The organism is Sphingobacterium sp. Lzh-3 (assembly GCF_046764375.1).
Taxonomy (GTDB): Bacteria; Bacteroidota; Bacteroidia; order Sphingobacteriales; family Sphingobacteriaceae; genus Sphingobacterium.
Map to the genome: position 1 here is coordinate 230,686 of NZ_CP177226.1, position 230,686 is coordinate 461,371.

A 230,686-nucleotide genomic window follows, 5' to 3' on the forward strand; every position below is an offset into this window, starting at 1 on the left:
ATGATGTTGAATTGGGCTTGCAGCTTTCGGAAATTTATCGCTTAATGAAATTTTATATGGAGGCCCATCAGGTGGAGGGGGCAACTCATATATTATTAGAAGATGAAGTGAAAGCACTGGAGCAGTACCTGTCCATACAGGAGAAAGTAGAACCGAATCCTTTTTACATAAATCTTTCCTGCTCCGGTAACCTGATGCGATTTAGTATTGCACCAACAGTATTGCAGACGCTCGCTGGTAACTTATTTAAGCATGCGGACTTGTGGGATAAAGACCACCCAGCTAAAATCTTAGTCCTTGTCAGCCATACTGGTTATCGGATCACGGTTCAAAATAGAAAGCGAAGCGGTCCTCAAATCCTACCAAGTCACGATGTGGGACTTCGGAATGTGAGAACACGCATGGAATACCTCTTTGGAACGGACTTTTCGATGGAAGAAAATCAGGACGATGAGCATTATGAACTCACGTTATGCGTGCAGCGCTACAAATAATTAAAGGAACAAAAAATGACGGAAAATATGAATAGAATATGGATTGGGATCATCATCGATGACCAAAAGTCGCATATCGACCATCTGCTTGAGATGGTCGAAGAGATTGGCTATGTGCAGATTGCCAAAACATTTAATGATCCGCAGGATGCCAAAATTTTTCTGCGTGCCAACAAAGTGGATTTTATGATTCTTGATGTCGAACTAGGGAAGACCAACGCTTTTGATTTTTTAAGAACCTTGCCCAGCTCAAATCTAAAAACAATTCTCTATACAGCACATCGCCAGTACGAGGATCCGGGATATGATTTCGGTGTCGTTGATGTGCTGCTCAAAGAGGTGTCTAAGAGTCGTTTCTATGCCGCACTGCGCCGCGTGGATGAAGCGCTCGCTAAATTGATCCCACTCTCTGATCACGATTCACTGGAAAATTATACCTATTATTTTATGATCAAAGGGCCGGTGCGTTATCAGCGTACCGAGGTCCGGATGAAAGAACTCGTGTATGTCGAAAGTGCCAATGGTCAGGTTAAATTTCACATGATCGGGGGTAAAACACTGAGCTGCAGTAGTACCATGCGGGAAGTACTGGCGGGACTGCCGGTTAAGTGGTTTAAGCAATGCCATCAGAGTATTGTAATTAATATCAATTTTTTTTACAGCTATGGAGTCGGCGGTGTCTTGATGACTGAAGGGACGAAAAAAACACTTCCTGTAGGTGATAAGAAACTGTATGCAGACTTCTTTAGCTTCATTAACTCCAATATCCTTGGTGGCTAAGCGTATTTGTCATTATAAACAATTAAAAATATGAGAAAAGATTCGTTTAACAATATCGGCCGTAAGACAGATGCGCATCTCTTGCAGGCTTTACATATTCTCTTTACAGAAATACAAGTATTAAAAAGAGCAATACAGAATAGCTTTCAGACAGCGGATTCCACTGTCGAACTTCGTGATACAGCATTTGTCAAAGACACCGTAGGCGTATCGGACCGTACGTTGCTGCGGTATCAAAACTTAGGCCTCATTCGGGTACATCAGCGCGATAAAGGGGGTAAGAAGTACTTTAAACTTGACGATGTGTTGCGGCTCAAACGTTACCTGAATGGTTGATATTTAAACTGCGGCGAAGTTCTTGGCCATCCTGCCGGGATTCGCTTCTGCTCTTGTTTCCTTCTGCCGTAGGCTTTCTTCGTACCTGCCATGCCCTTCGCTCACCAATATTCCTAGTTAACTCCTAGTTGAGACCTTGTGTTTACCTAGCAAACTAGGTCTCAACTAGGGGATTCATCGGTATTTGATAAGTCAATCCCCACTGGAGGCCATAAGCAATCCGGTAGCAGATCATTGTAGGGTTTTCTACTTATCGATTGGCGGCCTTCGGACAATTGATAGGTCATCAGCGGACAAGCGTCGGACAATCTTTTTTGTATTGTATTTTTCTGTTAATGAATGTTTTATGTTTGTTCTGTCAAGCGAAAATACCGGTATAAAAAATCTTGGCGATTTATTTTTTAATCCTTAAAATTTTTAAAAATGGGAACAATTGTAAATGGAGCAAATGGTGGCTTCAGTGGTAAGGCCGGCTCGGTGATCGGTGCCAGCTGGAAGAGTATCAATTATATCAGAGGGCTAGCTAAAAAAAGCAATAAGCCGTATACGGAAGCACAACTGATCGTACAGACGCGATTTAAGACGTTGATGCGTTTTCTGCTGCCGATCAATAATTTTCTAAAAATCGGTTTTGGCCAGAAAAAAGCAGATCGTCTTACCCCGCTCAACTATGCTTTTCAGCTCAATCAGGATCTGGCTATTCAGGGTGTCTATCCGGATCTGAGCTTGGACTATAGCAAGATCAGAATTGCGGACGGGCTCTACGGTGGTGGCGGAACGGTAGAAGCTGGTTTTAATGCGGATGAGATCACCGTGGCTTGGTCGACGGGCAATAACGATGTCTACGAAACACAGGGAGACGATCTCTTTTATGTGATCTGTTACCATCCGGCAAAGGATGAATTCATGACTTCGCCAACTTTGCCGAAAAGGCAAGATGGGGTGGTCACATTTGGAGTACCTGGGCACCTGTTGGGTGATGCTGTACATATCTGGTATTTTATGTCCGACCGGACAAAGACCAAAATCAGCAGAAGCAGTTATCTCGGTGAAATAATGCTCGCCTAAGATGTAGAAAATCACCAAGGGCAGGCCTGCCCTTGGTACATTTTGATATCGAGAAAAGGATATTATTCATTAATACAATTTCAGATGAAAAAAAGAAAAAGAAGTAAAACAATAGGTATGCTGCTGACGCAGCAAAAGTTTTATCTGGCCAGCCAATATCTCTTGCCACTGGCATCGATTATTAAGGAGGGATTTGCACAGTATGTACGCCGGGAAAAAGCAAAACATCTTTCTGCACGCAATCTGGCGATGGCGCATGCGGTCAAATATGCGGTCAAAGGTAAATACCCGAAGCAATATATTGATCCTGCGCTCATTCTGCTTTCCGATGGTTCCGTACAGGGGATAAGCGTAGAGAACATGGCGCTGGATGATAATGGATTGTGGCTGGACTTTGACGGTGGTGAGATTACGGCCATGAACCACGATGACGAGCTGCTGTTGGTGGCTTATGATCCGATTGCCGGGGTTGCTATCCGCAATGAGGGTTTGGTTACGCGCTCGAGTTCAGGCTTAAGACTCGAACTGCCTGATTACATGCAAAATGTCCGACTTGATGTCTTTATCTTGGTGCGCGACCGGAATCGAAACCGCTATTCGCGCAGTCAATATGCGGGAAACGTATAACAATTTTCTATCATTAAATTATATCACTATGAACAGTGTAGAAATAAAAGGACCATGGTATGGTCTAACACAAAAACTGCCAATCGAGCCCAAGTACTTGCTCGGTATTGTCAGCATATTATTGGTCATTATTTTCCTATTTGTTGGAAGTATCTTGCAGTTTTTCGACCCGGCATCAGCTGCGCTTGATCTGGGGGTACTGTCCCTGTTGTATTTTGGGCTAATGGCCGGAATGGTCTTTATCTGTTGCTGCACCTGGTTGCTGGAATACCTCTGGAGACCCTTCAAGTATTATAGACAGGATATTTATTATCACTTTAATCAATTAAACTCATGGCAACAATCCATTCTTTATTTCTCGGTCTTCTTTCTATTGCTCTTTGCATTTCTCCTGCTACTGGAAATGCTGTTTTAGACGGAAGGTGTAACAATGATTATGCTCGTGTGCGTAATACTGATCTGCTGAGACGGCAGATTGATGAAATCGCAGCAAATGAAATTGGCGTAAGGGAGACAGGGGGTGAAAATAAGGGCCCGGAGATTTCGAAGTACCTTGCTTATGTCGGCCTAGGTGATGGCTATGAATGGTGTGCCGCATTTGCCAGCTGGTGTTATGGTCAGGCTGGTCTTTCCATACCGCGCAGTTCATGGAGCCCCGCGCTCTTTCCCAAAGCGCGTCGCTATAGCAAAGCGCAGTTATTGGAAGGAGATGTGCGGCAAGCCGATTTGTTTGCGATCTATAGCTGCCAATTAAAACGGATCCATCATGTAGGCCTAGTTAAAGTTATAAAGGGATCCATGTTGATTTCGGTAGAAGGCAATAGCCATGACCGGGTAGAATCGCGGCGGCGGCCCCTTAAAACCATTTATGCCATTGCAAATTGGATCGATTGAGGAGGGCACTGTCATGAATAAATATCTAATTTCGGTTGTTGGAAACCTCCTGTTTTTCCTCTTCATCATCAGTACTGCTGTAGTCGTCAGTTGTAGCGTTTTCCGTGGAAAGCAGCAGCTGGAAGAAAATTCTACGCAGCGTTATAGTCAATATGAACATTGGGATCAGGCCTATCATCAGAAACAGCAGGATAGTTTATCTTCTTATTGGTATTTTAGTACGGATAGTCCATTGTGGTTTCACCCGGATAATGGAATATGGGCCAAGGGCGGAAGACTTTTCGCAGAGCAGTCGAACATAAAGCGAAAGGAAGAGAATTTGCAGCTTCAGCAGGCCAATAGAAAGGAGGCAAGCGCTTCGGATTCGCGTGTGGAGCGGGAAAATAAAGTCGTATCAACTGAGATCTTTGCTATAGGGGTCGTTATGCTAGCTGGTTTAGGTTATTGGATCTGGTGGCGGCGGAGGAAGTAGGTTTTTAAGGTGTGTCGTAGCTGAAAAAAGCCCTGCTCTTTCTGGGAGCAGGGCTTTTTATGTAGCAGATGTAGGTCAGTTATATTAATTTGCTGTTAAAGCAACTGCATTGAGTTGTCTGGAAGTCCCATCTGGGCCCACGGCAACAATATTGTCGAAGATAACGCGTGTGCCTGGTACAATACCATTAAGGGCTGAAGACATGGCCGAACTCAGCTGGCCTCCAGAAGTCGATAACACAATGGCATCCGCGCGTGGCTTAGCAATAATCATGGTAAATTTGGTGACCCTGAAGGTTGCATCAAAGTCAAAGTTATCCAGTTTTGCAAAAAGAGCATTCTGCGCTTTAAGTGCTACCGTAGCCATTGAACCACCTGTTTTACCGGCAAACTTGGCAATAGGATCCGGAATCCGTTTCACACGGAATTCTGTCGAACTCAGGGTCTGTGTTTTTCCAGGTGCTACCTCTGCGGATACTGAAATATGTGCTGTGCCTGGTGAACTTACCTTCACATTATATTTACCGCCACCAGCACTTGAAATACTACCGCCACTCATGCTGACACGGATTTTATCGGTAGATGTACCCGGAGCTGATACTGAAATAGGATTGTTGACACCGATATACAGTACATTCATTTTGTCTGGTGATACCACTGCCGAAGGACGAGCTACTTGGTAGGTCTGTACAGGGGTGCGATATTCTTTATAAGATCCGTCGGTTTGTTTTACTTTGATCACACCGGTCCAGGTATAGATACCTTCCCGACTGGTGTTGACCGAATAAACACCTTTTCCATCCACCACCTGAAGTGATGATCCATTAACAGAAATGGCCGGTTCAGATTTGGAATCAGATGCCGTCAGAAATACTTCGGCTTTATAGGGCTGTCCTTGCACCAAATAAGATGTAGGAGCTACAGCAACCGCTGCAAATTTATCGAGGTTCACCACGGCCTGATCCATTTTGCCTAAGATGAGCTTCACCACATCAGATTCTGCATTTTGTGCATCTGTCTGAATTTTGGTTAAAATAGTCATCGCTGCGGTCAAAGGTGTACCACTGCCGAAATTAATTTCTTCCCAGGATTTTTTACCGTTCACAGATTTCTCGGGATCTTTCGCCTCCAGAGAGAACGAAACCATTTTTTGTTCTTCAGGTGTAAGTAGGGCCAACAGTTTAGTACGTGTTGTATTGATTTTATCTTTTAAAATAGTTCCTTTTTTCTCATTGATCATCAGATTCGGTGAAATGTCTTCGTTTTCACGTTGGGCCAGATCGCCTTTTTCTTCATCGTATCCACCACCTTGTTTAACGAACTCTTCTTTTAAGGAACCTATATATTGATTGAGTTCTCCAATAATAGCCTGCGCTTTTTTTGCCTTGTCGTAGATCGGTTTGGCACGTGCGGGTTCTTCTTTTAATTTGGTGTTTTCGAACGCTGTGAACAGTTGTTGAACGGCTGTGCTGACATTCGATTTGGATGTTTCGAGACTGTTGTTGATATTTTTGAATGCATCCAAGATGGAATCCGGTACATTGAGCGCCAATAAGGCGAGCAAGACCAGATAGAGGATGCCAATCATCCTTTGTCTTGGAGTTTCTCTTCCTAATGCCATTTTTTTTGATTTAAGTGATACAAGAATTAATTACACACGCGGTTGATTCATCGCGCTCAACATATTGCCATAAATGGCATTTAAGGCATTGAGGTTTTTCGCTAGCTTGCCCACTTCATCTTTAAATGCTTTGGAATCATCCAGCGATTCGTTGAAGTTCTGCATGGTAAAGCTTAGGTTCTCATAAAACTTGTTCATCGATTGTAAATGTGAGGCCGAATCGCGTAATTCACGCTCGTACATTGCATTTAATTGACTTAGGTTGGTTGTTAGACTTTTTACCTGCTCGTGGTAGTTGGATGTATCACCGGAAGTATTTGACATGGCGACTAAGTTTTCAGACGCTTTTTCAAATGCGTTGCTTAGGTTGTCAAATTTTGAAGTTGCTGTTCGGAGCTTATTGGTGAATTCTTCTGTCGCAAGTGAAACATCTGAAAGCTTATTAATGGCGGATACTTTTTCACTAAAATCACGCAGGCCACGACCGAGATTTTCAATGCTTGCGGGCTCAATATTGGCATCGGCAAACATCTTATCCAAAGCGGCTGTGGCCGATGGACTTGTGGGTTGGGCAACAACAGCTTTTCCTCTTTGTGGTAGCTCACCATTAAAATTGTCGTCCAATTCAGGATAAACCCGGGTCCAGTCTGGTTCCGGTGCGGGCGGATTGAAACCCATTAAAAAGAAAAGGAAGGCTTCTACACCTAAACCGATTCCGATCATATAATTGGCTGTGGTGCCGCCGATATGTAGAATCTTAAATAGTACCCCGATGATGACGATACTCGCTCCCCAGGATATGGCCACATTCAGCCATCTAGAATTGTCTTTTTTCTTGCTCATTGTTATCTCTATGTTTTGGTTTAATTTTTCTTGGAAAGCTTGAAATTCCCACGCTTTGAACTTTATTATAAACGGTCAATATCTTTTTTATAGTATGTTTAAGTGAAGCACGCCATGTAAAGCTACCATCTGTTTGTAATTGGCTCTTTAGACTCAAAAAACATACCAAAAGGCTATTCATCACTACCAAAATATTTAGATACTGAGAATTTAAGTTGGGAATTGAGGGTCTTGGGGATATTTCTGGTAATCTGCTAGAGATTGATTGGATTTTATTGTAAAGGATGTTTAAAAAGCACCTTTTTTTATGTTTAAATATAAAATAAAAAAAAGGTTTCCATTCGGGGAGAATGAAAACCTTTAAATAACCAATTATAAACCTATTAAGGTGTTGTAAATATATGGTTTTTTTTGTTTTGTTTGCAATTTTAATCTGTTTTTTATCTGATTTTTTAAATTAAAGGTTGTTTTTGTTGATATTTTAATTCAATTTGTCTGTTGTTTTGCCTTTTATTATTAATATCCTGTTTTTTTTATCCAATATCCTGTTTATTTGTGATAAATAAGTGTTTTGTTTGATTTTTTTACTCATTTTTTATTGAATAAGGGTGTGTTTGTGTTGTTTTAATCGTATAGAAGGCGTAAAATTTTGTTTTAAATCCCATTTTTTGGATCGGTAAATGCTCGTCTAAGTTTAGCAATATGCGTAAAATTGTTCTTAGCTATCCTTTCCACCGATTTTTTCAAAATAAAACAAACGTTAGATCTTCATGGCAGTTATACTTTAATGAGATATAAGTCGTAAACAAAAAGAAATAACACTATGATGAACGAAACATTAATTCAACTTTCACAGAAGTGGCCCGCCTGGCTCTGGAATATTGCATTAATCCTATTTTCATTTTTGATCGGTATCCTGATTAAACTCATATTTATTCCTCTACTACGGCGTCAGGCCATCCAACAGGAATCCTACTCCCTTTTCCGTTCCTTTATCCGCCGTTTTAATCGTGTGCTGAGTGTGTTTATCCCATTAATTGTTTTCAATAGTCTACTGCCCTTTACACAATTTAACGAAAGGACCCTCCGCGTGGTGAGCAAAATCAATGAACTTTTATTGGTCAGTTTCTTTGCGGTTGTGCTGATACAGGGGATTAAGGTTTTTGAAGATTATCTCTACCATCGTTTTGATATCAATAAGGAGAATAACCTGCGCGAACGAAAGATTAGGACGCAAATTGTCTTTATCCGAAAAGTGGTGGTCACGCTGATTATTGTGATTTCTTTGGCAATTATCCTTTTAAGCTTTGATAGTATGCAAAAGATCGGCGCCGGTTTGCTCACGGGAGTGGGGGTTGGCGGTATTATCATTGGTTTTGCTGCACAGAAGTCATTGGGAAATCTCCTCGCTGGCTTTCAGATTGCTTTTACACAACCCATTCGTATGGATGACGTATTGGTTGTTGAAGGGGAATGGGGGCGTGTGGAGGAAATTAATCTAACTTATGTCGTGGTCAATATCTGGGACAAACGCCGTTTGGTATTGCCCATCACATATTTTATTGAAAAACCCTTCCAAAATTGGACGCGCACGACTTCTGAAATATTGGGTACTGTATTTATCTATACAGATTTTACCGTACCAGTCCAGCTACTGCGTGAGAAACTGACGGCATTACTCACCAGACATCCGCTTTGGGACGGTCAAGTAAACGTGCTTCAGGTGACTGATTTTAAAGAGCGCACCATGGAGATCCGCTGCTTGATGAGCTGCCGCAATTCGGGCCAGGCTTTTGACCTACGCTGTTATATTCGGGAACAAATGATTACATACATCCACACGAACTTCCCGAATGCATTGGCCAGAACACGGGTGGACTATCAGGAGGGCGAGCAAAAGGGTATGTAATAGCTGAGGAGCGCTTGATAAATGATGGGCTCTTGAAAATAAACGTAATTTGTTTAAGTTTGTTTAAAATGTTTGCGCGAACGATATGCTGATTTTCTATACAGTTTTCTCAGGATTATTAATTTTACTGAGTGTATTGCCCTTTGCCCAAAGCCAGCATTGGATTTTTCGGGTAGCTGAATTTGTGAAGTTGCAGCTGCTGGTATTTCAGGTGCCCGCATTGGCGATGGGTTTTTATCTCGTGGGGGATGATTCCTGGATATGGTGCTTGCAGGTAGTACAGTTGGCGCTGATTGTATACCATGCCTATATATTGATCCGCTATACCAAATTTTGGCGTCGTGAAAAATATGAAAAGGGCAAGGATGCTTCTGATAGTATCAAAGTGATCTCCTGTAATGTACTGCAATTTAATACGGCTTATGATCGCTTTATTGACCTGATTCAGAAAGAAAAACCGCATATTTTTTTGACCATGGAAAGCGATGCGGCATGGGAAGAAGCCTTACGTGTGCTGGAAAGTGATTATCCAAATTTTGAGAAGGTAACGCTCGACAATACCTACGGCATGCATTTTTATACCAATCTGAACATCAACAAATGTCAGGTGCATTATTTTGTGGCGGATGATATTCCAAGTATTGAAGCTGAACTGGAAACTGCCGATGGACATCGTTTTATCTTTTTTGCTGTTCATCCACCTCCACCGAGTCCGACCGAAGAGGAAACTTCCAAAGAAAGGGATGGCGATCTGCTCAGTGTCGCCAAACGGGTACGCGATTATAAAATGCCAGTGGTCGTTACTGGGGATTTTAACAATGTAGCCTGGGCCAAATCTTCGCTCTTGTTTAAAAAAACCAGCAAATTGATTGATGCACGTATTGGTCGGGGTATTCTTTCCACCTTTCATGCCAATTATTGGTTTTTCAGAGTTCCTTTGGATCTGCTGTTTCATAGTCCGACCGTATTTATCGATAAGTTGTTTATCTATCCTTCTGTTGGGTCCGACCATTTTCCGATGGGCTGTACATTCTTTATCGATCGCTACTCCGATGAGCAGGCGGAAGATATTGAACATTTGGAAGCCGGTGATATGGCGGATGTCAATGAGATGATTGCTGATGGAAAAGAGGAAGAAAGTGATAATCGGTGTTAGCGGTTAAGTCTCCCAACATTTTGTGTTGAATTATTTTACATTTAGTTTGGCTTAAGATTAGTATATCTTAAGGAATTATAAATTGGTATTCCTTCACTGAAGGAGGAAAAAAACATTCCCAAGTCTTTCCATATTTCACATCGAAGTTTGTGGTATGGAAAACAATAAACTTACTTTTCAATCCTTAAGGACATGGTTATTCCCATGTGCTATGTCTATTTCAATTGCAACTTTTGCGCAGGACAATAAATCGCTACCGGACAAAGTGCATCATGCCGAACCTTTATATAATGATCTGGTCCGGGATCTTGGCGCACGTAAAGGGGAGAAGGAATTTAATGTGGGTGCGGATATCAAAAAAATGCATTCCGCCGATGAGTATGGTTATTTAATGGAATATGAATTTGCGCCTATAGATCGATTGGGACTGGAAGCGGAGACAGATTTTGCGTATTCAAAAAGTCACATGACCAATGTATCCTCGAGCAATCAATTGGAACGATTGCGTTTATCTTCGCAATATTCTTTTTATGTTTCCAAAAAACAGGCAACAACTTTAGCTGTTGGATATACGCAGATCTTTAATTTTGTCGATGGGGGGACAGCTTTTAACCCATTCTTTATTGCCGCCAAAAACTTGAACAGCAATTGGCATGCATTGGTTTATACAGGACCAGAATTGGCGTATCATTATGCATCATCAAAAACGGATATGACCTGGCAAATGAATACCTCATTTCATTATACCATACCGCAGACAGACCACTTTATCGGAGTGGAGGTCAATCAGGAAATTTCTTCTGCGGGCATTGAGACTGTCCTGCACCCTCAGATCAAGCTGGGGCTTAGCAATCAATTGGCTATTGGTATGGCGGTTGGATTGCCAATTAGCGGGCATGCAAAAGCCCTTAGCTCATTTTGGCGGTTAATTTATCAGCTATAATATCGTATAATGTGTATGGCCTATGTTTTTTGAAACAGATGTATTCATTTGTGCCTGTATAGGGTAAATGAGGGGATCAGAAAAACTTTTTTTGTGAAATTGTGGCAACAATTAACTCGTTTTTTAACCTATAATTAGCTGTAAAATAATTATATTTGGTCATCCATATTATTGAATATTTCTACTGTGTTTTCAAGAACGCTTAAATTATTACTTTTAGGTATTGCTATTGTTTTGTCCTTTTCAAATCGGATATGGGCTTCAAATTATCATGAAATTCAAATAATCCCGGGTATAGATTCTTATCATACCAATATAGAGTCGGCAACAAAGGATAGTCAGGGTTTTATTTGGTTTATAGCAGGAAGTCTGTTATATCGCTATGACGGCATTTCGATCAAACCTTTCCATGAATTGTATAAAGGCCCGCTATATTTTACTGAAGTAAATAAACTGATGGCGGACAGACAAGGTCGTTTGTGGCTCGAAACGAGAAATGGTTTATTGATTTTTGATACCCAAAAGTGGAAATTTATAAAAGATGCAGAATTTGCTAAAGGTCTCTGGGGGGAAGATGTGATCGCCATGTTTGACCAACAGGACAAACAATATATTGCAACAAAATCTGGAATATTATGGCAGATAAATGGGACGAAAAAGAGAGAACTACTGAAGTTTAATCGAACAATAAATGAGCTTCGACGTCCGCTAGGCAAGCGTTTGATCGCGGATAAGGACCGCCTTTGGTTTGCCTATAACGAGCAGCTGTTTTTTATGGATTTAAACTCGGGGCATATTCAGCGATTTAGTATACCAAAAAATATTTATCGGCAATTGGATGATATCTTTTTGCTTAACAAAGGGCTGCTATTGCGTAACTATGGACTTGGTTACCTGACCTTCGACGGTGCTCGTTTTAAAAAAGTCAGTCCAAAGGGACTATCTCTGGGAGACATGCGGGATTGGGGGCATTGGTCTTTTGCCGAAGGAAATAAGATTGTCTTTCTTTTTGAAGATAGCCGCTATTTCGAATTTGAGGCGGATTTGAAAATGACGCCACTTTCGGCCGATAAACATTATATCAGTAGGGAACTATTGAAAAGCAAATTAAACCAAATCGTCTTTAATGCAAATGAAGGTCTTTGTGCAACGGAAAAAGGATTATATAGTCTTTCCAAAACGGACTTCGATATTCAATACTGGAATACAGGGACCGCCAGGGCGATTACAAAACAGCAGCGCATGTATTACGTCGGCGGATATGCGCCATTAAAGTCTTTTCTACCTTATAATCCTTCCATTAAGGCGGTGGCGCCATTAAACAATTATTATGCATTCCTTACAATTAACCAGGACTCTTCACTGGTAGGGCTTGAAAGTGATTTTTTAGGGCTTTTAGTCAATGGACAGTTTAATCGGGTTCCTTATTACAAACGTAAAGGAATACGTGAAGAACTGTCGCCCATGGTATTTAGTCTATGTCATTATCGGGACAACCAATATTTAATTGGTACTTATAGCGGTATTTGGATTTATGATCTGCAGACAAAAGAGGTGGTTCCATTACGGGATAAAAATGGTCTCGCCGTGGGCATCGGGCAACGGATAAATGCTGTGCAATGGAGAAATGAAACGCTATCTTTTTCTTCCGAAAACGGTTACTTTGAGCTAACGGCAGGCCATCTACAGAAAGTTTTTCCTCAAAATGGAGAGAAGCTTAATGTATTTGCACATACGTTTAGAGATAATAAAATCTATTTGGCGACAAAAGGTAAAGGGCTGATTGTCATTGAAGCTAAAAACGGCAAAATTTTAAATTATTCGCTTGAAAATGGATTGGCGAGTAATATTGTCTATAGTATGGCATGGGTCAACAATCTATTGTTTTTAGGAACATTTAAAGGATTGTCTGTTTGGGATGGGAAAACGTTTTACAGCGCTTATAGCATGCAAGGCCTACCTTTTGAGGAATTTAATCAGCCATCAATATACTATGATCAGTCTACAAAACAGCTATTGATGGGAGGGGTGCTGGGCTGTTTTGCAATTAACCCACAAAATTTTCTGGCTAGTCTGAAACGACAGGAGGTGCCTCAACCTGTGCTAGCTTCAGTGATTGTTGGTAACAGTGCAAGCAACATTACAAGATCTTACACGCCATCCGCAGCACAAGATACAATTCTGCTCGATGAACAATCCGTATTTGTTAATTTGAAACTGGCAAAAATTGATGGTTATAGGAATAATTATAAGACTTATTTTCGTTTGCGTCCCGTAGTAAAGACCTTTCAGGAGTTAACCACTTCTGGGCAGATTAATCTGTCGGATTTGAAGACTGGTGAATATGAGGTTGAAGTTAAAACAGTAAGCGATAATGGTTTATCTGCTAAAACGAGAAGATGGTTGCTCTACAAAAAACCACGCTTTTATGAAACGCAGATCTTTTATGTTTTCTTAACATTTGCAACAGGTGTTATCATATACATTCTTACGATTGCGCGATCTTCTCAGCTCAAACGTGATAAAAAGTTACGGTTGGAGCTTTCACGCGATCTACATGATGAAGTTGGGGGGCTTCTGACGGGTATCGCCATGCAGACCGACCTGCTTTCCATGAGTCAGCAATATTCTTTCGCCAATAAATCATTGGATAAAATATCGGGTTATAGTCGCGAAGCAGTGCAGACGATGGATGATATTATCTGGGCAATTGACTCCCGCAACAACAGCCAGGGGAGTTTAGAGGATAGAATGAAATTTCTGACCGAGCAGTTATTAACTTCGCAAGACATTGAAGTTGTCTTCGATACTGAAATCCATACAGCCCGCCAGCTGCCTCAGTATATTCGTCAAAATGTATACCTTATTTTTAAAGAAGCCTTGCATAATATCTGCAAACATAGCGCATCCTCAGAAGTACGGATATTCTTGCAGATCGATCACAATATGCTCGATCTTGAAATCTCAAATACACTTGTCGATTTAAATAGGGATGATCATGGTAAGAAAAACTTCCGAAAAGGCCAAGGAACGACCAACATGGAACGCCGTGCTGAATCAATTGGAGCAAAAGTGACAATTGTGAAATCTCCAAACACCTATACGGTACATTTAACAGCTAATCTTAAATTTCGTAAACTTCTGTTCGACCTATTCTGACCCCTATGGCACATGCAAATACACAATTTTGGATAAGTATAAGCTTTGCACTGATCGGCGGAGTAATTTGTATGATAGGATTGCTTATGCGTGTTTTACTCTACTACATCAATAAGGATCGAAGCAACATACTGCTCTGTATTGGCGTTATAGCGCTTATTTGGCATGTTTTTATTTACTGCATGATTTATACAGGCGAAATCCAGTACTACCCACGGATATATAATAAAGGTATTCCTTTTTATTACCTTGTTGCTCCGTGTTTTTATTTTTATGTCAGACTAAAATTGAGACCCCATGCGCCGTTGCCAAAGTATTGGTGGTTAAATCTCATTCCCTTTTTCTTTGGGCTAATCGATGTGATTCCCTATGCTATTGCTCCGCTGGAACAACAGAAAGAATTGCTGCGCCTTCTTGTCGAGGATGTACCTATGGGATTTAGGCACAACTTCGGTTTTGTGGACCAACAATTACATTATATTCTGCGCTTTTCGCTGGCGATCTGTTATGCAATAGGCCAATGGAGAATGCTTTACGTAACCGATGGAATAGACAAGAATGTAAAAAAGGATGTCTTGCTGTTTAATAATATCTATACAGCTTACTTGGTGTTGCAGTGTAGCATGGTCGTCGCTATTGTTTTTAATACGATACAAGAAGCTTACATCCTTAAAAGCTTGGATAAATTGGTCTGGGTAAGTTTGTGCTATCTGATGTTTAGTGTATGGTTTGTGTTCGATACCATTAGAAAAGTCATATTAGCAAGAAAATCAAACGTTTAAATTGAAATTATTCGTATATGCCAAATACAAAAAAATATAAACTCGCTATTGTAGAGGATCGCATGCCGGTTTTGGAGTCGTTGAAAGCTTATTTTGAAAACGTGACTCAATTTGATCTGGTTGCCGTTGCTCAGGATTTTGATGAGCTGCTTTCTTTACGATGGAAGCCCGAATCACTGGATCTTCTGCTTTGTGATATAGGTTTGCCTAAAAAGAATGGAATAGAAATCACTTGGTTTATAAAGAGAAAATATCCACATATTCAGATCGTCATGTTTACGGTATTCGACGACAAAGATCATGTTTTTCAGGCACTATGTGCCGGTGCTTCAGGTTACTTACTCAAAAGTACGCCCTTGCCTCAGATGCATCAATTACTCGTTGAGGTCATGAAAGGTGGTTCTGTTATGAGTCCGCAAGTTGCACGTTTGGTTATTGCTCATTTCAATCCGGCTCTGAACCAAAAAAGTGATTATAAACAGACGGAACAACTCACACCTCGCGAGATTGAAATTGTATCCTTACTCCAACAGGGATATTCTTACAAGAAAGTTGCAGAAACTGCTTTTATTAGCATTGATACAGTTAAGTTTCATATTCGCAATATTTATGGCAAATTGCAAATTAATAGCAGAGCCGAACTGATGTTAAAGTACAATAAGCCTGTTTAATTATCTGTTAATTCTATTTTGACTTACATGGACTTTCCTCTCATGAATCGAAAGATTTGTTAATCCATCGGTAATAGAATCGTGATCGATTCTCATCTTCTAAAAGAAGATTCTAGCTAATCGATAATTGCATGTTCAATAGTTAATTTTTTTTGAAAAACCACCCTTTGGGGTGGGTAAAACCTCTGTGCTGATTTTTAAGTTTGTGAGGCCATTTCTAGAATATCTTAATCTATTTAAATAAAAGTATGCAAACCGATAATCTCAAATCTGATCATTCAAAGGTGTTTTCTGTATTGCATGCAGATAGTGATCTGCTGATGCGAAAAATAATAGCCAATGTTTTTTCCAATACGGCCTTTCAGCTAGATTCTGCTGCGAATGGTAGAGAGGCTTTCGCTCTTTTAGAGGCAAAGGGCTATCAATACGATATCGTAATTACTGAAATGCATATGCAATATGCGAATGGTTATGAGATTGTCAATAAGGTCATGAAGGAATCCCCGAATACAAGAACGATTATTACCTCCAATATGAGTTATCTGCATATCCGCGAGGGACTGGAAATTATTCGCGAAGACTGTTTTAAAAAGCCGCTTGTGGTAGGAAAATTACTGGAAAGGGTTAAATGTATTGTGGGGCAGGGGGATAACTTTGCAGATCAAGGAGACCGGCAAGTGCCAGATCTGCCCGTGCCGTTCGAAAACCATAACCAAAGCCTGCCCTTGAAAATTGATCTCAATGTACCGGATGATTTGTCCCTGGAGTTGTTGCAGGAAGATCTGTCTGAACAGGTCGTGTATACATCCAACGAGGATGAATTTACAGCTGTTGTTCAGGAGTCGGCGATAAACGAGCTTGCAGTGGCTGAATTTGTTGCTCAGGAAGAAACGTTGTCTATCGATGTTATGGCTGTAATCGAGGATGTGCTGACTGCTCCCAAACAGAAAACAGCAGTAATTTCCGGCAACCGCTGGTGGTAATTAATCAATAGACAGTTAAAAATAATATGTATACGATACAATCATTTTCAAGCCTGATGCAGGCAAGTAATGCGCCTTTGGTCAATACGGCAAGTTCACTTCTCAACGGACTGAAGATTCGTTTAGGCCAACAATGGTATATCTGTGGTAAGCTTGCTCTTAACGAAGGAAGTAGCCCGAGGAGGCCACTGAATGCCTCCCCTGAGACATTAGAATGCCAGTTACTGTTTAAAGCGGCCTTATTGGTGTCGGGCCTGGATGCAGAGCTTCCTTTGGTAGTTACGATAGGCTTACCCAATAGTACTTATCGGCTCTATAAGGATAAAGCGGAACAGGCACTTAGGGGCAGACATATGATCGAATCTGATCCCGCTGTATATGGTGAGGATGGAGTAGGAATTGTCCCCGTAAATGTTGCACAGGTAGAGGTATTGCCCGAAATCGTGAGCTGTATGATTGCTTTGCGAAAAGGAGAAAATAAGGAACATGGCGCGTTTTTCGTTTTTAGTTTCGGTTTTGGAACCTTGGAAACGGGCCTCAGTACAGACGAAGGCATCATTGAGAACGCGATGGGCAGTGCACCTGGTTTACACTATGCTGTTCATATATTGCGGGAGCAGCTGCAGGCCGCTCATGATCTCTCTTTTCAGAGCATGCAGCAACTTGATGAGGCCTTTCGTAATGGCTATATCTATAGCAACCGGAAAAAGATAGACCTGATTGAGCTCCGTAAGCGGGCTTTGCAAACCTATTATTCGGAAATTGTATCGCCGCTCTTAAGCGGAATTGTAAATGACCGAAACTTATCCAAAACAAACCGGATGTTTATATGTGGAGGTGGAGCTTATTATGGGGATCTCGTGGATTGCGTCCTTGAAGAGTTTGGCGATATTGCTGATATCCAGATTGTCAGTCAGCCAGATACGCTAGCGGTAAAAGGCTATCTCCTAAACTCACTGCGTTTCATTCATGACGAACCTAAGGCGCCCTTGGGTATAGATATTGGCAATATACAGACGCGGGTCGCAGTTGTCGAAAATTAATGATATGACAGTAGATCAAACTTTTATATTCATTATTCAGTGTATTGTGGCCACTTCATTGCTAGCAACTTTTGTTGCATATGGCATCATAACTACACTGCGTATTCGAACAGATCGATCAAGGCGTCGACAGATCAAACTGGATCAGTTGATCGAAGAAAGAATACTTCCTCAGTTTATTGAAGAAGAAATGGGGAATGAAGATAGCCACGTTATCATAGACCAGTCTGTCTTGGACGAATTGGCACTCATGGATAAACGTAATCGACAGACATTGATCGATACACTAATACGTCTTCGCTGGCATGTGGCTGGTACAAATGCACTCTTCCTTCATCGTATTTATGTGCTGCTCGGCCTAAATTTAGATTCTTTGCAAAAAATGAAATCCCGTAACTGGTACCGCAATGTGCAGGGGCTACATGAACTCACCTTGATGGATTATGCTATTTCAGATATAGACATCCTGCGATTTAATTTGAGTGAGGTCTCTGAATTGCGTTCTGCAGCTCGAAGCGCTTTCATGCGCTTTAGTAAAAATGAGCCTTTTCGTTTTTTTGATGAAGTGCGAGATCCATTGAGTATATGGGAATTAATAGGTTTTTTTCGGATTCTCGAGCAATCAAGAGATACCGTCAAATCAAATTTTGCCAACTGGATACGCTATTCACGCAATAAGACTGTTGTTATATGCTGTATGAAGCTGGCTGCACACGAGCAGAGTATGGAAGCTATCGATAGCATTGAAGGATTACTTAATGTGAACGATCATGGCCTGCGTTCTCATGCTATTAACGCGCTGGGGCATCTAAAGGCAGTACATACCCAGGATGCGCTCATTAAAATGTACCCCAATCAACCGGTGGACTGCCAATGTGAAATACTCTTTTCCTTGGGGATGTTTCGGACAGCCAGGGCAGTTGAGTTCCTGAAAGATCAATTCCAGTCTGCTTTTGATTTTGAAATTGAAAATCATGTGGCTTCCATATTAGCCAGACTGGTGCGCAATGATCAATTGAAATGGAGCCCTTCGGGTCTCGCTCCACGTAAACAGCGCATTTTGAATTATTACCTGCATGAACAATAACCATATTTAGCCATGATCCAAGATATAATTGATGTTTTCCAACTTTTTATTTTTTCCTATAGTAGTCTGACCATGGTGATTTACGTCATCATGGCAGTACTCTCTTACAAAGGAATTATGCTGTATCTCCGAAAGAACAGAGAACATTATACACAGAACGTTATCTCAAGTCCGCTTTCACCGGGTATATCGGTCATTGCACCGGCTTATAACGAAGGGCTGACGATCATCGATAATGTTTATGCGCTAATGCACCTTAATTATCCTTTATATGAGGTTATTATCGTTAACGACGGTAGCACGGATGACACACTTGAAAAACTGGTCGTTCATTTTGACCTAAAAGAGGTGGATTTGCCCTATAATGAAAAGATAAAAACAAAAACTGTTAAAAGATTTTTCCGATCCAGTGACAAAGCCTATGACAAGCTGCTTGTTATTGATAAGGAAAACGGAAAAGGAAAAGCTGATGCATCAAATGCGGGTATCAACGCTTCAAAATTTGACTACTTTCTCTGCACCGATGTAGACTGTATTTTACATGAAGATACTTTATCTCGATTAATGCGGCCTATTCTCGATGAGAAAAACAAAAGTAGACTAAAAGATATACAGGTGATACCGGATACCGGGTACATCCATGTCGAAAATAACCAGCGGCGCGTGATTGCCGTGGGAGCCCCTTTACGGATGATTAATTCATCGGAAGTAGATAACGGTGTAATTACGCGCTTTAAGCCTCCGCACAAGGTACTTCCTCGCTTTCAGGAGCTTGAATATATCCGGGCATATCTGCTTTCAAAGATGGCGTGGAGTGCAGTCAACTGTGTGCCCAATGTGTCGGGAGGGCTTGGTCTATTTGATAAGCATATTGCCGTTAAAGTAGGGGGGTATGACCCACGCTCGTTTGCCGAGGATATTGATATGGTTACGCGTATGAGCGTATACATGATACAGAATAACCATAAATACGCGATACGCTATATTCCTGTATCCTTGTGCTGGACTGAGGGGCCGCAGACATTAACTGTCTTTAGTAGGCAGCGCGTTCGCTGGTCGAGAGGCCTGATTCAGATTATGCTACTACATCGCCATGTATTATTCAATTTTAAGTTTAAACGTTTGGGGCTCGTTGTTTTTCCTTACAACTTTCTTTTTGAGTTTCTGGCACCTATTTTCGAAGTGCTCGGCTTGCTCTTTTATATATACCTGATTATCATTGGTGCAATAAACTGGGAGAACACCTTTACATTGCTCGCTTTTCTGTACATGTTTTCCGTTATGATTAGTTCAATAGCCGTGTTATGGGATCAACTAACAGAGCGTCACTATCGCAAGACAAGTGAAGTTATCGGGCTCTGTCTCACAGCATTTGCCGAACCTTTTATCTATCACCCATTAATTGTGTTTTTTAGTATCAAAGGTTATGTACAGTCCATCTTCAGGCAGAAGCTCGTATGGGGTAATATGCAACGTAAAGGCTTTGCCTCTCAAAAATCTACCGTTAAAAATCAAGCATAACGCAATCATGAAGTTCCTCTATTTTAGTATACTTTTCTTCCTTTATACAATCAGCTCAGGCACATTGCACGCACAAACCTGGAGTTCGGTACGTGCAGAAAAATTGTATCAGCAAGCTGTTCTTGAAATAAAATCTTCACAACAAGCGAAAGCCTTGAAGTCTTTGGAAGAAGCTGTTAAACTCAATCCCGCACATATCGATGCACAGGTGCAATTGGCAAAGATTTATATGGCATTGAGGCGCTACGATCAGTCTATCGCAACCTCGCAATTGGTGCTTCGCTCTGCTCCGGAGTATGAAGATGTATACTACTACATCATTGGATCTTACCTTTCCAAAAATAGACCAGCAGATGCGCTGCGATATACGGAAATGGCACTCAGCCGATTTAAAACCAATAAAGACTTCGGAATAAAGAAGTTAAATGTCCTTGATATGTTAAAACGGTACCAAGATGGTGATGCTTGGGGGCAGATGTTACTTAGCCGTTTTCCAACGGATGGAAGCGTGCGCATGGCTATTGCAGGCCATTATGAGGCTAAAGCGGATTGGTATAAACAGAATAAAATGGAGAACCTGGCAACCTCCTACTACGAAAAAGCGCTGGAACTTGCCCCAAAAAATAAAGATCTGGTTGAAAAGATGAATACGATCGTTTCTCAAGGGGGAGATTATGATGCCCGTATTGCCAAAACAAATGCAATTTTAAATAGCGATAGTAAATCCTACACCGCATTATATCAAAAAATGAGCCTATTGCAGGAGGCCAATCGCTATGCTGAAGCATTGGAGGTTTTGCGGTTGATCTTGCGCTATTATCCTAAGGATAAAAAGGCACTTGAATTAAATAGCTCATTGCGGAAAGAGGCTGCCGGTTACTACCAAAATACAGATACCTATTCATTATACCAGTCAATTTTGGACCAAAATCCTGGAGATCGTGAAGCACTCGATAAAGTGATCGGAATAGCTGCATCAAGGGGGGAAACAGTTCAGGCCCTTTATTGGGTTGATCGTGCATTGCAACGGAATGGTGCCGATCGAATTTTGCTGCGTAAAAAAATGGATTTTGAATTTCAGCTACGCAGATATCAGACTGCTGCCGATATCGCCATTAAACTTTATAGTACTAATAACGATAGAGCGTTCAGGTCGGAAGCACTACAGCTTGTAAATGCTTGCGGTAATTACTACTTACAGCAACAACTTCCGGATAGTGCCTTACTATATTATGATCAGGTGCTGAGATTGGAGTCTAAAAATCTTCCCGCATGGCAAGGACGCATTTCAAGTTTCCTGCTGCAAAATAACCTTACTGTAGCACTGCGTGAGCTCGATCATGCGATAGCATATTTTCCTGAGGATATAGATTTACAACTTAAAAAAGCGGGTTTTCTCGCTCAGGCTGGTAAAATACAGCAGGCCGTAATTCTCAGTGGGCAGCTTTACAGCCGTTATCCGGATAACCCTAAAGTCAGATCCTTGTATGTAGAGCAAAAGCTTGCGGCTGCAAATGCCTGTATTCTTGTAGAAGAATATGAGGAAGCAGAAGTCCACCTCAAAGCGCTGCTTCGGGAAGAACCGGATCATAAAGATGCGTTAAACTACTTGTCAAACATTCTGGATCTACAAAGACGTTATAGTGAAGCGTTGCAGATTACCCAACAGGCGCTAGTTAGCTATCCGGGAGATCGTGAATTTATACAGAAGAAAGCGTCCATTCTTCACAACAGTTCACAATATATTGCAGCGGCCCAAGTCGCAACGAGTTTGCGAGATGAATATCCTTATAATCCGAAGTATAGAACGATGGTTCAGGATGCTTGGCGGGCCGCTGGTTTGGGCTATCAAAAAAGGCAGTTGCTGGATAGCGCCCTTTATTGTTTTGACCGTGTACTTGAAGGAAATACTGCTGATTCGTTGGCGCACTTAAACAAGGTCAATCTCCTCATGATGAAGCATGACTTTAATCAGGCTTTAAAAAGTGTCGATATAGCCCTGCAGCAATATGAATATGCTGAACCGCTGTTATTAAGAAAAGTAATCGTGCTCGATAGTCTGGAGCAATATACGGAAGCCGCCAATTATGCGGATACGCTTTCCAAACGCTTCGATCAGCGTAAACATCGAGAATATGCATCGTTTTTACGCAGCAAGACCATGCAACATGCTTTTGGACTATCCTTGCTCAATAGCACATTTTCTGGGGTGGACGATGCCGAGGCCCCGCCTGCTTATCGGATAGCGACGCTGTATTACACACGTCGGTTATCGCCAAAGGTAAGTTACGGTGCCCAATTGTTATTTACTGGAAGGCAGTCGGGAACGGGTATTATGGGCGAGGCTGATTTGACCTATAAGCCAACTAAATTACTTTACTGGAATGCTGCTATTGGGGTGTCAAACAATGTGTTGCTTCCTAAATATCGGTTGTCTTATTCATTATATCGACAATTGGGAAAAGGGTTTGAAGGTGAAATTGGCGGGCGTTTTCTGGAAGTGGTGGGCGTTAAAGCGCTATCCTTAGTCGCAGGAGCAAGTAAAAGCTTCGATCCCTTTGTCCTGAATGCCCGACTGTTCGCAATCCGTGAGCAGCAGGATCTCTATTTCGCATTTCAGGCGGGAGCAAAATATGAACTTACTGAGGCAGATTTGCTACAAGCGAGTTTCGGCCTGGGAACGTCGCCTGATGACAGAAGTCGGCTTATACTTTTACCTGAATTAGGCGGTGTTATGAGCCGGAGTGTTGGAGCAGGTTATAGACGGACAATAAATTATCGGACATCGATCGGACTGAACGGGAATTACACGAGCCAAAAAATTGGTACGGCGACATTCCGTAATCAATATGATTTATTGCTCGCCCTACAAGTAAAATTTTAAACATACAAGATGATTGAACAATGAATCAGACAATCTTGATTTTAGGCGCCGATGGGTATTTAGGCTGGCCTTTGGCGATGAAATTGGCGTTGATACACCCCGATCATAAAATTATTTTAGCGGATAACGGATGGCGTAGGAATACGGTCACTAAACTGGGTTTTTCCCCGCTGCTAACTCCACCTGAATTACCTGATCGCATGAAGGAATTTCAACAGAAATATGGTTGTACAAATCTATTTTATCAACCACTGGATGTTTGCAGTGATGGCTTGGCGGAACTTGTTCGTTGTGAACGACCTTGTACCATATATCACCTAGCCCAGCAATGTTCAGCAAGCTATTCGATGTTGGGGGTAGAAGAGGCATTACATACTGTGCGTAATAATGAGGAGGGAAATATGCGTTTGCTTTGGGCGGTGCGTAATTATGCTCCACATGCCCATATTATTAAGCTGGGGTCCTTTGGCGAATATGCGAAAGGAGGTTTAGCTGTTGCCGAAGGATATTTTAAACCAAGTTACAAAGGGCAGACAGCGTCGACAATGCTGCCTTACCCCCGGGCGGCAAATGATATTTATCATGTGTCTAAGATTAATGATTCCAATTATGTTGCCATGGCGGCACGTACATGGGGGCTTCGAATTACAGAAGTCATGCAGGCGACTGTTTTTGGACTGCTTACGGATGAAATGGATCATTGTTGGAAGCTCTTTACCCGGTTTGATTATGATCCGATTTTTGGAACGGTAGCCAATCGTTTTGTCGCCCAATCTGTGTATGGACATCCTTTGACAATATATGGTCGCGGTCATCAGCGCACAGGCTTGATGTCTTTGCCCGATGCGGTTGGCTCGTTGGCAAGATTCACTGACGATATACCAAAAGAGGGGGAACATAGAGTGGTTAATCACGTCACAGAAACACATTATTCCATAAATGAATTAGCTGACGATATTGTTGCCATAGCAAAAGAATTAGGGTTGAACCCTGAGATACTATATACCGAAGATATAAGAGGCGAGAATTTCACCGAAAAACCACTATTTGATGTTGAAACACAGTTGAAGGGAAGTGAATTATTCCATACTGATTTTAGATCAGTCATCAAGGACACGATTAACTTGCTATTGGAAAGACGTAATTCGCTGATCGTTCATCATTGTTTACCACATCTATCCTGGAATTTTATTCAAAAGGAACGTCCCCCAAAATCTCGAAGCGTGTATGGGAAAGTAGACGATGAAGAATATTGGGATAATATTCGGGTAGAAAAGTTTTATACAGCCTGCATTAATCTGAATCCGGGCTGTTTGGGAACCGTTCCGCAAACTAATGCGGAACGGCTCCTGTCTGCAAAAAATGGGAACCCGTTAGCACTTTATGCTTTAGGACGTGAAGCATTTGCTTCCATAAAAGACGTTTGTGGAGTATTGTGGCCTGCAGAAAATTATCGCTTTAGTATTACGCATAGCACCTCCCAGACAATGAATCTTATGGCACTCTGTTTACTGCGCAAATTACAAGCGGAAAAAAAGGGGCCATTTCTCGTTGTCACAAGTCAACATGAACATCCCGGTGGAATAGGTCCGTTTGAGCAGTTGCCTGATTATGAGGTGATTTATCTTTCTGATACGATCCTTCAGTGTGCAGCGAGTTTGCGCACACAGATGCAGCAGCTCCAACCGGACGTTGTACTGTTGTCGCATGTGTATTACCATACCGGGAGGATGGCGCAAGACCAGAATAGTTTGTCAATTATAAAAAGAGCTGCTCCCAAAGCAATTTTGATATTGGATGTGGCGCAATCTATTGGTCTAAGGGAAATGCCATTTGGTGATGTCGATATATTGATTGGTAGTGCTCATAAATGGCTTCATGGGCCATTAGGGGTAGGTTTGGCCTGGTTTAAGGCTAGTTTTTCGGATTGGCTTGGGGCCATTTATTGGAATAAGCAGCAACTTTTTCCTGATACGGACACGCACGGATTCAGTATACCCGGAGGGCAGGATTTTCTTGTTTATGAAAAATTGAGACACAGCCTGGAACATTACCGCAGTATAGGTGCAGAATCGATATTTGAACGCAGTTGTTATCTGGCTGCTTTTTTTAGAAAAGAGTTGACAGCGGTACTTGAGCAAATTGATTTGCCCTATCATTTTGCCGATGATGGCTTGTCTCCGGTAGTAAGTTTAGCCTTTACTAACTACGATCCATACCCTTTATATGACTTTTTGAATCATGAAAAAATCCATATTAAATGTATAAAAGGCTGTAATTCCGAAGAAGGGATTATCCATATTCTTCGTTTTGGGATTCCATATTATGAAACAAAAAACCGGTTATGTGCAGTAATCGATGCGATCCGCTTATTTGTATATAGTGATGCAGCAGTTCCTGCCGGATTATCTCTTCAACTCTAAATATGCTGTGAAGGTGAACATATTAAGAAAACAAGTACGACTATTTTTAATACTTTTAATACCGCTGATAAATAGCTGTGGTGCCAATGAACTTGATATTGTCTCAGATAAAAAAGCGATGGCTGAAATTGTTATGCCAATGGCACCTTCTTCTCTCGAAAGGAAGTCGGCTCTGGTGTTACAAGATTATATAAGGCGGATTACGGGAGTGACTTTAGATATTCTTTCAGGGCCGTCCAATACCAAAAAGCATGTGTTTTTTGTTGGAAATAGTCTGCTTGCCGATGAAAAGAAAAAGGCGAGCGCTCTTTCGAATGAAGGTTTTGAGATTATCGTTCGAGGGGACCATATCTATTTGACTGGAGGAGCTGGTAAGGGCTTGCTGTATGGTGTCTACGAATTAATCGAGAAGCAGTTTGGTGCGCGTAAATATGACCAAGGTCCAGCGTTGATTTACCGACGGGCCAATCTGACGCTTCCAAAAGATTTATTCCTGCGTTATGCGCCGCCTTTGCGGTATCGTGAATCTTATTATCCGCCATCTACAGACGGGGAGTATCTCGATTGGCATCACCTTCATCGATTTGAAGATTTGTGGGGACTTTGGGGACATTCTTTTTTTAAAATCATCCCACCCGAAGTTTATTTCAAAGCGCATCCCGAATATTTTTCATTGACCAATGGTAAGCGCCAGGCGAGTCAATTATGTCTGACAAATCCGGAGGTCCAAAAGATCGCGATAGCCTATTTTCGGGCGGCAATTGCTGATAATCCGGATGCACAATACTGGTCGATAGCACCGATGGATGGTCGTGGGCATTGTACCTGTGATCGCTGTGCCAAAGTAGACGCGGAAGAAGGAGGGCCACAAGGTTCGCTGATTCGCTTTGTCAATGCGGTGGCCGCACATTTCCCAGAACAGCTATTCACCACATTGGCTTATGGTTACACGGCCGAAGCTCCCAAGCGGAGTAAACCTCGGGAGAACGTCTATGTGATGTTAAGTACAATCGATGTGACACGTCAACAAGGTATCGCTACGAACCCAACTGCGGCAGCATTTCGCAGACAATTGAAGCAATGGTCTCAGCTGTCACCAAATATTTTCGTTTGGGACTATACGACCCAGTTTACAGCATACCTCAGTCCTTTTCCCATGTATGATCAATATCGCGACAATATTGCCTATATGTATCGTAATGGGGTTAAAGGAATCTTTGAACATGGAAGTGGCGCAACATTGGGTGATATGTCGGCCTTTGCAAGTTATATGCAGGCGAAAAGCCTGTGGGATCCAATGATGGATCAGGATCAGGTTGCAGCGGACTTTTTGAACGGATATTATGGTGAAGCGGCGTCTTCCGTAAAGGACTACATGAAACAATTAATAGCCGCCAGACAATCAAACAATACGATACTGGACATTTATGGTAACCCGATCAGTGCTCGGCAGGGATATTTAAATGAGCATGATATCACTCGATATAAGCAGATTCTGGAAGAAGCGAAAAAAAAAGTTATCCATCAGCCTGAGTTTTTGACTAGGATAAATACCTTAGGTCTGGGGCTGGAATATGCTGCTCTGGAGCAGGCAAAGAGCTATGGGGTACATCCATTGGGATTTTTACAACAGCTAGCTGAAGGAAAATTGGGCGTTGCTCCCCATTGGGCGCCGCGCGTTGATCGTTTTCTTGAGAATGCGCTTAAAGCTGGTGGGCGGGAGCTGGCGGAGGTAAATGGAAGTCTCGAAGAATATCGGAATCAATGGTTACGGATTATGAGTAGACCTTATAAAACGTCTTTATTAGTAGGGCAGATTCCCACTTTTAGGCCAGTTTATTTGGCCGATTATCCTGCTAACGGGGATCATACGCTCTCCGATGGGCTGTTAGGTGATACAGACTATAGTTACAATTGGTTATTATTTAATGGTGGCAATGTGGAAATTATTTTTCCTCTTCAACAAGAACAGATAGCTTCTCGTGTCCAATTGAATTTTTTATTGGACCCGGCTCACTACCTCTTTTTACCCAATAAAATACAGGTGGAGGGATCGGAAGACGGGAGAGTGTATACTTCTATTGGAATGCAACAGCTCAGTGACTATGTTTCGGTTGAGAGGGGAGCGGTGGTACATCCTATTTCGGTTGAAATACAAGAACGAAAAATACGCTATCTGCGTATTGCGATAAGTTTTTCAGATGAACTTCCGGATTGGTTTGATGGGGGCCGTCATCGTAAGCCATTGGTGGCGATCGATGAGATCAGGTTAGAATGAAAGAAATGAGACTGATTACTTTAGTACGTTATTTATCGTGATGAAATGTATAGAGTCTTAGTCTGAAGCCTGCTCAAGAGGTCGACAATTAGGGACGAGTTCTATGCTGGATAGTTTTAGTTAGCTGTGTCTTTATTTGTTGATATTAAAGGTTTTACAGAGTTGGTAAAAATAAATGGGGCGAACGCCTTCGCCCCATTATATCCATTAATATTATCAAGTCGAACGCAAAAAAAATGACTTGACGAGCCAAAAGTAAAAAATAATATTAAAACTTAAAATGTGAAATTTTTTATAATCGTGTAAAAATGTATAAAGTGGCTATTGAGCTATAAATTTTTTTCATAAAAAAACGGCTAGATCAATCTAGCCGTTTTGCTTATAGGTTGCCAAAACCTATTTATAAATTTTAGTTACGCACGCAACGTACGTTCTTTAATGTAGTAGAGAGAACATTAATGCCTAGGCCGCTTACGGTAGATAAAACCTCAGTTGAAGCTACAGCTTTAACAACGTTAGGAATTCCGCTAACAGTTCTTGCTTGATACCCCCACGCGCCAACATTTGCAACTCCTAATCCTAGCCCGTCATCTTTTGTCCAGAAATTTGCTGTTGCACCATCCCCATCTAGCAGATTCCCTAGCGGTATGGTAAGATCGGATAGATTAAGAAATTGAAGCACATTTGAGGCTAATACCTGTCCATTGTAGTAAAACCGTAATTTGTTGGATGCTGATGTAGCTGTGCCAAATGCCGGATTAGCCGCAGTTGATGTGGTATATTCCGCTCCACCAGTAATTACAGTAGTATTTGGGGTTGCAGGTGTGCCCAACAAAAGGTTTAATATTTCTGTTAGTGTAAGCCCTAGTAAACCGCCTGCTCCTCTGCTGACCATGGAGTTGTTGTTATTGACATTAATCACGAAGTTAAGTGTGCTTGGTTGGGCAGTTGGACCGGCAATCTCTTGTAGTGTTGGTTGTCTCCATAGGCCCGCTGGATAAACCAGCGCACAAGGATCCTGTGTGGATTGAGCAGTCGACCCATCGTTGAATACCCCTGGGATTATGCCTTTATAACCGAAAAATCCATCGGCTCTGCTTGTACGTTGATTCGTATAGTAGAAACGATATGGATTATGATTAGGTGTAGAGTTTGGTCCTGCTGTTCCGCTATAGTACAAGTTAGAACGGGCCCATTTAGCAGTTGATCCTGGCGTGCTCAAGGCAGATTCCACGATATCTGCTCTTAAGCGAAAGTTGGTGTTTTTCGCCAAAGTCGCACTATATTTAAGTGTGATAGGTGTAACAGTACCATAGGTACGAGGCGCGTTTGTGCCGTTTCCATCCAAATGCTGAATAGCAAGATTAGATACATCGAGTTGGATATTATTTGTTGTCGACGCGCCACTTTGGCTACCTGCAGTATACAAATAAGCAACCTTAACATCATCAAATGCGTCTGTGCTAGAGAATGAACTCCATGCAATGGTCGGTGTGTAACTTGTCGCATTTGGTGTAACATCTCCAGTTAATACATTAAGACTTCCCGTGTTGAGTGCAATACCCGAAACCTTAACCGTTCCAGCCGTCATTTTGCCAAACACGCCTTTTGAATTCAATTCAATCGCCAGGCGAGAAAATGCATGGTCAAATAGAACCGACACTGATGGTTGTTGACCAGCTGTCACTGGAGCGATATCCCCTTTAGCAACTAATACATCGGTATCTGTTGGTAAAGCCAATGAACTTGTCGCTGCAGGTATATTGGCAGTGTTGTTATAAGACACCGCTACCCATTTATAGGCTACTCCAGGGTCGATGGCTATGGATTGAAGTTGGCCGCCATTTACGGTGAATTGTTCCGATGTTACTGCGTTTGTATTCTGGTTAATTAAGAATATGCGGCAGGTAACGTCACCTCCAATAGGTGTCGCTGCTGCACGGCTGCCTGATGCTGTAGTTGAAGCTTTCATCGCAATGCTGGATGAGCTATTTCTAAGGGGGATAACGTCATCAATGCTCGTAACGACATCTACATCACCAAACGAATGAACCTGCATGCCGTTTGTTTTATTATTGGCTGCAGCTTTCGTTCCAATCGCCGTTGCCGGTTCATTAATGCCAGAAAACTTAAGGATAAGACGTGTGCCCTCTAGTTTCTTGTCAAGTTCTAAGTTTGTGTTTTTGTCTTTGGAACAGCTTGTAACAAGCATTCCCGATGTAGCTATCATTGTGACAGCGATTGCCCAATTCATTTTTTTAAAACGTGATAATCTCATAACGTAAAATCTTAATGTTAAAAATAATTTGAATTAGCCTTCGCCGTTTACTCCACCCAGATCGACCTCTGTCGTGTCTTGTACTGTTACTGATGCTGCAGCAATGCCTTGCTCCAGCTCTACTACGTGCTCCTTGATGGACGGAGCAACGTACATTTTTTTTGCGTTCTTATTCATGATAATATTATTTGGATAATCCACGCCGTTGCCAGCGCGGGGTTTAAATTTAATGGACAATTTTAACCCGTTTTCATGTTTAAAAATACGTTGCAATTAACAGCTTTGCCTTTGCGTATAGACAAGTAACGCTGTACTTACGAACGTAATTTTAGATTTTTATGTCTGTTTGTGTGTTTCTAATTTAATTGTTAATACTTTATGCTATTATCGGCTAGCAATACTTTTCTGAATTATATTGTAATGTTACGACTTAATATCAACTTGTGCAAAAAAAAATGTAAAACTTTTTTTTAAAACAATATTAACTTCATAATAAAGGCGCTTTCTTTATTCTAATTATTTTAGCTCTTTTTCTAGGATTTTATGCGTTAAAATTGCATTAAGCCTCCGTATTTAGTGCTATAACGTTAGTTTGCTATTTTCAAATATTCATACTAACAAAGTTAATTTAAGTTTTGTTTTTGTTTTTTATAAAGTTTTTTAGGATTATTATTATTTTATAATTAATATGTTTAAACAGTTATCTTTTTTGGCATCGATTTATGCTATATTTCCGTGTTACGTAAAGTGTATTACAAAACATTATTGTATAATGTGTAGATAAATATTATTCTGCAAATAATTATATTATCTAATATTTCTTGTAATATATATGTTTTTATTCCATTTAAATGGTTTAGTGTAATTTTTGTTATATTTTGATTAAAATATATCCTTCATTAAAGTTTATTATTCTTTTTTTTAATCTCTTCTTTTTTTTTCATATTAAGAAAATTGTATTGACAACCATATTAGTGAAATGACAACGAAATTTTGAATCGTAGCTCGGAATGCTGCTGTCTATTCTCTTTTTTTTGTGCGTTGGGCGATAGTTGCAGCTTAAAGACGATAGGGTGGGTAATGGTTCACCATGTAATTATAGAAAATCATTTATCCTGTTTTCTACTTTTTGGTATCTTTTGGTCTTATTTGTAACTATCTCTATTGTATAGTTAACTTGATAGGCTGGTCGTTAAAATGATCCTGCAGATTATTTTTCTACATGCTATATTACTTATCCAATTTTAAATTAGCGGCAGTGTGTTTTCTCATGGAAATGTCATGCAATTGACTTGAATAGCATTCATTTGTAGTGACTCCGCTACAAGAAAAGAAACATCGCTCAAATTCTTATTTCATAATTGAAATATTATCTACTTTCGTGCAACTTCTGAAAAAGGAGTGTCATATTATTTTATTTTAATCAATTCTTTATCAATAGTATATAATTGTTGTTAACGTGTTATTTAATCGTTTGGTTAAATTAATATTTATGCATTTTAAAATACAAAAAATGAAAATGAACAAAGGAAACTCCGCTATTTCAGATAGCAAATTGGTTTATGAGGCACCTCGCCTCCATGCACAGAAAGTTGAATTGGAATATGGTATTGCTGCTGCTTCGGTAGACCCTGCGGCTAGACAGCAATGGGAAAACACGGAAACACAATCCCATGAAGTGGGTAACGATTTTTGGGACTAGGATATATTTTTTAATCGAATTAATTAGTTATGAAACTAAAAAATACTAAAACTTTATTGTCGCTCATGATAGCGATGACCATATTTATCTTTTCTTGTAAAAAAGAAAATAGTACAACGGAGTTGCCAACAGGAAATGCAATTGTCAACGTTAAAATAAATGGTATAGCACCTGAAGATGGTTCGAAAAAGGCGAAAGCATCCATTGGCGGTTCCAGTGCGGCAACTGCTGCAGTACAGCAAATCACAGTGCCATTTGGAGAAGACCTCGTTGTAAGAGCTACTTTGACTGAAGTGAAAGCTTCTCAAGGGACGGCACTACGTGCTTCTGCGACTAAAGCTGCTACGACTTCAACGGGTGCTGGAGAGCTTGTCGCTTTTAATGGTAATTATAAAATCTATATTTATAAAGAAGGTAGTTCGACATTAGAAAGAACAGTTGATGGCAGAAGTGCGGTGGTTAATAAATTTGAGCTTGCACCCGGTAAATATAAATTTGTTGTGTCTGCTTATGGAAATCCTGCCGGAACTGGAGCAGATAGAGATCCATTAGCCGTTGAGATCCTTCAAACTGTAACTGCTGGTAACAACAATCTTGATGTTGTGCTTAAACATAAATTGACAGAGGTTACTGTTAAGTTTGATGCAGGTAGCGGCCGCAAAATCAATGCAATCAGCAACAGTACAGTTAAACCAAACTATAACTATACATTCGATGAAACGACCGGATTAGTAACATTCGGAACTGAACTCGCAGCAAAAGGCTTTTCTTTCCCAACACAGGCAGCAGCACAGACTTGGACAAGCAGTCCAGTAATGATCGCTGTTGATAATTCAAATGGTACTGGCGAAGTTAAGTTGGCAAGTGTAACGATCAATAATAAACCTGGAAATGTGTCACTGACAGGATTGACATTGAGAAAAGGTGTACAATATGTATTGGAGTTGAATCTAGGGGCTAAACAGGGTATCGAAGCCGGAGGAGAGACGTGGTCTGATGGTAACTTGGAGTATGATCCGTCAACGGGCACGTATAGCTTTGGGGCTAAGAACTCAGCTGGAAATTATTGGTTTTCTGACCGCATAAAACCAAAAGTGGTTCGGGCTGATCAAAAAAATTATAATCAACAACCAAGCGATGTGATCAATGGTACAGCAGGTGAACGTGGGGGAGATCCATGTGCATTGGTTAAAACTGAAGGTACATGGAGATTACCTACGACAACTGAGATTACAAATTTGGTGAATAGCACAGCAGGAAGCCCACCTTCAAGATGGCAAGATAACTATGATGGTACAGCTAATACCATTAAAGGTGTATTCTTTGGTGTCAATACAGCGGGCAGTGGTAGTCATAATCCCGGTGTTAATAGAGATAAATATGTTTTCTTCCCATTTATGGGCTACTATTCAAATGATGATACAAGTGTAAGTAATACATATAATAGCGAAGGATCGTATGTTGTTAAAGATACAGATGGAACCTTTAAACATTGGGCATTCCAAACAACAGGGAATGGTACCGCGCAACCGGCATATATTAGTGCGCAATTTGCCAATCCGGAAGGTAGAGCTTCACAAATCCGTTGTGTGAAAAACTAAGCAATAATTATAATTTATTTGGATAATAAATATAATGGAAACGCATTCCCGAACTTTGGGGATGCGTTTTTTGTTGCCTTTTCAATATAGGCTATGGCTGCATCAGGTTTTTTTAGGAATGTTTTCCTAAATTAGACGATCCATCACATTGGATCGACCAAAATGACCTTTCGCTACGATATAGGACTATTGCGAGCAATAGCTGTTTTAGCTGTACTGCTATACCATTATGAAATCCCGGGTTTCACTGGTGGATTTATTGGTGTCGATATCTTTTTTGTGATCTCAGGTTTTCTGATGACACAGATTGTACTGTCTGGTATGAGTAAGGACGAATTTTCTTATAAAAAATTCATCGCAAAACGTATAACGCGGATTGTACCGGCCTTGTTAGTGGTAAGTGCCTTTCTGCTGTTGTTTATTCCCTTTTTTTACTTTACTTCGGACCTTCGGTTAAATGCCAAATATATTGGCCTAGGCCTATCCTTTCTATCCAATATCTATTATGCCCTTCGTTCTGGTACCTACTTTTCTCCGGATGCAATGGATAATATTTTCCTTCACGCCTGGACCCTGGCGGTCGAAATGCAATTTTATGTGCTGTATCCATTGCTACTCCTTGCACTTCGAAAGATATGTCTATATAAATTTTTGCGATTCCGTTTTATCTATGTAGGATTGACCTTACTTTCTTTCTTTTTATGTATGTACTGGCTTACGACTAAGGCGGATTATGCCTTTTACCTGATGCCGGCCCGGTGTTGGGAGTTTATGCTGGGCGGACTAGCATTTTTATATGCGAGCGAAATTAGGAGGGTTTTGGAGCGAGTGTCTTCTGTTTTGTTGTATGGATTATTAATACTAGTGATCTGTTCGGTAATCGGGGCTTCGGGTAGATATCCCTGGCCTTCATTATTTGCGCTGTTACCAACTCTGGCAGTGGCGCTTATTCTTGGCTTGGCAAAGGAATATACTTGGTTTCGTAGTCGTGGGATACAGTTTTTTGGAAATATTTCATATTCGTTATACCTCTGGCATTGGCCTGTCTATGTTTTATATAGAAAGTATGAATTTGTATTTCCATACAAATTCGGTATAGTCGTTCCCCTGCTGCTTTCTTTCGTACTTGCTTCGCTATCCTACTATTGGGTCGAACAGAAGAAAGGGCAGATAGCTGCGCGTTCTTTGGGGCTCGCTTTTTCTGTTTTGATGGGCTTGACTGTATTGTTTTATCTTGGTGCGCAATGGCCGCTATGGGGAAGGTTTCGTGTGCTGAACGCGAAATATGCCAATTATTTTGAATACGATGAGCATACACATCTTAACCCCTGTAATTGTTATATTACAGATAGTAAAAATTACAATTTATTTGATGCTGATCAATGCCTTGCGATTGACTCTACCAAACAGAATATCTTATTAATGGGGGATAGCCATGCGGCGCAGCTTTCGGCAGCTTTCCGAAAAGCACTACATGAGGGGCAAAAGCTGCAGGAAATTAGTCTTAGTTTAACGTTCCCGTTTCCTAGTCCTAGGGGATACGAAAAATCGGTCGATTTATGGCGCGATTTTTATCAAAAGTATCTCCCGCAGAATTATCAGCATATCGATAAAGTCTTTATTTCGGTCCATTGGCTTATGTATTCTTACAAAGGAATGAATTATACAAAAGAGGAAATCGGCCATGGTGTCCGACAGATGCTCAGCACTTTTGAAAGATATGGCTTAGACTATTATTTTGTCGGACAGACGGAAGAGTATATACTCCCTTACCACAAGCTCGCATTAAAAATGAAAAAGGATAAAACATTGGATGAAAACCGCTATGTTAACCCTTTAGGTGTCCGGGTAAATTCATACTTAAAGACAATCGTTCCTAAAGGACGTTATATTGATATTTATCAGCTGAAAGAAATGAGACATGACAGCGTTAACTTTGGGGCCCCCTATATGTTCGATAAACACCATCTGAGTCCTGCCGGGGCCAGTCAGCTGGTCAAGTACCTTAAGCAGAGAAACTATTTTTAAAAAATAGTTTCTCTGCTAGTGTTATTTGCTGCCGAATTATCTTAAGCGCTGGTTAATATGCAATATGAACCGTGTTTTTTGTGTTCAAGATTTATTTACTAAATTGCTCCCTGTCTAAGCATTATAAAATGTTATTTGGGTATTATTGCGGTAAATAATTATTATGGAATTTGGAGTTCATCGGGTCATTGGTGTAACGCAGGAGTATTCGGAAATTAAGGATGCAACAGCGAAAGAGAACTATATCGTTCTTTTTGTGTCATCTGGTGGATGCAGCATGCTTATTAATAAACAGCCGACGGAGATTAAGGAATATAGCCTGGTTTTGATACCCCGCGGAATAACGGTTGATGCCAACCCAAATGAACAGCGCGCCTTTTTGATTATCTATTTCTCGGAAAGCTTTTTTGCACGCACAGAAGTCGACACCGCCTTCCTTCGCAACTTCAAGTCATTTAACAAAAATGAATATACCTATAGAGTACTGAGTGTGCCCAAAGAGTATGCGACTTATTATGAATTTGTCGGCATGCAGCTGAAGCTTTCCAAGCAGAATTACAATCAAGCAATTTATCGGGACTTGGCACATAATATCGTGAAACAGATTGTACTCCTCGCGGCGATTTATGCGGAAGACAAGCAATCGGGAGAGTTACTAGGTAAGCGTACAGAAGTTTCCTTGGTAAGGCGTTTTCAGGATCTGGTCGAAAAGCATGTGAAAACAGAAAAACAAGTGGCTTTTTACGCAGATCAGCTGAATATTGGGAGTAAAAAATTGACCAATCTCACCAAAGAGACCTTGGGTACCACACCTAAAGAAGTCATCACCAGCGAATTGCTCCGTGTGAGTAAAAAGCTTCTCGTGGAGTCGTCACTCAGTATCAAACAAGTCGCTTGGGATTTAGGTTATACAGACGTGAATAATTTTAGTACCTTCTTTTTGAAAGAAACAAACCTGACGCCAACAGAATACCGCAAGCGTTGGCAACAATAGCCTTCATGTATTGAAAATAATACATATTTTCCTAATAAAAACAATTGTTCTTATTCTTTCGTTTTTGAGATAAAAGGTATATTTATAGTAGAACAACGAAAGTGTATGAAATATCAACATTGTAAAAATTCATGTTCTTCTGGCGTTAAAATTGCTAAAGATCCATAGATGATCGGGATGAGCATTGAATAGTATGGATGATTCATAGGACCATTAAGAAAACAGTTTATTAGGATATGGAAAAGGTAGTATTGTTTTTGGGATTGGCTTTTTGGGGTGGTACAGCCTCTGCACAGACAGGTGTGCGATTGAACATTGAACTCTATGATGTGCAGCACCTTGTTATTAATCCAGATCAATCGACGGTAACCTTGGCTTACCACACCTTAGCAGATTATAAAAATGGCGTAGAGTCAATTCAGAAAGCACATCTTTCGGTATTTAGCACGTCGGGCTATGAAGTGAAGGTCAAATTGGCCAACCAAGACTTTATAAAACTCGGCCAGGCACAGACAGAAAAAATCCCCGCGCCATTGATCCGTGTTAAAGCAACTGCCACTCATATAGGACAAGCAATAAATACAACTAGTGGCGTCCTTTCTACAAATAAGGAAACCATCATTTCCTCAGATTCCCCCACCTTCAATGGACTGTTTGATGTAACCTACTCGGGGCCTGGAGCTGACGGCTTAATGCAATACGTAGAGAAAAACAATACCGTTACCTTCACAAACGATGTCCTTTATAGCATCGAAACACGCTAATATTCCACAAAAACCCATTCTTTTACCTTAGGTACGGCGCTTTGTAGTTTTCCCGCTACATATTTTTGTAGCTGTATAGCTACAACATTTTACACACTCCCTTTTTTATACTTTTTGGGTACAAATTCATACTTTTTGCATCATTTCCTGCTGTACTTTTGTTTTGTCCAAAGAGGATAAATAATAACGAATAAGTCATATTAAATTATAAAAACTACAAAATGAAAAAAATTATTTTCTTCGCAGCAGCAATCATTGGTTCAGTTACTGCAGTTAACGCTCAATCTCAATCACAAGCAAAAGTAAAAGTGAATGTAGAGTTAAAGCCTTTTCAGTCGATTGAAATTGGTAGTGGTGCTGGGTCTGGTAACGAGGGTGAAGTAATAACCAGTGGTTATGATGACGAGGTAACGTTAAGATACCAAGATGTGAATGACTATACAAAAGGGGTGGAAAAGACAGTTGCAAAGCAATTGAAAGTGTCTTCAGTAGGTTCTGGTTATAAAATAAAAGCAACATTGTCCTCGCTTAACTTTACAAAGACAGCGGGTGCCGGTGCGACAGAGTATGATGCAAAGAAATTATTAGCGATTCAAGTAGATGGTAAGACAGCAACTACGGATAAAAATATGGAATTTGGGCCTTTTGGTGCAAATAGTAATGCTGAGTCTTCTGTACTGAACAAAGAATTGGATGTGAAATATTTCGGTAAACCGCTTGATGAGACAACTGTTAAGGATTTGTTGGGTAAAAATGGCGATAGAAATACAACCGCAAAATATACCATTGATGTGGTTTACACGATCGCCGCAAACTAGTAGGTCCTATACTACGCTATGAAAATCATATAGAGGCAGGTATCGGAAGATACCTGCTTTTTTATGTATTTTTATGCCAAATTGTATTTTTATGAAAAACCTGATCGCCTCATTTTTTTTGCTGTTTACCACAACAATAGCTTTTTCTCAAACTGGATTGACAGTCGGTCCACCTAGATTATATTTTGTGGGTGATGCCGGACAGGCGCAAACGCAGTATGTTGACGTAACAAATCCGAGTAAAGATTATACACTCGAATTGGGTGTTTCTTTTGAAGACTGGTCTTATTCAGCCGTTGGTGATAATGAGCTGAGTCCAAAAGGGACATTACCAACGAGCTGTGCAAGCTGGTTGTCGGTGTCTGAATCGTACTTCTCACTTAAACCTGGTGAATCAAAGCGATTGCAACTGAATATGCAGGTGCCTAAAGATGCAAAATTCACTGCCGAGGTGCCGGTTCATACTGCAATGCTCTTTGTGACACAATTGAACCCGAGAGCGAGAGAGAAACAGGAAGGGGCTAATATTCGTTTGGCGGTACGCTCAGGAGTGAAGGTTTATCATCGTTTCAATGGACGGGAAACACCGGATCTTGAAATCACGAATTTGGTTTATAAAGATGTAGACTCTGCTGGACAATTTCTAGAGGTTAGTTACGACGTGACAGGAAATATTTGGCTAGAGGGACGCCTGCGCGCTGAATTTTTAAATCAAGAAACGGGAGAAAAAGCAGTCGTCGATAATCTTAATTTTTACTGCCTGCCTGGAGATAAGCGTAAACAATATATTGCGATTCCCAAGTCGTTGAAGTCAGGGAGTTACCTCGTTTCGGTGTTAGCATTTTATGGCGATCAAGATGTGGTGAAGATCGCAGAATTGGAGTTTAAACATGTGGCAAAAAACTAAAATAATAGTACTCTTATTTTGGGGCCTGTTATCAGCCATGCCCCTTGTTGCGCAATTGCGGTTTTCAGTATGGTCGGACAATTATTTTGAAGTGACGTCTTATTTGGGTAAAACAACGCCGGATCGCTTCAATGTATTTCAATTTGACCTGAATGGGCTCAATGTGAACGAAAAAAACTGGTCTCTCGCGGTACGCTTACTGGCACCCATACGTACCATTGCCGGTGGAAAAAACCGTAGCGGAAATACATTTCCGGTAGATAAAATAAGTCTACGTTGGACTGGCGACAACAATGACGCGAATTTTCGCCTAGATGGGATCGGTGCCAGCCGTAATCCCATTATTCTGCAAAATAGCAACGATGTGCTGTTGATTAATCGGGCCAAACAACCCATTAGCTCCAACGGGAATTATTATCTGCAATATCAGCTTTATAGTGCACTGACCATTGCCCAAGGTAAATATTTGGATGATTATCTGAGTCCGGATCAGTATACTTACCTGAAATATCGTATTCCCCTATTGTTTACCCTTTACAGCGAAAGTGGTAAGGTCCTGGGAACCCAGGAAATTAATTATGAAATGCAATTGCCGCCGCGTTTGACCGACGGCGGGATGGTTGACATGGAACCTGACTATAGTCTGGAGGTTGCTGCCGATGCTGCCAATGCGACATTGCAGTTCTCGACACAAAAGGATTATATGCAGGGAGTAAGTGCGATGGCCGCCAATGCGATCCGTGTGAACTCCATAACGGACTTTGAACTTCGTGTTAAATCTGTTGATAGTGAGCTTTTGCGCAATGGCGGCGGTACACTTCCGCTGTCCGTGCTTTCACTTCAGTTGACTGCTGGAACCGGATTAAATAGGATAAAATCTAACCCCAAAGTAGTTTTAACGACTCAAGAACAGGTGGCGGTATCTGCCGCTTCGATAGATAAAAAGCAAGCGCAAAGTTTTAATGTGGAGTATAAAGCGAATCTGACGGCTGATCAGGTGTCGGCTTCTAAATCTGGAAGCTATAGTGTGTCACTCCTGTATTTACTGATTCCACAATAGTCCGATTTCTACTGCGTGTTTAAATACTCTCATCATAAGATCAAATATATCGCTGCTGCGCTATTGCTATTGCTGGCCCAGTTTGTTTGGGCCCAGCAGGAAAAGCCTGTGCACCTGCTTTTGCCTGATCAGCTCCGTCTGGAAGGCGGTCTCAACAGTATTGACCTGCAATTGATCAATAATAGCGAAAAGGATTTTAATGGCGAGCTCAAGTTGTTGTTGCCACAGGGACTGCGTGCCCTTGGTTCGGACCGTTTAACATTTACAGTGCCAGCAGGAAAAAAACGATTTATTATTCAACGTCTACAGGTTCAGGCGCCAGCTCAGTTAAGAGGACAAGCTGTAGTTGTTCAGCTATTGGATCCTTTTGGCCAGATGGTTGATAATAAGACGATGGCTATCGATGTGCCACCTAAAAAAGTGCTGATCTTACAGGACGTTTCGGAACAGCAGTATTTAAAGCATGTAGGGGATTCGATCTTTATTAAAACACGTGTTATCAATAGCGGAACAACAGACGAGGAGATGAAGATTCTGTTTTCCTCGCCGGATAGAATCGGAAATACCAAATTTAAAGAACAAAATCTTTTCCTTCCTGCTGGTCGGGATACAGTCCTCATGCTCCGGCTTGCGGTGGAAAAATATATGTTAAACAGGGAGCAATACAGGGTCAACATCACGGGCCTATACGATAATGGCGATGTGTTTGGAAATCTATCGGTATTATTGTCCAATATTGCAGCAGATCGGAATTACCAGCAATTATTTGACAATCGCGGTAATCTGGCGGCCTACTCCCGTAATTTTTTTGATTTACAGCTGGATAACTTACTTGGTGAGCAGCAGGCCTTTTATTTTCGGTCGGAGGGGGAGTATCGCTTAGCGAATGGGCAGATTAGCTATAGTGCTTATTTGACCAAAACAGGTGGAATGGACCGGCCTACATTAAGCAATACCTATGCTGCCTTTCAGAAAGGGCAAAATACCTATACGGTGGGAAATCTGCAGGAAAGCATGGAGGCATCTGCTTTTGGGAGAGGTTTCAAATTTGACCATATTGATACTGCCCGAGCAACCAATTTTACCGTCGGTGTATTACAGCGTGCTGTGGACCTGTTAGATTACAGCTCTACCGGCGAACCGGGCTATACCGCTTTTGGCAAAGTCGTGTTGGGAGAAGGTAAGGCTGAGCACCGTCGCTATGAAGGGCAGCTTTTCTACGATCGCAATGGCCTAGATAGTACCACTAGTCTGCTTTGGGCGAATTCTTTTGACTTTCTGAAACAAAAATATGCGGGCAATACATCGTTACGCGGTTTTGTCGCTGCAGGACTTCAGACGCAGGATGGTCGACAAGCGGGGCGTGATTCATCGATGCCCTCATGGGCTCTGGGTTTGCGGATGGATCAGCGTTTTGCCAAATGGAGTTTTAGCTCAGACAATTTTTATAGTTCTCCGTATTACACAGGAAATCGTCGTGGTTCTTTGCAGTTCGTCGAACGCTTAAATAGAAACTGGGGTAAGTTATCGGCTGCACTAAGCTATACGTTTTATCGCTATAACCCAAGTTATCTGAATACAAATTTTCTCAATTACGCAAGCCAATCTTCCCGCTGGGATTTAAGTATGTATATGCCATTGAGTCCATTTGTGACACTATCCGTATTGCCAAACTATAATCGCGAGATTGGAACCTATATGTTTGCAGCGGGTACCCGTGAGCTGAAATCTACTTCTTGGCGGATGTTGTCAACAGTGAATCTTAGGTCACGTAACCTGCAGCACAACCTGAATGTGACCACTGAAGCTGGACTTGTCTCCATGACGGATCAAGCTAGCGGACTTTTTGCGGTACGGGCAGATGTAAATTACAATTATAAAAGTTTAGGTCTTTCTGCTTCTTACCAGCAGGGTGCTTTTCAGATTTCGGATCTAGTAAGTGCACTATTGATAGGACGGTCAATTGGGAATCGTTTTTCTATGGGGCCGCGTATAGGCGGCACACTCTTACAGGAGAGATTGCAGTGGACGGCCAATGCACGGGCAAATTTAAGTACCAGTTATGGAAATAGTTTTGGCGGAAACGCGAGTGTAAATTATCGCGTACTCAAAAACACCCTCCTTACAGGGCTTTTTCAGTACAATTATAGTGTCATGAAAACCGGATATGACTATGATTTTAACAATTTACGCATTGGTGTTCGGCAAAACTTAAAAGGGTCAAATCTTGATCGGCCGGCCGTCAAGACAGGGAATATACGTGTCTTCTGTTTTCAGGATAAAAATTTTAATGGAATATATGATAAAGGGGATATTCCGATGGTTGATCATAGTTTTACGGTAAAAGGGGTGTTGTTTGTAACCGATAAATCTGGATATGCTTCCTTTAAGAAGTTACCGTATGGCTCGTACCTGTTTTTCTCACCAAAGCAGGGACAGTATATGGCAGTTTCGAAAGAGATCGTGATACAGCGATCAAACCTAGAAATCCAGATTCCGCTCCAGCGTGGTGGATTGGTGCGGGGAGCTGTCAGTGTTGCATATACGCAAGGACTTAGTTTGGAGACAGATCTGAATCTAGATATCTATAAAGTTTTGGCAAAAGATATACACGGGAAGGTTATCGAGATAAACACCGATAAGGAAGGGCATTTTGAGTTTGGCCTGCCAGAGGGAACCTATAGCTTCTATTTGGATAATGCAAGTTTCCCGGCAAACGTATTTACAGATCAAGAAGCCCAATCTGGAACAGTAAAACTTGATGGCGACTTGGAGCTCGGGCCTTTTCTGTTAAAAGTGAAGTCAAAAAAGGTCAATGTCAAGCGTTTTGGACAATAGCCTTCCTATCCGGCGATATGCTGAGATTTCACATCACTCATGTGATCTAAAAGTGATGGGTTCAAAATAGGGGACGTTTTTAACATTTCCCGTACAGGATATTTTTCAGCAATATCCGTAAGGGCTTTGAGGTGTTTTTCATGATGGAGGTCGGTGCCTACAAAATCATACATCCCAGATTTCAGTAAAGTCATGGCAATTGCTTTGACATCGACTCCATAGTAACGGCTGATGGACAGCAGGTTCAACTGGAGCAGACAGCCGGCATCCTTAATCTGCTTATAGATATTAAAATTGCTATGATAATAATTGTATCGTTCCGGATGTGCTAGAACGGGCTTATAACCTAGTTTTTGAATGTCTCGTATGGTATGGAAAAGAGCTTTCGCCTCCGATAAATAGGACATCTCAATAAGCACATAGCCTCCCGGTATAATACAAAGTTCATTATCCCGAACAAGATCAGAAAGACCATCATCAATCATGTGTTCAGCTGCTGCAAAAATTTCAACCTTGCTGCCAATATTCTTCAGGCCATTCTCGAGATTGCTGTGCGCTTCTTCAATACTCGATTTGCTGTTGGGGTGGACTCCTGCCATAATATGTGGCGTGCAGATAAACTTCTTCAATCCCAATCGTTGTAACCCATCTATAAAAGTGAGCGAGTTTTGTACAGAAGTGCTACCATCGTCAATACCGGGGAGTAAGTGATTGTGCATGTCGACTTCCAAGAACTCAAGTTGTGCCAAAGGCCTGATAGATGATTTTTTATTGGTACCGAACAAATTGCTAAAGAAGCCCATAATGTTGATTTTAAAATATTAAGTTAAAAGGGACATGTGCTTTTGTTGGTGTTCAATATATGATGGTGCTGGCATTTAGTTTTGAAAATCATATCCCGAAAAGAACTTTACAAACAATATGCCAGTTTTTTTGTTGATTATCAGGGAAGCAAGGTGAGAAGAAAGACTTGGATAGATCTAACAGTCCTGTACTTCCTTTTGTTTATGTTTTTTAAAATTTAATTTGTCTTTGTAACAGTTTCGGTATAATACTTGCTTGTCCCCCCATAGTGGACAAATAACAAAGACTGGGTTTTTGTTATTGATATTTTAGGAGATTGTTTAATTGCTTGTTAAATTTTAAGTATCTTGGCGTTCTCTTACAATTATTGCAAAAGCCATATATACTGGGTTTAAGATAAAAGCCTAATAAATTAGTATAAAAAATAAAAATAAAAAGGGAAATTTATGATGAGTTCTCTGGGAGATTTAAAAAGGCGTCTTCGGAAGGACAATCCACGATGGGTTATTTTACTGATCGATATGTGGTTTGTGTTTGGAAGTTATGTGTTTTCAAACTATGTGGTTAACAACTTTAAAGGGGTATTTGATATCGCTTTAATGTTGCAGAAACTTGTTGTGGTATTGCCGGTGTTTTTTATCACGTTTCTCTGCTATAATACCTATAGAGGTATTGTCAGGCAAACAGGAATTCGTGATACAATCAAGATATTTAAAACAGTAGCCTCTGCCTATCTTGTGCTCATGCTATTGACTCTTTTGATCAAAGCTGTTTTTGAAAAAGGTACCGTGGCAGGAGATTATCTTCGCCTATCCTATGGTGTGTTGACCATGCAGGCTTGTATTTTACTTGTCATTATGGTGGGGGCGCGTGTGGTTTACCGTACCATTTATGAGTATCTCTTTTTGCCCGCGAGAAAAGGTGAAAACGTATTAATTTTCGGCGCCTCACGCCCAGGTTTGGTTTCTTATTCCTTGTTAAAAGAGGATCAGCGTATCAAATATCAGGTCGTTGCTTTTGTGGAAGATAAAATATCACGGATAGGAAAGCGACTGGCAGGATTGAAAATTCGTGATATTACAGAAATATCGAAAGAATTTGTTGAGAAAAATCAGATTTCGCAGGTTATTATTGCGGTTGAGAACAACGATCCCGAACGTTTGGAATATGTATCGGATTGGTTTCAAAATATTGGACTTGAACTGAAGATTATGCCGCCAGCACGAATTTTACTTAATTCAGGTGCTAAGCGTGAAATCAGGCCATTGAAGATTGAAGATTTATTGGGGCGCAAGCCGATCAAATTGGATCACCCCGAAATCGAAGAAGAGATGCATGGGAAAGTGATCCTGGTTACCGGTGCCGCTGGATCCATCGGTTCGGAACTAGCCCGTCAGATCGCCAGACGTCATTATAAAAAATTAATCTTGCTGGATCAAGCTGAATCAGCATTGTATGATATACAGCAGTCTATTAAGGCTATATTGCCCGAAGATATGCATTGTGTAGTCGGTGATGTGCGTAATTATGCATTCATGCAGAATATATTTGCACACTATAAACCCGATTTGGTATTTCATGCTGCGGCCTATAAGCACGTGCCTTTAATGGAGGCAAATCCCTACGAGTCAATTCAGACGAATGTTTTAGGAAGTAAAAATGTGGCCGATCTCTGTATGCAATATGGGGCTAAAAAGATGGTTATGGTGTCTACGGATAAGGCTGTTAACCCAACCAATGTGATGGGGGCGACCAAACGTATGGCCGAGATTTACGTGAGCAGCTGCAGCGGTAAATCCAATACCAGTTTTATCATTACACGTTTTGGAAATGTACTGGGTTCAAACGGTTCTGTCATTCCGCTTTTTGAGAAGCAAATGGCAGAGGGAGGGCCGCTGACGTTGACCCATCCTGAAATCACCCGTTTCTTTATGACGATTCCCGAAGCATGTCAATTGGTACAGGAGGCTGGTGTGATGGGAAAAGGAGGCGAGATTTTTGTGTTCGATATGGGTAAGTCTGTTAAAATAATTGATTTAGCAAAACGGATGATCAAGCTGAAAGGTTATCGTTACCCGGAAGATATCGATATCAAAATTGTTGGATTACGTCCTGGCGAGAAAATTTATGAAGAATTGTTGGCGAATAATGAGAATACCGTGAAGACTCATCATCCTAAAATCATGATCGCAAAAGTGAATCACGATGAATTGCTGCTTAAAGCAGAACGTATCAATGCGATCTGTCAGCAGATTTTGGATGCGGATACCCATTTGCCAGATTTTATGGAGCTTGTTGCCGGAATGAAGCAGATCGTTCCAGAATTTAAATCTCAAAATTCCGAATATGAAGTGTTGGATTCAATTGAAGAAAAGGAAGAGATCACATTGGCGAATGAGACACCTGTTGAGGTGCCCGTTTATTCTTTAATAAAGAATGTATTATAATCAGAAAAGTTTGTAGATCATTAACAATATAAAGAAATGAAAGGCCCTCTTTTAGAGGGCTTTTTTAATTATTATGTTTACTCACGAATTAAACTTGTCAATTAACAGAAATCCTCCTAATTTTAACGAACTATTTGGTGAATTCATCATTCGTAGACCAATGGTCTCAACAAGTCTATAGTCAATATATGAATAAAACAATTTTAATTACCGGAGGTGCGGGCTTTATAGGCTCACATGTTGTTCGTGAGTTTGTGTTAAAGTACCCCGAATATCAGATCGTTAATCTGGACGCTTTGACCTATGCGGGTAATCTGGAGAATTTGAAGGATATTGAGCATTTTTCTAATTATACCTTTGTTAAGGCAGATATTACGGACCTGCAGGCAGTATCAGCTATTTTTCAGGAATATCAGCCTGACGGTATTATCCATTTGGCCGCGGAGTCGCATGTCGATCGTTCAATTGTCGATCCAATGGCTTTCGTTATGACTAACGTGATTGGAACGGTCAATTTATTGAATGCGGCCAAGGCAATTTGGAAGGATAATTTTGAGGGAAAGCGATTTCACCATGTGTCAACGGATGAGGTGTTTGGCGCGCTCGGTGATACCGGATTTTTTACGGAAGAAACAAACTATGATCCCCATTCACCGTATTCGGCATCCAAAGCAAGTTCAGATCATTTTGTACGGGCTTACCATGATACCTACGGCCTGCCTATTGTGTTGACAAACTGTTCAAACAACTATGGACCGAATCATTTTCCGGAGAAATTGATTCCTTTGTGCATTCATAATATTTTAAATCATAAATCGCTACCTGTTTATGGTAATGGAAAATATACCCGCGATTGGTTATACGTGATCGACCATGCAAAAGCCATCGATCTCGTTTTTCATGAAGGGAAAAATGGCGATTCCTATAACGTGGGTGGATTCAATGAATGGCAAAATATAGATCTGATCAAAGAGCTATGTAAACAGATGGATAAGAAATTGGGACGTATCCAAGGCTCTTCGGAAGAGTTGATTACTTTTGTTAAGGACCGACCAGGACACGATTTGCGTTATGCGATTGATGCAACAAAGATCAATAAGGAATTGGGGTGGAAGCCCTCAGTAACCTTTGAAGAAGGTTTGTCACGGACCATAGACTGGTTTTTGGCTAATCAGGAATGGTTGGACCATGTGACATCTGGAAATTATAAAAAATATTACGACAATCAATACAAAGACGCATAAGAATGACGTATACGGAAACAAAACTAAAAGGCTGCTTTATACTTGAGCCCAACGTATTTGAAGATGAAAGAGGTTATTTTTTTGAATCATTTAATGAAACAAAATTGGCTTCCATATTGGGCTATAAACCCCATTTTGTACAAGATAACCAGTCAAAATCGCAATTTGGTGTGGTGCGTGGCTTGCATATGCAAGTTGGAGAGCATGCACAGGCAAAATTAGTTCGTGTGGTTGAAGGAAAAGTGCTGGATGTGGTTGTCGATGTTCGCCCAGGATCACTCACTTTTGGGCAATATGTTGCGGTAGAACTTTCGGCTGAAAATAAACAGCAAATGTACATTCCTCGAGGCTTTTTACATGGCTTTTCTGTATTGTCAGCGCATGCTGTTTTTTTCTATAAATGTGATAATAACTATCATAAAGAATCAGAAGATGGCGTAAATCCATTAGACCTGGAGCTGGCGATAGACTGGCAGATTCCTGGCGAACGAATGATTCTTTCACAAAAAGATCAAGAGGCACAGTCTTTTGAAGAATTAAGAATGAAATTAATTTAAGAGGATATGCGGATTGTTATAACAGGAGCTTCAGGACAACTCGGGTCAGAATTAAGGGATATCTTACAGGATAATACAGAAAAAGAGTGTTATTTCTTAGATCGGAAGCAATTTCCACTGGATCAAATTCAGATTATACAGGAAATTTTGGCGATATATCAACCCGATCTCATTATCCATGCAGGAGCATATACAGCGGTAGATACGGCGGAGGAGGATCAAGTGACTGCGAATTTGGTGAACCATTTGGCCTGTGAAGAAATTGCACAATATTGCCGTCTTCATGAAACGAAACTTATTGCAATTTCAACAGATTATGTTTTTGATGGTACATCCGATGTGGCGTTAACAGAAAAGGCTGCAACGGCACCTATTAATGTATACGGACAAACGAAGCTCGCCGGAGAACAGGCGATTCAGAAATGGTGTCCTGAAGCAATCATCATCCGTACTTCCTGGGTATATTCCTCTTACGGCAAAAACTTTGTAAAAACCATGTGCCGTTTAATGACTGAGCGCGATGAGGTCAATGTAATCAACGATCAAATTGGGAGTCCTACCTATGCCAAAGATCTTGCTGCTGCAATATTAGAAATTGTAGACTCTTCCATTTGGAAGGGGGGGATTTATAACTATAGCAATGAAGGCGAAACTTCTTGGTATGACTTCGCTGTAGCAATACGCAATTTCCGTTCGTTCGACTGTCAGGTAACACCGATTCCTACAAGTGCATATCCTACACCTGCACGAAGGCCAAAGTATTCTTTGCTCGATAAATCAAAGATAAGGGATACTTTTGGGGTTGAAGTACCCGAGTGGCAAACAAGTTTGGCTAACATGTTGGCCGAAGAGTTTAAAAATTAAGAGAGAGTTCTGAAATCTATATTAAGAGTGCTATGAAAGGAATTATTTTGGCTGGAGGCTCAGGAACACGATTGCACCCACTTACATTGGCTGTAAGCAAGCAGCTGATGCCTGTGTATGATAAGCCCATGATCTATTACCCCTTGTCAACATTGATGCTTGCTGGGATACGTGAGATTTTGATTATATCGACGCCGCAAGATCTTCCTAATTTTAAGAAATTACTAGGCGATGGTACATCACTAGGCTGTCGATTTGAGTATAAAGAGCAGCCTAGTCCGGATGGATTGGCGCAAGCGTTCTTATTGGGTGAGGAGTTTATTGGAAATGACAAGGTTGCTCTTATCTTAGGGGATAATATTTTCTATGGATCGGGGCTGTCAAAGCTTTTACAATCCTGCGCTGACCCAGACGGTGGGGTCGTTTTTGCATATCCTGTACAGGATCCGGAACGCTATGGTGTAGTTGAATTTGACGATTCAAAGCATGTTGTTTCAATTGAGGAAAAACCAAAAGTACCTAAATCCAACTATGCGGTGCCCGGTGTTTATTTTTATGATAATGATGTCGTCGCTATTGCTAAAAGTATAAAACCCTCTTCACGAGGAGAACTGGAAATTACGGATATCAATAAAGAATATTTGCGTCAGGGTAAATTGAAAGTGGGTGTTTTCGATAGAGGAACGGCCTGGTTAGATACAGGAACTGTTCAATCCTTGATGCAGGCTGCGCAATTTGTACAAGTGATAGAAGAACGGCAAGGGATGAAAATAGGTGCCATAGAAGAAGTAGCTTATCGCATGGGGTATATTGACCGGCAACAGTTATTGGATGTTGCGTCTCCACTCAGAAAATCCGGATATGGGGAATATTTAATACAATTAGTTAAATAGTTGTATTAAATTTGCAATTTTTATGGTCAATCTGGATAGTATAGTTCTTATTCAGGACTATGCCACAATTCATTATTATAATAAAAATGATAACTGCTTCAATAGTATTATTTAAACAAACATATGCTGAGATCGAATCTCTATTAAATGGATTAAACCAGTCGGGTATCAATAACCTTTTTATTGTTGATAATTCTCCCTTTAATACGATAGAAAAAGAAATTATAGGTAACCATCCGAATATTCAATATATTCATCAAGCCCATAATCCAGGTTTTGGTGCCGCGCATAATATAGCATTTAAAAAGGCTATGTCTATAGGGAGTCAATATCATTTTGTTGTTAACCCCGATGTGCTTTTGAAGGATAATGTCGTCTTTTCGCTGGTTGATTTTTTGAAAAATAATCCTGAAGTTGGGATGGTTATGCCTCAAATACTGAATACTGATGGAACGATTCAGTATTTGCCAAAATTTTTACCTAGTCCTATTTCCTTTTACAAAAGGATATTATACCGTAAATTTAAATTATTCAGTTCTTTTGTTGCAAAATATGAGCTTAGAAATGTTGCGCCAGACTTAACATATGATACCCCTGTTATTTCTGGGTGTTTTACTTTGTTTCGTGTTTCAGCACTGCAAGAAATAGGGCTTTATGACGATCGCTTTTTTATGTATCTGGAGGATTGGGATATCTCCAGAAGGATGAACGCAAAATATAGAACTGTTTATTACCCTAAGGCGGCTATTGTGCATGGGTATGCAGCTGGATCAAGTAAAAGTTATGGTCTATTTAAAGTGCATGTTCGCTCTATCCGTGCATATTTTGGAAAATGGGGCTGGTTTTTTGATAGTGAAAGGGCTCGCCTAAATGAACGGACAAGGAAACAATTCAAGTAGCATAAATCAGCTGTTTTTTGATATTTGAATATAGAATGTACTTCCAAATCCAATAGTACTTTCGACGGAAATTGTGCAGTTGATTCGCTTAGCAAACTCATGACACAATAGTAGTCCTATTCCAGCCCCTTTCTCATGGAAAGTGCCTTCAAAACTCTTTTGAAATCCCTTGTCCTGAAGTGCTGCGATAGTTTTTGCATCCATGCCCAAGCCCTCATCCCGAATAGAAATAATAATGTTTTCGGAATTCTCCTGCTGGGTAACCACAACGGATTTTCCGCTGAGACTAAATTTGATGGCGTTATTGAAAATATTGCGGATGATAAATTCAAAGCGTTTTAAATCTGTCTTGATGGCCAGTTCGGAAGGCATATTAATTACTATATTCAATTTCTTAAGGTGAATTCTGTCCGCAAACAATTGCTGACATTCTTCTACCACCTGTAACGGATATACCGTTTGGATTTCGAGTTTATCATCGGCCATCTGTTGCGAGGACCAGATCAAAAGATCATCTAACATCTTTGAAGCAACTTCTACTTGATAACCAATGTTGAGTAACATTTCTTTGATTTCATTGGCTGGCAGATCTACAATTTTTGCGACAGAAAGCAAGGTCTGGAAAGTCGCAATAGGACTGCGAAGATCGTGTGACACAACGGAAAATATACTGGATCGAAATCGATCTGCCTGGATGAGCTCTTCATGTTGATGCCTGATCTCGGCGGCCTGCAGATCGACTTTCCGTTTCTCTTCACGTAATAATCTATTCTTTCTGATCAGTAACAGTACCATAACGGCGATAATTAAAAGGACAAAAAAGGTGGCTAGCCAAATCAGTTTTATCCAATGGGCTTCTCGTTCTATATTCGCGTTTTTTAATAACAGATTTTTATTCTCAAGCTCCTTCTTTTCACTTTCATACTTCTCTCGGAGTTCTTCCCGAACCCGTACGCGTAGAACTTCAGCGTCTTCATGAAACTTGCGGTCCGAACTATCCTGATCGCTCAGTATTAACTGTGCATCCTGCTCTTTGATCGCTTTCGCTATTTTATCGAAATCTCCCTGAAGGTCCTCTGTTAAATTGGTGAAACCACTTTTGGCAATGATGCTCTTGATGAGGGTGACTTCTTGTTCGGCCAGATCAAACCGCTTTTCTTTGACGTAGATATTCGCCCGGTTGATTCGGGCATAACTTTCCCCAACAGGATCTTTTTTCTTGCTGGTGATATCGATTGCAAGATCTGTATAATACGTGCTCCATTCGAGCTTATCTGCCTTGAGATAGAGATAGCTTAATAAAATGTACGTATTGTAAAGATCGACTTCGGGGGCATTGGCTTTACAGAATTCCACGGTTTTTACCAAATAATCGATGGCATGCGCTACATCCTTCTTGTTCTCTCCATTCAAAGCGTTTTGGGCATATATATTGCCAATATTAGTCGATATGTTTGCTCGATTCCTTGTGTCGCGCAATTCCTTTGCTAGATCTAGTGCACGTTGGTAATATTTTAAGGCCTGATCGGGATCGTAACTCTTATTGAAAACATTTCCGATATTCAGAAAGGAGAGCATCATCCCTTTCTTGTCGTTCCGTTCTTCTCGTTTCTTGAGGACCTTGAAATGAGTCTTCACACTCTCATCGAAGTTATTTAGCTTCAGATAAATGACCCCTTGTAGATTTAATAAATCAATTTGCAAAGGTTCGAATTTTTTTTCACTGATGAGACTCAAGCCTTTGGAAACGATCTCCTGTGCTTCTTGGGGATTACTGCGGTAAATTTCTGAGGCGGTTTTATAATACGCCAATATTCGTGTAGAATCGCTGCTTGCCTCTGCTAGCTGCTTGTCTAACCTGTCCCATCCGCTATTTTGGCCATGTGCAGGATGAGTGAATAACAATATAAAAAAAAATAATAATATGGTTAAATGATGCATGGGTAGTTTTGTTTTCAATAAGCGTGGTAAAAATAAAAAAAAATGTTAACTAGGTGAACTTAATGAAGGTGAAGTAAATCTAGAAAAACAGGGAAGATAATTGAGTATATTTGCACTCAAATGTCTGAGTCCAAAAGAATCTATCAAATCGATCTGTTTCGCTTTATCGCAGCATCTGCCGTCGTATTATATCATTATTTGTATCGGGGCTATGCTGCAGGAAATATGTCCCTGTTACGTTTTGATGGAATTGGTGAATATGTTAAGTATGGTTATTTAGGCGTTGATCTATTTTTTATTATTAGTGGTTTTGTGATCGCATTTTCCATCAAACATCTTTCACTGCGTAAGTTCTGCTACTCCCGCTTCAAGCGTTTATACCTGATGTACTGGATTTGTTTGCTGTTGACTTTTATCGTTTCTTATTTTTGGGGCGCACCACGTTACCACGTTACATTTACACAACTTTTGGCCAATCTGACAATGGTGCAAAAATTATTGGGGCAGGGAGATATCGATGGTGCTTATTGGTCGCTCTATGTGGAGCTGAAGTTTTACCTGATCATAGCCTTGTTCTTGATTCTGAATCGATTTAAAAAAATAAGCTTGGATTACTTGGTTTATTTTTGGCTGCTGTTGTCGAGCCTACGTTTTCTTGTTGGGCCTTCGGAAATTTATGACGCAATCCATGAGTTCTTTTTACTCGATTGGAGTGCATACTTTATTGCTGGAATTATATTTTGTCAGATCTTTTTGCATGGAGCAAAAGTTCAGCATTTTGTGGCCTTACCTTGGTGTTTGTACATTTCCATTGACGGAGCGATAGGTCGAATTCATTGGCTGGAACGAACCTTCCACAGTGACTTTTCAGCTTATATTATTGGTGCGACCATCGTTGTGTTTTACCTGCTCATGTTACTGGTTTCCTGTAAAAAACTGCAGGCGATCAATTCGTCCGGATTCGTTAAAATCGGCATGTTAACCTATCCGCTGTATTTAATCCATCAACACATCGGCTTTATTATGTTTAATCACCTGTATCTGTATCTGAATAAATATCTGCTCCTTTCAGGTGTTATCATTCTTATGCTCGCCCTGGCTTATCTCCTGAGCGATCGGATTGAACCGCGGATCATGAAGTTGTTTAAATCATAAACAAAAGGTCCGAAGGTAATTATACCCCGAACCTTTCTGTTTTTCATAGGAGATGTTTTTTGCTTTGCCGGGTTGTTTTTAGCAAGTCAGCTAAATTCCAAAGTTGGATATTGTTTTGTCCACTTATTAGAAAACAAGATTTCCTTGATAGATAAGCGATTTTACCGGAGATATTCTAGAAATAGCCTCTGCTGAGCAACTTGCGTCAAGGAATGCAATATCTGCACTGTCTCCGACTTTTGGCCATTGCATATTGCCTTTGTCATCCAATGGAGTAGGGCCTGCGGTGGCAAGTTTGAGCATACGGGATAACGCATATTCAGTAGCCTGGCCGTATACCTGAGCTGCAAGATTGGCTTTTTGTAGCACGCTGCCTGTTCCGAAAGTATTCCAATGATCTACAATACTGTCATTTCCCGTCATGACTTTAACATTATTTTCCATGAGCGTCGGAATAGGCATAATCAGGCCTCCAAATGGGATCGTAGAAACGATGCCGATTTGTGCCGCACCCAATTTCTCGGCCATTTCTTGTTGTTTGGCTTTTTCCAGCCGACCAAGCACAAAACAATGGCTAATGTAGGTCTTGCCTTTGAGAACAGGGTTCTCGTTTACTTTATTGATTAAATATTCTACAGTTTTCAAACCGGATTCACCCGATTCATGTAAGTGAATGTCAATTCCTTTGTTGTTATCCAATGCCAGTTGAACCGTAAAATCCATTGTCTTTTCAATAGCACCATCGATGGAAAAAGGATCGACCCCACCGATAAAATCTATATTGGTTTTAGCCGCTTCCTTGAGATAGGGAACTGAGTCAGTATAGTAGACACCATGTTGCGGAAAAGCAACCAATTCAGCTCCGAAGCCACTTTTCTTGTTTTCTAATGCGACTTGAAGATGGTGTAAGGAGTCTAGTTTGGACGTCGGTTCAATATTGACATGACTACGTGCAAAAGCCGTTCCCTTGGATTGTAACAGTTCAATTAGTTTTTCTGCTTTATGGGTAGAGTTTTTGAGCAGTTCGGGCAAAATTTTCTGTTCAAGTGCAATCATACCCTTCACACCTCCGGGGCCACGTCTTACGGCCTGCCATTTGTCTCCATAGTAGGTTTTGTCTAAATGGATGTGCATATCCCGGAAAGAGGGAAGCATCAAAAGCCCTTTTGCATCGATTGCATCAGCACTGTTGCTGTTGGCACTGATATTTTTGATTTTCCCGTTTGCTATCTGAATGGAAAAAAGACCGGTCTTTGTTGCGGTTACATTTCCATCACCATCGTACTCAAATCCGGTTTCCAACAACACGTTTTTCAACGTATAACTTTTTTTACCTTGGTAGCCGCTCAAAAGTCCTTGATGAACCGCATGATGTTGATTTTCTGCAAATAGCATTCCCGGGATAAATGTTGCACCCGCAAGAGCCAGAGCAGAGTTTCTGATAAATTCCTTGCGGGAAAGGGCCGTTGATTTCATTTGATTTCCTATTATGTTATTTTGTGACCGGAATAATAAGCATACCAGTCTTTTACAAAGTTACATAGCGGGTATACAATTATTGCTGGGAGATTTCTGCCATTCTTTGTGTGATTTATCTTTTTTTCAAGTTGCTTTCAAGGGACTTGGAGTTATTCCCACATGAATGTTTTCTCTAAAGTCACTTGGACTTGCCCCCGTTTGCTGTTTAAAAAAGTTTGAAAAATAAGCTTGATCTGCAAAACCCAACTCAAAGGCAATTTCTTTGATGGATCGCTCGGTGCTTTGCAAAAGACGTTTGGCTTCAATGCTGATCCGTTGGTGAATAAGTTGTGTGGCTGATATTTTCAGATGTTTTTTGCACAGTATATTCAGGTAATTGGGCGAAATATGGAGCTTTTCGGCATAGAAGGCGACCAGCTTTTGCTCCCTAAAAAATTCGTCAATGAGCATATTGAACTTGGCAAGTCGTGGAACAGACTGATAGACTTTGAATTCGGTGAAGGCAGACTCGGCCTCTCGACTTACAATCGCTGCAATGACTCCCGCTCGGGCAGTTATCAATGGAATAAGTGAATTTTCTCTTTTTAACTCCTGCTTGACAGACTCAAATTCATAATGCAATTGTGCAAAAGCATCTGCGGTCAGATCAATGACGGGATGGTTTTGGTAATTGGTGAATGAAAAGCGAAAGAAAGGGGCGAAGTGCTCAAAAAAAGATCGTTCAATCATGAGTTGATAGCCGATAGTACCCGCATAGACATGCCATTTGTGCATTTGCCCCGGAAAGAGCACATGAACCTGATGGTCTTTGATGATATGGTCAATCGAATCGATCGTATGGACGCCGGATGCTTTATCGAACAGATTTATGATAAAGAAGTCATGTTTATGCGGTTTGTCGATGAGCCGCTCGCCATGCAGTTCATTAAATAGGAGTTCGTCGCGCCCTGCAGTCTGTTCCTTGCGGAAACCATCCAGACTGATCACTGGTGCCCAAATTTTTGAATTTCGTTTATCCATAGTAGATCATATCGAATCTAAAATACAAAATACCGCGGAGTAATCGGTCATAGCGAGCTGAGTTTGCGCATGTTTCTATCTTCGTAGCATATTGGCGTTTTTCTTGTCCTGGCGGGCGGCAGGAGTTGTGGGGCTATGGACGACAGTATACGCGATACACCTTAGTTAAAATCTGGAGAATATCGGCTAAAATAAACCTATGTATAATGATGTAGAGTCATTAATTTTATAAATGTCAAATAGACAGCAATACAGAAAGTGTTCTTCCACTTTGAAGCTTATTAATAGGCATTGCTTCTCTTTTTGTTCGTCATCTGTTGAAGACAATCAAGGAAAAGGATACGGTAAGCTTTCAGCTGGCTAGAAGGTGATCTTTAAACAATAAATCATTAGCGAATAAAAGATAGCGATATGAAAAGATATACGATATATTTTGCAGCAATTCTTACGATTTTTATCAAAACGACAGCTGTAGCTGTGGCACAGGGTGGGGATCAGATCCTGGATGGTATTGGAGAGACAGGCATGGTGGCCCGTTACGTCTTTGATGGGGATTTTAAGGATTGGTCGCGCAATGGACTACATGGTAAATTCCAGGGCACAAAAGCTTCATTTGTATCAGATACGCAATTTACAAAGGTGCTTTCTCTCGCTGGAGGAAAGGACGATTTTGTCGTACTTCCAGCGCAAGTACTCGCGGATCTCGAGTCGATTAGTATAACAGGCTGGATGTACTTACGTGCAGCGCAGTCTGGCCAGTATTTATTCGATTTTGGACAAGATATCACCAGGCATTTTGCAGGGACACCAACAGGTACAGCGCTACAAAATGGCTATATGGGGATAATCGCCCAAAAGAAGGCCGAAGTAAAAAATGCGGTCTCTTCGGCAGTGCCTTTAAACAAATGGGTGCACTTGGCCATTGTAGTTGATATTGCTACAGGGGCTATGCAAACATATTTAGATGGTATGCCCGCTGGAGAAGTTAAAGACATCCCACAAGAGTTGACCGAGGTTTTTGGACCGACAGGTAGTAAGAGGACACTATACATCGGAAAATCCCTGTTGGGTGGAAATGTAAGTTTAAATGCACTGTTGCATGATTTTCGCATTTATCGTGTGCCACTGAATCGAAACCAGATCGGCATGGTGTACAGAAATGCGCTGAAAGGTGTGCGTGAAGATGTTGCTTCTAAAGGTAAGGCTGAGGATGACCTACCGCGATTTCCAATGAATAAAGCGGAGCTTTATAATGCGTTTTTAACCGGAGTTGCAGATGTCACCGTAGAAACAGCGGTAGGCGAGCTGCCACGATTGCCGAGTTATGTCGTCGGTACATATAAAGACGGTATGGTGGGACCAAAAGTGCGTGTGTTGTGGCCTGCACCAACCGACAATATTGCCGTCGCGCAGCAAACAGCTTACACCGTCACGGGGCGCGTTCCCGGGACTGATCTGAAACCCAAAGCCATCATTACAGTCAAAGGGAAGGTAAAGTCCAAGATGCCTAGCTTAAAATTGGACGCATTTCACTTGGATCAGGTTTCCCTTAATACGGATGTCAAGCAGCATCAAACAAAGTTTATCGAAAATCGCAATAAATTCATTGATACATTGGCAAAATCGGATCCCAATTCATTCCTCTATATGTTTCGTCACGCATTTGGGCAAAAGCAACCGACCGGTGCGCAGCCCTTGGAAGTATGGGACAGTCAGGATATCAAACTGCGTGGCCACGCTACAGGACATTACCTGACTGCAATTGCACAAGCTTATGCGAGTACAGGGTACGATAAGGTGCTCCAGTCAAAATTTTTGGGCAAGATGGACACCATGGTCAACGTGCTTTATGCCTTGTCAAAGTTGTCGGGTACACCGAGACAAGCGGGACAGGCTTCTATTGCGGATCCTGCTGCGGTGCCTTATGGTCCCGGTAAATCAGCTTATGATTCTGACCTGAGTGACGAAGGAATCCGTACAGATTATTGGAACTGGGGACTTGGCTTTATCAGTGCCTATCCCCCGGATCAGTTTATTATGCTTGAACATGGCGCAAAATATGGCGGGCAGAAGAATCAGGTTTGGGCACCTTATTATACCCTGCATAAAATCCTGGCCGGCCTGATGGATGTTTATGAGGTAAGTGGAAATAAAAAAGCATTGGAGATCGCACAGGGAATGGGCACTTGGGTGTATACACGCTTAAATAAAGTCCCGACAGAGATATTAATCAAAATGTGGAATACGTATATCGCAGGTGAATTTGGCGGAATGAATGAAGTGATGGCAAGGTTATATCGTATAACGGGTGAAGAGAATTACTTAAAAACCGCCCGCTTATTTGACAATATTGATATGTTCTACGGCAATGCCGCGCACACACATGGACTGGCCAAAAATGTAGATACTTTTAGGGGATTACATGCCAATCAGCATATTCCTCAAATTGTGGGCAGTATGGAGTTATACCGGGTGTCCAATGAGCCCCAATATTATAAAATTGCGGACAACTTTTGGTATAAGGCCACCAACGATTATATGTATAGTATCGGTGGTGTGGCTGGTGCCAGAAATCCCGCCAATGCCGAATGTTTTATTAGCCAGCCGGCGACATTATATGAAAATGGATTTTCTGCAGGTGGGCAGAACGAAACCTGTGCAACCTACAACATGCTGAAATTGACAAGCGACTTGTTTATGTTCGATCAGCGCGCAGAGTTGATGGATTATTATGAACGTGGATTATACAATCATATCTTAGCTTCTGTTGCAGAAAATAGTCCAGCAAATACATATCATGTGCCTTTACGCGCGGGATCTATTAAGCAGTTTGGAAATGCCGATATGAAAGGCTTTACCTGCTGTAATGGTACGGCTATTGAGAGCAGTACTAAATTGCAGAATACAATCTATTTTAAAAGTAAGGATGACCAGGCACTGTATGTCAATCTGTATATTCCTTCTACCTTACACTGGACGGAACGCGGAATCAGCGTCGAGCAACAAACCAGTTTTCCGAAAGCGGATCAAACAGCGCTGACTATACGGGGGAATGGCAAATTTGAACTTCATGTGCGGGTGCCAAGCTGGGCAACAAAGGGATTTTTTGTTGCAATAAATGGAGTCGATCAAAAAATTAAGGCTGAGCCGGGAACTTACCTGACCTTAAACCGCACCTGGAAAGATGGGGATGTGATCAACCTTAAAATGCCGTTTCAGTTTCATCTGGACCCGGTTATGGATCAGCCCAATATTGCAAGTCTGTTTTATGGACCAATCTTATTGGCAGCCCAGGAACCTGCCGCAAGAAAAGATTGGCGTAAAGTAACTTTGGATGCAAAGGATATTGCTAAGTCGATTAAAGGAAATCCAGAAACATTGGAATTTTACATTGATGATGTGCTTTATAAACCATTTTATGATACCTACGGACGTCATTCGGTTTACCTGGATGTCAGCTTAAAATAGGAGGCTAGCAGTGTATTCCTAAATCTTTCCCAAATTCAAGGTACCTTTGTCATAAACAATTGTGTATGTAACTTGTCATTTAGCATGGACAGATTACTATTGTTTACACGGGTTTTCCTCTAAATAGAATTAAGAAGATGAAAATATTGGTTATTGAAGACGAAGCGGATTTAAGGGAAATTGTGAAGGCATCTTTACTTAAGGAAGAATATACGGTAGAAACTGCCGCTGATTACGAATCAGCCCTTAAGAAAGTCGCTGTTTATGATTACGATTGTATCCTGCTTGACATCATGCTGCCTGGAGGCAATGGTTTGCAGATTCTCGATCAGCTCAAAAATGAGGGTAAGTCCGATAATGTGATCATTATCTCCGCAAAGGATTCTTTGGACGATAAGCTAAAGGGACTCGAACTTGGAGCCGATGACTATTTGACAAAACCCTTTCATATTGCTGAGCTGAATGCACGGATTAAAGCCGTGTTACGAAGAAAACAACGGGAAGGTAAGAATACATTGGAAATGGGAAACATCGTGCTGGATCTCAATGAACGCTGCTTATTTATTGCACAGGAGCCTGTGCCGTTAAATCGGAAAGAGTTCGATATGCTCAACTACTTCTTATTGAACAAAAATAGACTGGTCAGCAAAAGTGCGCTGGCAGAACATGTCTGGGGCGATAATACGGACCAGGCGGATAATCTTGATTTCATCTATTCACAGATAAAAAACTTGCGCAAAAAATTCTTGGCTAGTCATGCTGATGTGGATTTTGAAGCGGTATATGGAATCGGTTATAAACTTGTCGAAAAATGAGATTAGCCAACCAAACACTAAAGTATCTTTCTATCTCCGTGTTGGTGGTCATCGCTCTCTGGTCAACAGTGTTCTATCTATTTATGCTGGAGGTGATCCACGATAATATCGACGAAGAACTCGAAAACCAAAAGCGGCTCATTATCCAGGAACTTTCCAGCAATCCCACCGTAGCTCCAGATTTAGAGTTTGGGATAAATAATTATAAGGTACGCCAGATTTCCGAAGAACAAGCCCTTAAGATGCAAAACGTTTATAAGGACACCATGTTGTATATGCAGGACGATGATGATCCGGAGCCGGAACTGGAACCAGTCCGAATGTTGACGACAGCATTTGAACATCAAGGACATTATTATGAACTTTCGATCATCAATTCTATGATTGAAGAGAGCGATCTAATCAAAAATCTCTTTTATTCTGTTGTTATTTTATTTGTTTTGTTGGTCATCAGTATCGTATCCATCAATAAAGTCGTAATAGAACGTTTATGGGGACCATTATATACGTTCTTGGATCAGTTGACACGGTTTCGTTTAGGCAAAACCAAGGAGAAGCCCACGATGGATACGCAGATCCAGGAATTTAAAGACCTACAGCTTGCTGTGGCGACCTTAATTCGCCATAACGAGGAAAGCTATGAACAGCAAAAACAGTTTATTGGCAATGCTTCGCATGAATTACAGACACCGTTGGCCATTATGATCAACAAATTGGAAATCATGGCGGAAACAGAGGGGTTGAACCAGAAACAGTCTGAGACTGTCGCAGCAGTATTAGCAACTGCCGAGCGGCTTGTGCGCCTCAATAAATCCTTGTTGCTGTTGAGTAAAATTGAGAATAAACAATTTTTGCACAATGAGGATCTTTCGTTCAATACGCTTGTACTAAATATTGTGGCGGAGTTTGAGGCTATTGCTGAATTTAAACAGGTAAAAATCAATGTTGTACAAGAAGATCAGCTGACTGTACAAATGGGTGGTGCTTTGGCAAATATAGTGGTGTCAAATCTCCTACGAAATGCTTTGTTCCACAATAGATTAGGCGGGGAGGTGAATATCCATATAACGAACAAAAGGCTTACCGTGTCCAATACGAGTACACATGCAGCGTTGGATGCTAACCTGGTATTCTCCCGTTTTTATAAATCAGATGCAGCATCCAAAGGTACTGGCTTGGGGCTGGCCATTGTGCAGGCCATCTGTCACCTCTATGGTTTTGCAATCGTCTACCATTATGAAAACAATCAGCATAGCTTTCAGCTCAATATTATCCCTTAGAAAATATTCCGGGAGCAGGCATGTGTTCCCAAATCTTTACAGATTCGCTTTTTTACTTTGTAGTACACTAAAAAATAGAATCATGAACTGTAAATTAATCTGGAGTGCTTTCGTACTTGCACTGACAACAGCAGGATCTATTGCTCAGGATATACCACAAAGTCAAGTTCCCGCTGTCGTGGTGAATAGTTTCCAGCAGAAATTTCCAAAGGCCAAAAAAGTAGATTGGGAATTGAAGGGGAATGTTTATGAAGCTGAGTTTGAAACGGGCTTATTTGGCATTGACCAGGAAGCTTGGTTTCAACATAACGGAAAACTTTTGCGCTATAAGACTGACATCAACAAAAGAGAACTACCGAAGAGTGTGCTGGACCGGGTGAAAAGAGATTTTCCGGGATATCGCATTGAAGACGCAAAAAAGATTACCGCCGAGCAGAAAGTAAGTTATGCGTTTGAAGTGAAAAGTCGAAAAGAGGAGTGGAAGCTAGTACTCGATCCACAGGGAAATGTTCTCCAAAAAGTGAGGGATTAAGCTGAAATTTTTGTATAAAAAATAAAAATCTTATGGTTTCATTCCTGTTGGAATCTGTGAAATCATAAGGTTTTTTCTGATGAACAAACACTTTTAAGAAAAACCACCCTTTTCAGGATAGTCCCGAATTTAAGGTGATTTTTCTATATTAAAATAGGCTTTTCCTATGTCGGAGCTAGTCTTCTCCTTCTTCTGCGTGGAGTTCAAAAGATAACTTTATGAGGTCTTGACCAGCAAACTTAGTGGCATAATCCGATAGGTTCCAGTCAGTACGGGTAACTTTTGCCTTTGTGCTGGCATCGTTAAATTTGCGAAGTACAAAGAATACATTTTTCTCACCTTCATTATCTTTTCCTGCTGTAAAATAAGTGATAATCCCTGTCGTCTCCGTTGCTCCGTTGACTGCAGAGCCATCACCATAGGTCGTTTCTTTCGTTTGAAAGATCGCACCATTTCCTGTACTGCTATTCGGATTTAAAACGAAAGAACCACCCGTAAGGAATGCTTTGTAATAATCTGCTGTTGCTTTATTGCTGATGTATTGGCCCTGGATTTCTTTTGAAGAAGCATCAAATTGTTTGAATTCAATTTTATAGATACCTGACGGATTGAGGTGGGCATGTCCTCCGGCCAATGCTGTTCCCTTGTCGTCAAAGCTGATCGTAATTGGTTCTACCTTTTCTTTGTCGGCAAGATCATGGAAATGGTCTCCATGTGCTTCGCCGGCTACTTCCGTAAATACGAGCTTATAAGCAACTTTGGCCTCTGAACCCTGTATGGTTAATGGAGATTCTACAGCGGTTGTATTTCCGGCTTTGTCGGTTACCGTAAAATGAAAATGATATGCCCCGGCGGGAGCATCAGCAGGGACATCGATGTGTTCGTGAAATGTCGCATTTTTCACGCCAATGTATTTCCCATCCGTATAGGCTTTTGTAAACTTATACTGACCGCCACCTTCTTGATGAACCTCAATTTCGATTTTAGCAATCAGTGCTTCGGCAACAATATCACCTTCAAGATGAAGATCTGATCCCGCTTGGACGGTTTTGTTATTGCCACTGCCGATTTCAAGTGTGCCTATCTGGGGCTTTGCAAGTGCTGGAATTTCCTCGTTATCTTTCTTACAGGACGATAGGAAGCCCAAAAGAATTGTACTTAACAGGAAGAAGAAGCGAATGTTTCTAGTTTTCATGTAAAATGGATTTAATTAAATTGAGTTGATAAATATGTATGTGAGTTGACAAATATGTATGGTATTACTCGAGTATACGGATGCTGATTCCCTTCTGGCTGCTCCATCCCGCCAGGTCGGTCACCTGAATCATAAAATGATAATTACCCGCATCGATATCTGCTGGTACATCGATTTTTAATTCGGCATCATATTGCTGTGGCTGCCCCATAATATTGACTGTCTTGACCAAAGTGAAGGGCTTGATGGGCGTTTTGATCGCCTCAACCGTGCATTCGCCGATTTCAGTGCTATGCGAATGATGATCAAAATTATGGTGTACGTCAATGCTATAGCTCCCGAGCGCGACGTTATCAGATAGCTTACTGCGGAAAGTAAAGCTTGTGCCTCGTTTAATTGTGCTGCATTGTTTTGGGAATGCCGTTTCCGAATCGATGGCGATGGTCGGTTTTTCGGTATCAATGCTTTCCTTATCTTTTTTACAGGCAACAGCTATGGCAAGTAACACTGTAATAAGTGTGTATTTTTGAAGTGTTTTCATATATAAATTTTATTCGTTCTTGTATGTGTTAAGCGCTATTTATATGGTCGCTTTGCTCGATTATTCATTCGCTTCGCTGTTGTACTCGGTTTGCTGTGCTCATCGCATACTGCTCAACGGGTGTTTATTGGAAGCAAAGGCTTATTTAAAGCTGTGATCTTTAATTGAATCTTATTTTATTCTTCATTCGTTGTAATTCATGTTATGATCGGGAGAGTTTTCCAAAAGGAACTCCAATGGATAGCATAAAATTCCTTCCCTGTTCAGGCATTGATATCAGCCGATAAAAGCTGGTATGATCCATATAGTTCTTATCAAAGAGATTTTGTACCTGCAAGCGTAATTGGAGGACAGATCCCGAAAACCGAAGTTGTGTTCCTGCTCGGAAGTTGAAGACCTGATAAGCTGCTGTGGACTCTTCTGGTGGAACAACATGATTTTGCGCTGCCGTCCATTTGCAATCGACGGAAAGATAGGTCTCTTTAAAATGTGTGCTATTTTTTGCTGTCCAGCTAATGTCTATCAAAGCTGAAGGTGCTGGAGAGAATGGAAGTGTATATCCTTTCTTTGCACCCGATAGTTGTTCCGATCGAACATATTCACCCAATAATTCTACTTTCCATTGTTTCAGAGGCTGATAGCTGAGCTTCAATTCTGCTCCATAACGACGAACACGGCTTTCCATATATTCAAAGATTTGATTTCCGGCACCATAATATTGATCGTAGCTTGACGTGGGATTGAGATAGATATAATTGGAAAAGTAATTAAAGAATGGCGTAAAGGCAACAAAGACGTTTCTGGGACTCCAGGTTAAGGATAAATCCAGCTGGTAGGACTGCTCGGGCGATAATGATCCGTTGCCTTTTTCATAACTGAAGTAATGATAGTTGACTCCATTGGCGGCAAGTTCCTGTGCGATGGGGGCTCTGAAACTTTTTCCTATATTAATTTTTGTTTCCAGATCTCCGAATTGATGTGCCGCTCCTATAGACCAAACCAGGCTATTGAAACGGCGACTTAGCGCTGTAGCCCGGACTATTCTGCCCGACTGATTATCTTCCAGCTGTGATTCGAACCAATCCTGATAGGGTAACGTCTTAATATGGCTGTAATCGTAACGCAATGCCCCATATAGCATGGTTTCGTCCGCGAGCCTGTATTGATCGTAAACGAATAGGCCCATTGCCTTTTGGCTAAAAGTGGGGATGAGAAAGCTCCAACCATCAATCCGGTTATCCTGATACTCTCCATTTGCACCAATGGTAAGTTGATGGGTGGCCAACTCAAATTGGTCTTTTACAGTGATACTATAGACCTGTTTGTCATATAACCTTTCCAAATTGATTGGGATAGTCATATCTTTTGGATAAACAGGTGGCATATAACCATGCGCGGTGTAATTGTTATATTCTTGCCGGTAATTTTTCTGATAGCCAAGGTCTATCCAAAGCTTATGCTTATTCAGATCGATAAAGTTGCGGTTAATAAGCTTCAGGTGATTGACCCTCTGGCTCGGAAAACCAATGTCACGACTGGATTTGTCATAAAGCGCTGTATCTACGCCCCTTGGTTCCAAGCCGTGCGCATTGGCAAAAAAGCCAAACTTTGTATGATAATTACTCAGGTAGAAAATTGAAGAAAAACGTTCCGATGAATATCCACCGCGTAGTTGAAAATGTGTCTCTCGTCCCGCAGTGTTGCGAACATGCCGATCTTTCAGACGTACCGCATAATTGTAGACATAGACTGTATCTGTGGGGACACGGTAATCGCCATATTCCAGATGCGTGAATCCGCCTCCAAATACCCAATTCCCTTTTCGGCCCTGTGCTTGTAGCGATCCGCCAAAAGTAGCGTTGTTTGACTTTGTCAATAGGTTAAACTGCCCTTTAAAACCTGTCTCCTGTAGTTCCGCTGGCGGTGATAGCCGAATGACACCGCCAATGGCATCTGAGCCATACAGAAATGAACTGGCTCCCTTTAATACCTCGGCACTCCCCACACTGTATTGATCGATTTCTAATCCATGATCCAACCCCCATTGTTGGCCTTCATGTTTAATGCCATTTTCTACCGTGGCCACACGATTAAATCCGAGTCCTCTAATCTGCGGTTTAGATTGATTCGCACCTATACCTATGGCACTGACACCAGGCAGTCGGCTTAATGTCTGCATTAAACTTCCCGCTTGGTATTTTTGTATAGAGTCGGCAGTCAATAAGTGGATCGATAATGCGCCTTCTGCTGCCCGGTGATAACGTCGCCCGCCAACTTTTACTTCTTCAAGCTCGATACTCTTCTCCTGTCCATAACACGGGAAAAATAGCTGTTGTGCTGTGATAAGTGAAATAATAATATACCTATTCATCTATGTGGATTCGATTCGCAAACATTAATTCGTGCCATACGTATATAGCCCAATGAATATGTATTGCAATTAAGTTGCAACAAATATAGGGAAAAAGATTTTAAAAGCAATATAGTTGCATTATAATAAACAGAATTGACTGTACGATACAGTGGCAAAGTTTTTGTTGCTTTTTGGCGCCTAGAGAGTATAAAAAGCATGTTTTACAAGTAGTACATACGATGATATATGAAGTTAAGTGAAGAATATTCTATTAAAGTTGCCGCATTGCAATCGGCTGAACATCAATTGACAGTTGACCTTTCGAAACGCATTACGCCCGATATATGGCTTGATGTCCTGATTTATTTTGAGCACAACTTGGAGCAGTCCAGTGCAGCTGCACTTTATGATGCATTATTTGAAAAAGGAACTGATTTTGCCGCAAACGTATATCTGAACGAAGAGGATTATACCTTTTTTATTGATAAAATACGGACAATATTAGCGCGCTATGCTGCGATCAATTCTCATGCATGGGTGGAGCTTGGCTTACAGCATATTTTATGTCGCCGACATGTGGTAGAGAAGGAAAAGGCGTCCCTTTATTTGAAGAGAGGCATCGATGCTGGGGTTGAATGGGCAAGACCTCTTTATTTATACTACAATTATTTAGGTTTGCTGGCCGATATCGACCGCGATAACGCCAAGGCCGAACTGGATGCACTTGCTTTGGGCGGAGATCTTTGGGGAATCGCATATGCTGCCCATATCGATGTCTGGACCGATAAATATGAAGAAGTCTTTGACCGTATTCAGCTGCTCAAGCAATCTCCGGAAAGGAAAATACTGCGCCATTATTATGAGGCGCTCCAATTTTACTATGCGCGTAAAGAGGACAAGGGCAAACGTCTGCAAACCCTCGAAGAGGGTATCACGATGGCTGAATCTCGTTATTGCAGATTTGTGCTGAATGAAATAAAACGTTCGGAGGCGGCTTCCATTGGTGAACAGGAACTTCTTATACCGGAATATCGAGAACTGTTTGAATACGGAATGATGGACGCCGCGGTGCAAATTGCACTTATCAAACTTCAGGCACTTGGCAACAACAATCAGGAAAAACAGGATTTCGAAGAGCCGCTGTGGTATCTTCAGAAAGCATACGACTATAATAATAATTATGCGGGTTATCGTCTCGCCTGTCTGTATCTCTATCAGGAGGCTGTGCAGGACATCGACAAGGGACTATCTTTATTGCGCCTGCTGGACGAGAAAGACGGGTATGTGGAAGCTCAGGTTGAACTTGCTGAAATTCTCCTCGAGGGTAGATTCCTCCCAAGGGATGAAAAATCAGCCTTTCTGCGTTTCAGTGCAATGGCGGAAAAGAACATTGCTTACGCCAAGTTGCGCATGGGTAATATGGTCGAATCTGGTTATGATGGAGTTGCTCCGGATTACAAAACCGCCTTTGCTTACTATCAGGATGCAGCGACGGATAAATTGCCTCAAGCTTTATATCAGGTTGGTAGGTACCTAAAATATGGTATCCATGGAGAGGAACCAGATTTGGCCGCTGCATTGCCTTATTTTGAAGAAGCGGCAGGATATAATAACGCTACAGCCCTAACGGAAATGGGTTTAGCGGCTGAATTAAAGTCCGAACCGGATTATAAATTGGCCTTTGATTATTTCTCGCGTGCGGCAGATCTTGGTTATCCATATGCCTATTATTTAAAAGGTATTTATTTGGAAAATGATTATCACCAGTCTGGAGCTCCCCAACCGAAAGCAGCTTTTACCGCGTTTGAAATTGGAGCCGGTATGCAGGAGCTAAATAGTATATATGAACTGGCGCGATGTTACCGAGGGGGCATAGGTACGGAGATAAACCTGGACCGGATGATTGCTTTATACCAACAGGCTGCTGAACGAAATCATGTACAGGCGTTGACAGATCTGGGTCTCTGTTATGAATATGGTTATGGATTGAACCAAGATACATTTAAAGCACAGGAAAATATTAAGAAAGCTGCTGATCTGGGGTTCCCTTACGCAACTTATGTATTGGGACGATACTATTTGACCGGATTGGTGCAAAAGGATGCAGCTCATGGTCTTCAGCTTTTGGAAGAGGCCGCACAAAAAAATGTAGCTGAGGCGCTTTTGCTGCTTGGCGACTACTTTTTCTTCGACTATGATCAGTTGGAAGAATACGACAAAGGCTTTGATTACTACACGCGTGCCGAAAAACTTGGCTATCTGACGGAGGGAATTGGCATGTGTTATGAGTTTGGTGTCGGAGTAGAGGTGCATCCAGCGAAAGCTTTTGGATATTATAAACAAGCTGCAGAGCGAGGAAATCAGCAGGCGAGCTACCGATTAGCCCGTTGTTATTATTTTGGAATAGGTACCGAGATCGATAAAGCAGCTTCCTTTGGGTATTTTATGGAAGTAGCGCAGCAAGGGAATGTGTATGCTTCTTACTTTGTTGCGGTGCAACTGCTGGAAGGAGATGGCATACCAATGGATCTTCGCGACGGTGTAGAATGGCTTATGAAGGCCGCCGAAGCCGATCATGCTGATGCACAATATAAACTGGCCAACTGTTATCTTATGGGGGATGGGGTAGAAGAAAATGAAGATCTTGCCCTGGAGTGGTTTGAACGGGCGGCAGACAATGGACATGAAGATGCTATTCGATTGACAAAGAAAACGAGAAAGTAAGAAAAACATGCAAGAAGAAAAATCCTATTCCTTTCAGGTCAATCTGAAAGGAATGATCGCACTGCTCTCAGAGCACCTGTATAGCGATCCCAATACATTTATTCGGGAACTGCTTCAAAACGGCGTGGATGCAATTACAGCATTGAAACACTTGGATGAAGAGCATCAGGGTAAAATAACGATTGAGCTGCCAGGCACTGAACAACCGAAGTTTCTGTTCAGCGATAATGGGATAGGCCTTAAGGAGACCGATATTCACCAATTTTTGTCGGTTATAGGCGAGAGTTCAAAGAGTAAAGACATTAAGGATGCTCAGGATTTCATAGGTAAGTTTGGTATTGGACTGCTTTCTTGTTTTGTGGTCAGCGATGAGATCGTTGTGGAAACAAAATCTGCTCTTGAACAACTGCCTCTACGTTGGACCGCAAGAGCTGAAGGGGACTATAAAATCGAGCGTCTGACTGAAGATATTCCTGTCGGAACACGGGTTATCCTTAGTCCTAAAAAGCAATTCAACTATATTTTTGAAGCGGATTATTTTGAGAAAAAAATCAAGTTTTATGGAGATGCGCTGCGAGAAACCATTTCTATTGTGGTAGGAGGTGACGAAAAGATCATCCATAAAGAAGAACCCAAATGGCTCGCTCCATCGATTTCAAAGACGGAATTGCTTGCTATAGGCAAAGATCTCTTTCATGTCAACTTTTTAGATGCAATTCCATTTGAAACGACGGCGGGAAAGGCAAAGGGGGTGTTGTATATTTTACCTTTCCGTACACAGTTTAGCAGCAAGCAGCGTCACCGTATCTACTTGAAGCGCATGTTTCTCGCTGAAGAAGATCAGTCTATTTTGCCAAATTGGGCATTTTTTGTCCGGATGCTTGTCAACACAGAGGAACTTAGTGCCACCGCCTCACGGGAGTCTTTGATGAAAAATGATCTACTACGGCAGGCTCGAAAGGAAATAGCTGTTGTGCTGAAAACGTACCTGCAGCAGGTGAAGAAGATCGATTTCGATATATATATTCGCATTATCCAAACTCATTATCTCCACTTGAAAGCTTTCGCGCTCGAAGATCCGGACTTTCTAGAAATATTTTTGGCTGATATTCCGTTTGAGACCAATCGCGGACAACGAAGCTTTCAAAATATCATTGATCATCAGCAACAGCTCTATTACTGTGCTGATTTTGAAGATTTCAAACAGATTGACCGTATGGCCGATACACAGGGGATGATTCTTGTGAATGCGTCCTACACATTTGATACCGAGTTGCTCCGCAGGATCAAACAAAAATATCGCGACTATAAGATAACAGAGATGTCGCCCAATCAGCTTTTGGAAACGTTTCAGCCGATTCATGAAGATGAGCACAATCACTATGTTTCTTTTCAGAAAGAAGTGCAGCGCATTTTAGACGATTATAGCTGCGTCCTTGAAATTAGACGGTTTAAACCGATTGATACGCCGGCTATTTTTACAAAAATGGAGCAAAATAATGTAGAGAATACGATTAGCCAATTAAAGGAAAATGCAAATCCTTTTGCGCAGGTACTTAAGACATCGAGGCCGAATAAGATCCAGAATACGTTATGTTTAAATGCTGACAATGCGTTGATCAAAACACTAATGGATATAAAAGATGTCTACATGCTTCGTTCAGTTATGGAAGTGCTTTACGTGCAGGCGCTAATTTTGGGCAAGTACCCTGTCCAGGAGCGGGAAATGAAGGTCATGAATGAGGCCCTGAAAAGCCTCATCGTCATGGGGCTGGATAATTTTGTGAATCTTTAAAGCGGTTGAGTATACTCCACCGCGTACGGATTTCCTTTTATTGCATAGAAAATATATTAAAAAGTAAATATACTCAAAAAAAAAGAAGGAGTAATTAGATGTATACACTTAAAATTCAGAAACTTCGCAATCAGATTGCACGAGTAGACAATACCTTGGAAAAGGTTAACCTGTTGACACAGGCTATTCGGATTGCAGATGAAAATCAAGATATTGAATGGGGTTATGACCTTCGCTTAGATTTAATCAGCGAAGAGATAGACCTTGCTTTTTCAACCGAATCATTACCGGCATTTGCGTGGATATTACAGGCTTACGACGAAAATCCTGAACTCTTTAATGAAGAAGACTTCTTGTGGCAATACAAATGGATGATGTCCGAATTATACGATAATCCTGCTGTCAGCCGTGAGCAGATTGAAGCGGCTTTGCGCGACTTTGAACAACGATTGATCCGCAACGGTTATGGTAAGCGTGCCATATACAATGAGGAGCTGAGTGATGCGCTGGCGCAAAAAGATATTGTTGCCATCGAGCGCGCATTGAAGAACGTAAATGCTATGCAAAGAGATGACATGAGCGATTGTGAAGCCTGTGAAATGGATGCAGAAGTATCAGCAACACTATTACAGGATGGCTATAGCCCAGCAGTCGATAAAGCCTTACCTTTAATTGAAGGCCAGTTTACCTGTTCGCATGTCCCTTTGCGTACGGCCGTGAACCTGGCATATGAAGGTCTTAAACAAGGTGATACTGAACAGGCCGATAAAATGGCGCAGCTGGCAGAAAAGGAGGTGTTTAAGAAAGAAAAGGATTCCGCAATTTTGATTTCGGCTATTAAACTAGCAACCTATTTTTCCTATACCGATACGGGTAAAGCCAAGGAATGGATCGAACGATTTTTGCCTTGGGCCGATGGTCCCGACAATCGATCCATGTTTCAGTTGGCCTGCTATATCTGTGAAGCCATGCGGAACTTTGGCCCTGATGAATCTTTTATGCTTGAGCTCGGCAATCAGCACAATCTTTTTCAGGGGAAAAATATTTACACCGCAAGCGAATTGGCTAATCACTATGGGAAACTGGCGGATCAACTCGCCGACCGCTTTGACCAACGTAATGGCAATCACAACTTTCGCAATCAGTTAATGTCCCTTTAGCATGGAATGGCTGCAGAAATCCCTGATTTCCGTGATGAAATTCAGTTGTGTTGAAGGCTATCTTTGTGTAAATGAGCATTAAATACTGAAATGTAACAACAAAATAGATCAATATGATTAAACAATTTATTACGGGCATGATGACCGCAGCGGTTCTGAGCCTGTCAAGTTGTAGTTCGGGAGAAAAAGATCCTGCAGCGTACAACAATTCAATTATTACCGTGATCAACAGTAGTGAAAAACATGTGACAGACATGAATGCCGCCATGAATGGCTCCGATTATTCTAAGGCTGAACAGGTGCGGGCAGATTGGGAGAAGTCTTTAAATGACGATATCAAAAAAGTAGAGGAACTTGGTGATTTCAAGGGTGATGCGACATTCCAAAAGGCGGTGCTCGATGGGCTGAACGGGTATAAAAAAATTGTTACGGAGGATTATCCAAAATTGATTGAGCTTCGAAAAAATAAAACACCCGATGCAGCTAAAGAATCCGCATTGCTTGATAATATTAATAAAGCATTTGAAAATATGAGTAATGGGGTCAATCAAGCATCCACAGCATTTGAAAGTAAATATAAAAGTTAATCTTTTTGCATAAACAATAAGCAATCAGTTAAGCCACATCAGCAAAAAATGATGTGGCTTTGTTTTTTGCAGTACAGCTGTTGTTGCTTGAGAAATACGGCTGTATTGACTGTATTATTAGGGATCGTTTTTAGGGATCTTAAAATCTTTGCACGATATTGTAGGAATGCCCTAGCAAAACAAAATGCTAACAAACGTTAAAACTCCGAAGGCCGAACTTGGATTTCATATTTTTATGTAGCTTTACCTTACGTGTAGTAGCGCATGCCATGGGATTTAAAAATAGTGCAAAACAAATGTTCAAATGAAAGCCATATCAATTTTAACTGCTGTGTTTTTTTCTTGCTTCGCCAATATACTAATGACAGCTCGTGCACAGGAAGCCGCAAAAAAATTAGATTACTTAGTTTTAATGAACGCAGATACCCTTTATGGGAAAATCACCTCCATCAAGGATCACAATCTCAAATTTGAAAATCAACAGAAAGAGAAGCTAACGTTTGCCCCCGGCCAGGTGTTTCGTGCTTACTGGGAATCTAAAAGAAAAGTCTATGCACCTTCCTATGTCGAAAATGGCTTGGAGCCCGTTCAGGGAACTTCACCACAGGTATTTCAAATAGATAGAAATTATACGGAGGAGCCAACTTTTGCCGAAGTGTTGGTGGATGGAGAAATTATGGTTTATTACGTGTCTAATTTGAATCTCGGAGGTGGCGGAGGAATGATGTTTGGTACTGGTGGAGGTGGTACAATGTTATCCATTGGAGTCAGTAAGTCCAAATATGCCTATGCATTAAAAAAATCAACTGGTGAAGTGATTGAAATAAATAGCAACACAAATGGACTTTTTAGTAACAGTAAGAAGAAGCGGACTATCGCTTTAGGGCGTTTGATCAATGACGAACCGGAGTTATTCGCAGAATTTGAAAAGGAAAAAAAGTATGATTATGATCTTTTTATAAAGTACCTTATGCGCTATAATGAGATCCAATCTTCAAATGCCTCTTCAGAGGGAAAGAAGAAACTGTTTATTTATTAAGATCTTATATTGACTAATACTGCAATTAAACGAATTTATGATACTTACCATCTTTATTGTATTGACTATAGTCGCAGCCTACGGTTTTTGGTTGCTATTTGAAAAAGCAGGGCGCAGAGGCTGGGAGGGAATTGTTCCTCTTTATAGCCAGTGGATCCAATCGCGCATTCTCGGCAAGAAAACCTGGCAACTTATCCTGTTGTTTGTTCCGATTGTCAATGTTTTTGTCTTTTATAACCTCTACCTCGATTTTATTCATTGTTTTGGAAAGAGAAGGTTTTGGGAAAACTGTGCTGCAGTATTGGTTCCGTTTATTGTACTGCCAATTTGGGGTAGCGATAAAAACGTGCAATTTCTGAATGGTCTTTATGCCAAAAACCTTAAAGCTGCAAATGAGGCAGGTAAGCTGATGACAAAGGACTCTGAACTGGGAATTGCGCATGAATCGTATATAGATTATAAGAAAAAATACCCCTATAAAAAATCGATGGTGCGTGAATGGGCGGATGCGATTGTTTTTGCGACGGTAGCTGCAACCTTGATTCGCGGTTTTTTATTGGAGGCATTTATGATTCCTTCGGGGTCTATGCAGCAATCTCTTCTCATTGGTGATTATCTTTTTGTCAGTAAACTGAATTATGGTCCTCGTATTCCTAATACGCCTATAGCATTTCCTTTTGCACATCATACGATGCCATTGATAGGAGGAAAAGCGTTCTCCGAACTCATTAAAATTCCTTACAAACGATTGCCCGGATTTCAAGAAATAAAAAGGAATGATGTGATCGTTTTTAATGCACCTGCCGGCGATACTGTTGCAGTAGAAAATCAAGACTCGCCCTATTATGACCTGGTGCGTAACATGGGACGTGAAGCAGTACATCAACAATTTACAATTCAGACCCGTCCAGTGGATAAACGCGAACATTTAATTAAACGCTGCGTGGGAATGCCTGGGGATAAAATCAGCATGACAGAAGGAGTATTGTTTGTGAACGACCAACCAGGTTTTGTAGCTCCAGAAAGTCAGATGGATTATACCGTGATAACCGATGAGACAGGTCTGGACGAACAGCGTCTGAAAGATATGGAAATAGAAGTCTCTTTAATTCAACCCGGAGTTTACCTAATCTTTTTAACAAAAGACCAGGCAGCCATGGTGAAATCTTGGTCCAATGTCAAATCCATGCAAATGAACGTTCAAAAGCCGGGAGTGGCTCAGGCAAATACTTTTCCGAATGATCCACAATACAAATGGAACTACGATAACTTTGGGCCATTTGTTATTCCAAAGAAAGGAATGACTGTGCCTTTAAATACGCAGACTTTACCACTCTATGCTCGTGCAATTCAGGTCTATGAGCATAACAAACTCGAGAAGAAAGCTGACGGATTATATCTAAATGGCCGTAAAGCAAATTCTTATACCTTTAAAATGGATTATTATTGGATGATGGGAGACAATAGACACAACTCGCTTGATGCCAGGGACTGGGGATTTGCTCCTGAGGATCATATTGTCGGAAAAGCATTATTTACCTGGATGAGCTGGAATGCAAATGGCAATGGGCTTTCCAAAATACGATGGAATAGAATTTTCAAAGGTATCCATTAATAAAGAAAGCATTCTCGCCAGCACTATTAATTCCACCTAGACTACCTGTACGGGCAATTGATTGATGATATAGTATTTCAATAGATATATTCAAGCAGAATCCCCTCAAATTTTTGAGGGGATTCTGCTTGAATAACCATAAGGATTGATTCTTTTTATTTTTTAATGCATCGAACCTGAACGGCTGCATTTTGATTGAGTGATGCAATTTGCGTGAAGCATCGCAACAATTCCTTTTGTGGCTTATGTTTTTCTCGCGAGCGCTAAAAATAATAAGCTCAAATGGCGGACAAGAAAAATCAAAAAATATTGCTTGTTGATATACCGTATTAATAATCACTATTTCCTTTCAATATAACCTGTGTAGATCAATCAGTTAAGGATGTTGTTACTTGGGATTTAAGTGTATTATTATTTTTTATAACTATCTAATTTGCAGTGCTTTACACTTTATTTTAGTTGTTTTTTTGATTTGATCGAATTAATTTAGCTTCCATAAATAACCCAATTAACAATTATTTGAACGCTAAATTTCCATAAATTATGGCCAAACAATTAACGCTCCTGATTACAAGTGTACTTGCATGTACCTATATGGCAAATGCACAAAATCGGACAGTCAGCGGTACTGTAGTGGATAGCCAAGGGAAGCCAATTCCACAAGTATCTATCAAACTGAAAAATCGTTCTGGGGGAACGACAACGGATGACCAGGGGAGGTTCTCTATTGCTGTCTTTCCTAAGTCTACGCTTGTATTGTCAAGTGTGGGCTTTCTGAATAAGGAGCAGGACGTCGATGGACAGACAACGTTGAACATAACCATGGACTCGGGCAATACCGAATTGACCGAAGTTGTTGTCATCGGTTATGGAACCGCTTCCCGAAAGGATGTCACGGGCTCCATTGCAAGTGTAAAAGCTGAACAGCTTGAAAATGAGAATCCGCAGAGTGTTGCGGATCTGCTAAAAGGGAACATCGCAGGTCTGAGCGTTTCACAAAATACTTCTGCGAAAGGAGGCGGAGATCTATTGGTACGTGGTAAAACCACGCTCAGTGCCTCGACTTCACCATTGATCGTATTGGATGGGATCATCTACAATGGGCAGCTTTCTGATATTAACCCCAATGACATACAGACCATAGATGTCCTGAAGGATGCGAGCTCCTTGGCTGTTTATGGTGCTAAAGCTGCTACAGGGGTAGTTGCCATTACCACCAAAAAAGGAACAAGCGATAAACCCGTGTTGACGGCGAATACCAACTGGGGATTAGCTACTCTAGCACGTAATCAACGTGTTTACGATGGTCCTGGTTTTCTGAAATGGCGAGCGGATGTGGGAAGAGCTGGTGGTACAAGGCCATCCTATTTTTATGACGATCCGCTTAACCTCCCTTCCGACGTGACATTTGATCAATGGCTTTCCGGGGGAAATAAAGATTTGGATCCAGTAGATATTTGGTTAGATAGGCTTGGTCTAGTGGCGAATGAAAAAGCCAACTACATGGCGGGTAAGACCATAGATTGGTACGATGAGATCTTTAGAACAGGAATTCGTCAGGATCATACGGTAAGTATGAGCGGAAGAAAGGAAGATGTCAATTACTACATGTCGGTTGGGTATAACAAAAATCAAAATCTGATCGAGGGTGGTGAATTCAGTACATTTCGGGCGCGATTGAATCTCGAAGGTAAGGTGACGAACTTTCTGCGTATGGGGGCCAATGTGCAATATGCTGATCGCGACGAAGGGGCAATTGAGGCCGACTGGGCACAGTTAACAAATCTATCGCCTTATGGTGATAAATACAATGCGGATGGTACATTAAGAAGGATTCCGACCGATGATAGCGGATTGAATGCCCGTAATCCTTTTCTAAATATGACCTACAATGACCGGATGAACAAGCAGAATACCCTTTTTGCAAGTCTCTTTGCAAAAGTGAACTTGCCTTTTGGTATTACTTATCAGTTCAACTTTAGTCCCGGGATTGATATGTATCGTACCTTCAACCATAACTCCTCAGCAAATCCCAATGTGACTATTGCTGGTGGCTCGGCAAGTCGTGATCAGGAAACGCGTTATAATTGGCAAATCGATAATCTCCTGAAATGGAACCGGAAATTTGCTGAAATCCACAGTGTGGATGTAACCCTTTTGGCAAATTCTGAAAAATATCAAACTTGGTGGACGCAGGCGGCAAATCAAGGTTTTGTCCCCGGGGACTATCTTGGCTATCATAATCTGGCCAGTGGTAATCTGCCTACCGTTAATAGCGAGGATAAAGTATATACCGGGGACGCCCTGATGGCACGGGTTAATTATAGTCTTATGGATCGCTATAATTTGACCTTATCGGTGCGTAGAGACGGTTACTCGGTGTTCGGCGTCAATAGTAAGAGAGCGACTTTTCCGGCAGTAGCTGGAGCCTGGACCTTTTCCGAAGAATCGTTTATGAAAAATCTTTCCTGGCTAAATTTCGGTAAACTTCGACTTTCATATGGTATCAACGGTAACAGGGATCTTCGTAATCCAGATAATGGAACAGTGGATCCTTATGCCGCTTTATCGCAACTGACGGTCAATAAATACCAGACCGTCGATGCCAACGGTACACCGGCTGAGGTCAATACAGTAGTGGTCGGTTCGCGAATGGGAAATGAAAATCTCAAATGGGAGCAAACCACCTCACTCAATGCAGGATTGGATTTTTCAATTTTCAAGGATCGAATCAGCGGCTCAGTAGATGTGTATAGTAAAAGGACAAATGATCTATTGGTTAAACAAACGCTTTCCAGTGTATCAGGCTACCAGTTTGTTTATTCCAACTTGGCTGAGGTGAAAAATAAAGGACTCGAAGTCAGTTTGACAAGTCGAAATATTGTCGACGGAAATATCAAATGGAACTCCAATTTTATTCTCTCCTTGAACCGAAATAAGATTTCACGTCTTGCAACACCAAATAATGACCCCGGCAACGGTTGGTTTATAGGACAGGATATCGATGTAATATGGGATTATAAAGTATTGGGCGTATGGCAGGAAAATGAGGTCGAGGAGGCTAAAAAGTATACAAAAGCAAGTATACGTCCCGGCGATTTCAAATTGGAAGATGTGAACGGCGATTATGTCTATAATGATGAAGACAAGCAATTTATAGGTTACACTTCGCCACGTTTTACTTGGTCCTTACGGAATGAGTTTAACTTGTTCAAGAACTTCGACTTTTCATTTCAGTTGATTTCTAATTGGGGTCAGAAAAAACAATTTAATCAGGCGAAGAACAATCCCGGAAGTGTGGGCTTTATGCGTTCAACGTCTTACGTTCAACCGTATTGGACGCCCGAAAATCCGAGCAACGACTATGCGCGCTTAGGAAGCGGCGCGAACGGAACAAGTTTCAATGTGTATTGGAAAAATAGTTTTATACGTCTGAACAATATATCGCTGGCCTACTCTCTGCCGAAACCGGTATCAGAACGACTTAAAGTAAGAAACCTGAAAGTATATATGAACGTCAACAATGCTGCGGTATATGCACCGGTTTGGAACTATTGGGATCCACAGAACGACGGTCCTACGCCGCGATATTATACACTAGGTTTGAATGTATCTCTTTAATTAAAACGAAAGAAAATGAAGAAAATAAATATAAAAGTAGCTGCCGTTTTCGCATCAATCACCTTGTTGGCTGTCCATGGATGCAAAAAGAGCTTTTTGGACTCCGATCAGCTATCGCAGTATTCTCCGGATAATCTAAACAATGTCGATGCCCTTAAGGGGGTGTTGAACGCTTTGGGTAAAGCAGCCCGGGGCGAATTTTTTGGTGATGCTGCTCCCATGTTGACCGAATCGATCTTCTCGGATGTTGCTGTGGAAGGAACTACAGACAAAGCAACACCGGCGCAGAACCTTGTTTCGTTGATCACACCAGATGCCAACCTCAATAGTGATGACTTCAATAAAATTGGTTGGTATTGGACCAATTTTTTCGCTGCAGTCCGGTCTGCTAATACAGTGATAAGTAATATCGATCGCCCAACATATAGTTCAGAGGCTCAGAAAAATGAAATTTTGGGTGCTGCTTACTTCTACCGCGCTTATTTTTACTATCGATTGGTGCACGAATTTGGCGATGTACCGCTACAGTTGAAAGATCTTTCGGCTCCGAAATATGATTTTTACTCAACCAAAAGAGAGGTTATTCTGAAAAAGATGAAAGAAGACCTGGAGTTTGCGCAGCTTTGGGTTAAAGATGGTGTTAATAAAGGGGAAGTGACAAATGGGGCCGTCAATCACCTGTTGACAAAAATAGATCTCGCATTGGGAGACTTTGACGGAGCTATTGCTGCTGCCAGTAAAGTGATTGACGGTGGTAAATATACCTTGATGAAAAACCGCTTTGGTAGCACCGCGGCAGACCAATCTAAAAATGTCGTATGGGATTTACACCGCATGGACAACAAAGCAATCCCTGCAAATAAAGAGGCTTTATTCCTGGTGATTGACCGACAAACGCTGCAAGGCCGTACGGATCTTGGTTCTCAGTTGATGCGGAATACCGTTCCAGCTTGGCATTTTGCCAACTTAAAAATCCCACAAGGCGGACTGCAGGCCATTGTGGATGCTGTGAGTGCAGAAATCCCGCTGACACGGATGTATGGTCGTGGCATTGGTCGTTATCGCGGTACTTATTACAGTACCAAAGAAATATGGACAGATCAGACAGATTACCGTCATGCAAAGGGAATGTGGATGGATATGACGGATCTTGTTTACAATAATCCGGCAATCAAAGCTTCAAAGGACCCCGAAATCAGTAAACTTTATGGTCAGCCGATCCAGCAGTTTACAAAAGAAAATATCAACAAAGTGTTTACCAATGGTTCGTTGGATACTATTCGTCACTGGTTTGGATGGCCCCATTATAAGGTTTTCATCAATTCAACCAATCAATTCGCCGAGGATCCAAATTGGAATCCGCCGCGCGGAACAAACACGGACTGGTATGTCTTTCGCTTGGCCGAAACCTACTTGTTGCGTGCAGAAGCCTATGTATGGAAGGGCCAGCAGGCACAGGCTATGGCAGATATCAATGCCGTTCGGGGAAGAGCAAATGCTGCGCTACTGCAAAATGCGACAAAAGTTACCATCGGTACCGTATTGGATGAAAGGGCAAGAGAACTCTTTTGGGAAGAAGCACGTAAGTCAGAGTTGACACGTATTGCTTATATTTTTGCGCAGACCGGTATCCCGGCTTATAATGGCAAAACATATAGTATGGCTAACTTCTCGCAAAGCAATTTCTTCTACGATCGTATTATTGAAAAAAATTCCTTCTATCGCGATAAGGTTCCTACTGTACAGGGGGTGCATTATGAGATTGCGCCATACCATGTGCTGTGGCCTGTACCTGCATCGGCACAACGGTTTAATACCAACGGGATGATCAATCAGAATCAGGGTTATGCCGGCGCAGAAAACAATGTGCCGCCGCTCGATAAGATTGTTGAATAGCTGCAGTTGTCAGGTCGTAAATGAGGACTATAAGCTTTCTGATAATTTTGTTATTTTGACCTTCTAAAACCGGATAGGATCCGTATCCAAATACGAATGCCTATCCGGTCATAAATAACCAAAAGAAAGAAGTAGACGAGCTATGTATACTGTAGAAAGGATGAAAATACGCGGATTTGCGCTATTGTTATTGTTATTCCAAATGGGTTTGCTATTTGGTCAAAAGCCTATTGCGCTATCGCCCGGTACAGCCGAGCATATTTTTAAGACCACAGAAGTATACTATATCGAAGATAGTACCAATGCCCTGTCATTTGCAGAAATAAGATCACCGGAACATGCAGAACAATTTAAACCTAATGAGCGATACTATCCCAAAAATTTCAACCGGTCCTCAACGTATTGGTTTAGGGTGCGAATGTCTTTTGATCAACACCTATCCCATGACCGGATTATCGAGCTGTTCGATCAGACTGCCGACATGGTGGAGGCATTTATCCCAAATGGAACGGACGGTTTTGTCCATTATCGGGCCGGCGCTTCGATCGATTTCGAGAATAGGCAGTTTATGCACAAGAATTTTGAATTCCTAATTCCTACATTGCAGAAAGGTACTTACGAGGCTTATTTTAAGGTACGATCAAGACAGATGGTCAACGTAATTTTGGTCTATCGTACCCTAGATCGTTTTGTTCAATATACGCTGACTGAATATTTTACGTTTGGTCTGTTCTATGGGATGATTATTCTGTTTAGTTTCAATAATTTACTCATGTATTTTGCTGTCAGAGGACGCCAATACCTGTATTATGTCCTCTATATCTTGTGTGTAGGATTATACGAGATGTCTTCGGATGGTATCGCTTTTCAGTATCTATGGCCCGAAAATCCTTGGTTCAATCAATACGCAACAGCAGTTTTTGTCTGCTGTGTTAGCGTTTTTGCGTTGTTATTTACGAAATCCTTACTGCATGTAAAACAAAAAGAGCCTAAATTGAATCGTTTGTTGGATCTGGTCATTATTTTAAGAATCGCATTCTTTCTGTATTGTTTAGGTTTTAACCAGAACTGGTTTATCTACAAATTTGTTGAGATTGTTCCATTGTCAGTTGCCTTTATTTCGGGGATATGGCTTTGGAAGAAAAACTATCGTCCAGCCCGGTATTTCGTGCTTGCTTATACGTTTCTTTTCCTCGGCTTTGTGTTGAAAGTAATCTATGTATTGGGCTATGCGCGTTTTCTGCCCAGTTCGATCGGGCATTATAGCATCACATTTGGCTTTGTACTGGAGATGACTTTTCTCTCATTCGCAATTCATGATAAAGTTCGGCTCTTGAAAAGCAAGAAAGAGCGGGCACAAAAGAGAGTCATTGAACAGATGCAGATCAACGAGAAACTCCAGGAGAAGCACAACAGAGATCTTGAACGGAAAGTGCAGGAACGCACGCTGGAAGTGATGCAGAAATCAAAAGAGCTGCTTGAAAAATCCGAAATTATTAACGATCAGAATCGCGAACTGAAAGAGATGAATAGCCTATTATGGGCTCAGTCGGAAGAAATTGGCCGCATGAACCAGTTGTTGACAAAGGATAATAAAAACCTACAGACCAATATTGAACGGATTACCGATGATCGGGTGCTTTCCAAGGAAATGAATTTTGAAGAATTTGGGGTAAAATATCCAGATAAGGAGACCTGTTACAAGGTCTTGTCCGATTTGAAATGGAAAAAAGAATACCGTTGTATAAAATGTGGGTACGATAACTATTGTGCCGGTAAAACACCTTATAGCCGAAGGTGCACCAAGTGTACCTATGAAGAATCTGTGTTGAACAATACGATTTTTGAAAATGTACGGATTCCAATTAATAAAGCCTTTTATCTGGTTTATCTCGTGCATTTCCATCAGGGCGACATCTCTTCCTATAAGCTTTCGCAGAAATTGGGTATTCGGCAGAGTACCTGCTGGAATTATGCAAGCAAGGTAAAAGACATCCTGACAACAAGCGGTAAAAAACATAAAAAAAATGAAAAATCAGGTTGGACAAGATTGGTGCTGCAAGCGCTAGATCGACCAACATAAATGCGATACATGAATATAATATTTAAACAATTCATCAACCTAGGCTATATAGCCTGTCTATTTTTCTCTTCGAGCGTACACGCGCAAACCGTACTAGATGGAAGAGTTTCAGTTGATTTCTCGTCAAACTGGAAATTCAGGAAGGAGGAAGCTTCCACAGACCGTATAGCTAAACAAAAACAACGGGAACAGATTGTTGATCTACCGCATACCTGGAATATAGCTGATGTCATGGACGATAAGCCGGGCTATTATCGCGGTGCTACTCAATATCACAATATCCTCTATTGGAAAACCGCCTGGCAAAATAAACGAATAGTGCTTCATGTAGGGGCCGCCAATCAGGAGGCAACCGTATTTGTGAATGGTAAACAGGTGAAAGCCCATATTGGTGGTTATACGGCTTTCAATGTCGACATTACAGACGATCTCAATCGAAGAGTAAATGGAAAAAATACGATAGTGATGCAAGTCACCAATCGCTTCAATCAGGATATCGCGCCATTAAGTGGCGATTTTACTTTTTTTGGAGGTATTTACAGAAAAGTGTCTTTGCTGCTGTTGGATCAGATCCATTTTGCAGATCCTGTTTACGGAAGCAGTGGTTTGCGCGTAAATGCAAAAGTCGATTCCGGAGAAAATGCAACAATTCATCTTGATGGAGCTATTCAGAATACTTCAGCATCACAACAAGCTATTGTGATTGAAACTACGCTTGTGGATGCCGATGGAGTGGCGGTAAAAAAAGTACAGCAGAAAGAAAATCTAAAACCTCATTCACAGCACAATTTTCAATTGAATATAGCTGAAATTGAGCATCCAAAATTGTGGTCGCCAGACTTGCCGTACTTGTATCGTTTGATAACGCGGATTTATAATTCCAAGGGCCGACAGCTGGACCAGCTGGATAATTCCGTTGGTTTCCGCTGGTTTTCATTCCATCCCGAAAAAGGCTTTTTTTTAAACGGAAAATCACTAAAATTAGTAGGAGCCAGCCGACACCAGGATTTTAAAGGTATGGGCAATGCGGTTCCCGATAGCCTACAGGTACAGGATCTTGTGAAATTAAAAGCGATGGGCGGTAACTTCCTGCGTGTGGCACATTATCCGCAAGATCCTGCCATATTGAAAACCTGTGACAGCTTGGGCTTGTTGGCATCGGTGGAAATTCCGCTTGTAAACGAGATTACCGAAAGTTCAACTTTTGCAACCAATAGCTTTCAGATGCAGAAGGAGATGATTAGACAATATTTTAACCATCCGAGTATCATTATCTGGGGCTATATGAACGAAATCTTTCTTCGGCCCCATTTTCCAAAAGATAAAGAACGTCAGGAAAAATATTTTAAATCAGTGGTATCATTGGCGGAAAAACTGGAAGCACTCACACGAGCCGAAGATACTACACGCTATACGATGATCGCCAATCATGGAAACTTTGATCTCTATCATCGGACGGGACTAACAAAGGTTCCTATGCTTGTGGGCTGGAATTTGTATCCGGGCTGGTATGGTGGCAAAATTGCAGATTTTGGTAAGCAGTTAGAACATATTCATCAACAGCTGCCCGAGAAACCCTTATTGGTAACTGAATATGGAGCAGATGCCGACTATCGAATACATTCGGATAAACCAGTTCGTTTCGACAAAAGTATTGAATATGCTATTCGGTACCATCAGGGCTATCTCAATGACATCCTACAGAAAGCATTTGTCGCTGGCGGGGTGGCATGGAATTTATCCGATTTTAATTCGGAGACCAGGGAGGAAAGCATGCCACATATCAATACCAAAGGTTTGCTGACCTGGGAACGGAAAGCGAAGGATAGCTATTTTCTATACCAAGCTTATCTCAAGAAGGCCCCTTTTGTAAAAATAGGAGGTACTTTTGGAAAAAAATGGGCTGTAAGGACTGAGCCGGACCGGGCATTAATAGGATCCGGATGGCTAAAGCTGCCCATATTCAGTAATGCTGATTCGGTGGAACTCCTGCTGGATGGTATGTCGTTGGGCGTAAGCAAGCCTGTGGATCGGATGATATTATGGCCTGTAAACCTAAGCCGTGGATCACACACTTTGAAAGCCCAGGCTTTCCATAACGGAAAATTAAATTCCACCGATGAAACGGTAATGGATTGTGAGGTATTGCCCTATGATCTGAAGAAGGATAGTGACTGGCAAGAACTCCGCATCAATGTTGGCGACAATCGAGAATACGTAGATTCCCTGGGAAATCGATGGTTCCCAGATCAGCCTTATGAAAGGGAAAGCTGGGGTTATTTAAAGGGCGAAAAATATCGTCTGAAAAATACGGGCCGTGAAAATCTGGGGACCGATGTAAATATTAGCGGTACAGGGGATGACCCGCTCTTCCAGACACAATTGAAGGGACTGGAATCCTATCGATTTGATCTGCCTAATGGCAATTACGAGGTCGAGTTATTTTTTGCCGAATTGGATGGCCCGAATAACAAGGAAAACCTCTTATATGATCTTGAGCAGCGAGAGAAGAAACAGGAGCAAAAGGGCATGGATCGCGTTTTTGACATTCGGATTGGAGACCACGCGCTTGCTACGGATTTAAATGTGTTGCGTGAAGTCGGGGCTTTTAGCGTGCTTCGTCGAAAATTTCCAGTGAAAGTGCACAGCGACGGTAACTTGGTGATTTCCTTTATTCCTAAGAAAGGTGAACCGATGCTGAATGCGATCCGACTTAAAAAGATAAACCAGTCAGTCAACCCATAAAACATGAAATTTATGCAGCCATTTAGAAACTATATCAAGCCTATTATCGCATTGTTGATGATACAACCCGTCCTTGCAGAAACTAGCTATAAGCTAAATAAACCAACCTATACTGGGGCGTACGGAACTACAGTAACCGCCGTCGTGACACATCAACCTGATCCAAGCGAGCTCGCGAAAAGTCCAAATGGCCTAAGGAAAACGGCCGCGGTAAAAGCCAGGCGGCAAAACGATGTTGTGAAAGATAAATCCAAGGTAGGCAGTCCCGAAGTCTTCATCCAAAAGGGGCGAATATGTCTTAACTTTAGTAATCGGCTGACCGATAAAGAGATAAAAGGGCCCTTTCTTATCCGACGGAGCCAGGGCAGGTTGGGCGATTATCAAACTATTGCCAAAGTCACACAGCCCAAATTTGTGGATCAAGTGCTCGATGGTAGTCCATACGACTATTATTATGAGATCCAGACCGTAAAAGGAGAGTTTGTAGCACGTTTGAGTTTAGAACTCCAGCTGTTTGGTGAAAATACATTTGTTTATAGTCCAACAGATAATAAGGTGCGTGTCGGCAATGAAGTCAATCAGCTCCATGAAAAGATGTTTGGAAAAGAATTTAGTCCCCATCGTTATGCATTGCTTTTCAAATCGGGCGACTACAAGGATGCCGGATTATTGAAGATTCCTTTTTATGTGCAGATTGCTGGATTAGGTAAAGTGCCTTATGATGTTGCGATTTCAAATATACACACGCCGCCTCATCTTGCCGATGGGAACGGAACCTGTACATTCTGGCGTGCTGCTGAGAATCTGTCTGTCATCGGTCCGGAGAGCTATGAGGAAGAACAAACTTTTAAATGGGCGGTTTCCCAAGCCGCCCCCTTGCGTCGTATTTATTCCACACGGGTGGTGCGCAATCAATGGGCAAATGGATGGGTTAGTGGTGGTTATACCGCAGACTGCTGTTTTGAGGCAGCTGCAGGTTCCAAAAACCAGCAGCAGTGGTATACACGAAACTCCTTTCTAAACAAAGGAAGAGGGAAGTTTGAAGAAATTAAATACAATTATTGTTTTCAGGGAGTAGATTTTGGACCTTCTGTTGATAAGAATAGCTATCAAAATAATTGGGCAGAAGGCGGCAACGTGACGGTCATTCCAACGACACCCGTGATTCGTGAAAAGCCCTTTGTGTTTTTTGACAAAGATGGGCGGTATAAGGTGTTTCGGCCAGCGCTAAAGCATAATCATACAGGCGTATCCTATACACGCGACAACATGGGGGCGGGAGATATTATCGATGTGGAGAAGGAGTTTTATGTTGTCAAACCCGGCGATACAGCGGCGGAGATGAACCGACAGTTAGGGAATGGCAAGCATTTGCTGATTACACCCGGGATGTATGAGTTATCTGAACCCCTTCATGTCAGCAAGGCCAATACCATTATACTTGGACTTGGCTTGGCCACATTGATACCCGGCGCAGCAAATCCGCATACGGCAATTGATGTTGATGATGTTGCAGGTGTCACTGTTGCCTCATTGATGTTTGACGCGCATTATAGTTCGCATAGTTTGATTCAGGTCGGTCAGGAAAAGACCGGGATAAGACATGACAGTAACCCGACCCTGCTGGCGGACCTATTTCTGCGTATTGGCGGATTTCGGGCCGACAAAGTTCATGTCGACCAATCGGTTATTGTCAATAGCAATGATGTGATCGGAGATCACTTTTGGATATGGCGTGCCGATCATGGGGTGAAGGGCAGTGTTGGCTGGGATATGAATACGACACGCAATGGATTGGTGGTCAATGGCGATTATATGACCATGTATGCTTTGTTCAATGAACATTTTCAGGAATATCAAACCTATTGGACCGGTAATTACGGGCGCACCTATTTCTTTCAATGTGAAAGTCCTTACGATGCGCCGAATCAGGCAGCATACCGAAGCGAAAATGGGACACGCGATGGGTTTGCGGCTTACAAGGTCGCCGATACGGTGCAGCAACATGAAGCCTATGCTTTTGGAATATATGATGTGCTGGTCAATCCGATTCGCATTGAAAGTTCGGTGGAAATACCGGTAAAACCCGGTGTTAGGCTCAAACATATCTGTAACAACAGCTTGTCCAATGGTCCCAATCGTGGCTACGGTTATATCATCAATCAAGTAGGAAAAAGTACATACAATACCTGGCGGGATAATCGGACATTTGTGGTGGAGTTCCCTTAAAAGCCAGTTTCCGAATCGACTAATTGTTTAAAAAATAGCGCTTACGATAGGATGGCGCTATTTTTCGTCTGATCCGATTGTATTCGATTGGTTGACTCCTTTTTCGTAGTTACAGCTATATTTTGAAAGTGAGTGATAACATCCAATCAGCTAGGGAACTATCTAAACTGGATTTAACAGACTTTTTTGATCATTATGAGTTCTTTTTTGTCGGTTCCCTTCAATAGAATGATCCTAGTAAATATATCATACATTGACACAGGAATTGTGGGAAGGTTGATCTTGCGTTATTAAAAAATAGCGAGAATTCTTATATGTATGACAAAATAAGGCCGAATTACAATAAGTGATTCGGCTTTTTTCGTGTTGAAAGTATTCAAATTTAGAGAGAACTTTTTTTTAACTCTTCATTTGGTTATAAAAAGCAACCAAAAAATGTCGCAAATAGAAAGCGCGAGATTGATAAGAAAATAGAATGACTTCGTTTACTTCTTTTATAAAATTATAAAACTATAATCTATATAGACATTCATGATTAATTTATGCAATCGTTTGCTTCGATTACGCAATCGATTTCGTTCCTGTCAATATGTATGACTTTAAAAATATTATTATATCATTGTTACATACTATCAATTATTAATAGGACCGAAAGTCCAACTTTTATTTAAGCCGAAACTAAGTTTATTTGCTAGCCGAATAATACCAATTTTTTTAATGCCTAAAGACATAAATCGAATGAAAAGACTATTTTGTTTTTTATTTCTTGTCCCTATGTTTCCATCTGCTAAGGCTAACCATCTTAACTTTTGGACTTCAAAACAAGATACTTCTGAAATCAATGAGGTTGACAAGCGATTACTTAAAGGACGACTAGCTACCTTGTTAAAAAAGCAAGGTGTCAAAGACAGTCTCAATTTAAGAAACGTTGAAACATTGCCTGTTGTCAGTATTCCAGAGCTTTTGAAAGGGCAAGTTGCCGGTCTCTACGTACAAGAAGCGACAGGTGAACCAGGAGCGCCAAAGAATATGGTGCTTAGGGGTTTAGGATCGCCGTTGCTCGAAATCAAAGATGCGGTTAATGTGCAACCAGCTGTATTTGTCAATGGAATACCTATTGCAAGAGACAACAATTTTGCGTATTCAATTCAACAGTATCAATTCAATCGTATCGGTCCGGGAACGGACAACTTTGCCGGTATTGATCTCTCAACAGTAGAATCCATTGAGGTAATAAAAGATCCCGTTAAGTTAGCAAAACTGGGACCATTAGCTGCCAATGGTGCTATTTGGATTCTTACCAAACCTGGTAAAGACGGAAATCGGGAAATATCTATAAATACTTATGTGGGACTCTCTACAAAACCAGTTGTAACTCCCGTAAATGCTCAGTATGAGAATATGTTCCGGTCCATCTTCTATAATAAATATGGGTCGGATACTGATCGTTTGAATTACCCGGGATATCTGAGCGATTCGACCAACGTGAATTATTATGGACCGGCAAACTGGAATCAAGAATATTACAAAGTTACACCTTCTTATGGCGGAAATTTAGGTATTCGTGGAGGTAATGACCGTGCGAATTTCGGATTTATTGGTGGTTATATGAAGAATGCGATTTCGGCGGACCAGACAAATATCGAACGATATAATGCCTTATTCAATGTTAATATGGCACCTTTCAAATGGTTACAATTTGGAACGACGATTAATGGGAGCCGCAGTTTAAGAGATCGTAATCGCAGTTTAAGAGACCGTTTTGGTGAGGCGTCCTATGTGCCGGATTTATCTGTGCCAATCTCGCCAAATAAGGAGATGTATGCGCAGTATCTAGATATCTATAAACAAGCTTTGGATAAAAATACGGTCAATTCATTAAATGCATTACTTACACTGGATATTTATTTTCTCAAGAACCTAAAATTTAATACTTCCTTAGGGGTCGATTATTCAGAAGGAGCAAGACAAGCATTCTTCCCTGGTTCATTGATGGAAACCAATAATTATATGTCGAGTTATTTTGGTTTCAATCAGCGTTTGGTATATAACAACCGGTTGGAATACAACTTGAAATTTCAAGACAAACATCAATTAGACTTGACGCTAGGGTCTTCCTATACACAGGATCTCTATCGATACAATTATGCACGGGCTTATGATGGACCAAATGATTTTATCAAGGTTAACGTTGTAAATGGGGATCCTAATAACGCCGGCTATTTGACACCGATAGGCGGATTGTATGTAAACCGCTACAGTAACCGGGAAGATTTTCGATTACATTCTTTATACTTAGCGGGTCATTATAAATATAAAAATCTTCTTGATTTAGATGCGGTATTGCGTTATGACGGTTCTTCAACGATGCAACCAGATTCGCGTTGGTTAATGACACCATCATTTGCTGCGAAATACCACCTGATTCCTGAAAATGAGGGGGAATTATTTAATCAATTGGGCGTGAAAGCCTCGTGGGCGAGAATAGGGAAACCTGTATTTACAAGTAAGTTTGCTATCGGACCAAATTATACAGCTGATCTAAATTGGGGATCGGAAAAATCCCTAGTATCCTATAATGGTTTTGCAGTTGCATCCCGACCTTATTCAGAAGGTTGGGTGGGCTACGATATCAAATGGCCCTACACGGATCATGCTGAATTGACAGTTGATGGAACGTTATTGGAGAAAAAGGTCGATTTTGAAGTTTCGCTATATCAGAAGAAAGATGCCAATCAATTGATTAATTCTCCTATCCCGGCAGAATACGGATATTCTGGTCAAATTATTAATGGTATGACTGTTAAAAATACCGGTATAGATCTCAATCTGTCAGCAAAAGTACTCGCCAATCCAGAAGCATTACAATGGAATACATCGCTTAACTTAAACTACAATCAAAATAAATTGACTGCACTTCCCGAGGGACGTAAACAGTTGAAGGTTGGTAATAGGTTGTTAAAAGTGGGCGAGGCCATTGATCAGTTTTGGTTGTATGAGAATCAGGGTACCTATGATACTGAAGCAAGTATTCCTGTTCAAAATGGCCAAAAGTTGCAGTTTGACGGGGTAGATTTTGCCGCTGGTGATCCAATTTGGAAAGATCAGAATGGAGATTTCAGAATCAACGATGAGGACCGTGTGTTAAAAGGCCATGCGATGCCAAAGCTGACGGGATCATTTCAAAACTACTTCAAATACAAAGGGTTCGACCTGAATATGCAATGGTATTTTGCGCTGGGACATAAGGCTCTGAATCAACGTGCTTCAAATAAATATAATTTCATTAATACCGAAAATACCAATTCACTGGATGGAATTCGAGAGGTGTTCCATTGGCAACAAGATGTTGATATTAACAAATATCCAATCTATAATCCTTGGAGTCCGATCGTTGCATATCGGGTGGATCAAGATTTATTCTTAGAGAATGCTTCGTTTCTGAAGTTGAGAGCTGTAACGATTGGTTATGATCTTTCTCAGTTGGACAAAATAAAACAAAAGATGAAGACTGTTCGACGGGCTTATGTTTATGTTTCCGGCACCAATTTATTGACGATTTCTAAATTCTCAGGTGCCGATCCTGAACTGATAGATTTTAATGGATATTACACAGGGTATGGCTTGCCATTATCTCCAATGGTTTCATTAGGTATTAAGTTAGATCTGTAATTATTTAATATAGAAAAGACTATGAAAAGATATAATCGATGGGCGGTAATTCTGGTGATGTCACTTGGCATTACTGTTTTTACGAGTTCATGTAATAAGAAATTGGATATTGTTGCATCAAATCTGGGCTCAGAGAAATTGGAATGGCAATCCATATCCGATACCCGTGCGCATTTGATGGGCATCTATGGTTTAATGCGGTCAGCTACGGCTGATAACTATGGACATTGGGTGTATGGGGAAATACGCTATGGCGATTTTACTTCTTATTCACGGGCCGACCTCCGTGCGGTACGGGAGAATAAATTAAAATCCGCATATCCGTTGTTGAAAGACCTTACAGATTGGCGTAGATTTTATGCCGTCATTAATGCGGCTTCGCTCTTTATTGAACGTGCACCAGAAGTCATGGAGAAAGATAAACGCTATACAGAACGGGATATGAAGTACGATGTAGCACAGGCACGTACGATTCGTGCACTTATGTATTTCTATATGGTTCGTATCTGGGGAGATGTTCCTTTGCTAAAAGACTCCTATGACAATGGCTCTTTTGTTGAATTAGCACGTTCTTCGGAAGCGACTGTTTTGTCCTTCGCAGAATCAGAATTATTAGCCGCAGCGCAAGATCTACCTTATCGGTATGCTGTTGGAACACAGAGTTATTATGGAGCTTTATATGGCACCTGGGTTGGCGTATTGGTTAATAAAATTACGGCCTATTCTCTTTTAGCTCACGTGGCTGCTTGGCAAGGAAAGTACATTAATGCAGAGGTATATTCAAGATTTGTCATTGATAATTATTCCCAGGCAAGTCTTGAGCTATTGACAACTCCCGCATTGGTGAATCCAACAGATGGATTATTTGGCCCTAGTACACGGGCACAGATATTAGCAATTCGCTCCTCCTATGAATTTGGAGAGGCAACCAATACAGGGCATATTGAATCATTGACTTTGGGGTATCCAATTGTTACTAAAGCTAAACCGGATATCTATGTTAGTCGAGACACCATTAATAAATTGTTTGATGACGTCAATGATACGCGTTTTGGTATCGATTCTATATCGGGATTGGTTCGGACCAACTACTTTACCAATTACAACGGCGATATTCCAATTTTTAGTAAAATCAAGGTCATCCGTAATGGTGCTGGGGATTCTGACTTCTCCATTTTCGGCTCCAATCTGGTTTTTACCCGTTTAGAAGAAATTTATTTGTTGCAAGCGGAGGCGAAAGCCGTTCTCAATCAGCGTGATGACGCGATCAAATACCTCAATGTCATCAAAGAACGCCGTGGTTTAAAACCATATATCAGTAACTCGCCAAAAGATTTATTGGAAGAAATTTTCTTGGAACGAAGAAGAGAATTAATGGGTGAGGGGTGGAGATGGTATGATCAAATTCGCCTGGCAAAGATTAAGAAAAATAATCCCGTCATGAATGATTTGATTCAAAAAGGTGGAATCTATTGGCCGATCTCTTCAGATGTACTTGAGAGAAACTCCAAATTGGTGCAAAACTCTTATTGGAAATAATAGAATAGATAATCATGAAAAACAAACATATTTTTTTAGGCTTATCGCTAATCGTATTGCTGTTGGGTATCACAAGTTGTAAAAAAGGGAATACCTATTACGAAGATTTTCAAGTCAAGTATACCGAATTTGATGGGACTTCATTGGATTTTTTGGAATCACAAGGTAGTACCTATGACTCTTTACTCTTGGTATTGGAACGCGTTCCATCGGTACGTGCTAAACTAAAAGATCCTAATGCAAAAATTACCTTTTTTGCTATGACGAACAACAGTTTTACAAATGCTTTAGATGCAATGAATGGTGTACGAAAAGCGGGGAACAGACCCCCACTTTATCTTGAGGATATCCCGCAATTGGTTCTCGATTCTTTAACCTACCATTATGCATTTGACGGGATATACGATACTCCCTATTTGCATGATTTTGTAGAAGGTAAGGTGATCAAAGCGCTTGATAACTACGATATGACACTAAAATATAAAGTAACATCGGCTTCTGGAATAATTGGTGGAGGCCAACAACAAATTATATTGAGCGATATGAATAAGTCTATTTTTCAGCGTTATTGGCAGGAGAGTGCAACATCGGTGGTGAATATACGCACACATAATGGTATGCTACACGTCCTCGCTCCAAGTCATAATTTCGGATTTAGTAAACTAGCAAAACTATTAAACAAATAACATGGAAATGAAAATATTAAAATCTGCCAAACAGCTATTGATGCTCGGAATGGGACTTTTCATGTTAGTGTCTTGCAAGAAATATATCCCGGATGACCAAGATTCTTTAGGAAGTGATGTTGTATACAATACAAATGAGTTTACACCATTGTTGGGAAGAAATACTTTTTATAACAATATTGTCAATATTGGGCAGAATACCTCACAGCCACTTTCCTTCAAAATTGTCAATGTTCGTGACATTGACGGGCAACCCGCAACACTTTTCGATGATAAGTTCCCTGTTAAAATCTGGACAAAGGCGTATAGCGGCTATGAAAAATCAATTGATGAGATAGAAAGCAAACGTAAAATAGAATATCGGCCCATATTAGAAATACTTGAAAAATCTGGGAATATTAATTTTTGGGGACAATCTGTAAACTCAAATTTTGTTAAGGCCCAACCAGACTCTGGGTATGTGTTTGATATCGAGATTAGTAATACAGGAGGGCGTAGATATTTGCGGGATTTCAAATTGAAACCTTATCGCGAACGTGCATTTGAACCCAGTATTATGGATCCAGTGACAGGTTTGTCACCATTACCTTATACGCATCCCGCTTCAACGACCAATTTATTTGGTGAGCGGACCAATCTACTTGTTTTCCCTTCCGAAATCAACGTTTATTTTAACAAGCTTGAGCGTAAAGGGACTGGAAGCCGGACATTGACAATAAGTTTTTTAGACTCCCTGAATCGTCCGATTGATGTGAAAAAGTTTGCCGCAACGGAATGGGACAAATTAGTTCATGGTTTTAATCACAGATTCGAAAATGGTAAAGTTATTTACGATGTGGCTTATCCAATTCCACTAGCTCCTATTAAAACTGATTTTACTTCTGAAGATGGTGGGGCTGCTGTAATGAACTTCAAATTTAGAAGGAAAGGACAATTTGGTTTTCTTGAAGATTGTGGTATACAGATGCCATTTGCGATTTATGAAGAAGGGGATTGGGAGATACAATTTCGATTTATGTATGAAACGCCAAGATTTGAATGATGATGGACCAACTAATTAGCTTAAAAATTATGAAACAATTCTGCATAATATTTACGTTCATTTGCACCTTGTTTGTTGGGGAGGCTTGGGCCCAAACCATGATCAAAGGGGTAGTGAAAGGAAACGATAAGAAGGCCCTTGGTGGCGTGTCTATTCGTTTGGAAAATCCTAAAAGAGATTTAGGGAAAACCGGGGATGATGGACGATTTGTAATTTCCGCCCCGAATACTGGGGTAATGGTATTTTCCTATCAAGGATATCGTACGGAAAAGTTTACGATTGTTGCAGGGAAAACCGAATATAATGTCACGCTTGAGATGGAAGCGCAGGAGCTTCAAGAAACTGTCGTAGTTGGATACCAACAACGTAAAAGAGAGACATTGACAGGCTCAGTAGTTACTATTTCTGGAAAGGAAATTCAGGATATTCCTGCCGGTAACTTTGTCGATCTGTTACAAGGTAAGGTCGCCGGACTGAATATTCAAAATAATACAGGTAGTCCGGGGATGCGTGGGACGATGGCGGTTCGTGGTATGTCCAATTTTAACGTTTCGGGAAGTGGAGATAATGCCTTTGTAACACCGACTTCCCCCTTATTTGTGATCGATGGGGTACCAATTGACGACAATGCGGGATACGAATATGGCTTTGAAACAGCCGGACCGGGCATGTCTCCGATCGCAATGATCCCACCTGAAGATATTGAAAATATAACTGTTATGAAAGATGCGCAAGCAACTTCACAATATGGTTCTCGGGGTGCCTATGGTGTAATTGTTGTTGAAACAAAACGTGGTAAGTCAAAAGTGCCAATTGTACAATATCAAGGTCAATTCTTCCTGTCAGCTGTACCTAAATTGCGTCGTGTTATCGGCGGTAGAGATGAACGAATGATACGTATTGAACAAATTTTGATGAATGATACGACATTGGCGGCAGCCTTGCGGCGTATCAATGACTCTCCAATATTGGCCGATTCGTTAAATCCCTATTATAATAATTCAACCGACTGGCAATCCTATTTCTATCGAAATACCTACAATCAAACACATAACTTGAATATTTCGGGGGGAGAAACGATCTTCAACTATAAAACGAATATCAACTATTATGATGAAAATGGTATTATCGCCAATACAGGCCTGAAAAAATATACCACCTCATCCAACATGACATATCAACCAAGTGATAAATTTTTGATGCGAGCAAATGTCAATGTGCAGGTCGCCCAAAATAAAATGGGTTCGGGAAATGCAATGATGCAGACGGGGGTAGGTAAGTCTGTCAATACAACGTCGCTCTATCCCTCACCTTCACTATTTTCTGGCAGTATGTCTGCGCTGTCTGCTTTGGGGGTTGATGATCAAAATAAAACAGGAAATTATACTGGTCAGATCGAATTACAATATGAACCTTTTCAGGGGCTAAGGGCGAGTTCGACTTTCAACTATACCTATATGACATCGACAAAAGATCGTTATACACCTGAGGTACTTTTGGGAAATTCTTCGGAAGTGTATAGTTATTATGGTAACAATAGTAAAGTATATAATCGAAATTCACTTGGATATACTAAAGCAATTAAAGAAAAACACTTATTTAATCTTTATGGATTTACCGAGATGTGGATATCTTCTTCTTCAGAAGATTTGTCCAGAATTCGTGGTACTGCAAACGATCAATTTAATACAGGAATTAGCTATAATACGCGGAATACATTAGGTGGGTTGTTGAATTCCCTGAATAATTTTAGGTCGATTGCTTACGCCGGAAATTTTACCTACAATTATGATTCTAAGTATGTTGTTGACTTGAGTTATCGTATTGATGGTACTTCGGTGACAGGGGGAAGCTCACCCTGGACACAGAATCCTTCGGCAGGTTTACGTTGGAACTTTAAGAAGGAGAACTTTATGCAAGGATTAGAATGGTGGGATACGGGCTTTATCAGAGGATCGGTAGGACGTACGATTTCTCCAACCGGATCATTATCTGATCTTTATGGCTGGTATAAAATTGACGACGGCCGTTATAATAATAGACCAACGACCTCATTGGACTTGGAGAATGCTCCCAATACGAATCTGGTTCCTCAGACGACAACACAATGGTCTGTAGCAACGGAATTGGGCTTTTTCAATAGTGCCATTTATATTACCTACGAAACTTATTACAAACAATCAGATAAGATCTTGCGTAAAAAAGCTATTGCCAACCATAACGCATTTTCAAATGTATTAACAAATGAATCGGCTATGGTGAATAGAGGGCATGAATTGAGTATCCAGTTCCGTCCTTCATTAGCAAATGAGGACTGGAAATTCAATGGGAGCGCAACATTTGCAATAAATAGGGATTATGTAACTGCACTACCTGATGGTGCACGTCAGTTAGTACAACCTGACGGCTCTGGCTACGATTTACCACAGTTTTATCGTCTTGGGCGGAATGCATTTAGTTTTGTATTATACGATTATAAAGGGGTATACACTTCTGATGATCAGGTGCCTGTGAATCCATTAACAGGTTTACGTTATAGAGCAGGCGGAGAAATGAATGACGGCAAATTCTTTCGCGCGGGGGATCCTATTTTTACAGATCTAAACGGGGATTATATCCTTGATGAAAATGACTTAGTATATGTAGGTAACTCGCAACCGGCCATTACAGGAGGTTTGTATCTATTTACGCAATACAAAAACTGGTCTTTACGTACACAATTATCCTATACGCTAGATCGCGATATTCTAAATACAGCTTTAACTGATCGATTCCGCAACTATTCAGATCCCACTGGTCAAAACTACGGAAAAGGAGCACCAGGTGCTTATGTACCGCTTGATGCTTATAATGTTTGGCGTCAGTTAGGCGATAATGCAGATTATCCAAATGTTTCAGACTTTACGCGTTTGACATTATATAATCCTTATCGTTACAATTCTACCATGTTTTTGGAGGATGGATCTTATTTAAAAATTAACTCAATAACAGTAGGCTATAATTTTGACAGAAGATGGGCTCGTCGTTTTGGGGTTTCATCGGCCCGATTGAATTTTACGGCAAACAACGTGTACACGTTTAGCCGGTATTCTGGGCCAGATCCCGAATTGGTAACAGGTGTGGGACGTGATGGCTCGAATGGATATCCGAGCAAAAGGACCTATTCAATGGGAATAAGTGTACAATTCTAAGCGCAAAATAACATGAAGAAGAAATTTTTATATCTATTTATACTGGGAGCAACTTTAGGTTTTGGCTCCTGCGGAAAGGACTTCCTAAATATTACCCAAATTGATAAATTAACAGGAAATAACTATTGGACTAGACAAGCAGACGTTGACCAATATATGGGTGGGATTTATTCCACTTTTAGAGAGGCGACAATGACAAACATTTTCTTTCCTGCATCCGGTGATTTGCGTTGTGCGCCTACAAATCGGACGAGTGCGACGTCAGGGGCAGGAAGAGATTATATTTCGTTATTGAGACAGAATAATTTGAGTGCTATAATGTCTAGAACTAGCGAGGATGTGGACAATAATTTCGCCTATTTCAGATTTCCTAGAATCACCCAATGGAACAATTTCTATAAAATGGTGCAAAATTCGAATATCGTTATTTATCAATTAGAAAATAAAGATATGCCGTTCCTTAGTGAGCAACAGAAAAAATCATATAAAGCTGAAGCTGTCTTTTTGCGTTCATTAGCGTATTTTTTTATGGTACGTCTGTATGGCGACGTACCTTATTATACGGATATAAATACCAATCCATTGCCACGGACAAATATGTTTACGGTATTGAAAAATCTATCTGTTGATTTGGATGCTACTTATAAGGATTTACCATGGACTTATGATGATCCTTCCGTCGTCGCTGTCAAAGCAATGCGTGGTGCGGCACTCGCACTGAATATGCATATTAATATGTGGATAGCCGGTTTAGGATCGGAAGATAAAACGGTACTATATCAAAAAGTTGCAGATATGGGGAAAGAGCTGATGGAAGAAAATGGAGGAGCATATGCGTTATTGGATTTAAGCAGGACCAAAGAGATTTTTAAAGGTAGGACCAAGGAGGGTTTGTTTGAAATTGTTCAAAACTTCAATTATGGGGAAAGCTTTCACTTATCTGCATCCTATTCAGATTATGTGTTACATGCGCCCAACAAAGTGACAACAAAGTCATATATCTATTACGATCCGAAGTTTATGGAAAAAATGTATCCACCAGCAGAAGATGACCAACGTAAAGTATACTGGTTTGATAAAGATATCTATTCGACAAATGGCGATTTCCAATGTCTCAAATTCTCCAATGTATTTATGGAAGAAGGCGAAGATAATAATCCCGATGATAATCAGATGGTCTTTCGATATGCAGATCCTATCTTGTTAAGAGCGGAGGCATTGGCTGAATTGGGTAAGGATGAAGAAGCAAGAACTGTTGTCAATGTTATTCGTAATCGTGCTAAAGCGGCACCGGTACGCGATAGTGGCGATGACTTAAAAGATGCTATTTGGTGGGAACGTGTGAGAGAATTATTGGGAGAGGGGAATTTTTATTATGATTTAGTACGTACAAAAAAAGTGATCAATTTTGAGTATACCACTGCACCAATGTCCGTTGCGGCTTTTAACGACGGCGGATGGACTTGGCCTATTGATAGGTCTGCATTAACGAACAATCCATACATGCGATTAAACAATTATTGGAATTAAAAGAATAGACCATGAATAAAATTTGGAAATATAGTTTCTTGCTGCTAATGGTAATTTCACTGTTTGGAGCATGTAAAAAAGAGGATTATATCGATACAGGAGTCCACGAAGCGAAGTTTAACGGAACTATCTGGAACTATCTGGAATCTAGACCAGACTTGTTTGATACATTAATGGTAGCACTTAAAGTTGCCAAGTTGGATGATGTGCTTAAAAATGAGGAAGTGACCTTTTTTGCCCCTCCCGATCCATGTATTTTAAAGTCCGTGTGGATGCTAAACCAACAGCTGTTTCGTTCTGGGCAAGATTCCATTACAAAATTGGAGCAGATCAGACCTGAAGTCTGGAGGAAATACCTTTCCAGATATATTTTTAAAGGTAAGAATGTCGCCAAAGATTATCGCCAGATTGACACGTTAAATTTAGCGGCCTTTCCTGGCGGTGTTTATAAAAATATTGCTGGTGCGGATATGAATATTGGTGTACTTTACAACGATGTTATTACCAAAAATGATAACTCTGGTGGGGATCAGATTATTAAATATGCTGGTTATCGTCAGCTCTATTTAAATTATCCATATTCTATCAGTGTACCTGAAGAGTTTAAAGATTATTTTGTGCCTTATATTACGGCTCCTGTAGCAACTTCTGATATTCAACCCACTAATGGAGTCTTGCATGTGCTCAAATTTTCAAAACATTCATTTGGATTTCAGAGTATTGATTTTGTAACCGAGGCATATTTGCTAGGAGTGCTGCCTAAGTAAAATTTGATATGAGTATGAAAAGAAATTTAATAACCAAAATAAGCGCCCTAGCAGTAACTATACTCGCATTAGCGGCATGTAGTAAGGATATTCTAACCGGGGCAGATCCTTATGCCGGGGGCAAAGAACCCTTAGGGATAGGATTTTATATCAATTATCCAGATCCAGGTTCTGCCAAGCCAGGCGAATTGGTGGATTTTTATGTAAAAGGATTAAAAGGAAAATTAGATAAAATTGGTTTTTTTGTCAATAATACAGCCGTAGAAATTATTTCTGCGAAGGACTCCTTGGTAACGATTAAATTGCCAGAACAGATATCCTCTGGGGATGCTAAAATCGTTGTTGGCGATGAAGTTTTTTATGGTCCACGTTTAGAGATTGAAGGGAACACAGCAGTTGACGAAAACTATGGAATGGTGAATGGGTTTAAAGGTAGTGTATATGATATTTTACCTAATGCGGGTGGCTTTATTGTAGCAGGATCTTTCTATAACTTCGAAAATGAAGCAATTACAGATGGCGTTCCTGAAAGTAAGAAAGTCTACCGCAACGGAGTACATTTTATCGATGCCAATGGTAAGACAAGTGGTAACATGAATTTTGGTAGGGGTACCTTTGGTGGCGGTTATGTCAGGTCTATCGCAAAAACAAATGATGGTAAGTTTATCTTTGCGGGGGCATTGGGAACTTTTGCGAAGCGAATCGTTAATAATATTGTCCGTGTTAATAATGATGGTGCCATCGATTCAATGATCGTGGAGGTGATTAATCCGGGCAGCGACCCGAAAAATTCATTGGATACCGTATCAGCTTTTAACGGCGGGGTGAATACAACCATTTTGCGGGCTTTTACCACGGCAAACAATAAAGTTATCGCTGTTGGGAATTTCAGTACACATTATAAGATTGATTATAATTATTCTTCGCGAGATACCCGAAAATATATTATTTCCTCTGCCAGAAACGTCATTCGGATGAAAGAAGATGGTTCTCTGGACTCGACGTTTGCATTGAATAATGCCGGTGCCAATGGGCAAATTATGGATGCAGTTATGATAGACAATGAACGCGTGGTCATTGTCGGCGCTTTTACAACTTATAATGGTAAAGCAGCGAATGGTATAGCTTGTATTAAAGCCGATGGTTCGGTGGATGAAAGCTTTACTTTAAAAGGAAATATAACCAGATTATTCGGACTAAGTTATAATAGCACCTTGAAAAAGTTAGCTGTTTCGGGGATATTTTCAGGCGTTGGTGCTTCTGGGAAGGTCAACAACGTTGCACTGATGAATATAGATGGTACAGTCGATGAGAGTTTTATACTACGAGATATAGGTGCTGGTATAGTCAACTATGCCCAAATCCTGAATAATGGACAAGTGGTTCTAGACGGAACACAAGAAAGTTATGCTGGTGTTCCGAGAGCAAACCTGGTTATTCTGGAAAAAAATGGTGAATTATTACAGAAGTATAATTCGTTGGGACCTTTTACAGGTTCTGTCTCTAAAGTTATTGAAACCAAATCTTCTTTAGGTGAACCTGCATTATTGATAGGAGGGAGCATTATCCAATTTGGATCAAAAACATACGGAAACTTCTTCCGTTTGGAAATCAAGAATTAATCCAATAAATGAAACTGGTTATGATTAAGTATTTTAAAACTTTTAAATATATTTCCTTAGCTCTCGGGACCTTAATGGTATTCGGAGCGTGTAATAAGGATTTCCCCAATTTGCTGCAAAATTTCAATGAAGCAAAGGATAGTCCTGAAAGTCGTGATAAGGTACTATTGGTGATTGTTGATGGGCTTTCAGGCCCAGCAATGCAGGATATTGCTCCAACAAATATCGACTTGATGACACGTAATGGTTTGGTTACCTATGGTAGTTTGGCTGATCCAACAACAGATTTCGAAGTGACCAATCAGTCTGTTGCAGCCTCTTTACTTACGGGGGTCAATAGCGCTAAAAATAAGGTGGTAGGCTCGGATTTAAGTCCGATCGACTTGAATAAGTACCCGACGATTTTCACGAAATTGAAGCAAAATGCAGTTAGCCGTAAATCGAGTCTTTTCACATCCGATGCAAAATATGGTTCTTCGTTGGGTAAAGATGCTGAAGTCAAGGTAGAAAGTAATGATGTTGCTGTCGTAAATGCAGCCTCAACATCACTGTCAAATACCGAATCGGATCTCAATGTTATCCATTTGACCGAGGTGGATAAGGCTGGAAAATCTTCCACCTATTCAGCTGCAGATACAAAATATGTGGCTGCAATTAATGTCTTGGACAAACAAGTTCAATCCTTATGGGAAACGATCAAAAAACGGGCAAGCTTTAATACAGAGAATTGGGTTGTGATTGTTACCTCGGGCCGAGGAGCTGTATCCACAGATCCCATTACAGATTTTACACCCTATGGTGATAGTAAGAGGGATACCTATACGTTGTTCTACTCGCCAAAGTTTGCGCGGAAAATTGTACCTAGACCGAACTCAAAAGATATTCCTTTTGTAGCAAACGCAACGCGTTATACCTATGCGAGCAATAATCAGGTCATTGGTAAACTAGCTGATGTAAATAAATTCAATATGGGTACAGGTAGCGACTGGACGATGACCCTCTTTTTGAAACATAACGTTGCGAATGCTAGTTATAATTATCCCATATTTTTTGCTAAACGCGTAGAAGGTTTTACTGGTGCTGGCTGGAACTTCTTTTTGGAGGGAAATTATTGGGGTTTTAACAGTTCAATTGCAGGACAGGCCTTTGGTCCTACGATCAATGATGGCGAGTGGCATGCATTGACTGCTGTCATAAAGCGAAGCGGAAGCCAGGATTCTGTTTATGTTTACACTGATGGAACCAATGCTACTGTTTCTGGTAAGTCTTCTCAAGTAGGCGCTAATGGGAACAATTTAGATAATTCAAGTCCGCTGACATTGGGATATAACCCCGGTAATGGGAATACCGATTGTAATATTTCTATTTGTAACGTACAAATATATAATAGGGCCTTTTCAGCAGAAGAGGTAAAGAGATATGGTGGCGTAACTCATATTGATGAATCTTATCCGTTTTGGAGCAATTTACAAGGTTATTGGCCGGGATATGGGGATGTTAATACAACAGTTCTTACCGAGAAAACGGGTAAAGGAGCCGGCAATTTTAAATTGACAGGTCCTGTAGCTTGGACAAGTTTCAATGAATTGGTTCCATTTTTTCAACCACCTATTGAGGAATCATTTTATCGTCTGGTGCCGAATGCCGTAGATGTTCCTTTTATGATTTACCAATGGTTGGGGGTGTCGGTAGAATCGTCATGGAACCTGGACGGCAAGAGCTGGACGCCTAACTATACACAGATTAGAAAATAATCAAATTTTGACCTAATGAGAAAGAGATATTTAGTTTTTGGATTATTTGTTGGGTTGATGGCCTTTGCCTCGTCCTGCAGTAAATATGGTATTGAGTTTCCAGATGGTTATCAATCTGGAGATTCTACAGAAACACCATTATCGACAGATACAACAATGGGTAAAGCGGATAAGAGCTTATACCATAGAGCTCGTATATATCCGGGCTTGGTAGGAGAAAATGTTACTCGTGTTAAGGATACCACAATTTCTATGTTGATGAATAGAAAATATGTGACCTCCTATGAATATAAAGTTAGTGTAACACCGGCGCCAATTTATACAACAGGACTATATGCTCCTGCGGGCGAAGTGATTCGAATCACTGTGCCTGAAGGCGCTATTGGCATGACCGTACAGGTGGGAGTACATACAGATAACATCACGGGTAAGGATGCTCCACGGAGAGACCCTATCCTGTACACCAGAAAGGAATTATTCCCGGGAACAAATTACATCAAGAACCTCTATGGTGGAACGATATGGATTATTAATCAGAAAGCAAGCACGACACCTGTTAACATTAAAGTAGCCGGAGCTGTCAAATCCACAGACTTTATTCTAGGTAAATCTGTTGTGGCCGATTGGAAGAAACAAGTGCTGTCGCAGGATGTTCCTTGGATGGACCTTATAGGTCAACGAGTCGCTTTTTCTGTCCCACGTTCACTCGTCGTTAAATTTATCCAGTCTGGAAAAATGGATCAAGTGGATGAAGCGCTACGGCTTTGGGACGAGACCTATGTCAAAGATTATTACAATTGGATGGGGCTGTCCGCAGATGCTTCGGATCCTATCAATCGCTATCCAGAATTTTGGGAAAGAGGTGTGATGGATATTCATCCATCCTTAGGCTATGCGCATAGCGGTAGCCCATGGGTGATGCAAGAAGATGAATATTGGTTGGATGAACTGACAAATCCCAACACGATTAGAAAAGGAACGTCATGGGGTTCATACCATGAGGTGGGGCATAATTATCAAGCAACATGGGCCTGGAGTTGGTCGGATTTGGGCGAGACAACAAATAACCTGTTCATTTTTAACGCAGCGCGCAATCGCGGTGTGACTTCAAGAATTGATTTTCACCCGGCATTAAAAACATCAATTCCTGCTGCATTAAAATTTGCCGCACTAACCTCTGCGAAGAACTTTTCCAACTTTCCTAAAGAATTGGGAATTGACGCTGATGATCCTTTCGCTCGGTTAACACCTTTTCTCCAAATCTTTGATAAGACAACGGGTAAAAATGGAGAGTCAGGTTGGGATTTTTTCCCTTATATCTATAGCAAAGCGCGAAACGAAAACTTCACAAGTTCTTTGGACCAAGGAAAACGGGATTACTTCTATCGGCAGCTATGTAACTTTACAGGGAAAGATTTTAATCGATTCTTTATTGCTTGGGGGATTCCGGTAAGTAGCTCGGCCAAACGCGAGATGCGAGAAAAGTATCCTCCTATGGATCGGTCCATCTGGGAATACAATCCTTTGACGTTTACGGGCGGTGACGGTGTATTGCAACCACGTTATTTCTTGCCAAGTGGTTTGTTTGAATTTACAGCAAATGTTGCTACAGCAACAAACGAGAGTACTGGTAAGTTTAGCGCAATGACTGATGGCGATCCAAATACCTATTGGCATACTTGCTGGTCTGGCTGTTCTATCCCGACTACTTTACCTGTAGAATTGACAATGAACATGAAGGAGATGAATACCTTTAAGGGTTTCTATTTCAAGAATAGGAATAATTCCACTTTCGCGACCAAAGTGAAAGTCCTGATTAGTAAGGATAATAAAAATTGGACCGATTTGGGCGCATTTGCTTTGGCAAGCACTTCACAGACAGCGGCTCAGAATTCAGCCATGAAAGAGTTTACTTTCCCGAATTTAGTGGAGGCTCAGTATGTGAAATTTGTGTTCCCGGATCCAAATACTGGTGGAGCAGAACATGTTGCAATTGCCGAATTAGGGGTGTTTTACGATATATAAACTTAAGTTATGAAAAGATTATTCAATATAAAGAAAACCTTAGTTCTTGTCGTAGGTGCGGTGTCGTTATTGGTTGGCTGTACAAAATATGCTAACCCGCCGGCGGTGTATGAAGACTATGAGCAGAATCTGCAACAACCAGTTAAACGAAAAGTGCTGTTTATCTCTGTGGACGGGCTGGTCGGGCAGGAATTAAAAAAGAGTGTGCCAGCCAATATGGCCGAGCTGATTAAGACAAGTAAGTACACCTTTAACGCACTAGCTGATGAGAATACCGGTGATGCATCTGCTTGGATGACGATGATGAGTGGCGTTACCTATTCCAATCACCAAATTAATGATGATTCTTATATCCCGAAACCGGATGAAGATGACCCGCATAAGAATGTGGCGGGTTATCCGTCCATGTTGTATCGTATCTCAACAGTAGCACCTTCGTTGAAAACAACGGTCGTATCACGGTCAGTCACATTGAATGACAAGTTGCTCGTTAGCGCGAATGAAACCTATAATGGAGCGACCGACGAAGATGTAAAGACAAAGGTATTAGACCTGTTTAATACCAAAAATACGGATTTTATGATCGTACAGTTCACATCTTTATTGGATGCGGGAAAAAAAGGTGGTTTTACAGTGAGTAACAGTGATTATGCGGATGCCTTAAAGAAAGTTGACGGGTATATCGGCGAAATAACGAAAGGATTAGCTGCACGCAAAAATTATCAAAATGAAGACTGGTTGATTATCGTAACATCAAATCATGGTGGTATTGGAAGTTCTTACGGTGGTAACACGCTGCAAGAACGGAATACCTTTGCAATATTTCAGAATAAAAACTTTAAAAGTGCCGAACTGACGGGGAAACCAATGAGCTATGTTCGGATGTGGGGATACGACGGTACTGGAAACAAGCCTTTAGGGGTAAGAGCAGTCAGTGGAGATATTGGGAATTCAAGTGATTATGATTTGGCTACGACAAAAGAATTGACAATTTCTGCCCGCTTCAGATTTAATTTGAACAATACAATTATTTCATCGACTTATCAGCCAAATACCTATAACTACTGGTATTCGGGTATTTTTGGCAAGGATTCAAACACTTCTACCGCTACGCCGGGATGGATGTATTATACCTGGGGAAATGATTTGCAGGTGAAGATCAGTGATGGGGTGAAGGAGGCGACCTGTCAGACAGCGAAAGTTAACGGTGACTGGTATACCATGACTACAGTCATCAAAGCGATTGGCAATGATCAGGTTAATATCAAAATCTATAATAATGGCACACTAGCGCAGGAAACTACCACATCCGGAATGAATGTGGCCAATATCAAAACGACTGATCCTTTGATCTTCGGTTATAGACCTAACATATCTTATGACTTGGTCGATTTTGATGTGTCGAATGTGTCGATATTTAATAAGGCATTTACACAAGATGAAATCCGCAATTCTTTATGTTCTGCCGATGAATTGACTAGCTCTTCGTTTGCCAATAGTTTAAAAGGTTATTGGAAGATGTCGCCTACTGAAAGCGGTTCGATTCAGAACGAAGTGTCGGGCAAGAGTGCAATGGGGCTTAGTGGCGCTTTTCAATCGAGAATGACTTCGGAAGTGGTGCCTTGTGATTTGGGTGAAAATGCCGTATTTATTCAGGCAGCGGACTTTTTTCCACAAATATTTTACTGGTTGGAAGTACGGACTTTAAAAGACTGGAAATTGGAAGGACAGGTATTTTTAAGTAAATACGAGGTTGAATTTCTGCTGTCTGAGCAAAAAAAATAGATTATGAAACCATCCGTGATTAAGGTTTACTTTATAGACTATTCTTAAGTAAGCCCTAATCACAACTAAGCTCCATCATATTGATGGAATAAACTTTATTTATCGATGAAAAGGAATTTTAAAATGAGCTGGGCATTTAATGCTATTTTAGGAGCTTTTTTGCTAAGTATGGGGAGTTGTAAAGAAGAAGAATTGGTGTTTCCACAGCAAGTAGAACAGGGGATAGTGGAGACCAAAACGAGACCGACAGCAAGACCGACAAATTTGACTTATCAGGCTTTCTTTAATCAGAAGTTAGAACTCTATTGGCCCGTTTTGTCAGATCGTGTAGCCAAAGCAGAGATTCGTTATACAGAGGGGGCTGAGGAGAAAGTGATTACGGTGAACAAATTTGATGAGCCGACAAAGATCAGTTTCAAAGAATATAAGGATTATACGGTTACAGTTCGATATTTCACTTCGGACGGAACAGCGTCAAAATTGAGTACAGGTTCATTGAGACCTGGGCCTTATGAAGCGGCCTATAAGCTGACCGGGCTTACTTTGGAACCCGTCCCGGGTGGAATAAAGTTTTCATTCCCAAAAACTTCCGATCGGGCCATTGCAACAAAAATTAGCTATGAACTTGAAGGGAAAGAGATCGTTCGAACGTTTGATTCGAATAAAGAGACTGAAATCATTATCTCGAATCTGACAGACGAAACCAAGGAAGTCGCCTTCAAGATCTTATCTATGGATGAAGAATTGAAAGTGGCAGTTGTGGACGAGCGGAAGCAAGCGCCTGGGATATTGGCTTATAAAGGAATACTAAAAACAATGATTGCCTTTATGGACGGGAATAATGGAGGGCTTGAATGGACAAATACAGGTAAAGATCCAGCTACCATTATCGTGAATTACCAATTGAATGGCAAAGCGAAAACGGTACGGATAGATAACAGCACAGATGTTGAAAAAAGATTATTATTCGACCTTGAGGGTAAGCCTACAGCGTTTACTTTTACAATAGAGACGGACGGTCTGACCTCGCCCGTGCAAAATGCTGAGGTAAAGGCACCCACATTGTTGAGTAGGTCGAACTGGTCTGCAGAGGTATCTTCGACCGAATCCAATGAAGGGGCCGCAAATGGAAAAGCGAGCTCGTTGATTGATGGCGATATTGGAACATATTGGCATTCGACCTGGTCTTCGTCAAATAATCCAGTCTACCCGCATTGGTTTATAGTTGATTTTGGGAAAGTGGAAAATTTTGCGCAGTTTGGAATGATACGGAGACATAATAATAGTACGGGCGGTTTTAAAACATTCAATATTGAAACGTCATTGGACAAAACGAATTGGAAGACGGTCGGAAAAGACCTCGATTTTAATTCGGCTATTACTCCGGCTGCGTGGCAGGATTATAATGTATCGATGGTCAAAGCCAGGTATGTCCGCATAACCATGACGGCGCCAATGCGTGCTGGTACGACATCAACGCATTTGGCGGAATTTAGAGCAGCGGGATATGCCCCGATAGTGCTTAAATAATCCGTTTTTAAATTTAACAAAGGAAAGACAGCCCGGCTTAATCCAGATGCCAGGAGAAGATGTCCGGTTTTGAAATCCCCCAGCGAGCAAGCGGCTTTCTGGGGGATTTTTTGCAGCCTTTCATGGAGTAACAAAAGGATTAATACTAATCTAATAAGCATGTCGATAGCACTACGGTGTCCTTAGATAATGGCAATTATTTTTGCGATTTCTCTGGACGTTCAATTCCTGGACTATCGAAGAGACGACGGTAGTAAATAAGTTTACCTGTACTGGTTACTCCTTGAATCGTAATACAGAATCCTTTCACTTTACTGTTATTGGAAAATTTGATCTGCTTGGATGCTGCGGTACTGTCTATTGACAAAAATGGATCGCAATAGAGTGTCATTCGATTATCCTCTTGCATTAGTTCCTTGTCAGCTTCATTAGAATAGTCGCAGTTTTGTAAACTGCTTGATAGGCATATAACCCAATAGGTCTGTTCATCCACATATTTACCAAAATCTCGATCTTTTTCTGATGGTGCCAGCTCAAAAATTAAGACTGCTGCGACCCCGTTAGCAGGTGCCTTCCATCCTCGAGTAGGTAGGCTTTAAACCAGACCGTGTCGGCAGGAATATAATAATCCCTGTCGGTGTGAATAGAAATGCTTTGGTTTTGCGCGTTTAAGTATAACGCTGCGAATAAAGCAATGATGGTGAGTAAAATAGGACGCATTGTGCTCAGATTTTAGATTACTGGCTTTTCTTCATAGCGCTTTTTATATGCTGATTGCATTTTATTTTAAGCCAAATTTTCGAGGGAAATACGTTAAAGATAACATAAAATATTGCGTTAAATTATTGCGATAGCCCTGTGTAAATTCGGTAAGTCCATTATTGATATACAATCCTTTATTCTCCTTGAGTAAATCATAGGCGGATAATTTTAGTTCTAGGTTATTGCCCGGGAGTAAACGATATGTTGTATTCATGTTCCAGATGAACGCATGATCTTTGTAATTGTTAGCGGACGATAACCGACTTGTACCGTTACTATTTAGCTGCCAGCGTTTCGACAATGAATAGCTCATACTTACTCCCGAAGTCCAATAATTGGATATATAGTCATTGTTTTTTTCAGATAGTTTATTGTGCCGCGCATAACGGTTCAAGCCGTTGATCCAGCCAATTTGATAACGATCCAGAATGGTGTAGTAGCTTTTTAAGCTGATATTTTGGCTATTTGTGCCCATTTCTTGTTTTATGGCATCGATAAATTGAATTTTATTTCCCCAGTTGAGGCTAACATCGAATTGAAAATTCAATGCTTGTGTTTTGCTGAGGGGATAGTTTTTATTTAAATAGCCATTAACAGCTAATAAGGGCATTGGAGTAGCAATCTGAACAAGATATCTTTGTTGCTGCCCTTCTTTAAATAAAATGCTGTCTGTCAGTCCCTGTCTATACTGCGTATAACTCAGGCTTATGTTGCCCGAATAGCCATTTTGACGTTGTTCATTAAAGCTTGTCATAAAGGTTGCTTTAGCACGCTGTGTTTTTTTAAGTTGTGTTGCGCCAAAAAAGCGGTAAGCGACATTGCTGTTATCATAAATGGGCCTAAGCTGGTCCAGATTTGGATATTCTTCATCATAATTTAAAGTTAAGGAGCTGTTTATGTTGTATTGGCTGCTTTTGCTATAATATCGACTTAGGCGAACCTGCGGCAAAAATGTCGTGAAAGTTTGTTCCAGGTTGCGATAATCGAGTGTTGAGCGGTTCTCTGCTTTATAGAAACGTAGCCCGGATCCTAATGTCAGACTCATAAAGGAGCTACTTCTTCCTTGTAGATAGTGACTTTTTAGACGAAAGGATTTTTCAAGATTTGGCTCGTATTGAAGCTGATTGAACCTGCTCAGGTGAGTTAAATCCAGGTTGACCTGCGATTGGTCTGCTACTAAATTTACAACATTGTCGTTGGTGTTTGTATGATAGAAACTGAGATTATTTGCAAAGGTCCAATCAAGATATCGAACATTTAGGTTAATATTTTGGCTAAATTCTTTGAGTGATTTGTCGTAGGTTCGATGATCTTGTCTATTTAGTTCCTGTTTATCGGCATTCATATAGGCACTCCGCATTTCATTGAATTGTTGTGTTTCGGAGACTGATCCGCTCCATTTTAATTTATAGCTCAGGAGCTCACCAAATGAATTGCGGTTCTTGGTGCGCACACTCATCGAAGGACTTGAATTGACATCATATAGATCGATGTTGGTATTATAAGATAATCTATTTTTACGGTATTCACCATTATTTTGAACTGTATTTTGTGCATGTTCGTTGGTGTAATTGTATTCGTTGCGGATGACCGAATTGTCTAAGTTGGAGCTGTGCTCAAAATCGGCATCTGCTGTTAGGTTCGTAAATCGATTGCTGACTTTTCCGCCAGTATTGGTATAATTTAGGGCGGCTACGAGGCTTCTCCTTTTGTTGTGGCTTTCGTTATCGTTCGTACGCTGATTATTAACAGCATTGTCATCGGAAAGAAAAGAGGTCGTTGAATGGTCTTTATTGACTGTATTGTCCCAGCGGCTCAACACATTGCTTGTCAATAGGTGTTTTCTATTGACTTGGTTGGTTCCTACAATATCATACTGATACCGACCACTAAGCACATGTTGATTGCTGATCCCTGTACTTAAAAAATCTGAATCAAAATCTGCGTTGATACCGACGCCTTTGAAGCTGGTATTTTTTAATAAATGATCCGTGCTTTGCAGGTATTTATTGCTGTTATTCCCAGAATAGGCGAGTGTATATTGCGATTTATCGGTTGACAAGTTAAAGTTCGCATGTTGTTGGTAACGTTTACTTGTGCCCCTACCGTAAGATAGACTTCCGAAGTACATTTTTTCCTTCCCCTTTTTTAATGTCACATTCATTTCAAGTGCCACATTAAGCGGGTTTTCTTTCTTTTCCTTTTCATTAAGCTTATCGTAGATCTGCAGCTTTTGGACGGCATCTTTGGCGAGATTCTGTAATACGATCGCTTTATTGGATCCAAAAAATTCCTTGCCATTGACCAGTATATTTGGAATCTCTTTTCCATTGTAGGTCAAACTGCCGTCTCCCCATACCACAATGCCAGGGAGTTTACGCAATAGATCTTCTACCACGGCGTTGCTGTCCAGTTTAAAAGCATCAGCGTTAAATTCCAAGGTATCTCCGTTCATTCGCACAGGAGGGAGTACTTCTACTTCCTCGAGTTCGTTCTCCACAAAATCCATGTGGATTTTTCCAAAATTTTTGGATTCATCTTTCTTTAGGATAAATTCCCGTAAAGCTTTCTTAAAACCCTGATAGCGTAATTCCAATAAGTAGGTTTTATTGAAGCCTAGATCGTTAATTGTAAATTTTCCATAGGTATCGGTCAGTGTAATCTTGTCGACGGATTTATTGCCTTTCTCATAAACGGATACGGTAGCGGACCGTAGGACATTGTTATGTGCTGTATCAATTGCAATACCTTCGATTTTGGTTTGAGCAAAGCCGGATATGTTTAATAGTATAAAAAGGACGAGCAGTAGTAAAGTTTGAAAAGATGCTTTGGTCATGGATCTTATTTAAGTTTGAATCGGACAAATACAGGGTTGTTGGATTTTTCCAGGGCTTTGAGCCGTTCGCTGATGGGATGGAATTCTTCCTTTGATTTACTGATGGCAATACGGATGTCACTTGGTGAAAGGAACGAGAAGAGGTATTCGCCATTGCTACTTAGGAGATCTCCGCTCATAAATTTGAGGTAGTCGTTGCTTTTGTCGGGGAGAATATTTGTTAGTCCGATTATATTTTTATTCGTCAGATTTAGGGCAATCCAAAAACTATCTGATTTTTTGAGTTCCACGATGAGGTAGTTTTTATAATTAACGACTTTGTCCAATGTCCGGATTTCCTCGCGATGCGCATTGTAATAATGCATGTAATTTGTATAATCCTTTATCTTTCGGAGTTCATCTAGATTGACTGTATTCTTTAGGGGAAAGACAAATTGGTAGATTTTCGAAACCCCGTTGCTATCCAATTCGAATAATTTGGTTGTATAATCAAAGCTTGCATAGGCTTTATTATTGATGTTTGGACTTAAAGGCTGATGTATGCCATAAGAGATCAGTACGGAGTCCAGTTTTTCATATTTTACAATGACGCTATCTCCGAGTTTTAGCGCGTCGGTTGTTTTAATTTTGGGATCACCTAAGTCTGGGGAATAATATGTCCACTTCTTAGTAGCGATTTGTGTCGCATAGTCCCACTTGTTGTTGCTGTTACTGATGGTATCAATAAAATTTCCATTGAGGTCATAGCGAGCCTTGATGTACGCATGTGATAGCTCAAATCCATGTTCATTAAATTGAATATTGTGGAAGAGCATAGCCCATTTTTCTTTTTCTTCTTTTTGACCGATTACACTATTTATAATTTTCAACAGATTGCCGCGGATATCATAGAGGTAAAATTCACCTTTTGAATTTAATATTCCTATGCGATCTGCGTTGCAGTTCATTTCAACGACCTCGCTTAGGAGCTGATTCTTGGTTCCTTTTAGTGGAATATATTCAAGGTCAGTTAACAGCTCGGAAACTGTGCCACCTTGCGTTGTTTCGGGGATTATCCTAAGCTTTTCAGTTGGAATATCTTTTGCATAAATAAGATTTTGGCCTTTAACGTCTATTTTGCTCAAAATCGACAGCATGGCTAATAAGAGAATGATGGCCCTCATATTTCTTTAAGTTTATTGGTCAGGTTAAAATAAGTAATTAATTGATTATAAAAAATAGTGTTGAGGAAATCAATCGATTGTGTAAAAACAAAAAGAGATCATATTCTTTGAGAATCTGATTACCCAGCGTCTTTCGGCTATTCTTTGTTATTTCTAGGACGGTAGCTCAAAAACGGTTTGGTGGTGGTTAGGTCTTGATTCCATCCTGAGTTGGCCTTAAATAGACTTCGTTAGGGCTTAACTAGACCCTGCGACCGGAATGCATCTATTTTGATCGTATCCTGATTTGTAATTAACAGCAGTATAGCACCGATTTAACAGGGGGTTAATAGGGGTTGTACCCCTGCTAACCCCCTGCTAATTATTAACAAAAATTGAACGAAAAGGATAATGGATCCAGTGCGAAGCCTGCCTCCATACGCTATAGGATGACCTGAGGTTCTCCGAAGGCCCAATCTGGCGGCCGGATCAGCCATTCCAGCCTTCCGGTCACCTGTTTTACAAAAAGAATCTCGCACCGTTACAGGCAGTTAAGAACAAAATGAAATAAATAAGAACAAAAGGCTTGGAAGTTTGTTCCTAAACTCCCTATCTTTGCACCACTCCGCAAGGGAGGGACGGTTACCACGAAAAAGGAAACCATGAAAAAAGAAGGGTTTAAGAGAAGTCTGGCAGGATCTAAAATCCCGTTCAGTTTATTTTAAACGCGGAAATCAAAAAAAAAGGAAAAGAAAAAAAACTTAAAAAATTTTTTGGAAGTTCAGAAAAGATTTCTACCTTTGCAGTCCCAACGGAAACGAAGGGAAAAACAAAACGATAAAGAGTGGCGCAATGCCCATCGGAATAAAGCGGATACGGAAGTTGAAGCGACAAAGTTCTTTAAGAAAACACAATCATGTAAGCGTGACGAGTAGACAAACGAAAGTCATGAACAAATTCAAGTAATTCGTTCAATTCGATCCAAGATCAGAGATATAAAAAAGAATTCTGATTATTATAAATAGTTGGAATCAAAAACTTCATTTTACAATGGAGAGTTTGATCCTGGCTCAGGATGAACGCTAGCGGCAGGCCTAATACATGCAAGTCGGACGGGATCCATCGGAGAGCTTGCTCGAAGATGGTGAGAGTGGCGCACGGGTGCGTAACGCGTGAGCAACCTACCTCTATCAGGGGGATAGCCTCTCGAAAGAGAGATTAACACCGCATAACATCAACAGTTCGCATGTTCAGTTGATTAAATATTTATAGGATAGAGATGGGCTCGCGTGACATTAGCTAGTTGGTAGGGTAACGGCTTACCAAGGCGACGATGTCTAGGGGCTCTGAGAGGAGAATCCCCCACACTGGTACTGAGACACGGACCAGACTCCTACGGGAGGCAGCAGTAAGGAATATTGGTCAATGGGCGGAAGCCTGAACCAGCCATGCCGCGTGCAGGATGACTGCCCTATGGGTTGTAAACTGCTTTTGTCCAGGAATAAACCTAGATACGTGTATCTAGCTGAATGTACTGGAAGAATAAGGATCGGCTAACTCCGTGCCAGCAGCCGCGGTAATACGGAGGATCCGAGCGTTATCCGGATTTATTGGGTTTAAAGGGTGCGTAGGCGGCCTATTAAGTCAGGGGTGAAATACGGTGGCTCAACCATCGCAGTGCCTTTGATACTGATGGGCTTGAATCCATTTGAAGTGGGCGGAATAAGACAAGTAGCGGTGAAATGCATAGATATGTCTTAGAACTCCGATTGCGAAGGCAGCTCACTAAGCTGGTATTGACGCTGATGCACGAAAGCGTGGGGATCGAACAGGATTAGATACCCTGGTAGTCCACGCCCTAAACGATGATAACTCGATGTTGGCGATAGACAGCCAGCGTCCAAGCGAAAGCGTTAAGTTATCCACCTGGGGAGTACGCCCGCAAGGGTGAAACTCAAAGGAATTGACGGGGGCCCGCACAAGCGGAGGAGCATGTGGTTTAATTCGATGATACGCGAGGAACCTTACCCGGGCTTGAAAGTTAGTGAAGAGTGCAGAGACGCACTCGTCCTTCGGGACACGAAACTAGGTGCTGCATGGCTGTCGTCAGCTCGTGCCGTGAGGTGTTGGGTTAAGTCCCGCAACGAGCGCAACCCCTATGTTTAGTTGCCAGCATGTAGTGGTGGGGACTCTAAACAGACTGCCTGTGCAAACAGAGAGGAAGGTGGGGACGACGTCAAGTCATCATGGCCCTTACGTCCGGGGCTACACACGTGCTACAATGGATGGTACAGCGGGCAGCTACATAGCAATATGATGCTAATCTCTAAAAGCCATTCACAGTTCGGATTGGGGTCTGCAACTCGACCCCATGAAGTTGGATTCGCTAGTAATCGCGTATCAGCAATGACGCGGTGAATACGTTCCCGGGCCTTGTACACACCGCCCGTCAAGCCATGAAAGTTGGGGGTACCTAAAGCATGTTACCGCAAGGAGCGTGTTAGGGTAAAACCGATAATTGGGGCTAAGTCGTAACAAGGTAGCCGTACCGGAAGGTGCGGCTGGAATACCTCCTTTCTAGAGTATCGAAGATCGGTGCTCGTCACGTTACATATGATTGCAGAAGAAAAAAACATCAGAAGAAAGTGCCCGCCCCTAAGGGAGCAGGACCGAGAGAAAGAGATGAACAAGATAAGCTAGTCCCGTAGCTCAGTTGGTTAGAGCACTACACTGATAATGTAGGGGTCAGCAGTTCAAATCTGCTCGGGACTACGAAAACGTTTGGGGAATTAGCTCAGCTGGCTAGAGCACCTGCCTTGCACGCAGGGGGTCAACGGTTCGAATCCGTTATTCTCCACGTCTCCGGGGAAGTGTATAGCGATATACTTCATATATACCGGAAAAAGAGTTCTTTGACATATTGAAAGAGAAAAAAATTACAAGAGAAGACAACAGTATAGAGACAATACGTGTATGTGTTCGATGTAGAGAGGAGACCCTCGGTGAATGCCGAACGAATCTTTACGTAGCATACGGGTATATATATCAAAAGCAGCCGCATAGTAGCAAAAGGCTATGCCGGTGAAGAAAGTAAATAAGGGCACACGGGGGATGCCTAGGCTCTCAGAGGCGAAGAAGGACGTGATAAGCTGCGATAAGCTTTGGGGATTGGCAAATGCGACTTGATCCAGAGATTTCCGAATGGGGCAACCTGACTATTTGAAGAATAGTCGTATAAAACGCGAACGCGCTGAACTGAAACATCTAAGTAGGCGTAGGAGAAGAAAATAACAATGATTTCCCAAGTAGTGGCGAGCGAACGGGAAAGAGCCCAAACCGATCATGTTACGGCATGGTCGGGGTTGTAGGACCACGACATTGTACAGCGCTATGAACTGGAAGCAGGTGGGAAACTGCGCGACAAGGGTGAGAGCCCCGTACAGGTAAAGAATGTTGACATAGTGGTATCCTGAGTACCGCGGGACCGGAGAAATCCTGTGGGAATCCACCAGCACCATCTGGTAAGGCTAAATACTCCTGAGAGACCGATAGTGAACCAGTACCGTGAGGGAAAGGTGAAAAGAACCCCGAACAGGGGAGTGAAAAGAACCTGAAACCGTGTGCTTACAAGCGGTTGGAGCAGGCAGGTCCTGTGACAGCGTGCCTTTTGCATAATGAGCCTACGAGTTACTCTTGTCTGGCAAGGTTAAGTCCTTCAGGGACGCAGCCGAAGCGAAAGCGAGTCTTAATAGGGCGCATAGTCAGATGAGGTAGACGCGAAACCTTGTGATCTACCCTTGGGCAGGTTGAAGTTGCAGTAACATGTAATGGAGGACCGAACCGATAAACGTTGAAAAGTTTCCGGATGACCTGAGGGTAGGGGTGAAAGGCCAATCAAACTGGGAAATAGCTCGTACTCCCCGAAATGTTTTTAGGAACAGCGTCGGCGTAGAGTTTGATAGAGGTAGAGCTACCGATTGGGTGCGGGGGAGTCAAATCCTACCAAATCCAGACGAACTCCGAATGCTATCAAATATAGCCGGCAGTGAGGCTTTGGGTGCTAAGGTCCAAGGCCGAGAGGGAAAGAACCCAGACCATCAGCTAAGGTCCCCAAATCCGTTCTAAGTTGAACTAACGAGGTCCGGTTGCCCAGACAGCTAGGATGTTGGCTTGGAAGCAGCCATTCATTTAAAGAGTGCGTAACAGCTCACTAGTCGAGCGGCCGGGCGTGGATAATAAACGGGCATCAAGAACGGTACCGAAGCTATGGATTTGTACTGAAAGATGTACATCTGGTAGGGGAGCATTCCATCGCCGGAGAAGCAGTTTGGCAATGAACTGTGGAGGTTATGGAAAAGCAAATGTAGGCATAAGTAACGATAAGGCGGGTGAGAAACCCGCCCACCGAAAGACCAAGGTTTCCTGATCAACGTTAATCGGATCAGGGTCAGTCGGGACCTAAGGCGCACCCGAAGGGGGCAAGCCGATGGACAACTGGTTAATATTCCAGTACTCTTCATAACTGCGATGTGGTGACGGAGTAGTGACACTGCCGCGAACTGACGGAATAGTTCGTTGAAAGGCGTAGGTATAGGGACGGTAGGCAAATCCGCCGACCCTGCTGAAACCCAATAGTACAGCAAAGCTCCGGTGGCGCTGATAGAGCAGGTAAACAGACTTCCAAGAAAACCCGCTAAGCTTCAGGTTATGAAGACCCGTACCGCAAACCGACACAGGTGGTCGAGGAGAGAATCCTAAGGTGCTCGAGTGAGTCATGGCTAAGGAACTCGGCAAAATGGCCCTGTAACTTCGGGAGAAGGGGCGCTGTCTCGTAAGAGCAGCCGCAGTGAAAAGGCCCAGGCGACTGTTTAACAAAAACATATGGCTTTGCAAAATCGCAAGATGAAGTATAAGGCCTGACACCTGCCCGGTGCTGGAAGGTTAAGAGGGGATGTCATCGCAAGAGAAGCATTGAATCGAAGCCCCAGTAAACGGCGGCCGTAACTATAACGGTCCTAAGGTAGCGAAATTCCTTGTCGGGTAAGTTCCGACCTGCACGAATGGTGTAACGATCTGGGCGCTGTCTCAGCCATGAGCTCGGTGAAATTGTGGTATCGGTGAAGACGCCGATTACCCGCAACGGGACGGAAAGACCCCATGCACCTTCACTATAGCTTAACATTGAGATTGGGTACAGGATGTGTAGGATAGGCGGGAGATGTTGAAGTGGCTTCGCCAGGAGTCATGGAATCAACCTTGAAATACCGCCCTTTCTGTATTCGGTTTCTAACTCCCTTATGGGGAGGACATTGTTTGGTGGGTAGTTTGACTGGGGTGGTCGCCTCCAAAAAGGTAACGGAGGCTTTCAAAGGTAAGCTCAGTACGCTTGGTAACCGTACGTGGAGTGCAATGGCATAAGCTTGCTTGACTGTGAGACCGACAAGTCGAACAGGGTCGAAAGACGGACATAGTGATCCGGTGGTTCTGTATGGAAGGGCCATCGCTCAAAGGATAAAAGGTACGCTGGGGATAACAGGCTGATCTCCCCCAAGAGCTCATATCGACGGGGAGGTTTGGCACCTCGATGTCGGCTCGTCACATCCTGGGGCTGGAGAAGGTCCCAAGGGTTGGGCTGTTCGCCCATTAAAGTGGCACGCGAGCTGGGTTCAGAACGTCGCGAGACAGTTCGGTCCCTATCTGTTGTGGGCGTTGGAAGTTTGAGTGGATCTGACCTTAGTACGAGAGGACCGGGTTGGACAGACCTCTGGTGAACCTGTTATGCCGCCAGGTGTACGGCAGGGTAGCTACGTCTGGAATAGATAAGCGCTGAAAGCATCTAAGTGCGAAACTAGCCACGAGATGAGACTTCCTTATAGGGTCGTAGAAGATGACTACGTTGATAGGCCATAGGTGTAAAGGTTGAGAGACCAAAGCCAAGTGGTACTAATAGCCCGAAGCTTTCTCAAGCAGACAGACACTGTTGTCTTCCTCTTTAATTTTTGAAACATACAGGAAACGAACCTCTTTCAATACATATGTCAGTTGGCATGAAAAACATGATATGAATATCATAGATCATCCAATAAAGATTTTTAGGTGCCTATATCGGCGGTGTCTACCTCTTCCCATTCCGAACAGAGCAGTCAAGCCCGCCAGAGCCGATGGTATTGCCGTAACAGGTGGGAGAGTAGGTCGGTGCCTTTTTTTACACGGAAGCCCTTGCTGGAAACAGTCAAGGGCTTCTTTCGTTTAAGTACTTCCATGGCCATTACACTTCGGCCACTGACCATCACTGCCTATCCTCCGCCTATCGGTTATCGCAGCACAGGACCGTCGGTGAGCCCGGTCCATCGGTAGCTGTTCCGCAACTACCCATCACTGCATATCCGATACGAGCATATCCCTTTTTCAGATTTTTAGTCCCTTAGCTTATATGAACTCTTCCCTTACAGTGGCGATAACATGAATTAATCTCAGTACGCTACGTAAATAATCCTATTTTTTAATGCTATATTTTTTAAGATATGCCCAAATTGTATTCGCATTTGGAGTATTATATAAAATTATGTTCATTTGTTTTTAATAGAGAAACATACCGTGAAAAACAAAGAGGGACAAAGTGATCAAGACTTATTGTTGGCAATGAAAGATAATAGCCGACACGCATTCGATTGTCTCTATCATCGCTATTGGAATAGATTACTGGATGCAGCGTATAGTAAGCTGGGAGATGCTGATGAGGCGCAGGAGCTGGTACAACAGTTATTTGTGGATCTATATCGAAACAGGGAGAGTGTTCAAGTGCGTACGACTTTGGAAGGATATCTTCTTGCCGCCCTAAAATATAAAGTCATTGACCGTTACCGGAAGATGATGCGTCAGACGGAAAAAATGGATACCTGGCAGTCTTTTACAAGTCAAGATGTCCCTTCTCCCGACGCCTTATTAGAAATTAAGGAAACAAATGAAAAGTTGGTTCGTATAATCAATACTTTGCCTGAAAAATGTAAGGAAGTATTCCACTTGAGCCGCTTTGAACATCAGTCTCACCAAGAGATTGCGCAGCAATTGAATATCTCCGAAAGCACTGTCAAGAAACACATCCATAAAGCATTGTTTATCTTACGAAAAGAGATGAAAACAGACTTTTTATTTTGTCTGTTGGCCACGATTTTTATCTCCAAATAGGCGTCGATTTCATCTATACATCCATCGGCTAAGTTCTTTTAGCAGTCAATCATAGGTCTTTAAAAGAAATATTCAAAAAAAATACTTTTTGAATAGAACCTTGACCTCTTTCGTACGACTTATCTATAAACAGGCTAACCAAATGTACAACTATCAACGATTAAAAGAGCTTTTTGAGAAGTTTCTCTCAGGGAATCTAAATGCTTTAGAGCAGCATGAATTGGACCATTGGTACGCACAATCGGAAGATAAGGCGTTTTTCGAGGAAAATCCACAATATCATCAAGCAGATATTCGGGATAAATTGCTCGGTAGCATCCACGAGGAACTTGGAATTGGTGCTGCACACCGGAGTTTGTTAACGATCAGAAGACGTATAGTTCATTATTGGATTGCTGCAAGTTTATTGGTTTTCTTTTTAGCTGGATTGGCTGTATACCATTGGTATGGGAAGATCGGAGCCGAAGGCCAACATCAGATAGCTGCAGAAACAGTAATGCCCGCAAGAGATCAGGCATTGATCCGTCTTGCTGATGGTCAAATAGTCGATCTTGATCAACTGAAACCAGGAACCATCTTACGGGTTGGTAATTGCAATGTGATAAAAAACCAGGATGGCCGGGTTGAGTATGTGGCGGCTAACAGCAATTTGAGCCAAGCGGTCATCAATCAGATCGAAACGCCTAAAGGTGGTACAATTAACTTAAAATTACCGGATGGTACAGAAGTTACCCTTAATGCGGGTTCAACGCTACGCTTCTCTCAGGATTTGGCCAGTCAGGAAATCCGTAGGGTAGAGTTGATCGGAGAGGGGCTTTTTCATGTATCTAAATTGATGGAAAATGGGCATAAGAAACGATTTGTCGTCCATACCGTTGAGCAGGATGTGGAGGTATTGGGCACTATTTTCAATATACAGGCTTATGCTGGAGAAATGCTGACCAAAACAGCGCTTGTGGAAGGCAGTGTTGTGGTAAAGTATCAGCGGGAGAATCGGACCGTCAAATTGAAGCCAGGGTATCAGGCTATTTGGGATAGCAATAAAAAGGATGTCGATGTCGAGCCTTTCGAGAATACCATTCAACTCGACTGGATCCATGGCGATTTTGTCTTTGAGAACGAATCCCTGAAGAGCGTGCTCGATAAGGTCTCGCGCTGGTACAATGTGGATATAAAATATGAAAAGAGCTATCCCGATGTCACATTCTACGGTAGCGTCTCGCGTAAAAATAGTCTTGCCGATGTTTTGGAACTCTTGAAAAAAACTTCAAATATCACATTTCGCGTTACCATGAGCAGTCAAGGAGAGAAAACGCTGATTGTTGAATAGACGTAAGTACCTAATCTCATTATACCTAACTAACTATGAAAGAACAGTTACCTAATTTATGGACTGAAAGTCCATTAAGCCCCCCTGTTGGGCGGATGCTTAGAAAGGGCGCACTTGCAATGTACCTTATCGTTCCATCTTTTTTTCCTGGAATTAGCTTGGCCAGCGGACAGTCTATTACGCTACATCGGCAAGGTAAGCTATCGCAGATCTTAGAAGAGGTTAAAAAGCAGACTGGATACGACTATATCCTGACGGGGGAACTTGCCAAAAAGGCTGGATCTGTTGACGTGGATCTCAACAAAGCAACAATAAAGGAAGCGCTCAACACAATTTTTGAAGGGCAGAACCTCGACTACCTGATGGAAGGAAAGTCGATTGTCGTGGTAGCCAAAAAGCCAACAGCTGCGCAGCAGCAAAGTGTAAGTGGTATCGTTGTCGATGCCAATGGTAAACCGCTGGCGGGTGCTACAATTCGTGTAAAAGAAAAGGCGACTATACAGACCAGTAGTGGGTCGCAGGGTGAGTTTCGGATTGCAGCAAAAAAAGGGGATATACTGATCGCCACTAGTATAGGATACCGTACTGTCGAACAAAAGGTTGAAGCAGGAAATGTATTAATTAGAATGACGGTCGCGGATAACGTGATTAATGATGTCGTCGTCGTAGGGTATGGTACAACAAAACGTAGTGATTTAACAGGTTCTGTAGCTTCTGTAAATCCTTCGGAAATAAAGAATGTACCCTTTACGAGTATTGATCAGGCTTTGTCTGGTAAGGCTGCTGGGGTACAGGTGGTACAATCGGATGGCTCGCCCGGTGCTGTAGCACGCATCAGAATCCGCGGGGGTGCCTCACTGTTGGGCACAAATGAACCCCTGTATATTATTGATGGCATACCTGTCAATGTGCAAAATCGCTATGTGTCGAGCAGTGCAGAAGTTGTTAATCCGATGGAAAGTTATTACGGCGATGATATGGGCAGTATGGTATCGGGATCTTTTAACAGGGGGCTCAATAGCTTGGCAGGCTTAAATATCAATGATATCGAAAGCATAGATATTCTTAAAGATGCTTCCGCGACCGCCATCTATGGGTCCAAGGCAGCGAATGGCGTAGTTATTATTACCACAAAAAGAGGCCTTGCAGAGAGTAAACCAATTTTGGACTTTAATTATTATACGGGGCTTACTTCTCCTTTTAAGGAAAAGATACTCAATGCAGATCAATACAAGATGATTATGAAGGAGGCAGCCCATAATCTCAATATAGCAAGGAGTAATATGGGGCTTCCGCCGAGCGCGACACCTACAGCCATTGAAAACGATCCTAAGTTTTTCGGAAATAACAATACGGATTGGCTAGGCTTGGTTTTACGGAAAGGGATCCTTCAGAATGCTGATTTATCGGTGCGTGGGGGGGGCATGAATACAAAGTATTATACTTCCTTAGCTTATAATAATCAACGGGGAACAATTATTGGCACAGACTTTAATCGACTGTCGGGTAAAATAAATTTGGATGCGACGATTGCCCCGCGCTTTCGTATGAATACCAATGTTGATTATAGCTATACGACAAATCATATTACAAATGGAGCCTATACGCAGGCGCTGTTTGCACCGCCAACAGAGTCCCCTTACAATGCTGATGGTACTTTTTCCAACTTTGGCTTATTGCATGCGGCATATCAGGGCTATCAAAACCCTTTGGCAATGGCCTCGGGGATCAATCAGGGAAAGACGGGTATGTTGCTGGGCTCCTTAGCCGCAGAGTGGGATATCTTGCCCGAGCTGAAATGGCGCTCGGTGGGATCAATCAATTATAGCACTTATAATCAATTGAATTATGTGCCCAGCTATGTGATGATGAGTGGCTTTTATGGTGCTGGGGATTCAAACGGGGGGACAGGAAGTCAGGCTCATACCGAATCGATCAATACATTCATCGAAAACACATTAACCTGGGACAAACAATTTAATGAAGACCATCGTCTGAATGCATTGATTGGGACATCATGGGAAAATTATAAGATGAATTTTTTCTCGGCTTCCGGCGCTGGTTATCCGGATGATAATTTTCTGAACAATTTAAATTCCGCTGCGATTCCAGTAGCTGTTAAGGGGAGTAGCCCTGCACAAACGAATGCGTTGTTATCGTTCTATTTGCGTGCTAATTATACGTGGAAAGACCGTTATCTCTTTACATTCACAGGTCGTTCTGATCGTTCATCCAAATTTGCTCCTGCAAATCAGACAGCCTATTTTCCTTCAGGTGCTGTAGCATGGAAAATTTCGGAAGAGGAATTTATGAAAAGCGTCCCTTGGATAGACGAGCTGAAAATTCGCGTCAGCGCAGGTAAAACGGGGACACAGAATATTGGAAGTAATCTTTATAGAACCTTATACTCGCCAGTAAGTTATGCCGGTAAAAATGCATTTATTCCGACACAGTTGGGTAATGACAAAATTAAGTGGGAGGCGACCACTCAGAAAGATGCCGGTCTGGATTATGCGTTCTTCAAAGGAAGATTAAGGGGATCCATCGGATATTATGAAAAGATTACGGACGGTTTATTGCTCAATATTACAACCGCGCCTAGCTCTGCCTATTCGAATGTGGTGCTTAATATTGCTAAAATTCGTAATCGGGGGCTAGAGTTTGATATTCGGGGTGACTTGATTAGAAAACAAGATTTCAATTGGAATTTGGCCCTCAATATTTCGAAGAATAGGAATAAGGTCTTAAATATCAATGGTGGACCGTTTTCGAACCCCAATGATCGTGATGGATTAAATCTAGGGACAAGTATTGTTAAGGAAGGCGAATCGTTAGGTTTGTTATATGGGTATGTAACCGATGGCCTGATCCGAACTGCGGATGAGCTTAAGGCTTATAAAGAAAGTTTTCCTTTCCTAGAGTACATGGAATATTACATTGGAGTGGGGGATATGAAATATAAATTAGACCCCAATGGCATCGGGGAAGGTGAACCTTTTTACAAACAGGATATTATAGGTAATGCAACGCCGGATTTTTTTGGCGGTATCACCAACACACTCAATTATAAAAACTTCGGACTGACCACACTATTTACATTTTCTTATGGTAATGATTTGATCTATCAGTCGGATATTGCTAATGGCTCCGCCGATAATTTGGCAAATCGAGGTGTGAGCGTATTGGGAAGATACAATGAGAATAATACTACGGCGACAAGACCAAGGCTGCTTTACGGTACGGCACAGTTTAGACCATTAGCAGATGTCAATGTGTTCGATGCATCCTATCTCAAACTTAAGTCTATTACCTTGTCTTATAATTTTGGAAAATCTTTGCTGAATGGATTAAAGTTGAGAAGTGGCTCGGCCTATGTCTCGGCTACAAATCTCTTTACAATTACGCATTATCCGGGAATGGATCCCGAGGTTTCTGATGATCCTACGTCAGTCATTGGTGGTGGGCGCGATATTTCTGCCTACCCAGCGAATAGGATGTTTTCCTTTGGACTACGATTTGGTTTTTAAAACATAAAGCTGATTTAAGAAAATAAATTAAACGAATGAAAAAGAGCTTTCTACTATATTTCCTGTTAGCAGCATTAATAGGAATGAATACATCCTGTGACAAGACGCTAAATGCGTTACCGACACAGGAAAAAGTTGACGACAATGTCATTGTGGATCAAAAGAGTGCAGAAATTGCATTAAATGGGGTGTATTATTTATTTGTCAATGTAACTGAAAACAGGACAACTGGTCTACCTGGGACTACCTGGGCACCGTCGCATGAAATACTTCCGGCACAGTTCGCAGGTCTCATTGAAAATTATCAGGGGCCCAGTCGCCCTGAAATGCATACGATGACCGCAAAGGATAATGGCGAAGTTCTGCCGATATGGAGCGGAAATTATAAACTTGCGAATGCTGCCAACGGCGTGATAGCGGGCCTTGAAGCATTGAGTGAAGAGAAATTTAGCGGAAGCAGACGTACGGAGATACTTGGAGAAACCCGGTTTTTACGCGCCTATGCCAATTTTAAGTTATTAGCATACTATGGCGAATTTTTTGACAGCAGTAGCAAATTCGGGGTCATGATACGTACAAAACCTGTTACGGTATCGACTATAGCTACTGTTCGTAAAAATGTTGCCGATAGTTACGCGTTTATCCTGGACGATATTGATTACGCAATAGCAAATGCGCCAGAGAATAATCCAAACTACTATGCAACCAAATGGGCTGCCATGCTGCTGAAAATGAGGGTCCTGATGTTACGACAAGCTCCCGCTGATTATACTGCCGTCATTACATTGGCGAATCAACTCATTGAACAATCCCCATATGCCCTTGAAGCCCATGTTGAGGACCTTTTTTCTACAAAAGGGTTGGCTAGTAAAGAGGTGATTCTTGGTACAAAAGCTTTTGCTAACCAAATTGCAGAAATGGAAAAGTACTATTTCCGCGCTAATTATAATTATAATGCAACGCCATTTTTATTGGATCTCTTAAAGAATGATCCAAGGGCCAACTGGATGATTGGCACAGTAACCAAACGTCAGGTTTTTAAGAAACATTCCGGCGGACAAGCGGAAGCTAAGTTTGTATTTCGTTTGACCGAAGCTTATTTACTGAAGGCTGAGGCTCTTGCCAAATCGAATGGCAGCTTGACAGAAGTCCGGGACCTACTTAAAATGGTCAAATCGAAAGCTGGCATTACGGATTTTACAGCATTAAATGCAATGAATACGCGAGAGCAGTTGACTACGGAAGTTTTTAGAGAACTCATGCGAAGTCTCGTTGCAGAGGACGGTTCGGACTGGATGGCCTTGTTACGTTTACCTTTTGATACGATTAAACAACTGAATGGTAATATGAAAGCGAGATGGCAGTATATCCTACCTGTACCTTATTCAGAATATGAAAAAAATCCAACGTTTGGAGATCAAAATCCTGGGTATGGGTGGTAAAAGTTAGTGGACTTGTAAAATTAGCGCAACATAAAAATAAAGGAATAATCAAATGAAACATATACTAAAAATAGCTGCCCTTATGGTAGTTCCTATGATGGGAATGGCACAGAAAAATTTTGTTCTCGATGGCGAACTTAAAACCGGGACAACCGAAAAGCTTTACCTTTTTTATATGGATGGTCAAGGTAAACAAGTAACTGATAGTGCTTCGGTTCTCAAAAACCATTTTCAATTTAAAGGCACGTTGACGGAGCCTACCCTGGTATTTTTGACCCGATCGCCACATCCCGAGCGCGCAGCTGAGGGTGATTATACACAAATGTACTTGGAACCGACCAAAATGAAATTGGAGTTTCAAGATGATAATCTAAAAAACTATACGCTGAGAGGATCAAAATTGGATGCTGAGCACAAGCAGCTGGAACTCGAAAAGTCAGCTATCAGAAAAGGAATGGAGCCCATTAGTCAGGCTTATGCTGCGAAAAATAAGGAGTATAGTCGTGCTGAGCGAGAACTAGAAGCTTTAGAAAAGAAAGTAAAGCTACTTAGTGAAGAGGCTGCCAGCATCAAGAATCAATTTGAGCCTTTTAATGAAAGAGCAGCCCAGATTGATATGACCTTTATTAAAAGCCATCCACAGTCCTTTTTAAGTCCTTATTTGCTGATGTTCAGGATGAACAACCTATCGTTGGAAGAAACGGAAAAGTTGTTTGCTGGTTTTTCCAAAGAAGTGCAAAATAGTCGTTTTGGAAAAGACATTTCGGAAAAACTAGCGGAAAGCCGAAGTGGTGCTGTTGGCAAGACTGCTCCCGTATTTAGCACGACAGATATCGAGGGCAAGGCCCTAAGTTTGTCGGATTTCAGAGGCAAGTATGTCTTGTTGGATTTCTGGGCTAGCTGGTGTGTGCCCTGTCGCAAAGGGAATCCGCATCTTATTAAGTTGTATCAGCAATATAAAAGTAAAGGTTTTGAAATCATAGGGATTGCAGACGATGACAGCAAGCCTGAAAAGTGGCACAAGGCAGTTGAACAAGATGAGATTGGCATTTGGAAACATGTTTTGCGTGGGGCAAAATTTGATGGAACAAATTTTGATCTGAGCCAAGATGTAACGAAGGGGTATGGTGTCAGTTCGTTACCAACAAAAGTGTTAATAGACCCGCAAGGTGTTATTATCGGACGGTATGGTGGGGGCAATGGCGGTTCAGACGAGCAGTTGGATGCCAAGCTTGCGGAAGTACTTAAATAACAGCATATCCTGTAGGTAACGATGTCCTGCGGGATCACGGTTACTTTAGTAGGTCTATTGTGTAAAAGAAATAAGGGACTGTCAAAGACAGTCCCTTATTTCTTTTACTTACATTGCCTAGCTTATGAAATCCTTGCGATGAGCTGAGCAAGGATAGCTTTGTCCAGAGGTTTGGTCATAACGCCATCAAATTGATGTAGCTGCCCTTCGGGGGTCTGCATGGTTACTTGGGATTCGTCTGACGTCAGGGCAATAACTTTGCTATTCCATCCCTTTACGCTATTGTTGTCTTTGACCGTATTGAGGATATCCCAACCGGTAGGGCCATGCATTTTGAGATCGGTGATAATAATATCCGTTCTATTTTCCTTCAGATAGGCTATTGCTGTAGATGAATCCTGATAGATTTTCACATCCTCGAAATGTTGCAATGCTTGTTTTACGAATAGATTATTGATCGGATTATCATCAATAACGACAAAGCGTAGCTCTTTTGAGAGCTTGTCCAAGCTCGTAATTTGTTTCCTATTTTTCTTTTCTTCGGTAAACGGAACGACTAATGTAAATGTTGATCCCTTGCCCTGTTGACTGCTAACACTTAACGTTCCGTTTAGCTGTTCGGCCATGAGTTTAGCAATATGTAATCCCAATCCAAAACTATTCTTGGATTTCTGATCGGTCATATAGTACTGTTCGAAAATATGTCCTTGATCTTTCGCAGAAATACCTTTTCCCGTATCGTTGACTAATATATGTAATTTGGATCCTCCTGGGGCTCTGCTGATAAAGGCTTTTACCTCTATCTGCCCCTTATCTGTATATTTAATAGCGTTGCTCAAAAGGTTTGAAACAATCTGGCGTACACGATACGTTCCGCTTTTGATTAAGATGTCGGGATCGATATCAATGTCACTGATAAGTTTCAGTCCTTTTTTGTCTGCTTGAGCCTGCTGCATTTTTATGAGGTTCGCGAGCAATTGAGTTGGCGAAAAATACTCGGCCTTAATTTCTAGTGTACCAGACTCTAGCTTACCCAGATTCAGAATATCTTCCACGGTATCATTGATCACATGGATATCTTGTGTAATGGAGTCTAATAAAATAGGGTTGACCCGATTGTTTGCCGCATTACTCTTTAGCAGATCAATAACACTGACCAAAGAATTGACCGGTGTGCGCACATCATGACTTACATTGGCCAGTATACTGGCCTTCTCTTTCGCTGTTCGCAAGGCATAATCTCTAGCGGCAGTAAGCTTGCGCTCATACACAAGTGTGTTGTAATGGTAGGACAACAAGAGTGTCACCATAATAATCATAAGAATAATAGAAGCGATCACCTGTTTGCCGAAAATGGAAGAGTTTTCTTTATAGAGTTTGAAATCTTGAATTTCCGCAGCTCTTAGTATCTCATCTTCATGGGTCTTAATGCGAAGCAAGGCCGTACTAATCGTGCTGAATAAGTTGTAATTAGATTGTAGAAGCTGTCTTTCCTTGTGTTGAAGCTCAGCAAAAGAACGGCGAATCTTACTGAAATCTTGCCGGTGAAATATTTCATTTTGCTCGATCAAACTTTGGATCTGGCTATGTATTGCCTTGATTTGGTTAACGTTGAAATTTTGTTCAAGTTTATCGGCAACAAGGGTGTCATTTTTGGCTTTGAAAATACGTGTAAAGAGTTTTTCTTTCTTTCGGACAATGGTATCCTTCTTACTTACATTGAGTGCGGTATCTCTTAATATTTTATTGACAACAGAATCTGCAAGTATCCGATTATTCCCTGGGCGAATGGTTCTATTCGTTTTCGTTAAGAGTGACAGCGAGTCTTTGGCCAAAAAAATCATGTTGTCAACAGCCAGTTTGATGTGGGCAAACTCGTCGGAAAGGGTGATATTTTGTTCCAAGGATGTCTTCGTAGAGAAAGTAAGTCCCTTTTGGGAAGATAATTTAGAAAGGGAATCGATATAAAATCGTAACGTATCTAAACTATTGCTGTAATTCTTTAAATTTTCGGTACTAAAGTCCACGGTATAAGAGCGAAAGGCATTTCCGGCAGCATTATACGAGGAGAAGAGTTCGTAAAAAAGATTCGTCAATTGATTTTTAGAACTATACGCTTTATTTAAACGGGCTTCGGTCTTTTGGTACTCAATATATTGATAGGTAAATATCGAACCGATATAAACCAAGGAAAGAATCAGGAAGGCAATTAAAACTGTCCTGATAATAAATAATTTTTTACTGTTTTTCACGTTATTGTTCTTTCACCCCAATAAGTTAACTATAGCCTATTTTGTTTTGTCTGGAAGTCAAATTTAATACTAAAAAATCATATCCGCTACTTGCTGCTGTAGCCGGTCAGCTACTTTTTGAAAATCTTACACAATCGTTTGATTGAAAGTTGGGGTAGAAGGATCATTTTTTATTTTTTATTTTGCATAACGAAACCCATAAATGGTCTCTTTAAGACCTGTTTATTTAAAAATAAAAACTTAAATTTTAATGAAAACACTCCTCTGTTCAGTAGCTTTATCCTGTTTATTTGCGCAAGGACTCCATGCGCAGTCTGGGATTGATATTATCCCCAAGCCTCAGGAAATCAATATCGGAGTAGGCAAGTTTCAATTAAATGCACAAACGACCTTAAGTTTCAAAAACTGCGATGTGAAAGATGTGTCTTTGTTTGTTGAGCAGCTGAGAAAAGTAACGCAGTATCCCCTGCCAGTGAAAAAGCAGGCAAGCAATAGCATTGAATTTAGACTAGACCCAAAACTGTCAATTCCGAACAAGGAAGGCTATCAGCTCGAGGTTTCTGATCGGGGAGTTGTTATTATAGCAAAAAGCTCCCATGGGCTTTTCAATGCAACGCAATCACTGCGGCAACTTTTACCGACAGCTTTCGAGGGTAGTAACCCAACCAAAGAGATAAGCTGGAATATTCCGGCTGTGAAAATTAAAGATTATCCTCGCTATCATTGGCGCGGTTATATGAAAGATGTAAGCCGGACATTCTTCGATGTGAAAACCGTGAAAAAGTATTTGGATGTCATGGCATTATACAAAATGAATACGTTTCATTGGCATTTGACGGATGACCAGGGTTGGCGGATTGAAATAAAGAAATATCCGAAATTGACCATGGAAAATGCGACGGTATTTCATCGAACAGAAAAGCAACCTGCAGAACGCAGTGGATTTTATACACAGGAGCAGATCAAGGAAGTTGTCCAATATGCACGGGAACGCAATATTACGATTGTGCCCGAGATTGATGTTCCTGGACATTCATGGCCGACCATATTAGCTTATCCTGAACTTGGGGTCAACAAAAATTCCTACCCGAATCACATTTTTCCTTTTGTGTCATCTTGGGGCTATTGGGGAAATCAATTTACCCCCAATACATTGGATCCGACAAAAGAGTTTACCTATGAATTCCTGAATAATGTGTTCACTGAAATCGCGAATCTCTTCCCAGGTAGTTATATCCATTTTGGAGGGGACGAAGTCCGTCATGACTTGTGGGAAAAAGAACCACACGTGCAGGATTTTATGAAACAGCACCAGATTAAGGATGTCAAAGCACTGCAGAGCTATTTCGTTCAACGTGTTTCTGCTATCATTGTCCAAAAAGGAAAAAAACCGATCGGGTGGAATGATATTTTGGCCGATGCTGAAAACTTACCAAAGAGTACAGCGATTATGAGCTGGCTTGGTGAAGAAGCGATCAAGGAAGCAACCAAAGATGGGTTTAAAGCCGTAGCCACACCGGCATCGCATCTCTATTTTGATATTACACAGGCCGATCGGAATGATGGTACCATGACTGACCTGGCCTATCCGCAGATAAACTCGCTGAAAAGAGTGTATGAATTTGATCCTTCTGCAGGACTTAGTCCGGCTGAGGATCAGCTTGTCCTGGGTGTTCAGGGAAATATGTGGACAGCGTTGGCCCAGGATATTAAAGACCTGAATGTGCAGAATTTTCCGCGATTGCTTGCCGTTGCTGAAATTGGATGGGCTGCTAAGTCTGCCAAAGATTATGCAGCGTTTAGCCATCGATTGGATGCCAATCTTCCAAGATTAGACTCCATGCGTATTGATTATTATCGTCCCGGGGGATATATTGCCGGATCATGGGGCCCTAATGATATCAAGGAAACGTATAGTTTTCTAACTTTTGACGTGAGCAGGAAGATTTACGATAATGGACGAGCGCAAGCTGGATTTTTCTTTGTTGAGGGGAAGAATTTTCTGGAGATCGATGCCGTACAATTGCTACAGGACGGGCAGGTCATTGCAGAGGATGGACATCATGCGCTTTCGGATAAATTTAGGGGAACCAACAAGATCAAACCTTTTTACTACAATTTTACGGTAACGAATTATAATCCCCAATCGAAATACGAAATCAAAGCCCGTGTCAGAGGTGCTGGCGGTGTGGATTCAAAAGGAAATTTTACATTTAATTTGTCTCCAAATAGGCCTTTTGATAAGATAGAAAAAAAATAAAGGGTATTACCCTTTATTTTTTACTTATTTGAGTTCGATCATTTTTTGATCTGCATTCTCTTCTTTTACTTCTTGAAGGATTGCAATTTCAATAGGTGCAATCAGGCTTAGAATAATCAATGCAATGAAAGCTACAGGGAAAATAATTCCGATGATTACAGCTAATAGCAAGGAGATATTTAAGTATTCTTGTCCATTCTTGGATGAAACTTTTAAACGTGAGCTTTTGAAGGAATCAAAAAGATCTTGAAAAACTTTAGTAATTGTTTTACTGTTGATGCTGAATGTTGTTTTAGTTGCCATGATGTTTATTTTTTAATTTTTTTATTTCTTGTTTGATGACTCAAAGATAGGAAGCAAATAGGGTGCTGAAGAGGGGCATTAGGCCAGTCTCGAGACAATCTCGGTAAACGACCCGCTTTTATCGGTTAATACTTTTTTGAAATTAGGGAAAGTGATCTGATGATCACTATAGCTGAGGGGGGTATACATTCTTAAACAAAAAACAGGGGTAGCTTTTTAGGCTACCCCTGTTTTTTGTCTATTATTTTGCTAGCGTGATTATAGACCTACATGCTCTGTTTTCGATTTTGTTGGTCCCGATGGTCCCTGTTTAAACGCTGGGTCATAATTCCATTCAATCGTGTCGGTTAATACCTTACCGTCTTTTTGGATTACTTTTGCTTCTACAGTATTCTTCCCCGGTTTTAGCTTCACGTTTTCGAAGATGTAGTGTACATTGGTCTGACCCATTTTGGCCCCTTTGATCGTTTGTCCATTGATGATCAATGTTGGCTCACCTCGGTTCGAATAAACCGCAATAGGTGTGATTTCATTACCTCTGTTGATCATACGACGCTGTGTAATATATAACACCGGTTCCTTGCTCCAATTGGCTTTGTACCAATAAAAGCCATCCTTCTTCAGTTTACGGTCAAAGGAAACCAGTCCTTTATAATTTCGGGGGTTAACGTTCAGCGCAGTAATGGGCGTGGCAAAATCGAATGTGTTCCAGACATAAGAACCTAAGAAAATTGGACTTTTGGATATCACGCCCCAATGTACTTCATGAAATTTGGTTGCATATTCTTCAGGGAAAAACGATGGATTGCTCCATTGATTTCCAAAATTTCCAACCTCTTCTGCTTGATCTTCGGGAACGGCTTCTGCACCATATTCCGAAAAGATAATCCGGTAATCTTTGAATTCTTCACTGATACGTTTTGCCCAGGAGGCGACATCATCCTCCTTATCTGATTTATCCTCCAGTTCACCATTATACCAGCCGAAGTAATGGTTAATGCCCTGTACATCTGCATTATTATTGACGGCGTGGTCGATAACATTGTAACCGCTGACAGAAACGGTATAGCGATCAGGATCTTCGGATTTAGCGAGGTCATTTAATTTGGTCGTTAGTTCGACGGTATAGGCAGAAGGAGAGTATACCTCATTGTGCATACCCCATATATAGATGGAAGGATGGTTGAAATTTTGGCGGATCAGTTCTTTCAGCTGTTGTTGTGCGTTGTTGTCTTCCAAGGTGGTTACCCGATTGACAAACGGGATTTCGGCCCAGATAACGAGACCCATGCTATCGCATTTTGAATAGAAGTACTCAGACTGTTGGTAATGTGCCAATCGGATCGATGTTGCTCCCATTTCTTTGATGATTGCCAGGTCTTCGTCGTGGTCTGCATTGCTTAGGGCCGATCCTTTACCGAGTCGATCCTGATGGCGACAAACACCATATAGCGGATATTTGATATCATTTAGGAAAAATCCTTCACCGGTTCGTAATTCAAATTTACGAAGACCAAGCGGTGCTGTTACCTCATCAATTACCTGGTTGTTCTTTTTGATCTGTGTGACCACCTTATAGAGATAGGGATCATCTAAACCTTGCCATAAATGTGGACTTTTGACTAGGATTTGTTGCGTAACAGTTTGACGGCCTTGTGGTAACAACGTGTACTGTGTGCTTTGTTTGGCTTTAATCGATCCATCTTTTTCAAAAATCGTTGTCAATAACTCAATTGGTTGTTTTTTTCCGGATTTGTTGTCTATTTTTATTTTTACAGCAACATCGGCTGTTTTCTTGGAGACATTTTTTTGCGTAATATAGATTCCTTTAGCTGCAAAATCATTCACCGCAATATGGATGTTGTCTGTTACAATAAGTTCAACCGGTCTATAAATACCGCCGTACATAGGGAAAAGGGTATGGTTAACAGGAATGACCTGTGGAGTAGCCTCATTGTTTACCTTCACCAAAATCTCGTTTTCTTTTCCAAATTGGAGCATATTGGTCAGCTCGAATACAAATGCAGAATAACCGCCCTGATGTCTGCCCACGAAGTTATAATTTCCATTGCGTTTCGTATTGTCGTAGGTAACATCATTTTTGCCGTCTTTGGTAGGAAGGGGCTGATTGTTTACGTATACTTCTGTGTTGGTATTGACCCCTTCAAATCGGATGAAAATGCGTTTGCCTTGCCAAGCTGTTTCGGGAACAAATGACTTACGGTAATAAGCATCGCCGGTATAAAAGCGCTCATTTTTTCCTAAACTACCGGACTTAATCTCTTTGGTCTGCATATCGTTTGCATTCCAGGTGTGCGGTAAATTGACAAGTTGCCATTTCCCTTCAAACAGTTGATTATAATCTAATGTCGAAGTAGAAAAAGGTCCCTTTTTGAAAGTCCAGCTGGTATTAAATGGAACTACGGTTCGCGCTTGTATATTCAATAGCAGTACTCCAATAAAGATTAAGGTATAAAAGATCTTTTTTATCATACGGTTTTAACTTAGGGTATTGTATTTGTGTTTTCAAATATAGCTAACAAAACGACAATGACTAATTGGGCTATCATCGTTGTTCATCCTATCTTACTTTATTTTTAATTATAAGTGATTAAAATATCTTTATTAATCATTATTTTTCTTTATTAGCCTTATAAAGGCCATTCACTATAACGTTTTCGAGATTTGCGCAAACGATTGACTAGACTTGGGCTACAGTAATAAATAATAAATTCTTTACCATTGTATAACAAGATAAACTATGGGCAGAACCGATGTAAACAGTTCATACGATGGGCTTTCGTATCACTTTTGCATCGCGAGCTGGCTGTGGTGGGCCGATTATAGCACAAACTAGGTTTGAATAATGTATGATCGAACCTCGTTAGAAACAAATACTTTACACAAGCAGATTTAATCTGATCAGTTGAAAATAACGATAGAACGGATGAAACATAGATTAATGGGGACATTTCTTTTCGTATTCCTAACAATACAGTGCGTGGAGGCACAGGTTGCTATTATCCCACGTCCTCAACAGCAGGAAGCGCGAAAGGGGAAACTTATCCTGGGTAGAAATATAGGCATTATAAGCGATCCTTATTTTGATCCCACGATATTGTATTTCAAGAAGCTCCTACTTGGGCGTTTCGGGATTTCGGCCTATGTTGCGACCAAGGTCGACGAAGCCCAGGTTATGGTAAGCTGGGATAAATCGCTTGGACATGAAGCTTATCGTCTGCAGATAGATCCTGTCCGTATTCGAATTTACGCTTCCGATAAATCGGGCCTCCTTAATGGAATTGCCAGCTTAGACCAACTCTTGTCCGTTGCAGTGCAAAATGGTGAACAACGTGAGCTGGATGCTGTTGAAATTACAGATAAGGCACAATTTGCATGGCGCGGTTTTATGTTAGATGAGTCGAGACACTTCTTCGGGAAGGAAAAAGTAAAGTCATTGTTGGACTGGATGGCTTTTTATAAATTGAACAAGTTTCATTGGCATTTGACGGATGAGCCTGCGTGGCGCCTTAGTATACAACGCTACCCCTGGCTGGCCCAAATAGGGGGTATAGGCAATTATTTAGACCCCTATGCTGGAGTACAGTATTATACGCAAAATGATATCAGTGAGATTATTGCTTATGCTGATGAACGTAATATTGAGGTCATTCCTGAGATTGATATGCCTGGACATGCAACAGCGGCAAACCGTGCGTATCCGTTTTTATCGGGCGGAGGTAATGAAAAACACCCTGATTTTACTTTTCACCCAGCAAAAAATACGACATATTCATTTTTAAGCCATGTGTTGCGTGAAGTAAAAGCGCTTTTTCCTTCGACTTACATTCATTTGGGCGGAGACGAGGTGGCTTTTGGTAGCGATGCCTGGAATAATGATCTAAAGGTTCAGGAGTTGAAAAAGGCAGAAGGGTTGAAATCCAATAAGGAAGTGGAAGATTATTTTATTCGACGTATGGCAGATTCCGTTGCCCGAATAAATGGAAAAATTATTGTTTGGGATGAGATGGTAGACGCAAAACTGGACAAAGCGCAGACTGTGATGATGTGGTGGCGCCATGATAAACCCGAACAGCTCAATAAAATTTTGGATAAAGGATATCAGGCAATTCTTACACCGCGTTTACCTTTATATTTTGATTTTGTGCAACAGGAAAACCATCGGTATGGACGAAAATGGGGCAAAGGTTTTAACCCTATCCAGGATGTCTACAATTTTGCTGGCGATCAATTGGACAGTTTAGGTGGTCGAAGAAAACAGATATTGGGTATCCAAGCCAATCTATGGACAGAAACCGTGACAAATACCAATCGATTGGATTATCTCGTCTTTCCAAGAATTGCTGCATTGGCGGAAGCGGCCTGGACATCTGGAAAGCAGCGTAATTTTGATCAATTTTCAAAGGTGTTAAAGAAACATTTAGCATTGTATCGGGAACAGGGGCTTTATTACTTTGATCCATTTCAGGACAGTAACCCTGAACCGGTCGTTATGAAGAAAGTACAGAAACAGTATATCGATCGTCCCGACTAGTTGTGTTGTTTGTCTTTGAATAAGTTGGACTTTATAAGAATCGTGGTAATAAACAATTAGATAAAATATGATAAGCTATAACAGATTGATAACGACTTTGCTGCTAGGTAGTGCACTATTGCTGGGCAAGACTACTTTTGGACAGTGGACAGGGCCACGCAAAAAGGTGGAGCAAAGAATTGACGTAAAATATGGGCCTTTAACACCGGCACATCGAACCGATGAAGCGATGGAGCGTTTTCGGACATATGGTTTAGGACAGTTTATCCATTGGGGTCTTTATGCTATCCCAGGAAATGAATGGGAAGGAGTAAGTGCTCGTAAAGGTGCTGCCGCTTCCGAATGGATTCGTACCTGGAGTGGACCTACTGCACCAAAGAACTGGAAAAACACCTATGATAATTTATACAAGCAATTTAATCCCAAAGGATTTGACGCAAAGCTATGGGCTAAGCAGGCTAAAGAAATGGGGGCGAAATACCTGATTTTTACTACCAAACATCACGATGGATTTGCCTTATGGCCTTCGAAGTATACAGACTATACCATTCAGAAAAGCCCTTATAAAAAAGACATCGTCAAGCAGGTTGTAGACGCTTACACCGCTGAAGGGATAGATGTGTTTTTGTATTTTTCGATCTTAGAATGGAATAATTCAAACTATATGGGTAAGGCGCCGTCTACACCGGAAGAAAAGGCAAAATTCAATAAGTTTTTGGAGTATACCCGTAACCAATTGTTGGAGCTGCTTCAAAACTATCCGCAGATAAAAGGATTTTGGTTCGATGGTACCTGGGATCAGTCCTGGATTCAGTCCTATGACTTTACCTATAAACTGGAAAAGGAACTCCGCGAGAAACACCCGGGCTTAATCATCGGTAGCCGTTTTCGAAACGATGAATTTGGAAAGCGGCATTTCGACTCGAATGGTGATATGTTGGGAGATTATGAGCAAGGCTGGGAGCGTAAGATGCCGAAAGAATTTGAATGGCTAGAGGGACGTGACTGGGATTGTGTGATGACTATCCCACCTAACGGTTGGGGTTACATGAAAGATTGGTCTGGTATTTATACAAAGACATCCGACGATTTGATCGATATGTTGATGAATTGTGTGTCGATGAACGGGAATTTCGTGTTGAATTTTGGCCCGGATGGAAATGGTCGGATGCATCCAGGAGAGGATAAATTGGCGAAAGAGATTGGTGACTGGATCAAAATCAATGGTGAAGCTGTTTATGGTGTGAGACATGCAGGACTTGCTCCATCTAAATTGGGGTATTTTACAAAAAAAGAGGACAACCTCTATCTTACTGTCTTTAATCGACCGGTCAATAATATTGTCCGCATTGCTGTACCGAAGAATTCAGCTGAGGTTCCGGTAGAGGCTGTCTTATTGCAAAATGGTCAATCATTGACTCTTAAACGTTCCGACATTGGTTTGGATCTTGATAAGAATACATACTATGATGTTGTTCTTCCGGTAACGTTTAGTGCAGATAAAGCTTTTGTTGTAAAAATGAAGCTTGGCAAGCCAAAAGTACAGGGTGATCAACTCATGGATGCAAAAATGTAAATTTTGGCATTCGCGCGAAGGTTTTCGCGATCTCATCGGCATTTCAAATGTATATGAGCGCTACTCCAGACCACTGGCAGTGATCGAAAAAGGCGGGATTTAAATCCCGCCTTTTTCTTTTATAGAATTGCCAACAGTTCCTGTGGATGGTGGATAATATGCTGTGCACCGTGTTGTCTCAATTCGTCTTCATCGCGAAAGCCCCAGGTAACACCAATAGCTGTTACCCCGGCATTATTGGCGGTATCCATATCCACGGATGAATCGCCTACATAAAAGCAATCCTGTTTGCTAACACCGAGTGTTTGGATACTGTCGAAGACAATATCGGGATCAGGCTTGGCGGGGCGACCTGTTCGATGCCCCAGGACGAGATCAAATGAAATATCGGGAAAGTATTCGGCCATCAAAGGTATCACCGCTTCATGGTATTTATTTGATGCTACCGAGATGAGATAGCCTAATGATTTCAGTTCTTGTAGTAGCGGTATAATGCCGGTATATGGTTTTGTGTGCGTTATGGGCTTTTGCTCATAATACACTTTAAAGGCACTGAGTAAAGTTGAGATGATATTTTCTGTCCGTGCTTCTTGCGGTAATGCGCGTTCGATAAGTTTTTGGACACCGTTGCCGACAAATTTCTTATAAGCAACAAGGGGATGGGTTGGATATCCATATTGTTCAAGAATAGCATTGCAGCTGTCCCCGAGGTCCTGTAATGTGTCTAGCAGTGTTCCGTCCAGATCAAATAGTATAAGCTTCATCTGCTAAATCTAGTAAAAATTGCGGTTGAACCATGGTATAATAATGAGATTAAATGGTAGTTTATATCTTGTGTATAATAAAAAGATTACTGAAGACCGGGGGAGATCAAAAAAATAGGAGCTCATTTATAACGAGCTCCTATCTTTAATTCCGCTTAAGAAGAGTTAATCGGATTTCATTTATATTATTTTACCAAATAGATCAATGTTGGAAAGTGGTCTGAGTAGCCATTGATAAATACTCCCCCAGAAAATGTTCGGTGCGGATAACCTTTGTTTCGGCCTTCCTGTTGCACCAAAAAATCCCGATTGAAGATTTCAGCTTTGACAAAACGTAAACCCTTGTTTTTATTGTCCAATAAAGGTCTGGAAATGATGATCTGATCAAAGAGATTCCATTGTCCCTGATAGCCCAGTGATCCAATTCCCTTATCGTAAAACTTCCACATGGTATTATATAAGCCCTGCGCAGGTACATCCTGCGGGTTTTTCTTGGCCTGCAATACTTCCCTTACACTTTTATCTTTGGGATCATCATTTAAATCGCCCATGATAATAATCTTGGCGTCGGGATTTTCACGATATAGGGAATCACAGATACCTTTGGTAATACCTGCTGCAAATTCGCGAAGTTCAGAAGATTTATTGCCATAACGCGAAGGCCAGTGATTGACAATGATATGTACCGTATCTCCAGCAATCGTACCGGATACCAATAGTTGATCTCTCGTCTTAAAGCCTGGGTTTTCCGGTAGGTTGAATGGATGAACCCTGTCATTAAAAGGCGTGAAGAATTCCGGATTGTAAAGGAACCCAACATCCACACCGCGACGGTCAGGAGAATCGTGATGAACGATCTTTAATCCCAGCTCACGGAGCTGGGGATCTCGTGTAAGATCTTCCAAAACCCGACGGTTCTCAATTTCGGCTACCCCTAGAGCGATAGGACCCAAACTAGAACTAGGTGAACCGATGGCACGAATCGCTCGTGCCATGTTTTTTATTTTTTGCTGATACTTAGCTTCTGTCCATGTATTGGCACCCTTCGGTGTAAATTCATCGTCATTGATCGTCGAATCTTTTACAGGATCGTATAGGTTCTCCAAATTGTAGAAGGCGACGGGGTATACGCGACGATTGCTCTGTGCAGAACCCGTTTTTACACCAAATAGAAGAAGAAGTAAAATACAGCTAATCTGTTGATATCTCATTTCTTATTTATTTAGTAACGATAATCGTATTGCCAGAACCGTTTCCGCCAGTTGCGCTTACGATTTTAATATTATCTAAACGGAAGCCAAAGGCATTGTCAGCGCCAGTCATTATAAATTCGACGGTACTTGTTGCTGCAGCTGTAATGTTTGGAATACTGACGGTGTAATATTTATTACGATCATCTGTTGAGTTGATCGCTACTGGTGTGCTTGGAATCGTATAAGTTGTTCCGTTGACCTTCACCTTCATGGCATTGAGGTTGGTTGCTTCACCAACATTGTAAATATTAGGAACAAGTTGGTAGCTCAATGTAAGATCCGTTTTGTTGGCCGTTTGGATTCCGGCGATTTTCAGTGTAATATCTTTGTTTGCCGGAAGCCATACCGAGGCACTGATTCCTGTCGCTGTACGAATATCTGCCGAACCACTTTCCTCGGTGTAGGTCACCGGAGCTTTCATATCGAAATCGGTGAAATCTGCAATTTTAGGACGGTTGCCACTCGGGTAGGTGCCATTTCCAAATGTCTCGTTGAAAATTGTTCCTCCGGTTTCAGGGTCAGTTGGTGTTGTTCCGGCGTCAGTTCCATCAAAGTCAATCACATCTGTTTTATCACGCAGGAAGAGCTGCCAGCCACCATTGTAACGGCCCAATATTCCGACTAATGTTCCATTCCCTTTAGGAAGGATATCTTTAGCAAAACTGGAGAAGTTACTGTTGCGGACATCCAATGTTTTGCCATTCGCATCTTTGACTACTTCGCTAACAGTCGCCGTTCCACCTGCGAAAGCATTGACACCACCGTTGTTAAAACGCACATTTTTAATGATCACCAACTTGTTGACCATCGAAGCGTCTAATTTAGAAAGATCAACTTCCAATGGCGTTAAATTGGCCGCATTTGGCCATCCGTTTACTTTGGTATGTTCTTTGAAAATTTCCCAGGCGATACGGTTGGCATTGGTTCCACTGAAACCGATCTGTAGTTCACTGCCATATTTCACCATGGACAGGCCTTTTAAGTTGATAAACACTTCCTGGCCTGCGCGGAAAGTTGTGTACATGCTATTTTGGTCGACTCCAAGATTGATGGCAGCAGTTTCATCCTGAATGTACAATTGTTTGTAGATATTGCCCGAAATGTCGTTTCCGGTCACCAGTGCTTTAATGATCAGATCCTCATCGATTACTTTTGGATCGGTAATGTTAGCATATTTTTCTTTCAATGCGGCTATCGTTGTGTTGGCATTGGGACCCTCATAGATCGGTTTAGTCAATAGAGGGGCTTCAGGATCACGCTTACAGGCTCCTGTAAATAAGATGAGTCCAATACAGATAACCGATAGCATCGATGTATAGACAGCTTGTATATTTTTTTTGTTCATTATTGTCGAGATTAAAATCTATAGGATACATTCATAAAACAGTTGATTCCCTGCATGTAATAATATTTGGATGCAAACTTATTTGCTGCAGTAATATCCAAACGTGCATTTTCGAAACCTCCAGTTCTGATGTTTTTATTATTTAAGACGTTATTGACCGCTAAATTGAAGTTCATTGAATTGCGATTTTTCAGGTAAAGAATTTTACCGATTGATAGATCGACTGTTGCGCTATTTTTGAACTTTTCTTGATCAGTAAGGATATGATAAGCATTATCGAGCTCCGGATCGTACGGATTGATGGTGCTGTAGTTAGATGCCAACTGACGAAGAGGAGCTTTCGATAGATACATATCGCCAGCGTAATTTAAATTAGCGCCAAAAAACCAGTAGTTTACGAAATAACGGACTCCTAAAGTTCCTGCGGTCTGTGGCATTCCACCAACATAGTAGTTATTGAGGTACACCATCTCGCGTTCATTATTGATCAATCCATTTTCGGAGTTTTGTGCTCCCATTGGGTTGTTGCTGTAATAGTATTCAGCCTTTGTTGCTGCGAGATCAATACTCCAATTGTTGTCAACTTTATAGGTCAATCCGAGCTCAATACCTCTATTGACCTGGTTCATATCTTTTAGTCCATGGTTGATAAAGGTACGGGCGGCATCGTTGTAGTAACTTTGTCGGCTGATGAGATCTGTAAAGTTGGTCTGAAATACCGATAAACGACCATTTAGTTTCGGCAAGGAGAAGACATAACTGATATCTGTAGAGAATATCTTGGCACTTTTGAGGTCTTCAAAAGTAAAGTCACTTACCCTTGGTGAGATATAAGCATCATTGGCCAATGGTGCTTTGGTCTGATAGCTAATTTTGGCGTTTAATAAATGGCGGCCATTGAATTTGTAGGTCATTCCACCCTTGAAAGCATAGTCAAAAAAATGGTGTTCTTGCCCTTTACCATAAGAATTGGTCGGGAAGCGTCCATTTTTCATGTAGCCTACGCGTTGAAAACTGGTGTAAGAAAGCTGTGTAGCGTAGAAAAAGTCGATGTTCGAATACGTGTATTCGTTTTGTAACCAAGCATTCGCAGATTTGATATTGATGTTGTAACGATATCCAAAAATATCATCTTTGCGTGCCTTAAAGTTGGGATTTAACAAGTCGTTTTGGCTCTGACCTGTATTTTGTCCAAAGTCACGTTCAGAGAATTTGTCAATATCCAGTACATATTCGGCGCCCAGTAGATCCGCTACAGTTTTATACTGTTGCGATTGGGAACCTTTGGCGCCTATACCGAGCGTCAGTTTAGCATGCTCATTGATCGTTTTGTTGAGCGTGGTATTGAAACTGCTTTCCAATAGGTCGCTATGGCGTTTCTCCAACATGTAGATGGCTGCACCATCGTTGATTTTATTTTCGAGCTTGTTGACGAGGTATAAATTGTCCCAGTCCACTTGCGATACTTTTGCCGATTGCCAAAGGTTGCTGTAGTATTGATTTGTAATGGAATCCGTAAAATAACTCGGCAAATTGCGGTAATAGTCTGGTCTAGGATCCGGCCCGTTGTACCAGTTTAATGCTGTACTGGCATACTTGCCATAGTGCAGCGATATACCTGTCGTTAGTTTTGTATTTGGATCGATTTTCCAGATATGTGAAAGGATTGCGGTAGGGTCATAAGCAGTGACGACACGCGAATTCCTGATTTTTCCGTCTTGGTAGCCCCAATTGGGGTTGTATAGGTTGTTGTCGAGGAGGTCATAAGCTTCCTGAAAAGAACCCGATTGTTGGCCACGCTCTACCGGTGAACCAAAGGTGACCAATGATAAACTATGTTTACCTTGCTGGAATTGTTTTTCGATGGAAAGTGCGTAGGAGAAGTTTTTGTAAAATGTACCTTCAATATTTCCTTTATCCGCATAGCGACCACCGAGTAAGCCTGTAAATGCCCAGCCGTTGTCCATTAGTCCCGTTGAATAGCTCAGCATACCCCGGCTATAATAATTGCGGTTGGTGTATGTGGCTGTTGCTTTTGCTCCTTTGGCGAAAGCGCTGGCGCGCATATTGATATTTTCGGAACCGCCGATGGAGCCGAATGTAAAGGTCGAGGCGTCCATAGCATTGTCTTGGTCTCCATTTCGGGTCAAATCATTGATGGCACCGATGGAAGCATAGTTGAAGACTCCGCGCAATTGGTCGTTGAAGTGTACGCCGTTGATGTATTTTTGTTCGTAGCGGTTGTTGTATCCGCGGAGGCGAAAACGGAATTGAGAGAGCTGATAACCAATTTTGTTGACGTATACGTCGTTAGAAAGGATAATTTTGGCAGCAATGTTTTGGTCGAAAGATTCGTTGTCATCATCCAATAGATCATCGGCGGCCATGCTCAACTGTACCATATTATCATTGTCGGTACTTGGAAGGACGTAGATGTCGTCCATTTTAAGAAGGCCGGAGGCCGGGATCTGAACGGTAATTTTGATCTCCTGGATATTACCACCTGTGATCAGGATCGTTTCCTCACCCGAGTTTAACTTCGGTAGACTGAAGCTTCCTTTGGAATCGGTGACGACCGACTTTTGATTTTTCTCAAAGACGAGACGTACATTGGAGAAAGGTTCTTTGCTCACCTGGTTGCGGACAATACCCTGTACATTGGCCCTTTGGGCAAATATAGGTGTACTGGCAGCAGATAAGAGGGCAAAAAGTATGTATTTTTTATACATAGCTTGAGGTTAAATAGTGAAATGTATTTAGATGACAAATGCAATACATTTTAGATGTATTGCATTTGAAGATGTTTTTATTGTATTTTATTTTTGGCCTTTCAAGACGATATTATCGATGCGAAGACCAGCTTTGTTGGTCTGGATATCTGAGAAGAAGGATAATTTCGAGTTAGCAGACAGTGTAGTTGCAGTAGAAAGATCTACTGTTACATTAATGAATTTATTTGCATCTGCAGAAAGGATCATTTTAGATTCAGGATTGAATGTTTGACCGTTAAATATGATTGCTAGATTTTGCAGGTCGAAATCCTTTGATGTTCCAATTGCCACATCAAACGAAACTTTTAATTTACTTGCTTTTTCTGTATTAATTCCTTCTATAGCCAGCTCTGAATTACCTGTAGTAGGCAGCCATACATGATTGTTTACAATAGTCCCAGTTGTTCTAATATCCGCTTTTGAATATTGATCGGAATATGTAACAGTCGTATTCGACCAGCCTTTGAAATCAGCTATTTTAAATTTTTCATCCTTACTTAATGGGGTTGTCCCGAAATCTTCTTCATACAATGTTTGTTCAACAGGATCAGTTGTACCACCATTATCTTCGTCTTTACCGATCACGTATGAACCCGAAGGTACATCGGTCCAGTCTGTAATATTCCCAGACGCCACAATAGCTGAATTGTTGCCAGCCTGCTCTTGCAAGGTGATATTGTAGCTGTATTTTTTACCGGCTTCGTAAGTTGTTGATGATGGTAAAGTCCACGTATAGGTTTCATTACCAATTTTGAATTCAACTTTTGCACCAGCAACATTAGCTACAGGTAATAAGATGGCCTCTGCTAATGTTGTCGATGTTCCGGCTGTAGTTTTTGCTTTGATCGCAGTTGGGTTAGCGCCAGCAGCTAGTGTCCCTGTTGCTAGGTCGAAGTTCGCTGTAGTATTAAATCCATTGTAGGTTACAGTAAGACTTGATAGGGAACTTACACCAGTCCCAGCAGCAACAGTCAGTTCGACTTTGCTGAGTTTGTGGCCAAATTGGAGTTGCGCATTTGGTTTATTCTTGTTGGCTCCAGTTACATTATTAGCGTATAAGAGATCAATTTTATTTTGTTGGGTTTGATCAGCTACATTAACTGGATAAATGTTGTTTGTGATTGTTGTTTGGTAAGGATAGTAGGCAATAAAATCTACATTGGAACCATCAGCTGGGTAATTGATTTCTTCCGTAGTGCTGCTTGCGTTAAAATTTCCATCTCCTTTTGTCGTTACATACTGCTTGTTGCTTGCCAATACATTGCTTAAACCACTACCGGTTTTCATGAAAACACCGATTGCATCGTTGCTTTCCCAGTTTGCGCCAGCAGCTTTTGTGGTCACTTGGTTAGAGATTGTTGACGAAAAAGTCACTGCTTTGGTGATTTCTTGTTCTGAAACAGGTGCCTTTTGGCAAGAGCTGGTTACGGCAGCTGCCGCAGTCGCTAGGAATAAAAGTTGGTTTACTTTCATAATTAAACTAAATTGATATGACTAAATCGTTTATTAATTATTTCCAAATAGAGGTATTTATGTTTCCTTTTTGTGTATCATTTAGATCAGGAAAAAATGTGAAGCCGGTTGCTTTTTCAAGGTCGCTCACGGTTAATCTATAATTGTCATATTTACTATTGATTGGTGGTGCTGCATTGTCCATCTTGTAAGCAATAGTATAGTAATCTTCACCTTTTTTCATGGCCAAGGCCTTGAAATAATATTTAGGTACAGCGACGTCTTTCCCTTGATTGTCTTGTGCAAAAGTTAGTGTATTATTGCTGTTTGTGATAGGCATTGCACCTGTGACGACATACATCGTGTCACACTGGGCGGACCAGGTGCGTACTTTTTCTTCCAGTAGTCTCCAAACGCCTTGGTTGAGTGAAGATACCTGTGGGGTCATATTGGTGAAATAGAATGTTGTTTTATTCTGTGCAGTCGTCAGATTACGATCGGCGCTGGGCAATTGGTGTCCTCTATCATAACCATATTTACTAAAGCCTTGCGCATTAAGCAACAATGGTTGAAACGCAGTAGATACTTGCGGATCATATCCCCATGCATCTGTACGATTGCCTGATCCAAGAATACTGCTGTATAATGGATAGGCTACCCAATAAGCTATTTTTAGCTTTTTGTCATAGAGCATCGCGTAATTCCTACTGTCGCTTGCATCAGGCATAAAATGTTGAATAAATACCTCATCATTGCCTAGGTTACTCATTTTTGGGATTTCCAAATAAGCTTGTGAATCACCGATTCCACCACTTGGCTTGCCATTGTCGATTTTGATATCGAAGCTATATTGATTTCCAGCTATTAAATTTTTTAAATTCTGATTTTGCGGGATTGTCCAGGTATAGGTATCACCATTAGCGGCCATAAACTTAATAGCTTTTCCTGTAATGTCTTCACCAGGGAGTAGTATAAATTCTATGCGAGCCGTTTTATTGGCATTTACCGATACTTTTCCTTGAACATCTTTTTTCTCCGTCGAATTGACTGTCAATTTCCCTGTTGTTAAGTCAAATCCTCCCTGCGTGCTTATGGACGGCATTTTTACCGTAATCTGGTTTGCTTCCAATGCGACAGTATTGGTAATGGATAGATTAATGCTGACTTTACTCAATTGACGTACAAAAATAAGGGGGACAGTATTGTTACTCTTGTCGATGTTTTTGGCATTGTTTGCGTACATCAGATCTAAAGCTGTGGGATTAGACTGATCACTTAAATCAATTGGATATTGAAAATCTGTAAGGGATTTATAAGGATGATAGGCGATAAAATCTACTTTTTCAGCAGATAGGAAGATTGGGCGGGCACTTTGGAATAGTGAACCATTGAAAGTAAATAACTGATTTTTGACCTGATCAACAATGGAAGCTACTTCCAGAGGCTGGCCTGATTTGGACATAAATACTCCGATTTGGTCATTCTGATCCCAGGAGGTTCCAGTTGCTTTCGTGTTAATTTGGCCGACGATAGTCGGGGAAAATTGTACTGCAGCTTGCTCCATTTTAGATTCTGTTTTCTGGCAGGAATCTAATGTAAGCAATGCAATCATAAAGTAAGCTATTCGCAAGATATTCTGTCTTGGAATAGTTATGATCTTGTTAATCATATTGATAGTTAGTGTGTGTTAATAAAGTAATGACAAAAATACTTAAGTTAAGTTAAATTAATGTGAACCTTTCGTGTTCTTTTGTGTAATTAAATGTTTGTTTGATGTATATATTTGATTTTTAGATATATTTGTTGCGATTTTAATTGTATTTTGATGAATTCTAGTGTGTTCAGATTATTTGGAGTGTTTTATTTGCTATTTGTAGTGCTGTTAACTAGTTGCAATGACAAAGAAAATGCTGTAAATGAAAGAGATGGTCGTGTTGTGTTGGTTTATATTGGGGCCAATAATAACTTGGTTTCAGATGCTTACAATAGTATTAATGCAATGGAAGAGGGTATGGTTGGATTAGATGCTGATGTGTATGTATATGCGACTTTGGCAGGTACTACGCCTAAAATCTATAAAATTGTTGCTGATCAGAGTTCAGAAATAAAGAGCACGGTCATCAAATCTTATGGGGATCAAGATTCGGCGAATCCCGTTGTGATGAAACAAATTCTGCAGACCATGAAATCCTATGTTGGAGGTCGCCCAGCGGGGCTTGTCCTGTGGTCACATGCAACAAATTGGTTGCCGAATGTTGGGGTCAAGTTAATGTCGTTTAATGAGGATAGGGGAAACAAAACTGAGCTTCGTGATTTACAGGAAATCATTCCATCGGGCCTCGACTTTCTCCTATTTGACGCCTGTTCCATGGCAAGTGTCGAAGTATTATATCAACTTCGGGAAAAGGCCAAGTATACAATAGCTTCTCCAGCGGAAGTCTTATCAACAAGTATGCCTTATCATTTGGTCTTAAAGAACTTGGTCGACCCTGATCTTGAGCGTGGACTGAAATCTACTGCGGAAACATATTTTAATTTTTATAATCAGTTGACAGGACGCTATCGATCTGCTACTATTTCTGTGGTCAATAATGCATATTGGCCGGATCTTGCAAATAATGTTCACGCCGCACTGACCAGAGCCCCGCTCACAAGGATCTATCGCGATAACTTACAGCGACTGGATTTTGATGAAAAATCCTTATCGGCAGGTTTTGATTTTCTTGATTTTGTTCATCAGCATTTTTTGCCGTCTGCGACAACCGCTATTGAGGCTTCAGTGTCGAAATTGGTTATCTATAAGGCGAATACGCCAACTTTTCTAGATAAACCCATTTTGCGATTTTCCGGATTGTCCTGTTATGTCCCCAATGATTTAAATAAGTGGATACATCCCTATTATAATTCGCTTCAATGGGCTAAGGATAGCGGCTTTAATTCTTTTGTAAAGGAGTAAAAGCAAGCTATTATTTTCTTCACTTTTCCCTGAAATCAGGTAGTAAAGTGCGTTCTCGTTTTTAATAAATTTGTCAATAGGAAAAAAATAGCACAATGTTTGCTGTTCATGTCAAAACATATATTGATTTGACAAATTATTAATCGTTACAACGTTGTAATGGAAGAAGTATTTAAAGTAAAAGGAAAATTGAAAAGATTTTATACGATGATCTGTGCCGTTGTAATGGCGTTTACATTATCGAGCTGCTTTGATTTTGTTGAGCAGATCGACTTAAAAACGAATGGTTCTGGGCATATTGCAGCGACATTGAATTTAAGTAAAAGCAAAACCAAGGTAGCTTCTTTAATGAAGATGAAAAGTATCAAGGGAATTCAGATCCCTTCTCAGGCCGATATGGAGAAAGAGATCCGCTCTGCTGTTCAACTACTGAAACAGACTAAAGGAATTTCCAATGTGCAATACACAACGGATTTTACCAATTATATCGTTAATATTTCATGTGATTTTAGTCAGATAGAATCGTTGAATGCCTTTTCAGATATATTGGCAAATCGATTTAAAACAAAGATATCGAATTCAAACCGCTATTATTATAACGCACAAAGCAATGTGTTTGAACGCAAATTTGTGGCTTCTGCTGACTGGAAGACAAAATTCAATCAGTTGGGAAGCGATAATACGACCCAGTTTGCAGATGCATTCTATACGCAGATTATTCGTTTTGAAAAACCGATAGCATCTCAGGTAAACGGCCTGGCAAAGGTTGCCGGAAATAAGAAAGGGGTCTTGCTAAAGCTACCTTTTATGGATTTGGTATATGGTAAATCGAGTTTGGCAAATAAAATCACATTAACAAAATAACCTAATAACGTTGGTGAAACCGAGACCATATTTAGTTGCTGAAAGCGCTGCTATAGCATAGGTTGGGTGTAGCTGAAAAATTATTATAAAATGAAATCAAAATTTATATTGGTAGGATTAGCCTGTTTGTCTTTTGGGACAAGTATAAAGGCGCAGGACTTGATCAAACAGATCCCCGAAGATGCAGAAATGATTGCGGCTTTCAATATGAAAGATATTGTACAGAAGGCTAATGCAAATAAGCTGAACGAGTTGCTTCAGAAAACTGGTTTTTTTGAGAAGTCGGGAATTCCAGCAAATAGGGATATTAAAAATCTAGGTGTAGACCTGTCTCAGACCGCTTATTTTTATACAAGGAAAACTGACAGTATAAGCTTTACGGAATTCATATTTCCTTTAAACAATAAAGGGCAATTTGAGAAATTGCTTCATGAGGCTGGTGAGCCGAAAGCATTTGCTAATGGATATTTAAGCGTCGGTCTTAAACCAGGTAGCATGTTGGTCTATAATGATCGGATTGCTCGATTTATTTCGGCGACGACGAATACCACCTTTTTAGACAATGATTCAATTGCTAGTCGGTATGGAATCAAAAAGGTTGATTACGTCGCGCGCCCGTCTGACGATTATGATGCATGGGCAGATACGACAGTTGCCGCTGTGGATTCAGTTGCCGAGGTTTGGGATGAGGATGAAAAACCGCTTGCCGTTCCGGTAGCACCGCCAGTTGCTATTGCCGTTGAACCCGATACGATCGCGGCCGCTGCGACGGAAGTATTACCACCGGTTGTTGATATCGCTGCGGGTGATCCCGTTGAAATGCATGATCCCAGTTATTATGATTCGCTTTATACGGCCTATGAAGATCAAAACAGAAAAAATGATTCTATTCGTACTGGTTTGCGCGATAAATGGTTGTTGAATGAAGCGTCCCGTTTGCTTTCAGGAAATTATAAGTCCCTGTCAATTTCAGATCAGGAGAAAGTTCTAAAAAATCTGGGACTTATTCGATTGTATGTTCCTCATGTAGAGGATCTATATCGTGGTCTATTGCCTTATACCACCTCTCTTCCTTATTATTACATGGGGATCAAACTGGATAAGTTCAAGGCCGGTTATCAAGATGGTCTATTGGATTTAGTGCAAGAGGGAAATGTGTTGAAGTTAAAAGGGTCTGTAGGCTTAGATAAAACTTTGGCAGAGATTACAAAAAGAATGTATGCGAGAAAACCCAATGCGAAGTTCAGTAAATATTTAACCGATAAGACTTTGGGGTTTTTTAATGTGAACATTAATTCAGAAGCGTATTTAAGAGAAATGCCGGCTTATATGGCTAAGTATTACAGTGGTTTGCTTGGTCCGCAACAAGATGTTGTGGAGTGGGGGCTGATGGCGCTTGAAATAGCATTAGATGAAAAGGCCATTGCTCAGGTGATGCCTGGAGACCATCTTGTCGTTGTTAACGGTCTGCGCAAGTTCAAGAAAGACTATATCGATTACACCTATGATGATGATTATAATGCAACTGAAGTGAAAAAGACAAAAGAAGAAACACTTCCTGTATTTATTTGGATGTTTACATCAAAGGATCAACGTTTGATAAAAAAGGGGTTGGAAATGGCCGTTTCAAAACAAGCTGGGCAGATTCATGACGGTATTTATTCGTTTTCAACCAAGAAAGCCATGGACTTTCCAATGTATGTTCTCCTGAAAGAGGATTTGGTAATGGTCAGTAATGATTCGTTGGCCTTGAATGATATCCGTCAGAATAAGATGAACGCCTCTGTAAATAAGGATTTTGTGAAGCTTATGAAGCAAAATAAGATGTCTGCGGCTATGGATCTGCAAAAGCTGCCTGGAATGTTAAAGGAAATGGGGGTTGCACCTGGTAAACAATGGGAAACAACACTGGCGCAACTCAATCAATATGGCAGTACCGCAATTACTTCAAAGGGCGTAGTGGGTAGCCGTGCCGAAGTTGAAATGTCGACAAGATTGCCGCAGACCGGTGATGGTGCGATCAGTTATTTACTCGATCAAATCTTGGCTGAATTAAATAAAAAGTAACTAAAGGAGGGTGCGAAACAATTTTATTGCACCATTGTTTGGGTTTCTTTTGTAATATTATGGTTATATTTTTATAATGTTAAAATAATATTAAGATCGTTTGCTTTGTTTATGGTACTTTTGACGTTTAATAAATTAAGTTAACAGACAAAAAACGATTTTATACATCACGATATGGGGATATTTTCAAAACTGTTTGGAAACAAAACTCAGGAATCAAAAGTAAAGGTTGTCGGTAAATTGGCCTTCTTGGAGGTAGATATGCATAACCATATCCTTCCTGGAATAGATGATGGAAGTCAATCAATTGAACAATCATTAGTATTGTTGAAAGGGCTTGGCCGAATGGGCTTCGAGAAATTTATCTGTACACCGCATATTATGGATGGCGTACATCCAAATTCGATTCGTACGATTGAAGCTGCGAAGGACAAATTACTGGCTGGCATCGCTGGGCAACCTAATATGCCGGAAATTCATGCGGCAGCTGAGCATATGATAGATGACGGAATAGTGAATCTCATCGGATCGAATGAACTCTGTGTTATGCCCGGTGGATATGTACTTATTGAGATGTCCTATTTACAAGAATCCAAAGCGTTATTTCAGACCATATTGGATATACAAAATCTTGGCTACCAACCTATTTTGGCACATCCGGAACGTTATAATTATTATCATTATAACTTTAATATGTATAAACAGATTAAGGACGCCGGTTGCATGTTACAGTTAAACTTGTTATCTATCAGCAGGTACTATGGTGTTGAAGTAAAATCTGCAGCTTTAACGATGATTAAATCTGGAATGTATGATTTTGTGGGTTCAGATGCACATCATGAACGCCATTTGGCCGCTTTGGAAGATGTGGTGGCTAAATATCCTGTACGTGATTTACTCAAAACATGTACCATATTGAATCCGACCTTGCAAGACCATTTGGGAACTAGTAAGAATGTAATTGCTACTGGCTAGCATCAAATTATAGTCATTGAAAAAAGAGATACCTTTTAAGGTATCTCTTTTTTTGTGACAATTTTATCGTTCCTAGCAGATACGGCCTGTTTTTAGTCCAGTTAATCTACTTTACAGTAAGGACGTATTTTAAAATTTTACGAGGGATTCTTGGATGTTACCTGCTGTTTGTGGGTGCTTTAGTTAATGTAGATTATTTTCGAACGTGTTTGTGTTTTGCCCGTATGGATATTTCGAAAATTTGGCTACTTTTGGTTTTAGCATTTTTCATATGAGAGGAAATAGAATTTTTATTCAAGACTGGATAGCACACCATACTTATCAAAAAACAAATGAAATAGATAGTTATTATTTACGTGTTGCAAATGAAATCAATGATAGTTTATCTACATTATGGTTTGAGGAGCAAGAGACAAATGATCTTATACATACAGATGCTTTAAAGACATTGAGTATCTATCTGACCTGTTACTTAGAAGACGTGATTGCAAAAACAGGAATTTTTGCTGCTTTTAGAACGATCCATACAGAACTATACAATCAACTTTTACCTTTTTATAGTGATAATGACCTAACGGATTATTATGCTGAGGATATCAATAGTGAAGATATTGCCGTATTGACCTGGTTGTTTTTCAGTGAACGTAACCCACATTTGTTTATTGATCCCCGTGGCCGTCTGATTCAATTGGTTACAGATTTGGCCTATTCGATCTTGGAAGAACATTATGAAGTTGCTCCTGAAAATGAAAAGTTAAAACTAGAATATGCTTTGGACGAAGGGGCGAACTATTTTGAAGTCCGTAATTTTATTGAAAAGCTTGTCGCTACAAATTACCTGACAGCAGGTGAATATAACACCAATCTCAATCATTTGATGCAAGTTGCGGAGATAGGGCGATATCAACACGATCAGAATCAGTTACAACAGATGGTCTATCGTGTTCGAGATAATCATTTCAATAATTATAGGCTACATCTGTTTGCATTGAAGGCATCTGAATTTGTAGCTGAGGTGATTGGCAAAGAACATGCGCTATATGGTATTGTCAAAACCTTAGGTAATCGTATTAATAGCTTTTTTGACTATGTAAAAACGGACGAGCTTTATGTGCATGTAAAACATATCGGTACAAAGACTGCATTTAAAATCTTTAAGGACTCTATACAGCAATTTGTTGAACCTACAGAAGCCTTATCTTTCTATATGGAAATTGTACCATGGAAAGATGCCTGGAATCTGTCGGGAATCATGACCGTTGTGAATACCGACGAAGTAAATTTTGATTTACCGGAACAATATGAGATGACTTATCGCATTGAGGCCTTGAATGGCAAGGACAAGAGCTTGAAGAAAACAGAAAAGCAGCTGAAAGATATGGGTAAATTATTCCAGTCAGAGCATAAGGCGGCTGTTGCGTTTATGGAAGGAAAAGACGTGAAGGAATTTGCAACAGATTTCTTTAAGAAATATCAACAAAAATATCCGAGCAAAGAAGAATCTCCACTTCCAGAATCAAATTTGGATCTTACAAAAGATGCGAAAGTCACGGTATTCTTTAATCCGAAGACAGGATTAGAAGTTTTTGGTGGTATAGAAGAGTTTTTTCCATTAAAAAATAACGACTTTGTGGAGAAAGGTAATCAAAATGACGTGCCTTATGCACGATATTTTTTGAATCTTTTGGTTGAGGATTTCTTTCCGAGCGAGTTGCCTAAGTACTATGTCAATCTATTTAAGGCGGAAGTGGATAAGCAATTTTTCTTTCCAGTGGACGATGCGGTACTTGATTTCTTTCTCCGTTTCTATAAACGAGCGACTTACTTCTTGGGACCATTTCCGTTGTTAAAATAGAAAGCAGTATTGTAATCAATAGAAATAAATAAAAATTCCATGGCATACATGTCATGGAATTTTTTTATGTATTTAAGTCAGGTTTTTCTTTGCTGTAGAAGATGGCGTGGTCTCCTGACCATTATTTTGTTGATCGAATACTCCATGCACTTGTGTTAATTTAATATAAATTGATTATAACTAAATCGTTATCACTTGTTAGCCTTGGGTTTGTAGGTCGTATATCCTGTGTATTTCATGGGCATATTTTAAAAAATTCTCACTAAACTTGTAGGATCAATTATAAGTGATGAAGCATGCCTATTGAAAATAATAATGCCTTGGATTTTAAAACTTTCTTCTTGCTGTATAAGGACAAAGTGTATAAATATGCGTATTTACACCTGAAAGAAGAACCAGCTGCCGCAGATTTGGTCCAGGAAACATTCTCCCGAATTTGGAAAAAATGGGCAGAATTGGACGGCGATAAAAATCCACAATCCTATCTCTATACGATTGCCCGCAATCTTGTATTTGATGAGCTTCGGAAACAAAAGGTGAGATTCCAATTTCAGGCTACAGATATCGATCAAACCAAATTGGTAGACAATTCAAATGAGGAAGCTATTCGGTTTAAAGATTTGGAGCGAGTTTATCGCGAGGCCATTTCAAAACTCCCAAAATCGCGACTTGAAATTTTTCTTTTGAGTAAAGAAGAGTTTTTGGATAATCATGAGATTGCTGAAAGGCTCGGTATATCTGTGAATACGGTCCGTGACCAACTGGTTAAAGGAAATAAGTTTGTGCGCCAATATATTCTTGATCATTTTGAGATTTCAATAGCCCTATTGATTTTTTTAAATATTTTTTAGAGCCGCATCGTCTTCCGGTCATCTAGGTACGTATATGTATTTAAAGATGGGCATAGATGATGAATTCCAAAATAGCTGCTTTATATAAAAAATTCCTTAAGGGAGAACTTAGTCCCGAGGAAAACACCATATTTCTTGATTTGCTGACTTCTTGTGAGAGGGATGAGCTTCCGGATGTGGAAGAGGTGGTTGCGCTAGACGATCGTGATTGTGAGCTGAACAAAACAATTTCTGAAGATATTTTCTTTACAATCACCGGAACCTCGTTGACGCCGCCCGTAATACCTATTTGGAAAAGACGTTGGTCTGTCATTTCCGCTGCCGCTTGCCTACTGTTTATCGGTCTTGCTTGCCTATTTCAATTTAAATTTAAGGAACAACATGTGACTAGGGCTTCTGAAATTGTTCATTATTCCAATCCGACAAAATTTGTTAAGCAACTTGTATTGCCCGATGGTACACATGTTTCTCTTCGGCAAGGTGCGCATATTGAATTGTTGTCAGATTTTGATGCAGATAGTTTACGTCGGATAAAGCTTTCGGGGGAAGCATTTTTTGAGGTGGCTAAGAATGCTGAACAACCTTTTGTAATTGCCAGTTCTGGGGACTTTGATGTACGTGTATTAGGCACAGCATTTAATTTAAATTGTTCTGAGGGGCGTAGCAGTCTGGTGTTGAATCATGGTAAAGTACGCGTTTCGCGCGGCGGGCAATATTCATTTGTTACCCCTGGCCAAAAAGTCGCCTATGATGCGCGACAAAGACAATTTGATGTAGCCAAAACGGATACGAGCACTGCATCGAACTGGAAGAGTGATCTCTTGTCATTTAATCAAGTTCCACTCACGCAGATAGTAGATGATCTAAATAATCTTTATCCGGATAGCCAACTCGAATTGATAGACTCCTTCCGGACTGAAAGTTATACCGGTTATCTACCGGCTAGCGATTTGGAAAAGTCGCTCAAGATGCTCAATACTGCATTTAATCAAACAATTATCCATAAAAAGTAATTTATGAAAAGAACCAATTACTATTTAAAACTCATGGGAGGAGCTTTGCTATTCCAAACGCTCGCGCTTCAGACCATGGCCTCACAATTTTCTAGCAGTGAAGGAATCGGGAAAATCCTCACGCGAATGGAACAGAAATTCAACGTTAAATTTGGTTATGACGCTTCGATCTCGAACCAAAAGATCAATGAATCCGCTGACCTTGATAAATTGAAAAAGGAACAAATTGTTCAATTTATACAGACGATTTCGGACGGAAATCTTGAGGTCAAAAAAATTGATGAAAAGCTTTATGTGATCTCGAGAAAAACCGGCGCTGATGCAAGGGTGAAAAACGAAAAACCGGTTTCTAATACAGCCAAAGAGATCAATGGTAGGGTTGTGGATCAAGAAACGGGGCAGCCTATCGCTGGTGTAACCGTACGTGTTAAAGGGACTGCTGCTGCTGTTTCTACTGATGGAAACGGTCTATTCAAATTGACAAATACTGCGGAAGATGCTATTCTTCAGATTTCCTTCATTGGGTATGAAAGTATTGAAATTTTGGGATCGCAGGCTGGAACAATTAAATTGGTAAAGTCATCACATTCATTGGATGAGGTTGTTGTAACAGCTTTGGGGATAAAAAGGGAGCAAAGAGCCTTAGGGTATGCAACGCAGAGTGTGAGAGGGGAAGATTTGACGCGTGTGAAAGGGGTAGATGTTGGAACGACTTTGACAGGACGGATGTCAGGAGTACGTGTTTTGAACAGCACCGAGTTTAATAGTACACCTCAAATTCAAGTAAGGGGATTAACACCTATTTTAGTGATTGATGGAGTGGCTTATGAAAATTTGACCTTGCGCGATGTGCCGGTAGATAACATCGAGGATATGACCGTGCTAAAAGGTGCAACAGCCACAGCTTTGTATGGTAGTATGGGAGCTGGGGGAGCGATTATGGTTACCACGAAAAAGGGGCTTGGAGAGAAGGGAACTGAAATTACGGTCAATAGTAACAATATGTTCTTTTCGGGCTATTTAGCGCTTCCTGAGGTGCAAAGCTCTTATTCATCCGGTGAATTTGGCAAGTTCAATAACAATGATTACGTCTGGGGAGATAAATTGGACATCGGTCGTACGGCTTCGCAGTGGAATCCTTTGACCAAGCAATTGGAAATGCAACCGTTGACTTCTCGGGGGAAAAACAATTTTCAAAATTTTCTCGAACCTGGCTTTATATCGAATAACACGGTAAGTTTCACGAATCAAGGTGAACATGGAAGCATACGGACATCCATTAATCATATTTATAATAAGGGACAGTACCCTAATCAGAAGCTGAATATGACGAATTTGTCGGTTTCTGGACAGACCAAGATCAGTAGCAAGGTCGATTTGGAAACACGACTTGCTTATAACCGGAATGCATCGTCTAATAACTTTGGTGCGGGGTATAATGATCAAGGTTATATTTATAATATTCTAGTATGGACAGGACCTGAATACGATCTTCAGCAATATAAAGATTATTGGATGATTAAAGACCAGAAACAAAACTGGATGTACAATGGCTGGTATGATAATCCCTATTTGATAGCTTATGAAAAAACCACACCTAGTCTAAGCAATAAATTGAATGCGGCAATCACGCTTAACTATAAGGTTGCAGATTGGGGTAAATTTATGCTAAGGACAGGATACGATTATTTAAGTGAAACTAGAACACAACAAAACCCGATTGGGATTTATGGTACACGTGGTGGTTTTACGGATTTTGGCGGGTTTGATAGCAAGGGAAAATATATGAAGGCCAAATATGACGGGTTTAGTTCCAATAACGATTTGATTTTTACAGGAAAAAAATCTTTTGGTGATTTTGCTTTGGATGGATTGTTTGGCGCGGCTATTTTCTATCGTCAGAATAATAGTTTAATTTCCAAAACAATGAATGGACTATCTATTCCAGGTTACTATTCTTTACGTAATTCAATTGACCCGGTCAATTCTGTTGAATCTAGGGTACGGGAGATGCGAAATGCACTTTATGGACGCTTATCTCTATCTTGGAGGAATGCAATTTTTATTGAAGCGACTGGACGTAATGATTGGTCGTCAACGTTATCCAAAGAGCATCGTGCTTATTTCTACCCATCGGTATCAGGAAGTGTTATTATTTCTGATTTATTGCCGAGTAAACCCCAATGGTTGGATATGTTGAAGGTACGTGGTTCATGGGCTGTCACGAAAACAGTACCTGATCCATACGAAATCAATCAGGTGTTTAGGGTAAATAATAATGTGTGGGATGGAGCTCCAACAGCAACCTATGCGATAACAAATTCTGATTATCAGTATGATATCAAGGACTTTTCAATTTCTCCTACGCAACGTGATCTGACTGATGTGGGATTTGATTTTGCCGTATTGAAAAATAGGTTGTACGGAAATTATACCCGTTATTATCGTCTTTTGCACAATCAGGCCATCTATAACAATATATCCTCTTTCACGGGATTTAAATATCGATTGATCAATACGGGCGAAGAGCGTATGACTAAGGGGCACGAGATTACTATTGGTGGTATCCCGATCAAACGCAATCACTTTAAATGGGATGTGAGTTTAAATCTATCTCAAAATCTAGAATACTTCCATTCTTTGGACCCTCGTTACTCCAGTGATGCGTTGTATGTTCAAAAAGGATTGCGAACAGATTACATCACATCCAAAGATTGGGAGCGTGCTCCGGATGGACAGTTAGTATTGAATGCTGCTGGAATGCCTATATCGGCCAATTATAAAGCGCAACTGATCGGATACTCGGCTCCGAAATGGTTCTGGGGTTTGACAAATCAGTTTAGTTATAAAGATTTTTCCCTATCATTCAGTTTGGATGGTAGAATTAATGGTATGTCCTATTCGAACATGAATGCACGTTTATGGCAAACGGGCGCTCATCCTGATTCGGATAATAGCTATCGTTATGAAGAAGTTGTGAATGGGAATAAAACTTACGTAGCGCCAGGCGTGAAAGTGGTATCGGGATCAGTTAAATATGATAATTATGGTCGCGTTGCCGAAGATACACGGGTATTTGAGAAGAATGATAAGGTAGTTTCGTATGAATCCTATTGGAAGACTGCCTATTCAGGTAGACAGAATTATTGGGACGAAACTTTTGTAAAATTACGTGAGTTGTCAATCAATTATTCTGTTCCGACCAATGTTGCGCAAAAATTTAAAGCCAAGAAAGCCAGCGTTGGTGTAACAGGGCAGAATCTATTGTTGTGGACGAAAACCTATAGATTTTCGGATCCCGATCGAGGGCAAGAGGATTTAAGTTCTCCGTCAATGCGTTATATTGGTTTTAATTTGAACCTGACTTTTTAATCTTTTGCGCACATTGATAGGATCATGTATGTGGAAACAGAGGACTAGGGCGAATTACATTTTGCTTTTGTTGATCATGATTGCTTCAGTGGCCTAAAAAATATATTCTGATGAAAAAGAAATTTAATAATTATACATGGGGAATGGTTGCTGTATTGCTATTTACTACCGCGAGCTGTTCTAAATTTGAAGAAATAAATACTGATCCCGAGATGCCTAAGGCGGTGAATTCATCGATGATTTCTGAACGCATCATTTTAGGATTGGCAAATCCGCCGTCTCAAAAATCGTTTATGCAGCCTTATATGTTAACAAAAGAGATTGCATGGACTGAGCTTGCAGAAGGCTATCAGTACAATAATTTGGGGGAAGAGGAGTCTCCATTAACTGGATTGAACGATGCGCAGTATATGGTTGATTTCGCGACAACTGAAGGGCTCTCAAAATCCTATGGAGGTGTGATGCACCTGGCAAGGGCGATGCGGTTTTTTGAAGGTACAATGAAATTGGGGGATATTCCTTATCAGGAGGCATTACGGGGCGAATCGGATAAAATGTACTTTCCAAAATATGACACTCAAAAAGATGTGTTTTTAGGTATTTTGAGCGAACTGGAACAAGCGGATAAATTGTTTCAGGCAGGCGATAAATTCACTGGTGACCCCGTGTATGCAGGCAATACGCAACAGTGGCGGAAGCTTGTTAATACCTTTGCGTTAAATGTGCTTATTCAGTTGAGTAAGAAAACATCTGATACGGACCTGAAGGTCAAGGAACGCTTCAAAAAAATTGTTGATTCGGGAATTATTTTTACGTCCAATGCTGATAATTTTCAATTGACGAGATCGGATAAAAGCGGTCAAACCTATCCTTTCTATAAGGTGAGCAATAGCTTTGTGATCTATCCGATTGTATCTTCTGAAATTATCGATCCTTTAAAAAGCAGGAAAGACAGACGTTTGTTCTATTATGCTGCACCTTCTGCCTTGCGATTAGCCAATGGAAAACAGCAATCAGATTTTGACGCCTATGTGGGTGTTGATGTTTCTTTATCTTTTGGTGACATTGGTGATATCAAGAAAACGACAGATTATTCGAAATTGAACGACCGTTTTACAGAACTAGTTACAGGAGAGCCTACACAGCAATATTCTTATGCACAGTTATGTTTTGTACTGGCTGAGGCAAGTGCTCGCGGCTGGATTGACGCCCCTGCTGTCGAATGGTATAAAAAAGGGATTGAGGCATCAATGAAATTTACCGCTGATAATACGCCAAATCAGGATCAGTTCACGCATAAGATGCCGATGGATGCCAGCTACATCAGCACAGCATTAACTGCATATGGACAAGCATTTCCACAAGATAGTGAGAAGCAGATTGCTGAAATCATCGTACAAAAATATTTGGCAAGCTACCTACAGTTGAGTTATACACCTTATTACGATTACCGTCGTACGGGATACCCAACATGGAAGATTAATGCGAGTTCAAGTATGAATTCGGAAGCACCGACAAAGATTCCTGTGCGTTGGAAATATAAGGATAGAGAATACAATTACAATTCGGAAAATGTCAAAGAGGCGGTTCAAAGACAATTTAACGGTATTGATGATCCGAATCAATTGATATGGGTTTTGAAATAGCGTGCTAAATAAAAATAATCGTCCCCGCAAGTGAGATCAATCGTTTGCGGGGATTGTTTGTTAAAAACGTTACATAAAAAAAGACCGCGAATAGATATATTCGTTGTAACCATTGAATTTATAAGAGAGAGAACAAATTTATTTATGGATAGCAGAAGAGATTTTATCAAGAAGGCTTCATTGTTAGCTGGTGTTTTTGGCTTACAGAGTGCTATGCCAGATGCCATACAGCGCGCATTGGCGATTGAACCGATAACAGGAAGTACTTTTTTAGATGCCGAACATATTGTCTTATTAATGCAAGAGAATCGTTCTTTTGATCATAGTTTTGGAACACTTCGTGGTGTTCGGGGATTCAATGATCCACGGGCGATTAAATTACCTAATGGCAATCCGGTATGGCTGCAGTCTTCGGCCAGTGGAAAGACCTATTCACCGTTCCGACTGGATATCAAAAACTCCAATGCTGCCTGGACCGGAAATTTACCACATTCCTGGGAAAACCAGATGGCAGCCCGAAATCAGGGAAAACATGATAACTGGATCGAAGCGAAGCGTCCAGGGGGAAAGGTCCTGAAAGAGATTCCTTTGACCATGGGTTATTATACACGTGAGGATATTCCATTTTATTATGCATTGGCTGATGCCTTTACCATCTGCGACCAGCACTTCTGTTCATCTATTACGGGTACAACAACCAATAGGCATTTCTTCTGGACTGGAACCTGTGTGCCACATAAAGGGGCGAAGCCATTGGTGCGGAATTCAGATATTTATTTTAACCGTTGGGCACATTGGAAAACTTTTCCGGAACGCTTGGAAGAAGCAGGGATCTCCTGGAAAGTCTACCAAAATGAAGTCAGCATAGAAAGCGGCTTAGACGGTGAGGATCTGTTGGGGAATTTCACGGACAATAATTTGGAATGGTTTGCACAATATCACATTGAATTCAAGAAAAGCCATCTTGATTTTATGCGTAAACGTGTTGCAGAATTACCCGCTGAAATTCAAGAACTAGAAAAGGCATTAGCGAATAATAATACCGAGAGCGTACAAAAAACACAGAATAAACTCAAGCAGAAGCAGGAGCAGCTGAATAGCTACCAAAAGCATTTGGCACGTCTTACGGATCATGCTTTTCAGCAGCTTCCTAAAGAACAGCGTGCCTTGCATGAGCGCGCTTTTCAGACGAATGAGGGTGATTCCTTCTATCGTGAGACAAGCGTGGTGACACATGAAGGTGAAAAGATTACTGTTCCTAAGGGAGATGTTTTACACCAATTTAGACATGATGTGAAATCTGAGAAGTTACCTGCTGTGTCGTGGCTTGTGGCGCCACAAAGCTTCTCAGATCATCCGAGTGCACCCATGTATGGAGCTTGGTATGTATCGGAGCTTTTGAATATTCTGACAGAAAATCCCGAAATCTGGAAGAAGACTATTTTTATTCTGAATTATGACGAGAATGATGGTTATTTTGATCATATCCCTCCTTTTGTAGCCCCTAACCCAGCAGATAGCCATTCAGGAAAAACTTCACCGGAGTTAGATTATAGCGGTGAATATGTGAGTTTAGCACAGGAGCTTGCCGATGGGGAAGAAAAGGGTAATGCGACGGAAGGTCCAGTGGGGCTCGGTTACCGTGTACCTCTGATTGTGGCATCACCTTGGTCAAAAGGCGGTTGGGTCAACTCGGAGATTTGCGATATCACGTCGACGATTCAGTTTATGGAGCATTTCTTTGAGAAAAAGTTGGGCAAGCATGTGAAAGAGGAGAATATCAGTTCGTGGCGCCGGGCCATTACAGGTGATTTGACATCGATATTTCGGAAAGCTGAGGGAGCGAATGCTGTTGATTTACCATTCCTCGATCGGAATCAGCAGATCTATGCCATTGACCAGGCGAAATCGAAACCGCTACCTAATAATTTTCATGTTTGGTCGAAAGAGGATGCCGCAGGATTGCGGTCTAAAGGTCATTCCACTTTACTGGCAAGACAGGAGAAAGGTCAGAAAAACTCCAGCGCGTTGGCTTACGAACTTTATGTCAAAGACTCTTTTGCTAAGGAACACAGTCAGTTTCATCTAACGCTAGAAGTTGGCAATAAGGTATTTGGTAGTAAATCGCTCAGTAGTCCTTTTAATGTCTATAGTGGACCGAGCTATAAGGAGGGCGTGAAATTTTGGCCGTTTGCAGTTATGGCAGGTCAGGAACTAAGTTTTGAATGGAACTTGGCGGACTTTAAAGATCACCATTACGATTTGACTGTGTACGGACCTAATGGTTTTATGCGTGGATTTCAAGGACGGGAGGAACCCTTATCTGTTCGAGCGACGTATGAAATCGGGAAGAAAGGTTTGTTGACGGGTAATCTTGTACTGGAGGTCCATAACAAAGGGAAAAAATCATTTCATGTACATGTAGAAGATAATGCTTACAGCACCTGGAAGAAATCTATTGTACTTGCGGCAGGGAAATCTACGAAGTGGATTGTAGAATCTCATAAAACCCACGGTTGGTATGATGTTACTTTGCACGTGGAGGGGACCAAATTTGCACGCCAGTTTGCTGGTCGTGTAGAAACGGGTAATCATTCGAAAACGGATCCACAATTGGGATAATAAGTTAACAATTCATTGATAAGTAGCATCTCTTGGCGGTGCTTCTTTAACTATGCGAAGGGGCTATCCAATTTTGTTGGACGGCCCCTCGTGTATGTAGATGTATGGTAGGATTTTCTTATTTATTTATCCATTCTTCGAGAAGTGCCTTCAATTTAGGGTCGCTTGGTCTCGGACTATCGGCTGAGATCAGATTGCCGGATTTGTCGATGAGGATATAGCGTGGAATCGAGTTGACTTTATAGGCGTCTGATAGGGTATTTCCAGATCCTGCGTGTAATTGGATCCCTTTTAAGTTTTTTTCCTTTACATAAGCCTCCCATTTGGGTTTATCTTGATCAACAGAAACCCCAACAAAAGCAACTGATTTGTTTTTGAATTCCTCGTTCAATTTTTCCCAATGTGGTTCTTCTGCACGACAGGGACCACACCAGGTCGCCCACATATCGATTAAAACAACTTTACCTTTTAGGTCCGCAAGGCTAACTTTTTGACCACTAATATTCGGATAGCTAAACTGAAATGCAGGTACACCAGTTTTTGTCTCTACAAGCTTAGCTTCAACAATCTTTGCACGTTCAATCTGCTCAGGTAAAGTAAAGTATTTTCTATAGGTATTATTCATTTCCTGAAAGTCGCTGTAAGAGCGCGCTCCTTCGAGACGTTGTAGCACATATTGTCCTTTAAGCACATCGGGGCCTATCGCAGCAACCTGTTGATCAAATGTCGGTTTCGTTGCCAAATCTAACTTCCTGTACACCATATTACTCATGAAACGATCTCCGTAGGGAAATTTAAGAAGCTCAGTTGTGAGAAAGCGATCTGCATTAAATTGCGTATAATAATCGCTCATTTCCTCTTTGCTCGGGTGTGCCGTACGGGGCATGTATAAATAGGAGATGGCATAATACGCAAAATCGTAATCTACTATTTCAGGGAAAAATTTATCGAAGTTTGTGTTTCCGGTTTTAACTGCTTTTTTGATACCATCGAGTTTTCCTTTGAATTGTTCCACCTCAGGAAAGAAATCTACATAGGTACTCATACCACCCGGTGTTGTTCCTTTATCATGGAAACTTTTTGAAAGTTTGTCCCAATGATAAAGCGCCTCATTTTCGGGACTATTCTTGCCAATAAGTTCATATTCACTCGGTGTCAATTTTAAATTAAGTTCCTCACTGCCTTTGAAATAGAAGCGGAACAATCCCTGTTGATTTTGTGCGGTTCCGCTACCAATCGAATATAAGCCTTCATACTCTGGTGTGAAACGGAATCCAAATCGACCAGCAGCATCCGGAATAGCTGTTGCAATTTCTTTTAGTCGTCCATTGAGTACTTTGAATAGGCCTACACGTTTTACTTTAATAGGATCTGTTGTTCCGGTAACATTACTCGGTTGTTGTGCTAACACAACAATCGATGAAACGAATGTCGTCAATAATAAAATGGTTTTTCTGATCATGATTGAATTGGTTTAACTAAGTGTAAATGGAATAATTTTCTTGATATCTTTCGCTTGAAATAAATCTGGATTCTTTTTGTCTATGGCATCTTTCAAAGCAAGTATTTCTTTTTTTAGTGTGGAATGATTGGAGCTAGACAGATCAGCGTTTAAGAGTGTTTGCACAGATTTTGTCGCGTTTTTAAAGTCTTTTAGATAGTAATAAAGTAAGGTCAAGCGGTAGTTGTCGATGACATCTAGTTGCCCTATACTTTGCTGTTGCTGGTATTCGGCTAATATTTTATTTAGTATTTTAGGCTCCTTCGCTTGGTCTATGATGACTTGTCCGAACGCATTGCTTCTAAGATCCCAAGTCGTGTAAAGATTGAATTGCGTGATCAATTTCAAATAGGTATTGGCATCTTTGGAACTTGTGTAATAATTGGAGATAAACGTGGGTAAAAAGGTATCCCACAATTTGTCATTAAAAGTTGGACGAATATACGTGAGCATACTTTCTAAGCTGTCCAGCTGTTGCGCAGAACCATATTGTTTGCTTTTCTTTGATGCTATTGCTGAAATTTTATTCCGAAGTAGATTACTACCGTACATCTTGATGAGTTGAGGCAGGTGTGTGTAAACCCAATCGTTGTATTTCGGGAATGAGGTAACGCTATTGGCTAAAAATGCTGCTTCGCAGAAAAGGTCTTTTTGTTGATCCAGATAGCCTTCTAATTCTGCAAAATCGTGTTTCTCACCAGTCTTGATAAACCGCTCACTATAGGCCGCTGGATAGTTATTGTCCAGACTATTATTAAAGGCTAGAAATAATTCGGATTTGCTGCGTTGAACGGCTTCTTTTAACAAGGGGACAAATCGGTCTACCCCAAAGAACCCTGATTCGGTCAATAGCGTTTTTCCATCTGGATTTACAATAACATAAGTTGGGAAACCGGGGGCACCGTATTTTCGGGCCAGCCTTTTGCCGTCCATCTCCTTCATCACGTCGGTTTTGTAGAGAATATAATTGGCTTTGAGTTCACTGACCACAGCAGGGTCTGGGAACACTTGTTTATCCATCTCCGCACAAGGCATACATCCGACAAAGTAAAGGTCAATAAGGATAAGTTTGTTCTCTTTTTTTGCCAGGGCTTGACATTCGGCATAAGTTCCTTGAACTATTTTTTCCTGCGCATGCAACAGGCATGACAAGAGCAGACCACAACAGGTTGTGACCATATAGAAGATATTTTTTTTCATCTAATCTGTGTTTTGGGCGATTGTATATTTAGGGCCTCTCAGTTGTTAAATTGTAATCGTTTTATTGTCTGCAACTGTAATAATAATGGACTGTTCCTTTGCTTTTAGTCTTATTTCTTCAATTAGCATCGGTTTTTTCTTCAGTTGATCTGCGGTGTAATTGTCGATCCTGTGAATTATGGTCCCTGCTTTTAAACCATCGGGATTTTCAAGAGCACCTATTATTCCTAAAGCTTTCAGTCGACCAACATTGTCCCATCCAAATTGATAGTTTTTTACCAGAAAGTCTTGCGGGGCGGTATGTAGTTTATTCGGAGAAAAATGGACCTCATTATCTGCTAGATTGATTGTGATATTGTATCTGCTGAGGAGTCGGACGCCTATGGATCCGTCAAATCCTGGCTTCCATTGCTCGTTTGCAGTACTACCTCCCATTAATGTAATGGGTAAACCTTTTACGGCGGGTAGTGGTGAAATAGCAAATTGATAACTGTTACCGGAGAAGGTCGGTGAAGAGACGCCCATGCTTACGGTTGCTGCCTGAGCTTCGGGCTTAAATCCACTAACAAGTAACTTATTTTGGCGTACAAATGGACGGAAACAGATGAGGTCATAGGATGCTCCGGTATCGAATACAAAATGTCCTGTATACGTTTTGCCTTGTATGATTTCAAGTTGGCCGGGAAGAATCATTACTCCCGCGGGCATTGTAATCGGAACGGTAGTTCCTTTGTCTTTATATTGAAAATCTCCAAAATCATACAGCGAAATTAAGTTTTTGTCGTAATCGATGTGAGTAATAAATTGACGAATCAATGTATTACCAATGATACCATCACCTTCTTTACCCATTTCTGGGAATATCGCAATACCCTGTCCGTTTAATTTTAAGGTATCTAATAGAATGCTGTTATTGTCCGATACTTGAATTTTGGTATTGCCACCAACCACAGAAGCATTATTCTCTCTTGTGACCTTTAGGCCAATAGCATCGGCTAATTGTTGATTTACAGCCATGCCGTCCGCTCCAGTATCAAACAATAGTCGTAATGGTTTTTCGTATCCGTTGATTTTGACCTGGAGATAAATGGAGCCGTTCTTGTTTTCGAAAGGGATAATAGCACGTAATTTTGTTTTCTCCATGCGCTTGACCCCGTAGAGTTCGTCGAATAATGAAAGATGTATTAATTTACCAGATGAATCTAGTAAAGCGTGTGTATGAACCGTTTTATTTTCCGTACTAATTAGATCTAGGCTCATTAGAGAGCCTTTTTTTGTTTTTTTATCTGTTTTTGACTCAATTTTTGAAACGGGATAATTTTTAACAATTTGGTTTAAGCGAAACTTGGCTCCAGCATCTGTATGTCCTGCTATTGAGAAGTTGGAGGCCAATTCTCCAGCGATGAAAGCAGTGTCTTTCTGCTGGAACGCTTGAAGCAGCTTTTGGGTAAATATTTCTGTAGATTGTGCATAGCTACTGACCCAAGCTAAGGCACATAACCCAACTAAAATTGATTTTTTTGTTTGTATATACCACATAAAATTGGTTTTAAATACTTTTAACCATCTGTTTTTCTTAGAACCTTAGTGATGGCTTTAGATCTCCATAATGAATTAATAGGTACTCGGATAACTACTTTCAGAGACCCTTGGCGAGATATATAAGATTGATCTGGCGGAACCAGTTCCTTCTAAAATTTGAGTGGGAACAGATTCTAAATTTCCAGAGTTTTTCTTAAACATTCTTATTTTATAGTTTGAGCCAGATTTACTTCCTATGATAAAGAAATTGAAATTGTATTCCGGCTCGGTTGTGACGGCATATTTTAGATGTTTGATAAAAGTTACTTGTTCTCCACTTGGTACAGCATATTGTAATTGTTCAAAACCATTGCTAAGATTTCTGCTGTAAACATTGTTATTGGTGACAAAATATAATAGATTTTCATCTTCAGTCAACAAGGTATATAGTGAGGCATTCTGTAATAGAGAGCTCGGGCTTAAAGTTTCACTTTTAATAGTCAGTTTTGTTCTGTCGCCTTCTAGAAAACACAAGGATTTTAAGGAAGGATCCGTTTTATCTTTCAAAATAGCGTATCCCTGTCTTTTAGAATAGTAATCCGGTGCTGGTAGGTATGTGGTGGATTTGAATCCTAAATATAAAGCTGTTTTATTGTTTTTGACCGTAGGTAATGTATTCCCATCAACATTTGAGAAAGTCGTCAATGTAGATCCCGATCCATTTACCAGCGTAACAAATGAACTACTGTTGTTATCAAATAAAATAGGATCTACACTATATTGGCTTGCAAAATAAGGGGATAGGCTATATGAGCTATTATTGTCGTCATATCTTACTTTGCTCCCAAATTGGCCTTTGTTTACGCTATTGGAGTAGATATTGTATAATTCACCTCTATTAATAAGATATATGGCAGAATTTCCAACAAATGCACCCACTGGGGGAGCGATGTTTTGGTCTCCACCGATAAATAGTGTTGATTTGTCTCTGATTGTTTTTAAATTATTAATGCCTACAGCTTGTACATCTTTTTCTGTGGTGATAAATAAGGTTCTTGTATTTGCATATGTTGTAGGGTTCAAGATATTACTTTTGTATGCAGATGTAAAACTGAAATTACTTGCTTTACCCTGAAGTTTAGAACCATTCGCTGTGCTAAACGCGTTTTCGATTTTTCCATTGACCATGATACTTTGGGGGGTTAGAAAAAGATCTAGATCTGAATTTGCACCGTCATCTTTCAATATGTACCAACCTCTAGTAAAAGCAGTAGCGACCGTTAGTGTTGTAGTTTTATATTGGGCGTATCCTGTTCTTTTATTCTTTGCAAGGAACACCAGCACCCAGTCTTTTGCGTCTTCATGAACTGCATATTTTAGATTTTTCGTATGACTAATTGTGTCTACTGGAGCCGATCGACCTTGCACATTTGTTTCATATATGCCCCAGCTATATTCTAAATCACCATCTTTGTTTGAGCTGATCTGTGGTTCAATCTTGATGGTATCTTGAAATGCAACTGCTGTATACTTGTCTTCGATACCTTTAATTTCGATGTACTCTTCTGTATTGTATGTGTAGTTGCTTTTATCTTTAGCACAAGAGGAGACAATTAGTGTAAGTCCAATTAGTAAATAATAGAGAAACTTGTTCATATTCGTTTTAGTTTGGAAAGGTGATTAATTCTCCATTTTCATCTTTTAATGGATTGCCCGGGTGCGCATTGTTGTAATCGATCAATGCAGTGCCAAGGACAGATTTATAATAGTTGATTAGATCTATAGCGCTATATACTTCTGAAAAAAAATTGTCGTCCCATCTTTCTTGTGTAGTCTCAATCATAAATTGATGTTTTCGGACACTATATGCTCCAAAATAGTATTGAGAGACCGTAGTTGTCCAATTATTGGGTTTATTTAGACGATCTGTTATTTGGAGCTTACGCCAGAGTTTGCTGTTTTCTCCGAGCTTGAAATTGTTGTTTTCTACTAATTGAAATTCGAGATTTATCGTTTTGGCTTTTAATTCTGGATCGCGTAAGATAACAATTGGAACCTTTGCATGTACTGAATCGGCATTGATGCTATATGCATTTTTGAGACTCGGGTCGTCAAATGCTACATAATGTTTTCCGGGGATAGCATTATCGACATTTGGTAGATTTATTTGCTCAATTTTATAGCTGCGGTTTGTTTTGGACAATTTACCAATTGTATAAATGTCGAAGTATATGGTATCCCTAGTGATTTTTTCAGCATCGTAATAGAAAGTCGCACCTTTTAATGTATCCTGATATTCCGAAACAGTCGTTCCTCGCGGTACGATAGGAGGCCCAAACTGAATACGAGCTTCATCGTTAAAAATATAGTACTCATCTTTTGCACAGGAGATAAATATTATGGTGCATACTGAGAGCATAAATAGTATGGATTTATAGTTGTTCATTGTATTCCTTAATTAGATGATTCAACCGTTGGCATAGGTAATAAGTAATTAATTAAAGCTGCTGATGGAGCGAATAGCACTTGGATTTTGGGAACGTTTAACCTTTTGTAAGTGTAAAATGCTTGACCTTCAGCATAAAATTCTTTCCGATATTCTTTAATTATTTCTGATAGTAGGCCTGATTTGTCTTGTGGTATAGCAGTGGATCCAATATTCCGAGAGAGTCTGAATTGTTTAAAATAATCTAAACCTTCATTAAATGGTGCTGTTTCAGCTAAAATTAGATACATTTCACTTGTCCTAAGTAGTGGAATTTGTTTATAATCCGTGCTTACAGTAACGTTATTTTCATTTGTGAGATACTTTTTGATGACGTTATATTTTGAGCCGTTAGTCATGGTAATTAAATTCCATAAGGTAGCTTCCCTGAAATCGGTGCCGGTATTACCGTATAATTGATTTGTAATTGTTGTGGCCGATGTCCCTTTGCGGTAGAGGCCGTTTCCGAAATAATTTGTATAAGTTTTGGCCATATCATAAGCATAAAGGCCAAAAATTTGTTCGGTTGTCAGCATAAAATTTGATGCTGTATATTCGACGCCACCAGCTAATTGAAATTTAGGGGCATTTTTTTCGTTACGTGCTTCGATAATCTCTTTTGCAGCTAAATATGCTTTGTCGTTATCTCCATACCATAAGTTCGCCCTAGCTTCCAATGCCTTTATTGCATAGTAGTTCATGCGCATATTCCGGTAGGCGATAAAGTCATCATCTGGTTTAAAAGCACTACCATACCCATTGGGGTTGCGTATATCTGCCATTGAATAGTTAAGCATGGGATCTACTGATTTAATAAGTTCTTCTGCCTGTTTGATGTCGTTCAATAGTTGTGCTTTGTAGGATTCATAGGAAATATGTGCATTGATATTTCTTCCAAATTCTGTCACATAGGCTAATTCGTTGCCAATCGCAGGGTTTTGAGGCATAGGACCATACAAGCGCATTAAATCTAAATGGATAAAGGCTCTTAAACCGAGGCATTCCCCTTTTATGATTTCGTATATACCTGCTGTTTTTAAGACCGATTTTTTTAAATCGATTTGTTGCAGTATAGCATTGATATGAGCTATTGTTTTATATTGTTGGCTAAAGATTCGGTTAAATTTGTCGATTACCTTACTATCCGAGAAATTGTAAAGGCCCAATTGTTGTTCGACGGTGTTGTTTGTGACATCCCAACTTGACACTAAATTTTCAATGGTAGCAAAACTTAATTCTTTGCCATATGTACTTTCATTTTTTAGATTAATATAGACGCCAGTCAAAGCATCTTTAAATCCTTGTTCAGTATCAAATTGTTGATCCTGGGGAACTTGGGTTTTTGGTACGATATCCAAGAATTTGTCGCATGAAACTGTATAAAACGCAGTAGCAAGCAAGATTATATAGATAGATTTTTTCATGTTTAAAAAGTTGCATTTAAACTCAATGTAAATTGACGAGAAAATGGATAATTGGTTCCTCGTTCTTGACGAATAGTTGATATGATAAATGGGTCTGATATATTTAGTCCGACGTTAACATTTTCGAAACCGATTTTTTTAACCCATTTTGCATAACGGAAATCATATTGAACATTGAAATTCCGGGCATAAAAGGTATTCTCGTCTTGTACAAATCGGGATGTTTTATAAGTCGGCGTAGTATTTAATAGTCCTTTAAACGGAACAATATCTCCGGGCTGTTGCCAGCGGCCAGTATATACGCGTTGATCAACATTATTGGAATAATTCCCTGTTTCTACCCGGTCGGCCAGTGTTTTATTATACGTTTGTCCGCCGAACTTATAACTCAAGGCTGCAGTGAATGTCAATCCTTTATAGCGTACCATGGTATTTAAACTACCCCATATTTTAGGATCTGTATTTCCGACTGCTGTCACATCATTTGCATTCCATGTGTAGGTTGGTGTGCCATCCGATGATAAATATAGCTCCTTACCTGTACTTGGATCTATCCCAAGAGATTTTACAACCCAAATCGCGTTGCTAGAATATCCTTCTATATACATCTGCGCAGCATCGTACTGGTTTCCCTGTAAAGTTTTCTGTGCATCTTTCAAGGCTTCGGAGGTTTTAATGATCTTATTTTTATTATGTAAAACCGTTCCTGAAACAGACCAGGTAACTCCTTCTGGCTTTTTCATAAGAAAAACTGTTGCGTAGAATTCGAATCCTTTATTGCGAAGTTTTCCAACGTTTGATGTGTAGGATTCAAAACCATTAGATGCCGGGGTATTAATAGCCGAGACTAAATCATTGGTGTTTTCGATATAATAATTTGCTTGTAGAAGAAGGTAGCGATTGAATAGATCGACATCTGTTCCAATATTATATTTCATGACTTGTTGCCATTTGAGGTCGGGATTACCCATTCCCAATAAATAGGACCCTATCCAGTTATAATAGCGATCACCGGTGTAGTAAGCGTAAGTCGTGAGCGCCTGATAGGTGTCGAAGTTTGTAGAACCTGAGGTTCCTATAGACCCTCTCAGCTTCAGTCTGTTGATTTTTCCTTCTTTATTGAAAAATTTTTCTTCATCTATATTCCAGCCTAAACCTGCAGACCAAAAAGGTGCGAATTTCTTGTTTGATCCAAATTGGGATGATCCGTCATAGCGAAATGTACCATCAACAAAATAGCGATTGGCATAATTGTAATTTGCATTTCCAACAAATCCCAACGTTCGATAGAAGTATTCTCTACCACTTGGTTTTCCTCCCTTTTGATATTGTAAAGCCATTGATGGGAAATCCAGATTAGAATTTGGAAACCCCTCTGCTAAAAATGAATAGTCGGAAGATTTACTTTGTAAAATATTTGCCTCTGCCCCTGCGAAGATCTGATGTTTATCTTTTATTTTGGTCCTGTAAGATAGGTTCAATCCACCCTCATATCTCATTCCATTTGAAATTCCAAGAGCATAATCCCCTTTTCTAAAAACATCATCACCGGTATAATTTGCAAAGTTTGTATGTTCTGCGGGTCTAAATGCATCATTTTGGCTATTTGTTTTCGTAAAACTAAATTTACCTGTAAGTAGGAGATCCTTTATGATTTTCCACTCAACAGCTGTCTGGTTTGTGATTAGCGTTTCTTCACCTTTGTCAAATGTTTTTAATGTCGCATCATAAAGGGGATTAGTTGGTAAGGTACCCCTTACGTATATGTTGTCATCATTTCCCGGATCGCCCAATACTTTATTGACATTCCCATTAACATCGTAAGGACGCCAGTATGGGTTGAGTTTAACATAATCTGAAAAAGTACCGTATGGAGATTCCTGACTCTTGACATTATTAACATTCAGATAATTTCGAAATAATAGGTTGTTGTAGGTGTATGATAAGGTGATCGATCCATTTATTGTATTTCGTGAAGAACCTTTCATCACACCCGCAGTATTATTGTTCTGTAAGGTTGCGGAATACCGAAATTGCTGGTCACCTCCTTCAAGACGTAGGTTATTTCTCAATGCATGTGAGGTTCTTAAGGGAATTGCCATCCAATCCGTTTCTACGCCACTATTGATTTCGTTGAGAAGAAAATTGTAATATCTCTTTGAAGGTATATCTTGATAAGCATTTGCTTTGTCATAATAACCAGCTTGCCGCTCGAGTTCCAGTTTATCCCTTGCATTGAGGAGATGGTAGCCGCTTAAATCTGCCATCTCAATTTTTAATTCTGATCCAAAAGTTAATCTCAGCTTTCCCGGACGAGGCATTCTAGTTGTTACAACTATAACTCCATTGGCACCTCTGGAACCGTATAGAGCTGTCGCTGCGGCATCTTTTAATAGCGTAATAGCCTCAACATCGTTTTCATTGATATCAATCAACGCTTGCAATGTCGTTTGAAATCCATCTATTACTATTAAAGGCGTATTTAATTGCGTCTTCGTTTCACTTTGAATCTGATTAACATTTGGGATACTTGCATTCCCTCGCATTTGAATCTCTGGAAGCCTATTCGGATCGGAACCAAATAAATTGCTTTCAATGATATTAAACGATGGGTCTATATTTCGAAGTGATGTTACTAAGTTGCGGGAACCGTATTGTTTTAATTCTTTAGCAGAAATAGTTCGAGACGCTCCGGTGAAACTTTTGTCTTCTTTTTTAAAGATACCAGTCGAAACTATAGAAACTTCATCCAGAGCGGTATTTTGTGGCTTTAACTGAATGATCATTTCATCCTTATTCAAACTAGCTTTAACTTCTTTCTTTTCATAACCTACGGAAGAGATAATAAGAATTTCATTTAGTGAGGTTATGGGAAGGTTAAAGCTTCCATCAACTAGACTTTTAACACCTTTCTTTTCATCGTTTCTTAGTCGAATAGATGCCCCCTGAATAGGTTTGCCGTTTTCATCTAGGATCCTTCCGGTGACATAGCTCTGTAAGTTTTTATTAATTAGTTTAGTGTTTGGGATTGGTTTTGAGATAGGTTTAATAATTACAGTCCTATTAACAACCTCATAATCCAAACCATTTGGTTTAAGAATGGCATCTAAAGCTTGCTGTAGGGTGCTATTTTCGAGTTTAACACCCGTATCCTTAATTTTTTCGAGTACAACGTCCTTGTAGAAAAAACTATAACCAGATTGTTTTTCCAATTGCTGGAAAACTTGTTTGATGGACGATTTATTTGAATTGATAGAGATGCGCTGCGCATTTGTTGTGCCATGGAGCTGCATCAAACTGATGGTCAAAAGCGCCGAAACAAGGTGAAAACGCAGTTTGTTTTTTCGGTTAAATACGGTGGGTAATTTGTTGTCATTACTGCTCTCCACAAAAGCCCGAGGCCAGGTGACGGCGTCTGAGTTTGCTGAAATTTGGACATGGTTATCCCATGGGACCGAAGGTTTGGCCTTCCTGTTGTTTTGCATTAGGTTAATGTTTTATAAGTTCAGTATTAATAATTTAGTTTTTCAGTAGGATTGTTTTTTGTTGATTTTTATTCTGTACGATATCGAAATTCAACCCAGCAGTTTGGAGGACGGTTAGGATTTCCTGTAAATTCATCTGCTTATTGATTTTTCCACTGAATCGTTCGTTTATTTCGGAGTCGTCAAGACGGACGTTGAGATCGTACCATCTTGCTAACTGTTGCATGATTTCATTTGCTGTGGCATTGTGGAAGGTAAAATAACCTTCCCGCCAGGTTATATATTCGGCGGCATCCACATTTTTCTTACTGAGCGCTGTACCCTTAAAATTCGCTTGCTGGTTGGGTGTCAAGAGTATTTTCTGCTGCTGATGCTGTACTTCAACTTTACCTTCAACAAGTGTTGTTTGCGTCGTAAGATCATTATCATAGGCATTGATATTGAAATGTGTACCCAAAACTTTGACTTGTTGATCGGTTGTTTTTACGATGAATGGTTGTTCCGGATTTTTGCTAACTTCAAAATAGGCTTCACCATGCAATTCGACTAAACGCTCTGGACCTATGAATTTCGAAGGATAGCTCAAGGAGCTATTCGCATTCATCCATACTTTGGTTCCATCTGGAAGTACAATTTTAAATAGTTGCCCCCGAGGTGTTGAAAGCGTATTTTGAACGATGTGATTTGCGTTGTCATTATAGACAAGTTCTCCGTTTTTGATTTCCTGAACGCCTTCAATAGCTTGGGTAGCTTTACCTTGGTTATTGAGTATGACGACTGCTCCATCTTCAAAAGTGAGCTGTACATTTTCCTGGACAGGGCGTATCATCGCTACTTGCGCAGGTGCTATTTTGTCGAACACGGCATGCTGATAGTAGAAGTAGCCCATAGCAAAACCGAGCGCAATCGTAATCGAAGCCGCTATACGAATCCCATACCTATAGCCAATTGATTTAGGTTCAGGGAATGCCATACTATGATTTAGACGTTGTAGTATACGGTGCTGACTTGCTTGAATATCGTTATCCGTGGGCATGTTGTTTGCCTCCGCTTCTTCAAACCATTTTTTCAAGGTATCGTATTCGGCTTTATTTTCGAAGCCCAATAGATAGTTTTTGATTAGTTTTTGCAGCGTATTAGGTACTTTCATCTAGTTAAATCTGTTTATTCATTAGTAAGCAGTCTCTTTAAGAGATTTATGTTGCCTTCGACTGTTTCAGCTATGATTGAGTTATCAGTGATATGCATTATCCTGTATCACTTGAATACATCATGATGACTTCACAGGTCGTTTGGTTAGCCTTGTATAGATATAGTCATCGAAAAAACTAAAAGCACCTACGCTAAAATGAAAAAAAATTAAAAAAATGAGAGAAAGGTATGGAAGTCTTTGGTAACTAGGCGTAAACGTTTGAGAGCTTTGTTTATTTGATTCTCAACGGTACTTTTTGATAGGCCGTATTCTAGGGCTATCTGGTTGATGGATTTGTGGTTGATGCGGCTTTCATTGAAAATAATTCGGCAACGTTCAGGAAGATTTTGTATCTCTTCTTGAATGAGGTCCAATAGATAGCGGTAATGTAAGCGATCTTCGATTGGCGCATCATCGAGGATGATATCTACTTTATCGATATCCACCCTATGCTGTTCGCTATTTTTATTGAAGTAGGAGAAGGTGAGGTAGCGTGCGCCAGTTTTGAGGTAGGATTCGATGTTATTGATTTCTTGCAATCTACTTCGGTTTTTCCAGATACTCAGGAATAGATCATGTAGAATGTCTTCCGTTGCTTCTGTATTTTTAGTTTTGGGGTAAACATATTGGTAGATTGTTTTCCAGAAATGATTGTATAGTGCATCGAATGCAGTTCGGTCGCCTTCTGCGATTTGTTTTAGCCAAAGTGCAATTGTACTATCCATTTTTAGTTTTTCATTGTGATACAAAGGTATCTAAAAAAAAGATAGGGAAAAAAATGTTGAGTCGGGAGCTATTGAATAGTTCCCGATTCAACCTACTTTTATTTTTAATCCATTCTTCAATCAAAGCTTTTAATTTTGGATCACCCGGTTCTGGACTATCTACCGAAATTAAATTTCCGACTTTATCGATAGGGATATAATGATCAATTGTGTTGCTTTTAGAGAAAAAATATTGCAACGGTATTCTTTAGTGGATTTACGATGTTTTGCTATCTAATCTCTCGGGCACAATGCCTAATGTTCACCCTCTTCATGAAATTCTCTATATACGTATTGATGCTATTTTTTTACTAGTTCGTACCTGGTATTGTTGGTATAAATGCATTCAGTTGACCAAGATAAACATGCTTAAAAGACAAAAAATAGGAAGTAATCTCTGATTATAAAATGTGTTTTTTGGGGCAACAGTGTCGCATTTACACTATAACGTTTTCGGCATTTGGGCAATCGATTGCGTTAAGAAGCTGTTAAGCCGGAATGGATTCAAAGCTGTAATATTACACTCATAATGAATACGGGACCAATAAAAAACCTGTCTAATTGATTAAAAACCAAGATGTGCTGGATTATACTGGCATTTAACCTTTTGAGTACTGTTTATGAAAAGAAATGTAAGCTATTGTACGTTATTTTTTCTGCTGAGTTTAGGTTGTTTACCTGAGTTGGAAGCCGCGCCCCCTTCGATATCAAATCGTGGTACAGGCTCCCTTAGGTTGCAGTTCGGATTGAAGGCAGATACTGTATCCAAAGATTCGATTATCTATTACTCTTCGGATCCTACCAAACCTTACCTAGGTGTAGATACCGTCAATATTGCTGCTGCAAAGAAGCGACCCTATCTCACGATGCAACAGATGTTGAAAGGGACCAGTGCAGGAGTGTATATTCAGGAATCTTCTGGAGAACCGGGGACAATAAAACAAAATGTACTGGTGCGCGGCTTAGCTCGCCCAATTGTTGATATTGCAGATGTCAATAAAAGTAAGCCTCTGATCGTTATGAATGGTATCCCTCTAATTGACGATCAAACATTAAGCTATGCTATTCAGAATTATAACCTCCAACCGATTGGTGCGGCAACGAATATCAACAGTATTTTTAATCTAGATAATATTGAATCTATCAATGTGCTGAAAGATTATAGTACTGCCGCTATCTTTGGACCGAGAGCCGCGAATGGTGTGATCTATATTACTACAAAGAATGCAAAAGCTGGTCAAAGGAAAATCAGTGTCAACAGTCATTATGGTTATGCTACACCATCAAATGTAACCACCATAAATGCTGAGTTTGAAAAGAAATTTAGGACTCCATTCTATGCTAAGTATGCTAATGAGAGCCAAATGGCAGCTTATCCAGCTTATCTGAGTGATTCTTCAAACGTTAACTTTTATGGCCCTTCCAACTGGACCGATCTTTATTATAAAGCGAAGCCAATTTACGATATCAATGGTAGCTTAGAGGGTGGTTCCGAGCGTGCTAACTTTCGTTTTTTTGGAAATTATGCTGGTGATGCGGGCGCAGCAGACGAAACAAGTCTAAATCGCTACCAAGCGGCATTTTACTTGAATATGTTGCCCATAAGATGGTTGACGATATCGAGTATGATTCAAGGAACACGACTGAACAGAGATAGAAACCGTTCGATCACTGAGCGTTTGGGGGAGACCGCTTATATCCCGGATTTGTCTACTCCTTTGTCTCCGAATAAGGATTTGTATGGACTGTATGTGGATGAGTATGAAAAATCCTTGGATGAAAACAATATCACCAGTTTGTTGGGTTCCTTTGCTTTAAATTTTGCTATCCTTAAAAATTTAAATTTCGCACCCAAGTTATACCTGGATTATAACGAAAATGTTCGTAATGTATTTTGGCCATCAACCTTGATGTCAGGAAACAATTACGTTTCGAATTACTATGGCTATAATGAACGAATGGCTTTTGACAATACATTGAATTATCGTTATACCATCAACGATAAAAGCAATTTGTTCGTGGAAGCCGGATTTAGCTACCAATCAGATAAGCAGAAGTATAATTTTATTCAAGGTTACAAAGGGCCGAATGATTTTATCAAGGTAAATGTCGTTGAAGGCGACAGCCAAAAATCCAATTACCTAAAGTCCGTAGGATTTATTCCTTATTACTATCAGGATCGCATGGATTTTAGATTGGCGTCAGCTTATTTCCGTGGAACTTATACCATTGATCGAGCTTTAAAAATCGGAGCTCTCATTCGCCGAGATGGGTCTTCAGCAGTACAAAAAGACCATAGATGGTTTACTTCTTTCACGTTCAATGGTGAATATGATTTTAATTCACTTATCAAAAGCGACGATATTGGTGGTCTTAAAATATTGGCGTCCTGGGGACGTTTGGGCAATCTTCCATCCACCGATATTGAAGCGGCGGGGCCGCAATATGGTACGGAACTGGGTTGGGGCTCCAATAAAAACGTAATCTCCTACAATGGAATAGGTACAATTAGCAGACCTTATCAGTCCGGTTGGGTAGGTTACGATCTGCCCTGGGCCTATACGGATATGTTTAATGCCGGCATTGATTTCGCTTTGAAAGGTGACAAAATTACTTCCCGTATAGAGTTTTACAATAAGGATAACAAAGATGTTGTGTTTACAGTGCCTACTGTCGCTGAATCTGGTTATCAGTATGAACGGTTGAGTGGCATGGCCATCAATAACAAAGGGGTAGATTTTACGTTGAATTTCAATTTTCCTGCTGCTATTGATCGTTTATCCTGGAATAGTTCCTTTAATATCGCTTTTAATACCAATCAGCTAAAAGCCCTACCTCGTGGTTTGCAGGAGATAGAAATTGGTAACAGAAAACTTGCTGTGGGTAATCGCATCGATCAATTTTGGGTGTTGAAAAATCAGGGGATCTATGAAAACGATCTGGATGTTCCTGTAAATGCGGATCATAAAATTTTGACCTATAACGGTACAACCATGAAAGGTGGTGATCCACGCTGGGAAGATACAAATGGCGATTTTGATATCAATGATAAGGATCGTGTTTTAATGGGTAATTACATTCCTAAGTTTACGGGTGGATTTTATAATAGATTCGGATGGAACAACTTTGACCTCAGCTTCTTATTGTACTTTAATCTGAAAAAAGACGCGTTAAATGCACAAACAGCGCGGTATTTTGATTTTGCGAACCAAGATGAGGGGCATTCACTTAGCTCAGTGCGGGACATTACCTATTGGGAAAAGAACTTTGATGAAAAGGCCTACCCGTTATATAATCCGTGGTCTCCAGTATCACCGTATCAAGCGGAACAGGATATGTTTTTGGAAGATGCATCTTTTGTGAAATTGCGTAATCTGACATTTGGTTATGACTTTACATCGATGGTCAAAAAGTCGAATGCGCGCTTTTCTAAATTTTACCTCTATCTCAGTGGAAGTAACTTGCTTACACTCACGAAATATTCGGGACGTGACCCAGAGTTGATTAACTTCTTTGGGTATGATACAGGCGAAGGACTGAGATTACCAAAAACGATTGTATTAGGTATTAAGCTAGATTTTTAAGGAGAGTTAATGATGAAAACAACACAACGAAACGTGCGGAAATGTAGCAAATTGAGCCTGCTACTGATTGCTTTTGCTGCGGCGAGCCCATTGTTATCTGGTTGTAGCAGCATGCTGGACGTTGACGCCAGACATATTGTCAACGAAGAGAACAAGTGGAAAGATATTAACGATGCACGAAGCTCACTGATGGGAGTTTATGGTTTGTTACGTACCGCTTTGGCACAAGATAATGGCTATTGGATGTACGGCGAGTTAAGATCCGGGGATTTTTCGGCGGTTAATAAAAGAGACTTGGATGTTATTATAGCTGGTGAACTAAATTCATCTTATCCCCTAGTACAAAAATTGAGCAACTGGCGTAAATTCTATGCGGTGATCAATGCGGCCAATCTGTTTATCGAAAATTCCGGCAGAATTGTTCCCCTAGATGCGCAATATACTGCGCTAAACAATAAGATCGATATCGCTCAAATGCGAGTTATCAAAGGGTTTTGCTATTATCTTTTGGCCCGTACCTGGGGTGATGTACCTATCTGGGATAAGTCTTATGAAGGCAATTTTCCCAATATTAAAGCTTCCCCAGAAAAGGAGGTTTTGGCCTATGCCGAAAATCAGATCAAATCCATCAAAGATGAGTTGCCTTTTATTTATGGGAGTGAGACAGATCCAGTATATCCTACATTAAATTACCATGGTTCCAATCGCGATCGATGGAACGGTGTACTTTTTAATCGTTTGTCGGCAAATACAATCCTGGCACATATTGCCGCTTGGTCAGGTAATTATTTGGGAGCATCAGTATATGCAGATTATGTCCTTACTAATGCAAGTAAATCTGGGGCGTCATTCAACTTGTCCTCCAACATTACCACCGCAAATGGTTTTTTCTATAATTCATCCAATTCACAGTTGGTTGCATTTCCATTTAAATGGGCCGAGGGAGAAGCGTCGTATGAGGGACATTTGGAGCAATTAACATTAGCAAGCCCGTTGGTGTCGAAAGCGACCCCAGATATCTATATTCCAAATGACCATATTATCCAGGTTTTTACAGAAGACAACGATGTCCGGTATAATATCGCCAAGGATGGCACGATCGCTTCTACCTATTTCTCTAATATTGGTGGTCAATACCCCATCTTCAGCAAAATTAAAGTGATCCGGGAGGGTGTTTCGGGTGCAGATGGCTCTTTGCCATTATTTAGCTCAGCCATAGTCTTTTCACGTTTGGAAGAAATCGCGTTACTCCGTGCAGAAGCACTCGTTGTATTGGGACAGCGGGATTTGGCCAAAGGGTTGTTGGACCAAGTCCGCAAAAGTAGAGGGCTAAATGATTCCCCTATTGACGCCGATCTGTTGGATGAAATATTCGCCGAGCGCAGAAGAGAGCTTTTGGGGGAAGGCTGGCGTTGGTATGATTTAGTTCGCTACAAGAAATTAAAGCGGAATGATCCTGAATTTAATAAACTTATTGATGGAAAGGGCATATTCTGGCCCATTGCACAAGATGTACTGAATAATAATAGCCAATTAAATCAAAATTCATTTTGGAAATAATATGAAAACTATAAGAAAATATTGTGGTGTCGGAATATTCGGTTTATTGTTTGGTTTTATACTAACAAGTTGCAATAAAACAGAAGGTTATTATGATTTTCAAAATCAAGAAAATCTATTCTCCGGAAATACGATAGCATATTTCGAATCCAAACCTGAGGTCTATGATTCCTTGATGCATGCATTGGCCTTTTTTCCCGAACTTAAAAACCAGCTTGCTTCAGATAGCTTAACTGTCTTTGCACCAACGAATGCGTCATTTCAGTCTGCAATTAACAATTTCAATTTGATCAGAAAGAATCAGAAGAAAGCGCCCTTGTATATTAAAGATCTAGATAAAGATCAGTTGGATATCCTATTGAGCAAGTATATCGTGAAGGGAATTGTAACAACGGATTCCATGCTCTATGTTGATGGTTTATTTGTGCATACTTTGACACATGATCAACCTATGCACGCACAGCGCGTGAAACAAGAAGCATCTGGATTGGTGGATGGTGGATTGGTCACCGTATTCTATAGTGATACAAAGGGATCCAATTTTACCCAATATTGGACACGCTCCGCTACACAAGCTGTTAATATTAAGACGCAAAATGGTGTCGTTCATATCTTGGCCAATGGTCATGAGTTCGGATTTGGTGAATTCTTAAACCGCTTTAACCTGTAATTATGAATCGAAAATATATTCAATTAATGTTCCTTGTAGCCATATTTCTTTTATCTGGCTGTAAGAAAAACTTTCCCTCCGATTTAGATGCGTTTAGTTTGGATATGAACTTTACACAGACGGAATTTAAACCAATTTTAGGGCAAACAACTCAATTTCAGGATATTTTTAATGCTGGTGAATCCACCTTACCCTTGAGTTTTCGAATTTCTGCCGTTCGAACCTTTGAAGGAAAGGAAGCACCGGAGCTGCTAAAATTGTTTCCGGTATCCATCTGGAAGCAACCTTATACGGGGACTGAAAAATCTTTAGCAGAAATACAGGCAAAAAGGGATACTGTAATGAGGCCCCTTTGGGAGATCGCGCAGCATTCGGGAAATTTAACAATGCACGGTACAAGTAATTCTACTGTGTTGAAATCATATCCAGATTCCGGTTATTATTTTGATGTAGAAGTCAGCAGTAATGGCGGTCGTAGATTCTTTAAGAATATGTTGTTGACGCCATTGAAAGAACAACCTTACGCTCCTTTTGTTGAGAGGGGGATTTTACGCCCAACAATAACAATGAATTTGTTGGGAGATTCTACCCGAACCCTGGTGCAGCCCCAAATATGGTTCTATAAGAAAGGCGAAGGAAGTTCGCTAAGTTTTAAATTCCTTGGACCTGACTTGCAACCCATAAAATTGTCAAGATTTAATAATACAAATTGGGATAAGTTGGTGCATGGTTTCAATAAAACGTTTGATAAAGATTCTACTTCGGTACGTTATGATGTCGCTTATCCTATTCCGTTGGTTCCTACATTAGCCACAGAATGGACTTCAGGTGGGCGGGCTTCGACGTCCTTTACTTTTACAAGGATTGCATTCGGCGGAATTCGAGAATTTTCAGGAGTACGATTCGATTTCAATATTTATGAAAAAGGGGATTGGGAGATTATATTTTTCTTCCCGGATGAGGCTCCTTTATTTGACAACGATTAACCATGAAAAACCAAATGAGAAGATATATACTAATTGCTTGTTTACTATTGATCGTTAGGCTTGTCACGGCGCAAGAAACGGTGAATGTAGCAGGTTTCGTGCAAGATCAGACCACACGAAGTGGTGTTTCTGATGTAACGATTAGGTCCACCAAATTGAATAAAGCACTGGGGTCGTCAGACAAAAGAGGATCTTTTAAGGTGACGGCTCCGAAAGATGATATCCTAATTTTTACAAGTACAGGCTATAAGACTACAACACAATCATTGGTAGATCGAAAAGCGTTCATCTTTACTATTTACATGACCAGAGATGAAAACATGTTGAAGGAAGTCGTCGTTCAGGGATTTATGACGCGTAGACGCGAGACCTTGACAGGTTCATCGATGACCATCGACGGTAAACAACTACAAGACAATCCTGTTTCCAATGTGACTGAATTGTTGCAAGGAAAAGTAGCGGGGATGAACGTCCAGGTAAATAGCGGTCAACCTGGGGTGAGAGCATCGGTCTTAGTACGTGGTTTATCCAATATTTCAGTTAGCGGATCAGGGCAAGACGCTTTTTTGACACCAACCTCACCATTATATATTGTGGATGGTGTGCCAGTTGATGACAATACAGACTTTCAATATGGATTTAATAGCGCCGGTGCGGGTATTAGTCCGATTTCATTAATCCCTCCAGAGGATATACAATCTGTTGACGTCTTGAAAGATGCTGCAGCTACCGCATTATACGGTTCTAGGGGAGCATATGGGGTCATCCGGATCACCACAAAAAGAGGGCTTTCCAAGGTGCCGATTATTCAGTATTCGACCAATCAATTTTTTAATCTGCCACCTAAATTACGCAATGTTTTGGGCGGAAAAAACGAACGTCTCTCGCGGATCAATCAAATATTGGGGTATTCGGGAGGTTATTATCACGGTCGGGATCTTATTTTTGACAATCAAATACTTTCGGATAGTCTCAATCCATATTTTAATAATTCGACGAATTGGCAAGATGTATTTTACCGACCGACGTATAGTCAGTCGCACAACGTAAATGCTTCCGGAGGAGATGCGACATTCAATTATAAGATTAATGGCCAGTACTTTACACAAAAAGGTATTGTGCAAAATACTGGTTTCGACCGTTATACCTTGACGATGAACTCGGAGTACCGACCAACTGACCGTTTTCGCATGTTTGTGAATATGGCCGGAAATATTGGTCGTCAACAGACGGGTACGGGAACTGCCGTTAGTCAGGGTGGGGTAGCTAATTCGGCGTCGGCGTCGTCATTGCTTCCAGCCCCAAATTCACCTTTTGTTGATCCAACGGTGGCCGCGAGTATCTTGGGACGCAACGATAACCGAATGACAGATATCAAATCCAATGTCGAATTGGAATATGAACTTATCCCAGGATTGCGTGCAAAAAATAACTTTAGTTACAATTACATCAGTGATCGTACGGATAATTTTTCGCCGGGTATTTCGAACAATAATATTTCCAAATTATATAATTACGACTCGCAGCGGAATACCATCTATAATATGGCGCAGCTGACTTACATTAAATCTTGGGGACCTGAGGATAAGCATATTCTAACTACTTATGTGTTTAATGAGTTAAACCTCATGAATTTGAAAGCGAAAGCGCAGGAAAAAACAGGTTTTGGTAATGATCAGCTGGAAGGCCCCTTAGGTTATGGTTCATCAAAAGGTGGCGTTTTAAATAATGCGTCGGATGTGCGTTCTGCGGGATTTGCCGGAGCGTTAAGCTATAATTATATGTCGAAATATATTGTGGATTTTACCTATCGTTTTGATAAATCCTCAAGTGTTGGCCCAGATGTTCCATGGCAAAAAAATCCATCGATTTCTGCAAGATGGAATATGCAAAAAGAAAGCTTTTTGAAAGATGCTGCAGAAAATTGGTTGGATTACCTGTCCCTCCGTGCCGGTTGGGGTAAAAATATTGTACCTACAGGAACTGTATTTGATGCCAATGGTAAATATATTTTTACAGGGGAATTTAATAATAACCCAACCATTGGATTTGATTGGAAACAAATGCCGAATAGTAAGTTGATCCCTTCAACTACCACGTCCACCAGTTTGGCCGTGGAGGCGGGTATTTTAAACAATAGGATTACCACAATTCAGGAGTTTTATTACAAGCAAGTGGATAATATGCTATGGGAACGCAACCTAGCGGATCACAATGGTTATAGTATGCTGAAAGGGAATGATGTGAGTATGGTGAACTATGGTTATGAATTTACTTTCATGTTTAGACCGCTTCCACAAAATAGCCCAGTCAATTGGAATATTTCGTTGAACGGTGCTATTAATAATGATATTCTAACACGTCTTCCGGATAATGCAAGACAATATATTGTCCGAGATAATAGTGGGAATGGTTTCGATACTTATTATCGCCTCGGCCGCAATAGCATGTCCTATTTGTTGTACGATTATCGTGGGGTATTCCCAACCAATGAGTCCGTTCCAATTAATCCTGAAACCGGTGAAACCTACAAAACGATCCGTGATGGAAAAACGTATTATTTTCAGGCTGGTGATCCTTACTGGACAGATTTAAATGGTGATTACATACTCGATGATCGTGACCGGGTGATTGTTGGAAATGCGCAGCCAAAAGTGACGGGAGGCTTGTCGACTTTTATCCAATATAAAAACATTAGTTTAAATGTTAATACATCTTATACCTTAAAGCGTGATGTGATCAATGCGGCTATGGCGGGTCAGATGAATTCTTACGGTAACCCTTTGTTTGGTGATACACGTGGACAAAAAAATTCAGCACTCTTACCGATGGATGGTTATGATTTTTGGACAAATTATGGCGACAATGCATTTTTGCCTAATCCATTTGATTATTCACGAAATGGCGGTGTAAAACCTTTCCGTCCAAATCAGACCTTATTTTTGGAAGATGGATCTTATTGGAAAATCAATAGCATTACATTAGCTTATAATTTCCCCCGACAATGGACGTCGAAATATAAGATTACTTCCTTACGTGTCTATGGTACTGCCAATAATGTGTACACCTTTTCTAAATACACGGGCCCCAACCCAGAGGGTGTAACCGCGATGGGATACGACCGATCAGATGGCTATCCAACACCAAAAACGTACACTGTTGGTCTAAATGTTCAATTCTAATCGAAGATGAAAATGAAAAAGAATAACCTCTTACAACTGATTTGTGCAGTTGCATTAATCATAGGAATATCTTCATGTAAGAAATTTTTAAATGTGGAACCGACCGATAGTCTTTCGGGTAATAATTTCTGGCGTGATAAAAACGATGCGGAAACATTTACACGAGAAATATATCGTCTCTTTCGCGTCGGGGTAGGTATCGACCGTCCTATTCTGTTGGTCGGTGATTTCCGCAACGCACCTGTTTTGCGTACGGCAACCTTTCCTAATCGACTTGATATAACTTATATATCGCGGGGTGATATTCGAACCTTGGTGAATACCGTTCGTCCGGAACCTGGAACAGATGCCGATCGTTTCTGGACATACAATGTCGAATGGGATAAAATCAGTGATTGGACACCTATTTATAAAGTGATTCAGTCCGCTAATATTTTATATTCCCTAGTGCCAAAAGTCGCGGAAAATGATCCTTCATTTTCACAAGCGGAAGTGAAGGCTTATCAAGCTGAAGCTGTATTTATGCGTAGTATGTCCTATTTCGTAATGTTGCGTCTATTTGGGGATGTGCCTTACTTTACCGATGCTTACAACCAGGATCCTCTTCCACGGACAAAGCATATTCAAGTTGCCAAAGCCTGTCTGGAAGACTTGGAGAAAGTAAAAGACGACCTGCCTTGGACTTATGCAGATCCTGCTAATCGTGGGGTACGAGCCATGAAAGGTTCGGCTCTAGCCTTGATGATGCATCTGAATATGTGGCTTGCTGGTTTTGATAAGGCAAATGAAAAAACATATTATCAGGCTGTTGACCGTTTCGGTAATGAGCTTTACAATGATGGTGTGTTAGAAAGTAAAGCCTATGAGCTATTACCGATCAATAGGGTCGCCGAGGTATTTAATGGACGTTCAAAAGAGGGATTATTTGAAATCCCCAATAATGTGAATTATGGTGAATCCTATTCAAATACACGGAAGACTTATTTCGCCCATGTATTGCATGCGCCTTATTTTATTTTGAATCAGACAACGACTAATTTAAGCGAGTTGACGTATCGGCCAGAATACATGCACACGCTGTATCCCGATGGCGAACAAGATGGACGGATCAAATATTGGTTTACCGACCCAAAGGGTGACAATTTTATGTTTTCGGGAACAGGTGCTTTTACTTTTTTTAAATTTTTTAATCTCGCATTAGGTGAGGGCAATACCGCACAGTCATTAGGTAACTATCAGATTATGCTTCGTTTAGCTGACGCAATTCTATTGCAGGCCGAGGCTAACGCTAATTTGGGCGACGAAACTAAGGCTACTACCTTACTTAATATGATTCGGGCGCGTGCTGAGGCGGGGCTGTATCCCGCTAGCAATAATTACGATAATAACCTGAAAGATGCGATTTACTGGGAGCGATGCAAAGAGCTGATGGGAGAAGGACATTATTATTATGACCTAGTGCGGACCGGGAAGCTATACGATGCTAAATATTGTTTTAATCCGGTTACTTATAGCGATTATCTGCAGGAAGCCTGGACTTGGCCGATCAATCCAAAAGCGATGAACAACAATCCCTACATGACATTAAATAACTACTGGAAATAGAAAGGAAAACGTGCAAATGAAATTAAATAATATCCTAGCTGCGGTAATCTTATTGCTTACCGTTTTGGCATCTTGTAGCAACAAAGATTATTTTGAAGATAGCGGTGTTCAAGATCCTCATTTTAAGGGTAATATGATGGAGTATTTGGAGTCCAAAGCCCAGCGCCCTGAGGATCCGTTTGATACATTGGTTCAGATTATTCGTTACGCGGGCATGGAAGATGTCCTGAAAAATGAAAAGATTACTTTTTTCGCTCCACCGGATCCGGCGTTTGAAAGTGCGCTATTCAATCTGAATTTCAACCTATATATATTGGGCAGGGATACGATTAAATCGTTTAAAGATGTGAAACCCGAGGTTTATCGTCGTTTGTTGAGTCAATATATTATTAAAGGAGATTATGGTTTGACAGATTTCAGACAAGTGGATACAACTGCCAAATACGCGTTTGGTGGTCAGATCTATCAGACCTATAATGCAGATGAAGCAATCAATGTTGGTGTTGTCTTTCATGACCTGAAAAATGGCGACGCTACGATCAAGTACGGCGGACCGAGACAATTGATGGTTTCTTATATCCCGGACTTTACAAATCCTACCCAAGGTTGGGTCAGTACTTTTGTGGCGTCTTCCAATATTCAGCCAACTAATGGTCGGGTGCATGTCCTCAATTACAGAAACCACATCTTTGGGTTTATGGGGACTCGATTCACGGATTTAGCTATGGAGCTCGGAATAGATTATAATACGAAATAATAGTTGAAATAATGAACATAACGAAATATATCCTTGCAGGAACTTTTATGCTTAGTCTGTATTCGTGCAGTAATAAGCTAGAATACGGGCCAGATCCATATGCAGGAGGTAAGGAACCGGTGGATGTTGTTTTTGGGGAGGTGGCGCCATCTCCGTCCCAAGCAAAACCCGGAGCAGAAGTAGTATTCAGTATACGAGGCTTATTGAAATACAAAGATCAACTGAAATTCTATATCAATAATATGCAGGCACAAGTCACCAATATCAGTGATTCGACCTTGACAGGTATTGTCCCTGAAGATTGTAGTACCGGTGGGGTCAAAATTGTCGTTGATGGACAGATATTTGCCGGCCCGATGTTGCCTATCGTTGGTAAGCTTTCTATTGACCCAACTTTCCAATCTGGCATAGGAGCGAATAGTCCTATCTATTCGATTTTAAGGACATCCGCCAATCAGGTATTTATCGGCGGCAATTTTACAGACTATAATGGTAATGCAGCATCGACCAAAATTACAGGTATTGCACGGATCAGCAATAGTGGTGAGTTTGTGCGTGGGATGCAATTTGGCCAAGGTGTGACAGGTGCGATCACATCGATGGTTGAAATGAACAATAAGGATATTTTAATCTCAGGCAATATCACGCAGTACGATACCATAAAGCTGGTGCGAAATATGACTACGATCAGTAGTACAGGAGCACTGCAGGTGAAATCTACACCGATCCTTAACCTAACTTCTGATCCGGCTAAAAGTAACCTGATCGTGCCGATTTTTAATGGTGGTACATTATCGCCAATCGTAAAAACTTTTTACCAAAATAATAAGGTAACTGTGGTTGGTCAGTTTGGCCAGTATGTCAACAATTATTATACTCGATCTACTTATGACAATATCTTGATGGATATTTTTCCAATGGGAGGTGTGGCCCGCATGCAGGCCGATGGCGCATTGGATGATAGCTATTTTGTTAATAAAACGACGCTGCCTAATAAAGGTTTTGAGGGTGTTAACGGTATAATTGCCGACGCAGTTTTGCAAGACGATGGCAAATTGATCTTAGTTGGAGCATTTACACGCTTTAACAATACACAAAATGCCAATAACATTGTCCGATTAAAAAGCGACGGGAATTTTGATGCAGATTTTCAAGTTGGTAGTGGAGCTAATGGTTTTGTATCTAATATAAGTTATTCTAAGCTGACAAAAAAATACCTAGTGACAGGTAGTTTTACCATGTTTAATGGAAAACCTGCCAATGGGATGGTGCTGCTCAATGAAGACGGGAGCAGTGACGCAAATTTCCAAAGCCTAGGTTTTGCATCTGGATTTCCAGGTTATGCGGTACAGTTGTCCAATAGTCTCATTCTGGTCACGGGATCCTTTGGCAAGTATAATAATATTATCCGCGAGGGTTTGATGATAATCGATTCGAAGGGAAATTTAGTGGAAGATTTTAACAACACAGGTAGACTGGTCGGTACGATACATGACTCCTTAGAAGGAACCAATAACCTGGGACAAAAAACAATTACCCTTGTCGGTCGTATCCAATCCTTTAATGGAAAAAATAATTTAGGCAATATCGTTCGATTGACTTTATTGGATTAGCTTTTATTTATCTATAAAATCTAAAAGATGAAAAGAAATACATGGAAAAAATATAGGTTTGCTGCTTGGGGTTGTCTACTATTGGTCGTTGCGTTTTCCTGCAACAAAAGCATAGAGAATAAACTTGAGTTTGGCTCAGAACCTAAGGATCTAGGCTTAAGTGCCAATCAATTCAAGATCGCGTATGTTGTCGTTGAAGGTGCTGTTGGGACAATTGTTGGCAGTGAAGCAACAGATTATGGGCATATGCCCAATATGGCTGCGCTCAGTATGAACGGCGTTTTTAGCTGGAATTCCGTTAGTAGTGAACACGAAACATTGGCCACAGATTATGCTGACCTGCTGACAGGTACTGAAATTGAAAAACATAAAGTCAGTGATGATCAATTGAACGGCAATAATCTAGCAACCTATCCGACGTTCTTCAAACGGATTAAACAATATAAAGGGAGCCGAACGGCACTATTGACCTCCAATCCACTCGTGCCAACACTGATTGAAGCGAATAGTGTGGACAATAATAAAGTCCTGTCTACAGATGCTGAGGTGTTAAGTGCAACAAAGGATGAATTGAGTAAGGATGAGGCTACTTTTGTCATGGCAACGTTTTCCAGTGTTCGACAAGTGGGAGAACAGACAGGATATGGTCCTGAGAATGATAAATATATTCAGGCATTGGCAATGTTTGATGACCAACTTGGCGAGATAAGAAAAACGATAACCAATCGTAAAAATTATAAAAACGAACGTTGGCTGATTGTTGTCGCTTCGACTAATGGGGGGAAATATACCCTTAATCCGGCACTGCAGGATGGTAGTGTATTTGCGATCCCAGAACGCAATAATTTTGTCCTAATGAATAACCCGGAGTTTAGCTACAAATTAGTAGAACGCATGGAAACGGTAGATCCGGCATGGACAAGTTCGGCGGTGCGGTATTCTGAAGCGAATGGATCTGCAAATTTACCTGCGGCTCAAGCGGCATTATATAACTTGGGTACGGGCGTAGATGCCGGGGACTATACCATACAATTGAAACTGAAAGTTAATGAAATGAATGGTCGAAATGGTAAGGCTGGTACAGCACAAAATGGCGTAATTTTCGGAAAGCAAAACAGCGCTGCAAATTTTCCAGCTGGTTGGTCTATTACATATAATGGAGGCTCAGGTTGGAGGTTTATTGGGAATAGTTCAACTGGAGCAAATTATGCTATAGATGGAACAGCTTTCGATCTCGATACTTGGTATACATTGACCGTAAAAATTTACAAGGACGGAAATAACCGTATTGTGAAGATGTATAGAGATGGCGATCTAAAAAGTACAAATACGACATTTGCTGGTCGGAATTTAAGTTCTGATAGTCCACTAAAATTGGGCTATTATGAGGGGTCTTATGGAAATAATGGTGGTTTTGCTCATACTATTGCTGATGTTAGAATCTATAAGGCAGCGATTCCGGATGACGTGATTAAAGCAATATCCTGTTCAACGATGGCAATCTCTACAAGTCCGTTTTACAATGATTTGATTGGCTATTGGCCTGCTGACGACGGTGGCGCAATACTGAAAGACAAAAGTAAGAATAAACGAAATTTTGAGTTGACAGGAAGTTATGTTTGGAACAGTTTTTCAGAACGGGGTGCCTCATTGTGCCCGACTTTGCCGGAGCGCATGGATCGTTATGTTGTTCGTACAGTTGATGCCCCATTGATGATCTATAACTGGATGAATATCCTTGAGGTAGGACAATTTAATTTGGATGCCCAAAGCTGGTCTCCAGCATTTTCCAATAATTAACCGATAATGCACATGAAAAGAAATTTTAGTTTTTTACTGTTGGCGGCAGGCTTTCTTTCCTTAGCCTACTCTTGTCGAAAGGATCGCCTTAACCCGGCAGATAACGGGTATTCCGATGTTGATTATCAGGATACTGTAACAGTGAGTGTTGATACCAATCGCTTTAAGATCGATTATTCAAAATACACACAAGCACGTTTATTCCCTGGACTGATGACGGCGGAAGAGCCTCGTTTGGAGAATTATTTAGTGCAGATCGATCTCAATTATGAAGAGATCAGAGCGTCAGACTTACGAATCTCTGTTGCGCCCGGAGCATGGCAAGGGACTGGGGTGTATGCCCCGGCTGGTGAACTGGTGGTGATCAATGTTCCAGAAGGTGTGTATGGTTTGACGGCGCAGATTAGTCCGCATGTCTCAACTAGTTTGGATGGTATTGATTTTCCTGCTCGTGATGCTGTCATATTTAGTCAGGCTACACTTTTTCCAGGGAAAAATTATATGCGCAACCTTTATGGTGGATTAATTTATATTATCCCTTCCCGTCCGATTGGACGTGTGGTAGATCTTCATTTTTCGGGTGTCGCCAAAGCGCCGAGCTTTAAATTGAGTGGTCCTGGGGCTACGACAAATGAAGAATGGAAAGCATTAGTGGCAAAATCAACAGTACCTTGGTTTGATCTGGAAGGGGACCGCATCGTTTTTACGATGCAGACTGAACGGTTAAAACAGCACCCTATTGAAGACCCTACTGAATTAATGAAAACTTGGGATAAAGCTATTCGTGAGGGCTATTGGGATTGGACCGGGATGACCGAAGGGAATCCTGATATTCGACATCGCGCTCCTTTCAACAAGTGGCGGATTGTCCATGACGTTCTCTTTAAACCAGGGGTAGCCCAGGTTTCGGGTTATCCGGTTCGGGCTGGCGCTACTGAGAACTACTTCAAGCAAGCAGTTAGTATAGATGGTGTGAAAAATGCCAATTGGGGAACTTTTCACGAACTAGGTCATAACATGCAAATGGGCTCGACTTGGAATTTTGCCGGAAATGGCGAGGTTACCAATAACTTGTTCCATTTTAGGGTATCTAAGGTTTTTGGACATCAGAGTTATAAGATTGCCGAAGTATGGAATAGTGCGGTTCCTTATATCGCGGCAAAGAAAACTGCTGGGATAACTAAAGATGACATTAACTGGGCCAGTATGGATGTTGAAGGTAATGCTTATAAAAGTAAAGCACACGATATCCGTTTGATGATGTATGCACAGATATTTGAAAAGTATGGCTATGAATTTATGACTTACATCTATGTCCGAGGGCGTGAAGCGCGCTTTACTTCAGCAAATGATCAGTCTAAAATAGATTTCTTTTACGAGGCATTATCGGAATATACCAAAATAGATATGGAACCTTATTTGAATCAATGGGGGCTCAAGGTAAGTACAGTGTCTAAACGTTATGTGTCTGAAGAAAAGGGGTTTCCATTGTTGAATAAAGCAGTTTGGCTATTTAACCCAGTCACCAAAACAGGAGGTGATGGACCTATTCCAGTCTATAGAACGGATGTTGGCACCACAAATTGGACGGCGGCCCTTTCTTCTGGGTATTCTTCACATGCGAGTTATCCGCTTACTAATCTTTTTGACGGGAAGTCTGCTACCTTTTGGCATATTGGTAGCGTGAAGACTTTCCCATACAGTATTGCTGTTGTAAGCCCAAATGATATTAACGCTGACGGATTCTATTTTCAGGGACGTTCGGGGTACTTGACACGTTATCTTACTGATTATACGATGGAGGTTCGGGCCAATGCATCGGCTGCTTGGGAGGTCGTACCAATGGAAGGCGGAAATACTTTGGCAATTATGAATAATGATCCAGAAAAGGTATACGTGAAATTCTCGGACGGTGTTCAAAGAAAATTTAAGGAGTTCCGTTTGAATATTAAAGCTGCAATCCATGCGGATGTGGCTATGGCAGAACTTGGTGCCTGGGCATTCGACAAATAAATGAAAATATAAATCGAGATGAAGAACTATAAATATATATTGGGGAGCATGCTAGTTGTTACGGTTTGTTGCCTTATGTCATGTAAAAAATATTTTGATCCGCCCTTAGTGTTTGAAAAAGAGGAACCTCAAGTAATTACTAAGGATAGAAAGGTGTTATTAATTTCAATCGATGGATTAGTAGGAACAGAACTAAATAATTACGTTCCTACTAATATCGGTAAACTATTGGAACATTCGAAGTATACTTTTGAAGGCATGGCCGATGCCAATACAAAAGATGCCGCTACGTGGACAACAATTTTGAGTGGGAAAAGTAGTAGTAAACACGGTGTAACCACCAATGATTTTGCTATAGCGGAAGAAGATGATGATGATATTCATGACCATAATGGTACTGGAGTTTCCACGGGCTATATTAGTTTATACCAGCGCTTATTGGAATCAGGACGGATACTCAAAACACTGTCGATTACAGCGTGGGAACCATTGGATCATAATTTATTTAACTTGTCAGATGACAATGGAGTGGTCGCTTCAGATGAAGAAGTTAAAGTGAAGGCTGTGGATCGTATCAAAAATGGAGAGAAAGATTTAGGGTTCACCGTGGTCAATTTTCGTGACTTAAATACGGAGGGGATGACCGGAGGATTCTCTTTGGATAATCTAAAATACAAATCAACATTGGACCGAATTGATGGTTATGTGGGCGAGATCTTAGCCGCAGTGGAGCAGCGAAAAAGTTATGCTAGTGAAGATTGGTTAGTAGTGATTACATCCAATCATGGTGGATATGATAAAAATTATGGTGGTGCTACGCTGGAGGAGCGTAAGGTTCCGCTTATTCTATACAATCCAAACTTTGTCAAACGTAAATTTGTAGCACCGCCTTTTACCAACGGGTTCAAGGCAAGGAACAATATTAATGGTACAATAACAGCAGCAGATGCGTCACGTTATAACCTAGGTACTTCAGGAGAATATACAATTCAGCTGAAATTATTGATTCATCAATTTGGAACGTTAAATCCGGCTATTATCTCTAAGCAGGCCAATACTGGTAACTCCGATGATGGTTGGTCTTTTATCCACAATGGTGGTATTGGCTGGAGGTTTAAGATAAAAGGAACACAAGTCACTTTTGATAAGAAATTTGAAGTAGGTAAATGGTATACTCTGACGGCACGTGTTTATATGGATGGCTCAACTCGTAAAGTTCAGGTATTTACTGATGGCGAGATGGGGGCGGAAGGTAGCTTAGGTACAGCACAGGGAACCTCTGCAAGTAATCTGAATGTAGGCTATTCGGCGTCTTATGTAGGTGGTACTTTGATACAATCGGTGAAGGATGTTTGTATTTATAATAAAGCATTGCCCGTAGATTACATAACGAATAATTATTGTAAAAGTCCAGTGGATAATCAGTATAAAGCTGATATGATCGGTGGATGGGATCTAGGAGATGGCGTAGGGGCCCGATTGAAAAACAACATTGCTGGGGCACCTGATTTTATGATCAATGGAGCTTATAGCTGGGAGTTTTTACAGAATGATTTTTGTAAGTTGTTGACAGGCTCAGAAAAAAATCCTGATGAACTATTGCTAAGCGCAGTAGACATTGCACCCCAAATTTTTTATTGGCTAAATATCAAACCGGCCGAATCTTGGGGACTCGAAGGGAAGGTGTTTTTGAATACCTATGAAACTGAATTTGTTGGAAAATAACCGAATCGATTAGACCATGATGAAAAGAAAACTATTTTATGCAACATGCGTTGCCCTTATAGCATTTGCAGCATGTAAAAGGGATGATTATTGGAATCAGACTACTGTTGTCCAGCGAGGAAGTATCTCAGGGACTTTAACTAATACTGATGATAATACGGTGTTAAAAGGCGTAAAAATATTATTTCAACGGCAGACGAAAGCCAATGGAGAGCAGACTTTTATAGATACTGTGTCTACTGATGTAAAAGGACAATTTAGGTACGATGTCCCATTTCCTAATTTGGTAAAAGTATCTATACGGGATACAGGACGTTATCACTTGGATGAGAATTTTGTAGATATTACTGAAAACAAAGATTATCCAATCATATTGAACAGCTATCCACGATTTGGAGTTTCTCAAATCAATGTTCAGGTACTCAGTGACCTCAAGCAGCCATATGTGGGTATAAAAGTAGGACTTTATGAACGCGAAAGTAATACAGAATCTTATTCTGTTGTAGATACTTTGTTGTCTAATGAACAGGGTAGGGTATCTTTTACAGGCAGAGCATTTCCTGTGCACTATAAGGTGAAGGTTGCCGAACCGGATGTGGCATATATGCCAGATTCACTAGAGGGAGCTTTGTTGACGAGGACCCCAATTGAGCTTACTTTGACTACTAAATCCTTATTCGGCAAAGGTAATTTGAAATTGGTGAGCAAGCAGGTTTTCAGTAATCAAGTTATAAAAAATGAAAAATTCCAGTATCGTTATAAATCGGTTGTAGATAGGGAATTTTCTACTTGGGAGGAAGGTGAATTTGATAACACTGGTCAATTTACGCTCATTAACAAAGTATATCCAGGGGATATAGAGATCAAATACAACAATAATTCCAAAGTGAGATTTGAAGTGCAAAATAGCACAATGACGCTAGGGGAATCTAATACGGTTACACCTTTTCAGGTGATGATTAAAGATCTGGACCCCCGGTACACGAAGCCTATTTTGACAAATTTAAAAGTTTCAACCTTGGTTTTGAATAATGGACTTAGTGTAAAAGGTCCTTTTGCTATAACGATGGATAATAGCCATAACTTATATATTGCCGATGGTTATAAGAATCAATTGTTTATGGTTGATGCTTCAGGGAGTGCTAGTGTCATTGCCGGCAGTGGTGCGACAGGATCTGTCGATGGAGCTGGCACCGCGGCAACCTTTAACGGTATGTGGGGAGTAGCTGTCGATTCTTCGGGTACCATTTATACGACAGATGCCGCTAGTGCTGTTGGAGCTCATCGAATTCGTAAGATCGTAAAAAATGCGAACGGAGATTATACGGTATCGACAATAGCTGGTACAGGGGCCTCGGGCACAGCTGATGGTGTAGGTTCTGCTGCAACATTTAATAGACCATCGGGTATTATTTTTGACAAGGCAAGAAAATCTCTATATGTTTCAGAATGGGGAGGCGCTCGCCTAAGAAAGATCGATCTTTCAACGACAGCAAATACGGTATCCACATTGGCGATACCAAGTGGTGCGGGCAATCTATTTACGATGACTATAACTCCAGATGGCGAGGATATGTATGTGTCAAGCAACAATAATAATAATATCTTCAAATACAATTTTACATCGAATTCGATAGCACCATATCAAAATTCAAACGTCAATAACAGAGGGTTGTTTGCTACGGCGGGAGATGTGCTTTTGGCTACAGCTGGTAATCACAATCTGATTTTTTACTATGATTTGAAGACGGATGTGATGACTGAGTTGTCTACTAGAGTTTCCTCGAGTGATGAAACAGGTCAAGTTATTGATAATGTCCCAATTAAGGATGTGGCCGCAAGGTTCTTTCAACCATTCGGTATTTATTATGATGTATGGACAGGAAACTGGTACGTGGCCAATAATACAAATAAAAATGCTGAAAAAACTGTAGGTTCCGTGCGTATCATTCGTTCGGATGATATTTAGGAACATGCGATATAAACTCAAAACACAAAAAGGCAGATAGGTAAGAGAAACAAAAATATAGATAAATCCCCAGAAGCTATACGCTTCGGGGATTTTTAACAAATGCGGTCTATTAGATACGGTTTCTCAACAACTTAGTTGGTAGAATGGCGTATTTCCATTTTCACAGGTAATTTAATGTCTTCAAATGAAGAGCTTTTTTGCCCGTCAGGTTTATCTAAAATTTCTTCAATTAGAGCAAATGCTTCAGAACCCATTTCTTTTGAAGGTTGGACGATACAGGATAAGGGCGGTCTAAAGAGATTGGAAAATGTGAAGTTAGCAAAACCTAAGAGTGCTATGCTTTTAGGTACCTCAATATTCAACGTATGCAATACTTCTAAAACCTGATAGGATAGTTGATCAGAGGCCGTAAATATAGCGTTCGGAAGTGTGTTTTTCTGAATCCTTTGTGCAAAATATTTGATCAGTTCTTCACGACTATTTTCACCATTTTTCTCCACATCAATCGATAGAAGGTTTTCATGATTTATTTGGATACCAGAATCGTTTAAACACTGGAGATAACCACGTCGTCGCTCTTCCACAACTCCTTTGGCCATACTTGAAATAAAAAGGATATCCATGCGTCCAATACTGATCAAATGGGATATGCCTTGATAGACAGCTCTAAAGTTATCGATGCCAATTTTATGGGTGTTGATGGCATAATTTATTCTATCTATTAAAACAACTGGAATATCATCTTTTTTTAATTTTCTAAGATAATCAAGTGAAATGCAATTGCCTGTTGGGGCAATTATAATAGCGTCAGCTCCTTTTCTAAATAGCGTTTCTAAGAGATTTAATTCACGGACCGGATCATCATAGCTTTGCATAATGATTAGGTTGTAGGCCGTTTTTGACATTTTTTCTTCTATTCCTTCCAAAATCTGGGAGAAAAATGAATTACCAATTTTCGGCACAATCATGCCAATGATATTTGTTTTTCCGGTTCGGAGTAATTTAGCATATTGGTTGTATTGATAGCCATTTTCATCGGCAAATTTTTGTATTTCAACTTTAGTAACTTCGCTGATTTCATGGCTATCTGCCAGTGCTTTTGAAACAGTGCCAATTGAATATCCCAAAGTTTTTGCGATATCCTTTATAGTGATCCTTTTCATAATCGGTTGTTTATATTAGTTATTTTGTTCTATCTTTTATCCAGTGATGGCCTTTTGAGCGCAAAATAGTGTGAAAACTGGTTATTAAAACTTTATGAAGATGCTTTTGGTACCACAGATTAAATATGAACCCATATGTTGTTCTCCTATTAAATCTATACAAGAATTAGGGAAAATATATCATCGATTTAATATGCAATCGATTGTGTAAAGAACGAAAACGATTAAGACTTAAGAATGATTGATTTAGATTAGGCGGTATTGTTTTTGACTCTGAAGAGATATAATTCTTTGAAAACGTATTCGTTAAACAAGCAAACGTTTGATTACTTATCGGCCATCTGGCCTAGCGCTATTACTCCTTATATTTGACAGTAGTGTTTTTTTTGGTGCGATTGTAATTGTTTCTCCGATCTCTGCGAACGTACTTCCTACAAAATGATGCTTTAATATGTAAAAAGTGAAATTCTTTAAAAAGATAAGAAGAGGCAATAGGCTTGATTTAGAGGGATCATGTAAGTTTATATTAGACTTTTATGATATAACATATCGTAAGATTGATTTGTCAGCATTGATAGCGACATATCAAGATTGGCAATCTGTACAAACGATTAGGGATATCCTGTTTGGGTATGGTATTGATAGTACAAGAGTAGCAGGTGCTAATAAATATGCCGAAGTGGACCTTCCGTTTATAGGGGTATTTCGAAGAGGAGATTTGTGTTTTACGGGTTTTACAGTTGTGATTGCAATTGATTGGGCTAATGTAACATTGTTTGATCCGTTTGTTAAAAAACAACAGATTATTACTTTAAACGACTTTAATTCGTTAGATATCAGTGATCTGTTGCTATTGAATCGAGGCGTGCACACTGGGCGTTGATTTTGAACTACAAATGTTATTTGTTTCCATATTGTCACCTTGGTTAAGAAACGAAATGCTTTTCGTTGATTGTGCAATCGATTGAGCTTAACAATTGTTTTTGTACTTTTCAATTTAGCACTATATTGATTTAAATTATAAATCTGACCAATTTTATCAACAGAATATCTGTATCGATCTGTATATCAAAGGGAGTGATACTAGGTCAGTAGTAACCGAATACAATTAAAGAATATAATTGATAAACTAATTCGATAAATTATGAGAAGGTTCGTTTTATTCCTCCTTATGTTTCTTTTTGTGACATCATGCATTTCCTGCAGTAGAAAGAGTGCGTGGGCCTATATATTATTGGAAGACTCAGGAGCGGAGCCGTTAGCGATAGTAGATTCAGTACAAATTTTTAGTACATACTCCGCCAAGACTACTAGAACAGAGGCAATGCAGTCTGCAAGTTATCAACGAGATTTGCAGATGACAGGCTTTTATGTTGCAGCGGGTAGCACACTACATATTGACGTTAATACGGGTAAGGCAACAGCGCGGCTTGCAATCGCTAATGCCTTGGGCAATACTATCGGACCAGTTAAACAATATATTGATCTTAAAAGAGGTAAACAATCCGTATCTGTTGGGCCAAATGAAGGATTGGTCTATTTCAGTTTTAGAGAGAGTAATGATAATTCAACAGAAAAGGTTGAGGTTAAGTTTGGCAAAGGATTTATTCCTGTTCCTTATTATCGGGAAGGTATTACTGGCCGTTCGCAATGGATGTTTACATTAGACGCATTGAGAAAAATAGTACCCTATGTTATACTGCGTTCAGATCAGACTAATCTTGTCGCTCGTATGGATGAAATGTTGCAGTATAAGCAGGATAAGACAGGAGATATTATAGAAAAGTTAGGTTCTTCTCCACAAAGCGTGGGCCTATAAGGATAAGTATTATTTGGTTTAGTTTAGTGTGATTGAGCACATATATTATATGTGCTCTTTTTTAAAATGATGTATTATAAAAAAAAGATATCTGTTGTCAGTGGAAGTATATTCCAACAAATAATGATAACAATGCTGTGCCGTAAAATGGGCTTATTTGAGCCCCATTTTACAAGTAGTAGTGGTATCGAACTTCTGAATAATCTAACAAATAATCTCATTTTGCCAGAAATATGTCTTATGGACCTTGATAGGTTTAGATTGGCGGAAGTTGAGCTGATTAAAGACGTGTCTGAACGATTTCCAACGATCAAATTATTGGGCTATACGTCTGATCGCAATATGAATACAGATCATTTTATCAAAGCAGGCTTATTGCATGTATTTATTAGAAATAAGCTTGTAGATATCTTAAATGCAAGCTATTTGTTTGAGTATGATTCCAAACAAATGGAAAAACACGTGAATAGAAGACTTACTCTAATTGCGTAATGTCAGTATTGTTACAGTCGTTTTAATCTTCGTTATAAGATTATCTATTTCACTTTAGTTCGTTGGAATAGTTGAATCACAAGGATGATTTTTTTCAAGAGAATTTATTTTGTACGCTGAATACCCATATTAGACCATATTGTTAGTTGCACTAGTATTATTTAAATAAATTTTAAACGATGAAAAAAAACAAGTCTATAATTATTTTGATGTCTGCTTTTTTATTTCAACAAGGAATTGTTAAGGGGCAATGGACAGATAAAAGAGAGAAACCAGTTGTACCAATTGAAGTAAAATTTGGAGCTATTACTAAATCGAATAGGATGGACCCCGCGATGGCAGCCTTTCGAAACTATGGGCTGGGGCAATTTATCCACTGGGGATTGTATGCGATACCGGGGAATGAGTGGAATGGCGTTAGTGCTAGGCAAGGTGCTGCTGCTTCTGAATGGATACGCTCTTGGGGAGGGCCAACGACTCCAAAAAATTGGATAGATATCTACGATAACCTATATAAACAATTCAATCCGAAAAATTTTGATGCGAAGAAATGGGCGAAACGAGCGAAGGAAATGGGCGCCAAATATGTGATTTTTACGACAAAGCACCATGATGGCTTTTGCTTGTGGCCTTCTAAATATTCTGATTATACTATTGCCAATAGTCCATACAAAAAAGACATTGTCAAGCAAGTCGTAGATGCCTATTCTGAGCAAGGTATAGATGTCTATTTATATTTTTCCGTAGAGGAATGGAATAACAAGGATTATGTCAAAGAAATACCGAAAACTGCCGATGAGAAAGCTAGATTTGACCGATTTTTGAAATACACAAGGAACCAGTTATTGGAATTGCAGGCAAATTACCCACAAATAAAAGGTTTTTGGTTTGATGGTACCTGGGATCCGTCTTGGATAAATTCCTACGAGTTTACTTATAATTTAGAAAAAGAGTTGAGAAATAATAATCCAAACTTAATAATTGGATCTCGTTTTCGAAACGATGAGTATGAAAGCCGTCACTTTGATTCAAATGGTGTCTTATTAGGGGATTATGAGCAGGGATGGGAAAGAAAAATGCCAGCTAGTATCGACATACTTGGTGGTAACGATTGGGACTGTGTTATGACGATCCCTCCCAATGGATGGGGATATATAAAAAATACTGATGGGATGTATTTAAAAACGACAGATGATGTTATCGATTTATTAATGAGATCTCGTTCTATGAATGGTAATTTCGTTCTCAATTTTGGTCCGGACGAAAATGGAAACATGAGCAAATATGAGAATGAACTGATAACAGATTTTGGAAAATGGACTAAAGTGAATGCCGAAGCTATATATGAAGTCAATCACTTTCCGCTGGAGAGTAAATACGGATACTATACAATAAGCAAAACTGATGCTAACTCGCTATTCCTAACAGTAATTAATAAACCGATAAACAATATCTTAAGGCTTGTCTTTCCAAAAAGTGCAAACTTGACGCCGGCATCGGCTTCTTTGCTAAATGATAAGCGTGATTTGCTTTTGAAAAAAACGAATATCGGTTTTGATAGAGATAAGAATATTTATTTCGATATAACTTTGCCAAAGAGTTTGAAAAATAAAAATGCATTCGTGATCAAAATTAAATTAGATAAATCAAAAATAATTGAAAACAAATTAATGGACGCAAAGATTTAAGTTCTTTTAAATTACTAGCCATCAAAACGATTCGGTAAATAGAATAAAAATTGACTCTCATAACGCTAGCACTTAGAGAAAATCAGTAGAGAACGTCGGATTGAAATGGGACATTTATATTTAAAGCTTCAATAACAGAAAGGTCACCATAGAAGTCGGATTGTATGCATTGTCAATCTAATTTTTTTTGCTGTCTACGCATACGATTGTGTAATAATTTATTGTGTGCTATCAATTGTAATCTCCGATATGTTCATATTTATTTTCTAATTTCACCCTAATTTTATGAAAATGCTCTTATGGCCAAATCAATTAAAGAAATAGCACAGGAACTCAATGTGTCTAAATCAACTGTTTCATTAGTCATTAATCACAAAGCCGAGCGAGCCCGCATTAGCAAGGAATTGGAAAACCGCGTACTTGCATACGTTGAAAAAGTTGGCTATAAGCCCAATGCGCTCGCGAAGAGTTTAGCAACGGGGCGGTCAAATACTATTGGTCTAATTGTAGAGAATATTGGGGATTCTTTTTTTGGTCCATTTGCATTGTATGTAGAGGAATTGTTCCGAAAGAAAAATTATCATGTCCTCTACAGTAGTACGCTTGGAGATCCGCAAAATGCGCGCGATATCATCGATTCGATGTTGGAAAAGAAAGTGGAGGGTATTATTTTGGCTCCGACAGTAGATCTGGAAGAATATCAGCGCAAAATATTGGAACATAAGGTTCCGTTGGTAGTTTTTGATAGAAATTCTCCAACAGTGGAAACCCATTATGTACATATTGACAATGAAGTTAGTGGGAAGAATGCATGTGACTATTTGAAATCTATTGGTTGTAGAAATTTTGGGCTGGTAACCATCGATTCGGATCAACCACAAATGCTGGCACGTAAGCGTGCTTATTTGGCGTTTTGTGACACATATGGAATGGAACCTCGCATACTGCAATTACCTTATCAGCACCTGAAGCAGAAAGGTTCACGTATGTTGAAAAATTGGGCTGCTAAGCAGGTAGGCTTAGATGGTCTATTTTTTACCACAAATTATCTTTGTATTCTCGGATTGAAGGTATTGCGGTCAGCGCCTGAGAATAGCTATAATTTTCCGATGTTTTCTTTTGATGACCATGAATTATTTGATATTTTGATTCCTAAAATTTCCTGTATTCAACAACCATTGGAACCTCTGGCTAAAACTTGTGTGAAGGTTTTGTTAAAGGAAATAGACCAGGGGATATCCATACCAAAAGAATATGTCATTTCGACCAAATTGATCAAGCGATAAAAAGGGACAACAAATGGATATATAGAAATTGAATTGTAAAAATCATAAGACGTGTTTGTCCAATTCTAGGACTTTATTTTGATTTAATATTCTTTTTTATATCTTTACTAATACGTTTTAGTAGAAATATTTTATATATCCTAAATAATGAAGAAATCTTTAAGTGTTTTTCTAGGGTCGTTATTGTCTTTGGGTTTGTTTTACGCAAAACCGGTTTTGGCTCAGAAATTTAGAGGGCAGCAGCTAGAAGCTGTCGATCTTGTTAATCCATTAATGGGTACCGAATCCAAATTTGAGTTGTCTAATGGTAACACCTATCCCTCGATTGCGCGGCCTTGGGGCATGAATATGTGGACACCACAAACAGGGAAAAATGGCGACGGATGGCAGTATCAATATACCGCAGATAAGATTCGTGGTTTAAAACAGACTCACCAGCCATCTCCCTGGATGAATGATTACGGTGTCTTTTCTATCATGCCCGTGACAGGAAAGCCTGTATTTGATCAAGACGAGCGTGCAAGCTGGTTTTCGCATAAAGCTGAGATTGTAAAACCGTATTATTATTCGGTTTATCTAGCAGATCACGATGTGACTGCAGAGATGACACCAACAGAACGCGCAGCCATGTTTAGGATCTCGTTCAATAAAACAGATGACGCTTATATCGTTTTGGATGCTTATGAAAAAGGGTCTGAGGTTCAGATTATTCCAGAAAAAAATATGATAATTGGCTATTCTTCGAAGTACGCACGCGGTCCGCTGCCTGCGAATTTCAAGAATTATTTTGTTTTGGTGTTTGATCAACCTTTTGCAAGTGTTGCTACTTGGGAAGGCAAAGAAAAAAAGGATGGGCAGCTTCAGATCAAAGGTGATCACACAGGTGCAATCGTCGGGTTTAAGGTAAAGGACAAAACGAAACCTGTACAGGTAAAGGTTGCGTCTTCCTTTATCAGTGCCGAACAAGCCTTATTAAACTTAAATGAGTTGGGTAATAAGTCGTTTGATCAGATTAAAGAAGACGGACGTCAGATCTGGAATTCAACTTTAGGAAAAATTAAAGTAGAAGGGGACGATATTGATCAACTGCGTACATTCTATTCGACGATGTATCGGACCTTATTTTTCCCGAACAAATTATATGAAATTGATGCGCAAGGAAAGGCTGTTCATTACAGCCCCTATAATGGAAAAACACTTCCTGGTTATTTGTTCGGAGGAACAGGCTTTTGGGATACTTTTAGAGCATTGTATCCGTTCTTAAACTTTATGTATCCTTCCATTAATAAGGAGATGCAGGAAGGTTTACTTAACGCGTATTTAGAAGGAGGCTTCCTTCCTGAATGGAGCAGTCCGGGATATGCTGATATCATGGTAGGAAATAACTCTGCATCGGTCGTTTCGGATGCATATATGAAGGGATTACGCGGTTATGATATCAATAAGTTATACGAAGCTTTACAACACGGTGCTAATAACGAAGGACCAATGAGTGCTGTTGGAAGAAAAGGCGTTGAATATTACAATAGTTTGGGTTATGTGCCATATGATGTTAAAATCAATGAAAATGCTGCACGTACATTGGAATATGCGTATGATGATTTCACCATTTACCAATTGGCAAAAGCTTTGAACCGTCCGAAAGCTGAAATTGATTTGTATGCTAAGCGTGCACAGAATTACAAAAATTTATTTGATCCATCGACCAATCTTATGCGTGGAAAAAATAAAGACGGAAAATTCCAGGTTCCGTTCAATCCGTTGAAATGGGGAGATGCTTTCACTGAAGGAAATAGCTGGCATTATTCGTGGAGCGTTTTTCATGATGTTCAGGGACTGATCGATTTAATGGGCGGAGAGAAGACTTTTGTGAGCATGTTGGATTCGGTGTTTGTTCAGTCTCCAGATTTCGACGATAGTTATTATGGCGGTATTATCCATGAAATTCGTGAAATGCAGGTAGCAAATATGGGACAGTATGCTCATGGTAATCAACCGATTCAACATATGCCATATTTATACAACTACGCTGGCCAACCTTGGAAAACACAGTATTGGGTGCGTCAAGTGATGGATCGAATGTATAAACCTACACCTGATGGTTATTGTGGAGATGAAGATAATGGTCAGACGTCCGCTTGGTATGTTTTTTCAGCGCTTGGATTCTATCCTGTTTGTCCGGCGACGGATGAATATGTGCTCGGAGCTCCATTATTTAAAAAAGCGACCTTAACATTTGAAAATGGTAAGACATTGACTATTGATGCACCAAAGAACTCAGCTGAAAATGTATATGTAAACACATTGCAAATTAACGGTAAGGATTATGGTAAAAACTGGTTAAGTCACAAAGCATTGCATGAAGGTGGTATACTTAATTTTGACATGGCGGCAAAACCCAATTATACAAGGGGATCGTCCAGAAATTCTGCGCCTTATTCAATGACAACGGATTTGCAAACAAATATCAAGTTGAAATCGAACAAAAAGAAATAATCATTAGGTTATGATAAACTCTAAAAACTTAAAAGTAGTTGTTACCGTATTTGGCTTGGCATACTCTTGTTCACTTTTCGCGCAGGACAACTGGAAACATACAGAAAACGACCGGAAGGTGGCTGTGGATGTTGATAGTATCAGTAAAGGAGGATACACCCTGATTTGGATAAATAAAGACAAAGACTTTAGTGCGTCTTTGAAAGAGCGATTAATTGCGGCTTATTTTACGAACTATCCTAAACTGGCCAAGAAATATAATAAAAAGACCATAAAAAAGGTGTCTTTCGTGATTGATCCGGACTATAAAGGTGTGGCAGCGACAGCGGGCGGGATTGTCCGTTACAGCCCAGCTTGGTTTGCCAAAAATCCGGGCGATATTGATGTGGTCACCCATGAGGTAATGCATATTGTCCAGGCATACCCTGATGGAGCTGGTCCGTGGTGGATAACGGAAGGGATAGCAGATTTCGTCCGATTTGATGATGGAATAGATAATGCTAGTGCCAATTGGAAGTTACCTGAATATAGCGACAAACAGAAATACACAGATTCTTATCGTGTTACTGCCCGGTTCCTCTACTGGATTAACACGCATGTAAAAAAGGATTTTGTTAAAAAATTGGATGCCGCTATGCGTGGTAAAAGCTATAGCGATGCTTTTTGGAAAGTGGAGACGGGAAAGACTATCGATGAGCTATGGGCGGATTACAGTAAAAATCCTAAAGTATAATTCATAAGTCATGAATATAAAAAGTTTGGTCTTTTGGGGATTAATTGGTATCCCATTTTTAATAAAGGCGCAAGAAACTAACTTAGTCCAATACGTGAAACCGCTTATTGGTACTGCTCGGATGGGGCATACCTTTCCTGGGGCAACGGTTCCTTTTGGCGCCGTACAATTAAGCCCGGATACGGATACATTATCGTATGCTGTCAATGGGCGGTATAACGGTGATGTTTATAAATATTGTGCTGGTTATCAATACGATGATCCAACGATTGTCGGCTTTAGTCATACGCATTTTAGTGGCACAGGTCACTCCGATCTTGGAGATATACAGATCATGCCGACACAAGGAAAAGTCCAATTAAACCCGGGTACAGCTGATCGACCACAAGATGGTTATCGATCGCCATATTCGCATGCCAATGAACGGGCTGAGGCCAACTATTATAGTGTTTTACTGGATAAACATCAGATTAAAGCCGAGTTAACGACGACAACACGTGTGGGTATACATCGGTATACGTTCAATGAGTCAGATGCCTCACATCTAATTGTTGATTTAACCGCTGGGATCTATAATTACGAAGGGAAAAATGTTTGGACCGTTGTTAAAGTACTGAACGATTCTACGCTGGTAGGCTACCGTCAAACGAACGGTTGGTCAAGAACCCGCACCGTATACTTTGCGATAAAGACTTCAAAGGCTTTTAAGAATTACGGCGCCAAATATGAAGATGGAAAATCTGTGTATAATGGTTTCTGGCGTAAGTTTGATCAACAAAATAATTTCCCTGATCTCGCAGCGCACAATATTAAGCTTCACTTGGATTTTGATACAAAAGCGCAAGAAGCTATCCTTCTGAAAGTGGCTTTAAGTCCAGTTAGCATGAAGAATGCATTGGCCAATATGGAGGCTGAGGCTCCGGACTGGAATTTTGACGGCTACGTTAAGCAAGGGCAAAACGCCTGGGAGAAGGAGCTGCATAAAATAGAAGCTGAGATGTTGAACAAGGAAGATCTTGTCAATTTCTATACCGCGATGTACCACGCAAGCCTAATGCCGACGGTGTATATGGATACCAATGGTGAATATAAAGGGTTGGATCAGGAAGTACACCGTGCCGAAGGCTTTACGAATTATACCTCATTTTCTTTGTGGGATACATTTAGGGCCTTTCATCCGCTTTTGAATCTAATAAACCCATCTCGCAATGCAGATATTGTCGCATCCATGATGGCTCATTATGACCAGAGTGTATTAAAAATGTTGCCGATCTGGTCGCATTATGCAAATGATAACTGGTGCATGAGTGGCTATCATTCCGTATCGGTTATTGTAGATGCTATCCTCAAAGGTGTTTACAAAGGTGATGCTGAGGCTGCTTTAGCGGCTTGTGTACAAACAGCAAATACACGCCAGTATGAGGGGATTGGGGCATATATAGATAAGGGATATGTTCCGGCAGATGTATCGGGAACATCTGTTTCTAATACATTGGAATATGCGTATGACGATTGGTGTATAGCGCAATTAGCGAAAAAATTGGGAAAAGAGGATATTTACAGGACCTTTTCCAAAAGGGCTGAAAGTTGGAAATCACTCTATGATTCCGCTATTGGATTTATGCGTCCAAAGAATTCGGCTGGTAAATTTCAGGAGAAATTTGATGTTTTGGATACACATGGACAAGGGTTTATTGAAGGTAATTCATGGAATTACAGTCTGTATGTACCGCATCAACCTACTGAAATGATGGCATTAATGGGAGGTAAACAACGTTTAGCGTCTTATTTGGATTCACTGTTTACCATGGAATTACCGGATAAATATTTTGAACATACGGAGGATATTACCCGGGATGGCATTATCGGAAATTACGTGCACGGAAATGAACCTTCCCATCATGTGGCATACTTGTACAATATTACGAAGAGCCCCTGGAAAACTCAGGCTCGCGTCAGACAAATCATACGGAATCAGTATCATAATGGTCATGCGGGCTTAGGGGGAAATGATGACTGTGGACAAATGTCTGCTTGGTATTTATTTACTGCATTAGGCTTCTATCCGGTGGCACCTGGGGAAGATAATTATTGGATTGGCAGTCCTTTGGTAAAATCGGCAAAGGTTAATCTTGAAAATGGACGCAGTCTTTCTATAGTTGCCCGTAACCAGTCTGAAAAGAATGTTTACGTTAAATCCGTGTCTTTGAATGGGCGGAAATTGGCTGATTTTCTATTACCGTATAGCAGCATTATAAATGGTGGTGAATTAATCTTCGAGATGAGCAGTAAACCGAGCAAATAGTAGTCTGTTAATAAAGATGAGGCGATCAGGCGTATATAAATGGATAGCTTGCTGTTGCTTAATATTGTTTTTGATATTACAATATCTCATGATTGCACGATCATATGAGATTAAAAGAGGTGAACTATTTCAAAAAGAAAAACAGGAAATTAAGGTTGTTTACAATAAGCATATTTCGAACGATAAGATATTTCCGGGCGGACAAAAACTTATCGATTCAACCTTAATGCCTCATTTGGTTCGTCTGAAAACTTATTATCAAGATGATAGAAATGCTTTCGATAATCTGAAAGATAGTATCGCGAAGACCTTGATATTGAAGCTCCGAAATCATCCAGCAATGGACAGTCTATTTCAGATCATCAGATCCGAAGTCAATTTGGGTGAAGGCTTTGGTTATGCAATTGTGTTGAAAGATGTTTCGGTGACTTTTGATGCGAAGACATTTATACCAATTATGGACTTTGGAATAGATCAGCATATTCCTATTGGAGGGGAATTTCGGTTTATTGACAAAGACAATCTAGTATCGTCGATTGCAATAACTGCAAATAGTAAGATGTCAAATCGTGTGGCTTTTACGTTGTACGTTGGAAATATTGATACAAATTTTTCTGTATTAAGATCCATTTTCCCCTTATTATTACTGTCGGGTTGTTGTATAATTGGTATTGTTTGGTTGTATTTGATGACCTACAGTAGTTGGATAAAGCAAAAAAGAATGGCGGAAATGGCTTCCGACTTTATTAACAATGTCACACATGAGTTCAACACACCATTAACAACCATACGAATTGGTTTAACTAATTTGGCGGTAAAAGTTTCGATAGATGATAAGTTAAAAATGTCGACAACTTTGGATACCCTGATGCGTCAGATAAACCGTTTGGATCGATTAGTTAATAAGGCTATTGATTTGAGTGTGTTTAATCAGGAAGAGGTGATTCTAGAAGAACACTTTTTGGAAGAACTTATGGTTCAATTAGAACAGGACCTAGGGATTTTAGTATCAGAAAGTACGGCAATTCAAATTTTGGTGGATCAAAACGTTAAAGAAGTTAAGGTGCTCGTCAACCCATTTATGTTTGTTACTGCGGTAAACAATTTGGTCGATAACGGACTGAAGTATAATAAAGAGCCAATAAAGCGTATTCATATTCGTTTTAGCATAGGCTCAAGAGATACGGTGATGATGACTGTCCAAGATAATGGAATAGGTATTCCAAATAACCAGTTGCCGTATATTTTCGCGAAGGGATATCGGGGTAAACAAGAAGCTTCCACAAATGGGCTAGGCCTGGGGCTTTTTTTCGTAAAGGAAGTTATACGGATTCATCGATGGAAGATCGACGTTAAATCAGATACTCAACCAGGAACATCATTTTCTATTTCGATACCAATAATAAAATAGATGATACCAAAATATGGACATATATTGCTGATTGAAGACGATCTTGATTTGGCGACAATGCTCATAGATTATCTATCAAATTTCGGATTTGATGTTAGTCATGCAATGTCTGCTGAGGAGGGAATATGTTATTATAAGACTAATAAATATGATATCCTTATTGTAGATATACAACTTCCTAAATGGGACGGGTTTCAATTGGTTGAATATATTTCTCAGTTAAATAAAAACCAGTTTGTGCTTTTTCTTACAGCAAGGCTGTCTAAAACAGATCGATTAAAAGGTCTGCGTCTTGGGGGCAATGATTATATAACAAAGCCGTTTGATGTTGAAGAATTGTCTCTGAAACTTCAAAATTATATGGTTAAGCAAAATGCTTTTTGTCAATTGCAACTCAATATTGGCGATATTAAACTTAATCGTAATTTACTTGCAATAGAGTTTAATGATAGCTCTCGGCAGGTAGTATCACCACGTGAATTCGAACTTTGGACATTCTTAGCAAACAAACCGAATGTTGTTTTGAAAAGAGAAGAGATTTTACTCGCTCTTTGGGGAGATAATGATTATTTTTTGGGGCGAAGTCTCGATGTTTTTATATGCAAGATTAGAAAAATGCTGAAAAGGTCGCGTAATGTTGCTATTAAAACTGTTTACAAAGTGGGATTTATTTTAGAGGTAGATTTCAATAATTGTCATTAACAATCGATTAACAACTTTCTCTTTTCTTTCTTTTTAATTTTACTAAAACGAATTAGTTTATCAGCTTAAGGTTGCTCTCTTTGGAGGTGTAGTCATTTCAAAGAAGTAATCGATTGACGACCAATTGTTGTATTAGTAAACCAATCATTAATTATTATTTATGAAAAGAAAGGTAATTCCACTATTTTTTACGCTTTCGGTGTGTAGCACGTTCAATTTGTGGACCGAATTGAAAGCTGCGTCTAGCCATTTCAGTTTCCGACAAGAGAGTATTATTGTAGAGGGAACAGTTTTGAACAGTTCGACAGGGAAAGTTTTGCAAGGTGTCACCATTGTGGTTAAGGCGAGTGGCAAATCAACGAAAACAGATGCATCAGGCCGATATCGAATCGAAATTCCCTATAAGGATGCAGTATTGACCTTCTCATATATTGGTTTTCAGCCTCAACAAATTGTTGCGGGTGGAAGGTCAACGCTACAGGTTAGCCTAGTAGAAGATGTAAAAGCACTAGAGGATGTTGTGGTTGTTGGATATACAACTCAGAAGAAAAGAAATGTAGTTGGTGCCGTAGCAACGATTACGACTAAGGATCTTGTACAAAGCCCAGCAGCAAATATTAATAACATGCTCGCGGGAAGATTACCAGGGCTGGTCGTCAACCAATATGCTGGAGGGGAGCCAGGAGTAGATCGTTCGGAATTGTTTATTCGTGGTAAATCAACTTATGGTAATCAGTCCCCTATTGTAATTGTGGATGGAATTGAACGCGATATGAGTTATTTGGCTCCAGACGAAATTGAGACTGTTTCCATTTTGAAGGATGCAGCAGCTACGGCACCTTACGGAATTCGTGGAGCGAATGGGGTTATCGTTGTTACCACAAAACGAGGACAATCCGCCGATAAAGCAACCGTAGACTTCAAAGCGTCTTATGGATTAAATACGCCGGCACAATTGCCGAAGCTTTTGGGATCTGCAGATTACGCGACTCTCTACAATGAAGCTTTAACGAATGATGCCAAGCTATCAGGTGGAAATACCGATAACTTGAAATTGTTTAGTCAGGATGCTATAGACAGATTTCGAAGGGCAAAGGGCGATAATTCGGACGGGCTAGGCTATAATTGGGACTATTTCGACTATATTTTTAGGACTGCACCTCAACACGAATACAATCTATCGATTCGTGGGGGCAATGATATCGCGAAATATTTTGTGATGGGCGGCTATATGGGGCAAGATAATAACTATGACCATGTTGATTTATCTAAATATAATGTTTCTCCTAAATTTCAGCGCTATAATTTTAGGTCCAATATTGATGTCAACATTACAAAAAACTTGTGGGTAAAACTCAATTTAGGTGCTCGTATTACCAATCGAACTTCACCTGGAACTTCCGCAAGTAGATTGATGACCCTTGCAATGACACAACCTCCGTATTTACCCATCGTTCTAGAACCCAATAGTCAACCTTCAACACAAGGGTATCTGCTGAATAACCCTTCGGGATTGTTGTTTGGTAATCAAATTTACCGCTTTAATGTTCTTGGAGAGTTGACTAGATCAGGATATCATACAGAAAAAAATACCTATTTGGAAGGGAGTTTTGCTGCCGGCTGGAATATGGATTTTATTACCAAGGGACTTTCTGTTGACGGAATATTTTCCTATGATGCTAGAGAGCAACAATGGGTCCGACGCGAGCTGGGTACCTATAGTGAAGGATATAGGGTATATCCCAATTATGCAACTTTTCAGCCTACAGATGGTATCGATCTTTTTATGAATCCGCAATACTATGAGGGTACTTACAGAAATGGGAACAAATATACGGTAGATCAAACCGTTGGAAATTCATTTACACAAAGTAGTCCTTTTAATAGAACTTTCATTCAAGGAAAAATAAATTACAATCGTTTATTTAACGATAAGCACAATGTAACTGGGATGCTGCTTTTCAATCGCTCAAGCCAGTCTGTCTATGATGCGACAAATTCAAGGGCCAGTGTTGATATTCGTTATCAAGGTATGACAGGGCAGTTTACTTATAATTATCTAGAAAAATATTTAGCGGAATTTAACTTTGGTTACAATGGATCTGAAAATTTTATAGAGGGAAAACGTTATGGATTTTTCCCTGCTGGAGCATTAGGATGGGTGGTTAGCAAAGAGAAATTTATGTCTAATACCAAAGACTGGCTGAGCTTTTTGAAGCTGAGAGCCTCGATGGGACTTGTGGGCAATGATAAAATGCCAGGTGACGCTCGATTCGGCTATCTCGCATTTTTTCAGGGAGGAGATGGTTATAGTTTTGGGGAACAGAATTTTAACAATGGACTAAGTGGGCTTCGTGAAGGACGCCTGGCAAACGAAAATATAACATGGGAGAAATCTAGAAAAACCAATATCGGTCTCGATATGGGCTTTTTAAAGAATAAGATGAACTTTAGCATTGATGTTTTTGAAGATTATCGTTATGATATTATTACTGAACTGGGGGCGGATGACATTGGTTTTCCTGGCGTAGTTGGTAAAGGCTCTCCGCTGATCAATATTGGAAAGGTCCGCAACCGTGGTATTGATATAGAGATGAGTTATTCAGACATGATTGGCGATAATTTCAGATTTTCTCTAAAACCTAATTTCACCTTTTCCAGAAATAAGTTGATCTTTCGACAAGAGGTACCACGACAATATGAATACAGACAAGCAACGGGCAAACGACTTTACGAAAATTTTGTCTATGTTTTCGATCACTTTGTTAGAGATCAAGCCGAGGCGGACAAATTAAATCAGAATAATTTTCAACCTTGGGGAACAGTAGGACCAGGCGATGTCGTATATAAGGATTTGAACGGTGACGGTAAAATTACAGATTTAGGGGATCGCACAGTGATGGGAAATCCTAGAAGTCCGGAGATTCAATTTGGTTTACCAATATCGCTGCAATACAAGGGTTTTGATTTTAGTCTTTTGTTTCAAGGAGCGTTAAATTCTTCAATTTTATTGAAAGATGCGGCTGTATGGGATTTCCCGACTTTTGATCAAGATAAACTTGGCTCCGTTCGACCAATTCATATGGGACGTTGGACTCCGGAAACGGCCGAAACTGCAACTTACCCCGCTCTACATATTGGCAATTCCGAAAATAATAAAAATAGCAACAGTAGTTTGTTTTTATATGATGCTAAATATTTAAGACTCAAAAATATAGAGATTGGTTATAATTTGCCGAAAGATCTTATTAAAAAAATTGGTTTGAACCAATTACGCGTTTATGCGCAAGGGATGAACCTATTTACCTGGTCAGGTTTAAAGGATTTAAGTATAGATCCTGAGATGGGAAATACAAGCGGTTATTGGTACCCGATTCTCAAAGTCTACAACTTTGGAATAAATCTTAATTTCTAATCTTATGAATGTATTGAAGATGAAAAGAATACTTTTTTTTATAGCAGGTGTGGTTCTGATTGTGATCGCAAGTTGCAACAAATATTTGGATAAATTACCCGACGATCAAATCCGGGAAGATGAAGTTTTTACTCGTTATGAGAAAGTAAATCAGCTTGTTACGGATGTGTATGCTAAAGCGAAAGGTGTCAATCAACCTATTTCGTGGTTCTATCATTTTTCGAGTGCTGCAATAACCGATGAGGCCGAAGGTTCTACAGTAGAAGGAAATATTACGAATAGATATAATACCGGTGATTGGAATATCAATGAGCTTCCGGGAGATAACGGGCAATTTTGGAGTAGTATGTTTGACGGTATCCGTAGAACCAATGTCATTTTGGAAGGAATAAAAAAGTACAGTACACCAGACGATATCCTGGAGCCAGGCTCACTTCCAATGCGCGTTGGTGAGGTTTACTTTCTTAGAGCTTACTTTCATTTAATGGCTGTTCGTATATATGGTGAGATTCCCTACATAGACCATGTAATTACGGCCACTGAAAACATGAACTTTGAACGTGAGTCAGTTCATAAAGTTATTGACAAAATTGTTGCTGATGCAACAACAGCATATAATGCTGTTCCGGAAAAATGGGAGGGTCAAAATTTTGGACGTATCGATAAAGGTGCATGTCTTGGATTAATTGCAGAAGCACGGTGGATGGCCGCTACACCACTTTGGAATGGATCTGCTGCAAAAGGTTATAATGGGACGCGTAAGTTCGAGTCCGAATACGCTACATATGATCCTCAGCGTTGGGTGAAAGCTAAAGAGGCTGCTAAGGCAGTTCTTGAAAGTAAGGTTGCAGGTGGAAAACGTTATAGCCTGTATCAGAAATATTCAAATACCGATTTTGGAGATAGCGGGGGGCAAAACACGAGCAACTCAACAGTTTATACACGTCTCTGGCAGATGTTTTATGATATGGAGGCGTTCAAAAATGAGTATGTTTTGTTTTTTACGCGCTATAAGGGAGAGGGGTGGTTTGGTGATGTATATCCGCCAAGTAGAGGCGGTGGAGCTCGTCAGATGCCTGTTCAGGAGCAAGTCGATGAGTATGAATACCTGTCACCAGATGGTTTTGGTTATCCGATTTATAGTGCCAAGGCTAAACAAGATGGGTATGATGACGGGAATCCTTACGTTTCAGTAAAAAGGGATCCACGTTTTTATCGAGACATTATATTTCATGGTGCAGCATTCCGCGGCGGAAACAATAATCCATCCCAGACAAATATTGCGAGCGGAGCAGATCAGATTGGCGCTAATAATGCAACACGTACTGGATATTATCTGAGGAAATTTTTGCAGGAAGCTTGGAATAAGAATGGAAGTGTTATCATCAGTGCCCCTCCAGTATGGCGCTTACCAGACTTTATTTACATTTATGCAGAGGCAGTTAATGAAGTTGATGGACCGACGCAAGAGATCTATGATTTAATTAATCAGGTAAGAGCGAGGTCTTTTATGGCGCCCATGCCTTTGACAACACTTGCTGATAAAAATTTGATGCGTGAGTACATTTATCGTGAACGAAGGGTCGAATTCTTTTATGAGAATAAGAGAGCTTTTGATAGTCGCCTGTATCTAGAACCTAGTAGTTCGGTGGAGAAAACTAAATATCAGAACTTTACTGCATCAGGTAGTACAAATAACGAGAGAAGTATAAATTACTGGAAGAATAGTAATACAGCTTATCCGAAACTTCAGAATATGATTAATGGCATGAGAGCCGTTGAAGATGTAAATGGTAAAATCCAAATTGGTGATAAACGTTATAAGATGGAACGTTTCTTTGTTGAAAGTAGAGTTTTTACTGCTCCAACTCATTACTTATTTCCTATTTTAAACTCAGAGATCCAAAAGTCTCCCTCGTTAGGGCAGAATCCTGGGTGGTAGTTTTTGCGTGATATTAAAAACCGCAATCATTTGATTGCGGTTTTTTTGTAACCATATTGTGAAAAAGACCAGGGCAATCGACTATATTTAAATTTCTTACTTATATTTACTAATACGTTTTAGCTTTTTTGCTAATAATTTTAAGCTTAACCAAACGCTTCATTTATGTTTAATATTAAAAAACTAACAGGTAGTATTCTTTTTCTGTTCGCGGCGCATGCTGGAATGGCGCAACAAACCTCGCCTGTTGATTTCGTTAACCCTTTGATCGGTACTGAATCGAAGTATGAATTGTCTAATGGCAATACTTATCCTGCGATCGCTCGGCCTTGGGGTATGAATTTTTGGACCCCGCAGACTGGAAATATGGGCGATGGCTGGGTATATACTTACACGGCAGATAAAATTAAAGGATTTAAGCAAACCCACCAGCCAAGCCCCTGGAACAATGATTATGGTCAGTTTTCAATCATGCCAATAACAGGTACACCGCAATTTGATCAAGAAAAACGGGCGAGCTGGTTTTCGCATAAAGCTGAAATTGCCAAACCTTATTATTATAGCGTTTACCTTGCGGATCACGATGTGACAACAGAATTGTCGCCATCACAACGGGCAGCAATCTTTCAGTTCACATTCCCTAAAACAGACAGTGCTTATGTTATTATTGATGCATTTGATAAGGGGTCTTATATTAAAGTAATTCCGCAGGAAAATAAAATTATCGGGTATTCAACAAAAAATAGTGTTGGTGTTCCGGAGAATTTCAAGAATTACTTCGTCATTACTTTCGATAGACCATTCTCCTACAAAGCTGCTGTTAAAAGCGGAGCGATAAGTAAAGATGAATTGGAAATTCAGGACAATCACGCCGGAGCAGTCGTTGGTTTCTCTTCCTTGAAAAGAGGGGAAAAGGTCACCGCCCGTATTGCTTCTTCCTTTATCAGTTTTGAGCAGGCAGAACTTAATCTAAAAGAAGTGAAGTCCAAAACATTTCAACAGGTTGTTGACGAAGGTAAAGCACAGTGGAACGAAATCCTCGGACGTGTACAGGTTGAAGACCACAATATTGACCGGTTACGTACATTTTATTCCAGCCTTTATCGTTCAACACTCTTTCCAAGGGATTTTTCTGAAATTGATGGAACAGGCAAACGTATGCACTATAGCCCTTACAATGGGCAGGTCCTGCCTGGGGAAATGTTTACGGATACAGGTTTTTGGGATACCTTTAGAAGTTTGTTTCCCCTGTTGAATTTATTGTATCCGTCGATGAATGATCGGATGCAGGCAGGTTTGGTGAATGCGTATAAAGAGAGTGGTTACCTTCCGGAGTGGGCTTCGCCAGGACATCGTGCATCGATGATTGGAAACAATTCCGCTTCTATTGTAGCAGATGCTTTGATTACTGATCGGAAAGGCTATGATAAAGACCTGTTATGGGAAGCGCTGAAGCATGGGGCCAATAGTGCCTATCCGAAACACTCTTCGACGGGACGCTTCGGTTATGAATATTATAATAAATTGGGCTATATACCTGCTGATGTAAAAGTAGACCAAAATGTAGCACGTTCACTGGAATATGCATACAATGACTGGTGTATTTATGAATTTGGCAAAGCATTGGGCAAACCGGAAGCTGAAACAGCTATTTATGCAACACGCGCAATGAACTATAAAAATCTGTTTGACCCAAGTACAAAACTTATGCGTGGAAAAAATGCAGACGGATCGTTCGTCTCAGATTTTGATCCAAGTGCCTGGTCAAGAGAATATACGGAAGGAAATGCTTGGCATTGGAGTTTTTGTGTGTTCCATGACCCTCAGGGTTTAATTAATTTGATGGGGGGTAATCAATCATTTGTGTCCATGTTGGATACGGTGTTTGTTATTCCGAGTTATGAGGGTATGAAAAGTCGTGGAATGATCCATGAAATGCGTGAAATGCAGGTGATGAATATGGGGCAGTATGCGCATGGAAATCAGCCGATCCAACATATGCCCTATCTGTATAATTATGCTGCAGAGCCCTGGAAAGCACAATATTGGGTGCGCAAAATAATGGATAAACTTTATTTGCCTACACCAGACGGCTATTGTGGTGATGAAGATAACGGGCAGACTTCAGCCTGGTATGTCTTCTCTTCGCTGGGATTTTATCCTGTTTCTCCTGCCTCGGGCGAATACGTGATTGGTTCACCACAATTCGATAAGGTGACACTAAATCTCGAAAATGGGAAAAAAGTGAATATCCAAGCTAAACAGCAGGGACCAAATCAGGTCTACGTAGATCAACTAACTTGGAATGGAAAGCCTTATAGTCATAATTATATCCGTTATAAAGATTTATTGCAGGGTGCCAAACTTGATTTCAAAATGAGCGAAGCACCGAATAAAAATAGAGGTACAAAAAAAGAAGATGCTCCATATTCCTTTAGTAACGAAAAAGTAAAAGGAAAATAAAGATTGAGTTCTGATAGACACTAATGAATTCAATGATGATACTTTAGTGCTAAGTAATTGTGTCGACTGTTTAATTGATCTTTTAAGGTTTATAGCGGAAACCATGAACATTACTTGTTTTTTGAAAACCATGACAGCTAATTTTTTAGGCTGTCATGGTTTTTTTACACGAATAAAATAATCTTAGCTATTTAAAGTCATACCTTTGTGATTCGAAATTTCGATATGTTAGGCAAAATATTTCATTTTTTAACACTCTTTGCATACCTTAATCTGTTGACCTATGAGTCTTTCTCCTCGGCAACTGGACAGGTGTTGCATGCAGGTGAGACCATTGTGGAGTATTTTCTGGATGACGTATTGGATTTGGAACCCATTCATTCTTCCCAAGAAGAAAAAGTACTATTGCAAGATGATTATCGTATATTTTCACTCAATAGTCAAGTCCTACCAATTTTTATTTTTGTTTTTGGAATCGTCTTTACGGCATTATGTTTTGCAAAAGATGATGAACATCCTTTTTACCGATCTAAAACCCTATGCTTACCAGGGTATTATCGCTTCCTATCCCGTTTTAGGCCATTCTAGTTACGCTCCTCTAATTTTCTAGCGGAGGCTGCAACAATTTAGTTTTATTTCTATATATGGTATGGAAGGCTTTGGGCCGCTCTTTACGCTATAGAATTGCTGTAGCTCCCATCTAACACATTCTCCTAACGACTGATTTTAAAATACCGTAGGAGGGTTTAACATTTTACATTTTTTATCGTTTATGAAGAAATTACTTTTACTGTGCCTTTTTGTGGGTATGGTTGGGATGCTGGCTTCATGCCATTCATCCAACGCTAACGCTGATCCGAAAGAAGAACTCAAAAATATTCCTGTAGTACCTTTAATGGTAATGGATACGACTGTTTATCAAGAATATATTGCGGATGTTCAAGCCTTAAAAAACGTCGAAATTCGTTCCAAATTGAATGGATTTTTGGATAAAATTTATGTAGACGAAGGGGCTTGGGTAAAGAAAGGCCAAATGCTGTTTAAGTATAATAACGAGGAATATCGTTCGGAATTAGCCAAGGCCAAAGCACAGTATGATAATGCCATTGCCGAAGCGCAAAAGATCAAGCTGGAAATGGAACGAACTCAAAAACTGGTTGACAAGAATATTGTAAGCTCTTCCGAATATAATTTATTGAAAATTCAATTAAAAGCGGCCAATTCTAAGATAGAAGAAGCCCGAGCTTTGGTTAATCAGGCACAGACAAGATTGGACTATACTGTTATACAGGCTCCTTTTGACGGCCGTATAGACCGTATCTTATTGAGAGAAGGCTCTTTATTGACCGAGGGTAGCTTAATTACGACGATCTCCGATTTAAGCAAAGTGAATGTTTATTTTGATATTTCTGAAAGAGAGTATCTGACACTTATGCGTGATAAGTTGGACGGTAAGGAAACGCAAAAATCGGTCAAGTTAATTTTGGCCAATGGTGAGCTGTATCCACACGAGGGAATTGCCCATTTGGTAGAAAGTGAATTTGAAGCCAATACTGGATCCATTGCCCTTCGGGTTCAATTTCCCAATGCCGAGCATATCCTAAAGCATGGTGCAACAGGTAAGATTGCAGTGCCAATGCAGACAGGGGAACATACCTTTGTACACCAAAAATCAGTATTTGAAATTCAGGACAAGACATACGTTTATACTGTACAGGCAGATAGTACCGTAAAAATGACACCTTTTACAGCGGGCCCGCGTGTGGGGCATTATTACATTGTGGATGGAGGCTTAGATCCCAACGCCAAGATTGTCTATGAGGGAGTACAGGGACTGCGGAGTGGAATGAAGATTAATCCAAAAATGAGGAAACTGTAGGGGAGGATAAATTATGTTTGAAACATTTATAAAACGACCCATATTGTCGTTGGTTATTTCGGTGTTTATTACACTTTTAGGGTTGTTGGCCTTATTTACATTGCCCATCACACAATTTCCGGACATTGTACCACCTTCGGTCGTCGTCAATGCCAATTATACAGGTGCCAATGCTGAGGTGAGTACAAATGCCGTCGCTATTCCTTTGGAAAAAGCAATCAACGGTGTAGCTGGGATGACTTACATGAATTCAGTGTCTACCAATAACGGCAGCACGGTTATTCAAATCTTTTTTGAAGTTGGTACAGATCCAGATATTGCAGCTGTAAACGTACAGAATAGGGTAACTACTGTATTGGATGAACTCCCTGAAGAGGTCATCAAAGCAGGGGTAACCACCGAAAAAGAGGTCAACTCCATGTTGATGTATCTGAATGTTTTTACCGATGATGAAACCGCGGATGAAAGATTCATTTACAATTTCGCAGATATCAACATTCTAAAGGAACTGAAACGGATCGAAGGCGTCGGTCTCGCTCAGATTATGGGAATGCGTGATTATGCGATGCGTGTATGGATTAAACCTGATCGTATGGCAGCTTATAATATATCTACGGAGGATGTGGTGGCTGCATTACGAAAACAGAATATCGAGGCTGCGCCAGGACAAACCGGTATCAGTTCCGATAAAATGCGTAACATGCAGCAATATGTATTGCGTTATCCCGGTAAATTCACTGAAATTGAGGAGTATGCCAATATACCTATTCGAGCGACTTCAAATGGTTCTATTATCCGTATAAAAGACGTAGCAGATGTTGAATTTGGTTCATTGGATTATGAAATGGTATCCAAAACTGATGGACGTCCATCCGCATCCATCATGCTAAAGCAATTGCCGGGATCAAATGCACAAGAGGTTATTCAGCGTGTAAAAGACCGCATGGCAGAATTGAAACAAACGCAATTCCCGACCGGCATGACCTATACCATGGGTTATGATGTGTCGCGGTTTTTGGATGCTTCAATTTCTTCCGTCATCAAAACCTTATTGGAGGCGTTTCTTTTGGTTTTTATCGTTGTATTTATCTTTTTACAGGATTTTAGGGCGACTATTATACCAATTTTGGCTGTACCAGTATGTTTGATTGGGGCATTATTTTTTATGCAGATGTTAGGTTTCTCTATCAACCTGCTGACCTTGTTTGCCTTGGTACTGGCCATAGGTATTGTGGTAGACAATGGAATTGTCGTCGTCGAGGCTGTATATGCAAAGATGGAAGAAGAACATCTTCAACCTATGGAAGCGACATTGGAGGCAATGAAAGAAGTCGGTGGCGCTGTTGTGGCCATTACGTTGGTGATGTCTGCTGTGTTTGTTCCTGTTGCCTTTCTTTCAGGGCCGGTGGGGATATTTTATCGTCAATTTTCATTGACGCTCGCGGCTGCCATTGTTATTTCAGGTATCAACGCGTTGACATTGACGCCCGCTTTATGTGCGCTTTTCCTAAAATCGCCCCATGACCGTAAACCTTCGAATAACTGGTTGGACCGTTTCTTTAAAAAATTCAATGCCATTTATGACAAGACGGCCTTCGGTTATAAGGGAATTTTGGTAAAAACCAGTGCGCGACGTGGACTGACTCTCCTTCTACTTGGAGGATTCTTTCTAGCGACCTGGGGAAGTAGTGCCATCTTACCCTCAGGTTTTATTCCAACCGAGGATCAAGGAATGATCTATGTCGCTGTAACAACCCCACCGGGAGCAACCGTAGACCGTACAGAACGCGTTTTGGATAAAATTGACTCCGTATCACGGAAACTCGATATTGTTGAAACGGTGTCTACATTGTCGGGGTATAGTATCATAACTGAAGTATCTGGTGCTTCCTATGGGATGGGGATGATCAATCTTAAACCTTGGAAAGAGCGTGATCAAACGGTAGATGATGTCATTAAAGAATTGCGGGATAAAACAAAGGATTTTGCTGATGGAGAGATTGAATTCTTTCCGCCGCCGACAGTTCCCGGTTTTGGTAACTCTTCGGGTTTTGAATTACGTTTATTGGACCGTAGCGGTAATGAGGATCTCAACAAGACGGCCGAGGTATTACAGAAGTTTATGGACGATATGGAAAAAAGTGATGTTCTTCAGGATATCAACTCCAGTTTTGATGTGAACTTTCCACAGTATATGCTGAAGGTGGACTACGATATGGCTGCAAAAAAAGGAATATCGGTGGAGAATGCCATGAATACACTGCAGACCTTAATGGGAAGTCTTTACGCGACAAATTTCATCCGTTACGGACAGATGTATAAGGTCATGGTACAGGCTGGTCCCGAATATCGCCAGAGACCAGAAGATGTATTACGCTTATATGTGAAGAATGAGACGGGTGAGATGGTTCCATACAATGCCTTTATTTCGATGGAAAGAATTTATGGTCCTGAACAAATTACCCGTTACAATATGTTTAGTTCGGCCATGATTACTGGACAGTCTTCAGCTGGTTTCAGCTCCGGGCAAGCTATCGAAGAAGTCGAGAAAATTGCTTCTTCTTTGCCGCAAGGGTATAGTATCGAATGGTCAGGGATGACTCGTGAACAGAAAATCTCCGGAAACCAAGCCTTGTATATTTTTGCACTCTGTCTTCTGTTTGTTTATCTGTTGTTATGTGCACAGTATGAAAGCTTTCTGTTGCCTTTACCTGTTCTGCTCTGTCTTCCGGCAGGGATCTTTGGTGCATTTATCTTCTTGAAGGTCTTTGGATTGGAAAACAATATTTATGCGCAGGTAGCATTGGTCATGCTGATTGGTTTGCTAGGTAAGAATGCGATCCTGATTGTGGAATATGCCAATTTGAAATATAAGCAGGGAATGGATATCGTGACCGCTTCAATCGAAGGAGCTGTTGCCCGTTTGCGTCCGATATTAATGACTTCCTTTGCATTTATTGCAGGTCTAATTCCCTTGATGATGGCCAGTGGAGCAGGAGCATTGGGTAATCGAAGTATCGGTACCGCTGCGGTGGGAGGAATGCTTATCGGAACCATACTCGGGGTAATTGTCATCCCGGGATTAGTGATCTTATTTTCAAAAAAGGATAACAAGAAACAGGTCGTTAAAAAAGCTTCTTTAGTCATAGTTGCACTTATTTTATTTGGTAGTTGCTCGGTTCCCAAAAAAACACTTCAACCGGAGAAATTACACGTACCGACTTCATTTTCCAAACATCTTTCGCCAGATAGTTTAAATGTAGGAAGTCGGTCTTGGAAGGAAATTTTTAAAGATCCGAAGTTGGTTTCTCTAATTGATTCTGCGCTGCAGAACAATTTAGATATTCGTCAATCCATTTTGCGGTTGGAATCTGCACAAGCTTATTTTAAACAACGGAAGGCAGCATTGGGGCCAACTGTAGAGGCTGCAGTAGAAGGAGGAATTCGGAAATATGGGCATTATACAGAATCAGGAATAGGTAATTATGATTCAAATTTTTCGGAGAACTTGAAAAGTGATGAAAAATTGCCCGAACCATTTATCCCAGATTATTTTATCGGACTTCGTTCGTCCTGGGAGATTGATCTTTGGGGAAAGTTGAAAAGTCAAAAGCAGGCCGCTTATTTTAGCTTTTTAGCTGAGCAGGAAGGCAAGCGTCTATTAGAAACGGAATTGGTATCCAATATTGCGACGGCTTATTATGAACTAATTGCTTTGGATCAAAAGATAAAAGTTTACAATCGGAATATTGAATTACATAAAAATGCACTGGAAGTTGTTGAGGTGAAAAAAGATGCCGGTTATGCGACTGAGCTTTCTGTGCAACAATTTAAGGCGCTATTAGCCAATTCGAAAGCTGCCAAAGAACAATTGAGCCAAGAAATAGCACTTTGGGAACATCATATCAACGGCCTGTTGGGGCGTTTTTATCAACCTATTGTAAGAAGTACATATACCGAAAATGCAGATTTGTATCATGCAATGCATTTTGGTACACCAGATGATCTCGTGAACCAACGCCCGGATATTAAGGCCGCTTATTTGAAGGTGATTGCTTCTTCGAATAATCAGGAAGCATCACGCTTGGCTTTTTTGCCTTCTGTTGCAATAAGTCCATTTATCGGATTACAGAGCTTTAGCTTTAACAAGTTATTTAATTTGGATAAATCTATTGCGTATAATTTATTTGGCGGTATTACACTGCCAATATTTAATCAAAGACAGCTAAAAACGCAGTATGAGATTGCGAAAGCAGATTATGGAATTGCGTTTGTAGACTATGAAAAAGCAGTTGTAAACGCTTATAACGAAGTTTCCAATGTTGTCATGACGCAAGAGGCGATCGTCAAACGACGTAGCTTTGTTGATGAGCATGTTCAAGCGTTAAACCTCTCTATTGAAGCCGCACAGGAACTATTTATTGCTGGTCGGGTAACTTCTTTAGATGTTGTTACGGCCCAAAAAGAGTCTCTGGAAGCCCAAATCGGAAAAGTAGAATTGGAGAAAGAGAATACTTTAAATCAGATTCTACTTTACAAAGCCTTGGGAGGAGGTTGGAAATAGGTGATTATGGATTAAAAAGAAAACTATTTTTCATGCGATAAAGAATTAACTTGTTAATTCTTGGACCCTTAACTGGGTCAGGGGAAGAGGCCGTCGTGAGACGTCCTCTTTTTTGTTGTTATTTTTATGTAGTTTAGTCTACACTATCTTGAACCGATTTTATTATGTTGCAGCGCATTTTTCTTTTTATTCTTTTCGCACATTTTAGTCTTTACCTATCTGCACAAGTGGCTTCCGATAGCACCCGGGTTTTGCAACGATTGGAATATCTGATGGAAAATCAGAAAATTTACATCAAGAACCGTGAAGATAAATTGGAGAAATTAAAACAGGAGGCAAAAGCATTAGAAGGCAATCCTGCTCAATTTTTGAAGAAGAACTACGAAATCTTTGAAAATTATAAGAAGTTTGATTCTGACGCAGCGCTTACTTATATTTTACTGTGTCAAAAGCTCGCTCCACCGCATAATGACTCCTTGCAGGCAGTGATTCATCTCGATTTGGCCTGGGTGTATTCCACCATCGGACGGTATATAGAAGCTTCACAATTGTTGAAGCAAGTCGAATCTGCTCATCTTGGCCGGGATCTCCTGGCAAAATATTACGATACCTACAGCTCCTTTTATAGTCATTACGGTCAGAGCAATAATCGGTCAGAATATTACCAGGCAAGTGAAAAGTATCGTGATTCGTTGTTAACGGTACTACCAAAGTCTTCCTTGGAGTATCGTACCACCATTGCGATAAAAACACTTTTTAACGGTAATCGTGAGGACGCTAAAAAGCAATTACTGGTCCTTTGGAATGAGAATAAAAAGGATATGGAGCAACGCGCGCTGATTGCCTATTTTATGGGGCTCATTTATAAATATGAAAAGGATACGAAAAGTCAGATTTACTATCTTTCAATATCGGCCAGTGCAGATATTGAAATGGCAAATCGTGATAACGCATCTTTTCATGATCTGGCGCTAACGTATTATGACCAACAGGATTTTGATCGCGCTTTTCAATTTATTGAAAAAGCCATAGACGATGCGATGTTATGTAAAGTACGGTATCGCATTATCGAGGGGACCTCTTCTTATCCCATTATCAATGCCGCCTATCAGCAGAAAATCAGTAGTCAAAACCGACAATTGGTTGGACTGGTCATTATCGTCAGTATTTTATTGATCGGTGTCATTATTGGACTTGTCATTATCTATAGACAGGTGCAACATTTGAGAAGGATACGGTCGGAATTATCAGCTACAAACCAACAACTTCGCTCATTGAATGATGAAATAAAACAGACTAACCTTAAATTATCTGAATCCAATCATATTAAAGAAGAATATATTGCTCAATTTTTTGATATGTGCTCGAGTTACATCGATAAAATGGAAGATATCAGAAAGGCATTACTGAAAAAAGCGACGAATCAGCAATGGGATGCGCTGCGGGAACAGTTAAAGTCAACGCAAATGGAAGAAAGGGAAGTGCAGCAACTTTATGTTAATTTTGATCGTATCTTTTTAAATCTATATCCAACCTTTGTTGATGAATTTAATGCACTACTTCAGGAGGACGAGAAAATTTATCCCAAGAAAACAGAATTGTTAAATACCGAACTTCGGATTTTCGCATTAATTCGATTAGGGATCGATGATTCCGTGAAGATTGCAAGTTTCCTGCGATACTCGCTTCGGACGGTTTATAATTACAGAACAAAAGTACGTAATAAAGCCGCGGGAAATCGTGATGCTTTCGAGGCGGCTGTATGTCAGATTGCGGTGATCGACCGGGCATAAAATGTGCTGTAATACCCGAAAATTAGCTTTTTTAAAGACAATTTTACGCTCCTTTAGGTACTTTTTAAGGGTGTATATTTTTTGCAGGTGTCTTGTTTTTAATTGTTTATATTTTTTCTTCGGTACTTTTTAAGTACTCGCTCTTTTTTCTCCGTCAAGCTGATCTTAGTTTTGTTTT

At 40.5% G+C, this 230,686-nt stretch carries 146 protein-coding genes, 2 tRNA genes and 3 rRNA genes (1 of these 151 cut by a window edge); 117 read left to right on the plus strand and 34 right to left on the minus strand.

The window, feature by feature from the left end:
- From ACLCDV_RS00980 to ACLCDV_RS01015, 8 genes are all read left to right on the plus strand, one after another.
- Positions 1-494, plus strand: partial view of a histidine kinase gene (locus ACLCDV_RS00980; protein WP_411972692.1) — the 3' end only. The gene continues 565 nt to the left of window position 1, outside the view; 494 of the gene's 1,059 nt are visible here — the last part of the coding sequence; the start codon falls outside the window, past its left edge; its stop codon occupies positions 492-494.
- 27 nt (positions 495-521) lie between these two features.
- A complete protein-coding gene (locus ACLCDV_RS00985; RefSeq protein WP_411972693.1) occupies positions 522-1,274 on the plus strand; it encodes a LytR/AlgR family response regulator transcription factor in 753 nt (250 codons plus the stop codon).
- Between the two features lie 30 nt (positions 1,275-1,304).
- Entirely contained in the window at positions 1,305-1,610 is a 306-nt protein-coding gene (locus ACLCDV_RS00990) for a hypothetical protein (protein ID WP_411972694.1), read from the plus strand.
- 423 nt (positions 1,611-2,033) lie between these two features.
- Positions 2,034-2,678: a DUF6266 family protein gene (locus ACLCDV_RS00995; RefSeq protein WP_411972695.1), complete on the plus strand. Its 645-nt coding sequence runs from the start codon at positions 2,034-2,036 to the stop codon at positions 2,676-2,678.
- A 42-nt stretch (positions 2,679-2,720) separates the two neighbouring features.
- Positions 2,721-3,305, plus strand: coding sequence for a DUF6266 family protein (locus ACLCDV_RS01000; protein ID WP_411972696.1), 585 nt, complete (start codon positions 2,721-2,723; stop codon positions 3,303-3,305).
- Between the two features lie 28 nt (positions 3,306-3,333).
- On the plus strand, positions 3,334-3,720 hold the full coding sequence (locus ACLCDV_RS01005) for a hypothetical protein (protein WP_317668823.1): 387 nt from the start codon (positions 3,334-3,336) through the stop codon (positions 3,718-3,720).
- Positions 3,639-4,199 carry a peptidoglycan-binding protein gene (locus ACLCDV_RS01010; protein WP_411972697.1) on the plus strand — a complete coding sequence of 187 codons (561 nt, stop codon included), beginning with the start codon at positions 3,639-3,641 and terminating at the stop codon, positions 4,197-4,199. Before ACLCDV_RS01005 ends, ACLCDV_RS01010 begins: the two co-directional genes overlap by 82 nt.
- Positions 4,174-4,671, plus strand: a complete 498-nt coding sequence (locus tag ACLCDV_RS01015; RefSeq protein WP_411972698.1) for a hypothetical protein — start codon at positions 4,174-4,176, stop codon at positions 4,669-4,671. The genes ACLCDV_RS01010 and ACLCDV_RS01015 overlap by 26 nt, the downstream gene beginning before the upstream one ends.
- 84 nt (positions 4,672-4,755) lie before the next feature.
- On the opposite strand, the gene gldM is transcribed toward ACLCDV_RS01015, so the two are convergent.
- Positions 4,756-6,291: a gliding motility protein GldM gene (gene gldM / locus ACLCDV_RS01020; protein WP_317668821.1), complete on the minus strand. Its 1,536-nt coding sequence runs from the start codon at positions 6,289-6,291 to the stop codon at positions 4,756-4,758.
- 30 nt (positions 6,292-6,321) lie between these two features.
- Positions 6,322-7,134 carry a gliding motility protein GldL gene (gene gldL, locus ACLCDV_RS01025; protein WP_411972699.1) on the minus strand — a complete coding sequence of 271 codons (813 nt, stop codon included), beginning with the start codon at positions 7,132-7,134 and terminating at the stop codon, positions 6,322-6,324.
- Between the two features lie 823 nt (positions 7,135-7,957).
- Between gldL and ACLCDV_RS01030 the strand changes: the two genes are divergently transcribed.
- From ACLCDV_RS01030 to ACLCDV_RS01090, 13 genes are all read left to right on the plus strand, one after another.
- Positions 7,958-9,043 (plus strand): mechanosensitive ion channel family protein, encoded by a 1,086-nt coding sequence (locus ACLCDV_RS01030; RefSeq protein WP_411972700.1) that lies wholly within the window; start codon positions 7,958-7,960, stop codon positions 9,041-9,043.
- Between the two features lie 85 nt (positions 9,044-9,128).
- Positions 9,129-10,199, plus strand: coding sequence for an endonuclease/exonuclease/phosphatase family protein (locus tag ACLCDV_RS01035; protein WP_411972701.1), 1,071 nt, complete (start codon positions 9,129-9,131; stop codon positions 10,197-10,199).
- A gap of 154 nt (positions 10,200-10,353) precedes the next feature.
- Complete coding sequence (locus ACLCDV_RS01040; RefSeq protein ID WP_411972702.1) at positions 10,354-11,142, plus strand: HAEPLYID family protein; 789 nt, start codon at positions 10,354-10,356, stop codon at positions 11,140-11,142.
- Between the two features lie 186 nt (positions 11,143-11,328).
- Positions 11,329-14,301, plus strand: coding sequence for a sensor histidine kinase (locus ACLCDV_RS01045; protein ID WP_411972703.1), 2,973 nt, complete (start codon positions 11,329-11,331; stop codon positions 14,299-14,301).
- A gap of 5 nt (positions 14,302-14,306) precedes the next feature.
- Positions 14,307-15,083 (plus strand): hypothetical protein, encoded by a 777-nt coding sequence (locus ACLCDV_RS01050; RefSeq protein ID WP_411972704.1) that lies wholly within the window; start codon positions 14,307-14,309, stop codon positions 15,081-15,083.
- A 17-nt stretch (positions 15,084-15,100) separates the two neighbouring features.
- Complete coding sequence (locus tag ACLCDV_RS01055; RefSeq protein WP_411972705.1) at positions 15,101-15,754, plus strand: response regulator; 654 nt, start codon at positions 15,101-15,103, stop codon at positions 15,752-15,754.
- Positions 15,755-16,002: 248 nt separating this feature from the next.
- Positions 16,003-16,737: a response regulator gene (locus ACLCDV_RS01060; RefSeq protein WP_411972706.1), complete on the plus strand. Its 735-nt coding sequence runs from the start codon at positions 16,003-16,005 to the stop codon at positions 16,735-16,737.
- A 26-nt stretch (positions 16,738-16,763) separates the two neighbouring features.
- A complete protein-coding gene (locus ACLCDV_RS01065) occupies positions 16,764-17,780 on the plus strand; it encodes a hypothetical protein (RefSeq protein ID WP_411972707.1) in 1,017 nt (338 codons plus the stop codon).
- A gap of 4 nt (positions 17,781-17,784) precedes the next feature.
- Complete coding sequence (locus ACLCDV_RS01070; protein ID WP_411972708.1) at positions 17,785-18,867, plus strand: HEAT repeat domain-containing protein; 1,083 nt, start codon at positions 17,785-17,787, stop codon at positions 18,865-18,867.
- A gap of 12 nt (positions 18,868-18,879) precedes the next feature.
- Positions 18,880-20,388, plus strand: coding sequence for a glycosyltransferase family 2 protein (locus tag ACLCDV_RS01075; protein ID WP_288065902.1), 1,509 nt, complete (start codon positions 18,880-18,882; stop codon positions 20,386-20,388).
- Between the two features lie 7 nt (positions 20,389-20,395).
- Complete coding sequence (locus tag ACLCDV_RS01080) at positions 20,396-23,272, plus strand: tetratricopeptide repeat protein (protein WP_411972709.1); 2,877 nt, start codon at positions 20,396-20,398, stop codon at positions 23,270-23,272.
- 20 nt (positions 23,273-23,292) lie between these two features.
- A complete protein-coding gene (locus tag ACLCDV_RS01085; protein WP_411972710.1) occupies positions 23,293-25,695 on the plus strand; it encodes an aminotransferase class V-fold PLP-dependent enzyme in 2,403 nt (800 codons plus the stop codon).
- Positions 25,696-25,708: 13 nt separating this feature from the next.
- Positions 25,709-27,973: a DUF4838 domain-containing protein gene (locus ACLCDV_RS01090; protein WP_411972711.1), complete on the plus strand. Its 2,265-nt coding sequence runs from the start codon at positions 25,709-25,711 to the stop codon at positions 27,971-27,973.
- Positions 27,974-28,382: 409 nt separating this feature from the next.
- On the opposite strand, the gene ACLCDV_RS01095 is transcribed toward ACLCDV_RS01090, so the two are convergent.
- Positions 28,383-30,251: a hypothetical protein gene (locus tag ACLCDV_RS01095; protein WP_411972712.1), complete on the minus strand. Its 1,869-nt coding sequence runs from the start codon at positions 30,249-30,251 to the stop codon at positions 28,383-28,385.
- 33 nt (positions 30,252-30,284) lie between these two features.
- On the minus strand, positions 30,285-30,428 hold the full coding sequence (locus tag ACLCDV_RS01100) for a hypothetical protein (RefSeq protein WP_411972713.1): 144 nt from the start codon (positions 30,426-30,428) through the stop codon (positions 30,285-30,287).
- A 1,336-nt stretch (positions 30,429-31,764) separates the two neighbouring features.
- On the opposite strand from ACLCDV_RS01100, the gene ACLCDV_RS01105 reads away from it, so the two are divergent.
- The 9 genes from ACLCDV_RS01105 (at position 31,765) to ACLCDV_RS01145 (ending at position 42,963) form a co-directional block, all read left to right on the plus strand.
- On the plus strand, positions 31,765-31,953 hold the full coding sequence (locus ACLCDV_RS01105) for a hypothetical protein (protein WP_411972714.1): 189 nt from the start codon (positions 31,765-31,767) through the stop codon (positions 31,951-31,953).
- Positions 31,954-31,982: 29 nt separating this feature from the next.
- Positions 31,983-33,554, plus strand: coding sequence for a fimbrillin family protein (locus ACLCDV_RS01110; protein ID WP_411972715.1), 1,572 nt, complete (start codon positions 31,983-31,985; stop codon positions 33,552-33,554).
- Positions 33,555-33,716: 162 nt separating this feature from the next.
- Entirely contained in the window at positions 33,717-35,582 is a 1,866-nt protein-coding gene (locus ACLCDV_RS01115; protein WP_411972716.1) for an acyltransferase family protein, read from the plus strand.
- Between the two features lie 163 nt (positions 35,583-35,745).
- Positions 35,746-36,576, plus strand: a complete 831-nt coding sequence (locus ACLCDV_RS01120; protein ID WP_411972717.1) for a helix-turn-helix domain-containing protein — start codon at positions 35,746-35,748, stop codon at positions 36,574-36,576.
- Positions 36,577-36,812: 236 nt separating this feature from the next.
- On the plus strand, positions 36,813-37,340 hold the full coding sequence (locus ACLCDV_RS01125; protein ID WP_411972718.1) for a hypothetical protein: 528 nt from the start codon (positions 36,813-36,815) through the stop codon (positions 37,338-37,340).
- A 221-nt stretch (positions 37,341-37,561) separates the two neighbouring features.
- Positions 37,562-38,158 carry a hypothetical protein gene (locus tag ACLCDV_RS01130; RefSeq protein WP_411972719.1) on the plus strand — a complete coding sequence of 199 codons (597 nt, stop codon included), beginning with the start codon at positions 37,562-37,564 and terminating at the stop codon, positions 38,156-38,158.
- A gap of 91 nt (positions 38,159-38,249) precedes the next feature.
- The gene (locus tag ACLCDV_RS01135; RefSeq protein WP_313420069.1) at positions 38,250-39,065 is read left to right on the plus strand and encodes a hypothetical protein; all 816 of its coding nucleotides are present in this window, start codon (positions 38,250-38,252) and stop codon (positions 39,063-39,065) included.
- Positions 39,049-40,125: a hypothetical protein gene (locus ACLCDV_RS01140; protein WP_411972720.1), complete on the plus strand. Its 1,077-nt coding sequence runs from the start codon at positions 39,049-39,051 to the stop codon at positions 40,123-40,125. The genes ACLCDV_RS01135 and ACLCDV_RS01140 overlap by 17 nt, the downstream gene beginning before the upstream one ends.
- A 15-nt stretch (positions 40,126-40,140) precedes the next feature.
- Positions 40,141-42,963 carry a collagen binding domain-containing protein gene (locus ACLCDV_RS01145; RefSeq protein ID WP_411972721.1) on the plus strand — a complete coding sequence of 941 codons (2,823 nt, stop codon included), beginning with the start codon at positions 40,141-40,143 and terminating at the stop codon, positions 42,961-42,963.
- Between the two features lie 5 nt (positions 42,964-42,968).
- Here the strand turns inward: ACLCDV_RS01145 and ACLCDV_RS01150 are convergent, their stop codons facing one another.
- The gene (locus ACLCDV_RS01150; protein ID WP_411972722.1) at positions 42,969-43,766 is read right to left on the minus strand and encodes a tyrosine-protein phosphatase; all 798 of its coding nucleotides are present in this window, start codon (positions 43,764-43,766) and stop codon (positions 42,969-42,971) included.
- Positions 43,767-44,213: 447 nt separating this feature from the next.
- Here ACLCDV_RS01150 and ACLCDV_RS01155 point away from each other — a divergent pair, with 447 nt between their 5' ends.
- The 6 genes from ACLCDV_RS01155 (at position 44,214) to ACLCDV_RS01180 (ending at position 50,671) form a co-directional block, all read left to right on the plus strand.
- Complete coding sequence (locus ACLCDV_RS01155; protein WP_411972723.1) at positions 44,214-46,214, plus strand: polysaccharide biosynthesis protein; 2,001 nt, start codon at positions 44,214-44,216, stop codon at positions 46,212-46,214.
- A 188-nt stretch (positions 46,215-46,402) separates the two neighbouring features.
- Positions 46,403-47,458 carry a dTDP-glucose 4,6-dehydratase gene (gene rfbB, locus ACLCDV_RS01160; protein ID WP_411973958.1) on the plus strand — a complete coding sequence of 352 codons (1,056 nt, stop codon included), beginning with the start codon at positions 46,403-46,405 and terminating at the stop codon, positions 47,456-47,458.
- Positions 47,459-47,460: 2 nt separating this feature from the next.
- On the plus strand, positions 47,461-48,015 hold the full coding sequence (gene rfbC / locus ACLCDV_RS01165) for a dTDP-4-dehydrorhamnose 3,5-epimerase (protein WP_411972724.1): 555 nt from the start codon (positions 47,461-47,463) through the stop codon (positions 48,013-48,015).
- Between the two features lie 6 nt (positions 48,016-48,021).
- On the plus strand, positions 48,022-48,879 hold the full coding sequence (gene rfbD / locus ACLCDV_RS01170) for a dTDP-4-dehydrorhamnose reductase (protein WP_411972725.1): 858 nt from the start codon (positions 48,022-48,024) through the stop codon (positions 48,877-48,879).
- A gap of 32 nt (positions 48,880-48,911) precedes the next feature.
- A complete protein-coding gene (rfbA, locus tag ACLCDV_RS01175) occupies positions 48,912-49,772 on the plus strand; it encodes a glucose-1-phosphate thymidylyltransferase RfbA (protein ID WP_411972726.1) in 861 nt (286 codons plus the stop codon).
- An 86-nt stretch (positions 49,773-49,858) separates the two neighbouring features.
- Positions 49,859-50,671 (plus strand): glycosyltransferase, encoded by an 813-nt coding sequence (locus tag ACLCDV_RS01180; RefSeq protein ID WP_411972727.1) that lies wholly within the window; start codon positions 49,859-49,861, stop codon positions 50,669-50,671.
- Positions 50,672-50,677: 6 nt separating this feature from the next.
- Here ACLCDV_RS01180 and ACLCDV_RS01185 read toward each other — a convergent pair whose 3' ends face one another.
- On the minus strand, positions 50,678-52,612 hold the full coding sequence (locus tag ACLCDV_RS01185; RefSeq protein ID WP_411972728.1) for an ATP-binding protein: 1,935 nt from the start codon (positions 52,610-52,612) through the stop codon (positions 50,678-50,680).
- A 120-nt stretch (positions 52,613-52,732) separates the two neighbouring features.
- On the opposite strand from ACLCDV_RS01185, the gene ACLCDV_RS01190 reads away from it, so the two are divergent.
- Positions 52,733-53,767 (plus strand): acyltransferase family protein, encoded by a 1,035-nt coding sequence (locus tag ACLCDV_RS01190; protein WP_411972729.1) that lies wholly within the window; start codon positions 52,733-52,735, stop codon positions 53,765-53,767.
- Positions 53,768-53,893: 126 nt separating this feature from the next.
- Here ACLCDV_RS01190 and ACLCDV_RS01195 read toward each other — a convergent pair whose 3' ends face one another.
- Positions 53,894-55,243, minus strand: coding sequence for an amidohydrolase (locus ACLCDV_RS01195; protein ID WP_411972730.1), 1,350 nt, complete (start codon positions 55,241-55,243; stop codon positions 53,894-53,896).
- 126 nt (positions 55,244-55,369) lie between these two features.
- The gene (locus ACLCDV_RS01200; RefSeq protein WP_411972731.1) at positions 55,370-56,266 is read right to left on the minus strand and encodes a helix-turn-helix domain-containing protein; all 897 of its coding nucleotides are present in this window, start codon (positions 56,264-56,266) and stop codon (positions 55,370-55,372) included.
- Positions 56,267-56,677: 411 nt separating this feature from the next.
- Here ACLCDV_RS01200 and ACLCDV_RS01205 point away from each other — a divergent pair, with 411 nt between their 5' ends.
- The 4 genes from ACLCDV_RS01205 (at position 56,678) to ACLCDV_RS01220 (ending at position 62,361) form a co-directional block, all read left to right on the plus strand.
- The gene (locus tag ACLCDV_RS01205; protein WP_411972732.1) at positions 56,678-59,734 is read left to right on the plus strand and encodes a beta-L-arabinofuranosidase domain-containing protein; all 3,057 of its coding nucleotides are present in this window, start codon (positions 56,678-56,680) and stop codon (positions 59,732-59,734) included.
- A gap of 137 nt (positions 59,735-59,871) precedes the next feature.
- Entirely contained in the window at positions 59,872-60,549 is a 678-nt protein-coding gene (locus ACLCDV_RS01210) for a response regulator transcription factor (protein ID WP_411972733.1), read from the plus strand.
- On the plus strand, positions 60,546-61,829 hold the full coding sequence (locus ACLCDV_RS01215; protein ID WP_411972734.1) for a sensor histidine kinase: 1,284 nt from the start codon (positions 60,546-60,548) through the stop codon (positions 61,827-61,829). Before ACLCDV_RS01210 ends, ACLCDV_RS01215 begins: the two co-directional genes overlap by 4 nt.
- 82 nt (positions 61,830-61,911) lie before the next feature.
- Positions 61,912-62,361 (plus strand): PepSY-like domain-containing protein, encoded by a 450-nt coding sequence (locus ACLCDV_RS01220; RefSeq protein WP_411972735.1) that lies wholly within the window; start codon positions 61,912-61,914, stop codon positions 62,359-62,361.
- Between the two features lie 175 nt (positions 62,362-62,536).
- Here the strand turns inward: ACLCDV_RS01220 and ACLCDV_RS01225 are convergent, their stop codons facing one another.
- From ACLCDV_RS01225 to ACLCDV_RS01235, 3 genes are all read right to left on the minus strand, one after another.
- Positions 62,537-63,556: a DUF4625 domain-containing protein gene (locus ACLCDV_RS01225; RefSeq protein ID WP_411972736.1), complete on the minus strand. Its 1,020-nt coding sequence runs from the start codon at positions 63,554-63,556 to the stop codon at positions 62,537-62,539.
- A 64-nt stretch (positions 63,557-63,620) separates the two neighbouring features.
- Positions 63,621-64,097, minus strand: a complete 477-nt coding sequence (locus tag ACLCDV_RS01230; RefSeq protein WP_411972737.1) for a DUF4625 domain-containing protein — start codon at positions 64,095-64,097, stop codon at positions 63,621-63,623.
- A gap of 202 nt (positions 64,098-64,299) precedes the next feature.
- Positions 64,300-66,468: a TonB-dependent receptor gene (locus tag ACLCDV_RS01235; protein ID WP_411972738.1), complete on the minus strand. Its 2,169-nt coding sequence runs from the start codon at positions 66,466-66,468 to the stop codon at positions 64,300-64,302.
- Positions 66,469-66,696: 228 nt separating this feature from the next.
- Here ACLCDV_RS01235 and ACLCDV_RS01240 point away from each other — a divergent pair, with 228 nt between their 5' ends.
- From ACLCDV_RS01240 to ACLCDV_RS01350, 23 genes are all read left to right on the plus strand, one after another.
- Positions 66,697-69,174 carry a tetratricopeptide repeat protein gene (locus ACLCDV_RS01240; protein ID WP_411972739.1) on the plus strand — a complete coding sequence of 826 codons (2,478 nt, stop codon included), beginning with the start codon at positions 66,697-66,699 and terminating at the stop codon, positions 69,172-69,174.
- A gap of 7 nt (positions 69,175-69,181) precedes the next feature.
- The gene (locus ACLCDV_RS01245; RefSeq protein ID WP_411972740.1) at positions 69,182-70,969 is read left to right on the plus strand and encodes an HSP90 family protein; all 1,788 of its coding nucleotides are present in this window, start codon (positions 69,182-69,184) and stop codon (positions 70,967-70,969) included.
- A 98-nt stretch (positions 70,970-71,067) separates the two neighbouring features.
- A complete protein-coding gene (locus ACLCDV_RS01250; RefSeq protein WP_317668762.1) occupies positions 71,068-72,129 on the plus strand; it encodes a hypothetical protein in 1,062 nt (353 codons plus the stop codon).
- Positions 72,130-72,242: 113 nt separating this feature from the next.
- Positions 72,243-72,716 carry a hypothetical protein gene (locus ACLCDV_RS01255; RefSeq protein WP_286727815.1) on the plus strand — a complete coding sequence of 158 codons (474 nt, stop codon included), beginning with the start codon at positions 72,243-72,245 and terminating at the stop codon, positions 72,714-72,716.
- A gap of 304 nt (positions 72,717-73,020) precedes the next feature.
- On the plus strand, positions 73,021-73,755 hold the full coding sequence (locus tag ACLCDV_RS01260; protein WP_317668761.1) for a hypothetical protein: 735 nt from the start codon (positions 73,021-73,023) through the stop codon (positions 73,753-73,755).
- 37 nt (positions 73,756-73,792) lie between these two features.
- Complete coding sequence (gene lepB, locus ACLCDV_RS01265) at positions 73,793-75,370, plus strand: signal peptidase I (protein WP_317668760.1); 1,578 nt, start codon at positions 73,793-73,795, stop codon at positions 75,368-75,370.
- A 543-nt stretch (positions 75,371-75,913) separates the two neighbouring features.
- A complete protein-coding gene (locus ACLCDV_RS01270; protein WP_317668759.1) occupies positions 75,914-78,991 on the plus strand; it encodes a SusC/RagA family TonB-linked outer membrane protein in 3,078 nt (1,025 codons plus the stop codon).
- A 15-nt stretch (positions 78,992-79,006) separates the two neighbouring features.
- Complete coding sequence (locus tag ACLCDV_RS01275; RefSeq protein ID WP_317668758.1) at positions 79,007-80,887, plus strand: RagB/SusD family nutrient uptake outer membrane protein; 1,881 nt, start codon at positions 79,007-79,009, stop codon at positions 80,885-80,887.
- Between the two features lie 142 nt (positions 80,888-81,029).
- On the plus strand, positions 81,030-82,970 hold the full coding sequence (locus ACLCDV_RS01280) for a 7TM diverse intracellular signaling domain-containing protein (protein ID WP_411972741.1): 1,941 nt from the start codon (positions 81,030-81,032) through the stop codon (positions 82,968-82,970).
- Positions 82,971-82,979: 9 nt separating this feature from the next.
- Positions 82,980-85,715, plus strand: coding sequence for a glycoside hydrolase family 2 TIM barrel-domain containing protein (locus tag ACLCDV_RS01285; RefSeq protein ID WP_411972742.1), 2,736 nt, complete (start codon positions 82,980-82,982; stop codon positions 85,713-85,715).
- 12 nt (positions 85,716-85,727) lie between these two features.
- Positions 85,728-87,944 carry a hypothetical protein gene (locus ACLCDV_RS01290; RefSeq protein WP_411972743.1) on the plus strand — a complete coding sequence of 739 codons (2,217 nt, stop codon included), beginning with the start codon at positions 85,728-85,730 and terminating at the stop codon, positions 87,942-87,944.
- A 738-nt stretch (positions 87,945-88,682) separates the two neighbouring features.
- A complete protein-coding gene (locus ACLCDV_RS01295) occupies positions 88,683-91,616 on the plus strand; it encodes a SusC/RagA family TonB-linked outer membrane protein (RefSeq protein WP_317668754.1) in 2,934 nt (977 codons plus the stop codon).
- Positions 91,617-91,637: 21 nt separating this feature from the next.
- Positions 91,638-93,155: a RagB/SusD family nutrient uptake outer membrane protein gene (locus ACLCDV_RS01300; protein ID WP_317668753.1), complete on the plus strand. Its 1,518-nt coding sequence runs from the start codon at positions 91,638-91,640 to the stop codon at positions 93,153-93,155.
- 14 nt (positions 93,156-93,169) lie between these two features.
- Complete coding sequence (locus ACLCDV_RS01305; protein ID WP_317668752.1) at positions 93,170-93,841, plus strand: hypothetical protein; 672 nt, start codon at positions 93,170-93,172, stop codon at positions 93,839-93,841.
- A 7-nt stretch (positions 93,842-93,848) separates the two neighbouring features.
- Entirely contained in the window at positions 93,849-94,883 is a 1,035-nt protein-coding gene (locus tag ACLCDV_RS01310; protein WP_317668751.1) for a DUF5007 domain-containing protein, read from the plus strand.
- A 29-nt stretch (positions 94,884-94,912) separates the two neighbouring features.
- Positions 94,913-98,074 carry a SusC/RagA family TonB-linked outer membrane protein gene (locus ACLCDV_RS01315; RefSeq protein ID WP_333575716.1) on the plus strand — a complete coding sequence of 1,054 codons (3,162 nt, stop codon included), beginning with the start codon at positions 94,913-94,915 and terminating at the stop codon, positions 98,072-98,074.
- Positions 98,075-98,086: 12 nt separating this feature from the next.
- The gene (locus tag ACLCDV_RS01320) at positions 98,087-99,604 is read left to right on the plus strand and encodes a RagB/SusD family nutrient uptake outer membrane protein (protein WP_411972744.1); all 1,518 of its coding nucleotides are present in this window, start codon (positions 98,087-98,089) and stop codon (positions 99,602-99,604) included.
- An 11-nt stretch (positions 99,605-99,615) separates the two neighbouring features.
- Positions 99,616-100,371 (plus strand): fasciclin domain-containing protein, encoded by a 756-nt coding sequence (locus ACLCDV_RS01325; RefSeq protein ID WP_317668748.1) that lies wholly within the window; start codon positions 99,616-99,618, stop codon positions 100,369-100,371.
- A gap of 14 nt (positions 100,372-100,385) precedes the next feature.
- Positions 100,386-101,993 (plus strand): DUF5008 domain-containing protein, encoded by a 1,608-nt coding sequence (locus tag ACLCDV_RS01330; protein ID WP_411972745.1) that lies wholly within the window; start codon positions 100,386-100,388, stop codon positions 101,991-101,993.
- Positions 101,994-102,013: 20 nt separating this feature from the next.
- Entirely contained in the window at positions 102,014-103,747 is a 1,734-nt protein-coding gene (locus ACLCDV_RS01335) for a LamG-like jellyroll fold domain-containing protein (RefSeq protein ID WP_411972746.1), read from the plus strand.
- A gap of 15 nt (positions 103,748-103,762) precedes the next feature.
- A complete protein-coding gene (locus ACLCDV_RS01340; RefSeq protein ID WP_411972747.1) occupies positions 103,763-105,772 on the plus strand; it encodes a M60 family metallopeptidase in 2,010 nt (669 codons plus the stop codon).
- 9 nt (positions 105,773-105,781) lie between these two features.
- The gene (locus ACLCDV_RS01345) at positions 105,782-107,557 is read left to right on the plus strand and encodes an alkaline phosphatase family protein (protein WP_317668744.1); all 1,776 of its coding nucleotides are present in this window, start codon (positions 105,782-105,784) and stop codon (positions 107,555-107,557) included.
- Between the two features lie 105 nt (positions 107,558-107,662).
- Entirely contained in the window at positions 107,663-109,087 is a 1,425-nt protein-coding gene (locus tag ACLCDV_RS01350) for a discoidin domain-containing protein (protein WP_411972748.1), read from the plus strand.
- Positions 109,088-109,283: 196 nt separating this feature from the next.
- Here the strand turns inward: ACLCDV_RS01350 and ACLCDV_RS01355 are convergent, their stop codons facing one another.
- From ACLCDV_RS01355 to ACLCDV_RS01370, 4 genes are all read right to left on the minus strand, one after another.
- The gene (locus ACLCDV_RS01355; protein ID WP_333575706.1) at positions 109,284-109,496 is read right to left on the minus strand and encodes a hypothetical protein; all 213 of its coding nucleotides are present in this window, start codon (positions 109,494-109,496) and stop codon (positions 109,284-109,286) included.
- A 131-nt stretch (positions 109,497-109,627) separates the two neighbouring features.
- Positions 109,628-109,807: a hypothetical protein gene (locus ACLCDV_RS01360; RefSeq protein WP_411972749.1), complete on the minus strand. Its 180-nt coding sequence runs from the start codon at positions 109,805-109,807 to the stop codon at positions 109,628-109,630.
- Positions 109,808-109,868: 61 nt separating this feature from the next.
- Entirely contained in the window at positions 109,869-112,685 is a 2,817-nt protein-coding gene (locus tag ACLCDV_RS01365) for a hypothetical protein (RefSeq protein WP_411972750.1), read from the minus strand.
- 5 nt (positions 112,686-112,690) lie between these two features.
- Entirely contained in the window at positions 112,691-113,848 is a 1,158-nt protein-coding gene (locus ACLCDV_RS01370; RefSeq protein ID WP_411972751.1) for a hypothetical protein, read from the minus strand.
- A 752-nt stretch (positions 113,849-114,600) separates the two neighbouring features.
- On the opposite strand from ACLCDV_RS01370, the gene ACLCDV_RS01375 reads away from it, so the two are divergent.
- The 11 genes from ACLCDV_RS01375 to ACLCDV_RS01425 all read left to right on the plus strand — a co-directional run bounded on the left by ACLCDV_RS01375 (position 114,601) and on the right by ACLCDV_RS01425 (position 128,566).
- Positions 114,601-114,762 carry a hypothetical protein gene (locus ACLCDV_RS01375; RefSeq protein WP_201670127.1) on the plus strand — a complete coding sequence of 54 codons (162 nt, stop codon included), beginning with the start codon at positions 114,601-114,603 and terminating at the stop codon, positions 114,760-114,762.
- Between the two features lie 112 nt (positions 114,763-114,874).
- Positions 114,875-116,404 (plus strand): 16S ribosomal RNA (locus ACLCDV_RS01380).
- A gap of 121 nt (positions 116,405-116,525) precedes the next feature.
- A tRNA-Ile gene (locus ACLCDV_RS01385) sits at positions 116,526-116,599 on the plus strand.
- 11 nt (positions 116,600-116,610) lie between these two features.
- Positions 116,611-116,684, plus strand: a tRNA-Ala gene (locus tag ACLCDV_RS01390).
- Positions 116,685-116,911: 227 nt separating this feature from the next.
- Positions 116,912-119,793: ribosomal RNA gene (locus tag ACLCDV_RS01395) — 23S ribosomal RNA — on the plus strand.
- 126 nt (positions 119,794-119,919) lie between these two features.
- A 5S ribosomal RNA gene (gene rrf, locus ACLCDV_RS01400) occupies positions 119,920-120,031 on the plus strand.
- Together the 16S, 23S and 5S rRNA genes with 2 tRNA genes alongside form the textbook arrangement of a ribosomal RNA operon.
- A gap of 393 nt (positions 120,032-120,424) precedes the next feature.
- A complete protein-coding gene (locus tag ACLCDV_RS01405) occupies positions 120,425-121,015 on the plus strand; it encodes an RNA polymerase sigma-70 factor (RefSeq protein ID WP_317668739.1) in 591 nt (196 codons plus the stop codon).
- Between the two features lie 88 nt (positions 121,016-121,103).
- On the plus strand, positions 121,104-122,345 hold the full coding sequence (locus ACLCDV_RS01410) for a FecR family protein (RefSeq protein WP_411972752.1): 1,242 nt from the start codon (positions 121,104-121,106) through the stop codon (positions 122,343-122,345).
- A gap of 35 nt (positions 122,346-122,380) precedes the next feature.
- Complete coding sequence (locus ACLCDV_RS01415) at positions 122,381-125,872, plus strand: TonB-dependent receptor (protein WP_411972753.1); 3,492 nt, start codon at positions 122,381-122,383, stop codon at positions 125,870-125,872.
- Positions 125,873-125,907: 35 nt separating this feature from the next.
- Positions 125,908-127,314 carry a RagB/SusD family nutrient uptake outer membrane protein gene (locus tag ACLCDV_RS01420; protein ID WP_411972754.1) on the plus strand — a complete coding sequence of 469 codons (1,407 nt, stop codon included), beginning with the start codon at positions 125,908-125,910 and terminating at the stop codon, positions 127,312-127,314.
- Positions 127,315-127,366: 52 nt separating this feature from the next.
- Entirely contained in the window at positions 127,367-128,566 is a 1,200-nt protein-coding gene (locus ACLCDV_RS01425) for a redoxin domain-containing protein (RefSeq protein WP_411972755.1), read from the plus strand.
- A 122-nt stretch (positions 128,567-128,688) separates the two neighbouring features.
- Here ACLCDV_RS01425 and ACLCDV_RS01430 read toward each other — a convergent pair whose 3' ends face one another.
- Positions 128,689-130,818: a hybrid sensor histidine kinase/response regulator gene (locus tag ACLCDV_RS01430; protein ID WP_411972756.1), complete on the minus strand. Its 2,130-nt coding sequence runs from the start codon at positions 130,816-130,818 to the stop codon at positions 128,689-128,691.
- Positions 130,819-131,068: 250 nt separating this feature from the next.
- Between ACLCDV_RS01430 and ACLCDV_RS01435 the strand changes: the two genes are divergently transcribed.
- Positions 131,069-133,078, plus strand: coding sequence for a beta-N-acetylhexosaminidase (locus tag ACLCDV_RS01435; protein ID WP_411972757.1), 2,010 nt, complete (start codon positions 131,069-131,071; stop codon positions 133,076-133,078).
- Positions 133,079-133,102: 24 nt separating this feature from the next.
- On the opposite strand, the gene ACLCDV_RS01440 is transcribed toward ACLCDV_RS01435, so the two are convergent.
- The gene (locus tag ACLCDV_RS01440) at positions 133,103-133,381 is read right to left on the minus strand and encodes a DUF4342 domain-containing protein (RefSeq protein ID WP_201670012.1); all 279 of its coding nucleotides are present in this window, start codon (positions 133,379-133,381) and stop codon (positions 133,103-133,105) included.
- 258 nt (positions 133,382-133,639) lie between these two features.
- Positions 133,640-135,874, minus strand: coding sequence for a glycoside hydrolase family 2 protein (locus ACLCDV_RS01445; RefSeq protein ID WP_411972758.1), 2,235 nt, complete (start codon positions 135,872-135,874; stop codon positions 133,640-133,642).
- A gap of 454 nt (positions 135,875-136,328) precedes the next feature.
- On the opposite strand from ACLCDV_RS01445, the gene ACLCDV_RS01450 reads away from it, so the two are divergent.
- Entirely contained in the window at positions 136,329-137,936 is a 1,608-nt protein-coding gene (locus tag ACLCDV_RS01450; protein WP_411972759.1) for a beta-N-acetylhexosaminidase, read from the plus strand.
- Between the two features lie 67 nt (positions 137,937-138,003).
- Positions 138,004-139,512 (plus strand): alpha-L-fucosidase, encoded by a 1,509-nt coding sequence (locus ACLCDV_RS01455; RefSeq protein ID WP_411972760.1) that lies wholly within the window; start codon positions 138,004-138,006, stop codon positions 139,510-139,512.
- A gap of 119 nt (positions 139,513-139,631) precedes the next feature.
- Here ACLCDV_RS01455 and ACLCDV_RS01460 read toward each other — a convergent pair whose 3' ends face one another.
- The 6 genes from ACLCDV_RS01460 to ACLCDV_RS01485 form a co-directional block, all read right to left on the minus strand.
- A complete protein-coding gene (locus ACLCDV_RS01460) occupies positions 139,632-140,276 on the minus strand; it encodes an HAD family hydrolase (RefSeq protein WP_317668729.1) in 645 nt (214 codons plus the stop codon).
- A 185-nt stretch (positions 140,277-140,461) separates the two neighbouring features.
- On the minus strand, positions 140,462-141,487 hold the full coding sequence (locus ACLCDV_RS01465) for an endonuclease/exonuclease/phosphatase family protein (RefSeq protein ID WP_411972761.1): 1,026 nt from the start codon (positions 141,485-141,487) through the stop codon (positions 140,462-140,464).
- Between the two features lie 7 nt (positions 141,488-141,494).
- Positions 141,495-142,874, minus strand: a complete 1,380-nt coding sequence (locus ACLCDV_RS01470) for a DUF5689 domain-containing protein (protein ID WP_411972762.1) — start codon at positions 142,872-142,874, stop codon at positions 141,495-141,497.
- A gap of 11 nt (positions 142,875-142,885) precedes the next feature.
- On the minus strand, positions 142,886-145,603 hold the full coding sequence (locus tag ACLCDV_RS01475; protein ID WP_411972763.1) for a TonB-dependent receptor: 2,718 nt from the start codon (positions 145,601-145,603) through the stop codon (positions 142,886-142,888).
- Between the two features lie 87 nt (positions 145,604-145,690).
- A complete protein-coding gene (locus ACLCDV_RS01480) occupies positions 145,691-147,118 on the minus strand; it encodes a fimbrillin family protein (RefSeq protein ID WP_411972764.1) in 1,428 nt (475 codons plus the stop codon).
- 37 nt (positions 147,119-147,155) lie between these two features.
- Positions 147,156-148,766, minus strand: a complete 1,611-nt coding sequence (locus tag ACLCDV_RS01485) for a DNA/RNA non-specific endonuclease (protein WP_411972765.1) — start codon at positions 148,764-148,766, stop codon at positions 147,156-147,158.
- 156 nt (positions 148,767-148,922) lie between these two features.
- Between ACLCDV_RS01485 and ACLCDV_RS01490 the strand changes: the two genes are divergently transcribed.
- The 10 genes from ACLCDV_RS01490 to ACLCDV_RS01535 all read left to right on the plus strand — a co-directional run bounded on the left by ACLCDV_RS01490 (position 148,923) and on the right by ACLCDV_RS01535 (position 165,318).
- Entirely contained in the window at positions 148,923-150,053 is a 1,131-nt protein-coding gene (locus ACLCDV_RS01490; RefSeq protein WP_411972766.1) for a clostripain-related cysteine peptidase, read from the plus strand.
- 159 nt (positions 150,054-150,212) lie between these two features.
- On the plus strand, positions 150,213-150,917 hold the full coding sequence (locus tag ACLCDV_RS01495) for a hypothetical protein (RefSeq protein ID WP_411972767.1): 705 nt from the start codon (positions 150,213-150,215) through the stop codon (positions 150,915-150,917).
- A gap of 90 nt (positions 150,918-151,007) precedes the next feature.
- Positions 151,008-152,984 (plus strand): hypothetical protein, encoded by a 1,977-nt coding sequence (locus ACLCDV_RS01500; protein ID WP_411972768.1) that lies wholly within the window; start codon positions 151,008-151,010, stop codon positions 152,982-152,984.
- A gap of 174 nt (positions 152,985-153,158) precedes the next feature.
- Positions 153,159-153,959, plus strand: a complete 801-nt coding sequence (locus tag ACLCDV_RS01505) for a tyrosine-protein phosphatase (RefSeq protein WP_394676940.1) — start codon at positions 153,159-153,161, stop codon at positions 153,957-153,959.
- 271 nt (positions 153,960-154,230) lie between these two features.
- Entirely contained in the window at positions 154,231-155,814 is a 1,584-nt protein-coding gene (locus tag ACLCDV_RS01510) for a DUF3843 family protein (RefSeq protein WP_411972769.1), read from the plus strand.
- A gap of 296 nt (positions 155,815-156,110) precedes the next feature.
- Complete coding sequence (locus tag ACLCDV_RS01515; RefSeq protein ID WP_317668718.1) at positions 156,111-156,665, plus strand: RNA polymerase sigma-70 factor; 555 nt, start codon at positions 156,111-156,113, stop codon at positions 156,663-156,665.
- A gap of 56 nt (positions 156,666-156,721) precedes the next feature.
- Entirely contained in the window at positions 156,722-157,678 is a 957-nt protein-coding gene (locus tag ACLCDV_RS01520) for a FecR family protein (protein WP_317668717.1), read from the plus strand.
- Positions 157,679-157,681: 3 nt separating this feature from the next.
- Entirely contained in the window at positions 157,682-161,050 is a 3,369-nt protein-coding gene (locus ACLCDV_RS01525; RefSeq protein WP_411972770.1) for a SusC/RagA family TonB-linked outer membrane protein, read from the plus strand.
- Positions 161,051-161,160: 110 nt separating this feature from the next.
- On the plus strand, positions 161,161-162,696 hold the full coding sequence (locus tag ACLCDV_RS01530) for a SusD/RagB family nutrient-binding outer membrane lipoprotein (RefSeq protein WP_333576834.1): 1,536 nt from the start codon (positions 161,161-161,163) through the stop codon (positions 162,694-162,696).
- A 144-nt stretch (positions 162,697-162,840) separates the two neighbouring features.
- Positions 162,841-165,318, plus strand: coding sequence for a phosphocholine-specific phospholipase C (locus tag ACLCDV_RS01535; RefSeq protein ID WP_411972771.1), 2,478 nt, complete (start codon positions 162,841-162,843; stop codon positions 165,316-165,318).
- Between the two features lie 118 nt (positions 165,319-165,436).
- Here ACLCDV_RS01535 and ACLCDV_RS01540 read toward each other — a convergent pair whose 3' ends face one another.
- From ACLCDV_RS01540 to ACLCDV_RS01580, 9 genes are all read right to left on the minus strand, one after another.
- A complete protein-coding gene (locus tag ACLCDV_RS01540; protein WP_317668714.1) occupies positions 165,437-166,780 on the minus strand; it encodes a TlpA disulfide reductase family protein in 1,344 nt (447 codons plus the stop codon).
- A gap of 12 nt (positions 166,781-166,792) precedes the next feature.
- Positions 166,793-168,019, minus strand: a complete 1,227-nt coding sequence (locus ACLCDV_RS01545) for a thioredoxin family protein (protein WP_411972772.1) — start codon at positions 168,017-168,019, stop codon at positions 166,793-166,795.
- A 45-nt stretch (positions 168,020-168,064) separates the two neighbouring features.
- A complete protein-coding gene (locus ACLCDV_RS01550) occupies positions 168,065-169,558 on the minus strand; it encodes a retropepsin-like aspartic protease (RefSeq protein WP_411972773.1) in 1,494 nt (497 codons plus the stop codon).
- 75 nt (positions 169,559-169,633) lie between these two features.
- Positions 169,634-171,196 carry a PKD-like family lipoprotein gene (locus ACLCDV_RS01555; protein WP_411972774.1) on the minus strand — a complete coding sequence of 521 codons (1,563 nt, stop codon included), beginning with the start codon at positions 171,194-171,196 and terminating at the stop codon, positions 169,634-169,636.
- 7 nt (positions 171,197-171,203) lie between these two features.
- A complete protein-coding gene (locus ACLCDV_RS01560; RefSeq protein WP_411972775.1) occupies positions 171,204-171,986 on the minus strand; it encodes a DUF4843 domain-containing protein in 783 nt (260 codons plus the stop codon).
- Positions 171,987-171,994: 8 nt separating this feature from the next.
- Positions 171,995-173,449, minus strand: a complete 1,455-nt coding sequence (locus ACLCDV_RS01565; protein ID WP_411972776.1) for a RagB/SusD family nutrient uptake outer membrane protein — start codon at positions 173,447-173,449, stop codon at positions 171,995-171,997.
- Between the two features lie 2 nt (positions 173,450-173,451).
- Positions 173,452-176,934: a SusC/RagA family TonB-linked outer membrane protein gene (locus tag ACLCDV_RS01570; protein WP_411972777.1), complete on the minus strand. Its 3,483-nt coding sequence runs from the start codon at positions 176,932-176,934 to the stop codon at positions 173,452-173,454.
- A gap of 34 nt (positions 176,935-176,968) precedes the next feature.
- The gene (locus ACLCDV_RS01575) at positions 176,969-178,084 is read right to left on the minus strand and encodes a FecR family protein (protein ID WP_201666729.1); all 1,116 of its coding nucleotides are present in this window, start codon (positions 178,082-178,084) and stop codon (positions 176,969-176,971) included.
- A 209-nt stretch (positions 178,085-178,293) separates the two neighbouring features.
- Positions 178,294-178,851: an RNA polymerase sigma factor gene (locus ACLCDV_RS01580; protein WP_336835405.1), complete on the minus strand. Its 558-nt coding sequence runs from the start codon at positions 178,849-178,851 to the stop codon at positions 178,294-178,296.
- A 659-nt stretch (positions 178,852-179,510) separates the two neighbouring features.
- Between ACLCDV_RS01580 and ACLCDV_RS01585 the strand changes: the two genes are divergently transcribed.
- From ACLCDV_RS01585 to ACLCDV_RS01640, 12 genes are read left to right on the plus strand one after another with little or no spacing between them, the layout of a single operon-like run.
- Positions 179,511-182,474 carry a SusC/RagA family TonB-linked outer membrane protein gene (locus tag ACLCDV_RS01585; protein ID WP_312338004.1) on the plus strand — a complete coding sequence of 988 codons (2,964 nt, stop codon included), beginning with the start codon at positions 179,511-179,513 and terminating at the stop codon, positions 182,472-182,474.
- A gap of 9 nt (positions 182,475-182,483) precedes the next feature.
- The gene (locus ACLCDV_RS01590) at positions 182,484-184,034 is read left to right on the plus strand and encodes a RagB/SusD family nutrient uptake outer membrane protein (protein WP_411972778.1); all 1,551 of its coding nucleotides are present in this window, start codon (positions 182,484-182,486) and stop codon (positions 184,032-184,034) included.
- Between the two features lies 1 nt (position 184,035).
- The gene (locus ACLCDV_RS01595; protein WP_333626929.1) at positions 184,036-184,704 is read left to right on the plus strand and encodes a fasciclin domain-containing protein; all 669 of its coding nucleotides are present in this window, start codon (positions 184,036-184,038) and stop codon (positions 184,702-184,704) included.
- Positions 184,705-184,706: 2 nt separating this feature from the next.
- Positions 184,707-185,690, plus strand: a complete 984-nt coding sequence (locus tag ACLCDV_RS01600; RefSeq protein WP_312337998.1) for a DUF5007 domain-containing protein — start codon at positions 184,707-184,709, stop codon at positions 185,688-185,690.
- 14 nt (positions 185,691-185,704) lie between these two features.
- Positions 185,705-188,872, plus strand: coding sequence for a SusC/RagA family TonB-linked outer membrane protein (locus tag ACLCDV_RS01605; RefSeq protein ID WP_411972779.1), 3,168 nt, complete (start codon positions 185,705-185,707; stop codon positions 188,870-188,872).
- Positions 188,873-188,884: 12 nt separating this feature from the next.
- Positions 188,885-190,477, plus strand: coding sequence for a RagB/SusD family nutrient uptake outer membrane protein (locus tag ACLCDV_RS01610; RefSeq protein ID WP_411972780.1), 1,593 nt, complete (start codon positions 188,885-188,887; stop codon positions 190,475-190,477).
- Between the two features lie 16 nt (positions 190,478-190,493).
- Positions 190,494-191,234, plus strand: a complete 741-nt coding sequence (locus ACLCDV_RS01615; protein ID WP_411972781.1) for a fasciclin domain-containing protein — start codon at positions 190,494-190,496, stop codon at positions 191,232-191,234.
- Positions 191,235-191,245: 11 nt separating this feature from the next.
- Complete coding sequence (locus tag ACLCDV_RS01620) at positions 191,246-192,847, plus strand: DUF5008 domain-containing protein (RefSeq protein WP_411972782.1); 1,602 nt, start codon at positions 191,246-191,248, stop codon at positions 192,845-192,847.
- A gap of 27 nt (positions 192,848-192,874) precedes the next feature.
- Positions 192,875-194,647 carry a LamG-like jellyroll fold domain-containing protein gene (locus ACLCDV_RS01625; protein ID WP_411972783.1) on the plus strand — a complete coding sequence of 591 codons (1,773 nt, stop codon included), beginning with the start codon at positions 192,875-192,877 and terminating at the stop codon, positions 194,645-194,647.
- A 12-nt stretch (positions 194,648-194,659) separates the two neighbouring features.
- Positions 194,660-196,660 (plus strand): M60 family metallopeptidase, encoded by a 2,001-nt coding sequence (locus ACLCDV_RS01630; protein WP_411972784.1) that lies wholly within the window; start codon positions 194,660-194,662, stop codon positions 196,658-196,660.
- Between the two features lie 18 nt (positions 196,661-196,678).
- Complete coding sequence (locus tag ACLCDV_RS01635; protein ID WP_411972785.1) at positions 196,679-198,385, plus strand: hypothetical protein; 1,707 nt, start codon at positions 196,679-196,681, stop codon at positions 198,383-198,385.
- A gap of 16 nt (positions 198,386-198,401) precedes the next feature.
- The gene (locus tag ACLCDV_RS01640) at positions 198,402-200,354 is read left to right on the plus strand and encodes a hypothetical protein (protein WP_411972786.1); all 1,953 of its coding nucleotides are present in this window, start codon (positions 198,402-198,404) and stop codon (positions 200,352-200,354) included.
- Between the two features lie 134 nt (positions 200,355-200,488).
- Here ACLCDV_RS01640 and ACLCDV_RS01645 read toward each other — a convergent pair whose 3' ends face one another.
- The gene (locus ACLCDV_RS01645) at positions 200,489-201,520 is read right to left on the minus strand and encodes a LacI family DNA-binding transcriptional regulator (protein WP_411972787.1); all 1,032 of its coding nucleotides are present in this window, start codon (positions 201,518-201,520) and stop codon (positions 200,489-200,491) included.
- 460 nt (positions 201,521-201,980) lie between these two features.
- Here ACLCDV_RS01645 and ACLCDV_RS01650 point away from each other — a divergent pair, with 460 nt between their 5' ends.
- The 17 genes from ACLCDV_RS01650 to ACLCDV_RS01730 all read left to right on the plus strand — a co-directional run bounded on the left by ACLCDV_RS01650 (position 201,981) and on the right by ACLCDV_RS01730 (position 230,508).
- On the plus strand, positions 201,981-202,403 hold the full coding sequence (locus ACLCDV_RS01650; protein WP_317668693.1) for a hypothetical protein: 423 nt from the start codon (positions 201,981-201,983) through the stop codon (positions 202,401-202,403).
- 261 nt (positions 202,404-202,664) lie between these two features.
- Positions 202,665-203,339: a hypothetical protein gene (locus tag ACLCDV_RS01655; RefSeq protein WP_411972788.1), complete on the plus strand. Its 675-nt coding sequence runs from the start codon at positions 202,665-202,667 to the stop codon at positions 203,337-203,339.
- A gap of 240 nt (positions 203,340-203,579) precedes the next feature.
- Positions 203,580-203,831, plus strand: coding sequence for a hypothetical protein (locus ACLCDV_RS01660; protein ID WP_411972789.1), 252 nt, complete (start codon positions 203,580-203,582; stop codon positions 203,829-203,831).
- A 179-nt stretch (positions 203,832-204,010) separates the two neighbouring features.
- A complete protein-coding gene (locus tag ACLCDV_RS01665; RefSeq protein WP_317668690.1) occupies positions 204,011-205,519 on the plus strand; it encodes an alpha-L-fucosidase in 1,509 nt (502 codons plus the stop codon).
- Between the two features lie 299 nt (positions 205,520-205,818).
- The gene (locus tag ACLCDV_RS01670; RefSeq protein WP_088159969.1) at positions 205,819-206,805 is read left to right on the plus strand and encodes a LacI family DNA-binding transcriptional regulator; all 987 of its coding nucleotides are present in this window, start codon (positions 205,819-205,821) and stop codon (positions 206,803-206,805) included.
- A gap of 147 nt (positions 206,806-206,952) precedes the next feature.
- Complete coding sequence (locus ACLCDV_RS01675; protein WP_411972790.1) at positions 206,953-209,301, plus strand: GH92 family glycosyl hydrolase; 2,349 nt, start codon at positions 206,953-206,955, stop codon at positions 209,299-209,301.
- A gap of 10 nt (positions 209,302-209,311) precedes the next feature.
- Positions 209,312-210,034, plus strand: a complete 723-nt coding sequence (locus ACLCDV_RS01680) for a basic secretory protein-like protein (protein ID WP_411972791.1) — start codon at positions 209,312-209,314, stop codon at positions 210,032-210,034.
- Between the two features lie 10 nt (positions 210,035-210,044).
- On the plus strand, positions 210,045-212,339 hold the full coding sequence (locus ACLCDV_RS01685) for a GH92 family glycosyl hydrolase (protein ID WP_317668686.1): 2,295 nt from the start codon (positions 210,045-210,047) through the stop codon (positions 212,337-212,339).
- An 88-nt stretch (positions 212,340-212,427) separates the two neighbouring features.
- On the plus strand, positions 212,428-213,750 hold the full coding sequence (locus ACLCDV_RS01690) for a HAMP domain-containing sensor histidine kinase (RefSeq protein ID WP_317668685.1): 1,323 nt from the start codon (positions 212,428-212,430) through the stop codon (positions 213,748-213,750).
- Positions 213,751-214,452, plus strand: coding sequence for a response regulator transcription factor (locus ACLCDV_RS01695; protein WP_317668684.1), 702 nt, complete (start codon positions 213,751-213,753; stop codon positions 214,450-214,452).
- 160 nt (positions 214,453-214,612) lie between these two features.
- Positions 214,613-217,867: a TonB-dependent receptor gene (locus ACLCDV_RS01700; RefSeq protein WP_317668683.1), complete on the plus strand. Its 3,255-nt coding sequence runs from the start codon at positions 214,613-214,615 to the stop codon at positions 217,865-217,867.
- A 19-nt stretch (positions 217,868-217,886) separates the two neighbouring features.
- Positions 217,887-219,809: a RagB/SusD family nutrient uptake outer membrane protein gene (locus ACLCDV_RS01705; protein ID WP_317668682.1), complete on the plus strand. Its 1,923-nt coding sequence runs from the start codon at positions 217,887-217,889 to the stop codon at positions 219,807-219,809.
- A 165-nt stretch (positions 219,810-219,974) separates the two neighbouring features.
- Positions 219,975-222,272, plus strand: a complete 2,298-nt coding sequence (locus ACLCDV_RS01710) for a GH92 family glycosyl hydrolase (RefSeq protein ID WP_411972792.1) — start codon at positions 219,975-219,977, stop codon at positions 222,270-222,272.
- A 225-nt stretch (positions 222,273-222,497) separates the two neighbouring features.
- On the plus strand, positions 222,498-222,860 hold the full coding sequence (locus ACLCDV_RS01715; protein WP_070561742.1) for a hypothetical protein: 363 nt from the start codon (positions 222,498-222,500) through the stop codon (positions 222,858-222,860).
- Between the two features lie 184 nt (positions 222,861-223,044).
- Complete coding sequence (locus ACLCDV_RS01720; protein ID WP_317668680.1) at positions 223,045-224,151, plus strand: efflux RND transporter periplasmic adaptor subunit; 1,107 nt, start codon at positions 223,045-223,047, stop codon at positions 224,149-224,151.
- 13 nt (positions 224,152-224,164) lie between these two features.
- Positions 224,165-228,715, plus strand: coding sequence for an efflux RND transporter permease subunit (locus tag ACLCDV_RS01725; RefSeq protein WP_411972793.1), 4,551 nt, complete (start codon positions 224,165-224,167; stop codon positions 228,713-228,715).
- Between the two features lie 164 nt (positions 228,716-228,879).
- Positions 228,880-230,508, plus strand: coding sequence for a DUF6377 domain-containing protein (locus ACLCDV_RS01730; protein WP_317668678.1), 1,629 nt, complete (start codon positions 228,880-228,882; stop codon positions 230,506-230,508).
- The last annotated feature ends 178 nt before the right edge of the window (positions 230,509-230,686 follow it).

Bases quoted from the DNA above. Each gene is read 5' to 3' on its own strand.
- ACLCDV_RS01450 (WP_411972759.1), top strand. From the start codon at position 136,329: ATGAAACATAGATTAATGGGGACATTTCTTTTCGTATTCCTAACAATA.
- ACLCDV_RS01715 (WP_070561742.1), top strand. From the start codon at position 222,498: ATGTTAGGCAAAATATTTCATTTTTTAACACTCTTTGCATACCTTAAT.
- rfbC (WP_411972724.1), top strand. From the start codon at position 47,461: ATGACGTATACGGAAACAAAACTAAAAGGCTGCTTTATACTTGAGCCC.
- ACLCDV_RS01240 (WP_411972739.1), top strand. From the start codon at position 66,697: ATGAAGTTAAGTGAAGAATATTCTATTAAAGTTGCCGCATTGCAATCG.
- ACLCDV_RS01590 (WP_411972778.1), top strand. From the start codon at position 182,484: ATGATGAAAACAACACAACGAAACGTGCGGAAATGTAGCAAATTGAGC.
- ACLCDV_RS01675 (WP_411972790.1), top strand. From the start codon at position 206,953: ATGAAGAAATCTTTAAGTGTTTTTCTAGGGTCGTTATTGTCTTTGGGT.
- ACLCDV_RS01230 (WP_411972737.1), bottom strand. From the start codon at position 64,097: ATGAAAACACTTCAAAAATACACACTTATTACAGTGTTACTTGCCATA.
- ACLCDV_RS01225 (WP_411972736.1), bottom strand. From the start codon at position 63,556: ATGAAAACTAGAAACATTCGCTTCTTCTTCCTGTTAAGTACAATTCTT.
- ACLCDV_RS01215 (WP_411972734.1), top strand. From the start codon at position 60,546: ATGAGATTAGCCAACCAAACACTAAAGTATCTTTCTATCTCCGTGTTG.
- ACLCDV_RS01705 (WP_317668682.1), top strand. From the start codon at position 217,887: ATGAAAAGAATACTTTTTTTTATAGCAGGTGTGGTTCTGATTGTGATC.
- ACLCDV_RS01035 (WP_411972701.1), top strand. From the start codon at position 9,129: ATGCTGATTTTCTATACAGTTTTCTCAGGATTATTAATTTTACTGAGT.
- ACLCDV_RS01305 (WP_317668752.1), top strand. From the start codon at position 93,170: ATGAAAAACAAACATATTTTTTTAGGCTTATCGCTAATCGTATTGCTG.
- ACLCDV_RS01220 (WP_411972735.1), top strand. From the start codon at position 61,912: ATGAACTGTAAATTAATCTGGAGTGCTTTCGTACTTGCACTGACAACA.
- ACLCDV_RS01125 (WP_411972718.1), top strand. From the start codon at position 36,813: ATGGAAAAGGTAGTATTGTTTTTGGGATTGGCTTTTTGGGGTGGTACA.
- ACLCDV_RS01115 (WP_411972716.1), top strand. From the start codon at position 33,717: ATGACCTTTCGCTACGATATAGGACTATTGCGAGCAATAGCTGTTTTA.
- ACLCDV_RS01270 (WP_317668759.1), top strand. From the start codon at position 75,914: ATGGCCAAACAATTAACGCTCCTGATTACAAGTGTACTTGCATGTACC.
- ACLCDV_RS01415 (WP_411972753.1), top strand. From the start codon at position 122,381: ATGAAAGAACAGTTACCTAATTTATGGACTGAAAGTCCATTAAGCCCC.
- ACLCDV_RS01205 (WP_411972732.1), top strand. From the start codon at position 56,678: ATGAAAAGATATACGATATATTTTGCAGCAATTCTTACGATTTTTATC.
- ACLCDV_RS01420 (WP_411972754.1), top strand. From the start codon at position 125,908: ATGAAAAAGAGCTTTCTACTATATTTCCTGTTAGCAGCATTAATAGGA.
- ACLCDV_RS01290 (WP_411972743.1), top strand. From the start codon at position 85,728: ATGCAGCCATTTAGAAACTATATCAAGCCTATTATCGCATTGTTGATG.
- ACLCDV_RS01535 (WP_411972771.1), top strand. From the start codon at position 162,841: ATGGATAGCAGAAGAGATTTTATCAAGAAGGCTTCATTGTTAGCTGGT.
- ACLCDV_RS01065 (WP_411972707.1), top strand. From the start codon at position 16,764: ATGTATACGATACAATCATTTTCAAGCCTGATGCAGGCAAGTAATGCG.
- ACLCDV_RS01350 (WP_411972748.1), top strand. From the start codon at position 107,663: ATGAAAAGGAATTTTAAAATGAGCTGGGCATTTAATGCTATTTTAGGA.
- ACLCDV_RS01280 (WP_411972741.1), top strand. From the start codon at position 81,030: ATGTATACTGTAGAAAGGATGAAAATACGCGGATTTGCGCTATTGTTA.
- ACLCDV_RS01050 (WP_411972704.1), top strand. From the start codon at position 14,307: ATGGCACATGCAAATACACAATTTTGGATAAGTATAAGCTTTGCACTG.
- ACLCDV_RS00990 (WP_411972694.1), top strand. From the start codon at position 1,305: ATGAGAAAAGATTCGTTTAACAATATCGGCCGTAAGACAGATGCGCAT.
- ACLCDV_RS01275 (WP_317668758.1), top strand. From the start codon at position 79,007: ATGAAGAAAATAAATATAAAAGTAGCTGCCGTTTTCGCATCAATCACC.
- ACLCDV_RS01545 (WP_411972772.1), bottom strand. From the start codon at position 168,019: ATGAAAAAAAATATCTTCTATATGGTCACAACCTGTTGTGGTCTGCTC.
- ACLCDV_RS01525 (WP_411972770.1), top strand. From the start codon at position 157,682: ATGAAAAGAACCAATTACTATTTAAAACTCATGGGAGGAGCTTTGCTA.
- ACLCDV_RS01710 (WP_411972792.1), top strand. From the start codon at position 219,975: ATGTTTAATATTAAAAAACTAACAGGTAGTATTCTTTTTCTGTTCGCG.
- ACLCDV_RS01245 (WP_411972740.1), top strand. From the start codon at position 69,182: ATGCAAGAAGAAAAATCCTATTCCTTTCAGGTCAATCTGAAAGGAATG.
- ACLCDV_RS01210 (WP_411972733.1), top strand. From the start codon at position 59,872: ATGAAAATATTGGTTATTGAAGACGAAGCGGATTTAAGGGAAATTGTG.
- ACLCDV_RS01055 (WP_411972705.1), top strand. From the start codon at position 15,101: ATGCCAAATACAAAAAAATATAAACTCGCTATTGTAGAGGATCGCATG.
- ACLCDV_RS01500 (WP_411972768.1), top strand. From the start codon at position 151,008: ATGAAATCAAAATTTATATTGGTAGGATTAGCCTGTTTGTCTTTTGGG.
- ACLCDV_RS01560 (WP_411972775.1), bottom strand. From the start codon at position 171,986: ATGAACAACTATAAATCCATACTATTTATGCTCTCAGTATGCACCATA.
- ACLCDV_RS01520 (WP_317668717.1), top strand. From the start codon at position 156,722: ATGATGAATTCCAAAATAGCTGCTTTATATAAAAAATTCCTTAAGGGA.
- ACLCDV_RS01325 (WP_317668748.1), top strand. From the start codon at position 99,616: ATGAATAAAATTTGGAAATATAGTTTCTTGCTGCTAATGGTAATTTCA.
- ACLCDV_RS01070 (WP_411972708.1), top strand. From the start codon at position 17,785: ATGACAGTAGATCAAACTTTTATATTCATTATTCAGTGTATTGTGGCC.
- ACLCDV_RS01105 (WP_411972714.1), top strand. From the start codon at position 31,765: ATGAAAATGAACAAAGGAAACTCCGCTATTTCAGATAGCAAATTGGTT.
- ACLCDV_RS01575 (WP_201666729.1), bottom strand. From the start codon at position 178,084: ATGAAAGTACCTAATACGCTGCAAAAACTAATCAAAAACTATCTATTG.
- ACLCDV_RS01505 (WP_394676940.1), top strand. From the start codon at position 153,159: ATGGGGATATTTTCAAAACTGTTTGGAAACAAAACTCAGGAATCAAAA.
- ACLCDV_RS01295 (WP_317668754.1), top strand. From the start codon at position 88,683: ATGAAAAGACTATTTTGTTTTTTATTTCTTGTCCCTATGTTTCCATCT.
- ACLCDV_RS01030 (WP_411972700.1), top strand. From the start codon at position 7,958: ATGATGAACGAAACATTAATTCAACTTTCACAGAAGTGGCCCGCCTGG.
- ACLCDV_RS01370 (WP_411972751.1), bottom strand. From the start codon at position 113,848: ATGAGGGCCATCATTCTCTTATTAGCCATGCTGTCGATTTTGAGCAAA.
- ACLCDV_RS01660 (WP_411972789.1), top strand. From the start codon at position 203,580: ATGGACCTTGATAGGTTTAGATTGGCGGAAGTTGAGCTGATTAAAGAC.
- ACLCDV_RS01635 (WP_411972785.1), top strand. From the start codon at position 196,679: ATGAAGAACTATAAATATATATTGGGGAGCATGCTAGTTGTTACGGTT.
- ACLCDV_RS01485 (WP_411972765.1), bottom strand. From the start codon at position 148,766: ATGATTAACAAGATCATAACTATTCCAAGACAGAATATCTTGCGAATA.
- ACLCDV_RS01670 (WP_088159969.1), top strand. From the start codon at position 205,819: ATGGCCAAATCAATTAAAGAAATAGCACAGGAACTCAATGTGTCTAAA.
- ACLCDV_RS01355 (WP_333575706.1), bottom strand. From the start codon at position 109,496: ATGCAAGAGGATAATCGAATGACACTCTATTGCGATCCATTTTTGTCA.
- gldL (WP_411972699.1), bottom strand. From the start codon at position 7,134: ATGAGCAAGAAAAAAGACAATTCTAGATGGCTGAATGTGGCCATATCC.
- ACLCDV_RS01555 (WP_411972774.1), bottom strand. From the start codon at position 171,196: ATGAACAAGTTTCTCTATTATTTACTAATTGGACTTACACTAATTGTC.
- ACLCDV_RS01475 (WP_411972763.1), bottom strand. From the start codon at position 145,603: ATGTATAAAAAATACATACTTTTTGCCCTCTTATCTGCTGCCAGTACA.
- ACLCDV_RS01495 (WP_411972767.1), top strand. From the start codon at position 150,213: ATGGAAGAAGTATTTAAAGTAAAAGGAAAATTGAAAAGATTTTATACG.
- ACLCDV_RS01615 (WP_411972781.1), top strand. From the start codon at position 190,494: ATGAAATTAAATAATATCCTAGCTGCGGTAATCTTATTGCTTACCGTT.
- ACLCDV_RS01690 (WP_317668685.1), top strand. From the start codon at position 212,428: ATGATTGCACGATCATATGAGATTAAAAGAGGTGAACTATTTCAAAAA.
- ACLCDV_RS01315 (WP_333575716.1), top strand. From the start codon at position 94,913: ATGAAACAATTCTGCATAATATTTACGTTCATTTGCACCTTGTTTGTT.
- ACLCDV_RS01550 (WP_411972773.1), bottom strand. From the start codon at position 169,558: ATGTGGTATATACAAACAAAAAAATCAATTTTAGTTGGGTTATGTGCC.
- ACLCDV_RS01630 (WP_411972784.1), top strand. From the start codon at position 194,660: ATGAAAAGAAATTTTAGTTTTTTACTGTTGGCGGCAGGCTTTCTTTCC.
- ACLCDV_RS01010 (WP_411972697.1), top strand. From the start codon at position 3,639: ATGGCAACAATCCATTCTTTATTTCTCGGTCTTCTTTCTATTGCTCTT.
- ACLCDV_RS01150 (WP_411972722.1), bottom strand. From the start codon at position 43,766: ATGGGCTTCTTTAGCAATTTGTTCGGTACCAATAAAAAATCATCTATC.
- ACLCDV_RS01095 (WP_411972712.1), bottom strand. From the start codon at position 30,251: ATGAGATTATCACGTTTTAAAAAAATGAATTGGGCAATCGCTGTCACA.
- ACLCDV_RS01200 (WP_411972731.1), bottom strand. From the start codon at position 56,266: ATGGATAAACGAAATTCAAAAATTTGGGCACCAGTGATCAGTCTGGAT.
- ACLCDV_RS01640 (WP_411972786.1), top strand. From the start codon at position 198,402: ATGATGAAAAGAAAACTATTTTATGCAACATGCGTTGCCCTTATAGCA.
- ACLCDV_RS01510 (WP_411972769.1), top strand. From the start codon at position 154,231: ATGAGAGGAAATAGAATTTTTATTCAAGACTGGATAGCACACCATACT.
- ACLCDV_RS01725 (WP_411972793.1), top strand. From the start codon at position 224,165: ATGTTTGAAACATTTATAAAACGACCCATATTGTCGTTGGTTATTTCG.
- rfbA (WP_411972726.1), top strand. From the start codon at position 48,912: ATGAAAGGAATTATTTTGGCTGGAGGCTCAGGAACACGATTGCACCCA.
- ACLCDV_RS01345 (WP_317668744.1), top strand. From the start codon at position 105,782: ATGAAAAGATTATTCAATATAAAGAAAACCTTAGTTCTTGTCGTAGGT.
- ACLCDV_RS01655 (WP_411972788.1), top strand. From the start codon at position 202,665: ATGAGAAGGTTCGTTTTATTCCTCCTTATGTTTCTTTTTGTGACATCA.
- ACLCDV_RS01255 (WP_286727815.1), top strand. From the start codon at position 72,243: ATGATTAAACAATTTATTACGGGCATGATGACCGCAGCGGTTCTGAGC.
- ACLCDV_RS01645 (WP_411972787.1), bottom strand. From the start codon at position 201,520: ATGAAAAGGATCACTATAAAGGATATCGCAAAAACTTTGGGATATTCA.
- ACLCDV_RS01730 (WP_317668678.1), top strand. From the start codon at position 228,880: ATGTTGCAGCGCATTTTTCTTTTTATTCTTTTCGCACATTTTAGTCTT.
- ACLCDV_RS01720 (WP_317668680.1), top strand. From the start codon at position 223,045: ATGAAGAAATTACTTTTACTGTGCCTTTTTGTGGGTATGGTTGGGATG.
- ACLCDV_RS01445 (WP_411972758.1), bottom strand. From the start codon at position 135,874: ATGATAAAAAAGATCTTTTATACCTTAATCTTTATTGGAGTACTGCTA.
- rfbD (WP_411972725.1), top strand. From the start codon at position 48,022: ATGCGGATTGTTATAACAGGAGCTTCAGGACAACTCGGGTCAGAATTA.
- ACLCDV_RS01585 (WP_312338004.1), top strand. From the start codon at position 179,511: ATGAAAAGAAATGTAAGCTATTGTACGTTATTTTTTCTGCTGAGTTTA.
- ACLCDV_RS01595 (WP_333626929.1), top strand. From the start codon at position 184,036: ATGAAAACTATAAGAAAATATTGTGGTGTCGGAATATTCGGTTTATTG.
- ACLCDV_RS01190 (WP_411972729.1), top strand. From the start codon at position 52,733: ATGTCTGAGTCCAAAAGAATCTATCAAATCGATCTGTTTCGCTTTATC.
- ACLCDV_RS01540 (WP_317668714.1), bottom strand. From the start codon at position 166,780: ATGATCAGAAAAACCATTTTATTATTGACGACATTCGTTTCATCGATT.
- ACLCDV_RS01515 (WP_317668718.1), top strand. From the start codon at position 156,111: ATGCCTATTGAAAATAATAATGCCTTGGATTTTAAAACTTTCTTCTTG.
- ACLCDV_RS01460 (WP_317668729.1), bottom strand. From the start codon at position 140,276: ATGAAGCTTATACTATTTGATCTGGACGGAACACTGCTAGACACATTA.
- ACLCDV_RS01005 (WP_317668823.1), top strand. From the start codon at position 3,334: ATGAACAGTGTAGAAATAAAAGGACCATGGTATGGTCTAACACAAAAA.
- ACLCDV_RS01155 (WP_411972723.1), top strand. From the start codon at position 44,214: ATGATGAGTTCTCTGGGAGATTTAAAAAGGCGTCTTCGGAAGGACAAT.
- ACLCDV_RS01300 (WP_317668753.1), top strand. From the start codon at position 91,638: ATGAAAAGATATAATCGATGGGCGGTAATTCTGGTGATGTCACTTGGC.
- ACLCDV_RS01235 (WP_411972738.1), bottom strand. From the start codon at position 66,468: ATGAATAGGTATATTATTATTTCACTTATCACAGCACAACAGCTATTT.
- ACLCDV_RS01620 (WP_411972782.1), top strand. From the start codon at position 191,246: ATGAACATAACGAAATATATCCTTGCAGGAACTTTTATGCTTAGTCTG.
- ACLCDV_RS01250 (WP_317668762.1), top strand. From the start codon at position 71,068: ATGTATACACTTAAAATTCAGAAACTTCGCAATCAGATTGCACGAGTA.
- ACLCDV_RS01695 (WP_317668684.1), top strand. From the start codon at position 213,751: ATGATACCAAAATATGGACATATATTGCTGATTGAAGACGATCTTGAT.
- ACLCDV_RS01085 (WP_411972710.1), top strand. From the start codon at position 23,293: ATGAATCAGACAATCTTGATTTTAGGCGCCGATGGGTATTTAGGCTGG.
- lepB (WP_317668760.1), top strand. From the start codon at position 73,793: ATGATACTTACCATCTTTATTGTATTGACTATAGTCGCAGCCTACGGT.
- ACLCDV_RS01480 (WP_411972764.1), bottom strand. From the start codon at position 147,118: ATGAAAGTAAACCAACTTTTATTCCTAGCGACTGCGGCAGCTGCCGTA.
- ACLCDV_RS01015 (WP_411972698.1), top strand. From the start codon at position 4,174: ATGCCATTGCAAATTGGATCGATTGAGGAGGGCACTGTCATGAATAAA.
- ACLCDV_RS01320 (WP_411972744.1), top strand. From the start codon at position 98,087: ATGAAGAAGAAATTTTTATATCTATTTATACTGGGAGCAACTTTAGGT.
- ACLCDV_RS01600 (WP_312337998.1), top strand. From the start codon at position 184,707: ATGAATCGAAAATATATTCAATTAATGTTCCTTGTAGCCATATTTCTT.
- ACLCDV_RS01680 (WP_411972791.1), top strand. From the start codon at position 209,312: ATGATAAACTCTAAAAACTTAAAAGTAGTTGTTACCGTATTTGGCTTG.
- ACLCDV_RS01335 (WP_411972746.1), top strand. From the start codon at position 102,014: ATGATTAAGTATTTTAAAACTTTTAAATATATTTCCTTAGCTCTCGGG.
- ACLCDV_RS00985 (WP_411972693.1), top strand. From the start codon at position 522: ATGAATAGAATATGGATTGGGATCATCATCGATGACCAAAAGTCGCAT.
- ACLCDV_RS01580 (WP_336835405.1), bottom strand. From the start codon at position 178,851: ATGGATAGTACAATTGCACTTTGGCTAAAACAAATCGCAGAAGGCGAC.
- ACLCDV_RS01110 (WP_411972715.1), top strand. From the start codon at position 31,983: ATGAAACTAAAAAATACTAAAACTTTATTGTCGCTCATGATAGCGATG.
- ACLCDV_RS01440 (WP_201670012.1), bottom strand. From the start codon at position 133,381: ATGGCAACTAAAACAACATTCAGCATCAACAGTAAAACAATTACTAAA.
- ACLCDV_RS01465 (WP_411972761.1), bottom strand. From the start codon at position 141,487: ATGAGATATCAACAGATTAGCTGTATTTTACTTCTTCTTCTATTTGGT.
- ACLCDV_RS01285 (WP_411972742.1), top strand. From the start codon at position 82,980: ATGAATATAATATTTAAACAATTCATCAACCTAGGCTATATAGCCTGT.
- ACLCDV_RS01120 (WP_411972717.1), top strand. From the start codon at position 35,746: ATGGAATTTGGAGTTCATCGGGTCATTGGTGTAACGCAGGAGTATTCG.
- ACLCDV_RS01140 (WP_411972720.1), top strand. From the start codon at position 39,049: ATGTGGCAAAAAACTAAAATAATAGTACTCTTATTTTGGGGCCTGTTA.
- ACLCDV_RS01570 (WP_411972777.1), bottom strand. From the start codon at position 176,934: ATGCAAAACAACAGGAAGGCCAAACCTTCGGTCCCATGGGATAACCAT.
- ACLCDV_RS01490 (WP_411972766.1), top strand. From the start codon at position 148,923: ATGAATTCTAGTGTGTTCAGATTATTTGGAGTGTTTTATTTGCTATTT.
- ACLCDV_RS01700 (WP_317668683.1), top strand. From the start codon at position 214,613: ATGAAAAGAAAGGTAATTCCACTATTTTTTACGCTTTCGGTGTGTAGC.
- ACLCDV_RS01665 (WP_317668690.1), top strand. From the start codon at position 204,011: ATGAAAAAAAACAAGTCTATAATTATTTTGATGTCTGCTTTTTTATTT.
- ACLCDV_RS01260 (WP_317668761.1), top strand. From the start codon at position 73,021: ATGAAAGCCATATCAATTTTAACTGCTGTGTTTTTTTCTTGCTTCGCC.
- ACLCDV_RS01185 (WP_411972728.1), bottom strand. From the start codon at position 52,612: ATGCATCATTTAACCATATTATTATTTTTTTTTATATTGTTATTCACT.
- ACLCDV_RS00995 (WP_411972695.1), top strand. From the start codon at position 2,034: ATGGGAACAATTGTAAATGGAGCAAATGGTGGCTTCAGTGGTAAGGCC.
- ACLCDV_RS01130 (WP_411972719.1), top strand. From the start codon at position 37,562: ATGAAAAAAATTATTTTCTTCGCAGCAGCAATCATTGGTTCAGTTACT.
- ACLCDV_RS01310 (WP_317668751.1), top strand. From the start codon at position 93,849: ATGAAAATATTAAAATCTGCCAAACAGCTATTGATGCTCGGAATGGGA.
- ACLCDV_RS01135 (WP_313420069.1), top strand. From the start codon at position 38,250: ATGAAAAACCTGATCGCCTCATTTTTTTTGCTGTTTACCACAACAATA.
- ACLCDV_RS01530 (WP_333576834.1), top strand. From the start codon at position 161,161: ATGAAAAAGAAATTTAATAATTATACATGGGGAATGGTTGCTGTATTG.
- ACLCDV_RS01455 (WP_411972760.1), top strand. From the start codon at position 138,004: ATGATAAGCTATAACAGATTGATAACGACTTTGCTGCTAGGTAGTGCA.
- ACLCDV_RS01040 (WP_411972702.1), top strand. From the start codon at position 10,354: ATGGAAAACAATAAACTTACTTTTCAATCCTTAAGGACATGGTTATTC.
- gldM (WP_317668821.1), bottom strand. From the start codon at position 6,291: ATGGCATTAGGAAGAGAAACTCCAAGACAAAGGATGATTGGCATCCTC.
- ACLCDV_RS01340 (WP_411972747.1), top strand. From the start codon at position 103,763: ATGAGAAAGAGATATTTAGTTTTTGGATTATTTGTTGGGTTGATGGCC.
- ACLCDV_RS01470 (WP_411972762.1), bottom strand. From the start codon at position 142,874: ATGAACAAAAAAAATATACAAGCTGTCTATACATCGATGCTATCGGTT.
- rfbB (WP_411973958.1), top strand. From the start codon at position 46,403: ATGAATAAAACAATTTTAATTACCGGAGGTGCGGGCTTTATAGGCTCA.
- ACLCDV_RS01625 (WP_411972783.1), top strand. From the start codon at position 192,875: ATGAAAAGAAATACATGGAAAAAATATAGGTTTGCTGCTTGGGGTTGT.
- ACLCDV_RS01610 (WP_411972780.1), top strand. From the start codon at position 188,885: ATGAAAAAGAATAACCTCTTACAACTGATTTGTGCAGTTGCATTAATC.
- ACLCDV_RS01195 (WP_411972730.1), bottom strand. From the start codon at position 55,243: ATGAAATCAACGGCCCTTTCCCGCAAGGAATTTATCAGAAACTCTGCT.
- ACLCDV_RS01435 (WP_411972757.1), top strand. From the start codon at position 131,069: ATGAAAACACTCCTCTGTTCAGTAGCTTTATCCTGTTTATTTGCGCAA.
- ACLCDV_RS01685 (WP_317668686.1), top strand. From the start codon at position 210,045: ATGAATATAAAAAGTTTGGTCTTTTGGGGATTAATTGGTATCCCATTT.
- ACLCDV_RS01180 (WP_411972727.1), top strand. From the start codon at position 49,859: ATGATAACTGCTTCAATAGTATTATTTAAACAAACATATGCTGAGATC.
- ACLCDV_RS01080 (WP_411972709.1), top strand. From the start codon at position 20,396: ATGAAGTTCCTCTATTTTAGTATACTTTTCTTCCTTTATACAATCAGC.
- ACLCDV_RS01100 (WP_411972713.1), bottom strand. From the start codon at position 30,428: ATGAATAAGAACGCAAAAAAAATGTACGTTGCTCCGTCCATCAAGGAG.
- ACLCDV_RS01075 (WP_288065902.1), top strand. From the start codon at position 18,880: ATGATCCAAGATATAATTGATGTTTTCCAACTTTTTATTTTTTCCTAT.
- ACLCDV_RS01365 (WP_411972750.1), bottom strand. From the start codon at position 112,685: ATGACCAAAGCATCTTTTCAAACTTTACTACTGCTCGTCCTTTTTATA.
- ACLCDV_RS01605 (WP_411972779.1), top strand. From the start codon at position 185,705: ATGAGAAGATATATACTAATTGCTTGTTTACTATTGATCGTTAGGCTT.
- ACLCDV_RS01565 (WP_411972776.1), bottom strand. From the start codon at position 173,449: ATGAAAAAATCTATCTATATAATCTTGCTTGCTACTGCGTTTTATACA.
- ACLCDV_RS01360 (WP_411972749.1), bottom strand. From the start codon at position 109,807: ATGCGTCCTATTTTACTCACCATCATTGCTTTATTCGCAGCGTTATAC.
- ACLCDV_RS01060 (WP_411972706.1), top strand. From the start codon at position 16,003: ATGCAAACCGATAATCTCAAATCTGATCATTCAAAGGTGTTTTCTGTA.
- ACLCDV_RS01330 (WP_411972745.1), top strand. From the start codon at position 100,386: ATGAAAAGAAATTTAATAACCAAAATAAGCGCCCTAGCAGTAACTATA.
- ACLCDV_RS01425 (WP_411972755.1), top strand. From the start codon at position 127,367: ATGAAACATATACTAAAAATAGCTGCCCTTATGGTAGTTCCTATGATG.